The sequence below is a fragment of the Pseudomonas sp. UFMG81 genome, assembly GCF_015354575.1.
Taxonomy (GTDB): Bacteria; Pseudomonadota; Gammaproteobacteria; order Pseudomonadales; family Pseudomonadaceae; genus Aquipseudomonas.
Window position 1 is genome coordinate 96025 of the sequence record NZ_JACAFQ010000011.1, and the last position, 204344, is coordinate 300368.

Genomic DNA, 204344 nt, shown 5'->3' on the forward strand with positions numbered 1-204344 from the left:
GCGATCCCGTGCGGTGCGGCCGACTTGCTGCTCCACCGAGGCATGCAGATAGATCACCCGGCCGCCGGCATGCAGCGCGGCGCGGTTGGCATCGCGCATCACCGCGCCACCACCGGTCGCCAGCACCACACCGTCGAGCTCGCAGAGCTCGGCGATCATCGCCTGCTCGCGGTCACGGAAGCCCGGCTCGCCTTCCTTGTCGAAGATCCACGGGATGTTGGCGCCGGTTCGCAGTTCGATTTCCTTGTCGGAATCCTTGAACAGCAGGCGCAGCTCTTTGGCCAACAGGCGTCCGATGGTGCTCTTTCCAGCGCCCATGGGCCCCACAAGTATCAAATTTCGCACAGAATCAACGACTCACAGCAATCGCCTGGTCACTCATGATACGCGGAGTCAGGAAGACCAGCAGCTCGGATTTTTTCTCTTGTAATGCATCGCGTCGAAACAGCCGCCCAACATACGGCAGATCGCCAAAAAATGGCACCTTGTCGACCACTTTGTTCTGCGACGTCGAATACACGCCACCAATCACAATGGTTTCGCCATCGGCCACCCGCACCTTGGCGCTGACCTCGTTCTTGCGGATCGGCGGCACGTTGTTCAGGGCATTGATGAAGTCCGGCTCGTCCTTGGTCACCCGTACTTCCATCACCACCTTGCCGTCCGGGGTGATCTGCGGCGTCACTTCCAGCGACAACGAGGCCTCGCGAAAAGCGATGGAGGTCGCGCCGCTCTTGGTGGTTTCCTGGTAGGGCACTTCGGTGCCCTTGAGAATCCGCGCGGTCTCCTTGTCAGCGGTAACCACCTTGGGCTGGGAGATGATTTCGCCGTTGCCGCTTTTTTCCATGGCGCTCAACTCCAGGTCCAGCAGGATGTCGCTGCGCAACAGCCCGACACCGAGCCCCGAAGTGCCCCGCTCCACCCCCAGGTCGACGAACAGTTCGCTGCCCAGGCGGTTGTTCTGGCCATACAGCGGGCCACCCCAGCGCACGCCGAGTGCCTTTTCGTAATCGACGCCCGCTTCGACGATACGCGCCTCGATCATCACCTGGCGTACCGGGACATCCAGCTGCGCCACCAGCTTGCGCACTTCGGCCAGCCGGTCGGCGGGCTGGGCGACCACCAGGGTGTTGGTGCGCGCATCCACGCTCAGGCTGCCGCGCCCGGCGAGGATGCCATCATCGGCGAGGCTGGCCAGCAGCAGCTCGGCCAGCTCCGCCGCCTTGGCGTGATACACCGGGATCAGCTCGCGGCGCAACGGCTCCAGCTGAGCTTCCAGGGCCTGCTCCAGGTGCACATCGCGTGACTGCTCGTGAAGTTCGCCAAGCGGCGCCACCAACAGCACATTGCCCTCCAACCTGCGCCCCAACCCCTTGCTGCGTAGCACCAGATCCAGTGCCTGCTGCCAGGGCACCTCTTCCAGGCGCAGGCTGATGCGCCCTTGCACCGTGTCGCTGGCCACCAGGTTGATCCCTATATAGTCGGCCATCACCTGCAACACCGCGCGCACCTCCACATCCTGGAAATTCAACGATATCGGCTCCGCCTCAAACTCCGCCGCCATTGACACGCCTGCGCTGCTCAGCAGGCCCATCACCAAGCAGCTCGACCAGCGCTTCAACTTCATCCCTGCCCCCTCCATAGGCACCCTTCCCGAGTGCCAGGTACCTGGACCGCTGCTGCCAGCCACCATTGATATACAGCCGTTCGCGCACCTCGACCTGATGAGCGTCGACGCGCACCACGACCCCTTCATCACGCCCCAATGCCTCCCCTACACCCACTCGATACAAGCGGCCGGCCGAGCGCAGCAATGCCTGTCGATGCCCAGCCTGCGACAGGCTGCCAACCATCTCCAGCTGCTCCAGAGGGATGCGACCCATCCCGTGGGCCGCGACAGGGGATGACCATGCCTGGAAGGGATCGAACGCGCTGGTGGAGACAGGCCCGCGGGCCGGCTGGTGCGCGAGCGATGCGGGTGGCGCCAGATCCTCGTCGGGCCGATGGGCATTGACCTGCAGTTTCGCCCTGGCCAACCCTGATTGCCCGTCCACCGCCAGCAGTTCGATGTGAGAGACATCCAGCAGGCGCACCTGCCCCAGCCATTCCTCCAACCATGTACGCAACCCTGGGTAGCGACCCACCACGCTGATTTCCAGGGGTATCAGGTGGTAGCCGGCCTGCGGTTGCATACCCAGGACGTCGAGACGCTCGAACAGCAGGCCATGTTCATGCCCGGAAATGGCCAACTGATCGAGCAGCTCGCTCATGCCTTCTCCTGCCGCCAGGCGCCAACGCTCGTGATGTAGGCGCTGCTCGGCATCCCTCAGCGCCATTCGTGTCGATTCAAGCCCGGCGGCCTGGGCTGCCTTACCCTCAAGTGCGGTGTGCAATTGACCCAACTGCGCGGCGATCACCTCAGAGGCCTCGGCCAGATCCCGCAGGCGAGCCAGATAGCCCATGAACAGCACCGCCCCCACCAGCACGACCACCAACACCGCCCTGAGCGCGGCCGAGCGACGTACCAGTGATGGCCAGTCCGGGATTGCCATCCCCTTCACGAGCCAGTCACCGCGAGGCGCCCCGCCAGCTGAAACTCATCGCTCGCTTGCAGGTTGTGCAGATGCACCAGTTCAAGTGCATGCAACACCCCCGACGCTTGCAGCTCACGCATCAGCCGAGCGACCACCGCAGGCGATGCGGCCTGACCAGACAGCTGCACCTGCCCATCCCTCACCCTCAATGCGGTCAGGCGAGCCCCCTCGGGCATGGCGAGCTCCAGCTCGAGAAACAGCCTTGGCAGCGCCCCCTGGCGGGCGCGCAAACCGGCCAGGGCGGCATGTTGCTCAAGCATGGAGACGCGCGACTCACGCAGTTGCTCGATCTGCGCCATCACGGCATCGAGCCGTTGCGCTTCGGCCTGGTGAGCAGCAAGTGCCTCGGCCTGGCGCGCCAGGCGCGAACGTGCCAGCTGATCGAGCAGCATCACCACCAGCAACGCCATCAGCGCAGCGACGATCAATGCGACCTGAAAACGTCGCAGATCCCTCACCCGGCGCTGCTCACGCCACGGCATCAGGTTCACCCGCAGTCTCATCGCAGGCCTCCGAGCGCCAATCCACAGGCCAGTGTCATCGACGTCGCGAGTGCTGCGTCTTCGGCCAGCTCCGAAAGCGCGGCAGGGGTGGCGAACCTGCAATCTACGTTCAACCGCTCTGCCAGTTGCTCAGCACGCAGGGCAGTGGCGGCACCGCCTGTCAGCACGACCCCTTGCGCCTTGCACTGCCAACCACCCGATTGCCAGAGCCGGTCGACAGGGTCGAGCCACTGCTCCTGCGAGGCCAACGCAATGTGCGTGCGCTGCGGCAGCACTTCGCCCTGCCAACCATGCAGCACCGCCTCGTTGCCCTCCAGCTGGATGAGCGTCGAACTGCCCCCGTCGAACGGCAGGGCGCGGCGCAGGGCGATGCTGTCGACCTCCATGGCCACCACTTGCAGCCCGGCCCGAGCGAACAAGTGCTCGAAGGGATCGATCTGGCTTTGCCGGCAAGCGGCGACCAGCACATCGGCATGCCCAGGATGCCCGGCGGACACGCCAAGCACCTGGAAGTCCAGCGCCAGGTCATCCAGCGGGAAGGGAAACAGCTGTTCGGCCTGTTCGAGCAGTTGCGCCTCGGCATCCCGCTCAGGCTCACCGATCACCAACCGGCAGACCTTGCAGATCACGTGCGACGCCGGCAAGGCCAGGGCGACCTGACGCTGGCGGGTGGCACAACGCCGATGGGCCCGGCCCAGGGCCTGCAGCAGGCGCTCGTCTTCGTCGAGCACCTGCGGGCCGCGCAAGGGCGTCTCAAAATACTCCCGGGCCCAGCCCACCACCTTGCAACGCCCTCGCCGACGTTGCAGCTGGAGCATGCGTATCGAATCGGAGGCGATTTCCACCCCCAGCAGTGAACCGGCATCCCTGCCAAAGCGTCCCAACATGGTCGTACCTTCCTGGTCGTCAAACCCGCGCCATTGCAGTACGGGCGGTCATCGCAGCGCCCTGGCCGGTCACCCGGCGGGGCGAAAAATGCTTATAATGCCCAGCGATTTTTCCTGTCCGCCGGCCCCTAGCGCCCTCCACCCCTCAACCAGGACACCCCAAAGCCTTGATACGCCTGCTGAAGTTCTTCTGGTGGTCTTTCGTCGCAGTCATCTGCGCGCTCGTACTCGGTGTGAGCGGTGCGTTTCTGTATCTTAGCCCCAGCCTGCCGTCGGTCGATTCGCTGCGAAGCGTCCAGTTGCAAATCCCCCTGAGGGTGTACAGCAGCGACGGCAAGCTGATCGCCGAGTTTGGCGAGATGCGGCGCTCGCCGATCAAGTTCCAGGAAATTCCCCCACAGTTCATTCAGGCGCTGCTGTCGGCCGAGGACGATAATTTCCTCAATCACTACGGGGTCGACCCCAGCAGCCTGATGCGCGCGGCCACGCAGCTGCTCAAGTCCGGCCATATCCAGACCGGCGGCAGCACCATCACCATGCAGGTGGCGAAGAACTTCTTCCTCACCAGCGAGCGCAGCTTCTCGCGCAAGACCAACGAAATTCTCCTGGCCCTGCAGATCGAGCGTGAGCTGACCAAGGACGAGATCCTCGAGCTGTACGTCAACAAGATCTACCTGGGCAACCGCGCCTACGGCATCGATGCCGCGGCGCAGGTGTACTACGGCAAGTCGATCCGTGACGTGAGCCTGGCGCAGATGGCCATGATCGCCGGCCTGCCCAAGGCGCCGTCACGCTTCAACCCGCTGGCCAACCCGGTGCGCGCCAAGGAGCGCCGCGACTGGATCCTGGGGCGCATGTACAAGCTCGGCAAGATCGACGAAACCAGCTACCAGGCCGCCCTGGCCGAGCCGCTGAACGCCAGCTACCACGTGCCCACCCCGGAAGTGAACGCGCCTTACGTCGCCGAGATGGCCCGCGCCGAAATGGTCGGCCGCTATGGCAGCGACGCCTACACCGAGGGCTTCCGCGTCACCACCACGGTGCCCAGCGACATGCAGCAGTTGGCCAACAACGCCGTGCTCAACGGCCTCAGCCAATACGACGAGCGCCACGGCTACCGTGGCCCGGAAGCGCGCTTCCCCGGCAAGCCGCGCACTGCCTGGCTACAGGAACTGGGCAAGCAGCGCACTCTCGGCGGCCTGGAGCCGGCCATCGTCACCCAGGTCGAGAAGACCGGCCTGAAGGTGATGACCCGCGGCGGCCTGGAAGAAACCGTCGCCTGGGACACCATGAAATGGGCCCGCCCGTACATCAACAGCAACGCGCAGGGCCGTTCGCCACAATCGCCGGCCGACGTCGCCCAGGTCGGCGACCTGGTACGCCTGCAGCGCCTGGAAGACGGCAAGCTCAAGTTCAGCCAGGTTCCGGGGGCCCAGAGCGCCCTGGTTACCCTCGACCCGTATGACGGCGCCATCCGCGCCCTGGTCGGCGGTTTCTCCTTCGAGCAAAGCAACTACAACCGCGCCATGCAGGCCAAGCGCCAGCCGGGTTCGAGCTTCAAGCCGTTCGTCTACAGCGCGGCGCTGGACAGCGGCTACACTGCCGCCAGCCTGGTCAACGACGCCCCGATCGTGTTCGTCGACGAGTACCTGGACAAGGTCTGGCGGCCGAAGAACGACACCAATACCTTCCTCGGCCCGATCCGCATGCGCGAAGCGCTGTACAAGTCGCGCAACCTGGTGTCGATCCGCCTGCTGCAAGCGATGGGCGTGGACCGCACCATCGACTACATCGCCAAGTTCGGTTTCAACAAGCAGGACCTGCCGCGCAACCTGTCGCTGGCCCTGGGCACTGCGACCCTGACCCCGATGGAGATCGCCACCGGCTGGAGCACCTTCGCCAACGGCGGCTACAAGATCAGCCCGTACCTGATCGAACGCATCGACAGCCGTAACGGCGAAACGCTGTTCACTGCCAACCCACCACGCGTGCCGCAAGGTAACGAGGACCAGGCCGGCCTCGCCGCGCCCGAGCAGCCGATCAGCATTGCACCGCTGCCCGGCGAGGCCCCGAGCACCTTTGGCCAGCTGGCCCCGGCGCCACAAACCCCGGCCATTGCCGAGCGTATCGTCGACGGCCGCACCACCTACATCCTCACCAGCATGCTGCAGGATGTGATCAAGCGCGGTACCGGCCGCCGCGCCCTGGCCCTGGGCCGCAGCGACCTGGCGGGCAAGACCGGCACCACCAACGAGTCCAAGGACGCCTGGTTCTCGGGCTACAACGCCGACTACGTCACCACCGTGTGGGTAGGCTTCGACCAGCCGGAAACCCTGGGCCGTCGCGAGTACGGTGGCACGGACAAGCCTGAGCACACGCCTGCCGAGCCCGAAGGCATCCTCAGCCTGCGCGTCGACCCGATCAGCGGGCGCGCCGCCACACCAAGCACGCCAAACGCCTATTTCGAGCTGTTCAAGGCCGAAGACTCGCCGCCATCGGTGGACGAGCTGGGCAATGGCGCGGCGCCTGGCAGCCCGCTGCCGGCGGATGAAGCGGCGCCGATGGATCTGTTCTAAAGGCCAACCGCTCAAGGTTTTCGGTGAGGGCCGCCAGGTGCTTGCCGAAAACCTTGCAGCGCCTACCAGATCGAGCGCCGCCCGCGCGGCGCATCGCTGGCAAGCCAGCTCCCACATCTGTTTCGGGCCAATTATGCCTGTGAGGGTACCGCTGCCCGCCTTGGTGCATGTCTAAAGTCTTGTGAAGGGCCTGCATGCCCACCTAGATGCCGCGTCTGCGCCGCGCGGGCGGCACTCGATCTCAAGAGCGCTGCAAGACTGTCGGCGAGCACCTGGCAGCCCTGGCGCGATCGCCTTGAAAGGGATGCCATTGAACTCCACGAGAGCAAGCCTGCCCCGCAATAACGTGGGCCCAACAAAAAGCCCCGGCTCTCACGAGCCGGGGCTTTTTCATGACGCTACGGCTAGATCAGCCGTTGAACACGTCATCCACGCTTTTCAGCGGGTAGTGCTTCGGATACGGCAGGGTGGCCACGCCGGATTCGATGGCGGCCTTGGCCACGGCATCGGAAACCACGGTGATCAGGCGTGCATCCAGCGGTTTCGGGATGATGTACTCACGACCGAACTCCAGCGCCTGCACGCCGTAGGCCTCGCAGACTTCCTTCGGTACCGGCAGCTTGGCCAGGTCCTTCAGGGCGATGGCGGCGGCAATCTTCATTTCTTCGTTGATGCGCTTGGCGCGAACGTCCAGGGCACCGCGGAAGATGAACGGGAAGCCCAGTACGTTGTTGACCTGGTTCGGGTAGTCGGAACGACCGGTGGCCATGATCACGTCGCTGCGGGTGGCGTGAGCCAGCTCCGGGGCGATTTCCGGATCGGGGTTCGAGCAGGCGAACACGATCGGGTTGGCAGCCATCGACTTCAGGCCTTCCGGGCTCAGCAGGTTCGGGCCGGACAGACCAACGAACACGTCGGCACCATCCAGCGCGTCAGCCAGGGTGCGCTTGTCGGTGGCGTGGGCGAACTGGGCCTTGTACTGGTTCAGGTCGTCGCGGCCAGCGTGGATCACGCCGCTGCGGTCGATCATGAAGATGTTCTCGACCTTGGCGCCCATGCTCACCAGCAGTTTCATGCAGGAGATGGCCGCAGCGCCGGCGCCCAGACAGACGATCTTGGCGTCTTCGAGCTTCTTGCCGGCGATTTCCAGGGCGTTGATCATGCCGGCCGCGGTAACGATCGCGGTGCCGTGCTGGTCATCGTGGAATACCGGGATGTCGCACTGCTCGATCAGGGTGCGCTCGATTTCGAAGCACTCAGGTGCCTTGATGTCTTCGAGGTTGATGCCACCGAAGGTGATGGAGATGCGGCGCACGGTGTCGATGAAAGCCTGCGGGCTTTCCGACTCGACTTCGATGTCGAACACGTCGATACCGGCGAAACGCTTGAACAGAACACCCTTGCCTTCCATGACCGGCTTCGAGGCCAGCGGGCCCAGGTCACCCAGACCGAGGATCGCGGTACCGTCGGAAATCACCGCGACCAGGTTGCCCTTGCCGGTGTACTTGTAGGCCAGCTCTGGATCACGGCCGATCTCGCGCACGGGCTCGGCGACGCCTGGGCTGTAGGCCAGGGCGAGGTCACGGGCGGTGGCGGTGGGCTTGGAGAGCTCGACGCTCAGTTTCCCTGGACGGGGCTGGGCGTGGTATTCGAGAGCGGCGGTTTTCAGGTCTGACATGATGGGCATTCCGCTATTTACTGTTCTGACGGACCGCCGAGGATACGCAAAGTGCCGGGGGGCGACAAGACTGCCCGGTCACAAGTGTCAAGGCCTTTGGCCTACGACTTTACGCTATAACCCACGGGGCTGGAGAAAGCCCAGTGTGTACAATCCAATAGCAAACTGTCTACAACTATTTAGCCGGCGGCAGGCTGCAACATACTCGGATCAGTCAATGGCAACAGCCAGCGTCGCTGGCCGGGCTTGAGCGCTTCCTTTCGGGAACGATCCAGCACCCAGCCACGTACTTCGACCTGGCGTCCCTTGAGGTTAGCGAAGAAGTTGGCGGGGAAGTTGCGCCGCAGATGAGCGGGGATGCGCACCACGACGCTGCTGTCCAACTCCAGCCAGACGCCACCGCGATTGCGCTCGATGCCGTTGATTTTGCCGCTGATCAGTACGAAGCCGGAGCGTCGAACGTCCTGCGCGCGCAGCACCGGCGATTGCCGCCACACCCCGAGCCTGGCCTTGCGTGCCCGCTGCTCGGCCTGCTGCTGGCAGCCGGCCAGGCGCACATTGGGCGCGATGGCCACGCGATAGCCCAACCCCTCGCTGAGCAGTTGTGCTTCCAGATTGTTGCCAGAACGACCGTAGATATGCGCCAGGGTGCGCCCGTACTTGTCCTTGCCTTCGACGCCGGGAACCAGCCCGACCCGGCCACCGCTGGCCTTGACCAACGCCTGCAAGCGGCGCTTGGATGCCTCCGCATAGGGCTCACTGGGCCGCCCTTTACCTGCAATCTCCGGGGCATTGATACCAATCAGGCGCACACTGCGCCCATCGACCAGACGCACGGTGTCGCCATCGACCACGTAGCGCACCGCCACCTGCTGCGGCTTGTCGGGCAACGGGCAGAACGCCTGTGCCGGGAAGTGCCAGATCGCGCCCACAAAAAAGGCGCCCACAAGGGGCGCCTTCTTTTGCCACACTGCGAACCTCGAGAGATCCGCCATGCGCATGATTACTTCTTGGTACCGAACATACCGAAGCGATCGGCGAACTTCTGTACGCGACCACCGGTGTCCAGGACTTTCTGCTTACCGGTGTAGAACGGGTGGCACAGGTTGCAGACGTCGATCGCCAGGGTGCTGCCCAGGGTCGAACGCGATTCGAATTTGTTGCCGCAGCTGCAGGTGACTGCAACTACTTCGTAGTTCGGATGAATATTTGCTTTCATGGTCACTTCCTCGAGCTGCGTGCCGCCACCCAACACCTATTGTTGAATACCGCACGTAATTAGGCGGCGAATAATACCAGAGCACGGGGCCAGCGCAAGTTGTCGCTTGCACCGACCGTCGTCTGCTAGGCTCGCGTGATTTGTGAAACGCCCTCCAGAGACCTTCCGCGTGTCCGACGTCATCCTGCGCCTTGCCCTGCCCTCCCCCCTGCGTCGCCTGTTCGACTACCGGGCGCCGGCCAGCATGGCGCGCCAGGCATTGACCCCGGGCATGCGCATCCGCGTGCCGTTCGGCCGCCGCGAGATGATCGGCGTACTGGTGGAGGTGGCCGACAAGAGCGAAGTGCCCGCCGACAAGCTCAAACCGGCCAGCGCCCTGCTCGACCCGGTCTCGCCACTGCCGCCCGCACTGTTCAAGCTGTGCCTGTGGACGGCGCAGTACTACCAGCACAGCCTGGGCGACACCCTGAACTGGGCGTTGCCCACCCTGCTGCGCCAGGGCGAACCGGCCGAGGTACGCCAGGAGCGCTTCTGGCACGCCGCCGCCGATGCTCGCCTGGAAGACCCACGCATTGCCCGCGCGCCACGCCAGCGCGATGCGCTCAAGACCCTGTCGCAGCACCCCCACGGCGTGGCCCACAGCCTGCTTGGCAAACTCGGCTTGAACAAGGACAGCCTCGACCTGCTGCTGGCCAAGGAACTGGTCCAGGTCGAGGTGCGCCGCCACCTGCCGCCGCCACGCCACGAACGCTGGCTGGCCCAGCCAGAGCTGCCGCTCAACGACGAGCAGCGCGCCGCCTTCGAGGCCGTGCGCTCCGGCCTTGGCACCTTCCACGCCTTCCTGCTCGCAGGCGTTACCGGCAGCGGCAAGACCGAGGTCTACCTGCAACTGATCCGCGAAACCCTGGAAGCCGGCAAACAGGCGCTGATCCTGATCCCCGAGATCAACCTCGGCCCGCAGACCCTGCAACGCTTCGAGCAACGCTTCAACGCACGCATCGCCCTGCTGCACTCGGCCGTCGGCGACCGCGAACGCCTGGACGCCTGGCTGGCAGCCCGCGACGGCGAGGCGGACATCATCATCGGCACCCGCTCGGCGCTGTTCACGCCGATGAAAAACCCGGGGCTGATCATCATCGACGAGGAGCACGACGGCTCTTATAAACAGCAGGAAGGCCTGCGCTACCACGCCCGCGACCTGGCGGTGGTACGCGCACACCAGGAGAACATCCCGATCCTGCTGGGCTCGGCCACCCCGTCGCTGGAGAGCCTGCACAACGCCCACAGCGGCCGCTACGGCCTGTTGCGCATGAACCAGCGCGCCGGCGGTGCCCGCCCACCGCGCTTCCTGCGCCTGGACGTGCGCAGCCTGCCGCTGGACAGCGGCATCAGTGGCCCCTTGCAGCAAGCGATCCGGCAAACCCTGGAAGCCGGCCAGCAAGTGCTGGTGTTCCTCAACCGCCGCGGCTTCGCCCCCACCCTGCTGTGCCACGACTGCGGCTGGCTCTCGGAATGCCCGCGTTGTGACGCACGCATGACCGTGCACCAGCGCTCCGGGGTGCTGCGCTGCCACCACTGCGGCTACGACGAACGCCTGCCATTGCAATGCCCGCAATGCGCCCACGTCGACCTGCGCCCGGTAGGTGCCGGCACCGAGCGCGCCGAAGAACGCCTGAAAGTGCTGTTCCCCGACTACCCGATCCTGCGCGTGGACCGCGACAGCACCTCGCGCAAGGACGCCATGCACAACCTGTTCACCACCATCCAGCGGGGCCAGCCGAGCATCCTGGTCGGCACCCAGATGCTCGCCAAGGGGCACCACTTCCCGCGGGTGACCCTGGTGGCCATCCTCGATGCTGACGGCGGCTTGTTCTCCGGCGACTTCCGTGCCGGCGAGCGCATGGCCCAGCTGATCGTGCAGGTGGCGGGCCGCGCCGGGCGCGCCGAAGAGCCGGGCAAGGTCATCGTACAGACCCACCTGGCCGACCACCCGCTGCTAGTGCAGCTCACCGAACAAGGCTACTTCGCCTTCGCCGAGCAGGCCCTGAGCGAGCGCCGCGCCGCCGGCCTGCCGCCCTTCGCCCACCTCGCCCTGCTGCGCGCCGATGCACATAAACCAGGGCAGGCCGAGGGCTTCCTCGACGAAGCCTGCGCCGCCGCAGAGCGCGTGCTGGCCGAACAGGGCCTGCACGGTATCGAGCTACTGGGCCCGGTCCCGGCGCCCATGGAGCGACGAGCGGGACGGTTCCGTGCGCAACTATTGCTCCAGGCCAATGCCAGGGCGCCCCTGCATCGACTCATCAGCGCCTGGTTGCTAGTGTTGGAGCAGATGCCCTCGGGGCGGCAGGTGCGCTGGTCGCTGGATGTCGACCCGGTGGACCTATATTGAGCGGTCCGTGGGAGCGGGCTTGACCCGCGATTGAGCCCATCGCGGGGCAAGCCCGCTCCCACGCTTGACCGACGCCGCCGGCTCAGAGGTTGGCAACCCGCCCCCGGCAACGGATAATGCCCAGTTTTTCCACCTGCGCATCGAAGCGCTCACCGCGCTTGCGGTCGAAAAGAGACCCTCATGAAAGACACCATTCGCCAGCTGATCCAGCAAGCCCTCACCCAACTCGTCGCCGACGGTGTGCTGCCTGAAGGGCTGACGCCGGCGATCCAGGTGGAAAACGCCCGTGACAAGACCCACGGCGACTTCGCCAGCAACATCGCCATGATGCTGGCCAAGCCGGCCGGCATGAAGCCGCGCGACCTGGCCGACAAGCTGATCGCCGCCCTGCCCGCCAGCGCCGACATCAGCAAGGTCGAGATCGCCGGCCCAGGCTTCCTGAACTTCTTCCAGAACACCGACGCCCTCGCCCAGCGCCTCGATGCCGCCCTGGCCGATGGCCACCTGGGCGTGCGCAAGGCCGGCCCGGCGCAGAAGGTGGTGATCGACATGTCGGCGCCCAACCTGGCCAAGGAGATGCACGTCGGCCACCTGCGCTCGACCATCATCGGCGACAGCGTCGCCCGGGTGCTGGAGTTCCTCGGCGACGACGTCATCCGCCAGAACCACGTGGGCGACTGGGGCACCCAGTTCGGCATGCTGCTGGCGTACCTGCAAGAGAACCCGATCACCAGCGACGAGCTGTCGGACCTGGAGAACTTCTACCGCGCCGCCAAGAAGCGCTTCGACGAATCCGAAGACTTCGCCACCCGCGCCCGTGGCCTGGTGGTCAAGTTGCAGGCCGGCGACCCCGAGTGCATGGCCTTGTGGACACGCTTCAAGGACATCTCGCTGTCGCACTGCCAGAAAACCTACGAGCTGCTCAACGTCAAGCTGACCATGGCCGACGTGATGGGCGAGAGTGCCTACAACGCCGACCTGGCCAACGTGGTCGCCGACCTCAAGGCCAAGGGCCTGCTGGTCGAGGACCAGGGCGCCCAGTGCGTGTTCCTCGATGAATTCAAGAACGCCGAAGGCGACCCGCTGCCGGTAATCGTGCAGAAGGCTGACGGTGGTTACCTGTACGCCACCACCGACCTGGCCGCAGTGCGCTACCGCAGCAACACGCTGCAAGCCGATCGCGCCCTGTACTTCGTCGACCAGCGCCAGGCCCTGCACTTCAACCAGGTGTTCGAAGTGGCCCGCCGCGCCGGCTTCGTCGGCCACCCGATGCAGATGGAGCACATGGGCTTCGGCACCATGAACGGCGCCGATGGCCGCCCGTTCAAGACCCGCGACGGTGGCACCGTCAAGTTGATCGACCTGCTCACCGAGGCCAAGGAGCGCGCCTACGCGCTGGTCAAGGAGAAGAACCCGGCGCTGGCCGAGGACGAACTGCGCCAGATCGGTGAAGTGGTCGGTATCGGCGCGGTCAAGTACGCCGACCTGTCCAAGCACCGCACCAGCGACTACAGCTTCAACTTCGAACTGATGCTCAATTTCGAAGGCAACACTGCACCGTACTTGCTCTATGCCTACACCCGCGTGGCCGGCGTGTTCCGCAAGCTGGGCAAGGGCTTCGACGAGGTCGACGGCCAGATCGTGCTGCAGGCGCCCCACGAGCAAGACCTCGCCGCGCGCCTGGCGCAGTTTGGCGAGATCCTCAACAACGTCGCCGAAAAGGGCACCCCGCACGTGCTGTGCAGCTACCTGTACGACCTGGCCGGCCTGTTCTCCAGCTTCTACGAGAACTGCCCGATCCTCGCCGCCGACACCGCCGAACAGCAACAAAGCCGCCTGCGCCTGGCCGCCTTGACCGGCCGCACCCTCAAGCAGGGCCTGGAGCTGCTCGGCCTGGAAACCCTGGAGCGCATGTAACTTGGCTGCTGCAAAGAAAAAGCCCGCGCCCAAGCGCGGCGCCAGCCGCCACCAGCCGCCCGCCAAGCAGCCGATTCCAGGCTGGGTGTGGCTGGCGGTCGGCCTGACCGTGGGCGCGTTCATCGTGTTCCTGATGAAGCTCGAACCGGGCGGTGGCGACATCAAGCGCACCAAGCCCGAACAGCAGAAGGCAGAGAAAGTCGCCGAGGCGAGCAAGGCCACCACGCCAACGCCGCAGCAGCCGGTGAAGCCGAAGTACGACTTCTACACCCTGCTGCCGGAATCGGAAGTGATCGTGCCGCCAGAGGCCGTGCCCGAGAAAACCCCGCCAGTGCCGGCCGTGCCCACCACGCCGGTCACCCCGGCTGAAGCGGCGAAGATCGACACCGCCCGCGCCCAGGCCGCGTTGCTGGGGCAAACGCCACCACCAGCACCGCCAGTGATCAAGCCGGCGGCCACCACCCAGTTCTTCCTGCAAGCCGGCTCGTTCCGCAAGCAGGCGGACGCCGACAAGGTCCGCGCGCAGATCATCCTGCTCGGCCAGGCGGTCAAGGTGGAGTCGGGGACAGTCAAGGAAGAGACCTGGTACCGCGTGATGGTTGGCCCGTTCAGCAACCGCGAACAGCTGACCGTGGCGCAAAAGCAGCTAGCCGGGGCAGGCTTCAGCAACCTGCTCTTGCAACAGCGACGCCAGTAACGAAAAAGGCCTTGCCGCAATCAGCGACAAGGCCTTTTTTCATACCCGGCGACGCTCGGCGTTGACCTGGGAGATCTGGCTGTTGAGGGTCCAGAAGTCGTACAGCACCCCCAACAGGAACAGGCCACCGGTGAACAGGTAGATCAGCGCGCTGATCCACTTGCCCTGGTACAGGCGATGCACGCCGAAGATGCCGAGGAAGGTCAGGAAGATCCACGCCAGGTTGTAGTCCACCCCGCCCGACTCGAAGCGCAGGTCCGCCTCGCGGTCCATCGACGGGATCAGGAACAGGTCGATCAGCCAGCCGATGCCCAGCAGCCCGAAGGTGAAGAACCAGATCGTCCCGGTGATCGGCTTGCCGTAGTAGAAGCGGTGCGCGCCGGTGAAGCCGAAGATCCACAGCAGGTAGCCGAGGACCTTGCTGTGGGTGTCATGCGCAGGCACACCCTGTTGATAACCATTCATTCGAAGCCCTCGTGGGTTAGCCGAAAATTTTCTAACGGAAAATGTGACTTTTCCGTGTAGACCCGACATATGGTACGCGGCCGCGCGACCAACGGATCAAAAATTGATCAAAAAGCTGTTATAAAGTTGCGCGCCAACACCCTATAAGAGCATCAACTATGCCGCCTTTGTTCAAGACATGGCTGACCCTCTGCCTGTTATTACCCCTGGCCGCCCACGCCACCAATCGTGAGCAACGACTCCCAAGCGGTTTCACCGGTTACACGACCAACGCCGATACCACGGTGAAACGCGCCCCCGTGCAGTACCGCAAGATTACTGCGAGTGCCCGCCCGAACAACGCCAGCAAGCATGAGGCGTTGCAGGCCATCGCGATGTCGCCCAAGCAAAGCAGCGAGGTGCTCAGCCGCGCCGTCAATGTGCTGGGCACCCCGTACCGCTGGGGCGGTAGCAGCCCGAAAAAGGGCTTCGATTGCAGCGGCCTGGTCAAGTACGCCTTCAACGACGTGGCCGACGTCGACCTGCCGCGCACCTCCAACGCCATGGCCCAGGGCCAGGGCGTGAAGGTGGCCAAGAGCGACCTCAAGCCGGGCGACCTGATCTTCTTCAACATCAAGAGCCGCCGGGTCAACCACGTGGCCATCTACCTGGGCAACGACCGCTTCATCCACGCCCCGCGCACCGGCAAGCGGGTGAGCATCGACAGCCTGGACAAACCGTACTGGCAAAAGCACTACGTGGTGGCCAAGCGCGTCCTGCCAAAGGACCAGCAAGCCCTGGCCCTGGCCAAGCGCTGACGGGTGTTCTGTGGGAGCGGCGAACCGCCACTCCCACAACGCCAGCTATTCAATCAGACCCCGCATTTTCAAGCACTGCATAGCCGCTTCCATCGTCCGCATCCCCTGGGCCGCCCCGGCCTGCATCAACGACGGGATCTGCGCCATCCGCCCTTCGCGAATCAGGTTGCGCACAGCCGGCGTCACCACCAGCACTTCCCTTGCCGCCACCCTACCACCCCCTGCTCGCTTGGCCAGCACCTGGGCCACCACCAAACGCAGTGATTCAGCGAGCATCGTGCGCACCAATGGCTTTTCTTCCGCCGCGAACACCTCCACCAGCCGGTCGATACTGTTCACCGCCGAGCGCGTATGCACGGTCGCCAGCACAAGATGCCCGGTTTCTGCCGCACGCAGCGCCAGGCGGATGCTCTCCAGGTCTCGCAACTCACCGATCATGATCACATCCGGGTCCTGGCGCAGTGCACTGCGCAGGCCTTGCGCGAAGTCGTGGCTGTGCACACCGATCTCCCGCTGATTGACCAGGCAACCCTGGCCGCTGTGGATAAATTCGATGGGATCTTCAAGGGTAATGACCTGCTGAGTACGCTCGCGATTGAGCTGATCGAGCAGTGCCGCCAAGGTGCTGGACTTGCCGCTACCCGTCGGGCCACCCACCAGCACCAGGCCATCCCGGCACTGCGCAATGGCTTGATACACATCTTCAAGGTCGAGCTCATCGAGGCTGGGGATGCGCGCCGGAATCAGGCGCACGCTGGCGCCCAGCCCATTGCGCTGGCGGAACAGGTTCAAGCGCACACGCCCCACCGCGGGCAGCGTCAACGCCAGGTCCAGCTCATCACCGCCTGCCCACTGCCGCCGCTGCCCATCATCGAGCAGGCCGGCCATACCCTGCTCCAGGGTCGCGCAGCTCAGCGGTGGCAGATCCATGCGTTGCAGCTCGCCATCCAGGCGCAGCAGAGGGGGCTCGCCCGCGGCCAGGTGCAGGTCGCTGGCACCCGCAGCCATGGCCCGGGCCAGCAGGTCGGTCACATCCATGAGACTCCCCAACGGCGTTCAAGCAGGTAGAATGCCGCAGACCCCAAAGCCGTCGGCGACGAACCATGTCCACCCTAGCAGACAACATTGGCGCCATCGCCACCCGCATCGACAGCGCGGCCAGGGCCGCCGGACGCGACCCGGCCAGCATCCACCTACTGGCGGTGAGCAAGACCAAGCCCGCCAGCGCCATCCGCGAGGCCTACGCCGCTGGCCTGCGTGACGTAGGCGAGAATTACCTTCAGGAAGCCCTGACAAAACAACAGGCGCTTTCCGACCTGCCCTTGATCTGGCACTTCATCGGCCCCATCCAATCGAACAAGACCAAGGCCATCGCCGAGCATTTCGATTGGGTACATTCCGTGGACCGCCTGAAGATCGCCCAACGCCTCTCAGAGCAACGCCCGGCTGAGTTGCCGCCGCTGAACATCTGCTTGCAGGTGAACGTCAGCGGTGAAGACAGCAAGTCCGGTTGCGCACCCGCGGAGCTGCCCGCCCTGGCCCAGGCGGTAGCCGCCCTGCCAGGCCTGCGCCTGCGGGGCCTGATGGCGATCCCGGAACCGACCGAGGACCGTGCCGAACAGGAAGCCGCCTTCGCCACCCTGCGCCAGTTGCAGACGCAACTGGGCCTCGACCTGGACACCCTGTCGATGGGCATGAGCCATGACCTGGAGGCCGCCATCGCCCAAGGTGCGACCTGGGTGCGCATCGGCACCGCCTTGTTCGGTGCCCGCGACTACGGCCAGCCGTGAAACCATGCTTAACTCACTCTTCCCCTCAAGGACCTGACATGAGCAAGACTCGTATTGCCTTTATCGGCGCCGGCAACATGGCCGCCAGCCTGATCGGCGGCCTGCGTGCCCAGGGCCTGGACGCCGCACAGATTCGCGCCAGCGACCCGGGTGCCGAGACCCGTGCGCGGATCCAGGCCGAACACGGCATCGAAGCCTTCGAAAGCAACGCCCAGGCCATCGATGGCGTGGACGTGATTGTGCTGGCGGTCAAACCGCAAGTCATGAAAGCGGTTTGCGAAACCCTCAAACCCAACCTGAAAGCAGGCCAGCTGGTGGTGTCCATCGCCGCCGGCATCACCTGCGCCAGCCTGCAAACCTGGCTGGGCGCAATCCCGGTGGTACGCTGCATGCCCAATACCCCGGCCTTGCTGCGCCAGGGCGTCAGCGGCCTGTATGCCACCCGGGAAGTCTCCACTGAACAGCGCCAGCAAGCCGAGCAACTGCTGTCCGCCGTGGGTACCGCCCTGTGGCTGGAGCAAGAGCAACAACTGGATGCCGTCACCGCCGTCTCCGGCAGCGGCCCGGCGTACTTCTTCCTGCTGATCGAGGCCATGACCGCTGCGGGCGAAAAGCTCGGCCTGCCGCGTGAAACCGCCTCGCAACTCACCCTGCAAACCGCCTTGGGCGCCGCGCGCATGGCGGTGGCCAGCGATGTCGATGCCGCCGAACTGCGCCGCCGCGTCACCTCGCCGGCCGGCACCACCGAGGCGGCAATCAAGTCGTTCCAGGCCAGCGGTTTCGAAGCCATCGTCGAGCAGGCACTGGAGGCCGCGGCGAAGCGATCCGCCGAGCTGGCCGAGCAACTGGGCAAATAAGGAGCCATTGATGAATGCACTGTCCGGCGCCGCGATCTTCGTGGTGCAAACCCTGGTCAGCCTGTACCTGGTGATCGTCCTGCTGCGCTTCGTGCTGCAACTGGTGAAGGCCGACTTCTACAACCCGCTGAGCCAGTTCGCCGTGCGCGCCACGCAACCCCTGCTCAAGCCACTGCGCCGGGTGATCCCCAGCATCGCCGGCCTCGACACCTCGTCGCTGCTGCTGTCGATCATCATCCAGGGGCTGCTGATGGCCTTCGTGCTGATGGTCACCTACGGCACGTTCGGCGACATCCTGCACCTGCTGATGTGGGCGATCATCGGTATCACCTCGCTGTTCCTGAAGATCTTCTGGGTGGCGATGATCGTCATGGTGATCGTCTCGTGGGTCGCCCCCAACAGCCACAACCCCGCCGCCGAACTGGCCTACCAGATCAGCGAGCCGGTGCTGGCGCCGTTCCGCCGCCTGGTGCCGAACCTCGGTGGCATGGACATTTCCCCCATCTTCGCCTTCATCGCCATCCAGGTGATCCAGTCGTTCCTGATGCCGCAACTGGCCGCCTACGCCGGCATGCCACAAGAGCTGTGGCGGATGATCTGACCCACCTGCTGCCTGCGGCAAGCCATTGCTTGCCGCAGGGGGTAGCGCTCTTTAGACTTACGCCTCCGTCAAGCGTGAGCAGGGTCGATGTCCACTGTCTTTCCCGAAGATTCCGTCGGTCTGGTAACACCGCAGATCGCCCGGTTCGATGAACCGCTGGCCCTGGCCTGTGGCCGCGCCCTGACCGCCTACGAGCTGGTCTACGAAACCTATGGCACGCTCAACGCCAGCGCCAGCAACGCGGTGCTGATCTGCCATGCCTTGTCCGGCCACCACCATGCCGCCGGCTACCACGCCGTCACCGACCGCAAGCCGGGCTGGTGGGACAGCTGCATCGGCCCCGGCAAGCCGATCGACACCAACCGCTTCTTCGTGGTCAGCCTGAACAACCTCGGCGGTTGCAACGGCAGCACCGGCCCCAGCAGCGTCAACCCGGCTACCGGCAAGCCCTACGGCGCCGACTTCCCGGTGCTGACGGTGGAAGACTGGGTGCACAGCCAGGCGCGCCTGGCCGATCGGCTGGGGGTCCAGACCTGGGCCGCCATCGTCGGCGGCAGCCTGGGCGGCATGCAGGCGTTGCAGTGGACCATCACCTACCCGGACCGCGTGCGTCACTGCGTGGACATCGCTTCGGCCCCCAAGCTGTCGGCGCAGAACATCGCCTTCAACGAAGTGGCGCGCCAGGCGATCCTCACCGACCCCGAGTTCCACGGTGGCTCGTTCCAGGACCAGGGCGTGATCCCCAAGCGTGGGCTGATGCTGGCGCGCATGGTGGGGCATATCACCTACCTGTCCGACGACTCGATGGGCGAGAAATTCGGCCGCGAGCTCAAGAGTGACAAGCTCAACTACGACTTCCACAGCGTCGAGTTCCAGGTCGAGAGCTACCTGCGCTATCAAGGCGAGGAGTTCTCCGGGCGCTTCGACGCCAACACCTACCTGCTGATGACCAAGGCGCTGGACTACTACGACCCAGCGGCCGCGCACGGTGGCGACCTGGCGGCAACGCTGGCCCACGTCACGGCGGACTTCTGCATCATGTCGTTCACCACCGACTGGCGCTTCTCGCCGGCCCGTTCGCGGGAGATCGTCGACGCGCTGATGGCCGCGCGCAAGAACGTCTGCTACCTGGACATCGACTCGCCCTACGGCCATGACGCCTTCCTGATCCCCACGCCCCGCTACATCCAGGGCTTCGCCAACTACATGAACCGCATCGCCGTTTGAGGACCCCATGAGAGCCGACCTGGAAATCATCCAAGACTGGATCCCCGCCGGCAGCCGGGTACTCGACCTTGGCTGCGGCAACGGCGAATTGCTGGCCTCGCTGCGCGAGCGCAAGAACGTCACCGGCTACGGCCTGGAGATCGACGCCGACAATATCGCCGAGTGCGTGGCCAAGGGCGTCAACGTGATCGAGCAGGACCTGGACAAGGGCCTGGGCAACTTCGCCAGCAACAGCTTCGACGTGGTGGTCATGACCCAGGCCCTGCAGGCCGTGGAATACCCCGACCGAATCCTCGACGAGATGCTGCGGGTGGGCCGCCAGTGCATCATCACCTTCCCCAACTTCGGCCACTGGCGTTGCCGCTGGTACCTGGCGACCAAAGGCCGCATGCCGGTTTCGGACTTCATGCCGTACACCTGGTACAACACGCCGAACATCCACTTCTGCACCTTCGAGGACTTCGAGAACCTGTGCCATGAGCGCCACGCCAAGGTCCTCGACCGCCTGGCCGTCGACCACCTGCACCGTAATGGGTTGGGCGGTCGGCTTTGGCCTAATCTTCTAGGTGAGATCGGTATCTATCGGGTCAGCAGCCCGGGCCTGCAGGAGCACCAGCTCGCGGTCTGACCTCGCCAACGGAGGAATGGGATCATGCGTCGACTTGCACTGTTTCTGATCAGCCTGTGCCTGGCCCTGCCAGTGCTGGCTGCCGATGCCGCCAGGCCCGAACGCAAAGAAGTGTTCGGCGACGTGACGGTCCACTACAGCGCCTTCACCTCGAGCATGCTGCAACCCGACATCGCCGCGGCCACCGGCCTGACCCGCAGCAAGAACCAGGGCGTGCTCAACATCGCCGTGCTCAAGGCCGGCAAGCCTGCGATGGCGGTGGTCAGCGGGACCGTGAAAGACCTTACCGGACGCAGCAACCCACTGTCGTTCAAGCAGATAACCGACCAGGGCGCGGTGTACTACATCGCCCAGTTCAAGATCGACCAGCCCGAGACGCTGACCTTCGACCTCAATGTCGAGAGCGGCGGCGTCAGCCATCCACTGAGCTTCAACCAGGAAGTGTTCCCAGGCGAATGATGAATTTCCAGCAACTCGTATTGGCCAGCCACAACGCCGGCAAACTCAAGGAACTGCAGGCCATGCTCGGCGAATCCGTGCAGCTGCGTTCGATCGGCGAATTCAGCCAGGTGGAGCCGGAAGAAACCGGCCTGTCGTTCGTCGAGAACGCCATCCTCAAGGCGCGCAACGCCGCACGCATCTCCGGCCTACCGGCGCTGGCCGACGACTCTGGCCTGGCGGTGGACTTCCTCGGCGGCGCGCCGGGCATCTACTCGGCGCGCTACGCCGACGGCAAGGGCGATGCGGCGAACAACGCCAAGTTGCTCGAGGCGCTGAAGGATGTGCCTGAAGGCGAGCGTGGCGCGCAATTCGTCTGCGTGCTGGCGCTGGTGCGCCACGCCGACGACCCGCTGCCGATCCTCTGCGAAGGCCTGTGGCACGGCAAGATCCTGTTCGAGGCCAGCGGCGAGCATGGCTTTGGCTACGACCCGCTGTTCTGGGTGCCCGAGCGCAACTGCTCCAGCGCCGACCTGGCCCCCGTTGACAAGAACCAGCTCAGCCACCGCGCCCGCGCCATGGCCCTGCTGCGTCAGCGTCTGGGCCTGGCATGAGCGAAATGCTGTTGGTACAACCGGCGGGCCTGGTACTCCCCGAGCTCCCGCCGCTGTCGCTGTACATCCATATCCCCTGGTGCGTGCGCAAATGTCCTTATTGCGACTTCAACTCGCACCAGGCCGGGCCCACGCTGCCCGAAGACGAATACATCGACGCCCTGCTGGCCGACCTCGATCAGGAACTGCCTGCCGTGCAGGGCCGGTCGATCAGCACCATCTTCTTCGGCGGTGGCACCCCAAGCCTGTTCAGCGCCAATGCGCTGGGCCGCCTGCTGCGCGGCGTCGAGCAACGCATCCCGTTCGCCGCGGACATCGAGATCACCCTGGAAGCCAACCCGGGCACGTTCGAGCAGGAAAAATTCAAGGCCTACCGGCAAACCGGCATCAACCGCCTGTCCATCGGCGTGCAGAGCTTCCAGCCTGCCAAGCTCGAAAAGCTCGGGCGCATCCACAACGGTGACGAAGCGGTGCGCGCGGCCGACATGGCGCGTGCGGCGGGCTTCGACAACTTCAACATGGACCTGATGCACGGCTTGCCGGACCAGTCGCTCGACGACGCCCTGGGCGATCTGCGCCAGGCCATCGCACTGGCACCGACGCACCTGTCCTGGTATCAGCTGACGGTGGAACCCAACACCGTGTTCTGGAACCAGCCGCCGGAGCTGCCCGAGGACGACATCCTCTGGGATATCCAGGAGGCCGGCCAGGCACTGATGGCCGAACATGGGTACAAGCAGTACGAAGTCTCGGCCTACGCCCAGGCAGGCCGCGCCGCACGGCACAACCTCAATTACTGGCGCTTTGGCGACTTCATCGGTATTGGTGCCGGTGCCCACGGCAAGCTGTCGTTCCCCGACGGGCGCATCCTGCGTACCTGGAAGACCCGCCTGCCCAAGGACTACCTGAACCCGGCCAAGCCGTTCAAGGCTGGCGAAAAGCTGCTGCCGGCCGATGAACTGCCGTTCGAGTTCCTGATGAACGTCCTGCGCCTGACCGACGGCGTCGAAGCCGAACTGTTCAGCCAACGCACCGGCCTGCCGCTGGCGCAACTCGCCGAAGCCCGTCGCGAGGCCGAACGAAAGGGCCTTTTGCAGGTCGAACCGGATCGACTGGCAGCCACCCCGCGCGGCCAACTGTTCCTCAACGACCTGCTGCAGTACTTCTTGAATTAAGGATGACCCATGGACCTGGTACTGGACCTGCTCTCGACCGTTTCCCGCTGGAGCCGCAGCAACCTGTCGGAAATCTCGCTGGCCCTGGTGGGCTGCTTGCTGGTGCTGTTCGGCACCGATATCAAGGGCTGGGTGGAGGGGCGCCTCGGCGGCCTGGCCGGCGCCCTGCGCGTGCCGTTCATGGCGCTGCTGGTGATGATCGGCAGTGGTGCAGCGCTGATCTATGCCACGCCGTGGGTGGTGAAGGGGTTGGGGCAGTTCAACAACTATGCGCTGGCCCCGGTGCTGCTGGTGGTGCTGGTGCTCATCGGGGTGGTGGCTGATCGGCGGGGGTGATGTTGGGCGTCAGCCCGCAGAACGCTTGTGAGGCAGTATCGGCCCCTTCGCCGGCAAGCCGGCTCCTACGCAGGTACCTGCTAAAAGGCCACCCTGGCAAGCCAGGGTGGCCCCTCACTCGACTATGCCTTAGCGGGCATCATCGAAGTGATCGCGCAGGAAATCCCTTGCAGTCCTGAAAACGATCAGGATCCGGACGAGCTTCCAGACACGGCTCAGCGTATTCAGCAAACGCTTCATATGCCTTGGCCTCCGTGTTGGCTGGGCCAATCTTCCAGTGCCTAACCGGCGCTTCGGCACCTTCGGAGATCATGTGGTTGGCTCCAGTGAAGTGGCCAGGTTGATGGCCCTTCGATGAACATCACCGGCGCGGGTCGTAGGCCGCGTCGAAGGGGCCGAGAAACCATTGGTATTCCCAGCCCCCCACTGGATAAATCACATGGGAGCCCAGCGAGCTTACGTGAGCCGATACCTCATGGCTGTTTCCAGTGTTGTCACACGTAATGCCGGATATTTCCTTGATTGACGGGTTTTGCGGGCAGACCTAAGATCCAGCTGTGGTTGTCTCCAGTGAAACCCGCAGGCCAAGGATTCGTAACCCGAAGCCCGCACAAAAAAACCGCCCTTCGCAAGGCGGTTTTTTTGTCTGAAGCCGTATCGAACGCCACGATCAGGATCGTTCGCGCGTCGGCTCCGGCGCCAGCCTTTTCCTCCAGTTAGCCGCCCTTTCGCAGCCCAAGGCTTGCGACTGACGCAGCAGCGCCAAGCGCTCGGAGGGTTCCAAATCAGGCTGCATGGCCAAGAGATAGAGCCCCTCGGCCTTGAACAGGTCGTATGTCAGTGAACGCCCGGACGCCTCCAAGGCCTCGGCGAACCAGCGGGGGCCTCCTGGCAGTTTGACGGTAAAGGCGTTTGCCGGCGTTGAACAAACACTTTCACGCAGAACCTGCGGATAAAGCGACTGGAAGGGATCGTCACGCTGCACCGCACGCCTGAGCGCCTGGAACTGCTCGGCCTGTTCCGCCGTGTACTCAAAGACGTTGCCGGCGGGCCTGCACCGGTAATAGTAAGCAACCGCCGCTGCCAGGAATCCTTGATCCACCGCCTGATGCAAGCGAGCACAGGGCGCTGGCTGCGGCGCGTCGTCGTGCTCCCTACCAAGGGGATGGAGACCCGACTGCCAGAACAGCGCCAGCACCTCGCCCGCATCAGCCGCCTGCTCGATGTGAGTATGCGCCTGGGCGATTGAAACGCTCATCGCCGCGAGCCGCATAACGTCGTCGGCCTCCCCTCTTGCTTCGAGTGCGGCAAGCTCCCTGAGCTGCTCATTGGCCTGTCGCATCAGCGCCTGGGCATGCACCAGGTGCTGCTGGGAAGAGATTGGGGGCACACTCGACAGGGCGGCCATCCCAAGGCAAGCAACAAGCACGAGCCCGGCCAGCAACAACAGAACACGAGGTTTCAGAGCGCAGTCCTTTACGCATGGGAGGGGTGCCAGAGGCGCAACAGCACCTCTGGCATGGGGAGGGTCAAGCCAGTTTTTCGAACTTCAGGTCCCACACACCATGGCCAAGCCGTTCACCACGACGCTCGAACTTGGTGATCGGGCGTTCTTCCGGGCGCGGCACGTAGGCGCCATCGGCCGCCTGGTTGCGATAGCCCGGCGCTGCGCTCATCACTTCCAGCATGTATTCGGCATAGGGTTCCCAGTCGGTCGCCATGTGGAACACGCCACCGGGCTTCAACTTGCGACGCACCAGTTCGGCGAACTCCAGCTGGACGATGCGGCGCTTGTGGTGACGCGCCTTGTGCCAGGGGTCGGGGAAGAACAGCATCAGGCGGTCGAGGCTGTTGTCGGCCACGCAGCGGTTGAGCACTTCGATGGCGTCGCAGTCGTACACCCGCAGGTTCTTCAGCCCCTGCGTGAGCACGCCGTTGAGCAACGCACCGACACCCGGGCGGTGCACTTCGACACCGATGAAGTCCAGCTCAGGCGAGGCCGCGGCCATTTCCAGCAGCGAGTGGCCCATGCCGAAGCCGATCTCCAGGGTGCGCGGCGCCGAGCGGCCGAACACCTGGTCGTAATCCACCGGGCTGTCGACCAGCGGCAGGATGAACAGCGGGCCGCCTTGTTCCAGGCCACGCTGCTGGCCTTCGGTCATGCGCCCGGCGCGCATCACGAAGCTCTTGATGCGGCGGTGCGGGCGCTCTTCGCCTTCGGCGGGGGTCGGCGTTTCTTGCGATTCAGTCATCGGGGGCTCTTACTTGATCAGACCTTCCAGCGGCGAGGACGCGCTGGCATAGAGTTTTTTCGGCATGCGCCCGGCGAGGTATGCCATGCGGCCAGCGAGAATGGCGTGCTTCATGGCCTCGGCCATGACGATCGGCTGCTGGGCATGGGCGATGGCCGAGTTCATCAGCACTGCCTCGCAGCCCATTTCCATGGCGATGGTGGCGTCGGAGGCGGTACCCACACCGGCATCGACCAACACCGGGACCTTGGATTCTTCCAGGATGATCTGCAGGTTGTACGGGTTGCAGATGCCCAGGCCGGTGCCGATCAGGCCGGCCAGCGGCATCACCGCGATGCAGCCGGCTTCAGCCAGCTGGCGGGCGATGATCGGGTCGTCGCTGGTGTAGACCATCACGTCGAAACCTTCCTTGACCAGCACTTCGGCGGCCTTGAGGGTTTCGATCACGTTGGGGAACAGGGTTTTCTGGTCGGCCAGCACTTCCAGCTTCACCAGCGTGCGGGTTTCGTGGGACTTGCGACCATCGAGCAGCTCGCGGGCCAAGCGGCAGGTGCGCACCGCCTCGACGGCGTCGTAGCAACCGGCGGTATTCGGCAGGATGGTGTAGTGGTCCGGCGACAGCACGTCGAGCAGGTTCGGCTCGCCTGCATTCTGGCCCAGGTTGGTACGGCGCACGGCCACGGTGACGATCTCGGCACCCGAGGCCTCGGTGGCCAGGCGGGTTTCTTCCATGTCACGGTACTTGCCGGTGCCGACCAGCAGGCGCGACTGGAAAGTGCGCCCGGCCAGAATGAAAGGCTTGTCGCTACGAACGTTGCTCATCGTTGTTCCTCTGGAAAGGTTGCGGGACTTGCAGGTGAAGCATCGAATAGCGTCTAGCCGCCACCGATGGCGTGAACGACCTCAACCTGGTCGCCGTCATTGAGCAGCGTGCTCTCGTGCTGACTGCGCGGCACGATGTCCAGGTTCAGTTCCACCGCCACCCGGCGACCGGCCAGCTCCAGCCGACCCAACAGGGCCGCGACGCTCTCGCCTGCGGGCAGTTCGTAAGGTTCACCGTTCAATTGAATGCGCATGCGCACGGCCACCATTGTTCTTTGGGGGCACGCATTCTAGCGCCGATCCGCCCAGCACCCAAGGGTGGAGCGCGCCATTAGTCGCGATTGTGGACCGTTCGGTCAGCCCAGGCGCCAGGCGGCCAGGCCCAGGCACAGCCAGCCGGCGAGGAAGCACAGGCCGCCGAGGGGGGTGATCATGCCCAGCTTGCCCAGGCCGGTCAGGGTGAGCACGTAGAGGCTGCCGGAGAACAGCACGATGCCCACTGCAAACAAGCCGCCCGCCCAGCCGACCAGGCGCCCGGGCAGGTGCACCGACAGCACGGCCACGGCCAGGATCGCCAGGGCATGCACCAGCTGGTAGGTGACGCCGGTGTGGAAGATCGCCAGGTAATCGGCAGTCAGACGGTGCTTCAGGCCATGGGCGGCGAAGGCGCCGAGGGCGACACCGGTGAAACCGAAGAACGCGGCGAGCATCAGGAAGCTGCGAAGCATGGGACGACTCCTCGAAAGGGGTCTGTATAATGGCCCGTTCCAACGGTCCGGCCAAGCCATCACCATGCTGTCATCCTTTCTCCGACGCCTGTCCCGCGCGCTGCTCTGGTTCGCCGCCGGCAGCATTGCCGTGGTGCTGGTCCTGCGCTGGGTGCCACCGCCCGGTACAGCACTGATGGTCGAGCGCAAGGTGGAATCCTGGTTCGACGGCGAACCTATCGACCTGCAACGCGACTGGACACCCTGGGAAGACATCTCGGATGAGCTGAAGGTGGCGGTCATCGCCGGCGAGGACCAGAAGTTCGCCAACCATTGGGGTTTCGACATCCCGGCGATCCAGGCGGCGCTGGCTTTCAACGAGCGCGGCGGCAAGATCCGTGGCGCCAGCACCCTCACCCAGCAGGTGGCCAAGAACCTGTTCCTGTGGTCCGGGCGTAGCTGGCTGCGCAAGGGGCTGGAAGCCTGGTTCACTGCGCTGATCGAGTTGTTCTGGTCGAAAGAGCGGATTCTCGAGGTCTACCTGAACAGCGCTGAATGGGGCAAGGGGGTGTTCGGTGCCCAGGCTGCGGCGCGGTATCACTTTGGCGTGGATGCCAGCCGCCTGACCCGGCAACAGGCCGCGCAGCTCGCGGCGGTGCTGCCCAGCCCGATCAAATGGAGCGCCGGGCGGCCGAGTGCCTACGTGGCTGGGCGTGCGGGGTGGATTCGTCGGCAGATGAGCCAGTTGGGGGGGCCTAGCTACCTGATGCAGTTGGATGTGTCGCGTAGGCTCTGAAGTGGCTGGGTCGCGGTCGCGAATTTAGCGTGTGGGTGTTGGTATTGAGTGAATATCCATTGGCGATGGAGACGCTCATTCACCTTTCCGCCCTTACGGCGGGTAACTTTTTGAAGGATCAAAAAGTCACCAAAAAATCCTTGCTCCATTCATCCGGCCCCTACGCTTCGCTTCGGGGTTCCCTCACTCCGGCCTTGCTCCCGCGTGGACGCACTGAAGGGCCATCCATGGCCCATCAGTGCTCGATGGGCATCCATGCCCATCGCCCCGCTCCGCAAGTCCTACGTTCGGCCTCCTGAAGTCGCGTTTGGCGGTGACTGGACTATCGCGCGCTTAGAAGCAAGAGCAAGAGCAAGAGCAAGAGCAAGAGCAGATAGTGTTTAACCGTTATTGATGTGTAGCTTGTAATGGCCTGTTCGCCGGCAAGCCGGCGAATGCAATTTGATATCGAACACAATAAACATCTAGCGTCAGCTGCGCCAATATAGGCGCCGCCCCTAACTTCGCGACTTCAGGAGGCCGATCGGAGGGCTTGCGGAGGGAGGCGACGGGCATGGATGCCCGTCGAGCACCGATGGGCCATGGATGGCCCTTCGGTGCGTACTCCCGGGAGCAAGACCGGAGTGAGGGAACCCCGGAGCGAAGCGCAGGGGCCGGATGATGGGAGCGAGCGGTTTTGCTTACTTTTTCCAAGAAAAAAGTAAGCCGCCGTAAGGGCGGAAAGGTGAATAAGCGTCACCCAAGCAAATGGATATGCCCACAACTTTCAAAACCAACTAAACAACTAACCACGACACTAGAGAGCACATTCCATCATCATTCAATCAACAGTTGCACAAACCTAAAACGCTGCCCAAAGAAAAACCGCTGCCTCTCACGAGCACAGCGGTTTCTTCAAGCCAGCCAGGGCGCCGATCAGATCGCGATCAATGCCTTGACCTTACTCATCGCATTCTTCTCCAGCTGGCGAATCCGCTCAGCCGAAACGCTGTACTTCTCAGCCAGCTCATGCAACGTAGCCTTTTCCTCGGCCAACCAACGCTGATAGAGAATATCTCGACTGCGATCATCCAGACCTTGCAGCGCTTCGTGCAGGTTGCTGGTGGAGTTGTCGCTCCAGTCAGCGTCCTCCAACTGCACCGCAGGGTCGTAACGGTGGTCTTCGAGATAGTGCGCAGGCGACTGGAAGGCGCTGTCGTCGTCGGCTTCCGCCGCCGGGTCGAAGGCCATGTCCTGGCCACTCAAGCGGCTTTCCATCTCACGCACTTCCCGCGGCTCGACCCCCAGGCTCTCCGCCACACGATGCACTTCGTCGTTGTTCAGCCAGGCCAGGCGCTTCTTCTGGCTGCGCAGGTTGAAGAACAACTTGCGCTGGGCCTTGGTGGTGGCCACCTTGACGATGCGCCAGTTGCGCAGGATGAACTCGTGGATCTCGGCCTTGATCCAGTGCACCGCGAACGACACCAGGCGCACGCCCATTTCCGGGTTGAAACGCTTGACCGCCTTCATCAGGCCGACGTTGCCTTCCTGGATCAGGTCGGCCTGGGCCAGGCCATAACCTGCATAGCTACGGGCGATATGCACGACAAAACGCAGGTGGGCCATCACCATCTGGCGAGCGGCCTCGACATCCTGCTGGTAATAGAGACGCTCGCCCAGATCACGCTCCTGCTCGACCGTCAGCAGCGGGATGCTGTTGACCGTGTGCACGTAGGCTTCCAGGTTTGCACCGGGAACCAGGGCATGGGCAGGTTGCAACGATGTGGTCATTCAAGTACCTCCGGCTTACAGACTCGTGCCTTGTGGGCACTGCCAGCATAGACCCGGAACCGCTCAATAAGTTCCCAGATGAAAAAAGTCAATGCTGGCCAACAAACATTATCGCGGTGCCAGCTCGTTCAGATGCCGGGCCACTGCGATCCATGCACCGATATACCCCAACAGCACGGCGCCGATCAAGAGGGAAAGACCGTCCGAAGCGGGAACACCACCCAGGGCGAAATCGCTCCCATACAGCCCCGAAAGCCCGACGACCGCGTCGTTGAGCCAGTCCAGGCCGAAGGCCAGGATACCCCAGGCCAGCACGCCAGCACCCAGGCCGTACAGCGCCCCCATGTAGAGGAAAGGCCGACGAACGTAGCTGTCGGTGCCCCCCACCAGCTTGATGACTTCAATCTCTACACGGCGGTTTTCAATGTGTAGACGAATTGTGTTACCGATTACTAACAGCAGAGCGGAAATCAGCATCACCGCCAACCCGAACACGAACCGGTCACCCAGCTTGAGGATGGCCGCCAGACGCTCGACCCACACCAGATCCAGCTGCGCGGCTTCGACCCGCGGCAATTCCGAAAGGCGCTGACGCAGCGCTTCCAGCGCCGGTTTATCGACTTCGGCAGGGGTCACCACCACCACGCCGGGGAGTGGGTTGTCCGGCAGCTCGCGCAACGCCTCGCCCAGCCCGGACTGCTGCTGGAACTCCTCCAGCGCCTGCTCACGGCTGACATACTGAGCGTCGGCGACGCCCGGCATCCCCTTGATTTCGTCACGCAGCGCCTCGCCATCGCGGCTGCTGGCATCGAGCTTGAGGTACAGCGAGATCTGCGCCGCGCGCTGCCAAGAGCCGCCGAGCTTCTCGACGTTCTTGAGCAGCAGCGACAGGCCCATGGGCATGCTCAGCGCCACGGCCATCACCAGGCAGGTGAAGAAACTGCCGATCGGCTGCTTGCCCAGGCGGCGCAGGCTGTCGGCCAGGCTCGCACGATGGCTTTCCAGCCAGGCGTGCAGCAACGTACGGAAGTCCGGGCCATCGTCGTCGTGATCGCCGCGTTTCTTCTTGGTCGGTTGTGCATCGGCGGCCTTGGGCGCCACGCGCTCGGAAACCTTTGGTGTACGTGTGGTGCTCATTGCCCGGCCTCCCCATCGCCGATCAAGCGACCGCGTTGCAGCGTCAGCATGCGGTGGCGCATGCGCGCGATCAGCGCCAGGTCATGGCTGGCGATCAACACCGTGGTGCCCAGGCGGTTGATGTCCTCGAACACGCCCATGATCTCGGCGGCCAGGCGCGGGTCGAGGTTACCGGTGGGTTCGTCCGCCAGCAGCAAGGCCGGCTGGTGGACGATGGCGCGGGCGATGCCAACGCGCTGCTGCTGGCCGGTGGACAGGTCGGCCGGGAACAGCTCGCCCTTGTCACTCAACGACACGCGCTCCAGCGCCGAATCGACGCGCTTGGCGATCTCGGCCTTGGACAGCCCGAGGATCTGCAGCGGCAGGGCGATGTTGTTGAACACGGTGCGGTCGAACAGCAACTGGTGGTTCTGGAACACCACGCCGATCTGCCGGCGCAAGAACGGAATCTGCGCATTGCTGATCTGCCCCAGGTCCTGCCCGGCGAGCAGCAGCTTGCCGCTGGTCGGGCGCTCCATGGCCAGCAGCAGGCGCAACAGGGTGCTCTTGCCGGCACCGGAATGGCCGGTGACGAACAGGAACTCGCCACGGCGCGCCCGGAAGCTCAGCTCGTGCAGGCCGACATGGCCGTTGGGGTAGCGCTTGGCGACCTGTTCGAATCGGATCATGCAGGCTCTCGCTCGGCGAACAGCGCCTTGACGAAGGGTTCGGCCTCGAAGGTGCGCAGGTCGTCGATACCTTCGCCGACACCAATGAAGCGAATCGGGATGTTGAACTGCTTGGCCAGGGCGAAGATCACCCCACCCTTGGCGGTACCGTCGAGCTTGGTCAGCGCCAGACCGGTCAGCTCCACGCTCTGGTTGAAGTACTTGGCCTGGCTGATGGCGTTCTGCCCGGTGCCGGCGTCGAGCACCAGCAACACTTCGTGCGGCGCCTCGGCATCAAGCTTGCCGATCACCCGACGGACCTTCTTCAGCTCTTCCATCAGGTTGTCTTTGGTGTGCAGGCGACCGGCGGTGTCGGCGATCAGCACATCGACATTGCGCGCCTTGGCGGCCTGCACGGCGTCGAAGATCACCGAGGCCGAGTCGGCACCGGTGTGCTGGGCGATCACCGGGATCTGGTTGCGCTCACCCCACACTTGCAGTTGCTCCACTGCGGCGGCACGGAAGGTGTCGCCTGCGGCGAGCATGACCTTCTTGCCTTCGAGCTGCAGCTTTTTCGCCAGCTTGCCGATGGTGGTGGTCTTGCCGGCGCCGTTCACGCCCACGACCAGGATGACGTAGGGCTTGTTCTGCGCCTCGATCTTCAGTGGCTGCTCGACCGGGCGCAGCAGCGCGGCCAGCTCTTCTTGCAACGACTTGTACAGCGCATCGGCGTCTGCCAGCTGCTTGCGGGCAACCTTTTGCGTGAGGTTCTGGACGATGGTCGAGGTGGCCTCGACGCCCACGTCGGCGGTCAGCAGGCGGGTCTCGATCTCGTCGAGCAGGTCGTCGTCAATGACCTTCTTGCCCAGGAACAGGCTGGCCATGCCCTCGCCGATGCTGGCACTGGTCTTCGACAGGCCCTGTTTGAGGCGAGCGAAGAAGCCGGGTTTGGCAGGTTCTGCTGCAGCTACGACGACGGGTTCAGGTTCGACCGGTGCCGGAACGACGACAGGTGCGGTTTCGACAACCGACTCGACCAACGGGCGTGCCGGGATGACCGGCGGCGCCTTGGGCTCCAGGTCCTCAACCAGTGCCACCGGCTCTTCGGCGACTGGCAGTACCAGGTTGCTGACCGGCGCTGCTGGCACTTCGACCGGGGGCGGCGCAGCAGGCGTTGCTGGCACTGGTTGGGCAATGACAGGCGCTGCGACCGGAGCCTGTTGCGGTGCGGCAACCACCGGATCGGCAACAGGCACTGACTGCGGCGCGGCAACCACCGGCTCGGCAACAGGCGCTGGCTGCGGTGCGGCAACCACCGGCTCAGCAACAGGCACTGGCTGCGGCGCGGCAACCACCGGTTCGGCAACAGGCGCTGGCTGCGGCGCGGCAACCACCGGTTCGGCAACAGGCGCTGGCTGCGGCGCGGCCACCACCGGCTCGGCAACAGGCGCTGACTGCGGCGCGACAACCACCGGCTCGGCAACAGGCGCTGGCTGTGGCGCAGCAACCACCGGCTCGGATGCAGGTGCTTCGGCCACCGGAGCGGCCTGCTGGACCGGCTCTACGGCCTGCGGCGCTGGCGTTTGCGGCTGTTCGGCGACAGGTTGCTCCGGCTTCTTGCGGAACCAGCTGAACAGGCCTTTCTTCTCGCCAGCCGCGGCCGGCGCTTTTTTGTCGTCGTTGGAACCAAACATGGAAGACGGCTATCTCAGGGTAGCGATGGGCCAGCAGTGGCGCATCGGGAATTCTTACTCACGCAGAACAGACTACTTTGCATCCGCCAGGTTCATGCGCAACGTTTTGTCGTATAGGGCCTGCGGGCCAGAACGGCGACAGGCATGGTCGCCAGGCAACCGGATCAGTATCCTAGCACCTCCTGGCCCGCCGACGCTAAACCCAAGCGGGCCGCCGAACAGGTTGAACACCGTATGAATGCTCTAGCCCGCCGCGCCGCTGGCCTGTTGCTCGGCACATTGTGCCTGCCACTCGCGGCCTTCGCCGCCGATGTGCAACCCACCCACGAATTCATCCTCGACAACGGCCTGAAAGTGGTCGTGCGCGAGGACCACCGCGCCCCGGTGGTGGTCTCGCAGATCTGGTACAAGGTCGGCTCCAGCTACGAAACACCGGGCCAGACCGGCCTGTCCCACGCCCTCGAGCACATGATGTTCAAGGGCAGCGCCAAGCTCGGCCCCGGTGAGGCCTCGCGCATCCTGCGCGACCTCGGTGCCGAAGAGAACGCCTTCACCAGCGACGACTACACCGCCTACTACCAGGTGCTGGCCCGCGACCGTCTGCCGGTGGCCTTCGAACTCGAAGCCGACCGCCTGGCCAGCCTGCGCCTGCCGGCCGACGAATTCAGCCGCGAGATCGAGGTAATCAAGGAAGAGCGCCGCCTGCGCACCGACGACCAGCCCAACTCGAAGGCCTTCGAACTGTTCCGCGCCATGGCCTACCCGGCCAGCGGCTACCACACCCCGACCATCGGCTGGATGGCCGACCTCGACCGCATGAAGGTCGAGGAGCTGCGCCACTGGTACGAGTCGTGGTACGCACCGAACAACGCCACCCTGGTGGTGGTCGGCGATGTGACCGCCGACGAGGTCAAGAACCTCGCCCAGAAGTACTTCGGCCCCATCCCCAAACGCGCCGTGCCACCGAGCAAGCTGCCGCTGGAGCTCGCTGAACCCGGCCAGCGCAAGCTCACGTTGCATGTGCAGACCCAGCTGCCGAGCCTGATCTACGGCTTCAACGTACCGGGCCTGGCCACCGCCAAGGACCCGCGCACCGCCAACGCCCTGCGGCTGATTTCGGCGCTGCTCGACGGCGGCTACAGCGCACGCATGCCGGCACGCCTGGAGCGCGGCCAGGAGCTGGTGGCCGGTGCGTCGTCCAGCTACAACGCCTTCACCCGCGGCGACAGCCTGTTCCTGATCTCGGCCACGCCCAACGTGCAGAAGCACAAGACCCTGGCCGACGTCGAGAAAGGCGTCTGGCAGTTGATTGACGAACTCAAGACCACCCCGCCCACCGCCGAAGAGCTGGAGCGCGTGCGCGCCCAGGTGATCGCCGGCCTGGTCTACGACCGCGACTCCATCAGCAGCCAGGCCACCACCATTGGCCAGCTGGAGACCGTCGGCCTGTCCTGGAAACTGATCGACAGCGAGCTCGACGACCTCAAGCGCGTGACCCCGCAAGACATCCAGGCCGCCGCCCGCACCTACTTCACCCGCGAACGCCTGAGCGTTGCCCATGTACTGCCCGAGGAGTCCGCCCATGAGTGATCGCAGCGCACAGCGCTACACCCTGTTCGGTGTGGCGATCATCGCCGCGGTGGTAGGCACCGCCCTGCTGCTGGCGCGCCCGGCGCAGTCCGACAACGCACCCGCCAGCGCCGCGCGCCCCGCCAACGCGCTGCAGTCGCTGGCCGAGCTGGACGGCAAAGCCCCCAGCCGGCGCCAGCTGAACATCCAGGACTGGACCACCAAGGAAGGCACCCGCGTGCTGTTCGTCGAAGCCCACGAGCTGCCGATGTTCGACCTGCGCCTGACCTTCGCCGCTGGCAGCAGCCAGGACGGCGCGACACCAGGCCTGGCGACGCTGACCAATGCCATGCTCAACGAGGGGGTGGCCGGCAAGGACGTCACTGCCATCGCCGAGGGCTTCGAGGGCCTGGGTGCCGACTTCGGCAACGGCTCCTACCGCGACATGGCCGTGGCCTCGCTGCGCAGCCTCAGTGCAGCCGACAAGCGCGAACCAGCACTCAAGCTGTTCACCGAGGTGGTCGGCCAGCCGACCTTCCCCGAGGACGCCCTCAAGCGCATCAAGAACCAGCTGCTGGCCGGTTTCGAGTACGAAAAGCAGAACCCCGGCAAGCTCGCCGGCAAAACGCTGTTCGCCAACCTCTACGGCCAGCATCCCTACGGCCACCCCAGCGACGGCACCGCCCAGACCATCCCCGGTATAACCCTGGAACAGCTGCGCGCATTCCATGGCAAAGCCTACGCCGCCGGCAACGCGGTGATCGCCCTGGTCGGCGACCTCAGCCGCAGCGAAGCCGAAGCCATCGCCGCCCAGGTGTCCGCCGGTCTGCCCAAAGGCCCGGCGCTGGCCAAGCCCGCGCAGCCGGTCGAACCCAAGCCGGGCGTCACCCACATCGACTTCCCGTCCAAGCAGACCCACCTGATGCTGGCCGAGCTAGGCATCGACCGTAACGACCCGGACTGGGCTGCCCTGTCGCTGGGCAACCAGATCCTCGGCGGCGGTGCGTTCGGCACCCGCCTGATGAGCGAAGTGCGCGAGAAGCGCGGCCTGACCTACGGCGTGTACTCGGTGTTCAGCCCGATGCAGGTGCGCGGCCCGTTCATGATCAACCTGCAAACCCGCGCCGAACTCAGCGAGGGCACGCTCAAGCTGGTCCAGGACATCCTCGCCGACTACCTCAAGAGCGGCCCCACGCAACAAGAACTGGACGACGCCAAGCGCGAACTGGCCGGCAGCTTCCCGCTGTCCAATGCCAGCAACGCCAGCATCGTCGGCCAACTGGGCGCGATCGGTTTCTACAACCTGCCGCTGAGCTGGCTGGAAGACTTCATGCAGCAGTCCCAGGCGCTGACGGTCGAGCAGGTCAAGGCCGCCATGAACAAGCACCTGGCGGCAGACAAGCTGGTGATCGTCACCGTCGGCCCGAAGGTAGAGCAGAAGCCGCTGCCGGCCCCCACTGACAAACCCGCCGAGCAGCCGCTCGGCGTACCGGAGCACTAATGGCAAGACCCAACACACCAGGCGCCAGCAAAGGCCCAGGCCAGCTGCGCATCATTGCCGGCGAGTGGCGCAGCCGCCGCCTGGCGGTGCCCGAAGGCGACGGCCTGCGCCCGACCCCCGACCGCGTGCGCGAAACCCTGTTCAACTGGCTGGCGCCCTACATCGAGGGTGCCCATGTGCTCGATGCGTTCACCGGCAGCGGCGCGCTGGTGCTCGAAGCACTGTCGCGCGGCGCGGAAGACGCCGTGGCGCTTGACAGCAACCCGGCCGCCATCGCCAACCTCAAGGACAACCTCGAACTGCTGCGCTGCCCGCGCGGGCAAATCCTGCAAACCGACGCCCTGCGCTACCTGCAAGGTCCGGCCAAGAAACAGTTCGACCTGGTGTTCCTCGACCCACCGTTCCACCAGGACCTGCTGGCCAACACCTGCAACCTGCTGGAACAAGGCCAGTGGCTGCGCGAACAGGCATGGATCTACACCGAGAGCGAGGCCGCACCGTCGTCGCTGCCGATGCCGGGCAACTGGCGCCTGCACCGCGAGAAGAAGACCGGCCAGGTGCATTACGCGCTGTGGCAGCGCAGCGAGAATTAAGTAACGCCCCCTGCTGGCAGACTTGCCCGAAGCTGCTCCGCTCATCACTCGCGACGGAGCACTTCGAGCATGGCCCCCCTCCCCCCGGCAGTCAGCCTTTCTTCGCTGATCCCTGCGGCACAGCCGCCGCTGCACCATTTCGTTCTCGACAATGGCTTGAACGTCTACCTGAAAGAAGACCCACACAGCCCTCTGGCCTCTATCCGGTTCTGCTGTCACATCGGCGCTAGCCACGACCCCTTGGGGCACACCAACCTCGCCCACCTGCTCGAACATATGATGTTCGAGGGCAGCCACAAGCTCGCAGCCGGCCAGTTTTCGCGCGTCATCAGCCGGCTGGGTGGCGTGATCAATGCCGCGACTCAGGATGACGGCACCGTCTATGAAGTGACACTGCCAGCCGCGCGGCTGGAAGTGGCGCTGGAGATCCTCGGCGACACCATGGCCAACGCCAGCCTTACATCGGTGGGCTTCGACCGCGCCGTCAAGGCCGTCAACGACGAACGCCGGCTCAAGCTCGACAACAACCCCGAACAACAGGCGTACGAACACCACAAGCGCCTGGCCCACGGCAGCAGCCCCTATGGCGCCCCCAGTTTCGGTGATGCCGTGGACCTTCACTACCTCAAGCCCGACACTGTGCGAACCTGGTACCGCACTTGGTACCACCCCAACAACGCCACGCTGGTGGTGGTCGGCAACGTCGATCGGAGCCGTTTGCAGGGTTGGGTCGAGCGCCACTTCGGCCCTTGGAATACAGCGGTGTTGCCCGCATCGCCCGTTCCGGTTCAGCCAGCGCCCTACCAGTACCGTCAGCAGGTCATAACGCTGCCAGAGCTGCGCGATGGCCTGTACATATCCTTCAATGTACCGAGCCTGGCGACCGCTGATTCGCTTACCACGGCGGCCGCTTTGCTAGTGCTGCCAGAACTGCTGGCCAATGGCGCCGATTCCACCCTGTACGCCAGCCTGGTCCGCGATCAGCAAGTGCTCACCGGCATCGAGGCCTTCTATGACCAGATGACCCGCGGCGACACATTGCTGACCCTGTATGCCTACAGCAACGCCGATAAGGGCACCGCGCAACAGGCCGTCGAGCATGTACGCCAGGCCATCGAAACAATCCGACAAGCCCCGCCCGCCGCCAAGAGGCTCGAGGCGATCAAGTTCCGGCTGCTCACCGCGCATCTCATCGCCAAGGACACACCGCAAAGCCAGGCCGAAAACATCGCGTCGTATGCCCTCAGCGGGCTCAAGCCCGAGGTGCATGACCAGGTAATGCAGGCACTGATCCCACTCACGCCGGAAGATATCCAGCTGGCTGCACAGCGGTTTCTGACCGATGACCGCCTGGCGGTCACTCACTTGCTGCCACCACGGGAAACGGTCCCAGGCGAGCGCGAACAACCGCCGCTGACCTGCGCCGATCTAGGCAGCAGTAGCCTGGCAGTAGCGGATTTTTCCGCACTGGAGTCGGCTACAGACGTCGACACCCGCCAGCTGCCGCCCCCGAACCAGTCAGTGCAGACCTGGAACACCGCCAACGGCAGCCGCGTGGCCTTCGTCGCCAGGCAAGGCTCTGCGTTGTTCAACCTGCGCCTGCGCTTCAACGCCGGAGCCTGCCAGGACGGCGACACCCCGGGGCTGGCGGCGCTCACCCTGTATACCCTCGATCAAGGCATCGAAGCCCTGGACGCCCAACAGTTCGCCGAGCGGCTCAGCAGCCTTGGTGCAAGCGTGCAACTGGACATCAGCCACGACCATGCGCGAATTGACCTGAGCGCTCACTGCGCACAGACGCTGCGCGAAGCGTCACTGGTACTGTTCACGGCGATGGTTGCCCGCCCGGCCCTGGAAGCCGGCGCCTACTCCAGCATCCAGACGCGTTTGCTCCGATACCTGCAACGACGCGAAAGCAGCCCTGGGCAGCGCATCGACGTGGAAATGCTCGGCCGCCTGTTCCCACAACATGCCTATGGCCACGACTACTCAGGCACGAGCATCAGCGTGGCCGATATCGACGTAGAGGGCGTCAGGGCATTCCATCGGCGCGCCTACACGGCCGCAAACCTGGATATCACGTTGGTAGGGGATCTGACCCAGGCAGACGCCCGACACATGCTCGACAGGCTGACCCAGGCCCTGCCCGGCTCCCCCTCCCCACTCCCGCCGCCACCGCCCGCAACCCCGCTGGGCGAAGCCGTGGCCGTGCACATGGAACAGGACGGCAGCAATTGCGAGGTGATCCTGGCCCTGCCCCTGGACGTGGCGCGCTCGGATGCCGATTACACGGCCATGGTCGTGGCGCACGAAATTCTGGGCGCCGGCTTCGAGTCACGCCTGATTGCCGAACTGCGTGAGCGACGCAACCTGACCTACGACATCAGCAGCCACCTGCGCACCTACAAGGCGGCCACCTTCCTGTACATCAAATGGGATATCGACCCCGCCTACCTTGACGCCTCCCAGGCACTGGTGAAGCAAGTGATCCGGTGTTTCATCGATCACGGGCCGAGCCAGGACGAACTGGAGCTTGCCGTCAATCAATTGGTGGGCGCGTTACTGCGGGCATTTTCCGACAACGATGCATTGGCAGAAGAACTGGCCGACCTCGGGCCCGATGTGGCCCGCACAGACCACCTGGCGGTCTACCTGCAACAACTGGCACAACTGACCCCAGCAGCCGTGCAGGCCGCAGCAAGGCGCTTACTGGCCATCGAGCACAGCGTGTCCATCAGTGTCGGCCCGAGCACCGAGCAGCAAGCCCTACCGCCCCTGCCCGCAAACGGCCAGTAGCCCAGCGGCGCCCTCGACCTGATACCAGGGAACGGGCGCCTGCACCGAGACAAGAAGTCCTATTGCACGCTGTGCCAGGACGGCTGCTGCACACGTAGTCCGCTGGCGGTATCTATGTATCGCCAGCGGATCCCTTGAAGGCACGAAACTGCTCCGGCACACCAAGCCTTCAGGAGCCCTTTCTGTCATGACATCACCTTCCGGAGCGGATGCCCGCGCATCCGCCCTTCTGCAGCACTTCACACTCGACAACGGCCTCAAGGTCTACCTGCGCGAAGACCACCGCGCACCGCTGGCCTGCGCGCAGTTGTGGTATCACGTGGGCGCCAGCGATGAGCCTGTCGGCCTGTCCGGCCTCTCGCACATGCTGGAGCACATGCTGTTCGAGGGCAGCAGCAAGCTCGCCGCCGGCCAGTACTCCCGCCTGATCAGCCGCCTGGGCGGCACTGCCAACGCCTTCACCGGGCCCGACGCGACCTTCTTCCTGGCGACCCTGCCGGTTTCCCGCCTGGAGATCGCCCTGGAGGCCATGGCCGACACCCTGTCGAGCGCCACGCTCGATGAAGCCCTGTTCACCCGTGAACTGGCGGTGGTCATGTCCGAGCGCCGCTTGCGAGTCGACAACCTGGCAATCGGCCTGGCTGCCGAGCGCCATACGGCGCTCGCCCATGGCGACAGCGGCTATTCCATTCCGCTGATCGGGCATCATGCAGACCTCGAGCGAATGACCACCAGTGCCTTGCGCCAGTGGCACCGGCAGTGGTACGGCCCGAACAATGCGAGCCTTGTGGTGGTCGCCGACATGACCCTGGAACGCTTGAAAGCCATGGTCGAGGAGCACTTCAGCGCCATCGAGAGCCAGCAGTTGCCGGAGCGCACCCGCCCCTTGGCGCCAGCCAAGCTTGCTCGCCGCGAGCAGACGCTGGTCGAGCCGGGCCTGCAAGACGGCCTGATGATGAGCTTCAACACACCCAGCCTGGCCACCGCGTCCGACCCTGCGCATGCCCATGCATTGCGCCTGGCCTGCCACCTGCTCACCGAAGGCAACAGTTCCCGCATCGTTCGCCAGCTGGTGAACGAGGAGCAGACCCTGCTCAGCACCTATTCCAAGTACGATCACCTCACCCGGGGTGACACCTTGTGGTCATGCTTCGCCTATGTTGCGCCAACGGTCACACCCCAGGCCGCAGGCGAACAGCTACTGCTGCAGATCGAACGGCTGCGCACCACGCCTGCCACGGAACAGGAAATCAGCCGGGCCAAGACACGCTTGCTCGCTGGCCTGGTCTTCAAGCGCGACGATATCGAACTGCAGGCAACGACCATCGGCGAGGCGGCCGCCAGCACCCTGGACCCGCGCCTTCTGGACCAGGAACGCAACGACATCGAACGTATCACCCCTGAACAGATTCAACAGGCAGCCCAGAGCTGGCTGACGCCTGAACGCATGACCCTGACCTACCTGCAACGCAAGGAGCAAACCCATGAATGATGCCACCGCAAACGCGTCGAACCCCACCGAGGCTGGCATCATTCCTGAACAGTTCAGCTCGACCCGCAACCTCGACCTGAACCACATCGAACAGGTGCGCAAGCACGTCCAGCATTGGAACACCCAGTCCGGAACCCCCGTCTGGTTCGTGCCAAGTCACGAGCTGGCGCTGGTCGACCTGGTGCTCGAGTTCAAGGCCGGGCGCGCGCTGGACGGCGATCAGCCTGGCTTGTCCGCCTTGACCCTGTACACGCTGGATGAAGGCCTCCAGACCATGGAGGCCGGCCAGTTCAATGAAAGCCTGGAGCGGCTCGGGGTCAGCTTCGACAAGCGCCTGAGCACCGACTATGTAACCCTGAGCCTGCGCACCCTGGCCAGCGAGGCAGTGCTTGAACCCGCAGTCGACCTGATCCTCGCCATGCTGGCTCAACCTGCGCTGAGCGACGCAAGCGTGGAAAAGATCAGGCAACAATTGCAGGCGTTACGCGCAAGAACAGACGCATCACCCGTCACCCGGGCGCGCAACGAAGCCTTCCGGCAACTGTTCAAGGGCCATCCCTATGCCAACGCGTTGACACCCACACAGGCCGGGCTGGACGCCGTCACGGCTGAAGAGGTCAGGGCATTCCATGCGCGCGCCTATTCGGCCAACAACGTGCGCATTTCGATGGTTGGCGACCTGTCCCGTGCACAGGCCGACGCCATGGCCGAGCGGATCAGCCAGGCATTGGCACAAGCTTGGGCGGCGATAGACCCACCACCACTGCCGGTGGCGGCGCCGGAAACCCTCCATGTGCAAGCGGCTGGCGTGAACGCTGCCATCATACTGGCGGTTCCCCAACCGATCCTGCGGCGCGAACCGCTGTACCCGGCCCTCATGCTTGCCAACCAGATTCTTGGTGTCGGCCTCGAATCGCGCCTGATGCAGGCACTGCGCCGTGAGCGTGGGTTGACCTACGATGTGAGATCCACGCTGATATCCCTGCAAGCGGGAGGCGTGCTTGCCCTCGAATGGCAGGTCGCTGCGCACTACAACGCAGCCTCGCAAGCGTTGGTGATCGATCTGCTCAAGCAGTTCATCGACCAGGGTCCCACCGATGCCGAGCTGGCCCTGGCCCGACAGCAATTGGCTGGCAAGCATCTGCGCGAAGTCGCGCGCAACCAATCGCTGAGCCAGCTGCTGGCGCAACTGGGCAGGCACGACCTGGAGGACGATCACCTGTCCACGTATGTCGACCGCTTGATCGGCGTCAGTGCCCAGGACGTACGCCTGGCCCTGCAACAGCTGGACCTGGATGCCGTTGTCGCGGTGAGTGTCGGCCCGACGAAGCCGCAGGAGCCTTTGCCCGAGCCGGCCCCCCTCGCCTCGTAGGGCACATACAGTGGCGGTGTTTCATGGCACTCTAGGCCTGCACACCAAGAGTCGCCCAGCATGCCCAGCCCCACCGCCACCTTCCGCCCGGCCACCGGCCTGTCCAACCCCCACCTGCAAACCTTGTGGGGGCCGCTGTGGCGCAAGCTCCCCAACTTGCAACGCCACCGCGAACGCCTGTGGCTGGCCGACGGCGACTTCCTCGACCTCGACTGGCACGGCCCACACCAGCCGGCAGCACCGCTGGTGCTGGTGCTGCACGGGCTGACCGGGTCATCCAGCTCCCCCTACGTCAAAGGCCTGCAGCAGGCCTTGCAGGCACGCGGCTGGGCCAGCGTCGCGGTGAACTGGCGCGGCTGTTCCGGCGAGCCCAACCTGCTGGCGCGCAGCTACCACTCCGGCGCCAGCGAAGACCTGGCCGAGATCATCCGCCACCTGCGCGCGCAACGGCCGCTGGCGCCGCTGTATGCGGTGGGCTATTCACTGGGCGGCAATGTGCTGCTCAAGTACCTGGGGGAAAGCGGCACTGCCAGCCAACTGGAAGCAGCAGTGGCGGTCTCGGTGCCGTTTCGCCTGGACCAGTGCGCCGACCGCATCGGCCTGGGGTTCTCCAAGCTCTACCAGGCGCATTTCATGCGCGAAATGCTGGCCTACGTGCAGGACAAGCAGCGGCATTTCCGCGCCCACGGCCAGCATGACCGGCTGGCCGAGATCGAGCGCCTGGGTTCACTGCGCAACCTGCGCACGTTCTGGGATTTCGACGGCAAGGTCACCGCGCCGCTCAACGGTTTCGACGGTGTCCACGACTACTACCGGCGCGCCTCCAGCCGCTACTACCTGGGTGAAAACCGCACGCCGACGCTGATCATTCACGCCAGTGACGACCCGTTCGTGTTCGACCACAGCCTGCCGAGTGCCAGCGAGCTGGCGCCGCAGACCCAGTTCGAGCTGCATGCCCGCGGCGGGCATGTGGGGTTTGTCGAGGGCAGCCTGCGCAACCCGGGGTATTACCTGGAGCGGCGGATTCCGCAGTGGCTGGTGGACGGCGGTTAGACCCGCGACACGCTCATCGCCGGCAAGCCGGCTTGCACCCTGAAGCTTGCACGTCACCTGTAGGAGCGGCCTTGTGCCGCGAAAGGGCTGCGCAGCAGCCCCAGCAATTTATGCGGGAACGCAAAAACCTGGGGCCGGTCCGGCGCCCCGGCGAGGCCGCTCCTACAAAAAACTGAGCAAGACAGTTGCTCCCGCAGGGGCAGTGCACGCGGCCGATGGGAGCCGGCTTGCCTGCGGTGAAGACGACTTCAGTCGCCCGTCGCGACACCGCGCTGCGGGTCGTTGATCCACTCGCTCCACGACCCCGCATACAAGCGCCCCAGCGGATACCCCGCCAGCGCCAGCGCGAACAGGTTGTGGCAGGCCGTCACCCCCGACCCGCAATACGCCACCAGTTGCTCCGGCGCCCGCGTGCCCAGCTTTTCGGCAAACCGCTGCTTGAGCTGCGCAGCGGGCAGGAAGCGCCCATCAGCCCCGAGGTTGTCGGTGAACGCCGCGCACTGCGCGCCCGGAATATGCCCGGCCACCGGGTCGATCGGCTCCACTTCGCCACGAAAACGCGGCAACCCACGGGCATCCACCAGGGTCATCGCGGGGTCACCCAACCGTTTGGCCAGGTGCTGGGCATCGATCAGCAGCGTCATGTCCGGCTCACCGCTGAAGGCGCCCTCGCGGCGCGCGGGCGGGTCCAGGCTCAGCGGCAGGTGCGCCGCGTGCCAGGCCTTGAGGCCACCATCGAGGATGAACACCGCGTCACGCTTGCCCAGCCAGGCCAGCAGCCACCAGGCACGGGCGGCGAAGGCACCGGGGCCGTCGTCGTACAGCACCACCTGGCTGTCATTGTCCACGCCCCACTCGCGCAGGCGCTCGACCAACCGCTGTGGGTCCGGCAACGGATGGCGCCCGGTACGCCCCTTGACCACTGGCCCGCTCAGGTCACGCTCGAGATCGGCGAAGTGCGCCCCGGCGATATGCCCCTCGGCGTAGCTGCGTTGACCGTAGTCGACATCCTCCAGGGCGAAGCGACAATCGAGGATCACCAGGCCCGGCGCGTCCAGGCGGTCGGCCAGCTGCTGCGGGGTGATCAGTTGCGCTAGGGGCATGACAATCTCCTGATGAAAGGTTCGAAAGCCCGGGTTCAGTGCTCCAGGGCCTGGTTGAACGGAATGTGGAACTCGCCGCACAGCGCCTCCACCTCGGTGCGCGAACCAGGGGTGACGAACCCCAGCTCCAGCACCAGCACCTGATAGACACCGCGCATGAAGGCTTCTTCACCCATATGTGCCGAGTGCTCGCGGGTGGTGCTGAGAAAGCGCACCCATGACGTCAGCACGATCCAGGCATTGATAGTCAGCGACTCGATCTGCGCGGCGTCCATGGCCAGGATGCCGGCCTCGACGAAACCGCGGTAGATCGCCTGGCCCTGTTGCAGGCAGCGGCGGGAAAAGCGTCGGTAGCGGGCGGCCAGCTCCGGGTCACTGTCGAGCAGGTGTTCCAGGTCGCGGTGCAGGAAACGGTAGTTCCACATCGCCGCCAGTAGCGCCTTCAAGTAGAAGCGCTTGTCCTCGACGGTGGAGATACGCCCCTGGGGCGGGCGCAGGAAGCTGTCGACCAGTTCTTCGTACTGGCTGAACAACAGGGCGATGATCGCCTGCTTGTTGGGGAAGTGGTAGTACAAGTTGCCGGGCGAGATCTCCATGTGCGCGGCAATGTGGTTGGTGCTGACGCTGCGCTCGCCCTGCTGGTTGAACAGCTCCAGGCTGCTCTGCACGATGCGTTCTCGGGTCTTGATGCGCGGGGCCATGCTCAGCTCCAGTCTCCAGGCCTACAGGTGTCAGGGCATCTTACGGGCTATTGCCCACCGGCGTCAGGGCACGGCAGCGGAAATGTCCGCTGATCTGGCAGATAAATCACTCACCCAAAACGGAATTAGAGTATAGGCTCTATTCACTTCTTCCCACGGGTGCCTACGCCATGACCTCGATCACCATGCCGCCTCCTGTCTCCAGCGACCTCGATCTGGACGCGGTGTTCTCTGCCCAGCGCCAGGCATTCGCGGACAACCCCATGCCCCCGGCGGCCCAGCGCCGGCAATGGCTAAAGCACCTGCGCGAGGCCCTGGTGAGCGAGCAGGAAACGCTGATCGCGGCCATCGACAGCGACTTTTCCGGGCGCAGCCGCGACGAGACTCTGATCGGTGAGCTGCTGTCTTCGGTACAGGGCCTGCGCGATGCCGAGCGTCACCTGCAACGCTGGATGCGCCCGTCGCGGCGCAAGGTGGGGCTGGCCTTCCAGCCCGCCAGCGCCAAGGTGCTGTACCAGCCGCTGGGGGTGGTAGGGGTGATCGTGCCGTGGAACTACCCCTTGTTCCTCGCCATCGGCCCCATGACCGGTGCACTGGCTGCCGGCAACCGGGTGATGCTCAAGCTCAGCGAGGCCACCCCAGCCACGGGCCTGGCGCTCAAGGCGCTGCTGGAGCGGGTGTTCCCCGCCGACCTGGTCAGCGTGGTGCTCGGCGAAGTGGAGGTCGGCCAGGCATTCGCCCGCCTGCCGTTCGACCACCTGCTGTTCACCGGCGCCACCAGCGTCGGCCGCCACGTGATGGCGGCGGCGGCGCAAAACCTCACCCCGGTCACCCTGGAGTTGGGCGGCAAGTCGCCGGCCATCGTCTCGGCCGAGGTGCCACTGGACGCCGCCGCCGAACGCATCGCCTTCGGCAAGACCTTCAACGCCGGGCAGACCTGCGTCGCCCCCGACTACGTGCTGGTGCCCCGCGAACGCCTGGAGGCCTTCGCCGACGCCTACCAGCGCGCGGTGCAGCGGATGTTCCCGCGCCTGGCCGACAACCCCGACTACAGCGCGATCATCAACCAGCGCCAGTTCGAACGCCTGGAACGCCTGCTGGTCGACGCCCGTGAGCGCGGCGCCCAGGTGCGCGACCTCTACCCCGGCGAACCGCGCCAGGGCCGGCGCCTGCCGCCCCACCTGTTGCTGGCGGTGAACGACAGCATGCAGGTGATGCAGGACGAGATCTTCGGCCCGCTGCTGCCGCTGGTGCCCTACGACCACCTCGACGACGCCCTGGCCTACGTCAACCAGCGCCCCCGCCCGCTGGCGCTGTATTACTTCGGCTACGACCGCGCCGAGCAGGCCCGGGTATTGCGCGACACCCACTCCGGCGGCGTGTGCCTCAACGACACCTTGCTGCACGTGGCCCAGGACGACCTGCCGTTTGGCGGCATCGGCCCGTCGGGCATGGGCCACTACCATGGCCACGAAGGTTTCCAGACCTTCAGCAAGGCCAAAGCGGTGCTGACCAAGCAGCGCTTCAATGCCGCCCGGGTGATCTACCCGCCTTACGGCAAGGCCTTGCAGCGCCTGGTCTACAAACTGTTCATCCGCTGAGCGAGGGGCCGCTCGTATGCATCGTCGCGAGCTGCTCAGGTTCAGCCTGGGCGCCACCGTGTTCCTCGGTACCGCCAGCCTGGTGGGCTGTTCGCAGCAGACACCGTCGTCGGGTTACCAGGTGCTGCGCGAAAGCGATCTGCCGCTGTTGCGGGCGCTTATCCCCGTGGTGCTGGCCGGCACTCAAGCCACTGAAGCAGGGGTGCTGGAAACCCTCGACGGCAAGCTGGCGGCGCTGTCGCCGGCCATGCTCAAGCTCACCCGGCAGTTATTCGATGTACTGACGCTGCCACTGACACGGGGGCCGCTGACCGGCATCTGGGGCAGCTGGAGCACGGCCAGCGAGGCGCAGTTGCAGGCCTTCCTGGAGCGCTGGCGCACCAGTTCGCTGAACCTGCTGCGCCAGGGCCATAGCTCGTTGCTGCAATTGCTGTCGATGGCCTGGTACGAACGCCCCGAAGCCTGGGCCGCCTGCGGCTACCCCGGGCCACCGAGAATAAACCCGTAGACCACCAATATCCGTGCGGGAGCAACTGCCTTGTGTTGACGGTGCCACTCATTCGAAGGCAAGCCGGCGCCTACGTGTCCGGTAGGAGCCAGCCTTGCTGGCGAACCAGTCACCGCGATGGAGGGCACCGGCTACACCGGTGTTCGCCGGCAAGCCGGCTCCTACAGCATCTTGCGCATGACCGCTGCTCCCACAGGATTCGCTGCTGAAGGAAACCACCCCATGCCCGTCCCAGACCCGTTTCGCCAAGGCCTCGAGCGAGGCTGGATCACCCACGACGCCTCGCGCCTGGAGCACGACCTGACCCTCGAAGCCGATGTCGCGGTGATCGGCAGCGGCGCGGGCGGCGCCACCACGGCCGAAGCGCTGAGCGCCGCCGGCTTGAAGGTGCTGCTGATCGAGGAAGGCCCGCTCAAGACCAGCAGCGACTTCCACCTGCTGGAGCACCAGGCCTACGCCGACCTCTACCAGGAGGGGCTGGGGCGGATGAGCAAGGACGGCGCCATCACCATCCTCCAGGGCCGTGCGGTGGGAGGCACCACGCTGGTCAACTGGACCTCGAGTTTCCGCACGCCGCACCAGACCCTCGCGCACTGGGCCAAGGAGCACGCGGTCAAGGGCCTGGGCAGCGACGCCCTGGCCCCCTGGTTCGAGCGTATCGAACAGCGCCTGGGCATCGCCCCCTGGGCCATGCCGCCGAACGCCAACAACGACGTGCTGCGCCGTGGCTGCGAAGCGCTCGGCCACCGCTGGGCGGTGATCCCGCGCAACGTACGCGGCTGCTGGAACCTGGGCTACTGCGGCATGGGCTGCCCGGTCAACGCCAAGCAGTCGATGCTGGTCACCAGCATCCCCGCCACCCTGGAAAAGGGCGGCGAGCTGCTCTACCTGGCCCGTGCGCAGCGATTCGAGCACAACGGCCAGCGCATCGAACACCTGCAGTGCCAAGCCCTCGACACCCGCGGCGTTGCCCCCACCGGCCGCCAGATCCAGGTGCGCGCCCGCCACTACGTGCTGGCCGGGGGCGGCATCAACAGCCCGGCCCTGCTGCTGCGCTCCGACGCACCCGACCCGCACCAGCGCCTGGGCAAACGCACCTTCCTGCACCTGGTCAACTTCAGCGCCGCCCGCTTCGAAGAAAAGATCGACCCCTACTATGGCGCACCGCAGTCGATCTACAGCGACCAGTTCCAGTGGCAGGACGGCGTGACCGGGCCGGTCGGCTACAAGCTCGAAGTGCCACCGCTGCATCCGGCCCTGGCCAGCACCCTGCTCGGCGGCCATGGCCAGGACAATGCCCAGCGCATGGCCGAGCTGCCACATACCCATGTGATGCTGGCGCTGCTGCGCGACGGCTTCCACCCCGACAGCCCTGGCGGCCAGGTGGAGCTGCGCGGCGACGGCTCGCCGGTGCTCGACTACCCCCTGACCGACTACCTGCGCGACGGCCTGCGCCGGGCCTGGCACAGCATGGCGCAGATCCAGTTCGCCGCCGGTGCCCAACAGGTGATGCCGTTACATGGCGACGCACGCCCTGCGGCAAACGCCGAACAGGCGGCGGCGATGATCGACGCCCTGCCTTTGGAGCTGTTCCGCATGCGCCTGGGCAGCGCCCACGTCATGGGCGGCTGCGCCCTCGGCGAAGACCCGCGCCAGGCGGTGTGCGACAGCCTGGGCCGGCATCACCAGCTGGAAAACCTGTCGATCCACGACGGCTCGCTGTTCCCCACCAGCATCGGCGCCAACCCGCAGCTGTCGGTGTACGCCCTGGCCGCCCGGCTCAGCGACGCCCTGGTTGGCCGCCTGGCACCCGGCGCATGACAGCCCCTGTGCGCCCTGTCTATAGTGCCATCAGCCGGCCGCGCGACTTGGCCGGGGCGCGGTCGCTGCGCTACCATCCGACTCCCCAACGCACTCCAGCCAGGATGACGCGATGAACCGAGTGTTGTACCCGGGTACTTTCGACCCCATTACCAAAGGCCATGGCGACTTGGTCGAGCGCGCCTCGCGGCTGTTCGATCACGTGATCATCGCCGTGGCGGCCAGCCCGAAGAAAAACCCCCTGTTCCCGCTGGAACAACGGGTGGCGCTGGCCCGCGAGGTCACCCAGCACCTGCCCAATGTCGAGGTCATCGGCTTCTCTTCGCTGCTGGCGCACTTCGCCAAGGAGCAGAACGCCAATGTGTTCCTGCGGGGCCTGCGCGCGGTTTCGGACTTCGAGTACGAGTTCCAGCTGGCCAACATGAACCGCCAGCTGGCACCCGACGTCGAGAGCCTGTTCCTCACCCCGTCCGAGCGCTATTCGTTCATTTCTTCGACGTTGGTCCGGGAAATTGCCGCGTTGGGCGGCGATATCAGCAAATTCGTCCACCCGGCGGTGGCCGACGCCCTGACCGAACGCTTTCGCAAGTAAGCAGCAGGGGCATGCTGTCGCGCCCGCGTGCACTGCGGGCGCGAATCCGGCACAATTGCGCCCATCGCTTTGAAACATGCCCGGGCCTGACGCCCCGGCCGGAGTCCCCATGTCCCTGATCATCACCGACGACTGCATCAACTGCGACGTCTGCGAACCCGAGTGCCCGAACGAAGCCATTTCGCAGGGCGAAGAGATCTACGTGATCGACCCGAACCTGTGCACCCAGTGCGTGGGTCATTACGACGAGCCGCAGTGCCAGCAGGTTTGCCCGGTCGACTGCATCCCGCTGGATGAAGCCCACCCGGAAACCGAAGATGAGCTGATGGCCAAGTACCGCCGGATCACCGGCAAGGCCTGATGCCGTTCGTCACCGCGTTGCGCCCGGCACTGCTTGGCACCGTCCTGGCGCTGCTGGCCACTGCTGCCCAGGCTGATGGCCCAGGCCGCGCCGCCATCGCCAGCCCGCACAACGAGGCCACCGCCGCCGCCCGGGAGATTCTCCAGCACGGCGGCAACGCCTTCGATGCCGCCGTGGCCATCGGCGCCGCGCTGGCGGTGGTCGAGCCCTATGGCTCGGGCCTGGGTGGCGGTGGCTTCTTCCTCCTGCGCGAAAGCGGCGACAGCCCACGCTACCGTTTTCTCGACGCCCGTGAGCGCGCGCCTGCCGCCGCCCGGGCGGACATGTACCTGAAGGACGGCAAGGTCCAGCCCGGCCTGTCGATCAACGGCCCGCTGGCCGCCGCCATCCCCGGCCTGCCCCAGGCCCTGGCCGACCTGGCCGCCACCCACGGCAAGCTGCCGCTCAAGGACAGCCTGGCCCCGGCCATTCGCCTGGCCAACCAGGGCTTTGCCGTCGACCGCATCTACCGCGACCGCGCCACCATGCGCCTGAGCGCCCTGCGCGACGACCCGGAGAGCGCCCGGCTGTTCCTCGCCGCCAATGACGTCCCGGCCCTGGGCACGGTGATCCGCCAGCCTGAACTGGCCGCGACCCTGCGCAACATGGCCGAGCATGGCCGCGACGGGTTCTACCGTGGGCCAATGGCCCAGCGCCTGGTCGATGGGGTGCGCCAGGCGGGCGGTATCTGGACCCTCGACGACCTGGCCGGCTACCGCACCGCCTGGCGCGAGCCGCTGCGCTATCGGCTGGCCGACCAGCGCGAGCTGATCAGCAGCCCGCCACCCTCGGCCGGCGGCATCGCCCTGGCCCAGAGCCTGGCCATGCTGCAGCGCCTGCCCTGGCAAAGCGCCGAGCCCGTACAGCGCAGCCACTACGTGATCGAAGTGCTGCGCCGCGCCTACCGCGACCGTGGCCTGCTGGGCGACCCGGACTATGTGAGCAACCCGGTCAACCGCCTGCTGGCGCGCCAGTACCTGACCGGGCTGGCCGACAGCATCGACGTGCACCAGGCCACCCCCAGCAGCGCCCTGCCGCCCTCGCCCGCCTGGCGCGAAGGTGACCACACCACCCACTTCACGGTGATCGACGCAAACGGCAACGCGGTGTCCGCCACGCTGTCGGTCAACCTGCCGTTCGGCGCCGCCTTCAGCGTGCCTGGCAGCGGCGTGGTGCTGAACAACGAAATGGACGACTTCGCCGCCGACCCCGGCGGCAGCAACAGCTATGGCCTGGCCGGCAGCCAGGCCAACGCGGTGGCGGCGGGCAAGCGGCCGCTGTCGAGCATGAGCCCGACCTTTATCGAAAGCCCGAGTCAGTTCGCCAGTTTCGGCACGCCCGGTGGCAGCCGTATTCCGAGCATGGTGCTGCTGTCGGTGCTGGGCTTCCTGGAAGGCCGGCCCGTGGCCGAATGGCCGGCGACGCCGCGTTACCACCACCAGTACCTGCCGGATGTGGTGGAGCATGAGCCGGGGACGTTCAGCGATGCGCAGAAGGCCACGCTGCAGGCGCGCGGGTATCAGCTGAAGGATGTGGGGCGTCACTACGGCAATCAGCAGGTGCTGTATTGGGACAAGGCTGGCGGGACGGTCGAGGCGGCCAGTGATCCACGGGGTGTGGGCGAGGCGGTGATTGTCAACTGAACGGCTGTCGCCTGCTCCGGCCCTATCGCCGGCAAGCCGGCTCCCACAATTTACAGCGCAGCTCCCTGTGGGAGCCGGCTTGCCGGCGATAGGGCCGCACAGCGGCCCCTCCAAGGGTCAACGCTGGCATTTGGGACAGAACACACTCGCCCGCTGCCCCAGCTTCACCTCACGCAATTCGCTGCCGCACACCTTGCACGGCTGCCCACCGCGCCCGTAAACGAACAGCTCCTGCTGGAAATACCCCGGCTGCCCATCGCCGCCAATGAAATCGCGCAAGGTCGTACCGCCCTGCTCGATCGCCGCCGCCAGCACCCGCTTGATCTCGATCGCCAAGCGCAGGTAGCGCGCCCGGGAAATCCCGCCGGCCTCGCGCCGTGGGTCGATCCCGGCGGCGAACAGCGCCTCGGTCGCGTAGATGTTGCCCACCCCCACCACCACTGCGTTGTCCATGATGAACGGCTTGACCGCCATCGACCGGCCCCGCGACAGCTGGAACAGCCGCTCGCCGTCGAACAGGTCGGTCAGCGGCTCCGGCCCCAGGCGCAGCAGCAGTTCGTGGTTGAGCGGGTCGAGGCTCCAGAGCATGCAGCCGAACCGCCGCGGGTCGGTGTAGCGCAGCATCAGCCCCGACTCCAGCTCGATGTCCACATGCTCATGCTTGGCCGCCGGCAGGCCCAGTTCGACCAGGCGCAGGTTGCCCGACATGCCCAGGTGGCTGATCAGCGTGCCGACCTCGGCGTTGATCAACAGGTACTTCGCCCGCCGCTCGACGCTGACGATGCGTTGCCCCGACAGGCGCACGTCGAGGTCTTCGGGGATCGGCCAGCGCAGGCGCCGGTCGCGCACCACCACGCGGCTGACCCGCTGGCCCTCCAGGTGCGGCGCGATACCGCGCCGGGTGGTTTCGACCTCTGGCAATTCCGGCATGGTTCAGCGCCCGCCCAGTTCGCGAATGTCCTGCTTGAGCTGCTCGAAGTCGTATTCCGACAGCCCGATGTATTCCAGCACCAGCGGCCCGACCATATTCCACTCGTGGTCGACACTCTGGTTGCCCAGCACACGGTAAGAGGCGCAGATGTGCTCGGACATCTTCAGCACCGCCAGCAGGTTCTTCAGCTGGGTCTTGGTGTTGCACGAGGACTCGTCGCGGAACACCGCCAGGGCGTTGTGGTGGTTGGCGATGGCCGCGCTGATGTGTTCCGGCAGGCGCCACGACTTGGCGGTGAAGTAACCGACCACCGAGTGGTTGGTGTTGAACACGCGGTTCTCGGTATCCACCACGCGGATCTCGTCGTTGGCCTTGGCGTAGGACTCCTCCAGCACTTCCATGTAGTTGGGGAAGCGCTTGTGCATCAGCGGCACGCCGCAATCATGGAACAGGCCCAGGGTATACGCCTCGTCCACCGCCTGGATGCCGGTGCGCTTGGCCAAGGTGAGGCAGGTCATGGCCACGTCCTGGGCGGTGTCCCAGAAGGGGTTGAGGGTGACGATGGTCTCGTCGCTCATTTCACCCTTGATCGACTGGGCGTTGATCAGGTTGATGATCGAGCGGCTGCCCAGCAGGTTCACCGCGCGCTGGATCGAACCGATCTTGTTCGACAGCCCGAACTGCGCCGAGTTGACCAGCTTGAGCAGGGCGCCGGCCAGGCCGGGGTCTTGGGAGATCAGCTTGGCGATGGTTTCCAGGTCCGGGTCGGGCATGTACTGCTCGAACTGCAGGTCGACCATGATCTGCGGTTGCGGCGGGATGGTGATGCCTTGCAAGGCTTGCTGGATCTGTTCGGCGGTGAGTTCCTGGGACATGCGTGCTTACTCCATGGGGACCGGGGGATTCTAAACCCTGCAGTACAGCTCGGGGCACTGTTTTGCCATTCACGGCCCTGTTCGCCGGCAAGCCGGCTCCTACGGGCGATCGCATTCCCCTGTAGGAACCGGCTTGCCGGCGAACACGGCCCGCGCTTTGTCGCGCCCCACACCGAACACTGGGCCGACGCGGTATACTCCCGCTCTTTTTTCCCGGAGCGACGTCATGTCCCTGCCCAGCCTTCGCCTCAAAGCCAACGCCGACCGCCGCCTGCGCGCCGGCCACCTGTGGGTCTACAGCAATGAAGTCGACGTTGCCGCGACCCCACTGCAAGGCCTGAAGGCCGGCCAGCAGGCCATCCTCGAAGCCGCCAACGGCAAGCCCCTGGGCGTGGTGGCCATGAGCCCGAACAACCTGATCTGCGCCCGCCTGCTGTCGCGCGACGCAAAGCTGCCGCTGGACAAGTCGCTGCTGGTACATCGCCTGAACGTGGCCCTGTCGCTGCGCGAGCGGCTGTTCGACAAGCCCTGCTACCGCCTGGTGTACGGCGACTCCGACCTGCTGCCGGGCCTGGTGGTCGACCGCTTCTTCGACGTGCTTGTCGTGCAGCTGGCCTCGGCCACCATGGAAGCGCACAAGGACGAAGTGATCGCCGCCCTGGTGCAGGTGCTCAAGCCCAGCGGCATCCTGTTCAAGAACGATTCCGCCGCCCGTGATGCCGAAGGCCTGGAGCGCTACGTCGACACCGTCTACGGCGAAGTGCCGGACTGGGTCGCCCTGGAAGAGAACGGCGTCAAGTTCGAAGCCCCGGTGCGTGACGGCCAGAAGACCGGCTGGTTCTACGACCACCGCATGAACCGCGCGCGCCTGGCGCCCTACGTCAAAGGCAAGCGCGTACTCGACCTGTTCAGCTACATCGGTGGCTGGGGCGTGCAGGCCGGCGCGTTCGGCGCCAGCGAAGTGTTCTGCGTGGACGCCTCGGGCTTCGCCCTGGATGGTGTCGAGCGCAACGCCGCGCTGAACGGCATCAGCGAGAAAGTGACCTGCATCGAAGGTGATGTGTTCGAGGCCCTGCGCGAGCTCAAAGCCGCCGAAGAGCGTTTCGACGTGATCATTGCCGACCCACCCGCCTTCATCAAGCGCAAGAAAGACCTGAAGAACGGCGAGGCCGCCTACCGCCGCCTCAACGAACAGGCCATGCGCATGCTGAGCAAGGACGGCATCCTGGTCAGCGCCTCGTGCTCGATGCACCTGCCCGAGGACGACCTGCACAACATCCTGCTGACCAGCGCCCGCCACCTGGACCGCAACCTGCAACTGCTCGAACGTGGCGGCCAGGGCCCGGACCACCCGGTGCACCCAGCGATCGCCGAGACCCGCTACATCAAGAGCATTACCTGCCGGTTGCTGCCCAACAGCTAAGTGCGGCGGCCTGACAAGCCAGCTCCCGCAGGTACAGCGCAGGCCTTGAGGTTGGCGTGGTTGGTGTGGGAGCAACTGTCTTGTTCTGCTGTTCTGCTGTTCTGTAGGAGCGGCCTTGTGTCGCGAAAGGGGGCGCAGCGCCCCCAGGTTCTCGAGTACGCCCAAGATCGCCGGGGCCGCTCTGCGGCCCTTTCGCGACACAAGGCCGCTCCTACAGGTGACGTGCAAACTTCAGGGTGGGAGCCGGCTTGCCGGCGATGGGCTGCACCGCAGCCCCTGTTACCGCCTGAAGTCCTGCATCAACTCCTGCCCATCGATGCTCAAGGTCTTGTAGCGCGGGGTAACCAGCTTCACCGCCCCCTCGCGAATGCTGTTGGCCAACCCATCCAGGTTGTCCATGTTGCCGCTCAAACTCCCCACTTCACGCCATCCCTGGTTATCCCAGGTGAGCACGAACAGGCGCGACGCATAAGTGTGCCGGGGGATCATCAGCACTTCGTTGTGCCCGTCGCCGTCCAGGTCGACCGCCCACAGGTAGCACCCCTTGCCACCACACTGGCTTTCGGCCAGGGTCGAGTCGGCCAGGGCTTCGCTGCTGGACTGCACCGGCCCCAGCCACTCCAGTTTTGGCCCGCGTTCGACGGCCGCTGCCGGCCGCCGCACTTCCTCAAGCGTCGCCAGCAGTTGCGCACGCCCTGGCGCATCGAGCAACTCATCCGTCTGCAGCCGTTTTTCCAGCTGCTCGAAGGCGTCACGCCCCGGCTGGCCCAGGTTGTGGTACAGGGTTCGCGCATCGAAGTCGCCCACCTTCGTGCGCCCGCTGACCAGGCGTTCGATCTGGTTTTTCGCACTCAGCGCCTGTGGGGCGAGCAACGGCGTGTAGAACAGCACCACCAGCACCGCGCTCAGCAGAGCGATCCACGGGTTGCTCACCCGCAGGCTGTTCAGCCAGCCCTGGCGCGACGCCAGCACCGCCCAGACCGCCGCCAGGCCGTGGGCCAGCATCACCCCCACCAGCAACAGCGCCAGGATGCGCGATGGCGTCAGCCCGTACTGGTCGATGCGCATCCAGCTCGCATAGGCCGCCAGGCCCACCAGCACCGGCAGGCACAGCAGGCTGGCGTTTACCAGGCGCTTGAGCGCAACGGGGTAGACGCTGCCCTGATGCCCCTCCTGGAACACACCATTGACCAGGAACAGATTGATGGTCGCCAGTGCCAGCAGCAGGGTCGTCGAATAGCCGGTGTCCCACACCGGCTGCAGCCCGGTGAACGGCAGCGTCAGGGTGAACAGCACGGTAATCAGCGCGCCGAGTGGCAGCAGGAAGCGGCACAGCGTCAGCAGGATGCCGCGCAGCAGGCCGATGACCTTCTCGTTCTCCCGGCCCATACGCACACCCAAGGAGAACACCACCGGCAGCACCAGCCAGAGGAACACCGGCGACTCCACCGCCTCCTTCACCTGCGGGATACCGAGCATCCGGAACAGCAGCGCACACAGCCACAGCAGTTGCCAGAACAGACCCGTCAGCAACTGCGCCAGGAACAGGATGAACACATTGTTCCAGGCATGCCGGAACAGGTCTTCGTAGCGCGGCCGCAGCCCTTCGCGGGTTGGCCAGGCAAGGATGAACGCGGTGCCGATATAGCCCAGCACCACCGCCGCCAGGCACCAGGTCAGCTGCAGCCAGCCCTTGGGTTCGGCGGCGAACAGCCAGGCGCTGATCCCGCCGATCAACAGGCTCAGGCCCAGCACCAGCCAGCCGGTGCCGCGCTGGCGCACCGCACTGCCGAGCAATTGCAGGTTGAGGCCCGCCACCACCACCGTGGCGCACACGGCCACCGACAGGCCGAAGCCGAGCACTTCACCGCGCCCCAGCACGGTGGCGAGCAATACCAGGCCCTGGAACAGGCCGATGACAACGTAATACAACAACGAGCGGGTGGGCGCCGGCATGGCAAATCCTTTTGGCCAGTGGGGTACGAAGCGCGCCAGTCTACCGAACCCTGCGCAAACGATGCCAAGGCCTTTACCGTGCGGGCTGGGCCGACTGCCAATTATCACAACGGCATTCCCTCGCAGGCGCGGCGGTGTAGAATCGGGCCTATTCATCGCCAGACATCCCCGGCGGGTTTATGAGCTCTGGTCGAGCCTGCGGCGATCCCGCGTGGTCTTCGGCCCCCATCCTTGCCAGCGGCAACCGGCCTTCGGCGTTTCAGGACAAGAGAAGCTCACTCCCTATTTACGTGACGTGATTTAGCCGCCAGGAGCGCTCCATGCCTGATTACCGTTCCAAGACCTCCACCCACGGCCGCAACATGGCCGGCGCCCGCGCCCTGTGGCGCGCCACCGGGATGAAGGATGATGACTTCAAGAAACCGATCATCGCCATCGCCAACTCGTTCACCCAGTTCGTCCCGGGGCACGTGCACCTGAAGGACCTGGGCCAGCTGGTCGCCCGCGAGATCGAACGCGCCGGTGGCGTGGCCAAAGAGTTCAACACCATCGCCGTGGATGACGGCATCGCCATGGGCCACGACGGCATGCTGTACTCGCTGCCCAGCCGTGAGATCATCGCCGACGCCGTCGAATATATGGTCAACGCCCACTGCGCCGACGCCATCGTCTGCATCTCCAACTGCGACAAGATCACCCCCGGCATGCTGATGGCCGCCCTGCGCCTGAACATCCCGGTGATCTTCGTTTCCGGCGGCCCGATGGAAGCCGGCAAGACCAAGCTGGCCAGCCACGGCCTGGACCTGGTCGACGCCATGGTCATCGCCGCCGACTCCACCGCCTCCGACGAAAAAGTCGCCGAGTACGAGCGCAGCGCCTGCCCAACCTGCGGTTCGTGCTCCGGCATGTTCACCGCCAACTCGATGAACTGCCTGACCGAAGCGCTGGGCCTGGCCCTGCCGGGCAACGGCTCGACCCTCGCTACGCACTCCGACCGCGAGCAGCTGTTCCTCACCGCCGGCCGTACCATCGTCGAGCTGTGCAAGCGTTACTACGGCGAGAACGACGAGTCTGTGCTGCCGCGCAGCATCGCCAACTTCAAGGCGTTCGAGAACGCCATGATGCTCGACATCGCCATGGGCGGCTCGACCAACACCATCCTGCACCTGCTGGCCGCCGCCCAGGAAGGCGAGGTGGACTTCGACCTGCGCGACATCGATCGCCTGTCGCGCAAGGTGCCGCAGCTGTGCAAGGTGGCGCCGAACATCCAGAAGTACCACATGGAAGACGTGCACCGCGCCGGCGGCATCTTCAGCATCCTCGGCTCGCTGGCCCGTGGCGGCCTGCTGCACACCGACCTGCCCACCGTGCACAGCGCCAGCATGGAAGAAGCCATCGCCAAGTGGGACATCACCCAGACCGATGACGAAGCCGTGCACACCTTCTTCAAGGCAGGCCCGGCCGGCATCCCGACGCAGACCGCGTTCAGCCAGTCGACCCGCTGGGAAACCCTGGACGACGACCGCGAGAACGGCTGCATCCGCAGCTTCGAGCACGCCTATTCGCAAGAGGGCGGCCTGGCCGTGCTGTACGGCAACATCGCCCTGGACGGCTGCGTGGTGAAGACCGCCGGCGTGGATGAGTCGATCCACGTATTCGAAGGCACCGCGAAGATCTTCGAAAGCCAGGACAGCGCCGTGCGCGGCATCCTCGCCGACGAAGTGAAGGCCGGCGACATCGTCATCATCCGCTACGAAGGCCCGAAAGGCGGCCCGGGCATGCAGGAGATGCTGTACCCGACCTCGTACCTGAAGTCCAAAGGCCTGGGCAAGGCCTGCGCCCTGCTCACCGACGGCCGCTTCTCCGGCGGCACTTCAGGCCTGTCGATCGGCCACGCCTCGCCGGAAGCCGCCGCAGGCGGCGCCATCGGCCTGGTGCAGGACGGTGACAAGGTGCTGATCGACATCCCCAACCGCTCGATCAACCTGCTGGTCAGTGATGAAGAGCTGGCCGCGCGTCGCGTGGAGCAGGACAAGAAGGGCTGGAAACCGGTCGAAGTGCGCCCACGCAAGGTGACCACCGCGCTGAAGGCCTACGCCCTGCTGGCTACGAGTGCCGACAAGGGTGCAGTGCGTAACAAGGCGATGCTTGAAGGGCTGTGAGGCCTTGATGGCATAAAAAAACCGGCGCCTTGTGCGCCGGTTTTTTTATGCCTGTAGAGCCTCATCGCCGGCAAGCCGGCTCCTACAGGGTTATCACAGGCCTTGATATCGCACTGTACCTGTGGGAGCCGGCTTGCCGGCGATGAGGCCGGAACAGGCAACCCACCTGTTACTGAATCTGCTCCGGCGTCACGATCACCCAGTTCTTGTCCGCCGTCACCGGCAACCCCTCTTTGGCCTGCGCCGCCGCATGCTTGGCGATCATGCCGTTCAGCTGGTCCATGTACTTGGCCTTGCGGTTGATCCACAGGTGGATGCCACCCTTGCCCACATCGACGCTGTGGAACTGCATGTAGCCGTCGCTGGTTGGCGTGTCGCCGCCCACCAGCACCGGCTTCTTCCACTCATCGATATAGGTCAGGATCGCCGCCTGCTTGCCCGCCATCCAGGTCGCCGGGGTCCACAGGTAGGGGGTCAGTTCCAGGCCCTCGTTGGCCTTGGCCTCATAGTGCCCGGCCGTGATCTGCTTGCGCGCGGTAGTCAGCTGGCCCGTGGCGCGGTCCTTGAGCAGCAGGCTGACGCCGATCACGTTCTCCGGTTTGACGTTGTAGCCGTACTTCGGGTCGGAGGCGACCATGCGCACCAGCTCTTCCGAGGCGGCGGAGATCACATAGACCTCGATACCGTTCTCCATCAGCTTGTTGTACAGCTCGGCCTGGCCGGTGAAGACCTTGGGCGGCTGCACCTCGATCTGCTTGACCTGGTCGCCTTCGTAGTAAGTGCTGGGGATTGGCTTGCCCGAGGTCATCAACTCGTCGACCTGCTGCTTCAGCTCCTTGAGGGTGAAGCCCGAGAACACCTGGGCCACCCACGGGTAGCAGACCATGTCGTCGATCTCGCACAGCCGGTAGTAGTAGCTGAACAGGCTCTCCTTGTGCTCGGCGGTGTCCTTGAACGGGATCAGCTTGAGCGAGGGATCGAGCTTGTCGCGGGTCAGCAGGCCCTTGTTCTCCATGAACGGCAGCAGCGACTCTTCGAGGTCGTAGCGGTAACTGGTGTTGTCCATGTCGAACACCGCGTAGTTACCCTTGTTGGCGTTGGCGGCGATCATCGCGTCCAGCTTGCTGGCCGCCTCGGCGGGCCAATGCTTGAGTTCGGTGGCCGCCCAGCTGCTGGCGCTGAGCAACAGGACCAGACCGCCGGCAAGCAGTTTCGGAGCAGACATCATGTGCAGTTCTCCCAAAGACGTGGCCGCTCAACCCTAGACCCGTTTTGTGACAACCAGACGCTCGGCACCGACCCCGACACAGCCGCAAGCGCCATGCCGCTTGCCAATAACGACATGCCGTTATTCCAAAAACGACTATACAAATTACTTTTAGGTATAAATTCGTTTGTTTTCAGGCTGTTAGCATTTCGGTTCGCAATCGCTCACCAGAGGCGATGCCTCTTTCGCTTTTCCTGGAGCTTCAATGAACCTGCCGCTGTCTCTCAACCTGCTGGCGTTCCTGGCCCTGCTGCTGGGCCTGGCGCAAACCCGCCGCACCGACTGGAGCCTGGCCAAGAAAGTCCTGCTGGGCCTGGCCCTGGGCGTGGGCTTCGGCCTGGCCCTGCACACCGTCTACGGCGCCGGCCACCCGGTGCTCAAGGCGACCATCGCCTGGCTCGACCTGGTCGGCAACGGCTATGTCGGCCTGTTGCAGATGATCGTCATGCCGCTGATCTTCGCCTCGATCCTCAGCGCCGTGGCCCGCTTGCACAATGCCTCGAGCCTGGGCCGCATCAGTGTGCTGAGCATCGGCACCCTGCTGCTGACCACCGCCATCGCCGCGCTGATCGGCATCGCCCTGACCAACCTGTTTGGCCTGAGCGCCGAGGGCCTGGTGGCCGGGGTGCAGGAAAGCGCGCGGTTGCAGGCGATCCACAGTGACTACGCGGGCAAGGTCGCCGACCTCAACATCCCGCAGTTGCTGCTGTCGTTCGTCCCCAGCAACCCGGTGGCCGACCTGGCACGGGCCAAGCCGACCTCGATCATCAGCGTGGTGATCTTCGCCGTGTTCCTGGGCCTGGCCGCCTTGCAACTGATCAAGGACGACAAGGACAAGGGCGAACGCGCGCTGTCGGCCATCGATGTGCTGCAAGCCTGGGTGATGCGCCTGGTGCGCCTGGTGATGAAGCTCACCCCCTATGGCGTGTTGGCACTGATGACCAAGGTGGTGGCCAGCTCCAACCTCGAGGACATCCTCAAGCTGGGCAGCTTCGTGGTGGTGTCGTACATCGGCCTGGGCCTGATGTTCGTGGTGCACGGGGTGATCCTGGCGCTGACCGGCGTCAGCCCGCTGCGCTTCTTCCGCAAAGTGTGGCCGGTGCTGACCTTCGCCTTCACCAGCCGCTCCAGCGCCGCCAGCATCCCGCTGAACATCGAGGCGCAAACCCAGCGCCTGGGCGTACCGCAGTCGATTGCCAGCTTCAGCGCCTCGTTCGGCGCCACCATCGGCCAGAACGGCTGCGCCGGCCTGTACCCGGCGATGCTGGCGGTGATGGTCGCCCCGGCGGTGGGCATCGACACCTTCGACCCGCTGTGGATCGCCACCCTGGTGGCCATCGTCACCCTCAGCTCGGCCGGCGTTGCCGGTGTCGGTGGTGGCGCGACCTTCGCCGCGTTGATCGTGCTGCCGGCCATGGGCCTGCCAGTGGAGCTGGTGGCGCTGTTGATCTCGGTGGAACCGCTGATCGACATGGGCCGCACGGCGTTGAACGTGAATGGCTCGATGACCGCGGGCGTGGTGACCAGCCAGCTGCTCAAGCAGACCGACCAGCAGGTGCTGGGCGGGGATAAGCATGCCCAACTGAGTCATTCCTGAGAGATTGCTGGGGGCGCTTTGCGCCCCTTTCGCGACACAAGGCCGCTCCTACAAGTGAACGCGATCCCCTGTAGGAGCGGCCTTGTGTCGCGAAAGGGCTGCGAAGCAGCCCCGGCTATCTCAGATCCTTTCCAAAACCTCGAAATGATACTCAGGCCCTTTAGCTTCGGGAGGCTGCGGGGTTCTCGACGCCAAGTTCCACTGTTCCATAGCGAATTCCGGGAACAACGCGTCCCCTTCACCAGAGTAATCCACCTGCGTCAGGTACATCCGACTGACAAGCCCCTTCTCCAAGGCTTGCCTATACAATTGTGCCCCGCCGATGAGCATCAGCTCTTCGACGCCTTGGCCACGCGCCCATTCGCTTGCACGGATCAACGCGTCTTCAAGAGAAGGGAAAACTTCTGCGCCGTCAAGCTCAAGATTCGCTTGTCTGCTCACTACTATGTTCAAACGACCTGGCAAGGCACGACCTAGCGAGTCCCAAGTTTTACGACCCATGATGATGGGTTTGCCCATGGTTTGAGACTTGAAATACTTAAAATCCCCAGGCAAGTGCCAAGGCATCTGGTTACGTATGCCGATTACTCTATTGGTGCCAACGGCAGCAATCAGGCAGAGAGGAATTGGTGTCTTCATGACCGCGAGGATATCAAACAACCCGCAGAAGATATCTAGATAACTGACAAAGCAGCCCTCACAAAACGCTCCATCCGACGCCTGGGTTATGCTTGCGCCCTGACCTGTGCAATGGACGAGCTTGTGACTGCACCGACCGAACTGGACAAGCGTTGGCTCACCGAAGCGGTGCGCCTGCGTGAGGAACACGCCGGCCCCCTGGAAGACCAGGAAGCCAACCGCCGCGCGCGCCAGCAGGGTGGCGACCTGGCCACCCGCATCGAAACCCGCGCTTTGTGGCTGGCCGAGCGCGACGACATGGCCACGGCACTGCGCCATTGGAAGCAGGGCGCACGCCTGGCGCTGTTGGCGTTGATGGTGGTGGCCGTGTTCAGCGGCGCTGGTCTTGGGCTGGCGGCACTGGGCGACGGGCAACGGCCGGTCAACGTGTTCTGGGCCTTGGGCAGTCTGCTCGGGCTGAATCTTCTGCTGCTGATCGGCTGGGCCTTGGGCTTTTTCTTCGCCGGTGAGCAAGGCGCGGCGCTGGGCCGCCTGTGGCTATGGCTGAGCGAACGTTTCGCCCGTGATGCCAAGGCCGCGCAACTGGCCCCGGCGCTGCTGGTGCTGCTGCAGCGGCAGCGCCTCAACCGCTGGCTGCTCGGTGCGCTGGTGCATGGCCTGTGGCTGCTGGCGATGCTGGCGGCGCTGGGCATGCTGCTGGCGTTGCTGGCCACCCGGCGCTACGGCTTCGTCTGGGAAACCACCCTGCTCGCCGCCGAACCCTTCATCGCCCTCACCCATGCCCTCGGCGCCCTGCCCGCGCTGCTGGGTTTCGCCGTACCGGACGACGCAATGATCCGCGCCAGTGGCGCCACCCAGCCGGCGCTGGACATGGCCCGCCAGGCCTGGGCCAGCTGGTTGCTCGGGGTGGTGCTGGTCTATGGCGTGCTGCCACGCCTGGTATTGGCCGCGCTGTGCCTGTGGCGCTGGCGCCAAGGCCGCGAGCGCCTGGCGCTGGACCTCAACCTGCCCGGCTATGCGCAACTGCGCGAAGTACTGATGCCACGCAGCGAGCGGATCGGCGTACAGGACGCCGCGCCCGACACACTGCCCCACTTCGAGGCCGACTCGCTGGAAAGTGGTAGCAGCGGTGCGCTGCTGGTGGGCCTTGAGCTGGACGACCAGCGCCCATGGCCACCGGCCCTGCCAAAAAGCGTGACCAACGCCGGCGTGCTCGACAGCCGTGAATCGCGCAACAAGCTGCTCGAACAGCTCGGCCGCTTCCCCCCGGCACGCCTGGCCATCGCCTGCGACCCGCGTCGCTCACCCGACCGCGGCAGCCTGGCACTGCTCGCCGAGCTTGCGCGCAATGCCGGCGCCACGCGCATCTGGCTGCTCCAGGCGCAACCTGGCGAAGCTCTGGACGCCGCGCGCCTGGGCGACTGGCACGAGGCCCTCGACCGCCTCGGCCTGCCCCACGCCGACACCTCGCCACTGACCTGGCTGGAGCATGGCCATGACTGAGCCGCTGAAACTGGCCGTGGTCGGCCATACCAACGTCGGCAAGACCTCGCTGCTGCGCACCCTCACCCGTGACGTTGGTTTCGGCGAAGTCTCGCACCGCCCCAGCACCACCCGCCATGTCGAAGGCGCGCGCCTGTCGGTGGACGGCGAGCCGCTGCTGGAGCTGTACGACACCCCGGGCCTGGAAGACGCTATCGCCCTGCTCGACTACCTCGAACGCCTGGAGCGCCCGGGCGAACGCCTGGACGGCCCGGCCCGTCTGGAGCGTTTTCTCCAGGGCAGCGAGGCGCGCCAGCGTTTCGAGCAGGAAGCCAAGGTGCTGCGCCAGTTGCTGGCGAGCAATGCCGGGCTGTACGTGATCGACGCCCGCGAGCCGGTGCTGGCCAAGTACCGCGACGAGCTGGAGGTGCTGGCCAGCTGCGGCAAGCCTTTGCTGCCGGTGCTCAACTTCGTCGCCAGCCACCAGCACCGTGAACCAGAGTGGCGCGAGGCCTTGGCCCGCCTGGGGCTGCATGCCCTGGTGCGGTTCGACAGCGTGGCCCCGCCCGAGGATGGCGAACGGCGCCTCTACGAAAGCCTCGCCCTGCTGCTGGAAGAAGCCCGCCCCGCCCTGCAACGGCTGATCGACGACCAGCAGGCCCAGCGCCTGGCCCGCCAGCACAGCGGCAAGCGCTTGATCGCCGAATTGCTGCTCGACTGCGCCGCCTGCCGGCGCAGCGTCGAACCTGCCGAGCAAGCCCAGGCCATCGAAGCCCTGCGCCATGATGTGCGCCAGCGCGAGCAGCGCTGTGTCGAGGCGCTGCTCAAGCTGTATGCCTTCCGCCGCGAGGATGCCAATGCCGATGACTTGCCGCTGCTGGACGGGCGCTGGGGCGATGACCTGTTCAACCCGGAAACCCTGAAGCTGCTGGGCGTGCGCCTGGGCAGCGGCGTGGCGGCGGGTGCGGCGGCGGGTGCCGGTGTCGATCTGCTGGTTGGCGGTCTGACGCTGGGGGCTGCCGCGCTAGCCGGGGCCATTGCCGGCGGTGCGCTGCAAACGGCGCGCAACTATGGTGCGCGGTTGATGGGCAAGCTCAAGGGCCAGCGGGAATTGACGGTGGATGACACCGTGCTGCGCCTGCTGGCGCTGCGTCAGCAGCAATTGATGGTGGCGTTGGAGAGCCGCGGGCATGCAGCGCAGGACAGCATTCGCCTGGGTGCACTGGATGAGAAGGCCTGGCGCGAGGGCAAGCTGCCCGAGGCGCTGAACAAGGCGCGGGCGCATCCGCAGTGGTCGACGCTCAATCCGGGGGCGAAGGTGAACCAGGCTGAGCGGCAAGAGCAGCTGGAGGCGTTGGTTTTACAAATCTGAATTAGCAGGTCCGGCCTCTTCGCGGGCAAGCCCGCTCCCACAGGGACCGCGCCACATTCAGCACCGACCGATATCCTGTGGGAGCGGGCTTGCCCGCGAAAGGGCCAGTACAGACACCATCAGATCAAAGCCAGTGCCTTGGCCTTCAGGAGCTCTAGATCCAGCAATGCCACGCCCACTTCCTTGGCCTGCTCATCCCACTCCCGCATCCTTAGGCTCACCGCAAACAACGGATCGCCCTCGAACGCATCCGCCTCGGCCTCGCTCATCACCCCGCCCTGATACCCCAGCGTGCGTCGGCTCGCCTCGCTCAGCCGGTCGTAATACCCCGGCTGACGCAAGGTGAGGTAGCGCTTGGCCTCGACGTGGTACTGCACCAACCGCGCCATGCGCTCGCCAAAACCCACGCGGCGCAGGTACTCGGCGCCGAGGCGTTCGTGGCTGACCACACCAAAGCCGCCCATGCTGGCTTGGCCTTCGCCCAGCAAGTGGCCGATGTCGTGGAAGAACGCGGCCAGTACCACTTCATCGTCGTAGCCTTCGGCCATGGCCAGCTGGGCGGCCTGGGACATGTGTTCGAGCTGGGTGATGGCTTCGCCGATGTAGTCGGCGCTGCCGTGGTGTTCATAGAGGGCGAACGTGTTGTCGATGGTCGGGTGCGAATTGGGCATCGTCTTTTCCTTTGATGGCGTTATCGCGGGGCAAGCCCGCTCCCACGGCAATCGTGGGAGCGGGCTTGCCCCGCGATGGGGCCCTCACTGCTGGGCGACTTTCTCCGACTTGCCGTCATAGCGCTTGCGCCATTCGCTCAGGATCTGGTCGCGGTTCTTCGAGGCCCAGGCAAAGTCGTTCTTGATCAGCCGCTGCTCATAGTCCGCCGGCAGCTCGGTCTGTGGCTTGGCGATGCCCGGCGCGGCGAGCACGGCGAAGTTCTCTTTGTATAGCTCCATCGCCGCGGGGCTGGCGGAAAAATCTGCCAGGCGCTTGGCCGCATCGGCCTTCGGCGAACCCTTGATCACGGCAGTCGCTTCAATTTCCCAGCCCAGGCCTTCCTTCGGCAGCACGATATCCAGCGGCGCGCCCTGGCGCTTGAGCTGCACGGCCGGGTACTCGAACGAGATGCCGATCGGGAACTCGCCGGCGGCGGCCAGCTTGCAGGGCTTGGAGCCGGAATGTACGTACTGGCCGATGTTCTGGTGCAGGGCATCCATGTAGGCCCAGCCCTGCGGCTCGCCGAAGGTCTGCAGCCAGGCGCTGACGTCGAGGAAACCGGTGCCCGACGAGGCCGGGTTGGGCATGACGATCTTGCCCTTGTACTCGGGCTTGGTCAGGTCCTGCCAGCTCAGCGGCTTGCTCAGGCCCTGCTTTTCGGCCTCGACGGTGTTGAAGCAGATGGTCGCGGCCCACACGTCCATGCCCACCCAGGCCGGCGGGTTGGCGGCGTCGCGATAGTTGGGCGAGATCTTGCCCAGGTCCTTCGGTGCGTAGGCGTCGAGCATGCCGTTCTGGTCGAGGATGGCCAGGCTGGAGGCCGCCAGGCCCCACACCGCGTCGGCCTGCGGGCGGTCTTTCTCGGCCAGCAGCTTGGCGGTGATGATGCCGGTGGAGTCGCGTACCCACTTGATCTCGATGTCCGGGTTGGCCTTCTCGAAGGCTTGCTTGTAGCTCTTGAGCTGCTCGGCTTCCAGGGCGGTGTAGACGGTCAGCTGGGTAGCGGCAGCCGAGGCTTGCAGGCTGAACACGGCGGACACGGCAGCGGCAAGTGCGAGGGGCTTGAACATGGTGCGGTTCCTATCGTTGTGGGCAGTCGGTCAATGGCCGGGGGCGCGTTGGCGCCAGGCCTGGGAGCGGCGCAGCAGGCCGCGTGAAGCGCCGGCCAGCAGCAGCGAGGCGGCGGCACTGGTAAGCAGGATCAGGGTGGACATGGCGGCGGCGCCGCCGACGTTGCCGGCGTCGTCCATGTTCAGCACGGCAACGGCGGCGAGGATGGTGTCGGGGCTGTAGAGGAAGATCGCCGCCGAAACCGTGGTCATGCCCGAGACGAACAGGTAACGGACGATGTCCAGTAGTGCCGGCAGGCAGATCGGCACGGTGACCCGCATGAAGTGCTTGTACAGCGGCGCCTTGAGCGACAGCGCGGCGGCTTCGAACTCGCCGTCGAGTTGGCGCAGGGCGGTGGTGGCGGTCATCTGCGCGGTGGTCAGGTAGTGGGCGATGGTGCACACCACCAGCAGTGCCATGCTGCCGTAGAACACATGCAGCGGGTTGCCGTTGAGGTTGAAGAAGAACACGTAGCCCAGGCCCAACACCAGGCCAGGCACGGCCATGGGGATGAAGCTGAGCAGGCGCAGGGCCTGGTTGAGCAGGCGCTGGCCTTGGGTTTTCTCCATCAGGTAGGCGCCGCTGAAGATCACCACGCTGCCGATCAGCGCGGTGCACAGGGCCATGGTCACGCTGTTGCGGTAGGCCAGCCAGCCGCCACCGGCGGTGTCGTCGAACTGGTAGTGGTTGAGCGACAGCGACAGGTTGTAGGGCCAGAACTTGACCAGCGACGAGTACACCGCCATGCCGATCACCGCCAGCAACGCCGCGCACACCAGCAACACCAGGGCCAGGAAGCAGCCGTCACGCAGCCGGGAAGGCTTGGGCTCGAACACCTGGGCGCGGCCGCTCATGGCCTCGCCCTGGCGCCGACGCAGCCAGGCGTCGACGCTAAAGCTCAGCAGGGCCGGCACCAGCAGCACCATGCCGATCAGCGCGCCACGACCGAACTGCTGCTGGCCAACCACCGCCTTGTAGGCCTCCAGCGCCAGCACTTGATAGTCGCCACCGACCACCACGGGCACGCCAAAGTCGGTGATGGTCAGGGTGAACACCAGGCAGAACGCGGCGAACACCGCCTGGCGGGTGGCCGGCCAGGTGATGCTGAAAAACGCCCGGGCGGGCCCGGCGCCCATGCTCGACGCGGCATCGAACAACCGCGCATCGGCCAGCGACAGCGCCGACAGCAGGATCATCAGGGCATGGGGGAAGGTGTAGATGGCTTCACCAAGGACGATGCCCCAGAAGCCGTAGATATTGTCGCTGAGCAGCCCGCGCAGCAGGCCCTGGTTGCCGAACAGGTACACCAGGGCGATGGCCGGCAGCATTGACGGTGCCAGCAGCGGCAGCAATGAAATGCCACGCCACAGGCCCTTGGCCGGGATCAGCGTGCGTTGCAGGGCGTAGGCGAACAGGTAGGCCAGCGGCACGACGATGGCCGCGACGGTGAAGGCCACCGACAGGCTGTTGCCGAGCAGCCAGTGGAAGTTGGCGCTGGCGAACAGCTCGCGGGCCGCCACCAGGCCACCACCCTGGCCGGCATCGGCGCTGAAGCCTTTCCAGAAGATCGCCAACAACGGCAGCAGCACCGCCAGCACCAGCAGGAGCAGCAGCAGGCTCTTGCCACCGACGACGAACAGGCGGTCACCCAGGGCGACACCGCTGCGCGGGGCGGACTTGGCGGTGCTCAGGGGCAGGGTCATGGGCGCGGCCATCTCAGGCAAACACCTGCAGGCTCTGCGGTGGCAGGGCCACCCAGATGTCCTGCGAGCCCAGGCGCGGCATGGCTTCTGGCGCCAGCTCGGCGAGCAGCGCGTGGCCCGGCAGGGCCTTGAGTTCGAAGCTCATGCGGCAGCGGTTGCCGAGGAAAGTGATCTCGCGGACCTTGGCCGGGAACAGGTTTTCCTCGTGCACCACCGGGTTCACGGTGATCGCCTCGGGGCGGCAGAACAGTCGGCCGCTGCTGGCACGGCCGGCGTTGGCCGCCAGGCGCATGTTCATGCTGCCGACCCGGGCATGGCTGTCGCTGCTGCGCTGGAACGGCAGCCAGTTGCCCTGGCCGACGAACTCGGCGACGAACGGCGTGGCCGGCTGGTCGTAGATTTCCTGCGGGGTGGCGTACTGCTCGACCTGGCCGTTGTTCATCACGGCGATGCGGTCGGCCATCAGCATGGCCTCGTCCTGGTTGTGGGTGACCATCAGCGTGGTGATGCCCAGCTGGCGTTGCAGCTGGCGCAGCTCGGTGCACAGGTGCTCACGAACCCGGGCATCGAGGGCGGACATGGGCTCGTCGAGCAGCAGCAGCGAGGGTTTCGGTGCCAGGGCTCGGGCCAGGGCTACGCGTTGCTGCTGGCCGCCGGAGAGCTGGCCGGGGTATTTCTTTTCGCTGCCGGTAAGCCCCACCAGTTCGAGCATTTCTGCCACGCGACCACGGCTTTGGTCACGGCTGGCGCCGGTCAGGCCGTAGGCGATGTTGGCTTCGACGGTGAGGTTGGGGAACAGCGCGCGATGCAGCGCAGCAGGGTGGTCTTGCCGCATCCCGAAGGGCCGAGCAGGCACACCAGCTCGCCAGCGGCGATGTCGAGGGACACGTCGTTGAGCGCGGTGAAGGCGCCGAAGCGTTTGTGGATGCCGCGCACTTTCATCTGTGCGCCCGGGGTGACGTGGTTCATGGCAGGTCCTCATCGAAGCGATGGGGCCATGCTAGGCAGGCTGTGCGAAGGTTCCGTGGCGTTGGGGCAAAAGCGGGTGATAGTGGTATAGGCAGATTTTGTAGTGGCTTTGAGGGCCCTATCGCCGGCAAGCCGGCTCCCACAAAAGCAGACCAGCCTTGCCCCTGTGGGAGCCGGCTTGCCGGCGATGAGGCCGGTGCAGCCAGTGAAGAACGATCAGAATTGCGAACCCACCACTTCCTGCGCCACCCCCAGAAACGCCGCCGGCAACCGCGCCTGACGCCGCTCTTTCAGGCAGTACAGGTACTCATGCATCACCGGCGCATCCTCCAGCGCCAATACCCGCAGCTCGGGGTTATGCGGCACCTCATGGCGGGCAATGATGCTGATGCCGATGTTGCGCAGCACCGCCTCGCGGATCGACTCACGGCTGCCAATCTCCAGCAGCGCCCCAGCCTTCACCCCGGCGTCCTGCATCATCTGTTCGGTGAGTTTGCGGGTGGTGGAGCCCTTCTCGCGCATCAGCAGGCAATGCCCGGCCACCACCTCGATCGACACCNCGCCGGCAACCGCGCCTGACGCCGCTCTTTCAGGCAGTACAGGTACTCATGCATCACCGGCGCATCCTCCAGCGCCAATACCCGCAGCTCGGGGTTATGCGGCACCTCATGGCGGGCAATGATGCTGATGCCGATGTTGCGCAGCACCGCCTCGCGGATCGACTCACGGCTGCCAATCTCCAGCAGCGCCCCAGCCTTCACCCCGGCGTCCTGCATCATCTGTTCGGTGAGTTTGCGGGTGGTGGAGCCCTTCTCGCGCATCAGCAGGCAATGCCCGGCCACCACCTCGATCGACACCGCCTGGCGCTGGGCCAGCGGGTGATTGCGGTGCACCGCCAGCACCAGCGGGTCGGTGCCCAGCACCCGGCGCACCAGGCGTGCGTCTTCCAGCAACTGCGACGAGGCGGCGATATCCACTCGGTAGTCCTCGAGCATTTCCAGCACCTGCTGCGAGTTGCCGATTTCCACCGCCACTTCCACCTGGGGCAGGCGCTCGCGGAAGATCTTCACCAGGTCGAGGATGTAGTACGGCGCGGTTGCGGCGATGCGCAGGCTGCCCTGGGCCTGGCCGCTGTTGCGCAGCTCGAACTCGATCTCGGCCTCCTGCTGCAACAGTGCCTTGACCATCGGCAGCAGGCGCACGCCCTCCTCGCTCAGCACCAGGCGCCGGCCACCACGGTAGAACAGCTCGACGTTGTACTGGCTTTCGAGGTTGCGGATCTGCGTGGTCACCGTGGGCTGGCTGAGCCCGAGCTTCTTCGCCGCCAGGGTGATGCTGCCCTGGCGGGCCACCATGTAGAAGGCCTTGAGCTCGGCACTGAGCATTGTGGATAACCTCTTTTGGGACAGACATGACCCGTTGAACCAGCGCCGCCCCCTGTGTAGGAGCGCCCCGGCAAGGCCGCTCCTACACAGGGTGCGCACCCAGCCTTACTTGCGCAGCAGGCGCAAGCCGTTGAACACCACCAGCAGACTCACGCCCATGTCGGCGAACACCGCCATCCACAGGGTGGCCATGCCGGCAAAGGTGATCGCCAGGAAGATGGCCTTGATCCCCAGGGCCAGCACGATGTTCTGGGTGAGGATCGCCGCACTTTGGCGCGACAGCCTGACGAACGCCGGGATTTTGCGCAAGTCGTCGTCCATCAGCGCTACGTCGGCGGTCTCGATGGCGGTGTCGGTACCGGCGGCCGCCATGGCGAAGCCGATCTCGGCGCGGGCCAGGGCCGGCGCGTCGTTGATGCCGTCACCAACCATGCCGACGCGGTGGCCCTGGGCGTACAAATCCTCGATGGTCTTGAGCTTGTCAGCCGGCAGCAAATTGCCCTCGGCGCGGTCGATGCCCACCTGCGCGGCGATGGCCTGGGCGGTGTGGGGATTGTCGCCGGTCAGCATGACGGTCTTGATACCCAGCTCATGCAGTTCGGCGATGGCCTGGCGGCTGCTGTCCTTGACCGTGTCGGCCACGGCGAACAGCGCCAGCGGGCCGCTGCGGTCGAGCAGCAGGACCACGGTCTTGCCCTGGCGCTCCAGCACATCCAGTTGCGCCTCCAGCTCGGGCGAGCACAGGCCCAGCTCTTCCACCAGGCGGTGGTTACCCAGGTGGTAGGTTGCGCCGTCGATATCACCACGCACGCCACGGCCGGCAAGGGCCGCAAACTCGGTGACATCGTTCAGGGCAAGGCTTTGCGTCTTGGCAAATTGCGCGATGGCGCCGGATACCGGGTGGTCGGAGCGCGCAGCGAGGCTGGCGGCCAGGGCCTGGGCGCGGCCTTCGAACAACGGGTCGAGGACCTGGCTGTCGGTCTGCACCGGCTTGCCGTGGGTGAGGGTGCCGGTCTTGTCCAGGGCCAGGAAGTCCAGCTTGCGCCCGCCTTCCAGGTACACCCCGCCCTTGATCAGGATACCCTTGCGCGCGGCAGCGGCGAGGCCGCTGACGATGGTCACCGGGGTGGAGATCACCAGCGCGCACGGGCAGGCCACCACCAACAGCACCAGGGCACGGTAGACCCAGTCGAACCAGGCGCCGGCCATGAACAGCGGCGGGATGACCGCCACGGCAAGTGCCAGGGCGAACACTACCGGGGTGTAGATGCGCGAGAACTGGTCGACGAAGCGCTGGGTCGGCGCACGGGCGCCCTGGGCTTCTTCGACGGCCTTGATGATCCGCGCCAGTGTCGATTGGCCGGCGGCAGCGGTAACGCGGTACTCCAGGGCGCCTGCCTGGTTGATGGTGCCGGCGAACAGCTTGTCGCCCACAGCCTTCTCCACTGGCAGGCTTTCGCCGGTGATCGGTGCCTGATCGACGCTGGATTGCCCGCTGACCACTTCACCATCCAGGCCGATGCGCTCGCCGGGGCGTACCCGCACCTGGGCACCGATGGCCACCTCGCGCACCTCGACTTCGCGCCACTGGCCGTCGCTTTGCAACACGGTGGCGGTGTCCGGGGTCAGCTGCATCAGCCCGCTGATAGCGTTGCGTGCGCGGTCCAGCGAGCGGGCCTCGATCAGCTCGGCGATGGTGAACAGCACCATGACCATGGCCGCTTCCGGCCATTGGCCGATCAGCACGGCACCGGTCACGGCGATGCTCATCAGCGCGTTGATGTTGAGGTTGCGGTTCTTCAGGGCGATCCAGCCCTTCTTGTAGGTGCCCAGGCCACAGCCGAGGATGGCCGCCAGGGCTAGCGCGGCGACCACCCACTCTGGCGCTTTGCCGGAGAAATGCACGATTTCGGCGGCGATCGCCGCCACACCCGACAGCGCCAGCGGCCACCAACGGGTCTTGGCGGCAGGCGCGGCGCTGCTGTCATCGTCAGCGGCCAGCGGCTCGGCCTTCATGCCCAGGCTGTCGATGGCGCGCTCGATCTCGGCGGTACCGTCGAGGGTGTGGCGTACGCCCAACACGCGGTTGATCAGGTTGAATTCCAGCTGTTCGATGCCAGCCATCTTGCCCAGCTTGTCCTGGATCAGGGTCTGCTCGGTGGGGCAGTCCATGGCCTGGATGCGGAAACGGCTGAGCTGCGCCCCGGCGCTGGCCTTTTCGGTCAGTTGCACCAAGGCCGGCGAGGCACTGGCCCCGCAGCAGCTGTGGGTATGGGCTTCGTGGCGGTGACCTTGCTCGCCATGAGCGTGGTCATGCTTGTGTTCGGGGCTAACAGGCTGGTTCATGGGTTTGTCCTTAAAGGGAGCCTGTTGCCAAGTGAACACCCTGTAGCCACTATAGGGTCAACCCCCCTGCCGGAGATTTGCCATGAAGATCGGAGAACTGGCCAAGGCCACGGATTGCGCCGTGGAAACCATTCGCTACTACGAGCGCGAGCAACTGCTACCCGAGCCCGCCCGTACCGATGGCAATTACCGGCTGTACACCCAGGCCCATGTGGAACGGCTGACGTTCATCCGCAACTGCCGCACCCTGGACATGACCCTGGACGAGATCCGCAGTCTATTGAGACTGCGCGACAGCCCGGAAGGCTCGTGCGGAAGCGTCAATGCGCTGATCGACGAACATATCGAGCATGTGCAGGCGAGGATCGACGGGTTGATGGCGCTGCAGACGCAGTTGGTGGAGCTGAGGCAGCAGTGCAATGCGCAGGGGGCGGAGTGCGCGATCTTGCAGCAGTTGGAGACCAATGGGGCGGTGACGGTGCCGGAGACCGAGCATTCGCATGTGGGGCGTAGCCACGGCCATTGATGGTGCCTATACGAAAGCATTCGCGGGCAAGCCCGCTCCCACAGGGACAGCGCTGGAACTGAAATCAGCGATATACCTGTGGGAGCGGGCTTGCCCGCGAAGAGGACAACTCGATTACTGGATCAGACCGCCATCGGCGCCGTCATCGGCGCATGGTGCTCATAGCCTTCCAGCCAGAAGTCGCTCGGCTCGATCTTCTCCAGCCACTCCGGCTCGTACTTGCCGGTCTCGGCAAACGCCGGTACCCGGTCGCTGATCACCAGCTTCGGCGCCGCCAGCGGCTCGCGCTTCATCTGTTCGCCCAGCATGTCCAGGTGGTTCTCATACACATGGGCATCGCCGATGAAGTAGGTGAACCAGCGCGGGGTGTAGCCGGTCAGGCGGCCGAACAGCGACAGCAGCGCCGCGCCTTCGGTGAGGTTGAACGGTGTGCCCAGGCCCAGGTCGTTGGAGCGGATGTAGAGGGTCAGGGAAATTTCCCTGGTCTCGACATTCGGGTGGAACTGGTACAGCAAGTGGCACGGCGGCAGCGCCATTTCGTCGAGCTGGGCGCAGTTCCAGCCGTGGAACAGGATGCGCCGGCTGCCCGGGTCGTTGGCGATGGTGTCCAGGCACTGGCGCACCTGGTCGATGGCCTTGTACAGGATGACGAACGCCTGGCCGTCTTCCTCGTCCTGGGCGATCTGGCGGAAACCGGCCTTTTCGGCCATTTCGATGGCGGCCGGGTTGCTCAGCGCAATGCGCTTGTAGCCCGGCCACTGGCGCCATTGCACGCCGTAGATTTCGCCAAGGTCGTCATGGCCCAGGCGGAACGGGTTGGCCAGCCACTGGGCGTTCTCGTTGGCGTTCTGGTCCCAGACCTTGCAGCCCAACTCGCGGAATTCACCGGCGTTCTTCACGCCCCGCAAGAAGCCCACCATCTCGCCGATCGCCGACTTGAACGCAAGCCGGCGCGTGGTGATGGCCGGGAAGCCCTTCTGCAGGTCGAAACGCAGCATGGCGCCCGGCAGGCTGATGGTGCGGGTGCCGGTGCGGTTTTCCTGCAGCGTGCCGTTGTCGATGACCTCACGGACCAGATCTAGATACTGTTTCATGGCTTACCTGTAACAAGAACGGCAGGGGGATCGCCCCTGCCGTGGGAATCAGACGGCCGCTTTGGCCGTTGGTTTGCGGTTGTAGGCCCACCAGATCAGGAACAGGCCGCCGACGATCATCGGCACGCAGAGCAACTGACCCATGGTCAACCAGCCAAAGGCGATGTAGCCCAGCTGGGCGTCCGGCACCCGCACGAACTCCACGATGAAGCGGAAGATGCCATAGAACAGCGCGAACATGCCGGAAACGGCCATGGTCGGGCGCGGCTTGCGCGAGTACAGCCAGAGGATGACGAATAATGCCACACCTTCGAGGGCGAACTGGTACAGCTGCGACGGGTGACGCGGCAGTTGCGCCGGGTCGCTGAACGGCGGGAACACCATCGCCCACGGCACGTCGGTGGCCTTGCCCCACAGTTCGGCGTTGATGAAGTTGCCGATGCGCCCTGCGCCCAGGCCGATCGGCACCAGCGGGGCGACGAAGTCCATCAGTTCGAAGAACGACTTGTTGTTGCGCTTGCCGAACCACAGCGCCGCCAGCATCACGCCGATGAAACCACCGTGGAACGACATGCCGCCTTTCCAGACTTCGAAGATCAGCGTGGGGTTGGCCAGGTACTGGTGCAGGTCGTAGAACAGCACGTAGCCCAGGCGCCCGCCGACGATCACCCCCATCGACAGCCAGAACACCAGGTCGGAGAGCTTCTCGCGGGACCAGGTGGGGTCGAAACGGTTGAGCCGGCGCGAGGCCAGCAGCCAGGCGCCGCCGATGCCGATCAGGTACATCAGGCCGTACCAGTGGATTTTCAGCGGCCCGAGGGCCACGGCCACGGGATCTATCTGCGGGTAAGGCAGCATGGATTTTCCTCTTGGTTCAAATCAAAAAGCTCAGGCCGACGCAGAACAGCAGCGCGGCGAACAGGCGTTTGAGCAGGCGCGGCGACAGCTTGTGCGCCAGGCGCGCGCCAAAGCGGGCGAAGAACATGCTGGTCACGGCGATGCCGACCAGTGCCGGCAGGTACACATAACCCACGCTATGGGCCGGCAGGTGCTCCTCGTGCCAGCCCAGCCACATGAAGCTCAGGGCGCTGGCCAGGGCGATCGGCAGGCCGCAGGCCGATGAGGTGGCCACGGCCTTCTGCATGGGCAGGCTGCGCCAGGTCAGGAACGGCACGGTCAGCGAGCCGCCGCCGATGCCGAAGATCGCCGAGGCCCAGCCGATCACCCCACCGGCGCCGATCAGGCCCGGTTTGCCAGGGATACCCCGGCTGGCCTTGGGCTTGAGGTCCAGGGCCATCTGCGCAGCGATCACCAGGGCGAACACGCCGATGATCTTCTGCAGCATCGGGCCCTGGATCAGCGAGGCGGTCTTGGCCCCGACCAGGGCGCCGAGCAGGATGCCCACGGCCATCCAGGTGAAGATCGGCCATTGCACCGCGCCTTTGCGCTGGTGCTCGAGTACGGCGTTGATCGAGGTGAAGACGATGGTCGCCAGCGACGTGCCAACGGCCAGGTGGGTAAGGACCGCGGGGTCGAAGCCCTGCAAGGTGAAGCTGAACACCAGCACCGGCACGATGATGATGCCGCCACCCACGCCGAACAGCCCGGCCAGTACACCGGCGCAGGCCCCCAACAGCAGATAGAGTACGAATTCCATTCGCGGCCCCTGTGGAAAACAATCCGGCATGGTAACGGAAGCCACGCCTGGCGCTCTAGTGAAGTCTGTGTCAGGTGATGGATCGGCACCGGCGCCACGGGTAGAGTGGCCGAAAACACAGGGGACAACCTATGTGCCTGATCGTATTCGCCTGGCGGCCGGGGCATGCCCTGCCGCTGATCGTCGCCGCCAACCGCGACGAGTTCTACGCCCGCCCGACCCAGGCCCTGACGGCTTGGGAGGATGCGCCGGGGGTACATGCCGGGCGCGACCTGGAAGCCGGCGGCACCTGGCTTGGGGTCGGGCCGGGCGGGCGCTTCGCGGCACTGACCAACATCCGTGACCCAGGGCAGCCACTGGGGCCGCGCTCGCGGGGCGAGCTGGTGGCGGCGTACCTGCGCGGCGAACTGGCGGTGGAGGCCTATCTGGATGAAGTGGCCAGCCGCAGCGCGCAGTATTCGGGGTTCAACCTGCTGGTAGGCGATGGCGAGCGCCTGGGCTACCTGCATGCCCGGGCCCCGGCACCCCGTCTGCTGGAGCCCGGCGTTTATGGGCTGTCGAACGCGGGGCTCGACACTCCTTGGCCGAAGCTGGTCAAGGCGCGCTGCGGGCTACAGGCGCTGTTGGCGTCGGCCGACCCACAGCGCCTGTTGGCGTTGCTGGCCGATGCCGTACCGGCAGCCGATGGCGAGTTGCCGGAAACCGGCGTAGGCATGGCGACCGAAAGGCTGCTGTCGAGCGTATTCATCGCCAGCCAGAACTACGGGACGCGGGCAAGCACGGTGTTGATCGTGGACGACCAAGGGCGGCGGCGAATGGTCGAACGCAGTTTCGGGCCGTTCGGCGGGCATCTGGGCGAGGTGAGCCTGGAGGCCTGAGCCCCGCATGCATCGCCCACGCGGGGGGCTCAGGGCTTCTTGAACACGTAGAACAGGTTCGGCTCGCTGACCAGGTAGATGGTCCCGGCGTCGTCCATGGCAATCCCTTCTGCCTGCGGCACCGTCTGTTTCAAGCCCTGGAAGCCTTTGCGCAACGACAGCGTGCTCAACGGTCGGCCCTTCACATCCAGCTCCAGCACCAAGCGCGACTCGTCCGACAACGCCAGCAGGTGCCCGCTGCGCTCATCGAACTGCAGGCTGGACAGGTCGCGCACGAACAGCCGCCGGTCACGCTTGCGGTCCTGCACCACATGCACGGCGTAAGGCTTGTCGGGGTTGTCGTGGGGGAAGCCGTGCACCTCGTAGATCATCATCGGGTCGCGCTCCTTGGCCACGAACAGGCGCTTGCCAGCCGAGTCGTAGGCCAGGCCCTCGAAGCCCTTGTTGCCGTTGAGGCCAATGCCCAGCGACAACTGCTCGGCATCGTTGGCGTCGAGGAACAGGGTGTCGTCGTCCAGGCGCACACGGATCAACCGCTGCTCGCGCTCGTCGGTGATCACGTAGCTGTTGGGGCCCACGTACTCCACCGCCTCGGGGTCGCCGAAGCCGGTCAGCGGCACGCGGCGCAACACACGCCCGTCCAGCGACAGCTCGATCAGCTCGGACTTGGCGTTGGTCACGGTGAACAGGCTCTTGCGGTCGGGGTCGTAGGTCAGCGCCGAAATGTCGTCGTCCAGCCCCTCGATGGGCTGCGCCTCCACTACCATCCGGTAGCGGTCAAGCCCCATGCTTTGCTCGGCAGGCTGCCACCAGGCCTTGAGGTTGAACCATCCGCGCTCGAACAGGCGAAACTCGTGCCCCGCCACGCCCAGGGCAAGCAGCGAAGCAATCACGAAGAAGGCGGCAATCAGACGGTGGTTACGGCGCATGCAGGCAGACTCGGGTAAAGGAGCGTGCATCTAACCATCAGCAACTGAAGCGAAGCTTAATGCCAGCGGGCGAATTGTCTGATGGCGATATCAGTGCTTTCTGAAGCGATAGAACAGGTTGGGCTCACTGACGAAATACAGGTTGCCCTGGTCGTCCATGGCCACGCCTTCGGCCCGTGGGATGGTGTCCTTCAGGCCGTTGAAACCGCCAAGCACGGTCATGAAGCTGACCTGCTCGCCCTTCTCGTCCAGCTCCAGCAGCATGTTGGAGTCGGCGGACAGCACCAGCAGGTGGCCGGTGCGCGGGTCGACCGCCAACGCGGAGAGGTTGCGCAGGTCCAGCTCATCGCTAGGCAGCGCCTGCTTGTCGCCCTTGAGCGGGCTGCGCCCGTCGGTGCTCCAGGTGTACAGCCGGGGCGGGCGTTCCTCGCCGATGACCAGGCGCTGGCGCATCGCATCCCAGGCAATGGCCTCGAAGCCCTTGTTGCCCTTGTCGGCCTCGCCCAGGTCGTGGCTTTGGAAGTCTGCGCGATTCAGCGTGGTGGTGCTGGCGTCCACCTTCACCACGGTGAGGTCGTGATTGCGCTCGTCGACGATGGCGATCTGGCCGTCCTCCAACACCGCCACTCCTTCCGGATTGGACCAGCCCACCAGGGGCATCTTGCGCAGCACATCGCCCTCGAGCGTCAGCTCGACCAGGAACGGGTGCTTGCCCATCACCGCGAACAGCGTGCGGGTCTGCGGGTTGAACGCCAGGTCCGAAGCTTCGTCGCGCTCCATCCCTGGCAGCGGCTTGGCATCGATGTCTGCCACATAGTCCGGCAGCCAGATGCTCTCCTGGCGCTCGCCCGGGGTCTCGAAGCGCTCTTTTATCCACAGCAGCCCACGGTCATCCCAATGCATGGCCACGGCCAGCCCATAGCCAATCAGCGCCAGTGCAGCGAGCCAGACCGGCCAACGCAGCAGGGCATGGCGTTTGCGGGTGGGCGGAACAGGAGCGGTGGACGGGATGGCCATTGAAGGGTTTCCTGGTAATGAGCCGTGATGTCTTCCTTAACGTCGGCGAACGGACATGAAACTGCGCATTATCCGGATCGTTTGTGAAAAAAACGACAAATGCCACCAGGTGATGGCCACACGACGGCAGCAGGGCTACCGTCGTGCCCGCAGCGTCAGAGCACGCGGCCTTCGAACCGGCTGACGCCGGGAAGTTCCAACACCAGCTCGTCACCCACAGTGAACGGCCCCACGCCCGCTGGCGTGCCGGTGAGAATCACGTCGCCCGCCTGCAATGAGAAGTGCGCCGCCATGTGCTGGATCATCGGCACGATCGGGTTGAGCATCAGCGCGCTGTTGCCGTCCTGGCGGACTTCGCCATTGACGGTCAGGCGGATACCGATGTCGGTCAGGTCCTCGTAGGTGCCCGCCGAAACGAAGGGTGGCAGCACACAGGCACCGTCGAAGCTCTTGGCCAGCTCCCAGGGCAGGCCTTTTTCCTTCAGCTTCGCCTGTAGATCCCGCAGGGTGAGGTCCAGCGCCGGGGCGAAACCGGAGATGGCGTCGAGCACTTCTTCTTCGGACGGGTGGGTGGAAAGCGGCTTGCCCAGCAGCACGGCGATCTCGGCTTCGTAATGCACCGAACCGCGTTCGCTCGGGATCTTGAAGCCGCCTTCCAGGGGCACCACGCAACTACCGGGTTTGATGAACAGCAGCGGCTCGCTGGGGATGGGGTTGTCCAGTTCCTTGGCATGCTCGGCGTAGTTACGGCCGATGCACACCACCTTGCCCAGCGGGAAGTGGATGCGCGTGCCGTCTACGTACTGGTGCTGGTAACTCATGGCCGACTCCTGTGAATACTGCTTTTTATTCGGGAGCGAAGATCTTACCCGGATTCATGATGCCGTTCGGGTCGAACACCGCCTTGATCGCTTTCATGCAGGCGATTTCATCCGGCGAGCGGCTGTAACCCAGGTAGTCGCGCTTGGTCATGCCCACGCCGTGCTCGGCGGAGATCGAGCCGTTGTAGCGTTCGACGATCTCGAACACCCACTTGTTGACCTTGGCGCACGAGGCGAAGAAGTCGTCCTTGCTCATGTGCTCGGGCTTGAGGATGTTCAGGTGCAGGTTGCCGTCGCCGATGTGGCCGTACCAGACCACTTCGTAGTCGGGGTAATGCTCGGCGACGATGGCGTCGATGTCGCGCAGGAACGCCGGCACCTTGGAGACGGTGACCGAGATGTCGTTCTTGTAGGGTGTCCAGTGGGAGATGGTCTCGGACAGGTACTCGCGCAGCTTCCACAGGTTCTTGAGCTGCGTTTCGCTCTGGCTCATCACCCCGTCCAGCACCCAGCCCTGTTCGACGCAGTGCTCGAAGGTGGCGAGCGCCTCGTTGGCCACCTCCTCGGTGCTGGCCTCGAACTCCAGCAGTGCATAGAAGGGGCAAGCGGTTTCGAAGGGTGCGGGGACGTCACCACGGGCGAGGATCTTGGCCAGGCCCTTATCGGAGAAGAACTCGAAGGCGGTCAGGTCGAGCTTGCCCTGGAAGGCGTGCAGCACCGGCATGATCGAGTCGAAGTCCGGCGTGCCCAGCACCATCGCCGTAAGGTTGCGCGGCGCCCGGTCCAGGCGCATGGTGGCCTCGACCACGAAGCCCAGGGTGCCTTCGGCGCCGATGAACAGCTGGCGCAGGTCGTAGCCGGTGGCGTTCTTGACCAGGTCCTTGTTCAGCTCGAGCAGCTCGCCCTTGCCGGTGACCACTTTCAGCCCGGCCACCCAGTTGCGGGTCATGCCGTAGCGAATCACCTTGATCCCGCCGGCATTGGTGCCGATATTGCCGCCTACCTGGCTGGAGCCGCTGGAGGCAAAATCCACCGGGTAGTACAGGCCCTGGTCCTCGGCGAACTGTTGCAGCTGGCGGGTGATCACCCCCGGCTGGCAGACCACGGTGCGGTCGAAGGCGTTGAAACCGAGGATCTGGTTCATGTAGTCGAACGCCACCACCACTTCGCCGTTGGCGGCGACGGCGCCACCTGACAGGCCGGTGCGCCCGCCGGACGGTACCAGGGCGACCTTGTGCCGGTTGGCCCAGGCGACGATGGCCTGCACTTGTTCGATGCTTTTGGGGAAGACGATGGCGCTGGGCGCGGGTGGGTAGTGCTTGGTCCAGTCCTTGCCGTAGGCCTCGAGCGAAGCGGGGTCGGTGAGGACCTTGCCGGGGTCGACCAGGGTCATCAGCTCATCAATTACTGCGCAGTGGGTCATCGCCGGAACCCTCGACTTATTCATAGTCACCCTGAGCACGCTTCACCTGGCGGGATAAGCTCAGATCAGGTCGCGTATGCTAGCATAGCCCTCCCGCTGTTCGTGCTAAGGCCCAACCCCTTCAAGGTGCCCGGCATTTGCATCCGATTTACGTCCGTTGGGGCCGCTTCGCGCCCCTTTCGCGACACAAGGCCGCTCCTACAGAGAGACGCGGTGTCCTGTAGGAGCGGCCTTGTGTCGCGAAAGGGCTGCACAGCAGCCCCCTCAGGCTCGGATCAAACGCAAAATCAGGGCACTTTGAAGGGATTGGTGCAAAGCACGACGCCGCGCCGCTTCACCCCCCTCGCCATTTTTCTCCGGGATACAGGTTTACGCAGATGAGCAAGACTTCTCTCGACAAGAGCAAGATCAGGTTCCTTCTTCTTGAAGGCGTCCACCAGAATGCGGTGGATACCCTGAAGGCTGCCGGGTACACCAATATCGAGTACCTCACAGGCTCGCTGCCTGATGCAGAACTGAAGGAAAAGATCGCCGATGCCCACTTCATCGGCATCCGCTCGCGCACCCAGCTGACCGAAGAGGTCTTCGACTGTGCGAAGAAACTGGTCGCGGTCGGCTGCTTCTGCATCGGCACCAACCAGGTCGACCTGAGCGCAGCCCGTGAGCGCGGTATCGCGGTGTTCAACGCACCGTACTCCAACACCCGTTCGGTAGCCGAGCTGGTGCTGGCCGAAGCCATCCTGCTGCTGCGCGGCATCCCTGAGAAGAACGCTTCCTGCCACCGTGGCGGCTGGATCAAGAGCGCGGCCAACTCCTTCGAGATCCGTGGCAAGAAACTGGGCATCGTCGGCTACGGCTCGATCGGCACCCAGCTGTCGGTACTGGCCGAGAGCCTGGGCATGCAGGTCTACTTCTACGACCCGCTGACCAAGCTGCCGCTGGGCAACGCCACCCAGGTCACCAACCTGAACGAGCTGCTGGGCCTGGCCGACATCGTCTCGCTGCACGTCCCCGAGCTGCCCTCCACCCAGTGGATGATCGGCGAGAAGGAAATCCGCGCGATGAAGAAGGGCGCGATCCTGATCAACGCCGCCCGTGGCACCGTGGTCGAGCTGGACCACCTGGCCGCTGCGATCAAGGACAAGCACCTGATCGGCGCCGCCATCGACGTGTTCCCGGTGGAGCCGCGCACCAACGACGAAGAGTTCGAAAGCCCGCTGCGTGGCCTGGACAACGTCATCCTCACCCCGCACATCGGTGGTTCCACCGCCGAAGCCCAGGCCAACATCGGCCTGGAAGTGGCCGAGAAGCTGGTCAAGTACAGCGACAACGGTACTTCCGTGTCGTCGGTCAACTTCCCTGAAGTGGCCCTGCCGGCCCACCCAGGCAAGCACCGCCTGCTGCACATCCACGAAAACATCCCGGGCGTGCTCAGCGAGATCAACAAAGTGTTCGCCGAGAACGGTATCAACATCTCCGGTCAGTTCCTGCAAACCGACGAGAAAGTGGGTTACGTGGTGATCGACGTGGACGCCGAGTACTCGGACCTGGCCCAGGAAAAACTGCAGCACGTGAAGGGCACCATTCGCTCGCGCGTACTGTTCTAAGTTTTCCCGCTGCATGAAAAAGGGAGGCCCTGGTGGCCTCCCTTTTTTATTGGCGCTGCGAAATCAATCCCGTAGCAGCCGCGGCTGCCTTACTTGACGTTGACCGTGATCTTCTGCGACTCGACGCTCGGCTTGAACGGCACGTGATACTTGTCGCCCAGCACCAGTTGCAGGGTGTGCTTGCCCGGCGTGAGGGTGATGGTCGCTTCAGTCTGCGCCTTGCCGAAGTGCAGCACCTGCGGGCCGGCCGGCAGCGGGGCATTGTTTTCTGGCATCAGGCTGGTGGGCAGTGGCATGTCGGCTACCGGCTGCTTGTCGACATCCACCAGCAGGTGGTGATGGCCGGTGTGCGGGGTCTGGTCACCCGCGGGCTTGAGGCCCATGCCCTCGATGCCGAACTTGACGGTGAAGGTCTTGTCGACCGTGGCGCCGTCGGCGGGGGAAACGATGAACACCTTGGCGCCTTCCGGTGGCTGCTGGCTCTTGAGTGCGTCCGCGGCAACGGCGAATACCGATACCCCCATCAACAGACTGGCGACGGCAGCACGCGACAATAGGCTTTTCATTCACTTCTCCTGTGATTCACTTCAATTGACCGCTATCACTTAAACGCTGCGAAGCGGTAATTCACCATAGTCCAGATGCACCGCCAGAGGTTCAAACAGTGCGGCAGATTTTTTTGCGGCACGGTTAAACATAAAGGGAGGGCTGGGGTCATAGCCTGCGTTCGACCGGGGCGAAGGAAGAAAGGTCCGGCGAATGAAATTCATCTGCCAAGTACAAATAGGGGCACTCATGCGTTTGACCATTGGCGTACTGCTCGCCGTGTTGTTCTGTCCACTGGCCCAGGCCGAACTGATCGATGAAATCAACGACCGCGAAGAATTGCGCATCGCCGTAATCAGCGACGCGGCGCCCCACGCGTTCAGGCAAGACGAACACTTGATCGGTTTCGATATCGAACTGGGCAGGGCCTTGGCCAAGGAACTGGATGTGCGCGCCGAGTTCATCGAAGCCCCGGCTGAAGAGGTGCTGCCCGGGGTGAAAAGCGGCAAGTACGACATCGCCTTCAACAAGCCCGACCCGGAACATGCGCTCGCGCTGGCGACCAGCGAGCCATTCGGCCAGGAGCACCTGGTGATCCCCTTCCAGAAAGGCAACCCGGCCTTCGAAAGCGCCGTGAACAGAGCCTTGCAGCGGATCAAGGACGATGGCCGCCTGACTGCGCTGGAACAGAAATGGCTGCAGTGACTCCCCCGTAGGCGCCAGCCTTGCTGGCGAACAAGGCTGAACGCGGCGTGAAGCGGTTCGCCAGCAACGCTGGCTCCTACAGGGCCGCCAATGCCTGTTCAGCCTCGGCCAGCTCCAGCTCGCTGAACACCTGCACCCCTTCGCGGCGCAACAGTGCCGTGGTCACGCCCTCCCCGGCCACTTTCACACCGGTGAAGCTGCCATCGTAGGTGTGCCGGTTGCCACACGACGGGCTCCCGGACTTGAGCACCGCCACGCGAATGCCATGCCGACGCACCAGCTCCAGCGCCAGCCGCGCCCCGGCCAGGAATGCCTCGCTGACATCCTCGCCAGCCACCGTCAGCACCCGTGCCTGCCCATCCAGCACATACCCCCCCTGCCCGCCCGGGATTTCCGCGGGTGGGCGCGGCGTAGCCAGGCCACCGGCCACTTCCGGGCACAGCGGCACGACCCGCCCTTCGCCCTGCCAGCGTTGCAGCAAGTCGGGATGGCCACTGGCGCGCCCGTCGTAGCGCACCGGCTGCCCCAGCAGGCAGGCGCTGACGAGTACCTTGGGCAGGTCAGAACGGGTCGTTGCCACGGCGGCGGAACCAACCTGTCAACGACAGGCGCTCACGCCCAGCCGGCAGGACTTCGTGGGGGACGTCGCCCGAGAGAAAGACCACCAGCGTGCCAGCCAGCGGCTGCACGTCGTGCTCGGTGTCATCTTGCAGGAACATGCGCAGTTGGCCGCCATCCTCAGGCTGCCAGCCCTCGTTGAGGTAGAACACCGCCGACACCGCACGCCGGTCGTCGTCGCGGAAACGGTCGAGGTGGCGCTTGTAGAAGGCACCCGGCGGATACAGGGCGAAATGGCACTCGAAATCTTCCAGGCCCAGGAACAAGCCCTGGTTGATCGCCTGGCGCACGCTGTCCATCGCCTCCAGGTAACGGTCGCAATCCTGCGATTCCCCCGGTTCGAGCCACTGGATCTGGTCGCCACGAATGGCCTCGCGGATCTCTTGCCCGGCGCCGCGCCCCACCCCGGCAGGGTTGAGCTCGCCCTCGGCGTATCGGCGCCGGCATTCGGCCGCGAGCGCGCGTGACAGGTCGTCCGGCAGGAATAGGGGTTGCTGCGACCAGCCACGGGTGGCCAGGTCATCGACGATTGTCGACAGCAGCGGATGTTCGAGAGGAATGTGCATGGCGCATCATAGCCATTCGGCCTGCGCTCGCACAGCGCCACTTGGTCAGGAAGCCGCGCTGGCGACTCGACAAAGCCCCGCCACGCCTAGGACAATAGCGGCCTGCCGACAGGAGTCCTGAATGCGCCGTCTGTTTTCCCTGCTTCTGCTGATGATCTGCACCATGCCTGTCTGGGCAGACAGCCTCGATCAGCTGTACAAGGCCGCCGGCTGGCCCGACCAGCGCGCCCATTTCAACGATGCCGTGAGCGCCGCCCAGCAGCGCTACCGCAACAGCCTGCCGCCTGCGGTCTACCAGGCGCTGGTCAACAACAGCAACCAGCGCTTCCAGGCCCAGGCCATGGACCGCCGCGCCCAGGCGCAGTTGCGCAGCAACCTCAAGAACCCCACGCCGGCCCTGGCCTTTTTCCAGTCGCCGTTGGGGCGCAAGGTGGTGGCCGCCGAACTGCTCGCCACGCGCAAGGACCAGCTGGCCAAGAACGCCAAGGGCCTGCCGAAGATCCAGGCCAGCGACAACCGCCTGCTGATCGTCGGCCACCTGGCCCAGGCCCTGCCCGCCCGCGAGGCCGGTGCCGAAGTGAGCCTGGCGATCGCCGGGGTGGCCGCCGACAGCCTCAGTTCGATGCTCCCCGGGTTGTTCGCGGCCGGCCAGGCCCAAGGCCTGCTCGACGGCCAGCGCCAACGGCTGATGAACCAGGTGGGCGAAGACCTGAACAACACCCTGCTGTACGTGTACCGCGACCTGTCGGACACCGAGCTTGAGGCGTTCGCCAACTTCGCCGAGTCGGCCGATGGCCAGGCCTACTACAAGGCAGCCGTGGCCGCCGTGCGCGCCGCCCTGGCCGTCGGCCAGAACGCCAATGACCTGAACTGATCAGCCCAGGCGCTGATCGATGAAATCGAAGTAACGCTGGCGGATGCTCGGTAGCTCGTTGGCCAGGTGGTGCCGCGCCTCGGGCAACATGAGGATCTGCGGCTCGGCGAACTTGGCCCTGAGCACCTTGAGGTTGTAGGGCCAATCCACCGTGGCGTCCGCCTCCCCCTGCACGATCAATGGCCGCCGCGTGCTGCGCGGCGCCGCCTCGATGCGCCTGACCCACTTCATCAGCGCCCCCACCCAGGCCGTCGGCAAGCGTCGCGGCTGCAAGGGGTCGGCTTCGAGGAACGGCAGGAACGCCGGGTCGTTGGTGTTCTCACTGAAGCGCCGCTCGATGCCGTTGACGAAATGACGCAGCACCCGATAACTGAGCTTCGACCACGCCCAAGACCGTGGCCGCACCAGCGGCGCCAGCAGGATCACCTCGCCGTCGGCGGGGCTGCGTTCGCCACAGTGCAACAGGTGATCGACCACGATGGCACCGCCGGTGCTCTGCCCGCACAGGTGCCAGGGGTGCGGCAGCTCGAGCTGGTGCGCCTGCTCGAACAGTGCATCGAGGGCCTGCTGATACACAGCGAAGTCATCGATGCTGGCCCGCTCGCCGCTGGACAACCCATGCCCAGGCAGGTCACAGCTGATCACTGCATAGCCCTGCTCCAATGCCCACTCGATGACATGCCGGTACAGGCCCATGTGGTCGTAATAGCCGTGCAGCAGGAACAGCGTCGCCACCGGCTGCGCGGGCAGCCAGGCCTGGCCTACCAGTTCGAAGCCCGCCGCGCGAAAGCCGCCAAGCCAGCTGGGCACGCCCAGGTCCAGGCCGTAGAAGCGCTGGTAGTCGCGGGCTTGAGCGGACAGCGGTTGACGTTCGGCAAGCGGCGCCAGGCTGGCGCGCAACAAGTCGGGCTGGAAAGCGGCAGGCATCAGTACATCCACAACGAAGCGAGTATTGATCTGGGATATTCAGCTTATGGCAGCGCCGTGGCAAGCTTGGCGCCTTTCAACGAGCAACACCGTTCCGTTGTGGGAGCGGGCTTGCCCGCGAATGCGCCAGGCCTGGCAACGCGGGTGATCCTGCTGACGCTTTCGCGGGCAACCCCGCTCCCACAGGGTCCTGTACCGCTCCCAGGTGCTGCGAATCAAACATGTCATCGCGAAACACCAAAACACTGCTCGGCGCCCTTGCCACCCTGCTCTGCGCCGCCACCCTGTGGTGGGCCTACGCCAGCTTCCAGGCCCGCTACCTGCGCCCGTTCGACAACCAGGCGACGCTGTTCGACGGCAGCCAGTTGCGCCTGCCGCCGGAGCTGGCCGGCCCCGGCCCGATCCGCGTGGTGCATTTCTGGGACCCGGCCTGCCCGTGCAACGTCGGCAACCAGCAACACCTGGGCGAACTGGTGGAGCACTTCGCGCCGCAGGGCGTCAGCTTCCATGTGCTGCAAAAGCCCGGCAGCCATGGCCAGCTACCCGCCAACCTCGATGCGCTGAAGCCTCTGGCCGCCTTGCCCGGCAGCGCACAGCTGCCGGCCACGCCCGCCGTGGCGATCTGGGACCGCGATGGCAACCTGGCCTACTTCGGCCCGTACAGCGAAGGCGCAGTGTGCAATTCGAGCAACAGCTTCATCGAACCGATCCTCAAGGCGCTGAGCGAAGGCCGCCGAGTCCAGGCCAGCAACACCCTGGCCGTGGGCTGCTATTGCCCCTGGGCCGGCTGACGCACCCGCGCCGGGTTGCCCACCACCACCGCGCCCGCGGGCACATCGCGGGTGACCACGCTGCCCGCTCCCACCACCGCGTTATCGCCGATGGTGACCCCGGGCAGGATGATCGCCCCGCCACCGATCCATACGTTGTCGCCGATGTTCACCGGCCGCCCGCTTTCCAGCCCACTGCGGCGCAGCTCCGGCTCCAGCGGGTGGTCGGCGGTGTAGATCTGCACCGCCGGGCCTATCTGGCAATCGGCACCGATGTGCACCGGCAGCACGTCGAGGATCACGCAGTTGAAGTTCATGAAACTGTTGGCGCCGATGCTGATGTTGTAGCCGTAGTCGCAGTGGAACGGCGGGCGGATCACCGCACCGTCGCCGACACTGGCGAAATGCTCGACCAGCAGGCCGTGGCGCGCCTCGTTGAGCAGCTCGACGCTGCTGTTGTAGCGGTGCATCCAGTGCTTGTTGGCGATCTGCTCGGCCTGCAACTCCGGGCAACCGGCATGGTAGAGCTGGCCTTGCAGCATTTTCTGTTTTTCGCTGAGGGGCATGGAAACTCCTTGTTGAGGGCTATGCTCAGTGCGCGAATCCGCCGATGATCGGACCACATTTTTCGCTCGAGTGCACAAGGAGTCTCGATGAAGCGCAGCCTGACCCTGCTGGCCGTGGTGATCGCGGTGGCCGCCGCCGGCACCGGTTACTGGTATGTGCAGGGCAAGCAGCCCCTGCGTGACGGCGAAGTGACTGTGACCGGGCTACAGGCGCCGGTCAGTGCCCGCTATGACGCACGCGGCGTGCCGCACCTGCAGGCGCAGAACGAACAGGACCTGTACCGCGCGCTGGGCTACGTGCATGCCCAGGACCGGCTGTTCCAGATGGAGATCATGCGCCGCCTGGCCCGGGGCGAACTGGCCGAGGTGCTGGGCGACAAGCTGCTGCCCACCGACCGCCTGTTCCGCAGCCTGCGCATCCGCGAGCAAGCGGCGCTGATGGCCCAGCGCCAGGACCATCAGGGCCCGGCCTGGCAAGCGTTGCAAGCCTACCTCGATGGGGTGAACCAGTGGCAGGCGACCCACCCCAAGCCGATGGAGTTCGACCTGCTCGGTATCCCGCCGCGCCCGTTCACTGCCGAAGACACCCTGAGCATCGCCGGCTACCTGGCCTACAGCTTCGCCGCGGCGTTTCGCACCGAACCTGCGCTCACCTACATCCGCGACCAGCTCGGCCCTGAGTACCTGAAGATCTTCGACCTCGACTGGCAGCCCGACGGCGCCATCGCCACGCCCCTGGCCGCCGCCGACTGGCGCAGCCTGGAGCAGCTGGCGCGGCTCAGCCACGAGGCCCTGGGCGATGCCGGCATCCCCCAGTTCGAAGGCAGCAACGCCTGGGCCGTGGCCGGCAGCCACACCCGCAGCGGCCGCCCGCTGCTGGCGGGCGACCCGCATATCAGCTTCGCCGTGCCGGCGGTGTGGTACGAGGCCGAGCTGTCGGCGCCAGGCTTCAGCCTGTACGGCTACTTCCAGGCGCTCAACCCCTTCGCCCTGCTCGGCCATAACCGCGATTTCGGCTGGAGCCTGACCATGTTCCAGAACGACGACGTGGACCTGATCGCCGAAAAGACCAACCCGGCCAACCCAGAGCAGGTGATGGTCGACGGCCGCTGGCAGACGCTGGAGAAGACCGAGCAACAGATCGCCGTGAAAGGCGAGCAGCCGGTGCCCATCGTCTTGCGCCGCTCACCCCATGGCCCGATCGTCAACACCGTGCTGGGCGACACCACCGGCGCCACGCCCATCGCCATGTGGTGGGCGTTTCTCGAAACCGAGAATCCGATCCTCGAGGGCTTCTACCAGATCAACCGCGCCGACACCCTGGGCAAGATGCGCGAGGCCGCCGCGAACGTACAGGCACCGGGCCTGAACCTGGTGTGGGCCAATGCCCGTGGCGATATCGGCTGGTGGGCGGCGGCGCGGCTGCCGATCCGCCCGGACGGCGTGAACCCGACGTTCATCCTCGACGGCAGCAATGGCCAGGCCGACAAGCCCGGTTTCTACCCGTTCAGCGCCAACCCGCAGCAGGAGAACCCGGCCAGCGGCTACATCGTCTCGGCCAACTACCAGCCACCGGCGGTGATGCCAGTGCCCGGCTATTACAACCTGGCCGATCGCGGCCGCCAGCTCGACCGCCACCTGAACAACCCGGACATCAAGTGGGATACCCAGAACAGCCAGGCCCTGCAACTGGACACCAGCACCGACTACGGCCCGCGCACCCTGGCACCGCTACTCGGCACCCTGCGCGGCATTGCCCAGGGCGACGAGGAGAAAGAACTGGTCGAGCAGTTGGCCGCCTGGCGCGGTGACTACCCGCTGGACTCCACCAGCGCCACGCTGTTCAACCAGTTCCTCTACGAGCTGGCCTTCGCCGCGTTGCATGACGAACTGGGCGATACCTGGTTCCCGGTGCTGATCAGCATCCGCGCCATCGACGCCGCCCTGCCGCGCCTGGCCGCCGACCCCAGCTCACCCTGGTGGAACCTGCGGGGCGGCGACACGCGCGGCGACCGCACCAGCGTCGTGCGCCTGGCCTGGCAGCGCAGCCTTGAACACCTGCGCAAGACCCTCGGCAAGGACCCGGCCAGCTGGCAATGGGGCAAGGCCCACACCCTGACGCACAACCACCCGCTGGGGGTGAAGAAGCCGCTGAACCTGCTGTTCAACGTCGGCCCGTTCGCCGCACCCGGCACCCACGAAGTGCCGAACAACCTTTCGGCGAAGATCGGCCCGGCGCCATGGCCGGTGACCTATGGGCCCTCGACCCGGCGGCTGATCGATTTCGCCGATGCCGGTGCGGCGCTGACCATCAACCCGGTGGGGCAGAGCGGCGTGCCGTTCGACAAGCACTATGCCGACCAGGCCGAGGACTACATGGACGGGCGCTATCACAAGGCGCGGATGGGGGTGATCCCGGCGCAGAGTACGTTGCGCCTGGTGCCCGGACCGTGACATCAACCACTGGGGCCGCTGCGCGCCCCATCGCTGGCAAGCCAGCTCCCACAGGTACCATGAACACGTGTGGGAGCTGGCTTGCCAGCGATGGGCTGCGCAGAAGCGCCAAATGCAACCCATGAGAAACCCCATGCAAAAACACTTCATCGAGATCGACGGCGCGCGCATGAGCTATGTCGACCAGGGCCAAGGCTTCCCTGTGCTGCTGGGCCACAGCTACCTGTGGTCGGCCGCCATGTGGCAGCCACAGATCGAAGCGCTGTCGAAACACTTCCGGGTCATCGTGCCGGAGCTCTGGGGCCATGGCGATTCCGCCGCGCCGCCGGCCAGCACTACCGACATGGGCGCCCTGGCCCGTCAGCACCTGGCCCTGCTGGATGCGCTGGACATCCCCAAGTGCCATCTGGTCGGCCTGTCGGTCGGCGGCATGTGGGGTGCGCAGCTGGCCATCGAACACCCCGAACGCATCGACCGCCTGGTGCTGATGGACACTTATCTCGGCGCAGAGCCCGAAGCAACGCGGCTGAAATACTTCGGCCTGCTGGATGCCGCCAGCGCGGCGGGTAGTTTCGTCGACCCCTTGCTGGATATCGTGGTGCCGATCTTCTTCCATGCCGGTGGCGAGACGGTGCCGCAAGTGCGCGAGCAGTTCCGTGCCGCGCTGAAAGCCAGCAGCGCCCAGACCATCCGCGAAAGCCTGGACCCGATGGGCCGGGTGATCTTCGGGCGGCCCGACCTGCTGGCTCGGCTGGCCGAGCTACCCGCCGAGCGGACCATCGTGCTGTGTGGCGACCAGGACATTCCACGGCCACCGGCGGAGTCTGGCGAGATGTCACGGCTCATCGGCTGCCTGGCGGCCCAGATTCCGTTCGCCGGGCATATCGCCTGCCTGGAGAATCCGTGTGTGGTGAATGAATTTCTGTTGGGCTGGTTACCGCGTTAGCTATCCACCTGTAGGAGCGGCCTTGTGCCGCGAAAGGGCCGCGAGTCTAGAGGCGTGTTTGAAATCCTGGGGCCGCTACGCAGCCCTTTCGCGGCACAAGGCCGCTCCTACAGGGAGTGTGCAAGCCTTGGGTGTGAGTCGGCTTACCTCAGCCCTTGAGGGCCAGCTCGACCAACGCCTGCCGCCAGGCGGCGGCGGCAGGCAAGGCCAGAAAGAACGGATTGAGCAATGATTCCCGCGCCGGATAGCGGAATGCCTGCCCATCCAGGCCAATCACCTCGCCACCTGCACCTTCCAACACCCCCTGGGCCGCGGCGGTGTCCCACTGCGAGGTCGGTGCCAGGCGCGGGTAGCAATCCGCGACCCCCTCGGCGAGCAGGCAGAACTTCAGCGAACTGCCGATATTGGCCAGTTCCAGGTCACCCACAGCACTACCGAGGCCTGCGAGCAGCGCCTCCTGCTCAGGGCTGGAATGCCGACGGCTGGCGACCACGGTGAAACGCCCCCCCTGCGGCGGGGTGTTGCGCACCTGGATGGGTTGGGCTGCCTGCCCCGGCTCCGCGCGCCAGGCCCCCAGCGCGCGACCACCGAAGTAGCAGCGGCCATTGGTCGGCATTGCCACCACCCCGAACACCACCTCGCCGTGCTCGATCAACGCGATGTTGACGGTGAACTCTTCACTACCCGCGATGAACTCCTTGGTGCCGTCCAGCGGGTCGACCAACCACCAGCGCTGCCAGGCGGCGCGGGTTTGCAGCGCAATGTCGCAGTCTTCCTCGGACAACACCGGAATGTGCGGGGCCAGCGTCTGCAATCCCTCGGCGATGACGCGATGGGCCGCCAGGTCGGCGGCGGTCAACGGGGAGTCATCCGCTTTGCTGGTGACCGCCACGTCAGCACGCCAGAACGGCAGGATCGCCTCGCCGGCGCGCTGGGCAAGCGCCACCACGTCCTGCATCAGCTGGAGGTTGTTCATACGCTCAGCACCCCACGCTGGATCAGCAGGTCACGGGCCAGGTACAGCGCCGCCAGGGCCCGACCCTCGGTGAACTGTGGGTGCATGGCCAAGGCCGACAACTCACGCAGGTTGACCTTGTCGACCCGCATCGGCTCGGGCTCGTCGCCCTCCAGGCGCTCTTCGTACAGGTCGGTGGCCAACACCACCTGGATCTTCTGACTCATGTAGCCCGGCGACAGCGACAGCTCGGTCAGGTGCTCCAGTTGGCGGGCGCCAAAACCGGCTTCTTCCTTGAGCTCGCGGTCGGCGGCAGCCAGCACGTCCTCGCCCGGTTCGATCAGGCCCTTGGGCAGGGACAGCTCGTATTCATCGGTCCCGCCGCAGTACTCCTCGACCAGCACCGCGTGCTCGGCATCGAGCATGGCCACGATCATCACCGCGCCATAACCATTGCCACGGCCGACCAACCGCTCGTAGGTGCGCTCGGTGCCGTTGGAGAAGCGCAACTGCACGGCTTCGACACGGAACAGGCGGCTGCTGGCGACGATCTCGCGGCTGAGGACGGTGGGTTTCTGGCGCATGGGGCGGCTCCTTGGCGTGAACGGGTTACTATACCGTGGCTTGCCGACTGATCGAGAGTTTCCCATGCCCGTTCTTCCCTGGTCCGCCATCGATACCGTCCTGCTGGACATGGACGGCACCCTGCTCGACCTGCACTACGACAACCGCTTTTGGCTGGAGCACCTGCCGCAACGCTACGCCGAGCTGCATGGCGTGAGCCGGGCCATGGCCGAGATGGAGCTGCAGCCGCTGTTCGAGCGCCATGCCGGCACGCTCAACTGGTACTGCCTGGACTTCTGGAGCCGCGAGCTGCGCCTGCCGATCCGCGAGCTGAAGCAAGAGATCGCCGAGCTGATCGCCCTGAAGCCGGACGCCGACACCTTCCTGGCTGCCATCCGCCAGGCGGGCAAACGGGTGGTCATGATCACCAACGCGCACCGCGACTCGCTGTCGCTGAAGCTGGAGCGGGTAGAACTGGCGCCGTATTTCGAGCGGCTGATCAGCTCGCACGACTACGGCTACCCAAAAGAAAGCCCGCAGTTCTGGGATGCGTTGCAGGCGGATATCGGCTTTGAGCCTGCGCGCAGCCTGTTCATCGACGACACCCTGGCGATCCTGCGCAGTGCGCGGCGGTTCGGGGTGGGGCATTTGCTGGCGGTGAGGCAGCCGGACAGCCGAGGGGCGCTGCGCGATACCCAGGAGTTTGCGGCCGTAGAGGATTACCGAACTTTGCTGGAAGGCTTGTGATGGGATCATTCGCCGGCAAAGCCGGCTCCTACGGGCGTAGGGCTCGCTCCGTAGGAGCCGGCTTTGCCGGCGAACAGTACTTCAATCCGGAATACGCAGCACCTGCCCCGGATAGATCTTGTCCGGGTGCTTGAGCATCGGTTTGTTGGCCTCGAAGATCTTGTTGTACTGGTTGGCATCGCCATAGGCGGCCTTGGCGATGGCGCTCAAGGTGTCGCCGCTCTTCACGGTCACGAACCGGGCCGCCTGGGCAATCGGCCCGGTGACGGTGATCTGGTCGTCCACCGAAGCCACGCCGGCGATGTTGCCGGCAGCCAGGATGATCTTCTCCTTCTCTTCCTGGCTGGCGACCTCACCCTTGAGGATGACCTTGTCACCCTCTACAGTGGCCGAGATGTTGGGGTTGCCCAACCCGACGTTCTCGACATGCTTCTTCAACTGCTCTTCGGCATTGGCGTTGCCGGGGGTCAGCAGGTCGATCAACTTCTCGCCGGCTTCCTTCACGAAACTGAACAGGCTCATGTGGCGCTCCTTTGATGGTGAATCCATGGAAGCAGGAGTCTAGGCCAGGATCCCCCTCCCCGCCCCCTGCTCATCATCGACACGCTCTATCACGGGATAGACGCTAGCGATTAGACGCCACCTGCCCAGCGGCCTAGGCTGGTGGGGTCAAACTGCCAGCCGGTACTCACCCGATGAACAGCAAGCCACCGGTCTGTGCGGCGCACACTGCCCTGGAAATGCCCGCCGCCAGCAACACCTACGACTATGTCGAACTCACCGATGCCGCGCGTGACAGCACGCCGCTGGCCGAGGAAGTGGCGCTGGCCATCGTCTACAACGGCCTCAACCAGGCAGTGATGCTGGTCAGCCCGACCGACCTGGAAGACTTCGCGGTGGGCTTCAGCGTGGGCAGCGGCATCGTCGCCGGCACCGACGAGATCTACGACGTGAAGCTCTCCGGCAGCGGCTCGGCGCTGTACGCCGACCTGGAAATTTCCAGCCGCGCCTTCTGGAACCTGAAGAACCAACGCCGCCAGCTGGCCGGCACCAGTGGCTGCGGCCTGTGCGGTGTCGAGGCCCTGGAACAGGCGCTGCCCGAACTGCAGAGGCTGCCGGGCGCGCCCCTGCCCCCCGCGCACTGGCTCAAGGACCTGCGCCAGCGCATCGATGCCTTCCAGCCCCTGGGCCAGCACTGCGGCGCGGTGCACGCGGCGCTGTTCATGGACAACGAAGGCCAGCTGCTGCTGGGGCGCGAGGACATCGGCCGGCACAACGCCCTGGACAAGCTGATCGGCGCCCTGCTGCGCCAGCGCATCGCCACCGAAGGCGGCCTGGCCATCGTCACCAGCCGTTGCAGCCTGGAGCTGATCCAGAAGGTCCTGCGTGCCGGCATCCAGACCCTGGTCAGCCTCTCGGCCCCCACCGGCCTGGCCCTGCAATGGGCACGCAAGCACAACCTCAACCTCATTCATTTGCCCAAACACAGCGCACCGCGGGTGTTCAGCCCAGCGGCGGAGTAGTAACAGCCGTGACCTCGTACGAAAAACTCCCGGACAACGCCCCCGCCTCTTCCCCTCGCTACAAACCCTACCCCGGCCCTGCCGGCGGCTGGGGCGCCTTGCGCAGTGTGGCCAAGGCCTGGGTCGGCAGCGACAACGCCCTGAAGAACATCCGCGCCCTGCTCAAGACCAACCAGAACGGCGGCTTCGACTGCCCCGGCTGCGCCTGGGGCGATTCGCCCGAGAGCGGCATGGTCAAGTTCTGCGAGAACGGCGCCAAGGCAGTGAACTGGGAGGCCACCAAGCGCCGCGTCGATGCGGCGTTCTTCGCCCGCTACAGCGTCAGTGCGCTGTTGCAGCAGAGCGACTACTGGCTGGAGTACCAGGGCCGCCTGACCGAGCCAATGGTCTACGACCCGAGCACCGACCGCTACCAGCCGATCGAGTGGGACGCAGCGTTCGCCCTGATCGCCCGCCACCTGAACGACCTCGCCAGCCCTGACCAGGCCGAGTTCTATACCTCCGGCCGGGCCAGCAACGAGGCGGCGTACCTGTACCAGCTGTTCGTGCGCGCCTACGGCACCAACAACTTCCCCGACTGCTCGAACATGTGCCACGAAGCCAGCGGCGTGGCCCTGGGCCAGAGCGTCGGGGTGGGCAAGGGCACGGTCACCTACGATGACTTCGAGCACGCCGACGCGATCTTCGTCTGGGGCCAGAACCCCGGCACCAACCACCCGCGCATGCTCGACCCGCTGCGCGACGCGGTGAAGCGTGGTGCCCAGGTGGTCTGCGTCAACCCGCTCAAGGAGCGTGGCCTGGAGCGCTTCCAGCACCCGCAGAACCCGCTGGAGATGCTGACCAACACCGACCGGCCGACCAACACCGCGTTCCTGCGCCCGGCGCTGGGCGGCGACATGGCGCTGCTGCGTGGCATGGCCAAGTTCCTGCTGCAATGGGAACGCGAGGCGCAGGCCAACGACGAACCGGCGATTTTCGACCACGCCTTCATCGCCGAGCACGGCCATGGCGTGGATGAGTACCTGGCGGTGGTCGACGCCACACCCTGGGACCATATCGAAGCGCAATCAGGCCTGACCCTGGCCGACATCGAGCTGGCAGCGCGCATGTACTGCCGGGGCAAGCGGGTGATCATGTGCTGGGCCATGGGCATCACCCAGCACCGCCACTCGGTGCCGACCATCCAGGAAATCGTCAACCTGATGCTGCTGCGCGGCAACCTCGGCGTACCGGGCGCGGGCCTGTGCCCGGTGCGCGGCCACAGCAACGTGCAGGGCGACCGCACCATGGGCATCAACGAGCGCCCGCCGGTGCTGCTGCTCGACGCCCTCGAAAAGCGCTTCGGCTTCCCGGTGCCCCGGCACAACGGCCACAACACCGTCGAGGCAATCCACGCCATGCTCGAAGGCCGGGCCAAGGTGTTCATCGGGTTGGGCGGCAACTTCGCCCAGGCCACGCCAGACACCGAGCGCACCGCGCAGGCCCTGCGCAACTGCGCGCTGACCGTGCATATCAGCACCAAGCTCAACCGCAGCCACCTGATCCATGGCAAGCAGGCGCTGATCTTGCCGTGCCTGGGACGCACCGATATCGACTTGCAGGTTGAAGGCCCGCAGGCGGTGACGGTCGAGGACTCGTTCAGCATGGTCCATGCCTCCAACGGCCAGCTCAAGCCGTTATCCAGGCAGATGCGCTCGGAGCCTGCCGTGGTTGCCGGTATCGCCGCCGCCACCCTGGGCAAACAGCCGGTGGACTGGCACTGGCTGGTGGCCGACTACGGCCGCATCCGTGACCTGATCGCCGACACCATCCCGGGCTTCGCCGATTTCAACCAGCGCCTGCACCTGCCGGGCGGCTTCTACCTGGGCAACAGCGCCGGCAGCCGCCAGTGGAAGACTGCCAGCGGGCGGGCCAACTTCAAGGCCAACCTGTTGCCCGACAGCCTGCTCGACGCGCGCGTGCGCGCCAGCGGCCAGCAGCCGGACCTGATCATGCAATCGATGCGTTCGCACGATCAGTACAACACCACCATCTACGGCATGGACGACCGCTACCGCGGCGTACGCGGCCAGCGCGACGTGCTGTTCGCCAACGAGGCCGACATCATTCGCCTGGGCTTCCAGCCAGGGCAGAAGGTCGACATCGTGTCGTTGTGGGGCGACGAGCATGTGCGCCGGGTGCATGGGTTCACCCTGCTGGCCTTCGACATCCCGGCCGGCCAGGCAGCCGCCTACTACCCGGAAGTGAACCCCTTGGTGCCGCTGGAGAGCATCGGCGATGGCAGCCATACGCCGACCTCCAAGTTCATTGCCATCAAGCTGGAGCGGGCGCGGGACGACGGGCGGATTATCTGAACTCATCGCCGGCTTCTGTAGGAGCGGCCTTGTGTCGCGAAAGAGTCGCGAAGCGGCCCCACTGTTCAGCTACCCAACAAAAATCGCCGGGGCTGCTGCGCAGCCCATTCGCGACACAAGGCCGCTCCTACAGGCATAGCCGTATCAGCGCAGATGTGGCTTCAAGCGCCCACAAAAAAGCCCTGTTCCGCAACGGTTCAGGGCTTGGTCATAAAAGCCTCTGACAGCCGAAAATCGAGAAAGTTTCATACATAATTCAATAACTTACCGAATTGTGTACAACTCGTGCTACTCGTCGGATTTCCATTGCAAGCCGCTTCGCCGAGCCTCAAATTCCGCCTCGTCATCCCCTTGAGGCTCTCTCGATGAAGAAGTACTCCTCTATTCTGATGTTGTCTTTTAGCTTGCTCAGCGGCGTGGCCATGGCAGGCGGCACCACCGAGGCCGGCATTGGCGGCGCACTGGGTGGGGTACTCGGCTCCGTGGTGGGCAACTCCATCGGTGGTAGCACCGGCGGCGCCATTGGTGCAGGCCTGGGCGGCGCGGCCGGCGGTGCCCTGGGTGCCGACAAGCGCCAGCGTGGTGAGGCCGCCATCGGCGGCGCGCTGGGCGCGGCCGGCGGCAACGTGGTGGGTCGCTCGGTGGGCGGCACCACCGGCAGCTACATCGGTGCGGCAGCCGGTGGCGGCGCCGGTGGCGCGCTGGGTAACTACATGGGCAACAAGGCCGATGAAGACGAGCGCCACGACTCGCGTCGCTACCGCCGCGACTACGATGATCGCCGCTACCATGACCGCGGCCGCCACTATGGCCACCGCAAGCACAAGCACTGGCGCCACGACTGATCGCTGAACGCCTGAGCTAGCTACCCAAGGCCCCGCCCTCATCGGCGGGGCCTTTTGGTTTTCAGCACCTGGGGTTACTCAAGCACGCCTCAACGATTGAGCGACAGCCCGGCGAGTATCAGTTGCAGCGTCTGCGGTAGCGCCGCCGGCCGGCCGGAGGCACGCTCGACGAACACCTGCACCAGGGTACCTGCCGCACACGCCTCAGCCTCGCCCGGGCGGAACAGCGCCAGGCGGAACTCCACCGTGCTGCCGGCCAGGCGCGTCACGCCCAGGCCCACTTCGAGCACATCCGGAAAGCCAGGCAGGGCAAAGAAGTCCGCCGCCGAACTCACCACGAAGCCCGCCAGCTCGCCATCGCGCAGGTCCAGCTCGGCCTGCTCGACGAGAAAGGCCTGGATCGCGGTTTCGAAAAAGCCGTGCACCGTGGAGCCGGCGAGGTGGCCGTTGAGGTCGTTGTCCTGAGGGCGGGTGAGGATGGGGTGGAAGTGGGAGAAGGCGGAGCGTTGGGGGGATTCGGTCATCGGGGCGTCCTGGGTGAAGAGTTAGGGAAGCTTCCCACAGCGACTTGGGAACGCCTATAGTCGCAATCAACAATAGATTGCCTAGCATGGGTGCATCGCCAATGAAACCGAGACATACGCCTGTGCCCACCCTTCAACTGGATCATGCCCATCTCAGCCGGCTGGCCGGCAATGGCCGTATCAACGCCACCCATATCGTCAGCCAGGCTGGCGGCTGGGCCATTCAAGTGGACGTCGACGATCAGGAGCACGTGCTCACCGCACAGCGTAGCGGCAACGTGCGGCTGTTCAAGAAGCTCGAAACGCTGGTCAGCTACCTGCAGGCGCTTGGTATCGACCATTTCGAAATCGACAGTTCGACCTGGGATCCGCAGCAAACCGGCACCTACCAACGGCCGGATCGTTCCCAGGCACTCAAACGGGCCCATGAAGCCGCGGCCTACGACGCCTGGTTCATCGAGCAGGTGCACGCCAGCCGCCGTGACCCATCACCCTCGCTGGATGATGAAGAAGTCGAACAATTCTTCGCTGCCCGCCGCGCCGAATTAAGAACCCAAAAACGCTGATGCGCCTTGCCTGGTCGACGATGGCTCGAAAAGACCGTCTACGCATCATGACGCTCATTGCAGAAGACAACCCGACAGCCGCAGTGGCGCTGGATGAAGCATTCAGGGACAAGGCGAGGCACGCGGCCCGATTTCCACGCCTCTACAGGCCTGGCAGATGTGTTGAAACCCACGAAATTGTGGTGACCAGCAACTACATCATGATCTACCAGGTACTCGAGGACACAGTCGAAATCCTCCGCATCCTGCATGCCCGACGACAGTGGCCATGACCTCAGAAACAAAAAAGCCGCCCCGAAGGGCGGCTTTCTTGTTTCTGGTCGGTCAGCGCTTACAGCTGCGGACCAGCGGCCTTGATGGCATCGGAAACTTCGAACTTCTTGAAGTTTTCGATGAACAGGCCGGCCAGGCCCTTGGCAGCTTCGTCGTAGGCAGCCTTGTCAGCCCAGGTAGTGCGCGGGTTGAGCAGCTCGGTGTCGACGCCCGGAACAGCCTTCGGCACGTCCAGGTTGATGATGTCCAGGTGCTCGGTTTCGGCACCGACCAGAGCACCGCTCTGGATGGCGGCGATCACGCCACGGGTGGTCGGGATGCTGAAGCGCTTGCCCACGCCGTAGCCGCCGCCGGTCCAACCGGTGTTGACCAGGTAGACCTTGGAGCCGAAGGCCTTGATGCGCTTGATCAGCAGCTCGGCGTAGACGCCGGCCGGGCGCGGGAAGAACGGAGCGCCGAAACAGGTGGAGAAGGTCGACTTGATGCCGCCGCCCGAACCCATTTCGGTGGAACCGACCAGCGCGGTGTAGCCGGACAGGAAGTGGTAGGCCGCCTGCTCGTTGTTGAGGATCGACACCGGTGGCAGTACGCCGGTCAGGTCGCAGGTCAGGAAGATGACCGCGTTCGGCTCGCCGCCCAGGTTCTTCTCGGAGACCTTGGCAACGTGCTCCAGCGGGTAGGCGGCACGGCTGTTCTGGGTCAGGCTCACATCGGTGTAGTCGGCGTGCTTGGCATCGTTGATGACGACGTTTTCCAGCACCGCACCGTGCTTGATGGCTTTCCAGATGACCGGCTCGTTCTTCTCGGACAGGTCGATGCACTTGGCGTAGCAGCCGCCTTCGATGTTGAAGACCACGCCTTCGCCCCAACCGTGCTCGTCGTCACCGATCAGGTAACGGCTTTCGTCGGCCGACAGGGTGGTCTTGCCGGTGCCGGACAGGCCGAAGAACAGGGTGACATCACCCTGCTCGCCGATGTTGGCGGCGCAGTGCATCGGCAGCACGTCGGCGGCCGGCAGCAGGAAGTTCTGCACCGAGAACATGGCTTTCTTCATTTCACCGGCGTAGCGCATGCCGGCGATCAGCACTTTCTTCTGGGCGAAGTTGATGATCACGCAGCCGTCGGAGTTGGTGCCGTCACGCTCAGGCACGCACTCGAAGTTGGCGACGTTCAGCACTTGCCACTCATCACGGCCGGCCGGGTTGTACTGGGCCGGGTTGATGAACAGGCAACGGCCGAACAGGTTCTGCCAGGCGGTCTGGGTGGTCATCTTGACCGGCAGGTAGTGCTCGGCCGCAGCCCCTACGTGAACGTAGGAAACGAAGTGATCCTGGGCGTTGTTGAACGCCTCGACGCGGTCCCACAGGGCATCGAACTTGTCGGCCGGGAACTTGCGGTTGATCGGGCCCCAGCCAATCTGGTCCTGGGTGGAAGGTTCTTCGACGATGAAACGGTCAGCCGGCGAACGGCCGGTGCGGTGACCGGTTTCGACAACCAGTGCGCCAGTATCGGCCAGCACGCCTTCACCGCGTTGCAGCGCTTCTTCTACCAGCTTGTCGACGCTCAGGTCGGTGTACACGGTGTTGTTGGCTTGCGTCATGAGATACCCCATCCGGCCCGAGGCCGAGTGCTCCAAACGTTTTGTAGTTGTCTTGAAAAAACTACTACAGCGAAAAAAGTGGCCGGATTATGCCAGAAACGCCCAAAAAAAGTAGGCCCCTCCTGTCAGAACTGCGCTTTTGCGCAATTCGACAGGAGAAAATCCTGTAGTTAACCGTTTCAGTGGTGAGTTTCTGATGGCGCGTCGGTGCCACCACCGGCAAACAATTGCGCCACATCGCTCGCATCGAACAAATAGCGCTCGTTGCAGAACTGGCAATCGATCTCGACCTTGCCGCCACATTCCTCCACCAGCGCCTTGGCATCGTGCTCGCCGAGGCTGACCAGGGCATTGCCGGAGCGCTCGCGCGAACAGCTGCAACGGAAGCGCAGCGGCTGGATGTCGAACAGGCGCACGGCGTCCTCGTGGTACAGGCGGTGCAGCACGGTTTCGTTGTCCAGGCCAAGCAGCTCTTCTGCCTTGACGGTATTGGCCAGGGCCTTGACGTGGGCCCAGCTTTCCTCGCGCTCCTCGATATCCTTGTGGATTTCGGCCGGCAGTTGCTGCACCAGCAGGCCGCGGGCGCGTGCACCGTCGGCGGTCAGGGCGATGCTGGTGTTCACCTGCTGGGACATGACGAAGTAGTTGGTGAAGCACTCCGACAGGTCTTTGCCGTCCAGCTCGACGGTGCCCTGGTAGCGCTGGCCGTTGACCGGAATGATGGTCAGCACCAGGTGGCCGCCAGGCATCAGGTCGGCGAGGCTCGCAGCATCCTCGATCTGCTCGGCTTCGAAGCGCGCCAGGCCACGGATGTCGTGCTCGCTGGTGTACTCGATGGCCAGCAGCGGCACGGGGCCCTGGGACTGTGCCTGGAGCACCAGCAACCCATCGAACTTCAGGGTGCCGACCAGCAGCGCTGCGGCGGCCATCAGCTCGCCCAGCAGGTGCTGAACCGGCTGCGGGTACGCATGCTTGGCCAGCACCTCGGCGTAACTGCGTTCCAGCGCGACCATCTCACCGCGAACATCGCGGTCGTCGAAGATGAACCGTTGGGTGAAATCTGTATCTGGCAAGTCGCTCATGGTTGTCTGGCTTTCTGAAAATGATTGCAAAATAATTACAGGAGACTGAAAGGTCTGTCGTAGAGCGCTTGCTAAGCGCTCAGTTGCTCCTGGAGATCGAGGTATTTTATGGATAATCGACCACTGTTCCAAGCAAGGTGGTCCTGGGGACCCTTGGTGGCCTGCACCCTGCTGCCCATCGCCCTACTGTGTTTCTGGTTATGGCCCATTGGCCAGAACCTGTGCCTGACTTTCGACGAATGGCTGTTCCACAGCCTCAACGCGCCACTGGCCGACCATGTGCTCTGGCGCTCGGTCTGGGCCGTCGGCAGCCTGCGCCCATTCGACATCCTGGTCGGGCTGATCATGCTGTCGCTACTGGTCAAGGGCGACTGGGTGTTCAGGGCCGGGCAGGTACGCCATGCGTTCTTCGGCTTCCTGGTGACGCTTTTCCTCTTAGTGGTGATTCGCGCGCTGTTTTCCAAGTGGGTCGGTGCAATGGGTTGGCAACACAGCAGCCCGTCGATGGTGCTCGACAACGCCGTACACCTGAGCGACTACTACCCGCACCTGGAAGCCAAATGGGAGCTCAAGGACCGTTCCGGGCAGAGTTTCCCGGGTGACCATGCCTCGGTGCTGCTGATCTGGGCGCTGTTCATGAGCCTGTTCAGCCGCCGTCTGTTGCAGCATCTGGTGATCTGGGCGCTGGCGTTGCTGTTCATGCTGCCGCGCCTGGTCGCCGGTGCGCACTGGGGCCAGGACGACTACATCGGCGGCCTGCTGATGGCGGTGCTGGCGCTGGGCTGGAGCTGCCATACACCGCTGATGGCCACGGCCAGTGCGGCATTGGTGCGCTGGACGGCGCCGTTGTTCAGATTGATGAGCCGGTTGCCTTTGGTCGGGCGGATGAGCGTGATACGCGCCGCCTGATCACTCACTGGGGCCGCTGCGCGGCCCTTTCGCCGCGGTTCGCCGCTGCGACAAGCCGGCTCCCATATCTTGCGCGGTCTCTGTAGGAGCGGCCTTGTGTCGCGAACGGGCCGCAAAGCGGCCCCGGCGATCTTGAGGTGTATTCGAGATCCTGGGGGCGCTGCGCACCCCTTTCCGACCGGTCCGGCGCCCCGGCAAGGCCGCTCCTACAGAAGCCTGCGTAAGACAGTTGCTCCCACACTCACTGAACGCTCTTGATTCTTGAGGGAGCCGGCCTGTCGCAGCGGCGAACCGCGGCAAAAGGGCTGCGCAGCAGCCCCATTCACTCGAAACTGCCATGCAACTGGTGAATCTGCCGGCGCTGTTTCTTGTTCGGCCGCCCGTCGGTGGTCACGCCCATCGCTCCCGCCTTGCGCATTTCGGCGGCCTGCTCACGCCGCTTCACGCTCTCGGCGGTTTCCTCATACAGCAACTGCGCCTCTGGCGCCCCCCGGCGCACCACCGACAACGCCTTGACCACCACCGTGCGCTCATCGAAACCGGTGCGCAGCAGGAATTCGTCGCCCACCCGTGGTTCCTTGCCTGGCTTGCAGCGCTCGCCCCGGCAGTGCACCTTGCCGCTTTCGATGGCCGCCTTGGCCAGCGCCCGGGTCTTGTAGAAACGCGCCGCCCACAGCCACTTGTCCAGGCGGACCTTGTCGTCGTCTTCGGGCTTTTGTGCCATGGTTTTTCCTCGAACTCTGTCTTTCACAGAACTGTACTACCGTGACTGACGGATGCAAAAAGTCCGTGCCGTCATTACAGTTCACCACCTTGATCCGCAGGGCACGCTTCGTGAAGACATTCGACCACCTGACTGTAATCGGCCTGCGCGAGTGGGTCGCCCTGCCCGACCTCGGTCTGGCCGGCCTGCGCGCCAAGATCGACACCGGCGCCAGCACCTCCAGCCTGCATGCCACCGATGTCGAAACCTTCGAGCGCGATGGCCAGCCCTGGGTGCGCTTCACCGCGCACCTGGGCTCGGTGGTGCAACTGCGCCACCGGCGCTGCGAGGCGCCGCTGGTCACGATGAAACGCATCAAGAGCTCAAACGGCCAGGCCCAGGCCCGCTACGTGATCCGCACCAGCCTGGCGCTGGGCGACCGGGTGTGGGAGGTGGAATTCACCCTGGCCTGCCGCAAGAGCATGCGCTATCGGCTGCTGCTGGGCTCCAAGGCGCTGATCCACGGCCAGTTGGTGGTCAACCCCGGCCTCAAGTACGTCCAGGACAAACCGGCCTTCCCGGCCACCCTTTCCCCTGTCACAGGTGCTGCATGAAGATCGCTGTGCTGTCGCGCAATCCGCGTCTGTATTCCACCCGCCGCCTGGTCGAGGCCGGCACCCAGCGGGGCCATGAAGTGGTGGTGGTCGACACGCTCCGGGCCTATATGAACATTGCCAGCCACAAGCCGCAGATCCACTACCGCGGCAAGCCGCTGGAAGGCTTCGATGCGGTGATCCCGCGTATCGGCGCCTCGGTCACCTTCTACGGCTGCGCGGTGTTGCGCCAGTTCGAGATGATGGGCGTCTACCCGCTCAACGAGTCGGTGGCGATTGCCCGCTCACGGGACAAGCTGCGCTCGCTGCAGCTGCTGTCGCGCCGGGGTATCGGCCTGCCGATCACCGGCTTCGCCCACTCGCCGGACGACATTCCCGACCTGATCCAGATGGTCAACGGCGCGCCGCTGGTGATCAAGGTGCTCGAAGGCACCCAGGGCATCGGCGTGGTGCTGTGCGAAACCACTCAAGCCGCTGAGTCGGTGATCGAAGCATTCATGGGCCTCAAGCAGAACATCATGGTCCAGGAGTACATCAAGGAAGCAGGCGGCGCGGACATTCGCTGCTTCGTGGTGGGCGACAAGGTGATCGCCTCGATGAAGCGCCAGGCCAAACCGGGCGAGTTCCGCTCCAACCTGCACCGGGGCGGGGTCGCCAGCCTGATCAAGATTACCCCGGAAGAGCGAATCACCGCGATTCGTGCCGCCAAGGTGATGGGCCTGAGCGTGGCGGGTGTGGATATCCTGCGCTCCAACCACGGGCCGCTGGTGATGGAGGTGAACTCTTCACCGGGACTGGAGGGGATCGAGGTGACCACCGGCAAGGATGTGGCCGGGATGATCATCGAACACCTGGAGAAGAATGGCGGGCCGAACCAGACCCGGACCAAGGGGAAGGGTTAAGTCGGGACTGCTTCGCAGTCAATCGCTGGCAAGCCAGCTCCCACAGGAAACGCACGCGGATTTTGTGGGAGCTGGCTTGCCAGCGATGGGCTGCGCAAGCAGCCCCAGCAATCAGACAGCGTTACGCGGCAACAACAACCCCAAAGGCAACCGCACCCGCGCCTCGATCCCCCCGCCCGAGCGGTTGCGCAGCTCGACATTGCCACCGTGCTGCGCGGCAATCCGCTTGACGATCGCCAGCCCCAGCCCGGTGCCCTTGCCGCCCCGCGCCCGGTCGCCACGGATGAACGGGTTGAAGATGGTCTCCAGTTCCGACTCGTCGATCCCCGTGCCGCGGTCGAGCACACTGAGCACCACGTAGGGTGCGCTCTGGTCGCCCGACACATAGGCCGCCACCTCGACGCCCTTGCCAGCGTGGTGCAGGGCGTTGCCGATCAGGTTACCGAGCATGCGCTTGAGCGACACCCGCCGCAGCGGGAACGGAGGGATCGGCTCCAGGCACAGGCGCACGCGTTCTTCAGGCTGGTTGTACGGCGCCACCACTTCACGGATCAGCTCGGTGAGGTCGACCTCCTCCACCGGTTCGTCGCGGCCGTCGCGGATGAAGGCCAGGAACTGGTCAAGAATGGCGTCCATGTCCTCGATGTCGCGGACCATGTCGTCGCTCAGGTCGCTGTCGTTGTCCATCAGCGACAGCGACAGGCGCAGACGAGTCAGTGGCGTGCGCAGGTCGTGCGAGACCCCCGCCAGCATCAACTCGCGCTCGCGTCCGGCCTGCTCGACATCCTCGGCCATCTGGTTGAACGCCCGGTACACCTCGGTCATCTCGCTGGGGGTGTCGCTGACCGGCAGGCGCACACTGCGCCCCTGCCCCAGCTGGCGGGCGGCGAACACCAAGCGCTTGAGCGGCTGGTTGAGTTGACGCACGAAGATCCACGCCGACGCGGTGGACAACAGGCCGATGGCCAGGAACCAACCCAGCACGTTCCAGATCTTCTGCCCGCGCAGCGGGTGCGGATACAGCGGCACCTTCAGCCAACCCGGGCCCAGGCTCGGGGCATTGACCCACAACGCCGGTGGCGCATGGATGCGCAGGCGCACCTCGGTGTCCTCGCCCAGTTCGGCCTGCATCTGGCGCTGGTAGATCTCGCTGTACGGCCAGTGCTGCTCGCCTTCCGGTACGCCCGAGCCGGTGACCCGGATCAGCCCGGCAGCCTCGGCGATCTGGTCGCGGTTCTCTTCATCCGCCGCCCAATAGGCACGCAGCGTGAGCGCCACGCCATGGCTGTACTGACGATCGACCAGCACGTCTTCGTTCATCAGCAGGTACACCAGGGTCAGCGCCTTGGAGAACAGCACGACGATCAGCACCAGCCACAGGGTGCGGGCGAAGAAACTTTGCGGGAACCAGAGCGGGGTTTTCATCGATCACTACACAGTCGGCAAGGGCCGCAAAAAAGGTTGGGCGCTACAGACGAAAACAGGGCGACTCCTGCGAGTCGCCCTGCACCCTCGTGTCGAGCCAGCAGGCTCATTTGCCGGCGTTTCCGTCCGGCACGAAGACGTAGCCCACGCCCCACACGGTCTGGATGTAGCGCGGCTTGGACGGGTCGGGTTCGATCATTCGGCGCAGGCGCGAGATCTGCACGTCGATGGAGCGCTCCAGCGCATCCCACTCGCGGCCACGGGCCAGGTTCATCAGCTTGTCGCGGGTCAGCGGCTCGCGAGCATGCATCACCAGGGCCTTGAGCACGGCGAACTCGCCGGTGGTGAGCATGTGCGTCTCGTCGCCACGCTTGAGCTCGCGGGTGGCCAGCGACAGTTCGTAGTCACCGAAGGTGACGGTCTCTTCCTCGCTGCCCGGCGCGCCCGGCACAGCCGGGGCCTGGCGGCGCAGCACGGCCTTGACCCGGGCCACCAGTTCGTCGGGGTTGAACGGCTTGGCCAGATAATCATCGGCGCCCAGCTCCAGCCCCTTGATACGGCTGAGCTCGTCGCCCTTGGCGGTGAGCATGATGATCGGGATCTGGTTGTTCGATGCACGCAGGCGCTTGCAGGCGGACAAGCCATCCTCGCCCGGCAGCATCAGGTCGAGCACCACCAGGTTGAACACTTCACGGGCCAGCAGGCGGTCCATCTGTTCGACGTTCGGCACGGTGCGCACACGGAAGCCCTTGCTGGTGAAGAAACGGTCCAGCAGGCTGCTCAGGCCCGGGTCGTCGTCGACGATGAGAATCTTGTCGCCTTCGGCGGCGTTTGCGGTGCTGGTCATGAATTACTCCTCTGATATCGCCGCGCATTATGGCGTAGCCATTGCAGCGCGTGCCGTGTGCATTGTTAGCAGATTTTTCCCACCGCGCCACTGCTACCCCGTCAACGGCAGGCGCGGTGCCATCACCGCAAGCCCGGCACGATGGGTATAATGCGCGGCTTTCATCCAGCGCCGCCGGGCCCGAGCCCGTCTCGCGGCCCCCGCATACACAATTGTCAGGTGGTTTACATGGACAGCATCAACAGCCGTATCGCCGAGGAACTGGGCGTACGCCCACAACAGGTCGAGGCGGCCGTGGGCCTGTTGGACGAAGGCTCGACCGTGCCCTTCATCGCCCGTTACCGCAAGGAAGTGACCGGCAGCCTGGACGACACGCAACTGCGCCACCTGGAAGAGCGCCTGCGCTACCTGCGCGAGCTCGACGACCGCCGCGCCAGCATCCTCGCCAGCATCGAAGAGCAAGGCAAGCTGACCCCGGAACTGGCCCGCGAGATCAAGCTGGCCGACACCAAGACCCGCCTCGAAGACCTCTACCTCCCCTACAAGCAGAAGCGCCGCACCAAGGGCCAGATCGCCCTGGAAGCCGGTCTGGGCGAGCTGGCCGACGGCCTGTTCAACGACCCGCAGCTCAACCCGGAAAGCGAAGCAGCACGCTTCGTCGATGCCGAGAAAGGCTTTGCCGACGTCAAGGCAGTGCTCGAAGGCGCCAAGTACATCCTCATGGAGCGCTTCGCCGAAGATGCCGCCCTGCTGGAAAAACTGCGCACCTTCCTCAAGCAGGAAGCGGTGCTGACCGCCCGCGTGGTGGCCGGCAAGGAAGAGGAAGGCGCCAAGTTCCGCGACTACTTCGCCCATGACGAACTGCTGCGCACCGCCCCGTCGCACCGCGCCCTGGCGATCTTCCGCGGGCGCAACGAGGGCGTGCTCAGCGCCTCGCTGAAAGTCGGCGAGGAGCTGCCGGGCACCCTGCACCCGTGCGAAGTGATGATCGGCGGCCATGTGGGCGTGGAGAACCGCAACCGCCCGGCCGACAAGTGGCTGGGCGAAGTGGTGCGCTGGACCTGGAAGGTCAAGCTGTACACCCACCTGGAAACCGACCTGTTCGGCGAGCTGCGCGACAACGCCGAAGGCGAAGCGATCAACGTGTTCGCCCACAACCTGCACGACCTGCTGCTGGCCGCCCCGGCCGGCCCGCGCGCCACCCTGGGCTTCGACCCGGGCCTGCGCACCGGCTGCAAGATCGCCGTGGTCGATGCCACCGGCAAGCTGCTGGACTACACCACGGTGTACCCGCATGCGCCGAAGAACGACTGGGACCGCACCATTTCGATCATGGCCGCCCTGTGCGCCAAGCACTCGGTGGAGCTGATCGCCATCGGCAACGGCACCGCCAGCCGCGAAAGCGACAAGCTGGTCGCGGAGCTGGTGAAAAAGTATCCAGCCCTGAAGATCACCAAGATCATGGTCTCCGAAGCCGGCGCGTCGGTGTACTCGGCGTCCGAACTGGCCGCTCGTGAATTCCCCGACCTGGACGTGTCGATCCGTGGCGCCGTGTCGATTGCCCGCCGCCTGCAAGACCCGCTGGCGGAGCTGGTGAAGATCGACCCGAAATCCATCGGCGTCGGCCAGTACCAGCACGACGTGTCGCAGGTGAAGCTGGCCCGTGGCCTGGATGCTGTGGTCGAGGACTGCGTGAACGCCGTGGGCGTGGACGTCAACACCGCCTCGGTGGCGCTGCTGACGCGCATCTCCGGCCTCAACGCGACGCTGGCGCAGAACATCGTTTCGCACCGCGACGCCAACGGCCCGTTCGCCACCCGTGCGGCACTGAAAAAGGTCAGTCGCCTCGGTGAAAAGACCTTCGAACAAGCCGCCGGCTTCCTGCGTGTGATGAACGGCGACAACCCGCTGGACGCCTCCGCCGTGCACCCCGAGGCCTACCCGCTGGTGCAGCGCATCGCCGCCGGCACCGAGCGCGACATCCGCTCGCTGATCGGCGACAGCGGCTTCCTCAAGCGCCTCGACCCGAAGAAATTCACCGACGAAACCTTCGGCCTGCCGACCGTGACCGACATCCTGCAGGAGCTGGACAAGCCCGGCCGCGACCCGCGCCCGGAGTTCAAGACCGCTACCTTCCAGGACGGCGTCGAGGACCTCAAGGACCTGGAGCCGGGCATGATCCTCGAGGGTGTGGTGACCAACGTCACCAACTTCGGTGCCTTCGTCGACATCGGCGTGCACCAGGACGGCCTGGTGCACATCTCGGCGCTGTCCGAGAAGTTCATCAAGGACCCGCGTGAAGCGGTCAAGGCCGGCGACGTGGTCAAGGTCAAGGTCATGGAAGTGGACATCCCGCGCAAGCGCGTCGGCCTGTCCATGCGCATGAGCGACACCCCGGGCGAGAAGGTCGAGGGCAACCGTGGCGGTAACCGTGGTGGCAATGGCGGCAACCGCCAGCAGCAGGCACCACGCCCGCGTGAAACCACCAACGCCGCACCGGCTAACAACGCCATGGCCTCGCTGTTCGCCAACGCCAAGCAGCTCAAGAAGAAGTGATGGACGTCCCCAAGGAGTACGTCGAAAGCGCCTTCAGCCAGCTCCTGGGCTGCCGCCTGCAACGCCTGGATACCGGCGTTGCCGAGGTGGCCCTGGCGCTCGAGCCGCGCCTGCGCAATCGCGGCCAGAAGCTGCATGGGGGGGCGATCTTCAGCCTGGTCGACATCGCCATGGGCCTGGCCTGCTCGGCCAGCCATGGCTTCGACCAACAGAGCGTGACCATCGAGTGCAAGATCAACTACATGCGCGCGGTCAGCGAGGGTGAGGTACTGTGCACCGCCCGCGTACTGCATGCAGGCCGGCGCACGCTGGTGGTCGACGCCGACGTGCTCCAGGGCGACAAACTGGTGGCCAAGGCGCAGGGAACCTTTGCGGTTCTCTAGCTGAAAAGGCCCTGACTGCGGTATTTTTGCCGGCAATAGCTGTTGGGGCTGCTCTGCAGCCCATCGCCGGCAAGCCGGCTCCCACAGGGTCTTGTGGGAGCCGGCAAGCCTTCGATGGAGCGCGCAGCGGTCCCGCGTTATTGGCGTCGGAACCGCGCAACCAGGCGACAACGCCAGTTCCTTTCCCAACTACCCTTGTAGACCGTCACCTCTACCCCCATATTGGGGCGACTGACGCGTGAAGGAATCCATCTTGAGCGACCTCCTCAACCGCCGCCTGAGCTTGCTCGGCGACAACCTCGACCTGCTCAAGCAGTGCCTGCACGGCATTGAGCGCGAATGCCTGCGCGTGACCGAAGACGGTCGCCTGGCCCAGACCCCGCACCCGGAGGCGCTGGGTTCGGCGCTGACCAACGAGCAGATCACCACCGACTATTCCGAGTCGCTGCTGGAGTTCATCACCCCGGCCCTGGCGGACCCTGCCAAGGTGCTCGAAAGCCTCGAACAGACCCACCGTTTCGTCTACAGCAAGCTAGCCGGTGAGTACCTGTGGAGCCCGTCGATGCCCTGCGCGCTGCCGGCCGAGGAGGACATCCCGATCGCCGAGTACGGCACCTCCAATATCGGCAAGCTCAAGCACGTGTACCGCAAGGGCCTGGCCCTGCGTTACGGGCGCACCATGCAGTGCATCGCCGGCATCCACTACAACTTCTCGCTACCCGAGAAACTGTGGCCGTTGCTGCGTGACGCCGAAGGCGGCGAGGAAAGCAACCGCGACTACCAGTCCTCGGCCTATATCGCGCTGATCCGCAACTTCCGCCGCTACAGCTGGCTGCTGATGTACCTGTTCGGCGCCTCGCCGACCCTGGACAAAGGCTTCCTGCGCGGCCGCCCGCACCAGCTCGAAGAGCTCGACGCCAATACCCTGTACCTGCCCTACGCCACCAGCCTGCGCATGAGCGACCTGGGTTACCAGAGCAACGCCCAGGCGGGCCTGACGCCCTGCTACAACAACCTCGCCAGCTACACCGACAGCCTGCGCAAGGCGGTAGGCACGCCCTACCCGCCCTACGTCGAGGTCGGCACGCACAAGGATGGCGAGTGGGTGCAGCTGAACACCAACATCCTGCAGATCGAGAACGAGTACTACTCGAACATCCGCCCCAAGCGCGTCACCTACACCGGCGAGCGGCCAATCCAGGCCCTGACCTCCCGTGGCGTGCAGTACGTCGAAGTGCGCTGCCTGGACATCAACCCGTTCCTGCCGGTGGGCATCGACCTCACCGAGGCACGCTTCCTCGACGCCTTCCTGCTGTTCTGCGCCCTGGAGGACAGCCCACCGCTGGACAACGGCGAGTGCGGCCAGTGCACCAGCAACTTCCTCACCGTGGTCAAGGAAGGTCGCCGTCCGGGGCTGGAACTGCGCCGTGCCGACCAGCCGGTCGCGCTCAAGCAATGGGCCAGCGAACTGATCGCACGCATCGGTGAACTGGCCGCCCTGCTTGACCGTGCCCATGGCGGCAGTGAGCACGCCAAGGCCCTGCAAGCCCAGCAGGCCAAGGTCGACGACCCCGAGCTGACCCCGTCGGCCCAGGTACTGGCGCGCATGACCGAGCACGATGAAAGCTTCGTCGCGTTCTCCCTGCGCCAGAGCCGCCTGCACGCCGAGACCTTCCGCGAGCAGCCGCTGAGCACCGAGCAGCAACAGGCCTTCGAAACGCTCGCCCGCGAGTCGATTGCCAAGCAGGCCGAGCTGGAGCAGGAAGAGGTCGGTGACTTCGACCTGTTCGTCGGTGCCTACCAGGCCAGCATCCTGGCCATCAGCAACTGATGAACCGCCCCGCCACCCCGCGCAAGCCGCGCGCCAGCAGCCAGGCCAGGATCGAGGCGATCCTGGCGGCAGCGCGCGAGCTGCTGGCCGGGCAAGGGGTGGCCGCGCTGTCGATCTACAGCGTGGCTGAACGGGCGCAGATCCCCCCGTCGTCGGTGTACCACTTCTTCGCCAGCGTGCCGGCGTTGCTCGAAGCCCTCACCGCCGATGTGCACCGGGCCTTTCGCGAGGCCTTGAGCGCGCCGATCGACAGTGCGGCGTTCAGCACCTGGCACGGCCTGTCGCGGTTGATCGAGCAGCGCATGCTGGACATCTACAACGAGGACGCCGCGGCGCGGCAGCTGATTCTCGCCCAGCATGGTTTGAGCGAAGTGGTCCAGGCTGACCGCCAGCACGACCTGGAGCTGGGCGAGTTGATGCACCGGCTGTTCGACCGGCATTTCCAGCTGCCGGCGATGCCCAGGGATGTGGACGTGTTCGCCTTGGCGATGGAGCTCAGCGACCGGGTGTATGCCCGCTCGATGCAGCTGCACGAGCAGATCACCCCGCGCATGGCGGAGGAAGGGATGCGGGTGTTCGAGGCGTATCTGGGCTTGTACCTGCCGCCGATTCTGGCCAAGCGCTAATCCTGAAACCAGAAAAATCTGTGGGAGCCGGCTTGCCGGCGATGGCGTCCCCAGACACATCTCTGTTGCCTGATCTGACGCTATCGCCGGCAAGCCGGCTCCCACAGGGCCGGCTGTGCAATTCATCACAACTTGGCGATGGACACCTCGGTCGATTTCACAAAGGCGATCACCTCGCTGCCCACCTGCAACTCCAGCTCCTTCACGGAACGGGTGGTGATCACCGACGTGACGATGCCGGAGGCGGTCTGCACGTCGATCTCCGACAGTACCGGGCCTTCGAGGATTTCCTTCACGGTGCCTTTGAACTGGTTGCGAACGTTGATGGCTTTGATGGTCATGGCTGATTTCCTTTCTATGGCTTCGGGGGTTCAATGCGCCCAACGCAGTTGCGTGGGCAAAGGGGCTACAGGTTCCGGCTCGGGCGGGGTGCCCGGGGCGGACAGAACACGGTCCAGCACTTCGCTTTCCAACACCGCCAGGCGGTGCGAACCCCGCGCCCGAGGGCGCGGCAGGTCGACCAGCAGGTCGAGGCCGACGGCGCCGTCCTCGATCAGGATCACCCGGTCCGCCACGGCGACGGCTTCGCTGACGTCGTGGGTGACCAGCAGCACGGTGAAGCCATGCTGGCGCCACAGGCGTTCGATCAATTGCTGCATTTCGATACGGGTCAGCGCATCCAGCGCACCCAGCGGTTCGTCCAGCAGCAGCAGGCGCGGCTGATGGATCAACGCCCGGGCCAGGGCCACCCGTTGCTTCTGGCCGCCGGACAAGGCCGCCGGCCACTCCTGGGCGCGGTCCGCCAGGCCGACCGCCTCCAGGGCGTCCAGCGCCCGCTGGCGCCAGTGGCCCGACAGGCCCAGGCCGACGTTGTCGATCACCTTCTTCCACGGCAGCAGGCGCGCGTCCTGGAACATCAGGCGAGTGTCTTCGCGGGCCTCGGCCAACGGTGCGGCGCCGGCCAGCAGCTCGCCGGCGCTGGGGTTGTCGAGCCCGGCCAAGAGGCGCAGCAAGGTGCTCTTGCCGCAGCCACTGCGGCCGACAATGGCGACGAACTGGCCGGCCGGGATATGCAGGTCGATGCCGCGCAGCACGTCGCGCTGGCCGAAGGTCTTGCGCAGGCCGTTGGCCGCCAGCGGAATGCCACGCAGCAGACGCGGCGGTTGTTCCTTGAGCACGGTCATCACGCCCCCTCCTTCTTCGCGGCCTGGTAGGCCGGGTGCCAGCGCAGCCACACACGCTCCAGGCCACGGGCGGCCAGGTCGGCGAGCTTGCCGAGCACGGCGTACAACACGATCGCCAGCACCACCACGTCGGTCTGCAGGAACTCACGGGCGTTCATGGCCAGGTAGCCGATACCCGAGTTGGCCGAAATGGTTTCGGCAACGATCAGCGTCAGCCACATGAAGCCCAGGGCAAAGCGCACCCCGACCAGGATCGACGGCAGCGCGCCCGGCAGGATCACCTGGCGAAACAGCGCGAAGCCCGACAGCCCGTAGCTACGCGCCATCTCCACCAGCGCCGGATCGACGTTGCGGATGCCGTGGTAGGTGTTCAGGTAGATCGGGAACAGGGTCCCCAGCGCCACCAGGAAAATCTTTGCCGACTCGTCGATGCCGAACCACAGGATCACCAGCGGGATCAGCGCCAGGTGCGGCACGTTGCGGATCATCTGCACCGAGCTGTCGAGCAGGCGTTCACCCCATGTCGACAGGCCGGTGATAAAGCCCAGCAGCAAACCCAGGCTGCCGCCGATGAGAAAACCCAGGCCCGCACGCCAGCCACTGATGGCCAGGTGGGTCCAGATTTCGCCGCTGCGCACCAGCTCGACGCCGGCATCGAGCACCGCGCTGGGCGCAGGGAGGATGCGCGTCGACAGCCAGCCGCTGGTCACCGCCAGTTGCCACACCGCCAGCAGCAGCACTGGCAGGGCCCAGGGCGCCAGGCGCTGTGGCCAGGGGGTCGAGGTTGCACGGGTCATGGTACGGCCCTCAGCTCTGCGCCACGGACTTGGGCAGGATGTCGTTGGCGACCATCTCGCCGAACGGGCTCACGTAGCCACCCGCTTTCGGCTGCTCCGGGCGCTGCACGTCCAGATGCGGGAACAGCAGCTCGGCAACGCGGTACGACTCTTCCAGGTGCGGGTAGCCGGAGAAGATGAAGGTGTCGATCCCCAGGTCCGCGTACTCCTTGACCCGCGCCGCCACGGTCGGGCCATCGCCCACCAGTGCGGTGCCGGCACCGCCGCGCACCAGGCCGACGCCGGCCCACAGGTTGGGGGCGACCTCCAGCTTGTCGCGCTTGCCACCGTGCAGCGCGGCCATGCGCTGTTGGCCTACCGAGTCGAAGCGCGCCAGCGAAGCCTGGGCACGGGCGATGGTGTCGTCGTCCAGGTGCGAGATCAGCTTGTCGGCAGCGGCCCACGCCTCGTCGTTGGTTTCCCGCACGATCACGTGCAGGCGGATGCCGAAGCGCACCTCACGGCCCTGTGCGGCGGCTTTCTCGCGCACCTGGGCGATTTTCTCGGCCACCGCGGCCGGCGGCTCGCCCCAAGTCAGGTACAGCTCGACCTGCTCGGCGGCCAGGTCCTGGGCGGCGTCTGAGGAGCCCCCGAAATACAGTGGCGGGCGCGGTTGCTGGATCGGTGGATAGAGCAGCTTGGCGCCCTGCACCTGGATGTGTTTGCCGGCGTAGTCGACGGTTTCGCCTTCGAGCACCTTGCGCCAGATGCGGGTGAATTCCACCGACGCCTCGTAACGCTCCTGATGGTTCAGGTGCAGGCCGTCGCCGGCCAGTTCGTCGGGGTCGCCGCCGGTCACCAGGTTGAACAGCGCACGGCCGTTGGACAGGCGATCGAGGGTGGCGGCCTGGCGCGCGGCCACGGTCGGCGAAATGATCCCCGGGCGCAGGGCCACCAGGAACTTCAGGCGCTCGGTGACCGGGATCAGCGAGGCGGCAACCAGCCAGGAGTCCTCGCAAGAGCGTCCGGTAGGGATCAGCACACCGCCGAAACCAAGGCGGTCGGCGGCCTGGGCGATCTGCGCCAGGTAGCCGTGGTCGACGGCGCGGGCGCCCTCACTGGTGCCCAGGTACTTGCCGTCACCGTGGGTGGGCAGGAACCAGAAAATGTTCAGGCTCATTGGAGTTGTCTCCTCAAGGGTGGCTCGGGCCGGGGCCGTGCCCCGGCACTGGCGATTCGATCAAGGCGCGCTGGCGACCTTGGCGGGGGGTGTCCAGATCACGTCCTTGATGCTCAAGGGCTTGGGAATCAGCTTCAGGGCCTGGAAGGTGTCGGCGATCTTCTGCTGCGCGGCGATCACTTCCGGCGTCAGCGGCGCGGCACCGTAGCCCTGGCGCTTCACCGAAGTCAGGGTGATGTCGGCGGGCAGGCCGAGCAGCGGTGCGACCTGGTCGGTCACCTCTTGCGGGTTGGCCTGGGACCACTGGCCGACGGCGCGCACTTCCTCCACCAGGGTGTTGATCACCGCCGGGTGCTGGGTGGCATAGCTGCGGGTGGCCAGGTAGAACTGGTGGTTGTCGACCAGGCCCTTGCCGTCACGCAGGGTGCGGGCCTGCAACTGTTGCTCGGCGGCGGCCTGGTACGGGTCCCAGATTACCCAGGCATCGACGCTGCCGCGCTCGAAGGCGGCGCGGGCGTCGGCCGGCGGCAGGTAGATCGGTTGGATATCGGCGTAGGTGAGGCCAGCGTCTTGCAGGGCGCGCACCAACAGGTAGTGAACGTTGGAGCCTTTGTTGAACGCGACTTTCTTGCCCTTGAGCTCTTTCACCGACTGGATCGGCGAGCCTTTGGGCACGAGGATCGCCTCGCTGTGCGGCGCTGGCGGTTCATAGGCAACGTAGAGCAGGTCGGCGCCGGCGGCCTGGGCGAACACCGGCGGGGTCTCGCCGGTGACACCGAAGTCGATGGAGCCGACATTCAGCCCTTCGAGCAACTGCGGGCCGCCGGGGAACTCGGTCCATTGCACGTCGATGCCTTGGGCTTTCAGGCGTTTTTCCAGGGTGCCCTTGGCCTTGAGCAGCACCAGGGTGCCGTATTTCTGGTAACCGATACGCAGGCTCTCGGCCTGGGCTTGGGTGATGGCGCCGAAGGACACAGCCGCCGCGAACAGGGCGACCAGACCACGACGCAAGAAGACAGTGCGCATGGCGCTCTCCTGTGCGAGTTGGGTTCGGGTTGCACCTGCTTGCCTCGTTGACGGGCGAGTAAGGTGGGACAGCAGTGAAGCGGTAAAGCAGTGGCTCAGATGCTCCAGCGGGCACTGAGCAGGCGTTCGTTGAGCACACCCGGGGCGACTGGCCGTGGCCGCCGCGCCAGGGCGCCGTGGAAGGTTTCCAGCGAGTCCAGCAAGCGCTGTTCCAGCGCCGCTGCCAACTGCGCGGGCTTGTGGCCTTCGCCGTAGGCGATCTGGCTGTCGTCGGCGAAGATCCCTTGCAGGGTCTCTTGCGCCTTCAGGGCAGACAGCACCGGCTTGAGTGCGTAGTCCACGGCGAGCATGTGGGCGATGCTGCCGCCGGTGGCGATTGGCAGCACCACCTTGTGTTCCAGGGCGCGCTCGGGCAGCAGGTCGAGCAGGGTTTTCAGCGCGCCGGCAAACGAGGCCTTGTACACCGGGGTGGCCACCACCAGGCCGTCGGCCTGGGCCACCAGTTCGTTGAAGTGGCGTACCTGCGGGCTGTCGAAGCGCGCGTGCAGCAGGTCTTCGGCGTTGAATTCACGCACCTGGAAGGTCACCACCTCGACACCACGCTCTTGCAGCCAGTCGCGGGTGCGTTCCAGCAACACGCCGGAGCGGGAACGAAGACTGGGGCTACCCCCGACAGAAACAACCAGCATTGAAAGCGCTTCCTTCGATTCGATTGCAGGGCCGCGAGGGGATGGCCCCGCTGGATGGAAGTGACCTTAACAGTTGGTCACATATACCCATAAATCATATTTTTTCATTTGTTTATTCGTTTTATGACTATGAAACCGACAATGGCCCTACGCGACCTCTGTAGGTGCGGCCTTGTGCCGCGAAAGGGCTGCGTAGCGGCCCCAGCGATCTATGCCTCAATATTGAAATCCGGGGGCCGCTTTGCGGCCCTTTCCGGCCGGTCCGGCGCCCCGGCAAGGCCGCTCCTACAAAAAGGCAAATCGAGACAACAAAAAAAGGGCCATCCCCTGCCAAGGAAAATGGCCCATAAGCACTTGCCTGAAGGGGGTATGGCCGGTCAGCGCGCGGTAATCACCGCCAGCTTGGTAATGCCGGCCCGTTCGATGGCCGCCATGGCCCGGGCGACTTCGCCATAGTTCACGCCATCGTCGGCCTGCAGCTGCACACGCAGCTCGGCATCCTTGCCCTTGGCGGCCTTGAGGTTGGTTTCCAGCTGCTCGGGCTGGATCTCGTCCTTGTTGATGAACAGCTTGCCGCCGCCATCGATGCTCACCACCAGCGGGTCCTTCTGCTCCACCGGGGCCACGGCCTCGGTCTTGGGCAGGTTGATGGGGATGGCGTTGGTCAGCAGCGGCGCGGTGACGATGAACACCACCAGCAGCACCAGCATGACGTCCACCAACGGCGTGACGTTGATTTCACTCAATACTTCATCGCTGTCCTGGGTCGAGAAGGCCATGTCAGGAGGCCTCCTTCACAGGTTGGTTGAAGCCGGCCTGCTGGCGCTGCACCGCCGGGTGCAGCAGCACGCGGAAGGCACTCTTCTGCGCCAGGCTGTAGAAGTCATGGGCGAAGTCGTCGAGGTCGGCGGCGGTCAGCTTGAGCCGGCGCAGGAAGTAGTTGTAGACCAGCACCGCCGGCACCGCGACGGCGATACCCACGCCGGTGGCCACCAGCGCCGCGCCGATCGGGCCGGCCACGGTTTCCAGGCTTGCAGAGCCTGCCGCGCTGATGCCCTTGAGCGCCTCCATGATGCCCCAGACGGTGCCGAACAGGCCGATGAAGGGTGAGGTGCTGCCGATACTGGCGACCACCGCCAGGCCGGTTTCCAGCGAGCGGCGCTCGCGGACGATCTGCTGGCGCAGGGCACGCTCAAGGCGGTCCTGATGGTTGATCGCCTGGCTCAGGTCGTTGGCTTGCCCGGGCTCGCCGACGGCGATGGCGGCATAGCCGGCCTGGGCCACGCGGGCGGCCGGGCCGGGGTGGTCATGGCTCACGTCGGCGGCCGAGTCGAGACTCGATGCGGCCCAGAACTGCTGGTGGAAGCGCTTGTCCTGACGCTTGAGGCGCGCGAACTGCACGACCTTGACCAGCGCCAGGGCCCAGGTGGCCACGGAGAAGCCGACCAACAGCCAGATGACGGCGCTTTCAACGGATTCGAGGGGGGATGCCAACAGGCTCATGATGTCGTCCTTCCTTAGTGCGGTCGCAAGTTAACGAAGCTTGAAATCGATGGGTACGCTGACCCAGCCGGCCAGGGCCACGTCGCCCTGCTTGGCGGGGACGAAGCTCCAGCGCTTGACCGCAGCCAGTGCGGCGGCGTCCAGGGCCTCGCGGCCACTGCTCTGCTGCAGCTGGATCTGCCCCGGCTTGCCGCTGGGCAGTACCTCGACGCGCAGCAGCACGGTGCCCTCCCAGCCCCGGCGCAGGGCCATCTGCGGGTATTCCGGTGCTGGGTTCTTCAGGTAGGCGGCGTTGGCCGATGCTGGCGTTACCGGGGCCGGCGCGGGTGGGGCTGGCGGCGCCGGGGCAGCCAACGGTGTTGGCGGCGGTGCTTCAACGGGTTTCGGCTGCGGCTTGGGTTGCGGCTTGGCCACCGGCTTGGGCACGGGTTTCGGCTTGGGCTTTGGCTTGGCGGCCAGCTCGTCGACCACCGGCGGTGGCGGTTCGACCACAGGCGGTGCCGGGGCGGGCGGCGGCGGCTCGACCACCGGCGGCGCGGGCGCGGCGAACTCGATGGTCATGGGTGGGATCTGCGGCGGTACGACCGGCAGCGCCGGAGTCGGCGCCTGGCTGATCCAGTAGGCGGCGGCGCCGTGCAAGGCCAGCACCAGCAGGCCCAGCGCCAGCTTGTCGCGGCGTTTGAGGCCACTCACCGGCGTGCGTTGCAGGCGCAACTGGCCAAGCGGCAGGCGCAGCGGGCGGCCAAGCTCGACCAGGTCGCCCGAGGCCGGGTGCCATGGCTGCTCGAAGGCCCTGACGGCCGACTGGACATTACCCATTGCTGAAACTCCCTGGGGGTGTTGATTCAGGTGTGTGGCTAAATCATCGGGGGCAGGGGCTTAGGTCATAAAGTAATGTTTGTTGTTATGGTTAGGCCTTATTTGCATATGTGTTTTTGGCGGATTGCTGAAAGCCCTGGTGGTAAAGGGCTGCAGCCGAATCGCGGCCTGGCGATGCTTTGCGGGCATTACAAATATGTGCGTAAGGCATCAAATTGCCGCGAGGGCTTCGCCCTCGTTCGCGACACAAGGCCGCTCCTACAGAGGTACGCAATCGCCTGTAGGAGCGGCCTTGTGTCGCGAAGGGCTGCGCAGCAGCCCCAATAATCCCCCAGGCAATAAAAAACCCGGGACCAGGCCCGGGCTCTTCATGCAACTGACGAATCAGATATCCGCCACCTTCTGCCACACCTTCGGCCGGAAGAACAACGTCTCCCCGCGCGCCAGCCCGGTCAGGCTGTCGTGGTCCTTGACCACTTCGGCCTCGATCAGCTCGCTCTGCCCTTCCACCTTCAAGGTCACCCGGGTGGTCGCGCCCAGCGGGCGAATGTCGCGCACCTCGGCGGCATGGTGGCCCTCGGTCTCATGCCGCGACAGCGACACTTCATGTGGACGGAACAGCACATGGTGCCCTTCGCTCAGCGCCAGGCGGTTGGAATCACCCAGGAAGTGGTAGACGAAATCGTTGGCCGGCTTCTCGTACACCTCGCCCGGCGAGCCGATCTGCTCGATCACGCCCTTGTTCATCACCACGATACGGTCGGCGACTTCCATCGCCTCTTCCTGGTCGTGGGTGACGAACACCGAGGTCAGGTTGATGTCCTCGTGCAGGCGCGCCAGCCAGCGGCGCAGCTCCTTGCGCACCTTGGCATCCAGGGCCCCGAACGGCTCGTCGAGCAGCAATACCTTGGGCTCCACCGCCAGGGCGCGGGCCAGGGCGATACGCTGGCGCTGGCCACCGGACAGCTGCTCGGGGTAGCGGTCGGACAGCCAGTCGAGCTGGACCATGTTCAGCAGCTCATGGACCTTCTCGGCGATCTTGCTTTCGCTGGGGCGCTCGCCCTTGGGCTTCATGCGCAGGCCGAAGGCGACGTTGTCGAACACGCTCATGTGGCGGAACAGCGCGTAGTGCTGGAACACGAAACCGACGTTGCGATCGCGCACGTCGTGGCCGGACACATCCTCGCCGTGGAACACGATGCTGCCGTCGTCTGGCGTCTCGAGCCCGGCGATGATGCGCAACAGGGTGGTCTTGCCGCAGCCGGACGGGCCGAGCAGGGCCACCAGCTCGCCGCTGTGGATATCCAGGTTGATGTTGTCCAGGGCCTGGAAGCTGTTGAAGCGCTTGCTGACGTTACGAACTTCGATCGACATGAATCATTCCTCCGCGGCGCTGTGGCGCAGGCGGTTAATACGGTTCTCGCTCCACTGCTTGAGCAGCAGGATGAAGAGCGCCAGGATCAGCAGCAGGCTGGCCACGCTGAAGGCCGCGACATGGTTGTACTCGTTGTAGAGGATCTCCACGTGCAGCGGCAAGGTGTTGGTGACGCCGCGGATATGGCCGGATACGACGGACACCGCGCCGAACTCGCCCATGGCCCGCGCGGTGCACAGCACCACGCCGTAGATCAGGCCCCACTTGATGTTCGGCAGGGTGACGTGCCAGAACATCTGCCAGCCGTTGGCCCCCAGCAGACGCGCGGCCTCTTCTTCTTGCGTGCCCTGCTCCTGCATCAGCGGGATCAGTTCACGGGCCACGAACGGCACGGTGACGAAGATGGTCGCAAGCACAATGCCCGGCAGGGCGAACACGATCTGGATGTCATGGTCCTGCAACCACGGCCCGAACAGGCCCTGGGCGCCGAACATCAGCACGTAGACCAGGCCGGCGATCACCGGCGACACCGAGAACGGCAGGTCGATCAGGGTCACCAGGATACTTTTGCCACGAAAGCTGTACTTGCTCACGCACCAGGCGGCGCTGACCCCGAACAGCAGGTTCAGTGGCACCGAGATGGCCACCGCCAGCAAGGTGAGCTTGAGCGCCGACAACGCGTCGGCCTCGAAGATCGCCTCGAAGAAAGTGCCGAAGCCGTTCTTCAGGGCCTGGGACACCACGATCACCAGCGGCAAGGCCAGGAACAGCGCGAAGACGATCCAGGCCAGTGTGATCAGTACGCGGCGCGAGGTGGCGCTGCCACGCCGGGCGGCGTTGGCGGCGGCGGTCGCGCCAAGGGTCGATGAAGACATTAGCAGGCCTCCTTCACGGGGTTTCGATGCGCCGCTGCAGCAGGTTGATCAGCAGCAGCAGAATGAAGGAAACCACCAGCATCAAAACGCCGATGGCGGTGGCGCCGGTGTAGTCGTATTGGTCGAGCTTGACCATGATCAGCAGCGGCAGGATCTCGGTCTTCATCGGCATGTTGCCAGCGATGAAGATCACCGAGCCGTACTCGCCCACGCCGCGGGCGAAGGCCAGGGCGAAGCCGGTCAGCCAGGCGGGCAGCAGCGCCGGCGCCAGCACGTGGCGGAACACTTGCAGCGGTTTCGCGCCCAGGCAGGCAGCGGCCTCTTCCACTTCACGGGGGATGTCGGCCAGCACCGGCTGCACCGTGCGCACCACGAACGGCAAGGTGACGAAGGTCAGCGCCAGGGTGATGCCAAGCGGGGTGTAGGCGATCTTGAAGCCCAGGTCGGTAGCGAACTGGCCGACCCAGCCGGCCGGTGCGTACAGCGCGGTCAGCGCGATACCGGCCACCGCCGTGGGCAGGGCGAACGGCAGGTCGATCATCGCGTCGATGACCTTGCGCCCGGGGAAGGTGTAGCGCACCAGCACCCAGGCCAGCAGGGTGCCGATCACGCCGTTGATGATGGCGGCGAACAGGGCGGTGCCGAAACTCAGCTTCAGCGCGGCGATGACCCGTGGCGCGCTGACGATGTTCCAGAACTGCTCCCAGGTGAGCTGCGAGGCATGGATGAACATGGCCGCCAGCGGTATCAGCACGATCAGGCTGAGGTACACCAAGGTGTAGCCCAGCGTCAGCCCGAAGCCGGGTATGACGGGGGATATACGACGTGACATAAAGGTCCCTGGTTGAACGCACGAGGCCCGGGGTTCATCCCGGGCCGGTGCAGGCTAACGAAAGTGCGGTTCGTGGGAGCGGGCTTGCCCCGCGATGGCGATGGTGGATTCACCGCCGTCATCGCGGGGCAAGCCCGCTCCCACGCATGCAGCTATCGGTATTCGGGTTACTGTGCCTGATAGATCTGGTCGAACACACCGCCGTCATTGAAGAACTTCGGTTGCGCAGTCTTCCAGCCACCGAAGTCCTTGTCGATGGTCACCAGGTCCAGTTTCGGGAACTGCTTGCCGAACTCGGCGGCGACTTTCTCGTCACGTGGACGGTAGAAGTTTTCGGCGGCGATCTTCTGGCCCGCCGGGCTGTACAGGTGCTCAAGGTACGCTTCGGCGATCTTCTCGTTGCCCTTCTTCTCGGCGTTCTTGTCCACCACCGCAACCGGTGGCTCGGCCAGGATCGACAGCGACGGCACGACAATCTCGAACTTGTCGCTGCCACCGTCCTCCTTGAGCGCCAGGAACGCTTCGTTCTCCCAGGCCAGCAGCACGTCGCCCTGGCCGTTGTTGACGAAAGTGATGGTTGAGCCGCGGGCGCCGGTGTCCAGCACCGGTACGTGCTTGAACAGCTCCTGCACGTAGGCCTTGGCCTTGTCTTCGCTGCCGCCGGCCTTCAGGCCGTAGGCCCAGGCGGCGAGGAAGTTCCAGCGGGCGCCGCCGGAGGTTTTCGGGTTGGGGGTGATCACCGCGACGTCCTTCTTGATCAGGTCGCCCCAGTCCTTGATGCCTTTCGGGTTGCCCTTGCGCACCAGGAACACGATGGTCGAGGTGTAGGGGGTGCTGGCTTGCGGCAGGCGCTTCTGCCAGTCCTCCGGCAGGGCCTTGCCGAGCTTGGCCACTTCATCGATGTCACCGGCCAGGGCCAGGGTGACCACGTCGGCGCGCAGGCCATCGATCACCGCGCGGGCCTGCTTGCCTGAACCGCCGTGGGATTGCTGGATCTTCACCTTGTCGTTCGGGTTGGCGGCCTGCCAGTGCTTGATGAACTCGGCGTTGTACTGCTGGTACAGCTCGCGGGTCGGGTCATAGGACACGTTGAGCAGCTCGTAGTCCTTGGCGATCGCGGAACCGGCAAAAACGGCACTGGCCAGGGCGGCAAGCGCATAACGGCGGATGGACATGGTGAAGCTCCCGATTGGCATTTTTCTAATAGGTGGGTATTGCGTGATCAGCCGGCCTTGTTGGCGGGCTGTTGCAGGCGGAACTTCTCCTTGCGCTCGATCTGCACCACCTGTGCGTTGTGCACGGTGATTTCCACCGCGCCAAAGCGCAGGTCGCGCAGGGCGCTCTGGATTTCCCGCAGAATGGTGGCTTCGTCCTGACCGTCGATGCTGCGCAGCGATGCACTCATGCTCGTTCTCCTTGAGGTAAGGGTGCCGGGCAGAGGTTCGAAGGGGATTTGCGCCTGGCTTGAGGGCAATACTAGTGAGGCGCGGATATTCTTAAAAATACTGTTTAAGAATGTTTATATAACTTGAAAGCCTATACCGGAAGCCCATGACCCTGGGGGCGCTTTGCGCCCCTTTCGCGACACAAGGCCGCTCCTACAGGGGATCGCGTAACCTCTGTAGGAGCGGCCTTGCCGGGGCGCCGGACCGGCCGGAAAGGGCCGCGAAGCGGCTCCATGGCTCAACTGGATTGTTTCTCCGGCTCGCGGATCTTGTACCAGGCCACGTACAACGCCGGCAGGAACAGCAGCGTCAGCAGCGTTGCACTGATGATGCCGCCGATCATGGCGTAGGCCATCGGCCCCCAGAACACTTCCCGGGCAATCGGCACCATGCCCAGGCTCGCCGCCGCCGCGGTCAGCAGGATCGGCCGGCGCCGGTGGTTGGTCGCCTCCATCACCGCATCCCAGGGTGAATACCCCTGCTCTTCGAACTCGTCGATCTGGGTCACCAGGATCACCGAGTTGCGGATGATGATCCCGGCCAGGGCGAGGATCCCGAGGATCGCCACGAAGCCCATGGGCGTGCCGGTGGGCACCAGCGCCACGACCACACCGATCAGCCCCAGCGGCGCCACGCTGACCACCAGGAACAGCTTCTGCACGCTGTGCAGCTGGATCATCAGGAAGGTCGCCATCAGGAACAGCATCAGCGGGATCACCTGGGCGATCGGGCCCTGGGCCTTGCCGCTCTCCTCCACCGTACCGCCGGTCTGCACTTCATAGCCCACCGGCAGCTTGCTGGCGAAGTCGTCGATGCCGGGTTTGAGCTGGGCCACCAGGTCGGTGGGCTGGATATCGCCGACCACCGAAGCCTTGATGGTGATGGTGGGCTTGCGATCGCGTCGCCAGACCAGCGGCTGTTCCAGCTCGTAGCGCACGGTGGCGAACGCCAGCAGCGGGATCGAAGTGCCGCTGGGGGTGACGATCTGCAGGTTCTGCAAGGTGTCGGGCGAGCCGCGTTCGCTGTCCACGGCGCGTGCCACCACGTTGACCAGGTAGATGTTGTCGTTGACCTGGGTGACCTGCACGCCGCTGACGATGCTGTTCATCACGTTGGCCACGTCTTCCGAGGACAGGCCCAGCTGGCGCGCCTTGTCCTGGGCGATCTCGATGCGCAGCACCTTACCCGGCTCGTTCCAGTCGTAGATCATCTCGCCGATGTGCTCGTTGCTGTCGAGGAAGGTCGCCAGCTCGATGGCGTGCTTGCGCACCAGGTCGATATCCTTGCCGCTGACCCGGTACTGGATCGGCCGCCCCACCGGCGGGCCCATCTCCAGCGACTGGACGTTGGTGCCCACGCCCACGAACTCTTCGTGCAGCAGCTTCTGCAAGCGCTGGATCATGCCTTCGCGCTCTTCGAAGCCCTTGCTGACGATCACCAGCTGGGCGTAGTACGGGTTCTGCAACTGCTGGTCCAGGGGCAGGTAGAAACGGATCGCGCCCTGGCCGATGTAGGTACTCCAGCGCACCAGGTCGGGGTCGTCCTTGATCTTCGCTTCAAGCCGGTCGACCACCTTGCGCGTCTCCTCGATCGAGGCGTTCTGCGGCAGGTTGAGGTCGACGAGGATTTCCGGGCGGTCCGAGGAGGGGAAGAACTGGTTCTGCACGAAGCGCATGCTGAAGATCGACAGGGCGAACAGCAGCACGGTGCCGATGATGGTCAGCCAGCGGTGGCGCATGCACCACAGCAGGCCGCCTTCGAACGCCCGCCCGACGCGCCCGGGCTCCGCCTCGTGGGGCTTGAGCTTGCCGCTGTCGAGGATATGCACCCCCAGCACCGGGGCGAAGAACACCGCCACCACCCACGACACCAGCAGCGCCACGGCGATCACCGCGAACAGGGTGTAGGTGTACTCGCCCGCCGAGCTGGCATTGAGCCCGATCGGCACGAAACCGGCCACGGTCACCAGGGTGCCGGTAAGCATGGGGAAGGCGGTCGAGGTGTAGGCGAAGGTGGCTGCCTGCTCCTTCGTTTCGCCCATCTCCAGGCGTGTGACCATCACCTCCACCGTGATCATCGCATCGTCCACCAGCAGGCCCAAGGCGATGATCAGCGCGCCGAGGGAGATCCGCTGCATGGTGATGTCGCTGTACTCCATGAACACGAAGACCATGGCCAGCACCAGCGGGATCGAGCAGGCCACCACCAGCCCGGCGCGAATGCCGAGGCTGACAAAGCTCACCGCCAGCACGATCACCACGGCTTCGAACAGTGCGCTGGTGAAGCCGCCGACCGCCTGGTTGACCACCACGGCCTGGTCGGACACGTTGTGCACGCCGACGCCCACCGGCAGGTCGCGCACCACCTCGTCCATCTTTTTCTTCAACGCCGCACCGAACACCTCGATGTTGCTGCCGGCCTTCATGCCGATGGCCAGGCCAATGGCGGTCTGGCCGTTGAAACGGAACATCGAGGTGGGTGGGTCGACGTAGCCGCGCTCGATATCGGCGATATCCGCTAGGCGGAAGAACCGGTCATTGATGCGCAGGTTCACCGTTTCCAGGTCTTTCTCCGAGGCGAACTGCCCGGTGGTGCGCACCGAGATGCGCTCGGGGCCCGCCTCGATCATCCCCGCCGGGGTGACCGCGTTCTGCTGCTGCAGGGCCTGCATGACCTGGCGCTGGTCGATGCCCAGGGCGGCCAGTTTGCGGGTGGAGAAGTTCAGATAGAGCACTTCGTCCTGGGTGCCGATCAGCTCGATCTTGCCGATGTTGGGCACCTCGCGCACTTCGGCACGGGCCTGCTCCACGTAGTCGCGCAGCTGGCGCAGGGTGAGGCCGTCGGCGGTGAAGGCGTAGATCGAGCCAAACACGTCGCCGAACTCGTCGTTGAAGGCCGGGCCCTGGATGCCCTGGGGGAACTGCCCGCGGATGTCCTGGATCTTCTTGCGCACCTGGTACCAGATTTCCGGGATGTCCTTGGCCTTGGTGGTGTCGCGCAGGTTGACGTAGACCGTGGACTCGCCGGGACGGGTGTAGCTCTTGGTGTAGTCGAGCGAGTCGAGTTCCTCGAGCTTCTTCTCGATGCGGTCGGTGACCTGGTACAGGGTCTCGTCCTGGGTCGCACCCGGCCAGCGGGTCTGGATCACCATGGTCTTGATGGTGAAGGACGGGTCTTCCTCACGACCCAGGTTGAAGTAGGAGAAGATCCCCATCAGCAACCCGACGAACATCAGGTACCAGACGAAGGACTGGTGCTTGAGCGCCCACTCCGAGAGGTTGAAGCTTCCTTTCATCGTGCGTCCTCGTCGAATGTGACTTTCTGGCCGGGCTTGAGGCTGTTGACCCCCGCAGTCACCACGCGCTCGCCGGGCTGTACGCCCGAAGCCAGGACGATGCTGTTCTGGGTGCGCTCGATCAGCGCGACGTCGCGGGTGGCCACGGTCTTCTGTTGCGGGTCGATCACCCACACCTGGGTCTTGCCGTCGCGCTCCAGCAGCGCGGTCAGCGGCAGCTCGCTGCGCGGGGTCACCGCCGAGGTCAGGGTGACACTGATCGCCGTGCCCAGGTGGAACGCATCGGGAGTGCTGGCCAGGGTCAGCCGGGCCCGGCGGGTGCGGGTGGTGGCGTCGGCCTGGGGCTCCAGCTCACGCAGGGTGGCGGTGGTGTTGATGCTCGGGTCGAGTTGCGAGGCGACGGTGAAGGTCAGGCTCTTGCTCAGTTGCTCGGCCAGGGGGATCGGCAGGTCGATCACCGCCTCCTTGACGTCGGGGCGCGCCAGGGTGACCACAGCCTGGCCGGCGCTGACCGTCTGCCCGGCTTCGGCCTGCCAGGCGGTGACCACGGCGGCGTGGTCGGTGCGCAGGGTGCTGTAGTCGAGCTGGTCGCGGGCCTGGCTGACCGCCGAGCGCGCCTGCTCCAGTGAGGCGCTGGTGGTCTTGAGGTTGGTCTGGGCGATATCCAGCTGGGCCTGGGCGCCGACGCCGCGGTCGTACAGCTGCTGCTGGCGGCGCGCGTCGGCCTGGGCGTTGATCCATTGCGCCTGGACCTTGGCCAGGTCGCCTTCGGCGGCGCGCAGCTGGTTCTGCTGGTCAGTCGGGTCGAGGGTGGCCAGGGTGTCGCCGGGGCTCACCCGGGCGCCGACATCCAGCCAGCGCCGGGCGATGCGCCCGGACACGCGAAAGCCCAGGGTGCTCTCGAAGCGCGCCTGGATGGAGCCGGCGAAGCGGCCCAGCTGCGACTGCACCTGGGGCTCGACCAGGGTCGACAGCACCGGGCGCACGATCTCCGGTTGCATCTCCTCGCCGCCGCAGGCGCCCAGCAACAGGCCGGCGGAGAGTATCAACAGGTGGCGTTTCATGGCGCGGCTCCTCCGTCCTTGGCGGCGACCTTCTCGACCTGCATGCCGGGGTGAAGCAGTTGCCCGCCGCCGATCACCACGGTCTCGCCGCCCTTGATGCCACTGGCGATCACCACCTTGCCGGTGAGGTAGCGCGACACCTCGACCTTGCGCAGTTCGACCTTGTCACCCTCGCCCACCACCCACACCGCCGGTTCGTGCAACGCCTTGGTCAGCGCGGCCCACGGCAGCTCGATGCTCGGCCGCCCCTGGGCGTTGCCGGTGGCGGTCACCGGCGAACCCAGCTGCATGCCGGCGGGCACGTTGCGCAGGCCGACCTTGACCTGCACGGTGCCGCTCTCGGCGGATACCGTGGGGGTGATCTCGCGCACCCGGCCTTCGGCCTTGATCGCCGGGTTGTCCAGCAGGCTGACCACCACACCTTCGTCACTGTGTGGTGCCAGCAGCAGTGACTCGTACACATTGAAAACAGCATCGCGGTCGCCATCGACCGCCAGGCCGAAGATCGGCTGGGTCGCCTGCACCACCTGGCCGACCTCGGCCTGGCGCGCGGTGATCACCCCGTCGGCCTCGGACACCAGGGCGGTGTAGCCCAGCTGTTCGTTGGCGTTGGCCAGTTGCGCCTGGGCCGCCTTGAGCGCGCTCTGGCTGCTACGCAGCGAGGCTTCGGCGGAATCGTACTCGCTCTGGCTGGTGTAGCCCTTGGGCAGCAGCTTCTGCTGGCGGATGAACGCAGCGCTGGTCTGGGTGACCCGCGCCTGCTCGGCGAACACTTCGGCCTTGGCCGAGTCGACGTTGTTCTGCAGGTCTTTCGGGTCGAGCCGCGCCAGCACCTGGTTGGCCTTGACGTGATCGCCCACATCGACGCTGCGCGAGACGATCTTGCCGCCGACGCGGAACGACAGGTCGGTCTGCACCCGTGCCTGGACGTCGCCGGTGAGGGTCACCCGGGCGGCGAAATCAGTGGATTGCACTTGCTGCACCGCGACCCTGGGCAACACCCGGGTAGCCTCTTCCTTGTCACAGCCCGACAACAGTGACAACAGCCCCAGGCACATGACCATCGGCAGACGTATGACCGTCATGCAGGCTCCTTGCTTCAACGAAGGGTGATTGCGATGCGTTGAAAGCGTAGATCAGGAAGCGACAAACGGCGTTGGGCGGGGTCAAGAAAGCGCAGCGGGTTGCCCGAATACTGCGCATACCCTGTGGGAGATGATCCCGCACTCGTTCTACGAGAGCGACCGCAGCCACATTCGGAAAACATCAGCCACGCTTGGTTTCAAGACGGGCCGCTAGTGTTCATGGGAAATCCATGTTCAAGGATGATTCTCATGACTCTGGCCCAGTCTCACTTGCTTCGCCGAGGACGCTTCTCGGAGCCGGGCAGGATCTATTTGCTCACTACCATCACCTATCAGCGCCGGCCGCTGTTCATTGATTTCAGGCATGCGCGCATCGTCATCCAGCAACTGCGCCTGTCGGACCTTGAGCGGGCCTGCAACTCCTTGGCCTGGGTGGTGATGCCAGACCACCTGCATTGGTTGATAGAACTACAGGAGGTGACGCTCGCCACATTGATGCGTCGGCTGAAATCCCACACAGGCATTGGCTTGCGCAGGGCGGGGGTACGGCACGAGCCGATATGGCAGGCCGGCTATCAAGACCGCGCTTTGCGTCGGGAAGACGATGTCAGGAAGGTAGAGCTCGATACATCGTTGCCAACCCTTTGCGGGCCGGTTTAGTGAGCAGTGTGCGCCAGTATCCACATTGGGACGCCGTCTGGCTCTGAGAGCACGCGCTATAGCCAGTGAGCTGAAGAGGATGGCACCGGCTATGCCGGTGTTCGCGGGCAAGCCCGCTCCCACAGGTACTACGCATGCCTCGAAGGCAGCAAATGACCCTGTGGGAGCGGGCTTGCCCGCGAAGAGGCCAGGTCAGGCCTGTGCGGTGGCCTGGCTTGGGCGGCGCACCTGCGGCTGCGAGACGTTCGCTGCTGCACCTTCCTCGATGGCCAGCTGGATCGCGCGACGGCGACGTTCTTCGGCCTGGCGGCTGAAGTACCAGACCAGGAAGGTCACCAGCGACACCGACAGCAGGATCAGGCTGGCCACGGCGTTGATCTCGGGCTTGACCCCCAGGCGCACGGCCGAGAACACTTCCATCGGCAGCGTGGTCGAGCCGGGGCCGGAGACGAAGCTGGCCAGCACCAGGTCGTCCAGCGACAGGGCGAACGACATCATGCCGCCCGCCGCCAGCGATGGCGCGATCATCGGGATGGTGATCAGGAAGAACACTTTCCAGGGTTTGGCACCCAGGTCCATGGCCGCTTCTTCGATGGACAGGTCCAGCTCACGCAGGCGCGCCGACACCACCACCGCTACATAAGCCGCGCAGAACGTGGTGTGGGCGATCCAGATGGTGACGATGCCACGCTCCTGCGGCCAGCCGATCATCTGCGCCATGGCCACGAACAGCAGCAACAGCGACAGACCGGTGATCACCTCGGGCATTACCAGCGGTGCGGTGACCAGGCCACCGAACAAGGTGCGGCCCTTGAAGCGGGTGACCCGGGTCAGCACGAAGGCCGCCAGGGTGCCCAGCGCCACCGCGGCGACCGCCGTGTAGCAGGCGATCTCCAGCGAGCGCATCACCGAGCCCATCAGCTGGCTGTTGTCGAGCAGGCCGACGTACCACTTCACCGACCAGCCACCCCACACCGTCACCAGCTTGGAGGCGTTGAACGAGTAGATCACCAGGATCAGCATCGGCAGGTAGATGAACAGCAAGCCGAGCACCAGCATCAGCTTGGAGAAACTGAAGCGCTTCATGCCCGACCCTCCATCTCTTTGGCCTGGCTGCGGTTGAACAGCAGGATGGGCACGATCAGGATCGCCAGCATCACCACTGCCAGCGCGGATGCCACCGGCCAGTCACGGTTGTTGAAGAATTCCTGCCACAGCACCTTGCCGATCATCAGGGTTTCCGGGCCGCCGAGCAGTTCGGGGATGACGAACTCGCCCACCACCGGGATGAACACCAGCATGCAGCCGGCGATGATGCCGTTCTTCGACAGCGGCACGGTGATCTTCCAGAAGCTGTTGAAGGTACTCGAACCCAGGTCCGATGCGGCTTCCAGCAGGCTTTCGTCGTGTTTCACCAGGTTCGCGTACAGCGGCAGGATCATGAACGGCAGGTACGAATAGACCACGCCGATGTACACCGCCAGGTTGGTGTTGAGGATCTGCAGCGGCTGGTCGATCAGCCCCAGCCACATCAGGAAGCTGTTGAGCAGCCCGTTGTTGCTGAGGATGCCCATCCAGGCGTAGACGCGGATCAGGATCGCGGTCCAGGTCGGCATCATGATCAGCAGCAGCAGGACCGTCTGCGACTCCTTCTTGGCCTTGGAGATGGCATAGGCCATCGGGTAGCCGATCAGCAGGCACAGCAGGGTGCTGAACAGGGCGACCTTCAACGAACCGAGGTAGGCCGAGATGTACAGCTCGTCTTCAGTGAGCAGGCCGTAGTTGGCCAGGTTCAGCACCAACTGCACCTTGCCTTCGAGGTAGGTGTAGATCTCGGTGTACGGCGGGATCGCCACGTCGGCTTCGGCGAAACTGATCTTCAACACGATGAAGAACGGCAGCATGAAGAACAGGAACAGCCAGATGAACGGCACGCCGATCACCAGGTGCCGCCCCTCCGGGGTGATGCGCTGGAAGGCTCGCTTGAGCTTGCGAAGTTTCATGACCGCAGTACCACGCCGCTGTCGTCTTCCCACCACACGTACACTTCATCGCCCCAGGTCGGGCGGGTGCCCTGGCGCTCGGCGTTGGCGACGAACGACTGCACCACTTTGCCGCTGGGCAGCTCGACGTAGAACACCGAGTGGCCACCGAGGTAGGCGATGTCGTGGACCTTGCCGCGCGACCAGTTGTGCTCGCAGGTTGGCTGCGTGGTGGTGACCAGCAGCTTTTCCGGGCGCAGGGCGTAGGTGATGTGCTTGTCTTCGACCGAGGTGGTGATGCCGTGGCCGACGTAGATCTTGCGCTCCAGCTCCGGGCTGGCAATGACCGCGTGGCCTTCGGCGTCGTCGACCACGTCACCTTCGAACAGGTTGACGTTACCGATGAACTCGCAGACCAGGCGGCTGGTCGGGGTTTCGTAGATGTCGATCGGGCTGCCGATCTGGGCGATCCAGCCCAGGTGCATGATGGCGATGCGCTGGGCCATGGTCATGGCCTCTTCCTGGTCATGGGTCACCATCACGCAGGTCACGCCCACGCGCTCGATGATCTCAACCAGTTCAAGCTGCATCTGCGAGCGCAGTTTCTTGTCCAGCGCGCCCATCGGTTCGTCGAGCAGCAGCAGCTTGGGGCGCTTGGCCAGCGAACGGGCCAAGGCCACGCGCTGGCGCTGGCCACCGGACAGCTGGTGCGGCTTGCGCTTGGCGTACTGGGTCATGTGCACCAGCTTGAGCATCTCGGCCACGCGGGCGTCGATCTCGGCCTTGGGCATCTTGTCCTGCTGCAGGCCGAAGGCGATGTTCTGCGCCACGGTCATGTGCGGGAACAGCGCGTAGGACTGGAACATCATGTTGATCGGCCGCTCGTAGGGCGGCATGTCGGTAATGTCGACACCGTCGAGGAATATCCGCCCCTCGGTCGGGCGCTCGAAGCCGGCGAGCATACGCAGAAGTGTGGATTTACCGGAACCGGAGCCACCCAGCAGGGCGAAGATCTCGCCCTTGCGGATTTCCAGGGACACATCGTCCACGGCTATGGTTTCGTCGAACTTCTTCGTGACTCGGTCGATCTTGACCAGCACCTGCTTGGGTTGCTGGCCACCCTCGAGGGCTTTCTTATAGGCACCGGAGGCAACTGCCATGAGTGAAACTCCCAACAAGATTTATGTGCCCGCCGCTGCCGTGGCGGGCCTGGATTTTTTTACTTGCCCGACTTGACCTTGGTCCAGCTGCGGGTCATCAGCCGTTGCACCTTGGGTGGCAACTCTGCGTTGACGAACATCTTGTCCAGCACTTCCTGCGGTGGGTAAACCGCGGCGTCAGTCCTCACGGCCTGGTCCATCAGGTCGCCAGCCTTAGGGTTCGGGTTGGCGTAACCGACGTAATCACTGACCTGGGCGATAACCTCAGGCTTCAGCAAATAGTTGATGAAGGCATGCGCCTCTTTGATGTTCTTGGCGTCCTTGGGGATCGCCAGCACATCGAACCAGAGGTTGCCGCCCTCTTTCGGGATTGCGTAGGCCAGGTTCACGCCCTTCTTCGCTTCAGCAGCGCGAGCCTTGGCCTGGAACACGTCACCGGAGAAGCCTGCCGCGACGCAGATGTCGCCGTTGGCCAGGTCGGTGATGTATTTGGAAGAGTGGAAGTAGGTCACGTAGGGGCGCACAGCCAGCAGTTTGGCCTCGGCCTTCTTGTAATCCTCGGGGTCGGTGCTGTTGGGGCTCAGGCCCATGTAGTTGAGCACCGCCGGGAGCATCTCGTCAGCCGAGTCGAGGAACGCCACCCCGCACTTGCTGAGTTTTTTCATGTTCTCGGGCTCGAACAGCACGGCCCAGGAGTCGATCTTGTCGGTACCCAGCACGGCCTTGACCTTCTCGACGTTGTAGCCGATGCCGTTGGTGCCCCACAGGTAGGGGACGGCGTACTGGTTGCCCGGGTCGTTCTTCTCGAGGCGCTTCATCAGCGCCGGGTCGAGATTCGAATAGTTGGGCAGCAGGCTCTTGTCGAGCTTCTGGAACGCGCCCGCCTTGATCTGCTTGCCCAGGAAATGGTTGGACGGCACGACTACGTCATAGCCGGTCTTGCCGGCCAGCAGCTTGCCTTCCAGGGTTTCGTTGGAATCGAACACATCCTGCACCGGCTTGATACCGGTTTCTTTCTCGAAATCCGCGAGGGTGGTCGGCCCGATGTAGTCGGACCAGTTGTAGAAATGCACCGTGGGCGCCGCTTGGACGCTGCAAGCCAGCGTCAGGCCCGCTCCAGCCATCAAGGCCTTGCGCAATACAGAAATAGACAAGTGGGGGCTCCTTACAATCAGTGCCTTTGCGGGCGGAAAACCTGGCCGCTCACGCAAAACCGGCGCGCAACTTACCTTCACGGCATCGATGCCGCAAACTTATTTGCCTGTACCTGCCTCCGGGCCGCAAAGGTGCGGCCCAGAGGGTCCCGCATCGGGCTTACTTGCCCGACTTGATCTTGGTCCAGCTACGGGTGATGTCACGCTGGGCGGCTTTTTCTGGCGCCTTGATCGCGTACAGTTGCGCTTTCACTTCCTCGGACGGGTAGATGGCCGGGTCGCTGGTGATGTCTTTGTCGACGAACTCGGTGGCCGCCTTGTTACCGTTCGGGAAGCGCACGGCGTTGGTGATGCCGGCCATCACTTTCGGCTGCAGCAGGTATTCCATGAACTTGTAGGCGGCGTCGACGTTCTCGGCGTCTTTCGGAATGGCGACCATGTCGTAGAAGGTGCCGGCACCTTCCTTCGGAATGACATAGTTCAGCTTGACCTTGTCACCGGCCTCGTGGGCACGGGCCTTGGACTGCTCCAGGTCACCCGAGTAACCCACGGCCACGCAGATGTTGCCGTTGGCCAGGTCCGAGATGTACTTGGAGGAGTGGAAATAGGTGATCGAAGGGCGAATCTTCAGGAACAGCTCTTCGGCGGCCTTCAGGTCTTCTTTCTTGGTGCTGTCGCTGGGCTTGCCCAGGTAGTGCAGCGCGGCCGGGATCATCTCGGTCGGCGCGTCGAGGAAGCTCACGCCGCAGCTCTTGAGCTTGGCGATGTTCTCAGGCTTGAACACGGCGTCCCACGAGTCGATCTTGTCCACGCCCAGCGCGGCCTTGACCTTCTCTGGGTTGTAGCCGATACCAATGGAGCCCCACATGTAGGGGAAGGCGAACTTGTTGCCCGGGTCGCTGGCATCACCGACGGCCTTGAGCAGGGCTGGGTCGAGGTTCTTCCAGCTTGGCAGCTTGGAGCGGTCGAGCTCCTGGTAGACGCCGGCCTTGATCTGCTTGGCCAGGAAGTTGTTGGACGGCACGACGATGTCGTAGCCCGACTTGCCGGCCAACAGCTTGGCTTCGAGGGTTTCGTTGCTGTCGAAGACGTCGTAGACGACCTTGATGCCGGTCTCTTTCTCGAAGTTGGCCACGGTGTCCGGGGCGATGTAGTCCGACCAGTTGTAGACGTGCAGCACTTTGTCATCAGCCTGAACAGCGGTCGCCACGGCACCCATCAGGGCGGCGGCCAGCAGCGTCTTGCCCAATTTCTTCATGCGTAATGCTCCAGAATTTATTATCAAGCCATCTGTTCAGCAGCCAGGTCCCACGGGTCACGCGTTGGGCGACTGAAACAGCCGTTAGTCTGGCAAGTTACAAGGCGCTGTTTCAACACGCCGAGCGCCTTGTAATGACTTAATGTCATCTCGCCAGCCTAGCAGACCGTTATTTAATCGCTTCGTACGTCAAATCCAGGCACTTGCGCGCCTTCTCCACCAGTTCGTCCACCTCGGCATGGGTAATCACCAGCGGTGGCGCGATGATCATGGTGTCGCCCACGGCGCGCATGATCAGGCCGTTGTCGAAGCAGAAGTTGCGGCAGACCATGCCAACGCCCTTGCCCTCGTAACGGCTGCGGGTGGCCTTGTCCTTGACCAGCTCGATCGCGCCGAGCAGGCCCAGGCCGCGCACTTCGCCCACCAGTGGGTGGTCCTGCAGCTCACGCAGTCGTTTTTGCAAGTAGGGTGCCACTTCCGTGCGGGCTTGCTCGATGATCTTCTCGTCACGCAGGATGCGCAGGTTTTCCAGGCCCACCGCTGCAGCCACCGGGTGACCGGAATAAGTGAAGCCGTGGTTGAAGTCGCCGCCTTCGCTGATCACCTGGGCCACCTTGTCACGCACGATCACACCGCCCATGGGGATGTAACCGGAGGTGAGGCCCTTGGCGATGGTCATCAGGTCTGGCGCAAGGTCGTAGTAGTCGGAACCGAACCACTCGCCGGTACGGCCGAAACCGCAGATCACTTCGTCGGCGACGAACAGGATGTCGTACTTGGCGAGGATCTCCTTGACCTTCGGCCAGTAGGTGTCCGGCGGGATGATCACACCGCCCGCGCCCTGGATCGGCTCGGCGATGAAGGCGGCGACGTTGTCTTCGCCGACTTCGAGGATCTTCTTCTCCAGCTGCTCGGCGGCCCATACCCCGAACTCGTCCGGGGTCATGTCGCCACCCTCGCCGAACCAGTACGGCTGCGGGATGTGCACGATGCCCGGGATCGGCAGGCCGCCCTGCTCATGCATGCCGCTCATGCCGCCCAGGCTGGCGCCGGCAACGGTGGAGCCGTGGTAGCCGTTGATGCGGCCGATGATCGTCTGCTTGTGCGGCTTGCCCTTGAGGGCCCAATAGTGGCGAACCATGCGCAGCACGGTGTCGTTGCCTTCGGAGCCGGAGCCGGTGAAGAACACATGGGTCATGCCTGCCGGGGCCACGTCGGTGATCGCCTTGGCCAGTTCCAGCGCCGGCGGGTGAGCGGTCTGGAAGAACAGGTTGTAGTAAGGCAGCTCGCGCATCTGCTTTTCTGCCGCCTGCACCAGTTCTTCACGGCCATAGCCGACCGCCACGCACCACAGGCCGGCCATGCCGTCGAGGATCTTGTGCCCCTCGCTGTCCCACAAATGCACACCCTGCGCCTTGGTGATGATGCGCGGCCCCTTCTCCTTCAGCTGTTTGTAGTCGCTGAAAGGTGCAAGGTGGTGCTCGCCGCTCAGGGTTTGCCATTCACGGGTTTGCGGGTTGTTGACGCTCATGTGCTTCTCCATGGTCCGGTGGCCGCGCCTTGGGCGGCCTCAGGGTTGATCACACAGCAAACAGCAGGAACTCTCGCTCCCAGGAGCTGATGACGCGCTTGAAGTTTTCATGCTCGGCGCGCTTGGTGGCGACATAGCCGGTGATGAATTTCTTGCCCAGGTACTGCTCCAGTGCCCGGCTGATTTCCATGCGTTCGAGGGCGTCCTCGATGGTCAGCGGCAGGCGCAGGTTGCGGCGTTCGTAGCCACGGCCCTGTACCGGGGCGCTGGCCTCGATGCCCTCGACCATGCCGATGTAGCCGCACAAGAGGCTCGCGGCAATGGCCAGGTAGGGGTTGGCGTCGGCGCCCGGCAGGCGGTTCTCGACCCGGCGGTTCTGCGGGCCGGCATCCGGTACGCGCAAACCAACGGTGCGGTTCTCTTCACCCCACTCGACGTTCACCGGCGCCGAGGTGTCGGGCAGGAAGCGGCGGAACGAGTTGACGTTGGGGGCGAACAGCGGCAGCGCCTCGGGGATGAACTTCTGCAGGCCACCGATGTGGTTGAGGAACAGCTCGCTCATGCTGCCGTCGGCGTTGGAGAAGATGTTCTTGCCGGTGGCCGCGTCGATCACGCTCTGGTGCAGGTGCATGGCGCTGCCCGGCTCGCCGGTCATGGGCTTGGCCATGAAGGTGGCGGCCACGTTGTGCTTGAGCGCGGCCTCGCGCATGGTGCGCTTGAACACCAGGATCTGGTCGGCCAGGTGCAGGGCGTCGCCATGACGGAAGTTGATCTCCATCTGCGCCGTGCCGTCCTCGTGGATCAGCGTGTCGAGGTCCAGCTGCTGCAGTTCGCACCAGTCGTAGACGTCCTCGAACAGCGGGTCGAATTCGTTGGCGGCCTCGATGGAAAACGACTGGCGGCCGGTTTCCGGGCGGCCGGAGCGGCCCACCGGCGGCTGCAGTGGGAAGTCCGGGTCTTCGCTGCGCTTGGTCAGGTAGAACTCCATCTCGGGCGCGACGATCGGCTGCCAGCCTTTGTCGGCGTAGAGCTTGAGGACTTTCTTCAACACGTTGCGCGGCGACAGTTCGACCGGGTTGCCCTTCTTGTCGTAGGTGTCGTGGATCACCTGGGCGGTCGGTTCGATGGCCCATGGCACGAGAAACACCGCGTTCTCGTCGGGGCGGCAGATCATGTCGATGTCGGCCGGGTCGAGCAGGTCGTAATAGATGTCATCGTCGACGTAATCGCCGGTCACGGTCTGCAGCAGCACGCTCTCGGGCAGGCGCATGCCTTTCTCGGCGATGAACTTGTTGGTGGGCGAGATCTTGCCGCGGGTGATGCCGGTCAGGTCGCTGATCAGGCATTCCACTTCGGTGATCTTGTGCTCTTTCAACCAATCGGTGAGCTGGTCGAGGTTGTTACTCATAAATACCTCAGGAGGTAATGTGGCCCGGTTGTGGGGAACCGGCAGCCACTGACGCCGGGCGTCGGACAAAGTCGGCGCATACGGCGCCGAGGGGCCTGGACAGGCCCGCGCCTTGATTCTGGATGCTGTGCATGGCTAAAGCAAAAGCCCCCGCGCAGGACGACAGTGGATACACTCCACAAGAGCGGACCCGCGATGAATGCGAAGGGCAGAGAGAAAGGAATACGAGCGGTAAAGCGTTACGAGGCATGGCCTTTTTGTGCAAACCGTCAATTATTGCGGCCAGCGCAGCGACCCACTGTTGCAGGCGTGCAATGACCGGACGGTAACCGGGAGATATACCTGAACGCACCGTGCATGCGGTGCTGGCAGGTCTCGACAGGCGGACCATGTGACCCTCGTATTATTGTGTTCTGGGTTGTGACCGAGCTTAGCCTTGTTCATTTTTTTACACAACTCCTCCGTAAAAAATAAAACACGGCCCGCTCTGGATAACCCTTCGCCACGAAAATAGCGGATAATGGCACGCCCCGATATGCAGCAAATCTGCCGTAGACGTGCCATTTCAGGGCATCATGGGGCTGGCTTGACTTAACCCGGTCTTTCCGATTGACTGGGGTTGCAAGCCCCCCTTGATTGATATTTTTAACAACAAAGGTGTTGCATCATGTCGGTACCCCCGCGTGCCGTTCAGCTTAACGAAGCGAACGCGTTCCTTAAGGAACATCCTGAGGTTCTCTACGTTGACCTTCTGATTGCAGATATGAATGGTGTGGTTCGTGGCAAGCGCATCGAGCGCACGAGCCTGCACAAGGTTTACGAGAAAGGCATCAACCTGCCGGCCTCCCTCTTCGCCCTCGACATCAATGGCTCGACCGTTGAAAGCACGGGCCTCGGTCTGGACATCGGCGATGCCGACCGCATCTGCTACCCCATCCCCGACACCCTCTGCAACGAGCCTTGGCAGAAGCGCCCTACCGCGCAGCTGCTGATGACCATGCACGAGCTCGAAGGCGAGCCGTTCTTCGCCGACCCGCGTGAAGTGCTGCGCCAGGTGGTGAGCAAGTTCACCGACATGGGCCTGACCATCTGCGCAGCGTTCGAGCTGGAGTTCTACCTGATCGACCAGGAGAACGTGAACGGCCGCCCGCAGCCGCCACGCTCGCCGATCTCGGGCAAGCGCCCGCAGTCGACCCAGGTCTATCTCATCGACGACCTCGACGAATACGCCGACTGCCTGCAGGACATTCTCGAAGGCGCGAAAGAGCAGGGTATCCCGGCCGACGCCATCGTCAAGGAAAGCGCCCCGGCGCAGTTCGAAGTCAACCTGCACCATGTCGCCGACCCGCTCAAGGCCTGTGACTACGCAGTGCTGCTCAAGCGCCTGATCAAGAACATCGCCTACGACCATGAAATGGACACCACGTTCATGGCCAAGCCCTACCCGGGCCAGGCAGGCAACGGCCTGCATGTACACATCTCCGTGCTGGACAAAGATGGCAACAACATCTTCACCAGCGAGGATCCCGAGCAGAACGCCGCGCTACGTCACGCTGTCGGCGGTGTGCTCGAGACCCTGCCCGCCTCGATGGCGTTCCTCTGCCCCAACGTCAACTCGTACCGCCGCTTCGGCGCGCAGTTCTACGTGCCCAACGCACCGAGCTGGGGCCTGGACAACCGCACCGTGGCCCTGCGTGTACCCACCGGCTCGCCGGACTCGGTGCGCATCGAACACCGCGTCGCCGGTGCCGATGCCAACCCGTACCTGATGATGGCGGCCGTGCTGGCCGGCGTGCACCACGGCCTGACCAACAAGGTCGAGCCAGGCGAGCCAATCGAAGGCAACTCGTACGAGCAGCTGGAGCAGAGCCTGCCGAACAACCTGCGCGATGCCCTGCGCGAGCTGGACGACAGCGAAATCCTGAACAAGTACATCGACCCCAAGTACATCGACATCTTCGTCGCGTGCAAGGAAAGCGAGCTGGAGGAGTTCGAACATTCGATCTCCGACCTCGAGTACAACTGGTACCTGCATACCGTGTAAACGAAAACGCCGCCCTCAGGGGCGGCGCTTTTCATTGGGCCGAGGCGCACACGATTCCCCTGTAGGAGCGGCCTTGTGTCGCGAAAGGACCGCAGAGCGGTCCCAGATTTATCGGCAACGCTGATATTGCTGGGGCTGCTCTGCAGCCCTTTCGCGACACGAGGCCGCTCCTACAAAGGGACCGCGCCAGCGCTTACAACGACTTCTCGAAAATCTTCGAATTGCGCTGGAAGTTGTACAGCGACGCCCGCGCCGCCGGCAGTTGCTCCACGCCGCATGGCGCAAACCCACGCTCACGGAACCAGTGCGCGGTCCGGGTCGTCAGCACGAACAGGGTCTTCAAGCCCAACTGCCGCGCCCGCGCCTCGATCCGTTCGAGCAGCTCGTCGCCACGCCCGCCATGCCGGTACTCCGGGTTCACCGCCAGGCACGCCAGCTCGCCCGCCTCGGAATCGGCAATCGGGTACAACGCCGCGCAGGCGATGATCATGCCTTCGCGCTCGACCACGCTGAACTGCTCGATCTCGCGCTCCAGCACCTCGCGGGAGCGGCGCACCAGGATGCCCTGCTCTTCCAGCGGGCTGATCAGGTCCAATAGCCCGCCAACGTCTTCGATGGTCGCCTCGCGCACCACTTCGAACTGTTCCTGGGACACCAGCGTGCCGCCGCCCCCGCGGGTGAACAGTTCGGTCAGCAACGCGCCGTCCTCGGCGTAACTGACGATATGGCTGCGCGCCACGCCGCCCTTGCAGGCCTCGGCGGCAGCATCGAGCAGTTCGGCCTGGTAATCGCTGCCCAGGCGTTGCAGGTGCGGGGTGATCTGCTGCGGACGCAGTTCGCGCACCAGTTGCCCGTGCGCGTCCAGCAAGCCCGGCTCGGCGCCGAACAGCAGCAGCTTGTCGGCGCCCAGCTCGATGGCGGCGCGGGTGGCCACATCCTCGCAAGCCAGGTTGAAGATCTCGCCGGTCGGCGAATAGCCCAGCGGCGACAGCAACACGATGGAGCGCTCGTCGAGCAAGCGGTTGATGCCCTTGCGATCGACCCGGCGCACTTCGCCGGTGTGGTGGTAGTCGACCCCTTCCAACACGCCGATCGGCCGCGCGGTGACCAGGTTGCCGGAGGCCACGCGCAGGCGCGAGCCCTGCATCGGCGAGGCCGCCATGTCCATCGACAGGCGCGCCTCGATGGCCAGGCGCAGCGCGCCGACGGCATCGATCACACAATCGAGCGTCGCCGCATCGGTAATGCGCATGCCGCGGTGGTAGTGCGGGGTCAGGCCACGGGTGGCCAGGCGGCTTTCGATCTGCGGCCGCGATCCGTGGACCAGCACCAGGCGCACGCCGAGGCTGTGCAGCAGCACCAGGTCGTGGACGATGTTGCCGAAATTCGGGTGTTCCACACCGTCGCCAGGGAGCATGACCACGAAGGTGCAGTCGCGGTGGGCGTTGATGTAGGGAGAAGCATGGCGCAGCCAGTTGACGTAATCGGGCATGACAAGGCCTGTGGATAAGTGAACGGAGAACGAATAGGCGCACAACGTTCGAAAGTCATCGTCGGAACAGGCTTGCGGTCACGCGCGGTCTCCTCTAGGCAGGAACGAATCAGGTCAATGGACGTTTAACCCAGGCAATAGTGCCGGATCAGGTCACGCAATAGACGCACGGTAGGCTCGATACGTGACATTTCAAGGTATTCGCCGGGCTGGTGGGCGCAGGCGATGTCCCCCGGCCCCAGCACGATGGTCTGACAACCGAGCTGCTGAAGATAAGGCGCTTCGGTGCCAAAGGCCACCGCTTCGGCGCGGTGGCCGGTCAGGCGCTCGGCCACCTGCACCAGCTCGCTGTCGGCGGCCTGCTCGAACGGTGGTACCTCGGGGAACAGCGGTGCGTAGTCGATGCGCACCTCATGACGCTCGGCCAACGGCGCGAGCTTGCCGCGAATGGCCGAGCGCAATTGCTCCACATCCATGCCCGGCAGCGGGCGCAGATCGAACTCCAGGGCGCATTGGCCACAGATGCGGTTGGGGTTGTCGCCACCGTGGATGCAGCCAAAGTTCAGGGTCGGGGTGGGCACCGTGAACTGTGGGTTGCGGTACTTCTCCTGCCAGCCACGGCGCAAGTCCATGAGTTCGCCCATCACCGCATGCATGGCCTCCAGGGCGCTTCGGCCAAGGTTCGGATCCGACGAATGGCCACTGCGGCCCAGGATGTCGATGCGGTCCATGAGGATGCCCTTGTGCATGCGGATCGGCTTGAGCCCGGTGGGCTCGCCGATCACTGCGGCACGGCCGAGCGGCTGGCCGGCCTCGGCCAAGGCCCGCGCGCCGGACATCGAGCTTTCTTCATCGCAGGTGGCGAGGATCAGCAGCGGTTGCTTGAAATCGTGCTCCAGCAGCGGGATCACCGCCTCGATGACCAGGGCGAAGAAGCCCTTCATGTCGCAACTGCCCAGCCCGACCCAGCGGCCATCGACCTCGGTCAGCTTGAGCGGGTCACTGCTCCACAGCTGTGGGTCGTAAGGCACGGTATCGCTGTGCCCGGCCAGCACCAGGCCACCAGGGCCGGTACCCCGGCTGGCCAGCAGGTTGAATTTGCCGGGGCTGACCTGCTGGATATCGCAGTGGAAACCCAGGTCGCCCAGCCAGCCGGCCAACAGGTCGATGACCGCGCGGTTGGACTGGTCGAGGGCCGCCTGGGTGCAACTGACCGACGGGGCGGCGATCAGGGCGGCGAACTGGTCTTTCAGCGACGGCAACGGCATGCGCGGACTCCTCGGAAGCTTGAGCGGCATCATAGCAATGCAAAAGCCCCACAAGGCAAGCAGCAGGCACCTCGTGGGAGCGGGCTTGCCCCGCGACAGGGCCATCGCGGGGCAAGCCCGCTCCCACGAGCAAGGATTAAAGCCCCAACTGCTGTAGACTCTCTCGCCACGATGCCCCTCCTTCCGAGCCCGCGATGCACAAAGAAACCGAACTCAAACTCCGCGCCAGCCGCGAGACCCTTGCCGCCCTGCGCGAGCACCCTCTGCTGAAGAAGCGCAACAAGTCCGGTTGGCAGACCCGCGAGCTGCTCAACCAGTACTTCGACACCCCGGAGCGCGACCTGTCCGCCGCCCGTGTCGCCCTGCGCCTGCGCCGCGACGGCGAGGTCATCATTCAGACCCTCAAGTGCCGCGGCCAGAGTGTGGCCGGCCTGTCCGAACGCAACGAGTATGAGTGGCAGCTGGACAAGGCCAAGCTCGACCTGAAGAAGCTCGACGCCAGCTGCTGGCCCGAGCAACTCGCCGAACTCGACAAGAAGACCATCAAGCCGCTGTTCACCACCGACTTCAACCGCGAGTACGCCGAGATTTCCTGGGGCCGCGGCAAGGCCAAGGTGGTGATCGAGGCTGCCATCGACCAGGGCTTCGTGATCGCCGGCAAGCGCAAGGAAGAGATCTGCGAGCTCGAGCTGGAGCTGCGCGAGGGCGCCCCGGAAGCGCTGCTGGAACTGGCCGCCGAACTGGCCGCCAGCCTGCCGCTGATGCCCTGCGACATCAGCAAGGCCGAGCGTGGCTATCGCCTGCTCGACGAAGCCAGCTACGAGCTGAGCCTGCCAACCACCGAACTGCACGCCGAGATGCCGCTGGACGACGCCTACGCGGCCCTGGCCTGGCAACTGCTCGGCAGCAGCCAGCGCCTGGCCGAACAGTATCGCCACAACGGCCACTGGCGCCTGTTGCAAGACTGGGTTCGCTGCCTGGCAGAACTGCGCGCCCTCACCGCCAGCCTCGGCCAGGCCGCGCCGCGCCCCACCACCCGCGCCCTGCGCGCCAGCCTCGATGCACTGCTGGAAGACTGGCGCCCGCTGGTGCTGGCCGGCAACGATGACGAAGACATCCGCCGCGCCGCGCCCGAGCAGTTCACTGAAGAGCTGCAAGACCCGCGTTGGGGCCAGTTCTCCCTGGAGACTGCGCGCTGGTTGAATGCCCGCGCCTGGACCGCCGAGCGCAAAGGCCGTGGCGAACGCCAGGGCAAGGCGCAGCTGGCCAGCTGGCTGCAACACCTGCTCGGCGAAGAGGCGCGCGCCCTGAAGCTGCCGCTGTACGTGCAACGCCCGGAAGACCTGGCCGAACAACTGCCACGCATCGATGTGGTGCAAACCTGGTTGCACCACGCCCGCCAGGTACTTGAGCTGCCCCAGCTGGACCGCCTGTATGGTGAAGTGAACAAACTGCACGAGCTGGCCGAGCAACCGTTGGTCGAGGAACAGAACGACGAGCTGCTGGAAGCCCGAATCGAGCAGGCCCGTGCCATCGAACAGAACCGCGCCTGGAAACATCTGCTCAAGGCTTGAGCAGGCACCGCCTGAATCGCTGGCAAGCCAGCTCCCGCAGGGGGGTGGGCTTGCCAGCGGTGGGGTCGGCGGCAAGATCCCGAAACGCCTTGCCATGCGCCAGGAAGCACTACGCAGCTAGCCTTTCCAGGCCACTCTCGCCTGGCCAGGGATGCCGCCATGCTCACCAACGCCTCGAACGACCTCGACCTCAACCGCCTGCTCGACGCACTGCTGGCGGACCACCGCATCACCGCCACCGATGCCCTCCATGCCCTCGAACGGGCCAATGACCGACACGGCGAACACCCCCTCGAAGTCATCGCCAGCCTCGACCTTGCGGATGCGTTGCACGCAGACCAGACGCTGACACTGGACAGCCTGGGCCGCTGGCTGGCACTGCGTGTCGCCCAGCCGTTCCTGCATATCGACCCCCTGCGGCTCGACCTGCCACGACTCGCTGGCCTGATGTCCGCCGCCTTCGCCCAACGCCACGGCATCCTCGCCGTCGCCGTGGACGACACCAGCATCACCGTGGCCAGTGCCCAGCCCTATCAGCGCGAGTGGGAAGCCGAACTGGCCCTGAGCCTGGGCAAGCAGGTACACCGGGTGCTGGCCTGCCCCCGACAACTGCGCCAGCTTGGTCCAACCCTGTTCGGCCTGGCGCGCTCGGTGCACGGCGCCGGCCAGCAGCAGTCGCCACGCCTGGGCGAGCTGGAGCAGTTGCTGGAGCTCGGTGCCAGCCAGGCGCAGGCCAGTGCCGACGATACTCACATCGTGCATATCGTCGACTGGATGCTGCAGTACGCCATCGAACAACGCGCCAGCGATATCCACCTGGAACCGCGCCTTGAACTGGGCCACCTGCGCCTGCGCATCGACGGCCTGCTGCACCCGGTGTATGCATTCCCCGCCAGCGTGGCGCTGGCCATGGTCAGCCGCCTGAAACACCTGGGGCGGATGAACGTCGCGGAAAAGCGCCGGCCACAGGATGGGCGCCTGAAAAGCCGCCTGCCGAATGGTGCGCAGGTGGAGTTGCGGCTCTCTACCCTGCCCACACCCTTCGGTGAAAAGCTGGTGCTACGCCTGTTCGACCCACAGCAGTTGCATCAGAGCCTGCAATGCCTGGGCCTGGACGGCTCGCCGCTCAAACAGTGGCAGGCCCTGCTGCAGCGGCGCCAAGGCATCTTGCTGGTCACCGGCCCCACCGGTTCGGGCAAGACCAGCACCCTCTACGCCAGCCTCCGGTACCTGGACACACCCCAAGTGAACCTGTGCAGCATCGAAGACCCTATCGAGCGCCTGGAGCCGACGATCAACCAGCTACAGGTGCAACCAAGCCTGGAGCTGGACTTCGCCAATGGCGTGCGTGCCCTGCTGCGCCAGGACCCGGACATCATCATGGTCGGCGAAATCCGTGACCGGGAGACCGCCCAAGTCGCCGTACAGGCCGCGCTCACCGGGCACCTGGTGCTATCCACCCTGCACACCGACGACGCCTGCGCCGCGATCATTCGCCTGCACGAACTCGGCGTGGCCGACTACCTGATCAAGGCCACGCTGATCGGGGTCATGGCCCAGCGGCTGGTACGCACCCTGTGCAGCGTCTGCCGAGGCCGCCTGCCAGCCGCTGAAGCGTGCCAGCAGTGTCGGGGCAGCGGCTTTCACGGGCGCACGGGGCTGTTCGAACTGCTCAGGGTCAGCCCTGAACTGCGCGCACTCATCACCCCAACAGTCGATCTTGCCAGCCTGCGCCAGCAAGCCCAGGCCGAAGGCCTGCGCAACCTGAGGCGCGCCGGACAGGATCTTGTCGCGCAGGGCCTGAGCACCTCGGAAGAGGTGCTGCGAGTCTGTGGATAAGTAAGAAATCCTTCGTGGGGGCGGGAACTTGGCCAGGTAGAACAGGCTCAAAGCGGCATCTCAACAGCCCTCATCGACCGAGGTGATTCAACATGCGTTTCAAAACAGCCATCGCAGCCACCGTCCTGTGCTCGCTGCCCTTGGGCTCCGCCATGGCCGACACGTTCTGGCGCAACATCATCTCCTCGGGCGCGACCACCGCCTCGACCTACCTGACCTTCAAGGACCACAAGCTGATCGTCGCCGCCCAGGATGACGCCGGCAGCTTCGTCGCCAGCGACGGTGCGATCCGCGGGCCGTTCCTGGAAGCCGCCATGCGCCAGGTGCGCGCCGACAACCCAGGTGTGCAGGCCAGCGACATGGAGCTGGCCAACGCGATCCTGGCCAAGAACGCCGTCGCCGAGTAATTCAAGGGGGCTGCTTTGCAGCCCAATCGCCTCACCAGACGGACTCGCACGTCCACTGTAGGAGCGGCCTTGCCGGGGCGCCGGACCGGCCGGAAAGGGCTGCGTAGCAGCCCCCGATATTGGCGGCGCCACATGGCTCGCGGGGCCGCTTCGCGGCCCTTTCCGGCCGGTCCGGCGCCCCGGCAAGGCCGCTCCTACAGGAATGCGGGCAATTTCAGCGATACGCCTCCACCGGCACGCACGAGCAGAACAGGTTCCTGTCCCCATACACGTTGTCGACCCGGTTCACCGCCGGCCAGTATTTATGCTGGCGCGCGTGAGCGCTGGGGGCGATGCCCTGCTCGAGGCTGTAGGGCCGGTTCCACGGCGCCAGCACATCGGCCAGGGTGTGCGGCGCGTGCTTGAGCGGGTTGTCCTCGGCAGGCCAGTTGCCCTCTTGCACCTCGCCGATTTCCGCACGGATCGCCAGCATCGCTTCGACAAAACGGTCCAGTTCGGCCTTCGACTCGCTCTCGGTAGGCTCGACCATCAGCGTGCCCGGCACCGGGAACGACATGGTCGGGGCATGGAAGCCATAGTCCATCAGGCGCTTGGCCACGTCTTCCTCGCTGATGCCGGTGAGCGCCTTGAGTGGGCGCAGGTCGAGGATGCACTCGTGGGCCACGCGCTGGTTGCGCCCGCGATACAGCACCGGGAAAGCATCGCGCAGCAGGCTGGCCAGGTAGTTGGCCGACAGGATTGCCACTTCACTGGCATCGGCCAGCTGCGGCCCCATCATGGCGATGTACATCCAGCTGATTGGCAAAATGCTGGCGCTGCCCCAGGGCGCGGCACTGACCGCCGTGTTGTTCGGGTCCAGCCCAGGCACCGGCACCACCGGGTGGCTGGCGACGAACGGCTTGAGGTGGGCGCGGATGCCAATCGGGCCCATGCCTGGGCCGCCACCACCGTGAGGGATGCAGAAGGTCTTGTGCAGGTTCATGTGCGAGACGTCGGCGCCAATGTCCGCCGGCCGCGCCAGCCCCACCTGGGCATTGAGGTTGGCGCCGTCCATGTACACCTGGCCGCCGTGCTGGTGGACCACCTCGCAGATTTCGCGAATGCCCTCTTCGTACACCCCATGGGTCGAGGGGTAGGTGACCATCAGGCACGACAAGCGCTCGCCGGCGTCCTGGGCCTTGGCCTTGAGGTCGTCGAGGTCGACGTTGCCCTGCTCGTCGCACTCGACGATCACCACTTCCATGCCGGCCATCTGCGCCGACGCCGGGTTGGTGCCATGGGCCGATGACGGGATCAGGCACAAGGTGCGCCTGGGCTGATGCCGGCTGCGGTGATAACGGGTAATGGCCATCAGCCCGGCGTACTCGCCCTGGGCCCCGGAGTTGGGCTGCATGCAGATGGCGTCGAAGCCGGTGATGGCGCACAACCAGCTTTCCAGTTCGTCGATCATCGCCTTGTAGCCCGCCATCTGGGTACTCGGGGCGAAGGGATGCGGCTGGGCGAACCCGGGCCAGGTGATGGGGATCATCTCGCTGGTGGCGTTGAGCTTCATGGTGCACGAGCCCAGCGGGATCATCGACTGGTTGAGCGCCAGGTCCTTGTTCTCCAGCTGCTTGAGGTAACGCAGCATCTCGGTTTCGCTGTGGTGCAGGTTGAACACCGGGTGTTGCAGGATCGGCGTGCGCCGCACCAATGCACCGGGAATGCCCTCAGGCAAGGCCTGCTGGTCGAGGACGTCGATGTCCAGGCCATGGTCGACTCCCAGGAAGATATCCAACAGTTTCAACACCGTGGCTTCGTCGCAGGTTTCGTCGAGGCTTACCCCCAAGTGCCCGCGCCCGAGGATACGCAGGTTGAAGCGCGCAGCCTCGGCGCTTTCGATGATCGCGGCCTGGGTGCCGCCGACATCGAGGGTGAGGGTGTCGAAGAAGTGCTGGTTGAGGCGCTTGATACCCTTGCTCTCGAGCCCGGCAGCGAGCAGGAAGGTCAGCCGGTGCACGCGCTGGGCAATGCGCTGCAGGCCCTCGGGCCCATGGTAGACCGCGTAGAAGCCGGCAATGTTGGCCAGCAGCACCTGCGCCGTGCAGATGTTGGAATTGGCCTTCTCGCGGCGGATATGTTGCTCGCGGGTCTGCAGGGCCATGCGCAACGCGGTGTTGCCACGGGCATCGCGGGACACGCCGATGATACGCCCGGGCATGGCCCGCTTGTAGTCGTCGCGGCAGGCGAAGTACGCCGCGTGAGGGCCACCGAAGCCCATGGGTACACCGAAACGCTGGGTGGAGCCAAGCACCACGTCAGCCCCCTGCTCGCCCGGCGGGGTGAGCACCACCAGGCTGAGGATATCGGCAGCGACACAGGCCAGCGCCTGCTGGGCATGCAGTTGATCGATCAATGGCCGCAGGTCGCGCACCTCGCCGTGGGTGTCGGGGTATTGCAGCAAGGCCCCGAACACCTTGTGCTGGCCAAGGTTGGCCACCGAGTCGACGATCAACTCGAAGCCGAAGCCTTCGGCGCGGGTCTTGAGCACCGATAGCGTTTGCGGGTGGCAGTGCTCGTCGGCGAAGAAGGCGTTGCTCTTGCTGCGCGCCACGCGCTTGGCCAGGGCCATGGCCTCGGCCGCGGCGGTGGCTTCGTCGAGCAACGAGGCGTTGGCCAGCGGCAGGCCGCTGAGGTCGATGACCATCTGCTGGAAGTTCAGCAAGGCCTCCAGGCGGCCCTGGGCGATTTCCGGCTGGTAGGGGGTATAGGCGGTGTACCAGCCCGGGTTCTCCAGCACATTGCGCAGGATCACCGTGGGGGTAAGGGTGGCGTGATAGCCCATGCCGATCAGGCTGGTCCACAGCTGGTTCTGCGCAGCGTAGCCGGCCAGCTTGGCCAGGGCGGCCTGCTCATCGAGCGCGGGTGGCAGCTCCAGCGGGCGGTTGAAACGGATGCCCGGCGGTACGGTCTGCTCGATCAGTTCGCTGCGGCTGGCGACGCCGAGGACGTCGAGCATGGCCTGCTGCTCCAGGGCATCGGGGCCCAGGTGGCGACGCAGGAAAGGGTTGGACTCTTGCAGTTGACGCAGGGAGGGCGACTGGGACATGGCGACGATCTCTTCCTGGACCAGCTCTCATGGAGACTTACAAGTCTAGGAAGGGATCGCGGATGTTGCGGGAAAAGTTGCTCGCAAGTCCGGCCTCATCGCTGGCAGGCTCCCAACTGGTAGCACACCCATGTAGGAGCGGCCTTGTGTCGCAAAAGGCCCGCAAAGCGGCCCCAGCGATCGATTTTGCTACTTAAATGGCTGGGGCTGCGATGCAGCCCTTTCGCGACACAAGGCCGCTCCTACACGGGCTGTGGAAGGCTCTGGGTGGGAGCCGGCTTGCCGGCGATTGGGGCGCAATGCGCCCCCAGAGGCTTATTCGCCGATGGCAGCCTGGTAGCCGGCGGCATCCAGCAGCTTGTCCAGCTCGGACGTGTCGCTTGGCTTGAGCTTGAAGATCCACGACTCGTAGGGCTCTTCGTTGAGCAGCTCCGGGCTGTCGGCCAGCTCTTCGTTGACCGCGATCACTTCGCCGGAAACCGGGGCGTAGATGTCCGAGGCGGCCTTCACCGACTCGACCACGCCAGCGGCGTCGCCTGCGCCGAACACCTTGCCGACTTCGGCCAGCTCGACGAACACCACGTCACCCAGGGCTTGCTGGGCGTGGTCGCTGATGCCCACGGTCACCGTGCCGTCGGCTTCCAGGCGGGCCCACTCATGGCTTTCGGCAAAACGCAGGTCGGCGGGAATATTGCTCATGTCTTGTTTTCCTCGATGGGTCAGCGGTCGGCCCGCCATTGAAAAGTGTTCAGATCAGGATCTTGCCGTGGCGCACGAAGGTCGGCTTGACCACCCGCACCGGGTACCACTTGCCGCGTATTTCCACTTCGGCGCGGTCGCCGGTGGCCATGGGCACGCGCGCCAGGGCAATGGACTTGCTCAGCGTAGGCGAGAAACTACCACTGGTGATCTCCCCTTCGCCAATCCCGGATACGCGGACCACCTGGTGGGCGCGTAAAACGCCGCGTTCCTCGAGCACCAGGCCGACCAGCTTTTCCTTCACGCCCTGCTCGATTTCCGCCAGCAACCCGGCGCGGCCGATGAACTCACGGCTTGGCGGCTCCCAGGCGATGCTCCAGCCCAGGTTGGAGGTGAGCGGTGTGTGGGTTTCATCGATGTCCTGGCCGTACAGGTTCATGCCGGCTTCCAGGCGCAGGGTGTCGCGGGCGCCCAGGCCGCTCGGGGCGATACCGGCACCGACCAGGTCGTTGAAGAACGCCGGGGCCTGTTCACCGGGCAGGATGATCTCCAGGCCGTCCTCACCGGTGTACCCGGTGCGGGCGATGAACCAGTCCCCTTCGGCGACACCTTCGAAGGGGCGCAGCTCACGAATCAGTGCGGCGCGCGAAGCGCTGAGCAAGGCGGCGACCTTTTCCCGGGCCTGGGGGCCCTGGATCGCCAGGATCGCCAGCTCCGGGCGGGCCTTGAACGTGACCTTGAAACCTTCGCTCTGCGCCTGCAACCAGGCCAGCACCTTGTCGCGGGTGGCAGCGTTGGCCACCAGGCGGTAACCGTCCTCGGTGCGGTAGGCGATCAGGTCGTCGATGACCCCGCCATTGTTGTTGAGCAGCGGGCTGTAGAGGGCCTTGCCGGGGCTTTCCAGGCGCGTCACGTCATTGGCCAGCAGGCGTTGCAACCAGGGGGTGGCGGCGCAGCCGTCGATGTCGATGACGGTCATGTGGGAAACATCGAAGACCCCGCAATCGCTGCGCACCTGATGGTGTTCCTCGACTTGCGAGCCGTAATGCAGGGGCATGTCCCAACCGCCGAAATCGACCGTCTTGGCACCAAGCGCCAAGTGCAGGTCATACAGAGGCGTACGCTGTCCCATGGGTTTCTCCTTCCGGGCGTGGCGAGGCGGCGGCGGTCGGTAATGTTTAGCCATCACCTGTTCTTGTAGGACCCGCCGCTGCGAATGCCGCGCATTGTAGCCGCAAGCAGACGACGTGGCACCCTCATTGCGAATGCCCCGGACGCTTGGCCGAGCGGCGGATCAGGCCGATCACCGGCAGCAGGCCGACCAGCACCAGGCTCAACGCCGGCAGCGAAGCGCGCGCCCACTCGCCCTCGCTGGTCATCTCGAACACGCGCACGGCCAGGGTGTCCCAGCCGAACGGGCGCATCAGCAGGGTCGCCGGCATCTCCTTGAGCACGTCGACGAACACCAGCAGCGCGGCGCTCAGAGCGCCGGGCACCAGCAGCGGCAGATACACCTTGAAAAACAATCCCGGGCCGGAGACACCCAAGCTGCGCGACGCCTCCGGCAGCGACGGCCGGATGCGCTCCAGGCTGCTTTCCAGCGGGCCATAGGCCACCGCGATGAAGCGCACCAGGTACGCCAGCAGCAACGCCGTCAGGCTGCCCAGCAGCAGCGGCTTGCCCGCGCCACCCAGCCACTGCGACAGCGGAATCACCAACTGGTTGTCCAGGTAGCTGAACGCCAGCATGATCGACACCGCCAGCACCGAACCCGGCAACGCATAGCCCAGGTTGGCCAGGCCAACCCCGGCGCGGATAACGGTGGTGGGTGCCTGGCGCCGGGCAAAGGCCAGCAGCAAGGCCACGCTCACCGTAATCAGCGCCGCCATGGCGCCGAGGTAGAGGGTATGCAGCACCAGCCCCAGGTAACGCTCGTCGAGGTCATGCCGACCACGCTGCCAGCACCACACCAACAGCTGCAGCAGCGGGATGGCGAAGGCACAGGCAAACACCAGCAGGCACCAGGCACTGGCGGCAAACGCCTTGATACCGCGCAGGTGGTACAGCGCCTGCCCCCGTGGCCGCTCGTTGCCAGTGCGGCTGGCACCGCGGGCGCGGCGCTCGCCATACAGCACCAGCATCACCACCAGCAGCAGCAGGCTGGCCAGCTGCGCCGCGCTGGACAGGCTGAAGAAGCCGTACCAGGTCTTGTAGATGGCGGTGGTGAAGGTATCGAAGTTGAACACCGACACCGCGCCGAAATCGGCCAGCGTTTCCATGAGCGCCAGGGCGATGCCCGCGCCGATGGCCGGGCGCGCCATGGGCAGCGCCACCCGCCAGAACGCCTGCAAAGGCGACAGCCCAAGCACCCGCGCTGCCTCCATCAGGCCCTTGCCCTGGGCGAGGAAGGCGGTGCGCGCCAGCAGATAGACATAGGGGTAGAACACCAGCACCAGCACCGTGATCACCCCGCCGGTGGAGCGCACCCGGGGCAGGCGCATGGGCCCGAACACCTCGCGCAACGCGGTTTGCACCGGGCCTGCGAAGTCCAGCAGGCCGACGAAGACGAACGCCAGCACATAGGCGGGGATGGCGAACGGCAGCATCAGCGCCCAGTCCAGCCAGCGCCGGCCGGGGAACTCGCACAAGCTGGTGAGCCAGGCCAGACTCACCCCCAGCACCGTCACCCCGACCCCCACGCCCAGCACCAAGGTGAGGGTGTTGCCCAGCAAGCGGCTCATCAGGGTGTCGAGCAGGTGCGACCAGATTTGCGTATCGAGCGACTGCCAGGACAGCAGCAGCACGCTCAGCGGCAGCAGGACCAGGCCGGCGGTGAGCAAGACTGGCAGGTACCAGCGGCGTTGGGAGGTGTGAGGCAAGGCAGGAATCTCTTTTGCAGTGAGATAGCATCGCGGGGCAAGCCCGCTCCCACGTGGTTCGTGGGAGCGGGCTTGCCCCGCGATGAATGCTCAAGAATAAGGTGCTGGACTCAGTTCCAGCCAGCCCGATCCATCAAGCGGATGGCTTCGGCCTGGCGCTTGCCGGCCACTTCCACCGGGATGCTGTCAGCCTTGAAGCTGCCCCACGCCGCCACTTCCGCCGATGGTTTCACCTTCGGGTTGGCCGGGAATTCCTGGTTGATGTCGGCGAACAGCTTTTGCGCCTCCTCGCCGGTCATCCACTCCACCAGCTTCTTCGCCGCTTCCGGGTGCGGCGCGTGCTTGGTCAGGCCGATGCCCGACAGGTTGACGTGCACGCCACGGTCACCCTGGTTGGGCCAGAACAGCTTCACCGGCAGGTCGGGCTTCTCTTTGTGCAGGCGGCCGTAGTAGTAGGTGTTGACGATGCCCACATCGCACTGGCCGGCGGCGATGGCCTGGAGCAGCGCGGTGTCGTCGGAGAACACGTCGGTGGACAGGTTGTTGACCCAGCCCTTGACCAGCTTCTCGGTTTCGGCCTCGCCGTGGTTCTGGATCAGGGTGGCGGTCAGCGACTGGTTGTAGACCTTCTTCGCCGTGCGCAGGCACAGGCGCCCTTCCCACTGCTTGTCGGCCAGGGCTTCGTAGGTGCTCAGCTCGCTCGGCTTGACGCGCTCGGTGGAGTAGACGATGGTCCGCGCACGCAGGCTCAGGCCGGTCCAGTCGTGGGACGAGGCGCGGTATTGCGCTGGGATGTTGTTGTCGATGATGTCCGACTTGATCGGCTGCAGGATGCCCATCTGCTCGGCCTGCCACAGGTTGCCGGCATCGACGGTGAGCAACAGGTCGGCCACGCCGTTCTGGCCCTCGGCCTTGATGCGCTGCATCAGCGGCGCTTCCTTGTCGGTGATGAACTTGATCTTGACGCCGGTCTTGGCGGTGTAGGCGTCGAACACCGGCTTGATCAGCTCGTCGATGCGCGAGGAGTACACCACCACTTCGTCCGCCGCCTGGGCGGTGCCGCCGAACAAGGTAAGGGCCAGGGCGACCAGTAGGGGTTTGCGGGGCAACATCGGGGGTACTCCTCGCTGGATTGAGAGGCGCAAATGGTAGTGAATCCCATTTGCTGACTCACCTGCGGAGCAGTTACCAGATGTTGCAGGGGACTGCTGCGCAGTCCTTTCGCGGCACAAGGCCGCTCCTACAGGGGGAAGCGCATTCCTCTGTAGGAGCGGCCTTGTGTCGCGAAAAGGGCCGCAAAGCGGCCCCGGCAATCTCAAACCCTGGCCAGCTCCGGCAGGTCCCCGGACAACCCCAGCGCCTGGCGCACGAACATCGCCTTGGCCTCGGGCATCTGCTCCACCAGCTTCAACCCACTGTTGCGCAACCAGCGCAGCGGCAGCGGATTGGCCTGGAACAACCGCTCGAAGCCTTCCATCGCCGCCATCAACGCCAGATTGTGCGGCATCCGTCGGCGCTCGAAGCGACTGAGTACCTTCACATCGGCCAGGCGCTCGCCGCGCTCGCAGGCACGCACCAGCTCCTCGGCCAGCACCGCTGCGTCGAGGAAACCCAGGTTGACCCCCTGCCCCGCCAACGGGTGGATGGTATGGGCGGCATCGCCGATCAGCGCCAACCCCTCCTGCACATATCGTTTGGCATGGCGTTGGCGCAACGGCACGCAGACCCGTGGGTCGGCTTCGATCACCTCGCCCAGACGCCCCTCGAAGGTGCGCTCCAGCACCTTGCAGAACGCCGCATCGTCCATCGCCATGGCCTGCTCGGCCTGCTCCGGGGTGGTCGACCAGACGATCGAGCACCAGTCTTGCCGGCCATCACGCGACAACGGCAGGAACGCCAGCGGGCCTTCGTCGGTGAACCGCTGCCAGGCCGTGGCCCGGTGCGCCTCGCTGCAGCGCACGCTGGTGACGATGGCATGGTGCTGGTAATCCCACTCGCGGGTCTCGCAGCCGGCCAGGCGGCGCACGGCGGAGTTGGCGCCGTCGGCGGCGATCACCAAGGGCGCACGCAGGGTGCGGCCATCGGCCAGGGTCACCAGCCACTCGTCACCGGAGCGGCGCAGCTGCTCCAGGCGGGCGTTGGGCAGCAGGCCGATATCGCTGTCGTGCAGGCGCTCCAGCAGGCCGTCCTGGACCACCCGGTTCTCGACGATGTGGCCCAGCACCTGGGCGTGCACGCTGGCAGCAGAGAAGTGGATCTCACCGGTGCCGCTGCCATCCCACACGTGCATGTCCGAATACGGCGACACCCGCCGCCCGGCAATGCCTTCCCAGGCACCCAGGCGTTCGAGAATGCGCTGGCTGGCCGCCGACAGGGCACTGACCCGGGGCTCGAACGGCGCCTGGCCGTCGAAAGGTTTGACCGACAGCGGGCCGCCATCGAGCAGGAGAATCTCCAGGCCACTGTGGCGCAGGGCCAGGGCCAGGGCGCTACCGACCATACCGGCACCGACAATCAACAGATCTGCGCGCATTTCCATGCCTTACGCCTGCCTCGCTTGCGGCTTGAGCCGCACGTATAGGGTTTTGTCGACCCGCGCCACCAGTTCACCGGCGCCGTCGCGGATCTCCACCTGCAACCGGGGCAGGTACTTCTTGCCGCTGGCGGTCTGCTGGCGAATCTCGTCCAGCAGCGCGTCGTCGACGTGGAATTCGGCATACACCGGGCCTTTGCCCGGCGAGATGAAATCGATGCTGGCGGCCTTGTCCCAGACGATGTATTCGCGCCCCAGCCGCTCGATCAGCAAGAGCATATAGAAGGGGTCGACCATCGCGTACAGGCTGCCGCCGAACTGGGTGCCGACGTAGTTGCGATTCCACCGCGTCAGCTTCATGCGCACCTTGACCGTGCGCATGTCGGGGCTGATTTCCTGGATGTGGATGCCGGCGCCGAGGTACGGCGGGTAGAGGTTCAACATCCAGCGCAACATCCGGGCCCGGCGCGCGAGCCTGCGTGGGTCGCTCATGCGCGGCCTCGCGGATCGGGGCGGGTGCCCAGGCCCATGGCCTGGCGGGCGAACCAGCGTTTCGCCGGGGGCAGCAGGTCCAGGCCGAGCAGGCCGATGTTGCGCCCGGCCGCCAGCAGCGGCTGGTTGCTGCCGAACAGGCGAGTGACCTGGTCGGAGAAGCCGATGGTCAGCGCCTGGTCGAGGCGCTGGCGCTGGTGATACACCTGCAGCGTGGCCAGGTCGCCGGGTTGCTGCGGGCCGGCCAGTAGCGCCTCGGCCAGCGCCTGCACGTCACGCAGCGACAGGTTGAAGCCCTGGCCGGCGATCGGGTGCAGGCTGTGGGCGGCATTGCCGAGCACCACCAGGTGCGGGCGTACCTGCTCTTCGGCCTCGACCAGCGCCAGCGGATAGAGGTGCCGGGCACCGACCTGGCGCAGGGCGCCGAGGCGGTAGCCGAAGGCATCCTGCAGCTCGCGCAGGAAGCTGCGCTCGTCGAGCTCGGCCAGGCGCCGGGCGTCCATGCCCTGGCGGGTCCAGACCAGTGCGCAACGGTTGTCCGGCAGCGGCAGCAAGGCCATCGGGCCCTGTTCGGTGAAACGCTCGAAGGCCTGGCCGGCATGGGCCTCGCCCGGGGTGATGTTGGCGATCAGCGCGCTCTGGTCATAGGGGGTGCTGCGCACATGGATGCCCAGTTGTTCGCGCAGGCCGGAGCGGCCGCCGTCGGCCAGCACCGCCAGGTCGCACTCCAGCGAGGTGTCGTCGTCCAGTTGCAGGCGGTAGCCACCGGCGATGGGCTGCAAGGCCCTCACTTCAGCCGGGCAGCGCCAGCTCACCACCTCGTGGTCGATGGCCTGCCACAGGCACTGGCCGAGCCAGGCGTTCTCCACCACATAGCCGAGCGCCGGTACGCCTTCTTCCAGCGCATCCAGGCGGGTGGCGCCGAAGCGGCCGCGGTCGGACACCTGGATCTGGCGGATGGGCTCGGCGCGGCGGCTGATGGTCTGCCACAGCCCCAGCTGTTCGTAGATCTGCCGGGTGCCGTAGGACAGCGCCGAAGAGCGTGCGTCGTAGCTGGGCTGGAAACTGTCGCCCGGGGCGAACGGCTCGATCAGCAGGATCTTCCAGCCGCGGGCCTTGGCCCCGGCCTGCAGCGTGAGGGCCAGGCTGGCGCCGACCAGGCCGCCGCCGATGATCGCCAGGTTCACCCGGTTCATGCGGCGTCCTTGCGGGCAGCGAGCATCAGCGCCTCGATCTCGGCGATGGTCCTTGGTACGCCAGAGGTGAGGATTTCACAACCTTGCTTGGTGACCACCACGTCATCCTCGATCCTGATGCCGATGCCGCGCCATTTCTTCGCGACGTTCTGGTTGTCGGCGGCAATGTAGATGCCGGGCTCGACGGTCAGCGCCATGCCCGGTTCGAGCACGCGCCACTGGCCGCCAACCTTGTATTCGCCCACGTCGTGCACGTCCATGCCCAGCCAGTGCCCGGCGCGGTGCATGTAGAAGGCGCGGTAGGCCTCGCTGTCGATCAACGCCTGTACCTCACCTTTGAGCAGGCCCAGTTCCACCAGGCCTTCGGTGATGACCCGCACGGTCGCCTCGTGGGCGTGGTTCCAGTGCTTGCCCGGGGCGATCTCGTCAAAAGCCGCCTGCTGGGCCTTGAGCACCAGCTCGTAGATGGCCTTTTGCTCCGGCGAAAAGCGCCCGCTGACCGGGAAAGTGCGGGTGATGTCGCTGGCGTAGCAGTCGATCTCGCAACCGGCGTCGATCAGCACCAGGTCACCGTCCTTGAGCGGCGCGTCGTTCTGTTGGTAATGCAGGATGCAGCCATTGCGCCCGGCGGCGACGATCGAGCCGTAGGCCGGCATCTTCGCCCCGCCCTTGCGGAATTCGTAGTCGAGCTCGGCTTCCAGGCTGTATTCGTGCAGCCCGGCGCGGCAGGCCTGCATCGCCCGGACGTGGGCACGCGCGGAGATGGCCGCGGCCTCGCGCATTACCTTCACTTCCGCCGCCGATTTATACAGGCGCATGTCGTGCAGCAGGTGATCCAGGGCAACGAATTCGTTCGGCGGCTGCGCGCCCAGGCGGGCCTTGGAGCGAATCACGTTGATCCAGTCCATCAGCCGACGGTCGAACTCCGGGTTGCTGCCCATGGCGCTGTAGACCCGCTCGCGGCCTTCGATCAGGCCAGGGAGGATCTCGTCGATGTCGGTGATGGGGAAGGCGTCGTCGGCGCCGAAGTCGCGCATCGCGCCATCCTGGCCGGCACGCAGGCCTTCCCACTGTTCGCGTTCAGGGTTGCGCTCGCGGCAGAACAAGACGTACTCGCCGTGCTCACGGCCGGGGATCAGGGCGATCACCGCCTCGGGCTCAGGGAAACCGCTCAGGTACTGGAAGTCGCTGTCCTGGCGATAGACATGCTCGACGTCGCGGTTGCGGATGGCGACCGCGGCGGCGGGCAGGATGGCGATGCTGTTGGGGACCATCTGCGCCATCAGCGCCTTGCGCCGACGGGCGTACTCCGCCTTGGGTATGTGGCTCATGGGCAAACGACCCCGATCAGATCAGTGCAGCGATGGCTTGGGCGCGGGCGCTTCTGGCTTGGCCAGCTCCGAGAACAGCAGCAGGGGGGCGACGCGCAGGTACTCCATGACTTCCATGTAGTCGTTCTCGCCGTCCTCGGACTCTTCCAGCGCTTCCTGGACTTGCGAGATGGCGACCAGGTCCTGGAGCACTTCCTTGGCTTCGGTGGACAGGTCCTTGCCGCCGGCGTTCAAACCGAAACCGGTAATGAAGCCTTGGCACCACTGACCCATCGCGGTGGCGCGGTCGCTCAGCGCGGCGTCATCGGAAGGCAGCAGCAGGACGATAGTGACGTCTGCTTCGCCGGTCAGCTCGGCCTTGACCATCTGTTGCAGGCCGACCAGCGCGTTGCGCACGGTGTCGCCAGGTTCGGTCTCGAGCAGTTGGGCGGCGTCGGCCAGCCAACCATCGGCATCGAAGCCGGCACCGGCGCAGCTGCGGCCGATCAGCAGGCCATGCAGTTCGGCGGGGGTGACTGGGTGGCCATTGCTGGACAGCAGCATGGCGAAGGCGACATAGGGCGATTGGGTATTGGGCATGGGCAGCTAGGCGCCAGACGGCGCAATGTCTAGAATGAAGACCTCGTATCCTAGCACCGGCAGGCGTCCCACGACCATCAGCACTGGCCGTCTCGCCCCAAGGGCAGGCATGATCGTCAGGTGAGTCAAGCAAGCGAGTGCAAACCATGCAAGAGAACGACCTGCAAGCGTTGATGAGCCGGTTCGAGCTGCTGATCGCGCGTGTCGAGCAACTAAAACGGCAAAACGCACTCTTAACAGCTCAGGAAAAATCCTGGCGCGAGGAGCGCGCCCACCTGATCGAAAAGAACGAGATCGCCAAACGCAAGATCGAATCGATGATCCTGCGCCTCAAGGCCCTGGAGCAAGACTCATGAGTTCAAGCAATAGCGTCACCGTGCAGATCCTCGACAAGGAATACTCGATCATCTGCCCACCCGAGGAGCGCAACAACCTGGTGGGGGCGGCCCGTTATCTCGACGGCAAGATGCGCGAGATCCGCAGCAGCGGCAAGGTGATCGGTGCCGACCGCATCGCCGTGATGGCCGCGCTGAACATCACCCACGAGCTGCTGCACCGCCAGGACCGCCCGGAAGTCGCCAGCGGCGGCGCCACCCGCGAACAGGTGCGCGACCTGCTGGAACGGGTCGACCAGGCCCTGTCCGACGATCCGGTTAGCAAAAACGATTGAGATTGGTATACTGGCGCCACTCCCTGGGGGATGCGCCAGTCGGTTATGTCCCTGAGCCGATACGCACAACCACGGGGGTTGCACGCTGGGGCCGGTGTGCATGTCCGCCCGACGGAAAGCCTTAACGCCCCCTGCAATCTCCACCTTGAACTTTCGGGTTCAAGGGCTACACCGATAGCGGTCTTGTCGGGGAGCCTGATTTCAATGCCCGCCTCCTCTGGCGGGCATTTTCGTTTTGGCCGCCTGAACAACCTTACGGGATCACTCGCGCCATGACCGACACCGCACCACTGACCCGCCCCCAACTACGCCGCCTGCTGCGCGATGCCCGCCGCTCATTGACGCCCGCCCAGCAGCAACAGGCCGCCCTTGGCCTGTATCGCCAGCTGGCACAACACCCATTGTTCCGCCGCGCCAGGCATATCGCCCTGTACCTGCCCAACGACGGCGAGATCGACCCGCGCCTGCTGTTGCGCGAGGCGCACAAGCGCGGCAAACGCGTCTACCTGCCAGTGCTGCACGCCTGGCCGCGCACGCGCATGGTGTTCCAGCGTTTCGAGGCGGGCGAAAAATTGCGCCCCAACCGGTTCCGCATCCCGGAACCGCTGATCGAGCGCAAGCGCCAACGGCCGATCTGGGCACTGGATCTGATCCTGCTGCCGTTGGTCGGTTTCGATGAGGTGGGGGGGCGCTTGGGCATGGGCGGTGGCTTCTACGACCGCAGCCTGGCCTATCAAGGCCGGCGCAAGGCCTGGAAGAAACCATTGCTGCTAGGGCTGGCGCATGAATGCCAGAAGGTCGAACGACTGGCGCAGGCCAGTTGGGATGTGCCGCTGCGGGGGACGGTCTCGGACCGCGGCTGGTACTTGGCGCCGAAGTGAACGGGCGCTGAAACGGGGCTCAGCGGTGCTGCTGTTGCGCAGCGTCCACCGGGGCCTGTTGATAGGCGGCGTCCAGCTTGCGCTCCCAGAAACCCTGGGCGTAACCGGTGGTGACCACGCCCAGACCGAAGATGAAGGCCAGGATCCAGAGCAGGTCCGGTTTACGTTGTTTCATCGAATGCCCCCCAGGCATACAGTCCAAGGCTCGGTGGCTTTCTTGATGGCCGCCGGAGCGTCTAACTTTAAAATCGGCGCATTTTCCGCCAACGTGAGCCCACACGCAAACGTTGACGCCAACCGACTGTCGGTTTGATGCAACGAGTTATTTCAAACTCTTTCAGGAGCGACATCCATGGCCTATTGGCTGATGAAATCCGAGCCCGACGAGCTCTCGATCGAAGCCTTGGCACGCCTGGGCAGCGCGCGTTGGGACGGGGTACGCAACTACCAGGCGCGCAATTTCCTGCGGACCATGAGCGTCGGCGATGAGTTCTTCTTCTACCACTCCAGCTGCCCGCAACCGGGCATTGCCGGTATCGCCCGGATCAGCGCGGCCGCCTACCCGGACCCCACCGCGCTGGACCCCGAAAGCCACTATTTCGACGCCAAGGCCAACCTGGAGAAGAACCCGTGGAGCGCGGTGGATGTGGCCCACGTGCAGACCTTCCGCCAGGTGCTCGGCCTTGGCCTGCTCAAGCAACAGGCGGCACTGGAAGAACTGCCGCTGGTGCAAAAAGGTAGCCGCCTGTCGGTGATGCCGGTCAGCGAGGCCCAATGGGCGGCAATCGTCGCGCTGGCCCGTTGACCGCGGCGCCGTCGATCACTGCACGATCAGGTTGTTGAACAGCAGGTCCTCGACGATCGGCTTGCCCTCTTCGGACTCCATCACCTGCTGCACTTGCTTCAGGGCTTCCTGGCGCAGTTTCTCCTTGGCCTCGACGTTGCTCATGTTGTCCACGCCCTGCTGGGTGAACAGCGCCACCAACTGGTTGCGAATCAGCGGCTCGTGGTGCTTGACCGCGGCGGCGGCGGCATCGCCGGTCACGCGCAGGGCAACGTCGGCCTTGAACACACGCAGCTTGGGGTTGCCGTCGAGGGCATAGTTGCCGACGAAGGGCGGGCTCAGGCTGATATAGGCGACCTTGGGTTCACCTTCCTTCTCCTCGGCCATGGCCGCCGCTGGCAGCATCAGGGCCAGCACCATCAAGATCAACGCTTTCACCAATTCGCTCCTCAATACAGTTGGCGCCAGCTTACCCAGCGCGCCAGCCAAACCCAAGCCCGAGCTTATGCAGGCTTATCAGGGCGGGCCATGCTCGTTGACCCCAGGGGCCGCACTCCTACACTTATCGGCCACCACACGCAAAGGAATAGCCCTGATGAAAGCCTTGTTGTGCAAAGCCCTGGGCCCGGCGCGGGACCTGGCCCTGGAAGAGGTCGCCGCACCTGCACCCAAGAAGAACGAAGTGCTCATCGACGTGCATGCCGCCGGGGTCAACTTCCCCGACACCCTGATCATCGAGGGTAAATACCAGTTCCAGCCACCGTTGCCGTTCTCGCCTGGCGGCGAGGCGGCGGGCGTGGTGGCCGCGGTCGGCGAGAAAGCCGGTGATTTCAAGGTGGGCGATCGGGTCATGGCCCTGACCGGCTGGGGCGCGTTCGCCGAGCAGGTGGCAGTGCCGTTCTACAACGTGCTGCCGATCCCGACAGGCATGGATTTCACCACCGCCGCGGCCTTCGGCATGACCTACGGCACCTCGATGCACGCACTGACCCAGCGCGGCCAGCTCAAGGCCGGCGAAACCCTGCTGGTGCTCGGCGCCTCCGGTGGCGTAGGGCTGGCGGCAGTGGAGATCGGCAAGGCCCTGGGCGCACGGGTGATCGCCGCGGCCAGCAGTGCCGAAAAGCTCGCGGTGGCCAAGGCTGCCGGCGCCGATGAGCTGATCGACTACAGCCAGGCCAGCCTGAAGGACGAGATCAAGCGCCTGACCGGCGGCCAGGGCGTGGACGTGGTGTACGACCCGGTTGGTGGCGCGCTGTTCGACCAGGCGGTGCGCGGGCTGGCCTGGAATGGCCGGTTGCTGGTGGTGGGGTTCGCCAGTGGCACGATCCCGCAGTTGCCAGTGAACCTGGCGCTACTCAAGGGCGCGGCGGTGATCGGGGTGTTCTGGGGGGCGTTCGCCCAGCGCCAGCCGCAGGACAATGCGGCCAACTTCCGCCAGCTGTTTGTCTGGCATGCCGAAGGCAAGCTCAAGCCGCTGGTGTCGCGGACTTATCCACTGGCCGAGGGCGGGGCGGCGATCGAGTGCCTGGCACAGCGCCAGGCGGTGGGCAAGTTGGTGGTGCTTGCTCGGTAGCCACATCGCGGGGCAAGCCCGCTCCCACAAGCATCACCATGCCCCTGTGGGAGCGGCGGTTCGCCGCTGCGATTTACCCGCGAAAGCGCCAGCACGGCAAACAGATCAATCAGACTTCACGCAGGTTGTGGCAGCGCCGGAACCGTGCCTCCAGGTTGCGATCGGGCATCTGGTGGCTGCGCAGGGCGTTGAGCGTCTGCTCCACGTATTCGCGGGTGGTGCCGTAGCGGCCCTTGGCGCTGGCCAGGATCTGGCTCAGCAGCGTGTCTGGCAGATTCCCCGCGTAGCACGGCAGGTGGCGTTCCAACACGAAACCCAACGCCTGCACCTTGCTGCCATCGGCCAGCCGGCAACTGAGCCAGTGCGGCCGATACGCCGGATAGGGCATCTCGCGCTGCCACAGGGCCATCAGCGAGTCTTCCAGGTTGCCCTCATCCAGCCGGTAGGCGAAGCCGCTGCACGAGCCACCTCGGTCGAGGCCGAACACCAGGCCCGGGCATTCCGGGGTGCCGCGGTGCTCGTGGGACCACAGGTAGAGCCCGCGGTGATAACCGTGCACCCGCGCCCGCTGGCGTTCGACCGAATTGCATTCCGGGCGCCAGATCAAGGAGCCGTAGGCAAACAACCAGACCGGGCCGCCAAGGTGTTGGGACATGGTGCGCTGCATCGAGTGCTGCAGTTGTTCGCGAGTGAGTTGCTGCCCGAAGTCGAGCGAGGGTGGATATGCCATGTGCCAGGAGAAACTTTCAAGTGTCGACATGGGCTGCCGCCAATATTTCCTGTGAACTACCAAAAAGCGCTTTTCGCTGTCTGTACCAACGCATTCGCGGGGCAAGCCCGCTCCCACGGAGTCTGTGCAGGCCTGTGGGAGCGGGCTTGCCCCGCGATTGGGCCTGGTGCCTAACCTAAGTCAGAATGGGCCAGACGCTCAAGCCTGATCATGAAGTTTCATTCAATCTTCCGCCGAACGGAAACAAGTATTCCGAGTATAGCGAAAGTTATTAACCTTCCCAGTAATAGTGTCGCCCTTATAATCGGCGCAACACTATTCGGTTATTTAACCCGACACGCCATTGCAGCGTGCCGGGTTTTATTCAACCGCGAGGCGCGTAGGCAAACACATCGGCGCGCATGCGGTGCGCGTCCATGCCGGCTTCGACCAAGGCATCGAGGGTGGCATACACCATGTTCGGCGAGCCGCTGGCATAAACGTGCACCTGGTTCAGGTCGCCGATGTCCTCGCACACCGCCTCGTGCAACAGGCCACAGCGCCCTTCCCAACCACACAGGTCGCTGACCACTTTGTGCAGGAACAGGTTGGGCAGCCGCTGCCACTCGGCCCAATGCTCGATTTCGTAGAACTCTTCAGGCCTGCGCACGCCCCAGTACAGATGCACCGGGTACTTGAAGCCCTGGGCGCGGCAGTGCTCGACCAGGCTGTGCATCTGGCCCATGCCGGTGCCGGCAGCGATCAGCACCAGCGGGCCCTCGGGCAGCTCGGCCAGGTGCGCATCGCCAAAGGGCAGCTCGATACGGGCGAGGCCATTGCGTTGCAGCTGCTTGATCAGCTGCACGGCGCTGTTGTCGCGCGCCAGCACATGCAGTTCGAGGTCACGCCCGCCGTGGGGGGCCGAGGCTAGCGAGAACGCGGCCTTGTCGCCGCCCTCGCGCTCGATCATCAGGTACTGCCCGGCGTGATAGCGCGGCAGCTTGCCGGCCGGTGCGCGCAGGCGCACGCGCCAGACATCGCCGCCAACCTCGACGCACTCGCTCACGGTGCAGGCCAGCTTGCGCACCGGTAGCTCACCCAAGGCCAGAACACCATCCCAGAGCACCACACAGTCCTCCAGCGGCTCGGCGATGCAGGTAAACAGCTCGCCATGGTCACGGATCACTCCGTCCTGGCGTATGCGCCCTTCCACCAACAGCGCGGCACACACATGGCAGTTGCCGTTACGGCAGCTGTTCGGGCAGTCGTAGCCCAGGCGCCGCGCCGCATCCAGAATCCTTTCGCCCGGTTCTACCGCCAGCACCGCGCCGGACGGCTGCAAGGTTACCTGCATCAATCTATTCCCAACTGATCCCACAGCTCATCGATACGGCGGGTAACGGCCTCGTCCTTGACGATGACACGGCCCCATTCGCGTGTAGTCTCGCCCGGCCATTTGTGCGTGGCGTCCAGGCCCATCTTCGACCCCAGCCCCGACACCGGCGACGCGAAGTCGAGGTAGTCGATGGGGGTGTTGTCGATCATCACCGTATCACGCTTGGGGTCCATGCGCGTGGTGATGGCCCAGATCACATCGTTCCAGTCGCGGGCGTTGATATCGTCGTCGGTGACAATAACGAACTTGGTGTACATGAACTGTCGCAGGAACGACCACACACCCAGCATCACGCGCTTGGCGTGGCCTGGATACTGCTTTTTCATGGTCACCACCGCCATGCGGTACGAGCAGCCTTCCGGTGGCAGGTAGAAGTCGACGATCTCGGGGAACTGCTTCTGCAGGATCGGCACGAACACTTCGTTCAGCGCCACGCCGAGGATCGCCGGCTCATCCGGCGGACGGCCGGTGTAGGTGCTGTGGTAGATCGGTTTCTGCCGGTGGGTGATGCGCTCGACGGTGAACACCGGGAAGCTGTCCACCTCGTTGTAGTAACCGGTGTGGTCACCGTAGGGGCCTTCCGGCGCCATCTCGCCCGGGTGGATGACACCCTCGAGGATGATCTCGGCGGTGGCCGGCACTTGCAGGTCGTTGCCACGGCATTTGACCAACTCGGTGCGGTTGCCACGCAGCAGGCCGGCGAAGGCGTATTCGGAGAGCGTGTCCGGGACGGGGGTCACGGCACCGAGGATGGTCGCAGGGTCGGCACCGAGGGCCACGGCCACCGGGAAAGGTTGGCCGGGGTGCTTCTGGCACCATTCGCGGTAGTCCAGGGCACCGCCACGGTGGCTCAGCCAGCGCATGATGACCTTGTTGCGGCCGATCACCTGCTGGCGGTAGATCCCCAGGTTCTGGCGATCCTTGTTCGGGCCACGGGTGACGGTCAGGCCCCAGGTGATCAGTGGCGCCACATCACCGGGCCAGCAATGCTGGATCGGCAGTTGCGACAGGTCGACATCGTCGCCCTCGACCACGATTTCCTGGCACACGGCATCCTTGACCACCTTTGGTGCCATGGACACGACCTTCTTGAAGATCGGCAGTTTCGACCAGGCATCCTTCAGCCCCTTCGGTGGCTCGGGTTCCTTGAGGAACGCCAGCAGCTTGCCGATTTCGCGCAGCTCTTCGGTGGATTCGGCGCCCATGCCCATGGCCACGCGCTCAGGGGTGCCGAACAGGTTGCCCAGTACCGGGATGTCGAAGCCGGTGGGTTTCTCGAACAGCAAGGCCGGGCCCTTGGCGCGCAGGGTGCGGTCGCAGACTTCGGTCATTTCCAGGATGGGGGAGATGGGAACCTGGATGCGCTTGAGTTCACCGCGCTGTTCCAGGCCGCGAATGAAGTCGCGCAAATCGCGATACTGCATGCAAAGGCCTCGTGTGGGGCATGTCGGTCGGGGGTGCAGAGTGTAGCGCCGTTGGCGGGGTAAAGGCCAAGAATGACTTGGGGCCGCTGCGCGGCCCATCGCGGCACAAGGCCGCTCCTACAGGGGAATGGGTAATCCTGTAGGAGCGGCCTTGTGCCGCGATGGGCTGCGCAGCAGCCCCAATCAATGTCGGCCTGAAACGCTTACTTGCGCTTCATCGACAGGAAGAACTCGTCGTTGGTCTTGGTCTGCTTGAGCTTGTCGACCAGGAACTCGATGGCGGCGATTTCATCCATCGGGTGCAGCAGCTTGCGCAGGATCCACATGCGCTGCAGTTCGTCGTCGGCGGTCAGCAGCTCTTCGCGGCGAGTACCGGACTTGTTGATGTTGATGGCCGGGAACACACGCTTCTCGGCGATGCGGCGGTCCAGCGGCAGCTCCATGTTGCCGGTACCCTTGAACTCTTCGTAGATCACCTCGTCCATCTTCGAGCCGGTTTCGACCAGCGCGGTGGCGATGATGGTCAGCGAACCGCCTTCCTCGATGTTACGGGCGGCACCGAAGAAGCGCTTCGGCTTCTCCAGGGCGTGGGCATCGACACCACCGGTCAGCACCTTGCCGGAGCTCGGGATCACGGTGTTGTAGGCACGGGCCAGACGGGTGATCGAGTCGAGCAGGATGACCACGTCCTTCTTGTGCTCGACCAGGCGCTTGGCCTTCTCGATGACCATTTCCGCTACCTGCACGTGGCGGGTCGGTGGTTCGTCGAAAGTCGAGGCGACCACTTCGCCGCGCACGGTGCGCTGCATCTCGGTCACTTCTTCCGGGCGCTCGTCGATCAGCAGGACGATCAGGTGGCACTCGGGGTTGTTGCGGGTGATGTTGGCCGCGATGTTCTGCAGCATGATCGTCTTACCGGCTTTTGGCGGTGCGACGATCAGGCCACGCTGGCCCTTGCCGATTGGAGCGCACAGGTCGATGACACGACCAGTGAGGTCTTCGGTGGAACCGTTGCCGGCTTCCATCTTCAGGCGCTTGTTCGGGAACAGCGGCGTCAGGTTTTCGAACAGGATCTTGTTCTTCGCGTTTTCCGGACGGTCGAAGTTGATCGTGTCGACCTTCAGCAGGGCGAAGTAACGCTCCCCTTCCTTCGGTGGGCGGATCTTGCCGACGATGGTGTCGCCGGTGCGCAGGTTGAAGCGACGGATCTGGCTGGGGGAGACGTAGATGTCGTCAGGGCCGGCCAGGTAAGAGGCATCCGCCGAGCGCAGGAAACCGAAACCATCCTGGAGAATCTCCAGCACGCCGTCACCCGAGATCTCTTCGCCGCTCTTCGCATGCTTTTTCAGCAGGGCGAAAATCACGTCCTGTTTGCGCGAACGGGCCATGTTTTCGATGCCCATCTGTTCGGCCATTTCCAAAAGATCGGTAATCGGCTTTTGCTTGAGTTCAGTCAGGTTCATAAGGGGAGTGACGTAATCATGTAAGAAGGGAGAATTAAGCATTGGCTTAATGAAGGCCGCGCCGCTAGATGGCGACAGGATCGCGTACTGATTCGAATTGGGATGCTTCGGCGACGGCGTGCAGAGGGCACTGAAAGAAGCAGTGCGAGGCCGAATGTAACACTTGCTTTTTTCGACGTCTAGTGGTCTTGCCTGTGGAAATCGAACCTTGTGGGAGCGGGTTTACCCGCGAAGACGGCCGTGGACTCACCTGCTCATTCGCGGGTAAACCCGCTCCTGCAAGGCTCACACTGTGCTTTCGGGCAAAAAAAAGCCCCGCATTTGCGGGGCCTTTTCACATCACAGGCTGGCGTCGAGGAACGCCTTGAGCTGCGACTTGGACAGTGCGCCGACCTTGGTGGCCTCGACGTTGCCGTTCTTGAACAGCATCAGCGTCGGGATGCCACGCACGCCGTGCTTGGCCGGGGTTTCCTGGTTTTCGTCGATGTTCAGCTTGGCGATGGTCACCTTGCCTTGGTATTCGGAAGCGATGTCGTCCAGCACCGGCGCGATCATCTTGCACGGGCCGCACCATTCAGCCCAGTAGTCGACCAGCACCGCGCCCTCGGCCTTCAGTACTTCGGCTTCGAAGCTGGCATCGGTGACGTGTTTGATAAGATCGCTGCTCATGGAAATCTCCAGGTCGTAAGCAAAAAAACGTGGCCCATCATAGCTGCACCCTGGCGTCACAGGAAGCCACAGACGATTGACTGTAACTATAGTTGTGCAAGACCCCACGAATCGAAACCGTCATGTCGCTGTCATAACATCATCCTGACATTGCCATGCATCAAAGCCTTGCAGTGCCGCGCGTTGGCGGATCGCCACGATCGTGGCACGATTGCCAGGTTAACGACCGAGAACCCCAAGACCATGCCGCATACCACCGCGAAGAACCTGTCCCTGATCGCCGCCATCGACCTGGGCTCCAACAGCTTCCATATGGTCGTGGCCAAGGCCCATCACACGGAAATCCGCATTCTTGAGCGGCTCGGGGAAAAGGTTCAGCTGGCTGCCGGCATCGATGACGAGCGCAGGCTCAGCGAAGAAGCCATGCAGCGCGGGCTCGAATGCCTCAAGCGCTTCGCCCAGCTGATCAACGGCATGCCCGCGGGCGCCGTGCGCATCGTCGGCACTAATGCCCTGCGCGAAGCGCGCAACCGCAACGAATTCATCCAGCGCGCCGAAGCCATTCTCGGCCATCCGGTCGAGGTGATCTCCGGCCGCGAAGAGGCGCGCCTGATCTACCTGGGTGTGTCGCATACCCTCGCCGACACCCCCGGCAAGCGCCTGGTCGCCGACATCGGCGGCGGCAGTACCGAATTCATCATTGGCCAGCGCTTCGAGCCATTGCTGCGCGAAAGCCTGCAGATGGGCTGTGTGAGCTTCACCCAGCGCTACTTCCGCGACGGCAAGGTCACGCCGGCGCGCTACGCCCAGGCCTACACCGCCGCGCGCCTGGAACTGATGAGCATCGAGAACGCCCTGCACCGCCTGACCTGGGACGAGGCCATCGGCTCGTCCGGCACCATCCGCGCCATCGGCGCGGCGATCAAGGCCGGTGGCCTGGGCAATGGCGAGGTCAACGCCGAAGGCCTGGCCTGGGTCAAGCGCAAGCTGTTCAAGCTCGGTGAAACCGACAAGATCGACTTCGACGGGGTCAAGCCCGACCGCCGGGCGATCTTCCCGGCGGGCCTGGCGATTCTCGAGGCGATCTTCGACGCGCTGGAGTTGGCGCGCATGGACCACTGCGACGGTGCGCTGCGCGAGGGCGTGCTGTTCGACTTGCTGGGCCGCCACCACCACGAAGACGTGCGCGAACGCACCCTCAATTCGCTGATGGAGCGCTACCACGTCGACCAAGGCCAGGCCGCGCGGGTCGAGCGCAAGGCGCTGCATGCCTTCGACCAGGTGGCCAAGGCGTGGGATCTTGAAGAAGGTAACTGGCGCGATCTGCTGGGATGGGCGGCGAAAATCCACGAAATCGGGTTGGATATTGCCCACTACCACTACCACAAGCACGGCGCCTACCTGATCGAGCACTCCGACCTGTCCGGCTTCTCCCGCGAAGACCAGCAGATGATGGCGCTGCTGGTACGCGGCCATCGCCGCAACATCCCCAAGGACAAGTTCGCCGAACTGGGCGAGGAAGGCACCAAGCTGCTGCGCCTGTGCGTGCTGCTGCGCTTCGCCATCCTGTTCCACCACATCCGCGGCACCCAGCAGATGCCCAAGGTGGAGCTGCAGGCCGGCGACAACAGCCTGGAAGTGGTATTCCCCAACGGCTGGCTGGAACAGAACCAACTGACCCAGGCCGACTTCGCCAACGAGGCGCAGTGGCTGGAGCGGGTCGGGTTCGTGCTCAGCGTGCGCTAAGGCGGCCTCATATACCGCGCGGAGCCCAAACTCCACGCGGCCTTGTGGGAGCGGGCTTGCCCGCGAAGCAGGCGCCGCGGTGGATGGCACCGGCTCTGCCGGTGTTCGCGGGCAAGCCCGCTCCCACACAGACAACGCCAGGCCTGAGCTGCGCGTGATCCCATACGAGCGACCCTGTGCCGCGAAAGGGCCGCAAAGCGGCCCCGGTCATAGACTTACCGTACGTTCAACACCGGGTTGCTCAGGCGCTCCAGCAGGGTCGCCTGGGCACTGCGCGGGTTCTGGTTACCGGTCGGCGTGCTGCGCACATAGCGCCCGTCCGGTTGCAGGGTCCAGGCCTGGGTGTTGTCGGTGAGGTAACCCTCCAGTTCCTTCTTCACCCGCAGCAGCAGCTTCTTGCCCTCCACCGGGAAGCAAGTCTCGACGCGCTTGTCGAGGTTGCGCTCCATCCAGTCGGCGCTGGACAGGTAGATCTGCTCCTCGCCGCCATTGAGGAAGTAGAACACCCGGGTGTGCTCGAGGAAGCGGCCGATGATCGAGCGCACGTGGATGTTGTGCGACACCCCCGGGATGCCCGGGCGCAGGCAGCACATGCCACGCACCACCAGGTCGATGCGCACGCCCGACTGGCTGGCCTTGTACAACGCCTTGATGATCTTGGCATCGGTCAGCGAGTTGAACTTGGCGATGATGTGCGCGGGCTTGCCTTCCAGGGCAAACTGGGTCTCCCGGGCGATCATGTCGAGCATGCCCTTCTTCAGGGTGAACGGCGCGTGCAGCAGCTTCTTCATGCGCAGGGTCTTGCCCATGCCGATCAGCTGGCTGAACAGTTTGCCGACGTCTTCGGTGAGGGCGTCGTCGGAGGTCAGCAGGCTGTAGTCGGTGTACAGGCGGGCGTTGCCGGCGTGGTAGTTGCCGGTACCCAGGTGCGCGTAACGCACGATCTCGCCCTGCTCGCGACGCAGGATCAGCATCATCTTGGCGTGGGTCTTGAAGCCCACCACGCCATAGATCACCACCGCGCCGGCGGCCTGCAGGCGGCTGGCCATCTGCAGGTTGGACTCTTCGTCGAAGCGTGCGCGCAATTCGATCACCGCGGTGACCTCCTTGCCGTTACGCGCCGCGTCCACCAGGGCGTCGACGATCTCCGAGTTGGCGCCCGAACGGTACAGGGTCTGGCGCACGGCCAGCACGTGCGGGTCCTTGGCGGCCTGGCGCAGCAGGTCGATCACCGGGGTGAACGACTCGAACGGGTGCATCAGCAGGATGTCCTGCTTGCCGATCACGCTGAAGATGTTGTCGGCGTTCACCAGCAGCTTGGGGATGGCCGGGGTGAACGGCGTGTACTGCAACTCCGGGTGGCTGTCCAGGCCAGTGATGCTGAACAGGCGGGTCAGGTTGACCGGGCCGTTGACCTGGTACAGCTCGCTCTCGCTCAGGCTGAACTGCTTGAGCAGGTAGTCCGACAGATGTTTCGGGCAGGTGTCGGCGACCTCAAGGCGTACCGCGTCCCCGTAACGACGGGAGAACAGCTCACCGCGCAGGGCCCGGGCCAGGTCGTCGACCTCTTCCGAATCCAGCGCCAGGTCGGCGTTGCGGGTCAGGCGGAACTGGTAGCAGCCCTTCACCTTCATGCCCTGGAACAGGTCATCGGCATGAGCGTGGATCATCGACGACAGGAACACGTAGTTGTCGCCGGCGCCACCGACCTCTTCCGGCACGCGGATCACCCGCGGCAACAGGCGCGGCGCCGGGATGATCGCCAGGCCCGAGTCGCGGCCAAAGGCATCGACACCCTCGAGCTCGACGATGAAGTTGAGGCTCTTGTTCACCAGCAGCGGGAACGGGTGGGTCGGGTCGAGGCCGATCGGGGTGATGATCGGCGCGATCTCGTCGCGGAAGTAGCGGCGCACCCAGGCCTTGAGCTTGGTCGTCCAGTAACGGCGACGAATGAAACGGATCTGGTGTTTTTCCAGCTCCGGCAGCAGCACGTCGTTGAGGATCGCGTACTGGCGCTCCACCTCGAAATGCACCAGCTCGCTGATCCGCGCCAGCGCCTGATGCGGTTGCAGGCCATCGGCGCCGGCCTGCTCACGGGCGAAGTTGATCTGTTTCTTCAGGCCCGCCACGCGGATCTCGAAGAACTCGTCGAGGTTGCTGGAGAAGATCAGCAGGAACTTGAGGCGCTCGAGCAGCGGGTACGATTCGTCCAGCGCCTGCTCCAGCACGCGGATGTTGAACTGCAGCTGCGAAAGCTCGCGATGAATGTACAGGCTGCTGTCGTCCAGGCTCGGCACGGCGATCGCCGGGGCCGCCACAGGCGCGGGGGCCGGTGCGGCTTCGACCACCGGCTCCGGCTCGGCCGCGGCGGGCAGGTCGGGCGGGGTCTGCACCATTTCTTCGGGCACGGCCTGGGCATCCTTGATCGCGACAGGGGTTAGCACTTCATTATTCATCTGACGTTCCTGTGAGGGCGTTACTGCCCTCTCATCAATTGAGCGGCACGCACGGCGAAATAGGTCAGGATGCCATCGGCGCCTGCCCGTTTGAAAGCGGTGAGCGATTCGAGGATCACGGCCTCGCTGAGCCAGCCGTTCTGGATCGCGGCCATGTGCATGGCGTACTCACCGCTGACCTGGTAGACGAAGGTCGGTACCTTGAACTCGGTCTTCACCCGGTGAACGATGTCCAGGTACGGCATGCCTGGCTTGACCATGACCATGTCGGCGCCTTCGGCGAGGTCGAGGGCCACTTCGTGCAGGGCCTCGTCGCTGTTGGCCGGGTCCATCTGGTAGGAGGCCTTGTTGGCCTTGCCCAGGTTCAGCGCCGAACCCACCGCGTCGCGGAACGGGCCGTAGTAGGCGCTGGCGTACTTGGCCGAGTAGGCCATGATGCGCACGTTGACGTGCCCCGCCACCTCGAGGGCTTCGCGGATCGCACCCAGGCGGCCGTCCATCATGTCCGACGGGGCCACCACCTGGGCGCCGGCTTCGGCATGGGACAGCGCCTGGCGCACCAGGGCGTCGACGGTGATGTCGTTCTGTACATAGCCCTCTTCATCGAGGATGCCGTCCTGCCCATGGGTGGTGAACGGGTCGAGGGCCACGTCGGTGATCACCCCCAGCTCCGGGAAGCGCGCACGCAGGGCGCGGGTGGCGCGCTGGGCGATGCCGTCCGGGTTCCAGGCTTCGGCGCCGTCGAGGGACTTCTTCTCGGGCGGGGTCACCGGGAACAGCGCCAGCGCTGGAATGCCCAGCTCCACCCAGCCCTGTGCGGCTTCCAGCAGCAGGTCGATCGACAGGCGCTCGACGCCTGGCATGGACGGTATCTCCTCACGGCGGTTGTCGCCGTCCAGCACGAATACCGGGAGGATCAGGTCATCGACGGTCAGGGTGTTCTCGCGAACCAGGCGACGGGAGAATTCGTCCCGGCGGTTGCGACGCAGGCGGGTGGCAGGAAACAGACGGTTGGCGGGGGTAAAGCTCACGGCAGACTCCTGAGCCCGCGCAGGCGGGCGAGCGCGACAGTTATAAGCGGCCATTATGACGCCTGTGTTACACCCTTGGGCAACCCTGCGACTTGTGGCCGCAGTCATTGTCCTTGTAGGAAATGTTCACGTCGAGACACATTTGGACACTTTCACGAATGCGCCCGAAGGGGTAGGCTGCGCGTTCATTTCGCCAGCACGTCAGAAAATGCTTCAACAATTCCTGAACGATTTCGGCTACTTTGCCCTTTTTCTCGGCACGTTCTTCGAGGGCGAAACCATCCTCGTGCTCGCGGGGTTCCTGGCGTTCCGCGAATACATGGACATCAAGCTGGTGGTCGTGGTGGCGTTCTGCGGCAGCTATGCCGGTGACCAGTTGTGGTACTTCATGGGCCGCCGCCACGGGCGCAAGATCCTCGCCCGCAAGCCTCGCTGGCAAGCCATGGGGGACCGGGCGCTGGAGCATATCCGCCGCCATCCCGACATCTGGGTGCTGAGTTTCCGCTTCGTCTATGGCCTGCGCACGGTGATGCCGGTGGCCATCGGCCTGTCCGGCTACCCGCCACGCCGCTACCTGCTGCTCAACGGCATTGGCGCCGCGGTCTGGGCCCTCGCGCTGGGGCTGGCCGCCTATCACTTCGGCGCCATCCTCGAAGGCATGCTGGGCAGCATCAAGAAATACGAACTATGGGTGCTCGGCGGCCTGCTGGGGCTGGGCGCCCTGCTCTGGCTGCGCCGGCGTTTCCGCACCCAGCGCGCCGAGCGCCGCGCGGCGGCAGAAAGCCAGGGCACCGAGGCTGAGCAGGCTGTATCCCAGGAGCAGCCCCCAGAACAAGGGCGTGACCGCCACTAGCCCCAAGGCGCCGGCCAGGTACAGCGCCGGCGCATTCGACAGCAGCCGCAAGCACTCCATGCGCCCCGCCCAGGGGCGATCTTCCAGCGCCGCGCCCAGCACGAACAAACCGAACGCCATCACCGTCCAGCCCAGCGTCAAGGCAGCGGGCGACACGCGCTCGGCCACGTCCATCAGGTAACTGCCCAACGCCACGTAGACCGCGAACTGCACCGTCACGTACAGCTGCTGCGCGCCGTGCAGGGGTACGCCGAACTTGCGGAACCGGGCCAGGTCCTGCTTGGGCTGTGGATAAGCCGCCGCCACATCCGCCGGGCGCCAGCCCGTAGGCATGAACCAGATGCGCAGCTTGTCCCACACATTGTGCGTGCGGCGAGCGTCGGCCCACAGTTGCGCGTAGAACTGCAGGTTGGCCCACAGCGGGTTCCAGCTGGCCAGCGGCGTGGTCACGCCGAAGATCACCGGCTCATCCGCGTCCTCTTCCTGGAAGGTGCCGAACAGCCGGTCCCACAGAATGAACACCCCACCGTAGTTGCAATCCAAGTAGCGAGGATTCTGTGCATGGTGGACGCGATGATTGGACGGCGTGATGAACACCCATTCCAACCAACCCAGCTTGGGCACATGGCGGGTATGCACCCAGAACTGGTAGAGCAGGTTCAGCGAAGCCACGGTGATGAACACCACCGGTGGCACCCCCACCAGCGCCAGCGGCAGGTAGAAGATCCACGAGAAGATAAAGCCGCTGCTGGTCTGGCGCAGGGCGGTGGTGAGGTTGTATTCCTCGCTCTGGTGATGCACCGAATGCGCGGCCCACAGCACATTGCGCTCATGCCCCAGGCGGTGCAGCCAGTAATAGCAGAAGTCGTAGAGCACGAAGGCGAACACCCAGGTCCACCAGGCCTCGGCCGGCAGGCGCAGCAGCGCCAGGTGCTCATAGGCCAGTGCATAGCTGACCAGGCCCACGCCCTTGGTCAACAGGCCGGTGCTGGTCGACAGCGCGCCCGTGCTCAGGCTGTTGATCGAGTCGGCCAGGCGATAATTGCGCTGCCCGCGCACACGGTCGGCGACCAGTTCCACGGCGATCAGCACGAAGAAGAACGGCACGGCCAGCAGAATCAGGTCCATCAGCGGCAGTCTCCAGGGTTGTCGAAACAGATTAGGCGGCGCCCGCGGGAATCCCTATGGCCACATCTGCCAAACTAGAGGACATTTAGCGCCTCGACACTGGAGTATTGAGCATGACGAAAAAAGTTGCGGTGATCCTGTCCGGCTGTGGCGTGTACGACGGCGCGGAGATCCACGAAAGCGTGATCACCCTGCTGCGCCTGGACCAGCGTGGCGCCCAGGTGCAGTGCTTCGCACCGAACATCGCGCAGATGCATGTGATCGACCACCTGACCGGAGAACAGATGCCCGAGTCGCGCAACGTACTGGTCGAGTCGGCGCGCATCGCCCGTGGCGAGGTGAAGGACATTCGCGAAGCCAAGGTCGAGGATTTCGACGCTTTGATCGTGCCGGGTGGCTTCGGCGCGGCCAAGAACCTGTCCAACTTCGCCGTCGAAGGCGCCAACTGCACCGTGAATCCCGACGTGCTGGCCTTGGCCGAAGCCTTCGCCGACGCCTGCAAGCCGGTGGGCCTGATCTGCATCTCGCCGGCGCTGGCGGCGAAGATCTACGGGCCGGGCGTGGTCTGCACTATCGGCAAGGATGCAGGCACCGCCGCAGCGGTGGTGAAGATGGGTGGTACCCATGAAGAGTGCGATGTGCATGACATCGTCGAAGATGTGCAGCGCAAGCTGGTGACCACGCCTGCGTACATGGAGGCCAAGTCGATCAGCGAAGCGGCGGGCGGGATCTACAAGCTGGTGGATCGAGTGCTGGAACTGACCCACGAGAACGACCAGTAAGGCCTGTTCGCCGGCAAGCCGGCTCCTACGCGGATCGCGTCGCAGGAGCCGGCTTGCCGGCGAACAACGCGTCAGGCCTTGGACAACCGAGCCAGGATCCGGTCCAGGGCATTGGCAAAGGCCTGTTTCTCGCGCTCGCCATACGGCGCCTGCCCCCCGCCCACCTGCCCCTGCTCGCGCAGCTCGGTGAACAGGTTGCGCACCGCCAGCCGCTCGCCCATGTTGCGCTCGTCGAACTCGCGGCCACGCGGGTCCAGCGCCGCCACACCCTTCTTGATCAGGCGATCGGCCAGCGGCACGTCGCTGCAGATCACCAGCTCGCCGGGCACGGCGTTCTCCACCAGGTAATCGTCGGCCGCATCCATGCCGCTGGGCACCACGATCAGCCGCACGCAGGCGAAGGCCGGCTTGATCTGCGGCTGGCCGGCGACCATCACCACCTCCAGCTTGCGCTTGAGGGCGAACTTGACGATCAGGTCCTTGGCCGCCTTGGGGCAGGCGTCGGCATCGATCCATATACGCATGGGGGTTGTTCCTGTGTTTGGGGCAGCGCCTTTGTGGGAGCGGGCTTGACCCGCGATTGCGCCTGAGCAGGCGCGCATTATGCCAGCACTGGCCAAATCGCGGGGCAAGCCCGCTCCCACCCAAAACCTTGCACGGCCGCTCCTACAGAAAGCCTGCGCAAGACAGTTGCTCCCACGGTACTCAGCTGGCCGCCGCCCGGCGCTTCTCGGCCAACCAGCTGCGCCCGTACAAGAACACGATCGCCAGCAATGCCACTGCCTGCGCACTCAACGAGTAGGCATCGGCATGAATCCCCAGCCAGTCGAACTCGAAGAACGCCACCGGCCGCGTGCCCAGCACGCCCGCCTCCTGCAACGCCTTGACGCCATGCCCGGCGAACACCACCGACAACGCGCACAGTAGCGCGGCGTTGATGCTGAAGAACAACGACAGCGGCAGCTTGGCCGAACCGCGCAGGATCACCCAGGCCAGCCCCACCATCAGCACCAGCGCCGTGGCACCACCGGCCAGCACCGCCTGGTGCCCGGCAGGCCCCGCCTGCAACCACAGGGTTTCGTAGAACAGGATCACCTCGAACAGCTCGCGGTACACCGAGAAGAACGCCAGCAAGGCGAAGCCGAAGCGCCCGCCACCGCTGACCAGGCTGCTCTTGATGTAGTTCTGCCAGGCGGCGGCGTGGCGGCGGTCGTGCATCCACACCCCCAGCCACAGCACCATCACCGCGGCGAACAGCGCCGTGCAACCTTCGAGCAGCTCGCGCTGGGCGCCGCCGACGTCGATCACGTAGGCCGCCAGGGCCCAGGTGGCGAAGCCGGCGACCAGCGCCAGGGCCCAGCCGACGTTGACGCTGCGCACCGCCGATTGCTGGCCGGTATTGCGCAGGAAGGCGAGGATCGCCGCCAGCACCAGGATCGCCTCCAAGCCCTCGCGCAGCAGGATCAACAGGCCTGAGATGTAGCTCAGCGACCAGCTCAGGCCATCGCTGCCCAGCAGTTTGGAGGCCTGCTCGAGCTTGCCCTTGGCCTCGGCCAGGCGCTGTTCGGCCTGGGCCACCGGCAGGCCGTCCTGCAGCGCCTGCCGGTAAGCCATCAGGGATTTCTCGGTGTCCTTGCGCGCTTGCGCGTCGATGTTGTCGAGCGAGCTTTCCACCAGCTCGAAGCCTTCCAGGTAGGCCGCCACCGACAGGTCGTAGGCCTGGTCGTGGTCGCCGGCGCGGTAGGCCGCCAGGCTCTTGTCCAGGGTGGCGGAGGTGTATTCGAGCAGCTGCGCCGGGCCACGCTTGACCTGCGGCGGCTGCGCGCGCTGGGCGCGGAACCCGGCCACGGCGCCTTCGCCTTCGCTGGCGGCGACTTCGGCCGGGGTCTGGCGCGCCAGGTCGGCGATGTTCCAGGTCTTGTCGCCCTTGGCCGCTTGCGGGTCGGCGGTGAAGCTGGCGATGTAGGCGGCCACGTCCCAGCGCTGACGCTCGTCGAGCTGGTCGGCGAACGACGGCATCTCGGTGCCATCGATGCCCAGGCCGAGGGTGTTGTACAGGTCGTACAGGCTCAACTGGTCGAGCCGTGTGATGTTGCGCAGGTTGGCGGGCGCCGGTTCCAGGCCTACGCCCGCCGGGCCATCGCCCAGGCCGGTGTCGCCATGGCAGATCGAGCAATTCTGCGCGTACAACGCAGCGCCACGGGCCGGGTCGGGGGTGATGACCGGGGCCTGGCTGACCTCGTAGGCCACCGCCAGGCGCGCGCCCAGCTGACGAGCCTGGCGCGCCACGCTGGCACCGTCCTGGCGCTGGTCGATGGCCTGGCGCAGGTTCTGCACGCCCTGCCCCAGCGCACTGCGCTCGGGGTTGTCCGGCAGCCCCTTGACCAGCTCGGCGAGCACACCGCTGAACTCCCGCTGCTCACGGTATTCCCCGTCGTCGACCACCTTGCCGTCACGCACGGTCGCCGGGTAGTCGGCACCAATGTAGTCCAGCAGATGCAGGGCCTTGGTCGCATCGGCGGGCGCTTCGGCCAGCGTCAGGGTGCTGCACAGCGCCAGCAGCGGCCACAGGAACCAGGCAAGCAGACGGGAACGGGAAATCATGGCCACTCTCGACGGAAATACGAAAGAGAACATTGTTCACTTCCACTACTGCGCCCTCAAGGCTCATCGGCACATTTCATGAAAAATCTTGCGACAAATTAGGCTCCCCGGCGTTGAGGAACATTTTTCCGGCTTTGACGACCAATGGGCATGCGGCAATTAGCCATCAAAAGGCCATCCATTTGGGTATACTCCCGCGCCACCGTAATAGCCATTCGAAATCAAGGCGCCTCCATCGAGAGGTTCTGGCGATAAACAGAGGGACCTGCCGCCCCGCCCACGCGGCCCCAATCGTCTCAGGGAAACAACCAACAAGATGGCATCCCGCGCCCTAACCCTGGCGGCCCTGGTCGCCGCCGTGCACCTGACCGGCTGCTCGGTGTTCCGCAGCTACGACAGCGAATTGCAGGAAACCAACCAACAGTTGGCCGCCGGCAATGTCGACGCCGCCCTCGCCGTACTGGAAAGCCACAACAAGGGTGAGCAGAAAGACCTGCTCTACTACTTCGAAAAAGGCGAACTGCTGCGCTCCAAGGGCGACCTGCAGGGCAGCCAGGCCGCCTGGCGCTCTGCCGACAGCGTGGTGTTCCAGTGGGAAGAGTCGGTCAAGCTCGACACCGAGAAGTACCTCAGCCAGTTCGGCAGCCTGCTGGTCAACGACAAGGTGCGGCGCTACGAAGGCTACGACTACGAAAAAGTCATGCTGACCACGCAGATGGCCCTCAACCTGCTGGCACAGAACGATTTCGACGGTGCCCGCACCGAAATCAAGAAAACCCACGAGCGCGAGGCGATCATCGCCGAGCTGCGCGACAAGGAATATCTCAAGCGCGAGGAAGACGCCGAGAAGGAAGGCATCAAGACCGAGTACAAGGACCTGCAAGGCTACCCGGTCGCCAGCCTCGACGCCCCCGAAGTGGTCGGCCTGAAGAACAGCTACCAGAGCGCCTTCAGCCACTACCTGTCCGGTTTCGTCTACGAGGCCCTGGGCGAAAAGGGCTTGGCAGCCCCTGGCTACCGCAAGGCCGCCGAGTTGCGGCCAAACACCCCGCTGCTGGAGCAGGCACTGCTCGACCTCGACAAGCGCAGCGCCAAGGCCGGCGAGAGCGACGTGCTGATCGTGGTGCAGAGCGGCCTGGCCCCGGCCCGCGACTCGGTGCGCATCCCCCTGCCGCTACCGATCGACAACGAGCTGGTGATCGTCCCGCTGTCGTTCCCGGTGATCCGTGCCGACACCTCCACCGCGCCGCTGGCCAACGTCCAGTTCGACGACAAGGCCCTGGCCCTGACCGCGCTGAACAGCACCAACGCCATGTCGCGCCGGGCCTTGCGCGACGACATGCCGGGCATCATCCTGCGCACCAGCCTGCGCGGCATCACCCGTGGCGTGGCACAGAAGAACCTGAACAAGACCAACCCGATGGCCGGCCTGATCGTGGGGGTCGCCTCGGCCGTGGTCGAAGGCGCCGACACCCGCACCTGGCGCACCCTGCCCGACGAGACCCAGGTCGCCCGGGTGCGCATGAAGCCCGGCGAGCACCGCCTGACCCTGGGCGCCACCCAGGTCAAGGTGAAGATCGACCGCCCTTACCAGGTGGTGAGCCTGCGCGTGGTGGGCAACCAGGTGTTCGCCGCAGGCACAGCCATCGAAACCGTTCCGCAGGCCCCGGCCCCCGCCGTGGCCAGCCTGAAATAACTGCAAGGACCGCACATGCGCAGAACATGCCTCGCCCTCGCCGCCGCCGCCCTGCTGGCCGGCTGCTCCAGTTCACCCGAGCCCGAAACCGCTGCCAGCAAGGTGGTGACCATGGGCCAGCTGGATGACATCGAAGTCGGCCACATGCGGGTCGCCCGCGAGAACGGCTTCCTCACCGTCAACGTGGCGCTGAACAACAGCAGCCGCAGCAACCAGACCCTGTTCTACCGCTTCGCCTGGCTGGGCGCCGACGGCTTCCCGGTGGCCGACGAAGAGGGCTGGAAGGCCCTGCCGCTGTACGGCAAGCAGGCCAAATACCTGCCCGCCATCGCGCCGACCCCCAAGGCCACCGACTTCCGTCTCGAAGTCCACACCCGGTAAATTTTTCAGGAGCACGTTCCATGTTTGCACGCCTTTCCCTCGCCGCCGTCGCCATCGCCCTGGTCAGCGGCTGCAGCACCCCCTCGCCGGTCCTCGGTGGCAAGAACATCAGCTACGGCGACAGCAAGGCCGTCGAGCTGATCACCAACGAATTCGGCTCCACCGACCTGCAGATGATCGCCGAGAGCATGACCCGCTCCCTGGCCCAGTCCGGCGTGCTGCATGGCCGCCCGGTGGTGCAGGTGTACGACGTGAAGAACAAGACCAGCGAGTACATCGACACCCGCGAGATCACCACCACCATCAAGACCCAGCTGATGAAGTCCGGCACCGCCCGCTTCGCCAGCGACAACACCGACATGCAGAGCCAGGTCGACCAGCTCAAGCTGCAGAACCAGAGCGGCCTGTACAAGAAGAACAGCGTGGCCAAGACCGGCAACATGATCGCCGCCAAGTACCGCCTGGAAGGTTCGATCAGCTCCATCGTCAAGCGCAGCAGCGACTACAAGGACGTGTTCTACAAGTTCAGCCTGCAGCTGGTCGACGTGGAAAGCGGCCTGGCCGAGTGGATGGACGAAAAAGAAATCCGCAAGACCACGGAGCGCTGACCGATGCGTGCATGGATGGCAATCATCGGCCTGGCCTGCGCCTTCGGCGCGCAGGCGGCCCCCAAGGTGGCGGTGACCGACCTGGCCTACGAGGCGCAGCTGGAGGAGTACATCCACAGCGTCAACGCCCAGAACAGCGGCCAGTCGAGCATGTACAACGCCAGCCACTCGTCGAGCTACAGCGAGTACGAGAGCAGCAAGAGTTACATCGAGCAGACCGAGCTGCGCAAGTTCGGCGGCGACATCAAGGGCGAGATCCTCAAGACCGGCATGTTCCAGCTGGTGCAGGGCAAGCCCTACACCGCCGATGCCGAGGAAGATGTGTACGACGTGATCCGCCGCATCAAGAACGGCGCGTTCGAGGGCGCTGACTATGTGTTGTTCGGCACCCTGTCGGACATCGACTTCCAGCAGGACGTCAACGCGCTGGACCACACCGACAGCTACTCGGCGGTGCTGGGCCTGAGCGTGGTGGCGGATTTCAGCCTGATCAACACCCGTACCTTCGAGATCACCTCGGCGTTCACCGCCATGGGTGAGGGCCAGGACACCAAGCTGGTGAAGGCCCAGGACAGCCGCGTGACGCTGAACCGCCCGCGGGTGGTGCGCGAGGTGTCGAAGGCGCTGGGCGAGGATGTGGCGCAGCAGCTGGCCGACCAGTTGGGTGGCGTGGGCCCTGGGCAACCACGCCCGCCGCACGAGCGGGGCAAACTGCCACCGGACGAACCGGCGCGGATCCTGGAGTGAAATTGCTGGGGCCGCTTCGCGGCCCTATCGCTGGCAAGCCAGCTCCCACAGGGATAACCGCAGTCTTTAGTAGGAGCTGGCTTGTCGTGGCGAAAGTCTGGCGCTGGACCGCATCACGGCCACCAGGTGTTCGCCGGGAGTCTTACAGCGCCTATCAGATCGAGCGCCGCCCGCGCGGCGCATCGCTGGCAAGCCAGCTCCCACATTTGTTTCGGGCGATGTACACCTGTGACTGAGGCGGTGTCCGCCTGGGTGCATGTCGCAAGCCATGCGGGGCGGCATCAGCGCCACCTCGACTCCGCGTCGTACAAACAAGGCGGACAGTGGAGATCTCACAGACATAACTGGCCCGAAACAGATGTGGGAGCTGGCTTGCCAGCGATGCGCCGCGCGGGCGGCGCTCGATCTCATAGGCGCTGAAAAAGCTGTGGCAAGCACCTTCAAGCCCTGATGCAATCAACAGCCAGGCACCCGGCGGCCCTGATGCGACCCTGAGCCGGCATGGGCCCTGGCGAGGGCTGCACCCTCGATCGCTGGCAAGCCAGCTCCCACAAAGGCTGTAGTGATCGCTGTGGGAGCCGGCTTGCCGGCGATAGGACCAGCACTGACAACTCAGGCAATGGCTCAGAGCCAGATGGCATCCCAATGGGGATAGTCCCCAACCCGCTCAACCAATCCGGCCCGCTTGGGGTTCATGACGATATAGCGCGCAACAGCCCGCACATCCTCTTCACAGCGCAACGCCCGATCATGAAAGCCTTGCTGCCACAGCCGCCCCACACGTCCCTGATAACCATTGATCATCCGGGTACTGCGCGACTTGACCCGTCGCATCAGGGTTTTCAGATCCACGTTCCCAAGCTCTACCAGCCAGTGAAAATGATCAGGCATCACCACCCAGGCCAATGAACGGGCGATGCCCTCCTCCTCCACGAGGCGCAACTGTTCGACTAACAATCGCACTGATCGCAAGTCGACCAAGTACGGTGCCCGGTCCAAGGTTTGGCTGGTCAGCAGATAAAGCCGGCCAGACTCTGAAAACCGTCCGCGCCTGAGTTGGTTGGAGTGAGGAATATCCATGTGCCTGCTCCTGATTTTGACAGGTCAGGCTAGTGCGTAGGGGTGATTCAGAAAGAGAGGATGTGGTGCCTGATGTTTCAGCGGTGCTCGCATCGCTGGCAAGCCAGCTCCCACAGACATCGCTGCAGCCCTTGTGGGAGCTGGCTTGCCAGCGATTGGCCGTCAAGGCTTACCGCTATCCTTCCACCCCCCACCCAACGCCAGAAACACCCCGATCTGCCCCATCGCCACCTGGCTGTTCGCCGCGGCCAACTGCGCCCGCACGTCGGTGTAGGTCCGTGTAGCCTGCAAGTCCGCCAGGAACGACTCGCGCCCCGCCTGGTAACGCCGGTGTGTCTGGTCCGCCGACTCTTTCGCCGAACGTTCCGCATCAGCCAGCGCATCACGTCGGTCGAGCAGCGCGCTGTATTGCGCCAGCCGCGTCTGGGTTTCGCGAATGGCGTTGAGCACCACCCCGTCGAACTGCGCCAGCGCCGCCTGGGTCGAGGCCTCGGCCATACGGATGCGCGCACGGGTGCCGTTGGTGGGGATGTTCCAGCTGATCTGCGGGCCAAAGCCCCAACGGTTGGTGGACGGCTCACCGAGGTTTTCCAGGATACCGATGGTGCCCACCTGGGCGCCGATGCTGATATCCGGGTACAGCGCACCGGTTGCCACGCCGATGGTGGCGGTAGCCGCAGCCAACTGGCGTTCGGCCTGGCGCACATCGGGGCGGCGCTTGAGCAACGCCGCACCATCACCGACCGGTACCAACTGCGCAAGGTGCGGCAGCTCAGCGCAATCGGCAGTGCCTGCCGGCAGTTGCTCGACCGGTTTGGCCAGCAACGCGGCCAGGGTGTACAAGCCGGCCTCGCGCTCGGCCTTGAAGCGCGGCAGTTCGGCACGCAACGACTTGAACTGGGTCTGCGAGCGGGTCACCTGGGTCTCGTCGCCCCGCCCGGCATCACGCAAACGCTGGGTCAGCTGCACGCTCTGCTGCTGCAAGTCCAGCGACTCGCGGGCGATGTGGTACTCCTCGTTGGCCGAGCACACCTGGGTATAGGCCTTGACCACGTCGGCCACCAGGGTGATGCGCGCGGTGTCGGCGGCGGCTTGCACCGCGTCGGCATTGGCCTTGGCGGCCTCGGTGCCGCGCTTGAAAGTGCCCCACAGGTCGAACTGGTAGCTGGCGCTGATGATCGCCTCGCCGATATTGGCCACCGGCACTTTCTCCGGTTGCAGGAAGGCCTCGCCGGACTCCTGCAGGCGCTGGGCGCCGGCCTTGATCCCACCGTTGAAGCCACCCTGCGATTCGGCCACTTCCACCTGGGCACGGGCCTTGGCGATGTTGGCGGCGGCCACACGCAGCTCGGTGTTGGCGCTCAATGCCTGGCGCACCAGTTCATTGAGGCGTTGATCCTGGTACAGCTGCCACCAGTCCTCGGGCACCGGCGCCGACACCACGCTGTCGGCGTCCTGGCGCAGCGGGCCATTGAGGTCGCTGCGCTGCACGGCGGCGTCCTTGGGCAGCTCGTAGTCCGGGCCGACCATCATGCAGGCGCCGAGGGACAGGCACAGCCCCGCCAGGATCAGCTGTTTCATGGGCGTTTTTCCTCGATGATCGACACCGTGGCGGTGCGCCCGGCGATCATCCGGAAGTCCGCCGGCACTTCGTCGAAGGTAATGCGCACCGGGATCCGCTGGGCCAGGCGCACCCAGCTGAAGGCCGGGTTGACGTTGGGCAGCAGGTTGGCGCCGCTGCTGCGGTCACGGTCCTCGATGCCGGCAGACAGGCTCTGCACGCGGCCGCGCAGGCGGGTGTCGTCACCCATCACGCGGATGTCCACGGCGTCGCCGATATGGATGCCACCAAGCTTGGTCTCTTCGAAATAGCCATCGACGTGGTACGAGGCGCTGTCGACCACCGACAATACCGGGCGGCCGGCGCTGACGAACTCGTGGGCGCGCGGGGCGCGGTCGTTGAGGTAGCCATCCACCGGGCTGCGCACCACCGAGCGGTCGAGGTTGAGCTGGGCCAGGTCCACCTGCACCTGGGCCTCGTTGACCGCCGAACGGGCACGGGCCTCGCGGGACTGGCTCTCTTCCAGCTGCTCGGCCGCCACCAGGTTGCCCAGCTTGCGGTTGCGCTGCGCTTCGCGCGAGGCCTGGGCCAGGGTTTCCTGGCGCTCGCCAAGGGTCGCCTTGGCCTGGCGCAAGGCCAGGGTGAAGCGGTCCTGGTCGATGGTGAACAGCACGTCGCCGCGCTTGATGGTCTGGTTGTCGCGCACCTCGACTTTCTGGATCAACCCCGATACATCCGGGGCGATCTGGATCACGTCGGCGCGGATATGCCCATCGCGGGTCCAGGGGGCGAACATGTAGTAAACCACCATCTGCCACACGAGCACGGCGGCGAAGGTCACAACCAGCAAGGTCAGGACCACGCGGCCCAGGGTCAGCAAAGGTTTTTTCATGGCAGCATCAGGCTTCGGCAAAAATGGTCCACCGCACCAAGCAGCACGGCATACAGGGCAACGTTGAACAGCGCCCGGTGCCAGACCAGGCGGTAGAAATGCAGGCGCACCAGCACCGCGTGCACCCCGAGGAACAGCAGGTAGGTGCCAAACATCATCACCAGCAGCGTGGGCAGGAACACCCCGCTGATATCCAGTTCACCGATCACAGGGGCGCTCCGTCGAGGCCGGGGGGCAGTTGCGTTTGTTCGGCGGGCTCCAGCATCACTTCCACCCCGGGCAGCAGCGCCAGGCGCAGGCCGCTCAGGGCGTGCAGCAGGTGGGTGCGGGCGTCGCCGCGTTCGTACCGTTCATCCAGGTTCAGCGCCAGGCGTGCACGCTCCATGTTGCGCAGCAACGCGGCCGGGGCGTGCAGGCGCTCGCCGGCGCGCAGGCAGGCGGCATAGTGGGCACCGACCTCCTCGATCACCGTGTGCAGGCGCTCGCGGGCCTGGGTGCCGGCGCGCGGCAGGTAGGCCAGCAGGTCGAGCAGGTTCAGGCCCACGCGCAGGTCGCGCAGGGCTACGCCGCTGTCCTGGCCGGTCTGCGACAGCCGCGGCAGGTGCTGCATCAGGCGGTCGAGCATCTGCACGCCGACCTGGCGGTGCTCGGCCAGCGTCGCCGGCTCGGTCATCTCCACGATGTCGCGCCAGGCGAAGCGGGTCATGCGCTTGGCCGCCAGCTCCACGCCGAACGGGCGCACCACGATGGTCCACAGGAAGGCGAACAGCAGGCCCACGGGGCCGGCCAGGTTGGCATTGAGGAAGGTGAAGAAGTCGGCGTCGTAGGCGCCCTGGATGCTGATGAAGGTCGAGGTGTTGACGATGGTCAGCAGGGTGCCGAGGTAGAAACGCGGCTGCACGGTCAGGGTACCGACGCAGATGAACGGCACGGCGAAGGCCAGCACCAGCATGGCGAAGTCATGGAGGTTGGGCAGCACCAGGAACAGGTACAGGCTGGAGAAGATCACCGACATCAAGGTCCAGAAGAAGAACCGGTAGATCTGCGGCGCCGGGTCGTCCATGGCGGCGAAGAAGCTGCACGACACGGCGGCGAGGATCACCGCGCTGGCGCCGTCGTTCCAGCCAAGGCCGATCCACAGGCCGCAGGCGACGACGATGGCGGTGACGGTGGAGAACACCGAGTACAGCATCAGGCCACGGTCGAAGAACGGCGTCAGCCGGCCCAGTCGCCAGTGGCGGTAGACCGCGCGCCAGGGCTTGGCGTCGTCGCTGCGCAGGGCGTGCTGCAAGCTGCAGCAGTCCTGCCACAGGTCGGCCCATTCGCTCAGGCGGTAGAGGGCATTGGACAGCAGCAGCTCGGCACGCTGGTCGATCGCAGCGGCGCCGGGTTGCAGGCGGTCGATCTGCTCGTGCATAGCGGTCCAGCGCGCCACCGAAGCGCTGTCGGCGGTGCCCTTGAGCCATTCGCGGGCCGCATCCAACACCGGCTGCAACTGGGCGAACTGCGCCGGCGCGCGGCCTTCCAGGGCGATCAGGGCATCGTCGAGGGCGTCGATCACCGGTAACAGGTGAATCATGCGCCCACGCAGCTCGCGGGCGTTCTTCAGGGTGTGGGGGCCGGCGCCTTCATGGCCGAGCTGGCCGATCATCAGCTCCAGCGAGTTGAAGGTGGTGACCATCGCCCCACGCATGCCGCCGACCTTGTCGGCGTCGGCCTCGCGGGCGAGGTAGGTATCGCTGTAGCGGATCGCCTCGGCGAACCAGCTGCCGGTCGCGCCGACCACCACCGGCGCCAGCCGGCGCGGCCAGAACACCGCACCGACCACCGCCGCACAGACGATGCCCAGGCAGATCTCCTGAGCCCGGGAAGAGGCCACGTCGAACACCGCCAGGGGGTTGTCGACCACGGCCAGGGCAATCATCGGCATGGTGTAGCCGGCCAGCATCAGCACGTAGTTGTTGGCGGTGCGCAGGTTCAGCGAGAGGAACAGCAAGGTGCCGGTCCACAGGGCCACGGCGATGCTCAGCAGCAAGGGCGACTGCACCAGCAGCGGCACGAAGAAGATCGCCGCACCCGCGCCCAGCAAGGTACCGAGGGCGCGGTACAGCGCCTTGGAGGTGGTCGGCCCGAGGAACGGGCTGGAGACGATGTACACCGTGGCCATGGCCCAGTAGGGGCGCGGTAGCTGCATCAGCAGGGCGATGTACAGGGCGATCATGGACGCGGCAAAGGTGCGCACGCCGTAGAACCAGTCGCGGGCTGGAGGCACCGAACTGAAGAAGCCGTTCATGGGGTGGCGCCCGCCTCTTCGAAGGCGCGGATCACCCGCAGGGTGGCCTCCAGGTCGGCGGGGTCGATGCCGTGCAGCACCTCGCGGCGCAGGCGCACCAGCTCGCCTTCGATGGACTCGGCCAGCACACGGCCTTTGGCGGTCAGGCTCAAAGCCTTGGCGCGGCGGTCCAGCGGGTCTTCACTGCGGCAGACCAGGCCGGCCTTGCACAGCTGGTCGAGCAGGCGCACCAGCGACGGGCTTTCCAACCCGGCAGCCTGGGCCACCGCCACCTGGTGCACGCCATCGCCCAGGCGCACGATCATCAGCAATGGCACGGCGCAGGCCTCGGAAATGCCGTAGCCGGTCAGCGCGCCCTGGCACAGGCGGCGCCAGTGCCGGGCGGCAACGACCATGCCGCTGCTGATTTTCATGTGCAGTGCGTCGAGGGACATAGGAGAACCGAGGATATTCATAGTTTGCTAACTATCAATATACGCCCTGCCCTCCCCCTGTCGTCAACCGGGGGTGACGGAGGGAGCAGATGAAAGGTTGTTCATGAAGCCTGCACGGCCTGTTGCGGCCCTATCGCCGGCAAGCCCCACCTCAAGGCTTGCATTCTCCTGTAGGAGCGGCCTTGTGTCGCGAAAGGGCCGCAGAGCGGCCACGGCGATCTTGGGTGTACTCGAGACCTTGGGGGCGCTGCGCACCCCGTTCGCGACACAAGGCCGCTCCTACAAAATCCTGCGCAAGACAGTTGCGCACACAGAGAGCAATGGTCTTACGCCGCTGCTACAGCGCATACCCAAAGGGTGGCTCAAGGCAGGATCTGGTCTTCCAGCTTCATGGTCAGCGCCAGCGTGCTACCCAGTTTGATCGCCTGGTCGCGCCAGGTCTGGTAGTGCCCTCCATCGCGGCGGCTGTAGTACACCGCCAGCTCTTCGGCGGCCTGCATCACCCCGGTCGCCGCCGCCAGCTCCAGCCAGTACAACGCCGCCTTGGTGTCGGCCGCCACGTACAGGCCATGGAGCAACCGGTAACCCACCTCGAAGCGGCAACGCGCCTCGCCCCGCTGGGCGCCGCGCTGGAACCACTGGTACGCCGCCTGTGGGTCGACCTGCCACACCTGCTCGCCCTCGCAGACCTCCTCTTCGTAGAGATCGCCCAGCGCCGCGGCGGCATGCAGCATGCCGCGCTCGAAGGCGTGGCGGTAATACTCGGCCGCATTGGCGTAGGAGATCGCCACCCCCTTGCCGAAGTATTGCTGCTGGCCCAGGTTGAACCAGGCTGCGGCATTGCCCTGCAGGGCCGCCATGCGCAGCAGGTGCCCGGCCAGCGAGGTGTCGGCGCGCCAATATTTGCCGTTGAGCCAGATCCAGCCCAGGTCGTTGAGCGCGGCCACATTGCCCCGCAGGGCCTGCTGGCACAGGTCGCGGTACACCACCTGCAGGTCGACCGCTTCGTCGAGGCGCTCGACCAGGCCGAAGCGCTCGCCGGCCAGCGCCTGCTGGCTGGGCATGCCGACCCCGGCGAACAGCCGCTGGCGCAGGCCGGGGCGCGCCGGCACCGGGACGATCCGCTCGGGTAGAAGGCGCGCGAGCAGCGAATGGATATTGCTGGCAGCAGACATGTTCATCCTCATTGAACGACCCACAGCCCGGACCTCGGCTGCGATGAGGCGTGATTCTGCGTGACGACACGACAAAACCTGTCGCGAACGATCCAATCCCAGGCAACCATTTGGCGCTTACTTGATCTGAGCAGGCTGTGGCCAATTGCCATGACCCGCCCCGTGCCGCCATGCTATGCCGGCAAGCCTAGTACAAGGACGTTTCCAGTTGCCGTTCGCCACCACCCGCGCCACCCTCAGCCGCCAATGGGCACTCCTGCGCCAGTTGCCCAGCCGCTCCCCCGGCATCACCAGTGCCGAACTGGTGTGGCGCCTGCGCGACGTGGGCTTCAGCGTCAGCAAACGCACGGTCGAACGCGACCTCAACGAGCTGTCGCTGATTTTTCCACTTGAGCGCAACGACAAGAGCATCCCGTTCGGCTGGCACTGGTCGGCCAATGCCGGGAGCGAACTGCGGGGGAATTTCGACCTGCAGGGGTACCTGCGTGGCGATACCTTGCAGGCTGGCCACGAGGACGGCATCGAGTTGCAGGCGTGGGTCAGCGACCTGCTGGCGCGGCGCCTGCGCGAGGCGCCGTTGACCGGGGACATGCAACTGACCGCGTTGGAGCAGGGGCATCGGCTGCGTGCCACGGTGGCCGATGGTTGGCCGTTGCGTTGGTGGTTGCTGAGCCAGGGCGAGGGTTTGGTGGTGGAAGGGCCAGCGGCATTGCGCGCGGAGATCGCGCGCACGCTCACCAGCGCAGCGGCGCATTACCGCGACTGACTCACCGGCTCCCGCCCCAAGGCCTGCACCTCCCCTGTAGGAGCGGCCTTGCCGGGGCGCCGGACCGGCCGGAAAGGGCCGCAAAGCGGCCCCCGACGACCTTGAGGTGCAATCGAGGTCCTGGGGGCGCTGCGCACCCCATTCGCGACACAAGGCCGCTCCTACAGGTGGGCGGCGATGAGGCCGCTACTGGCGCTAAAGGACTACCCGCAGACACTGCCCCGCGTGATACAGCGAGAACCCCGACTCATAGAACGCCGTGCGCAACGACGGCGCACTCACCGGTTTCATCGGCGAGAACGGAATCGGCAGGCTGTGCGGGTCATCCTTGAGCAGGAACTCGGCAAACGCCCGGCCGATCACCGTGCCGGTGGTGTTGCCCCGGCCGTTGTAGCCGGTCACCGCCACCAGCCCCGGCGCCGGTTCGAACAGGCGCATCAGGTGGTCGGGGGTGAAATCGATGCAGCCGGTCCAGTGCATCTCCCACTCGACCTTGCCCAGCTCCGGGTAGTAGTGGCTCTGGATACGGTCGGCCCAACTGCGCACGAACCATGACGGCTTGTTGTCGACCCGGCCGAGGCTGCCAAGCAACAGGCGGCCCTGGTCGTCGCGGCGGATGCTGCTGAGCACGGTGCGGGTGTCCCACGAGCCCTGGCCATGGGGCAGGACCTTGTCGGCGGCAGCGCCGTGCAGTGGCTTGGAGGCTACCTGGTAGTAGTAGCCACGGAAGAAGTGCTTCTGCAGGTTGCTCCAGTCGCCCTCGGTGTAGGCGCCGGTGGAAATCACCACCTTGTCGGCGCGCACCGCGCCACGTGCGGTCTTCACCCGCCAAGCGTCGCCGTCACGCTCCAGGCCTTCGACCGAGGACTGCTGGAACAGCTTGCCACCCAGCCGCGTCACGGCGGCGGCCAGGCCTTGGGTGTAACCCATGGGGTTGATGGTGCCGGCGCGGCGGTCGAGCAGCGCGGCGGAAATCTTGTCGGTACCGCAGTATTCCTGGCACTGCGCGCCGGTTAGCAGCTCGACGTCGGCGCCGCGACGGGTCCATTGCTGGTGGCGGGCTTCCAGGTCGGCGATGCCGGTGGCGTTGTGCGCCATGTGCAGGGTGCCTTTGTGCTGGGCCTGGCAGTCGATGCCCAGGCGCTGGATCATGGCGAACACTTCGCCCGGGGCTTCGCCCAGCACCTTGTTCAGACGGCTGCCCTGCTGCTGGCCGAGGGTGGCCTCGACGTCGTCGGGGCGGATCCAGGTGCCGGCGTTGACCAGGCCGACATTACGCCCGGAGCCGCCGTGGCCGATCTTCCAGGCCTCCAGCAGGATCACCGACTTGCCCTGCTCCAGCAGGTGGATCGCCGCGGACAGCCCGGTGATGCCGCCGCCGATCACGCAGACATCGGCCTTGTGCTCACCGGCCAGGGCCTGGGCGGCGACGGTCGGCCGGGTGACGTGTTCCCACAGACATTCTTGACGCAGTTCGGACATGGCCCGGCTCCAGCGATTGTTCTTGTTGGGGCTGCTGTGCAGCCCAATTCGCGGGCAAGCCCGCTCCCACAGGTACAGCGCTGACTTGAGACTTTGCGCAATCCTGTGGGAGCGGGCTTGCCCGCGAACCGGGGGCTTGCCCCCCGGCCATGCAGCCTCATTCCATCAATCGAACACGATGCCCTGCGCCAGCGGCAACTCACGCGAGTAGTTCACGGTATTGGTCTGCCGACGCATGTAGCCCTTCCAGGCATCCGACCCGGACTCACGGCCACCGCCGGTCTCTTTCTCGCCCCCAAACGCGCCACCGATCTCCGCACCACTGGTACCGATGTTGACGTTGGCGATACCACAGTCGCTGCCCGAGGCGCTCTGGAAGCGCTCGGCCTCGCGAATGTCGGTGGTGAAGATGCACGACGACAGGCCCTGTGGCACTTCGTTGTTCAGGCGCAGGGCCTCTTCGAAATCGTCGTAGGCCAGCACGTAGAGGATCGGCGCGAAGGTTTCGTGGCGGACCACGTCGCTCTGGGCCAGCATCTCGGCGATGGCTGGGGTCACGTAGTAGGCGTTCGGGTATTGCTCGGCCAGCTGACGCTCGCCACCAAAGACTTGGCCACCTTCGTCACGGGCCTTGGCCAGCGCGCCCTGCATGGCGTCGAACGACAGCTTGTCGATCAGCGGGCCGACCAGGTTGTCCTTGCGTGGGTCGCCGATACGCACCTTGGCGTAGGCGGCCTTGACCCGGGCCACCACCTCGTCCTTGATCGAACGGTGCACGATCAGGCGGCGCAGGGTGGTGCAACGCTGGCCGGCGGTGCCGACGGCGGAGAACAGGATGCCGCGCACGGCCAGGTCCAGGTCCGCGCTCGGCGCCAGGATCATGGCGTTGTTGCCGCCCAGTTCGAGGATGCTGCGGCCGAAGCGAGCGGCCACCCGTGGGCCCACTTCACGGCCCATGCGGGTGCTGCCGGTGGCGCTGACCAGCGGCACGCGCGGGTCGTCGACCAGGGCTTCACCGGCCTCACGGCCACCAATCACCAGCTGGCTCAGGCCGGCCGGCGCGTCGCCGAAGGCTTTCAGGGCTTTTTCGAACAGCGCCTGGCAGGCCAGGGCGGTGAGCGGGGTCTTCTCCGACGGTTTCCACACCACCGCGTTACCGGCCACCAGCGCCAGTGCGGTGTTCCACGCCCATACGGCCACCGGGAAGTTGAAGGCGCTGATCACCCCGACCACGCCCAGCGGGTGCCAGGTTTCACGCATGTGGTGGCCCGGGCGTTCGGAGGCGATGGTCAGGCCATACAGCTGGCGCGACAGGCCGACGGCGAAGTCGCAGATGTCGATCATTTCCTGCACTTCGCCCAGGCCTTCCTGGGTGATCTTGCCGGCTTCGATCGACACCAGCTCGCCGAGGTCGGCCTTGTGTGCGCGCAACACTTCACCGAACAGGCGTACCAGCTCGCCACGGCGCGGGGCCGGTACGCTGCGCCAGGCTTCGAAGGCCTGCTGCGCCTGGTCGATGCGGGCGATGGTGTCGGCCTTGCCGAGCAGTTTCACCGAGGCGATCTGGCTGCCGTCGATCGGGGTGTGAACAGGGTAGTCGCCCTGGGTATGCGCCGCGGCGGCAACGCCAAGGCGCTCGAGCAGTCCAGCAACCATTGTGCTTCTCCTTTGATCGGGTGAAGGGTTGGAAAAAGACGTGGGTCAGTATTAAACCGATGACTCAAGTGCAACAAACGACCTTTATTCCGCATATCATTCCGCCAGGTAATGATTCGAACCGCAGAGACCGCTATGTCCAAACGCCTGGTACCGTCCATGACCGCCCTGCAGTGCTTCGAGGCCGCAGCGCGCCACCTGAGCTTCACCCGCGCCGCCGAAGAGCTGCACCTGACCCAGAGCGCGGTGAGCAAGCAGGTGGCGCAGCTCGAGGAGATGCTGCGACACCACCTGTTCCTGCGCATCCGCCGGCGCTTGCAGCTCACCCCTGCCGGCAGCCTGTACCTGGCCGAGGTGAACAAGATCCTCACCCAGCTCGACATGTCCAGCCGCTACGTGCAGACCTACGGCACGCAGACCGAAGTACTCAAGGTAGCCACTCAACCGAGTTTTGGCGTGCGCTGGTTGATCCCGCACCTGAAGGGCTTCGGCAAGCGCCACCCGAACATCCACCTGGACATCCGCAACGAGATGGAGCCGTTCGCCCTGCTGCAGGGCTCGGCGGACGTGGTGTTCTTCTATGGCCAGGGCACCTGGCCGGGGGCCACCTGCGTGGAACTGTTCGGCGAAGAGGTGGTGCCGGTGTGCGCCCCGGAACTGCTACAAGGCCGCACGCTGCCGAACGCCGGTGCGGTGGCGGAGCTGGTGCTGCTGCAAAGCGCCTCGCGGCCGGAGGCGTGGCATGAGTGGTTCCTGGAACAAGGGCTGCACACCGACAACAGTTACCACGGGCCGCGCTTCGATACTTTCTACATGGCCTTGAGCGCGGCGCAATCCGGCTGCGGAGTGGCGCTGGTGCCGCGTTATCTGGTGGCCAGGGAGTTGGCCGAGGGCAGCCTGGTGATGGCCTGGGACCATGCGATGAAGAGCAGCGGCGCGCACTACCTGGCGTATGCCGAGCATGCGGCGGAGGTGCCCAAGGTGCGGGCTTTGGTGGAGTGGGTTCGGGAGCAGCTTCAGGCTTGAGATGGCTGGGGCTGCTGCGCAGCCCTTTCGCGACGCAAGGCCGCTCCTACAGGGGATCGCGTACCTCTGTAGGAGCGGCCTTGTGTCGCGAAAGGGCCGCAAAGCGGGCCCATGGCCCCTCAAGATCAATCACTAAAGGAATGAAACACCCACTTTTTTTCGCTTGTACAGCAACTCCATTCCCAGCTTTCATGTAAGCGTCCGAACCTAACCAGGAAGCTTGCGATGCCCGCCCACGATTTCGTCAGCCCCGACAGCATCCGCGCGCAGTTCTCTGCCGCCATGTCGCTCATGTACAAGCAGGAAGTGCCGCTGTACGGCACGCTGCTCGAGCTGGTGAGCGAAATCAACCAACAGGTCATGGCCGAGCAACCCCAGGTCGCCGAAGCCCTGCGCTGGACCGGTGAAATCGAGCGCCTCGACCAGGAGCGCCACGGCGCCATCCGCGTCGGCACCGCCGCAGAGCTGGCGACCATCGCCCGGCTATTCGCGGTGATGGGCATGCACCCGGTGGGCTACTACGACCTGAGCTCGGCCGGCGTGCCGGTGCACTCCACCGCATTCCGCGCCGTGCATGAACAATCGCTGCATATCAGCCCCTTCCGCGTCTTCACCTCACTGCTGCGCCTGGAGCTGATCGACAACCCGCCACTGCGCGAACTGGCGCAAGGCATCCTGGGCCAGCGGCAGATCTTCACCCCGCGTGCGCTTGAGCTGATCGCCCAGTGCGAGCGCGAAGGTGGCCTGAATGCGAGCGATGCCGAGACTTTCGTCAGCGAAGCCCTGCATACCTTCCGCTGGCACCACGACGCCACGGTAACCGCCGAGCAATACCAGCAACTGCACGACCAGCACCGTCTGATTGCCGATGTGGTGGCGTTCAAAGGCCCGCACATCAACCACCTGACTCCGCGCACCCTGGATATCGATGCGATCCAGGCCGGCATGCCGGCCAAGGGTATCCCGCCCAAGGCCGTGGTCGAAGGGCCGCCCACCCGGCGCCACCCGATCCTGCTGCGCCAGACCAGCTTCAAGGCCTTGCAGGAGAAGGTCGCCTTCAGCGATGCGCAAGGCAGCCATACCGCGCGCTTCGGTGAGATCGAGCAACGCGGCGCGGCGCTGACGCCCAAGGGGCGCGAGCTGTACGACCGCCTGCTCGACGCCACCCGCGCGGCGCTGGGCGGGGTACCGGCCGAGGCCAATGCCGAGCGCTACAGGTCACTGCTGGAGCAGCAGTTCGCCGCGTTCCCGGATGACCTGGGACAGATGCGTGAGCAGGGGTTGGCGTATTTCCGCTACTTCGCCACCGAGCAGGGCTTGGCGGCGCGCGGCCTTGCAGGCCGCCCGACCACCCTGCAAGGGCTGATCGACGCCGGGCATGTGCATTTCGAGGCGTTGGTGTACGAGGACTTCCTGCCGGTGAGCGCGGCGGGGATCTTCCAGTCCAACCTGGGGGACGAGGGGCAGGCCGAGTACGGCAGCAATGCCAACCGCGAGGCCTTCGAGCAAGCGCTGGGGCTCGAGGTGCAGGATGAGCTGGCGCTGTATGCGCAGAGTGAGCGGCGGTCGTTGCAGGCGTGTGCGCAGGTGTTGGATTTGGGGGCGATGTAAGGCTTGGGAAAGCTGGGGCTGCTTTGCAGCCCTTTCGCGACACAAGGCCGCTCCTACAGAAGTACGCGATCCTCTGTAGGAGCGGCCTTGTGTCGCGAAAGGGCCGCAGAGCGGCCCCAACTGCACTACCGGTGGCTACGGAACCGATCCACTTCCTGCCTCAACTGCCCCGCCAACCCCTCCAGCTCCCGCGCCGTGGTGGCCAGCTCGTTGGCCACATCGCGCTGCTCGCTGTTGGCCTGGGCGATGCTCTGCAAGTTGCGGCTGAGCACCGTCGCGGTGCTGCTCTGCTCCTGGGTCGCGGTGCTGATCACCGCGAACTGCTCGCCCGCCGAGCGGCTCTGCTCGTCGATCCGGGCCAGGGCTTCGGCCACTTTCTCGTTGCGCGCCAAGCCTTCCTGCATCAGCTGGTTGCCCTGCTCCAGGGTGCTGATGGCATGGCCGGTCTGCTGCTGGATGCTGGCGATCATCCCGGAAATTTCGTCGGTGGCCTGGCGCGTGCGCGCGGCCAGGCCACGCACCTCGTCAGCCACCACGGCAAAGCCGCGGCCCTGCTCGCCGGCACGCGCCGCTTCGATGGCGGCGTTGAGCGCCAGCAGGTTGGTCTGTTCGGCGATCGCGGTGATCACCCCGACGATGCCACCGATTTCCTGCGAGCGGGCACCCAGGGTGTCCATTACCATGGCCGTGCCCCCCAAGGCCTCGGCAATCTGCTTGAGCGAGGCCGAGGCCTCGTCCATGGCCGTGCGACCGATGCGGGTCTGCTGGGCATTGTCGCGGGCCATGCGCTCGGTGCCGGCCATGTTGTCGGCGATGTTCATCGAGGTGGCGCTGAACTCCTCCACCGCGCCGGCCATGCTGGTGATCTCGCCGGACTGCTGGTCCATGCCCTCGCAGGCACCGGACGACAACCCGGACAATGAACGGGCGCGACCACTGACCTGCTCGGACGCGCCGCGGATGTGCTCGACCATGGTCGCCAGGGCTTCGCCCATCTGGTTGAAGCTGCGTGCCAGCTGGCCGATCTCGTCATGGCTGGTGACGCTCAGGCGGGCGCTGAGGTCGCCCGCGCCCAGGGCTTCGGCCTGGCGCACCAGGTCGCCCAGCGGGCGCAGCTTGCGGCGCAGCAGCCAGAGGGTGGCGGCCACGGCCAGCAGCATGGCCAGCACGCTGCCGATGGCCAGGCGCAGGCCGACGCTCCAGGTCACCTCGCGGATCTCGCCCTCGGGCATGCTCGCCACCACGGTCCACGGGCCTTCGGCGAAAGGCTCGGTGACGCTGAACAGCTGTTCGCCAGCGCTGGCCCAGAAGCGCCCTGCCCCGGGCTTGATTGCCTTGACCGCCTGGGCGGCGGCATCGGTATCGCGCACATCCGCCGGTGGCACCAGCCACTTGCCCTGCTCGTCGAGCAGCGCCAGCGAACCGGTGTGGCCGATGCGGAAGCGCTTGAGGTTGGCGAACTGGGCGTTCTGCGCGTCGGTGTAGTCGAAGCCCACGAACAGCACCGCGATCACCCGGCCGCCACCGTCGCGTACCGGCACGTAGCGGGTCATGTAGTTGCGTTCGAACAGCACTGCGCGGCCAACGTAGGTTTGCCCGGCCATCAGCTTCGAGTAGGCCGGGTGCTGGCGGTCGAGCTGGGTGCCAATGGCACGGCTGCCATCCTGCTTGGTCAGCGAGGTGCTGATGCGGATGAAGTCGTCGCCGCTGCGCACGAACAGGGTGGCGACGCCGGCAGTCATCTGCTGGAACTCGTCGACTTGGCGGAAATCGTTGTTCAGCAGGTGCTCGCCCAGGTACAGCGCCGGGGTGGCGGCGCCGGCCACGCTGACGGTTTCGCCGGCGTGCAGGGTCAGGCCCGAGGCGAAACGGCGCTCGAACAGGCCGCTCAGGCGCTGGGTGTTGTCCTTGAGCGAACCGTGGAAGGTGTCGAGCTGGTCGGCCAGCAGCCGCGCCTCGCTGCTCAGGTGGGCCTGGCGGGTGGTGAGGTTGGCGTCGTCCAGCGAACGCAGGGCGAACAGGGTACTGCCGGTGATCACCAGCGCCAGCACGATGGCGAGGGCGATGCCGAGCTGCGAGGCAATGCGGGCACGCGGTTGGGACATGGGAAGGGCTCCTGGCAAGAGGCCGGGATCATCCTGATCACGCTGACCGCCCGCTTCCTATCGACGGGAAATCGCGCCCTCTTCCGGGACGCTGGTGCCATTGGATCGGCGTCGGCGGGGAATACTTGAGTGTCGGGCCGGGGTATTCGCAAACCTTTGCGTTTACGTCAGGCCTTCCGGCCCTATCGCCGGCAAGCCGGCTCCCACAGGGGGCGCGCAAACCTGCTTTTTGTGGGAGCCGGCTTGCCGGCGAAGAGGCCAGTACAGGCAATCAGGTAGCTGACAGGATCTGCACATCCGGCAAGTCCATCGCCGTCGCCTCTTCCTGCAAGAACGTACTCAACCGTCGCAACCGCTCACCCCCCGGTCGGGTCCTGGGCCACACCAGGTAATAGTCCATGCCACTGGCCACCGCCGTCGGCCAGGGCAGGCTCAGGCGCCGCTGGGCGGCATCCTCGGCCACCATCAGCAGGTCGCCCATGGAGATGCCGTAACCGCGCGCGGCGGCGATCATGCCCAGCTCGAGGGTGTCGAACACCTGCCCTCCCTTCAGCGACACTTTGTCTGTGAGCCCCATGCGCGCCAGCCAGGCCCGCCAGTCGCGCTTGTCGGGCGTGGGGTGCAGCAACTCGATACCTGCCAGGCGCCGCTCGTCCCACGGCGCATCGTCGAGCAGGTCCGGTGCGCCCACCGGGATCAGCAGCTCGGAGAACAGCCGGCGCACCTCCCAATCCGCCGGGAAGCTGCCATCGCTGAGCAGCACGGCGCAGTCGAACGGCTCTTGGTTGAAATCGACATGGTCGACGTCCATCCAGGCGCTGGTCAGCTGCACCTCGTTGCCCGGCTGCAAGTGGCGGAAGCGGCTCAGGCGCGCCAGCAGCCAACGCATGGTCAGGGTGGACGGCGCCTTCATGCGCAGGATGTCGTCCTCGCCGCGCAAGGTATCGCAGGCCCGCTCCAGCGAGGCGAAGCCGTCACGCACGCCGGGCAGCAGCATGCGTGCCGCTTCGGTCAGTTGCAGGCTGCGGCCACTGCGCACGAACAGGCGGCAGGCAAAGTGTTCTTCCAGGGTGCGGATATGCCGGCTGACCGCGCTCTGGGTAATCGACAGTTCAACACCGGCGCGGGTGAACGAGCTCAGCCGGGCAGCGGCTTCGAATGCGCGCAACGCATACAGCGGGGGGAGCTGGCGAGACATGGCGTACCTCGCATGCAGGGCCGTGGGAGTGATGCAGCGGATCATACATACATGAGTCAGACTCATGGCAATGATCGCTTTTATCCTTTTGTACAAAGCTGACCGAAGCCTCAGAATCGACCCTTCGCTCACAGGATCAATGAACAAGGACCGCCCCATGCATGTCGCGCCCACCACAGAACTCAAGGCTTTGCTGCGCCTGGCCGGGCCGCTGATCGCCTCGCAGTTGGCGCACATGCTGATGGTGCTGACCGACACCCTGATGATGGCCCGCATCAGCCCGCAGGCCCTGGCCGGGGGCGGGCTGGGGGCGGCGAGCTATTCGTTCGTGTCGATCTTCTGCCTGGGGGTGATCGCCGCGGTCGGCACCCTGGTGGCGATCCGCAAGGGCGCCAATGACATCGAGGGCGCCACCCGCCTGGCCCAGGCCGGCCTGTGGTTGGCCTGGGGCCTGGCGCTGGTGGCGGCGCTGGTGTTGTGGAACCTCAAGCCCGCGCTGCTGCTGTTCGGCCAGAAGCCGGAAAACGTCGACGCCGCCATGCAGTTCCTCACCCTGCTGCCGCTGGCCCTGCCCGGCTACATGACGTTCATGGCCCTGCGCGGCTTCACCAGCGCCCTGGGCCGCTCGACGCCGGTGATGGTCATCAGCCTGGTCGGCACGGTACTCAACTACCTGCTCAACCATGCGCTGATCGAAGGCATGTTCGGCCTGCCCAAGCTGGGGCTGATGGGCATCGGCCTGGTCACCGCGGTGGTGTCGATGGGCATGGCCATCGCCCTGGCGCTGTATATCCGCTGGCACAAGGCTTACGCCGACTACCCGCTGCGCAAGGGCTTGTCGCGGCCTTCGCTGCCGGCGCTGCGCGAGCTGTGGCGGCTGGGCCTGCCGATCGGTGGCACCTACATGGTCGAGGTCGGCTTGTTTGCCTTCGCCGCCCTGTGCATGGGCGTGCTCGGCAGCACGGAGCTGGCGGCGCACCAGATCGCCCTGCAGATCGTTTCCACGGCGTTCATGGTGCCGACCGGGCTTTCGTATGCGGTGACCATGCGCGTGGGCCTGTACTACGGCGCTGGCAACCTGCTGGCGGCGCGCAGCGCCGGGC

The 204344-nt window shown here is 65.1% G+C and carries 184 protein-coding genes, 1 other RNA gene and 5 pseudogenes (1 of these 190 running past the window's edge); 76 read left to right on the top strand and 114 right to left on the bottom strand.

The window, feature by feature from the left end; all coding sequences use genetic code 11:
* The 5 genes in view from aroK to pilM are tightly spaced (at most 5 nt apart) and all read right to left on the bottom strand, a layout consistent with a single transcriptional unit that may run on beyond the window.
* On the bottom strand, positions 1–345 hold the 5' portion of the coding sequence (gene aroK, locus IX761_RS10760; RefSeq protein ID WP_194789574.1) for a shikimate kinase AroK. 174 nt of this gene lie to the left of the window's left edge; 345 of the gene's 519 nt are visible here — the first part of the coding sequence; the start codon lies at positions 343–345; the stop codon falls past the left edge of the window.
* Positions 346–349: 4 nt separating this feature from the next.
* Positions 350–1594, bottom strand: a complete 1245-nt coding sequence (locus tag IX761_RS10765; protein WP_194789743.1) for a type IV pilus secretin PilQ — start codon at positions 1592–1594, stop codon at positions 350–352.
* A complete protein-coding gene (locus IX761_RS10770) occupies positions 1548–2552 on the bottom strand; it encodes a pilus assembly protein PilP (RefSeq protein WP_194789575.1) in 1005 nt (334 codons plus the stop codon). The genes IX761_RS10765 and IX761_RS10770 overlap by 47 nt, the downstream gene beginning before the upstream one ends.
* Positions 2553–2557: 5 nt before the next feature.
* Positions 2558–3097, bottom strand: a complete 540-nt coding sequence (locus tag IX761_RS10775; protein WP_194789576.1) for a PilN domain-containing protein — start codon at positions 3095–3097, stop codon at positions 2558–2560.
* Entirely contained in the window at positions 3094–3984 is an 891-nt protein-coding gene (gene pilM, locus IX761_RS10780) for a type IV pilus biogenesis protein PilM (protein ID WP_194789577.1), read from the bottom strand. The genes IX761_RS10775 and pilM overlap by 4 nt, the downstream gene beginning before the upstream one ends.
* Positions 3985–4151: 167 nt before the next feature.
* Here pilM and IX761_RS10785 point away from each other — a divergent pair, with 167 nt between their 5' ends.
* Positions 4152–6560, top strand: a complete 2409-nt coding sequence (locus tag IX761_RS10785; protein ID WP_194789578.1) for a penicillin-binding protein 1A — start codon at positions 4152–4154, stop codon at positions 6558–6560.
* A gap of 409 nt (positions 6561–6969) precedes the next feature.
* On the opposite strand, the gene IX761_RS10790 is transcribed toward IX761_RS10785, so the two are convergent.
* The 3 genes from IX761_RS10790 to rpmE form a co-directional block, all read right to left on the bottom strand.
* Positions 6970–8238, bottom strand: a complete 1269-nt coding sequence (locus tag IX761_RS10790) for a malic enzyme-like NAD(P)-binding protein (RefSeq protein ID WP_194789579.1) — start codon at positions 8236–8238, stop codon at positions 6970–6972.
* Between the two features lie 179 nt (positions 8239–8417).
* Positions 8418–9239 (bottom strand): thermonuclease family protein, encoded by an 822-nt coding sequence (locus IX761_RS10795; protein ID WP_194789580.1) that lies wholly within the window; start codon positions 9237–9239, stop codon positions 8418–8420.
* Positions 9240–9241: 2 nt separating this feature from the next.
* Positions 9242–9457: a 50S ribosomal protein L31 gene (rpmE, locus tag IX761_RS10800; protein WP_194789581.1), complete on the bottom strand. Its 216-nt coding sequence runs from the start codon at positions 9455–9457 to the stop codon at positions 9242–9244.
* A 169-nt stretch (positions 9458–9626) separates the two neighbouring features.
* Between rpmE and IX761_RS10805 the strand changes: the two genes are divergently transcribed.
* The 3 genes from IX761_RS10805 (at position 9627) to IX761_RS10815 (ending at position 14460) form a co-directional block, all read left to right on the top strand.
* Entirely contained in the window at positions 9627–11846 is a 2220-nt protein-coding gene (locus tag IX761_RS10805; RefSeq protein WP_194789582.1) for a primosomal protein N', read from the top strand.
* Positions 11847–12026: 180 nt separating this feature from the next.
* Positions 12027–13763, top strand: a complete 1737-nt coding sequence (gene argS, locus IX761_RS10810; RefSeq protein ID WP_194789583.1) for an arginine--tRNA ligase — start codon at positions 12027–12029, stop codon at positions 13761–13763.
* Position 13764: 1 nt separating this feature from the next.
* Complete coding sequence (locus tag IX761_RS10815; protein WP_194789584.1) at positions 13765–14460, top strand: SPOR domain-containing protein; 696 nt, start codon at positions 13765–13767, stop codon at positions 14458–14460.
* A 39-nt stretch (positions 14461–14499) separates the two neighbouring features.
* Here IX761_RS10815 and IX761_RS10820 read toward each other — a convergent pair whose 3' ends face one another.
* Positions 14500–14925 (bottom strand): NINE protein, encoded by a 426-nt coding sequence (locus tag IX761_RS10820; protein ID WP_194789585.1) that lies wholly within the window; start codon positions 14923–14925, stop codon positions 14500–14502.
* A gap of 158 nt (positions 14926–15083) precedes the next feature.
* Between IX761_RS10820 and IX761_RS10825 the strand changes: the two genes are divergently transcribed.
* A complete protein-coding gene (locus tag IX761_RS10825; protein ID WP_194789586.1) occupies positions 15084–15722 on the top strand; it encodes a C40 family peptidase in 639 nt (212 codons plus the stop codon).
* A 45-nt stretch (positions 15723–15767) separates the two neighbouring features.
* Here the strand turns inward: IX761_RS10825 and IX761_RS10830 are convergent, their stop codons facing one another.
* Positions 15768–16760: a type IV pilus twitching motility protein PilT gene (locus IX761_RS10830; RefSeq protein WP_194789587.1), complete on the bottom strand. Its 993-nt coding sequence runs from the start codon at positions 16758–16760 to the stop codon at positions 15768–15770.
* Positions 16761–16825: 65 nt separating this feature from the next.
* Here IX761_RS10830 and IX761_RS10835 point away from each other — a divergent pair, with 65 nt between their 5' ends.
* The 9 genes from IX761_RS10835 to IX761_RS10875 all read left to right on the top strand — a co-directional run bounded on the left by IX761_RS10835 (position 16826) and on the right by IX761_RS10875 (position 23388).
* Entirely contained in the window at positions 16826–17512 is a 687-nt protein-coding gene (locus IX761_RS10835; protein ID WP_194789588.1) for a YggS family pyridoxal phosphate-dependent enzyme, read from the top strand.
* Positions 17513–17550: 38 nt separating this feature from the next.
* A complete protein-coding gene (gene proC / locus IX761_RS10840; RefSeq protein ID WP_194789589.1) occupies positions 17551–18369 on the top strand; it encodes a pyrroline-5-carboxylate reductase in 819 nt (272 codons plus the stop codon).
* 10 nt (positions 18370–18379) lie between these two features.
* Entirely contained in the window at positions 18380–18970 is a 591-nt protein-coding gene (locus IX761_RS10845; RefSeq protein WP_194789590.1) for a YggT family protein, read from the top strand.
* A gap of 87 nt (positions 18971–19057) precedes the next feature.
* Positions 19058–20197, top strand: a complete 1140-nt coding sequence (gene metX / locus IX761_RS10850) for a homoserine O-succinyltransferase MetX (protein ID WP_194789591.1) — start codon at positions 19058–19060, stop codon at positions 20195–20197.
* A 7-nt stretch (positions 20198–20204) separates the two neighbouring features.
* Entirely contained in the window at positions 20205–20825 is a 621-nt protein-coding gene (gene metW / locus IX761_RS10855; RefSeq protein ID WP_153785530.1) for a methionine biosynthesis protein MetW, read from the top strand.
* A gap of 24 nt (positions 20826–20849) precedes the next feature.
* Positions 20850–21284, top strand: a complete 435-nt coding sequence (locus IX761_RS10860) for a DUF4426 domain-containing protein (protein WP_194789592.1) — start codon at positions 20850–20852, stop codon at positions 21282–21284.
* A complete protein-coding gene (rdgB, locus tag IX761_RS10865) occupies positions 21281–21877 on the top strand; it encodes an RdgB/HAM1 family non-canonical purine NTP pyrophosphatase (RefSeq protein WP_194789593.1) in 597 nt (198 codons plus the stop codon). Before IX761_RS10860 ends, rdgB begins: the two co-directional genes overlap by 4 nt.
* Complete coding sequence (gene hemW, locus IX761_RS10870; RefSeq protein ID WP_416366768.1) at positions 21874–23052, top strand: radical SAM family heme chaperone HemW; 1179 nt, start codon at positions 21874–21876, stop codon at positions 23050–23052. The genes rdgB and hemW overlap by 4 nt, the downstream gene beginning before the upstream one ends.
* A gap of 9 nt (positions 23053–23061) precedes the next feature.
* Positions 23062–23388, top strand: coding sequence for a DUF3392 family protein (locus tag IX761_RS10875; RefSeq protein WP_110735365.1), 327 nt, complete (start codon positions 23062–23064; stop codon positions 23386–23388).
* Positions 23389–24058: 670 nt separating this feature from the next.
* Here IX761_RS10875 and IX761_RS10880 read toward each other — a convergent pair.
* The 5 genes from IX761_RS10880 to IX761_RS10900 all read right to left on the bottom strand — a co-directional run bounded on the left by IX761_RS10880 (position 24059) and on the right by IX761_RS10900 (position 27190).
* Complete coding sequence (locus IX761_RS10880; RefSeq protein WP_194789595.1) at positions 24059–24796, bottom strand: hypothetical protein; 738 nt, start codon at positions 24794–24796, stop codon at positions 24059–24061.
* Between the two features lie 121 nt (positions 24797–24917).
* Positions 24918–25640: a tRNA (guanosine(46)-N7)-methyltransferase TrmB gene (trmB, locus tag IX761_RS10885; protein ID WP_194789596.1), complete on the bottom strand. Its 723-nt coding sequence runs from the start codon at positions 25638–25640 to the stop codon at positions 24918–24920.
* A gap of 9 nt (positions 25641–25649) precedes the next feature.
* Positions 25650–26462, bottom strand: a complete 813-nt coding sequence (locus IX761_RS10890; RefSeq protein ID WP_194789597.1) for a thiazole synthase — start codon at positions 26460–26462, stop codon at positions 25650–25652.
* A 53-nt stretch (positions 26463–26515) separates the two neighbouring features.
* A complete protein-coding gene (gene thiS / locus IX761_RS10895; protein WP_194789598.1) occupies positions 26516–26716 on the bottom strand; it encodes a sulfur carrier protein ThiS in 201 nt (66 codons plus the stop codon).
* Between the two features lie 102 nt (positions 26717–26818).
* Positions 26819–27190 carry a DUF423 domain-containing protein gene (locus tag IX761_RS10900; protein WP_194789599.1) on the bottom strand — a complete coding sequence of 124 codons (372 nt, stop codon included), beginning with the start codon at positions 27188–27190 and terminating at the stop codon, positions 26819–26821.
* A 64-nt stretch (positions 27191–27254) separates the two neighbouring features.
* On the opposite strand from IX761_RS10900, the gene mtgA reads away from it, so the two are divergent.
* On the top strand, positions 27255–27965 hold the full coding sequence (gene mtgA, locus IX761_RS10905) for a monofunctional biosynthetic peptidoglycan transglycosylase (protein ID WP_194789600.1): 711 nt from the start codon (positions 27255–27257) through the stop codon (positions 27963–27965).
* 915 nt (positions 27966–28880) lie between these two features.
* Here mtgA and rpoH read toward each other — a convergent pair.
* The 4 genes from rpoH to ftsY form a co-directional block, all read right to left on the bottom strand.
* The gene (gene rpoH / locus IX761_RS10910; protein WP_194789601.1) at positions 28881–29735 is read right to left on the bottom strand and encodes an RNA polymerase sigma factor RpoH; all 855 of its coding nucleotides are present in this window, start codon (positions 29733–29735) and stop codon (positions 28881–28883) included.
* Between the two features lie 108 nt (positions 29736–29843).
* Positions 29844–30872: a permease-like cell division protein FtsX gene (gene ftsX, locus IX761_RS10915; RefSeq protein WP_194789602.1), complete on the bottom strand. Its 1029-nt coding sequence runs from the start codon at positions 30870–30872 to the stop codon at positions 29844–29846.
* Complete coding sequence (ftsE, locus tag IX761_RS10920; RefSeq protein WP_011531723.1) at positions 30869–31540, bottom strand: cell division ATP-binding protein FtsE; 672 nt, start codon at positions 31538–31540, stop codon at positions 30869–30871. Before ftsE ends, ftsX begins: the two co-directional genes overlap by 4 nt.
* Positions 31537–33213 carry a signal recognition particle-docking protein FtsY gene (ftsY, locus tag IX761_RS10925; RefSeq protein ID WP_194789603.1) on the bottom strand — a complete coding sequence of 559 codons (1677 nt, stop codon included), beginning with the start codon at positions 33211–33213 and terminating at the stop codon, positions 31537–31539. The genes ftsE and ftsY overlap by 4 nt, the downstream gene beginning before the upstream one ends.
* Positions 33214–33447: 234 nt before the next feature.
* Between ftsY and IX761_RS10930 the strand changes: the two genes are divergently transcribed.
* From IX761_RS10930 to IX761_RS10960, 7 genes are all read left to right on the top strand, one after another.
* Entirely contained in the window at positions 33448–34803 is a 1356-nt protein-coding gene (locus IX761_RS10930) for a M16 family metallopeptidase (protein WP_194789604.1), read from the top strand.
* On the top strand, positions 34796–36283 hold the full coding sequence (locus IX761_RS10935) for a M16 family metallopeptidase (protein ID WP_194789605.1): 1488 nt from the start codon (positions 34796–34798) through the stop codon (positions 36281–36283). The genes IX761_RS10930 and IX761_RS10935 overlap by 8 nt, the downstream gene beginning before the upstream one ends.
* Positions 36283–36876 (top strand): 16S rRNA (guanine(966)-N(2))-methyltransferase RsmD, encoded by a 594-nt coding sequence (rsmD, locus tag IX761_RS10940; protein WP_194789606.1) that lies wholly within the window; start codon positions 36283–36285, stop codon positions 36874–36876. Before IX761_RS10935 ends, rsmD begins: the two co-directional genes overlap by 1 nt.
* 69 nt (positions 36877–36945) lie before the next feature.
* Positions 36946–39672 (top strand): M16 family metallopeptidase, encoded by a 2727-nt coding sequence (locus tag IX761_RS10945; RefSeq protein WP_194789607.1) that lies wholly within the window; start codon positions 36946–36948, stop codon positions 39670–39672.
* A gap of 187 nt (positions 39673–39859) precedes the next feature.
* The gene (locus IX761_RS10950; protein WP_194789608.1) at positions 39860–41164 is read left to right on the top strand and encodes a M16 family metallopeptidase; all 1305 of its coding nucleotides are present in this window, start codon (positions 39860–39862) and stop codon (positions 41162–41164) included.
* Positions 41157–42536, top strand: a complete 1380-nt coding sequence (locus IX761_RS10955) for a M16 family metallopeptidase (RefSeq protein WP_194789609.1) — start codon at positions 41157–41159, stop codon at positions 42534–42536. Before IX761_RS10950 ends, IX761_RS10955 begins: the two co-directional genes overlap by 8 nt.
* Before the next feature lie 60 nt (positions 42537–42596).
* Positions 42597–43589: a hydrolase gene (locus tag IX761_RS10960; protein WP_194789610.1), complete on the top strand. Its 993-nt coding sequence runs from the start codon at positions 42597–42599 to the stop codon at positions 43587–43589.
* Positions 43590–43837: 248 nt separating this feature from the next.
* On the opposite strand, the gene IX761_RS10965 is transcribed toward IX761_RS10960, so the two are convergent.
* Positions 43838–44692: a sulfurtransferase gene (locus IX761_RS10965; protein ID WP_194789611.1), complete on the bottom strand. Its 855-nt coding sequence runs from the start codon at positions 44690–44692 to the stop codon at positions 43838–43840.
* A 35-nt stretch (positions 44693–44727) separates the two neighbouring features.
* Entirely contained in the window at positions 44728–45393 is a 666-nt protein-coding gene (locus tag IX761_RS10970) for a TetR/AcrR family transcriptional regulator (RefSeq protein ID WP_194789612.1), read from the bottom strand.
* Positions 45394–45563: 170 nt separating this feature from the next.
* On the opposite strand from IX761_RS10970, the gene IX761_RS10975 reads away from it, so the two are divergent.
* From IX761_RS10975 to ggt, 6 genes are all read left to right on the top strand, one after another.
* Positions 45564–46994 carry a coniferyl aldehyde dehydrogenase gene (locus IX761_RS10975; RefSeq protein WP_194789613.1) on the top strand — a complete coding sequence of 477 codons (1431 nt, stop codon included), beginning with the start codon at positions 45564–45566 and terminating at the stop codon, positions 46992–46994.
* Between the two features lie 16 nt (positions 46995–47010).
* Positions 47011–47502, top strand: coding sequence for a twin-arginine translocation pathway signal protein (locus IX761_RS10980; protein WP_194789614.1), 492 nt, complete (start codon positions 47011–47013; stop codon positions 47500–47502).
* A gap of 222 nt (positions 47503–47724) precedes the next feature.
* Positions 47725–49323: a GMC family oxidoreductase gene (locus IX761_RS10985; protein WP_194789615.1), complete on the top strand. Its 1599-nt coding sequence runs from the start codon at positions 47725–47727 to the stop codon at positions 49321–49323.
* A 112-nt stretch (positions 49324–49435) separates the two neighbouring features.
* Positions 49436–49915, top strand: coding sequence for a pantetheine-phosphate adenylyltransferase (coaD, locus tag IX761_RS10990; protein ID WP_194789616.1), 480 nt, complete (start codon positions 49436–49438; stop codon positions 49913–49915).
* A 109-nt stretch (positions 49916–50024) separates the two neighbouring features.
* Positions 50025–50276 carry a YfhL family 4Fe-4S dicluster ferredoxin gene (locus IX761_RS10995; RefSeq protein ID WP_008095804.1) on the top strand — a complete coding sequence of 84 codons (252 nt, stop codon included), beginning with the start codon at positions 50025–50027 and terminating at the stop codon, positions 50274–50276.
* Complete coding sequence (gene ggt, locus IX761_RS11000; protein WP_194789617.1) at positions 50276–51958, top strand: gamma-glutamyltransferase; 1683 nt, start codon at positions 50276–50278, stop codon at positions 51956–51958. The genes IX761_RS10995 and ggt overlap by 1 nt, the downstream gene beginning before the upstream one ends.
* Positions 51959–52075: 117 nt before the next feature.
* Here ggt and mutM read toward each other — a convergent pair whose 3' ends face one another.
* Together mutM and IX761_RS11010 are read right to left on the bottom strand one after the other, a co-directional pair.
* Positions 52076–52888 (bottom strand): bifunctional DNA-formamidopyrimidine glycosylase/DNA-(apurinic or apyrimidinic site) lyase, encoded by an 813-nt coding sequence (gene mutM / locus IX761_RS11005; RefSeq protein ID WP_194789618.1) that lies wholly within the window; start codon positions 52886–52888, stop codon positions 52076–52078.
* A 3-nt stretch (positions 52889–52891) separates the two neighbouring features.
* Positions 52892–53710 carry an HDOD domain-containing protein gene (locus IX761_RS11010; RefSeq protein WP_194789744.1) on the bottom strand — a complete coding sequence of 273 codons (819 nt, stop codon included), beginning with the start codon at positions 53708–53710 and terminating at the stop codon, positions 52892–52894.
* A gap of 280 nt (positions 53711–53990) precedes the next feature.
* Here IX761_RS11010 and IX761_RS11015 point away from each other — a divergent pair, with 280 nt between their 5' ends.
* The gene (locus IX761_RS11015) at positions 53991–55187 is read left to right on the top strand and encodes a class I SAM-dependent rRNA methyltransferase (RefSeq protein ID WP_194789619.1); all 1197 of its coding nucleotides are present in this window, start codon (positions 53991–53993) and stop codon (positions 55185–55187) included.
* A 279-nt stretch (positions 55188–55466) separates the two neighbouring features.
* On the opposite strand, the gene IX761_RS11020 is transcribed toward IX761_RS11015, so the two are convergent.
* The gene (locus IX761_RS11020) at positions 55467–57143 is read right to left on the bottom strand and encodes a DUF4153 domain-containing protein (RefSeq protein ID WP_194789620.1); all 1677 of its coding nucleotides are present in this window, start codon (positions 57141–57143) and stop codon (positions 55467–55469) included.
* Between the two features lie 320 nt (positions 57144–57463).
* Here IX761_RS11020 and ilvD point away from each other — a divergent pair, with 320 nt between their 5' ends.
* Positions 57464–59305: a dihydroxy-acid dehydratase gene (ilvD, locus tag IX761_RS11025; protein WP_194789621.1), complete on the top strand. Its 1842-nt coding sequence runs from the start codon at positions 57464–57466 to the stop codon at positions 59303–59305.
* 169 nt (positions 59306–59474) lie between these two features.
* On the opposite strand, the gene IX761_RS11030 is transcribed toward ilvD, so the two are convergent.
* Positions 59475–60530: a haloacid dehalogenase-like hydrolase gene (locus tag IX761_RS11030; RefSeq protein WP_228533465.1), complete on the bottom strand. Its 1056-nt coding sequence runs from the start codon at positions 60528–60530 to the stop codon at positions 59475–59477.
* A gap of 247 nt (positions 60531–60777) precedes the next feature.
* Here IX761_RS11030 and IX761_RS11035 point away from each other — a divergent pair, with 247 nt between their 5' ends.
* A complete protein-coding gene (locus IX761_RS11035; protein WP_194789623.1) occupies positions 60778–62169 on the top strand; it encodes an L-cystine transporter in 1392 nt (463 codons plus the stop codon).
* A gap of 120 nt (positions 62170–62289) precedes the next feature.
* Here the strand turns inward: IX761_RS11035 and IX761_RS11040 are convergent, their stop codons facing one another.
* Entirely contained in the window at positions 62290–62808 is a 519-nt protein-coding gene (locus tag IX761_RS11040; protein WP_194789745.1) for a dihydrofolate reductase, read from the bottom strand.
* Between the two features lie 111 nt (positions 62809–62919).
* Between IX761_RS11040 and IX761_RS11045 the strand changes: the two genes are divergently transcribed.
* Both IX761_RS11045 and IX761_RS11050 read left to right on the top strand, forming a co-directional pair.
* On the top strand, positions 62920–64311 hold the full coding sequence (locus tag IX761_RS11045) for a DUF2868 domain-containing protein (protein WP_194789624.1): 1392 nt from the start codon (positions 62920–62922) through the stop codon (positions 64309–64311).
* Complete coding sequence (locus IX761_RS11050; protein ID WP_194789625.1) at positions 64304–65662, top strand: GTPase/DUF3482 domain-containing protein; 1359 nt, start codon at positions 64304–64306, stop codon at positions 65660–65662. The genes IX761_RS11045 and IX761_RS11050 overlap by 8 nt, the downstream gene beginning before the upstream one ends.
* A 119-nt stretch (positions 65663–65781) precedes the next feature.
* Here IX761_RS11050 and IX761_RS11055 read toward each other — a convergent pair whose 3' ends face one another.
* The 7 genes and pseudogenes from IX761_RS11055 to IX761_RS11085 form a co-directional block, all read right to left on the bottom strand.
* Positions 65782–66333, bottom strand: coding sequence for a phosphonate degradation HD-domain oxygenase (locus IX761_RS11055; protein ID WP_194789626.1), 552 nt, complete (start codon positions 66331–66333; stop codon positions 65782–65784).
* Positions 66334–66417: 84 nt separating this feature from the next.
* On the bottom strand, positions 66418–67443 hold the full coding sequence (locus IX761_RS11060; RefSeq protein WP_194789627.1) for a putative 2-aminoethylphosphonate ABC transporter substrate-binding protein: 1026 nt from the start codon (positions 67441–67443) through the stop codon (positions 66418–66420).
* A 30-nt stretch (positions 67444–67473) separates the two neighbouring features.
* Positions 67474–69198: a putative 2-aminoethylphosphonate ABC transporter permease subunit gene (locus IX761_RS11065; RefSeq protein WP_194789628.1), complete on the bottom strand. Its 1725-nt coding sequence runs from the start codon at positions 69196–69198 to the stop codon at positions 67474–67476.
* A 1-nt stretch (position 69199) separates the two neighbouring features.
* Positions 69200–70155 (bottom strand): annotated as a pseudogene (locus tag IX761_RS11070) (ATP-binding cassette domain-containing protein).
* A 216-nt stretch (positions 70156–70371) separates the two neighbouring features.
* Positions 70372–70713: pseudogene (locus tag IX761_RS11075) on the bottom strand (LysR substrate-binding domain-containing protein); the annotation flags it as partial.
* Entirely contained in the window at positions 70677–71540 is an 864-nt protein-coding gene (locus IX761_RS11080; protein ID WP_194789629.1) for a LysR family transcriptional regulator, read from the bottom strand. The gene IX761_RS11080 and the pseudogene IX761_RS11075, both read right to left, overlap by 37 nt.
* 105 nt (positions 71541–71645) lie before the next feature.
* Positions 71646–73886: a heavy metal translocating P-type ATPase gene (locus IX761_RS11085; protein ID WP_194789630.1), complete on the bottom strand. Its 2241-nt coding sequence runs from the start codon at positions 73884–73886 to the stop codon at positions 71646–71648.
* Between the two features lie 82 nt (positions 73887–73968).
* Between IX761_RS11085 and cadR the strand changes: the two genes are divergently transcribed.
* Positions 73969–74412, top strand: a complete 444-nt coding sequence (cadR, locus tag IX761_RS11090) for a cadmium resistance transcriptional regulator CadR (protein ID WP_194789631.1) — start codon at positions 73969–73971, stop codon at positions 74410–74412.
* Between the two features lie 122 nt (positions 74413–74534).
* Here the strand turns inward: cadR and IX761_RS11095 are convergent, their stop codons facing one another.
* The 3 genes from IX761_RS11095 to IX761_RS11105 are packed head-to-tail and all read right to left on the bottom strand — an operon-like array spanning position 74535 to position 77163.
* Positions 74535–75506: a thymidylate synthase gene (locus tag IX761_RS11095; protein WP_194789632.1), complete on the bottom strand. Its 972-nt coding sequence runs from the start codon at positions 75504–75506 to the stop codon at positions 74535–74537.
* A gap of 48 nt (positions 75507–75554) precedes the next feature.
* Positions 75555–76364, bottom strand: coding sequence for a prolipoprotein diacylglyceryl transferase (gene lgt, locus IX761_RS11100; RefSeq protein WP_194789633.1), 810 nt, complete (start codon positions 76362–76364; stop codon positions 75555–75557).
* Positions 76365–76380: 16 nt separating this feature from the next.
* Positions 76381–77163, bottom strand: coding sequence for a sulfite exporter TauE/SafE family protein (locus tag IX761_RS11105; RefSeq protein WP_194789634.1), 783 nt, complete (start codon positions 77161–77163; stop codon positions 76381–76383).
* Between the two features lie 131 nt (positions 77164–77294).
* On the opposite strand from IX761_RS11105, the gene IX761_RS11110 reads away from it, so the two are divergent.
* Positions 77295–78041, top strand: a complete 747-nt coding sequence (locus IX761_RS11110) for an NRDE family protein (RefSeq protein WP_194789635.1) — start codon at positions 77295–77297, stop codon at positions 78039–78041.
* Between the two features lie 29 nt (positions 78042–78070).
* Here IX761_RS11110 and IX761_RS11115 read toward each other — a convergent pair whose 3' ends face one another.
* The 4 genes from IX761_RS11115 to IX761_RS11130 form a co-directional block, all read right to left on the bottom strand.
* On the bottom strand, positions 78071–78970 hold the full coding sequence (locus IX761_RS11115) for an SdiA-regulated domain-containing protein (RefSeq protein ID WP_194789636.1): 900 nt from the start codon (positions 78968–78970) through the stop codon (positions 78071–78073).
* 90 nt (positions 78971–79060) lie between these two features.
* On the bottom strand, positions 79061–79987 hold the full coding sequence (locus IX761_RS11120) for an SdiA-regulated domain-containing protein (RefSeq protein ID WP_194789637.1): 927 nt from the start codon (positions 79985–79987) through the stop codon (positions 79061–79063).
* A gap of 155 nt (positions 79988–80142) precedes the next feature.
* Positions 80143–80808: a fumarylacetoacetate hydrolase family protein gene (locus IX761_RS11125; protein WP_194789638.1), complete on the bottom strand. Its 666-nt coding sequence runs from the start codon at positions 80806–80808 to the stop codon at positions 80143–80145.
* Positions 80809–80833: 25 nt separating this feature from the next.
* The gene (locus IX761_RS11130) at positions 80834–82231 is read right to left on the bottom strand and encodes an FAD-binding oxidoreductase (RefSeq protein ID WP_194789639.1); all 1398 of its coding nucleotides are present in this window, start codon (positions 82229–82231) and stop codon (positions 80834–80836) included.
* A 377-nt stretch (positions 82232–82608) separates the two neighbouring features.
* Between IX761_RS11130 and serA the strand changes: the two genes are divergently transcribed.
* Positions 82609–83838 carry a phosphoglycerate dehydrogenase gene (gene serA, locus IX761_RS11135; protein ID WP_194789640.1) on the top strand — a complete coding sequence of 410 codons (1230 nt, stop codon included), beginning with the start codon at positions 82609–82611 and terminating at the stop codon, positions 83836–83838.
* Between the two features lie 89 nt (positions 83839–83927).
* Here the strand turns inward: serA and IX761_RS11140 are convergent, their stop codons facing one another.
* On the bottom strand, positions 83928–84404 hold the full coding sequence (locus IX761_RS11140; RefSeq protein WP_194789641.1) for a DUF4399 domain-containing protein: 477 nt from the start codon (positions 84402–84404) through the stop codon (positions 83928–83930).
* Positions 84405–84633: 229 nt separating this feature from the next.
* Between IX761_RS11140 and IX761_RS11145 the strand changes: the two genes are divergently transcribed.
* A complete protein-coding gene (locus IX761_RS11145) occupies positions 84634–85089 on the top strand; it encodes a transporter substrate-binding domain-containing protein (protein ID WP_194789642.1) in 456 nt (151 codons plus the stop codon).
* Between the two features lie 76 nt (positions 85090–85165).
* On the opposite strand, the gene IX761_RS11150 is transcribed toward IX761_RS11145, so the two are convergent.
* A complete protein-coding gene (locus IX761_RS11150; RefSeq protein ID WP_194789643.1) occupies positions 85166–85669 on the bottom strand; it encodes a DUF523 domain-containing protein in 504 nt (167 codons plus the stop codon).
* On the bottom strand, positions 85650–86273 hold the full coding sequence (locus IX761_RS11155) for a 2OG-Fe(II) oxygenase (protein WP_194789644.1): 624 nt from the start codon (positions 86271–86273) through the stop codon (positions 85650–85652). The genes IX761_RS11150 and IX761_RS11155 overlap by 20 nt, the downstream gene beginning before the upstream one ends.
* Before the next feature lie 121 nt (positions 86274–86394).
* Here IX761_RS11155 and IX761_RS11160 point away from each other — a divergent pair, with 121 nt between their 5' ends.
* Positions 86395–87147: a DUF2059 domain-containing protein gene (locus tag IX761_RS11160; RefSeq protein WP_194789645.1), complete on the top strand. Its 753-nt coding sequence runs from the start codon at positions 86395–86397 to the stop codon at positions 87145–87147.
* On the opposite strand, the gene IX761_RS11165 is transcribed toward IX761_RS11160, so the two are convergent.
* A complete protein-coding gene (locus IX761_RS11165) occupies positions 87148–88074 on the bottom strand; it encodes an alpha/beta hydrolase (RefSeq protein WP_194789646.1) in 927 nt (308 codons plus the stop codon).
* 221 nt (positions 88075–88295) lie between these two features.
* Here IX761_RS11165 and IX761_RS11170 point away from each other — a divergent pair, with 221 nt between their 5' ends.
* Positions 88296–88865: a DUF6436 domain-containing protein gene (locus IX761_RS11170; protein WP_194789647.1), complete on the top strand. Its 570-nt coding sequence runs from the start codon at positions 88296–88298 to the stop codon at positions 88863–88865.
* Here IX761_RS11170 and IX761_RS11175 read toward each other — a convergent pair.
* A complete protein-coding gene (locus tag IX761_RS11175; protein WP_194789648.1) occupies positions 88844–89410 on the bottom strand; it encodes a sugar O-acetyltransferase in 567 nt (188 codons plus the stop codon). The genes IX761_RS11170 and IX761_RS11175 overlap by 22 nt on opposite strands.
* Positions 89411–89497: 87 nt before the next feature.
* Between IX761_RS11175 and IX761_RS11180 the strand changes: the two genes are divergently transcribed.
* Both IX761_RS11180 and IX761_RS11185 read left to right on the top strand, forming a co-directional pair.
* Entirely contained in the window at positions 89498–91864 is a 2367-nt protein-coding gene (locus IX761_RS11180; protein WP_194789649.1) for a penicillin acylase family protein, read from the top strand.
* A gap of 133 nt (positions 91865–91997) precedes the next feature.
* The gene (locus IX761_RS11185) at positions 91998–92810 is read left to right on the top strand and encodes an alpha/beta fold hydrolase (protein WP_194789650.1); all 813 of its coding nucleotides are present in this window, start codon (positions 91998–92000) and stop codon (positions 92808–92810) included.
* A 148-nt stretch (positions 92811–92958) separates the two neighbouring features.
* Here the strand turns inward: IX761_RS11185 and cysQ are convergent, their stop codons facing one another.
* Both cysQ and nudE read right to left on the bottom strand, forming a co-directional pair.
* On the bottom strand, positions 92959–93786 hold the full coding sequence (gene cysQ, locus IX761_RS11190) for a 3'(2'),5'-bisphosphate nucleotidase CysQ (protein WP_194789651.1): 828 nt from the start codon (positions 93784–93786) through the stop codon (positions 92959–92961).
* Positions 93783–94349, bottom strand: a complete 567-nt coding sequence (nudE, locus tag IX761_RS11195) for an ADP compounds hydrolase NudE (RefSeq protein WP_194789652.1) — start codon at positions 94347–94349, stop codon at positions 93783–93785. Before nudE ends, cysQ begins: the two co-directional genes overlap by 4 nt.
* A 64-nt stretch (positions 94350–94413) precedes the next feature.
* Here nudE and yrfG point away from each other — a divergent pair, with 64 nt between their 5' ends.
* A complete protein-coding gene (yrfG, locus tag IX761_RS11200; RefSeq protein ID WP_194789653.1) occupies positions 94414–95076 on the top strand; it encodes a GMP/IMP nucleotidase in 663 nt (220 codons plus the stop codon).
* 81 nt (positions 95077–95157) lie between these two features.
* Here the strand turns inward: yrfG and lysM are convergent, their stop codons facing one another.
* Positions 95158–95598 carry a peptidoglycan-binding protein LysM gene (gene lysM / locus IX761_RS11205; protein ID WP_194789654.1) on the bottom strand — a complete coding sequence of 147 codons (441 nt, stop codon included), beginning with the start codon at positions 95596–95598 and terminating at the stop codon, positions 95158–95160.
* A gap of 173 nt (positions 95599–95771) precedes the next feature.
* On the opposite strand from lysM, the gene fdhD reads away from it, so the two are divergent.
* The 3 genes from fdhD (at position 95772) to IX761_RS11220 (ending at position 99798) form a co-directional block, all read left to right on the top strand.
* Positions 95772–96599 carry a formate dehydrogenase accessory sulfurtransferase FdhD gene (fdhD, locus tag IX761_RS11210; RefSeq protein ID WP_194789655.1) on the top strand — a complete coding sequence of 276 codons (828 nt, stop codon included), beginning with the start codon at positions 95772–95774 and terminating at the stop codon, positions 96597–96599.
* Positions 96600–96607: 8 nt separating this feature from the next.
* Positions 96608–98953 carry an FdhF/YdeP family oxidoreductase gene (locus tag IX761_RS11215; RefSeq protein ID WP_194789656.1) on the top strand — a complete coding sequence of 782 codons (2346 nt, stop codon included), beginning with the start codon at positions 96608–96610 and terminating at the stop codon, positions 98951–98953.
* Between the two features lie 365 nt (positions 98954–99318).
* On the top strand, positions 99319–99798 hold the full coding sequence (locus tag IX761_RS11220; RefSeq protein WP_194789657.1) for a glycine zipper domain-containing protein: 480 nt from the start codon (positions 99319–99321) through the stop codon (positions 99796–99798).
* An 89-nt stretch (positions 99799–99887) separates the two neighbouring features.
* On the opposite strand, the gene IX761_RS11225 is transcribed toward IX761_RS11220, so the two are convergent.
* On the bottom strand, positions 99888–100322 hold the full coding sequence (locus IX761_RS11225) for an acyl-CoA thioesterase (RefSeq protein WP_194789658.1): 435 nt from the start codon (positions 100320–100322) through the stop codon (positions 99888–99890).
* A 122-nt stretch (positions 100323–100444) separates the two neighbouring features.
* Between IX761_RS11225 and IX761_RS11230 the strand changes: the two genes are divergently transcribed.
* Both IX761_RS11230 and IX761_RS11235 read left to right on the top strand, forming a co-directional pair.
* Positions 100445–100888, top strand: a complete 444-nt coding sequence (locus IX761_RS11230) for a hypothetical protein (RefSeq protein ID WP_194789659.1) — start codon at positions 100445–100447, stop codon at positions 100886–100888.
* Complete coding sequence (locus IX761_RS11235) at positions 100888–101160, top strand: type II toxin-antitoxin system RelE/ParE family toxin (RefSeq protein ID WP_194789660.1); 273 nt, start codon at positions 100888–100890, stop codon at positions 101158–101160. Before IX761_RS11230 ends, IX761_RS11235 begins: the two co-directional genes overlap by 1 nt.
* 59 nt (positions 101161–101219) lie before the next feature.
* Here IX761_RS11235 and IX761_RS11240 read toward each other — a convergent pair whose 3' ends face one another.
* Positions 101220–102761, bottom strand: coding sequence for a phosphoenolpyruvate carboxykinase (locus IX761_RS11240; protein WP_194789661.1), 1542 nt, complete (start codon positions 102759–102761; stop codon positions 101220–101222).
* 179 nt (positions 102762–102940) lie between these two features.
* Positions 102941–103843: an Hsp33 family molecular chaperone HslO gene (hslO, locus tag IX761_RS11245; protein ID WP_194789662.1), complete on the bottom strand. Its 903-nt coding sequence runs from the start codon at positions 103841–103843 to the stop codon at positions 102941–102943.
* A gap of 108 nt (positions 103844–103951) precedes the next feature.
* On the opposite strand from hslO, the gene IX761_RS11250 reads away from it, so the two are divergent.
* Positions 103952–104752: a phosphatase PAP2 family protein gene (locus tag IX761_RS11250; protein ID WP_194789663.1), complete on the top strand. Its 801-nt coding sequence runs from the start codon at positions 103952–103954 to the stop codon at positions 104750–104752.
* Positions 104753–105074: 322 nt separating this feature from the next.
* Here the strand turns inward: IX761_RS11250 and IX761_RS11255 are convergent, their stop codons facing one another.
* Positions 105075–105476 carry an RNA-binding S4 domain-containing protein gene (locus IX761_RS11255; RefSeq protein WP_194789664.1) on the bottom strand — a complete coding sequence of 134 codons (402 nt, stop codon included), beginning with the start codon at positions 105474–105476 and terminating at the stop codon, positions 105075–105077.
* A gap of 176 nt (positions 105477–105652) precedes the next feature.
* On the opposite strand from IX761_RS11255, the gene IX761_RS11260 reads away from it, so the two are divergent.
* Together IX761_RS11260 and rimK are read left to right on the top strand one after the other, a co-directional pair.
* Positions 105653–106069: an ATP-dependent zinc protease gene (locus tag IX761_RS11260; protein ID WP_267241128.1), complete on the top strand. Its 417-nt coding sequence runs from the start codon at positions 105653–105655 to the stop codon at positions 106067–106069.
* On the top strand, positions 106066–106971 hold the full coding sequence (rimK, locus tag IX761_RS11265) for a 30S ribosomal protein S6--L-glutamate ligase (RefSeq protein WP_194789665.1): 906 nt from the start codon (positions 106066–106068) through the stop codon (positions 106969–106971). Before IX761_RS11260 ends, rimK begins: the two co-directional genes overlap by 4 nt.
* A gap of 111 nt (positions 106972–107082) precedes the next feature.
* On the opposite strand, the gene IX761_RS11270 is transcribed toward rimK, so the two are convergent.
* On the bottom strand, positions 107083–108396 hold the full coding sequence (locus tag IX761_RS11270) for an ATP-binding protein (protein WP_194789666.1): 1314 nt from the start codon (positions 108394–108396) through the stop codon (positions 107083–107085).
* Positions 108397–108502: 106 nt separating this feature from the next.
* The gene (ompR, locus tag IX761_RS11275; protein WP_194789667.1) at positions 108503–109243 is read right to left on the bottom strand and encodes a two-component system response regulator OmpR; all 741 of its coding nucleotides are present in this window, start codon (positions 109241–109243) and stop codon (positions 108503–108505) included.
* A 228-nt stretch (positions 109244–109471) separates the two neighbouring features.
* Between ompR and IX761_RS11280 the strand changes: the two genes are divergently transcribed.
* From IX761_RS11280 to IX761_RS11295, 4 genes are all read left to right on the top strand, one after another.
* Complete coding sequence (locus IX761_RS11280) at positions 109472–111799, top strand: Tex family protein (RefSeq protein ID WP_194789668.1); 2328 nt, start codon at positions 109472–109474, stop codon at positions 111797–111799.
* Positions 111799–112182 carry a PaaI family thioesterase gene (locus tag IX761_RS11285; protein WP_194789669.1) on the top strand — a complete coding sequence of 128 codons (384 nt, stop codon included), beginning with the start codon at positions 111799–111801 and terminating at the stop codon, positions 112180–112182. Before IX761_RS11280 ends, IX761_RS11285 begins: the two co-directional genes overlap by 1 nt.
* A 253-nt stretch (positions 112183–112435) precedes the next feature.
* Positions 112436–114013, top strand: coding sequence for a glutamate--cysteine ligase (gene gshA / locus IX761_RS11290; RefSeq protein ID WP_194789670.1), 1578 nt, complete (start codon positions 112436–112438; stop codon positions 114011–114013).
* Positions 114013–114639, top strand: coding sequence for a TetR/AcrR family transcriptional regulator (locus IX761_RS11295; protein ID WP_194789671.1), 627 nt, complete (start codon positions 114013–114015; stop codon positions 114637–114639). Before gshA ends, IX761_RS11295 begins: the two co-directional genes overlap by 1 nt.
* Positions 114640–114764: 125 nt before the next feature.
* Here IX761_RS11295 and IX761_RS11300 read toward each other — a convergent pair whose 3' ends face one another.
* From IX761_RS11300 to IX761_RS11380, 17 genes are all read right to left on the bottom strand, one after another.
* Positions 114765–114980 (bottom strand): TOBE domain-containing protein, encoded by a 216-nt coding sequence (locus IX761_RS11300; protein WP_008095172.1) that lies wholly within the window; start codon positions 114978–114980, stop codon positions 114765–114767.
* A gap of 30 nt (positions 114981–115010) precedes the next feature.
* Positions 115011–115823, bottom strand: a complete 813-nt coding sequence (ssuB, locus tag IX761_RS11305) for an aliphatic sulfonates ABC transporter ATP-binding protein (RefSeq protein WP_194789672.1) — start codon at positions 115821–115823, stop codon at positions 115011–115013.
* Positions 115823–116620 (bottom strand): aliphatic sulfonate ABC transporter permease SsuC, encoded by a 798-nt coding sequence (gene ssuC / locus IX761_RS11310; protein ID WP_194789673.1) that lies wholly within the window; start codon positions 116618–116620, stop codon positions 115823–115825. The genes ssuB and ssuC overlap by 1 nt, the downstream gene beginning before the upstream one ends.
* 10 nt (positions 116621–116630) lie before the next feature.
* Positions 116631–117779, bottom strand: a complete 1149-nt coding sequence (ssuD, locus tag IX761_RS11315) for an FMNH2-dependent alkanesulfonate monooxygenase (protein WP_194789674.1) — start codon at positions 117777–117779, stop codon at positions 116631–116633.
* A gap of 60 nt (positions 117780–117839) precedes the next feature.
* Positions 117840–118805: a sulfonate ABC transporter substrate-binding protein gene (locus IX761_RS11320; protein WP_194789675.1), complete on the bottom strand. Its 966-nt coding sequence runs from the start codon at positions 118803–118805 to the stop codon at positions 117840–117842.
* 95 nt (positions 118806–118900) lie between these two features.
* Positions 118901–119494, bottom strand: coding sequence for an NADPH-dependent FMN reductase (ssuE, locus tag IX761_RS11325; protein ID WP_194789676.1), 594 nt, complete (start codon positions 119492–119494; stop codon positions 118901–118903).
* A 377-nt stretch (positions 119495–119871) separates the two neighbouring features.
* Positions 119872–120273: an ExbD/TolR family protein gene (locus IX761_RS11330; RefSeq protein ID WP_194789677.1), complete on the bottom strand. Its 402-nt coding sequence runs from the start codon at positions 120271–120273 to the stop codon at positions 119872–119874.
* A 1-nt stretch (position 120274) separates the two neighbouring features.
* Complete coding sequence (locus IX761_RS11335) at positions 120275–120997, bottom strand: MotA/TolQ/ExbB proton channel family protein (protein WP_194789678.1); 723 nt, start codon at positions 120995–120997, stop codon at positions 120275–120277.
* 30 nt (positions 120998–121027) lie between these two features.
* The gene (locus IX761_RS11340) at positions 121028–121816 is read right to left on the bottom strand and encodes an energy transducer TonB (RefSeq protein WP_194789679.1); all 789 of its coding nucleotides are present in this window, start codon (positions 121814–121816) and stop codon (positions 121028–121030) included.
* A 384-nt stretch (positions 121817–122200) separates the two neighbouring features.
* Entirely contained in the window at positions 122201–123190 is a 990-nt protein-coding gene (locus tag IX761_RS11345) for a sulfate/molybdate ABC transporter ATP-binding protein (RefSeq protein WP_008093195.1), read from the bottom strand.
* Positions 123191–123193: 3 nt separating this feature from the next.
* The gene (cysW, locus tag IX761_RS11350; RefSeq protein ID WP_046853746.1) at positions 123194–124066 is read right to left on the bottom strand and encodes a sulfate ABC transporter permease subunit CysW; all 873 of its coding nucleotides are present in this window, start codon (positions 124064–124066) and stop codon (positions 123194–123196) included.
* A gap of 13 nt (positions 124067–124079) precedes the next feature.
* Positions 124080–124898, bottom strand: coding sequence for a sulfate ABC transporter permease subunit CysT (cysT, locus tag IX761_RS11355; protein ID WP_023629656.1), 819 nt, complete (start codon positions 124896–124898; stop codon positions 124080–124082).
* Between the two features lie 167 nt (positions 124899–125065).
* The gene (locus IX761_RS11360; protein ID WP_194789680.1) at positions 125066–126073 is read right to left on the bottom strand and encodes a sulfate ABC transporter substrate-binding protein; all 1008 of its coding nucleotides are present in this window, start codon (positions 126071–126073) and stop codon (positions 125066–125068) included.
* Between the two features lie 47 nt (positions 126074–126120).
* Entirely contained in the window at positions 126121–126303 is a 183-nt protein-coding gene (gene oscA / locus IX761_RS11365) for a sulfur starvation response protein OscA (RefSeq protein ID WP_099814438.1), read from the bottom strand.
* A 278-nt stretch (positions 126304–126581) separates the two neighbouring features.
* Positions 126582–129638, bottom strand: coding sequence for an efflux RND transporter permease subunit (locus IX761_RS11370; protein WP_194789681.1), 3057 nt, complete (start codon positions 129636–129638; stop codon positions 126582–126584).
* Entirely contained in the window at positions 129635–130702 is a 1068-nt protein-coding gene (locus IX761_RS11375) for an efflux RND transporter periplasmic adaptor subunit (RefSeq protein WP_194789682.1), read from the bottom strand. The genes IX761_RS11370 and IX761_RS11375 overlap by 4 nt, the downstream gene beginning before the upstream one ends.
* Positions 130699–131787 (bottom strand): efflux RND transporter periplasmic adaptor subunit, encoded by a 1089-nt coding sequence (locus IX761_RS11380; protein WP_194789683.1) that lies wholly within the window; start codon positions 131785–131787, stop codon positions 130699–130701. The genes IX761_RS11375 and IX761_RS11380 overlap by 4 nt, the downstream gene beginning before the upstream one ends.
* A 249-nt stretch (positions 131788–132036) precedes the next feature.
* Here IX761_RS11380 and IX761_RS11385 point away from each other — a divergent pair.
* Positions 132037–132494, top strand: a pseudogene (locus IX761_RS11385) (REP-associated tyrosine transposase).
* Positions 132495–132639: 145 nt separating this feature from the next.
* On the opposite strand, the gene IX761_RS11390 reads toward IX761_RS11385, so the two are convergent.
* The 7 genes from IX761_RS11390 to IX761_RS11420 form a co-directional block, all read right to left on the bottom strand.
* The gene (locus IX761_RS11390; protein ID WP_194789684.1) at positions 132640–133533 is read right to left on the bottom strand and encodes an ABC transporter permease subunit; all 894 of its coding nucleotides are present in this window, start codon (positions 133531–133533) and stop codon (positions 132640–132642) included.
* Entirely contained in the window at positions 133530–134450 is a 921-nt protein-coding gene (locus IX761_RS11395) for an ABC transporter permease subunit (RefSeq protein ID WP_194789685.1), read from the bottom strand. The genes IX761_RS11390 and IX761_RS11395 overlap by 4 nt, the downstream gene beginning before the upstream one ends.
* Positions 134447–135589: a polyamine ABC transporter ATP-binding protein gene (gene potA, locus IX761_RS11400; RefSeq protein ID WP_194789686.1), complete on the bottom strand. Its 1143-nt coding sequence runs from the start codon at positions 135587–135589 to the stop codon at positions 134447–134449. The genes IX761_RS11395 and potA overlap by 4 nt, the downstream gene beginning before the upstream one ends.
* Before the next feature lie 59 nt (positions 135590–135648).
* Entirely contained in the window at positions 135649–136743 is a 1095-nt protein-coding gene (locus IX761_RS11405) for a polyamine ABC transporter substrate-binding protein (RefSeq protein ID WP_194789687.1), read from the bottom strand.
* A gap of 160 nt (positions 136744–136903) precedes the next feature.
* Positions 136904–138001: a polyamine ABC transporter substrate-binding protein gene (locus IX761_RS11410; protein ID WP_194789688.1), complete on the bottom strand. Its 1098-nt coding sequence runs from the start codon at positions 137999–138001 to the stop codon at positions 136904–136906.
* A 169-nt stretch (positions 138002–138170) separates the two neighbouring features.
* The gene (locus IX761_RS11415; RefSeq protein WP_194789689.1) at positions 138171–139532 is read right to left on the bottom strand and encodes an aspartate aminotransferase family protein; all 1362 of its coding nucleotides are present in this window, start codon (positions 139530–139532) and stop codon (positions 138171–138173) included.
* A 49-nt stretch (positions 139533–139581) separates the two neighbouring features.
* A complete protein-coding gene (locus tag IX761_RS11420) occupies positions 139582–140940 on the bottom strand; it encodes a glutamine synthetase family protein (RefSeq protein ID WP_194789690.1) in 1359 nt (452 codons plus the stop codon).
* A gap of 667 nt (positions 140941–141607) precedes the next feature.
* On the opposite strand from IX761_RS11420, the gene IX761_RS11425 reads away from it, so the two are divergent.
* Entirely contained in the window at positions 141608–142984 is a 1377-nt protein-coding gene (locus tag IX761_RS11425) for a glutamine synthetase family protein (protein WP_110992163.1), read from the top strand.
* 193 nt (positions 142985–143177) lie between these two features.
* Here the strand turns inward: IX761_RS11425 and argA are convergent, their stop codons facing one another.
* A complete protein-coding gene (gene argA / locus IX761_RS11430) occupies positions 143178–144476 on the bottom strand; it encodes an amino-acid N-acetyltransferase (protein ID WP_194789691.1) in 1299 nt (432 codons plus the stop codon).
* A gap of 125 nt (positions 144477–144601) precedes the next feature.
* A complete protein-coding gene (gene argE, locus IX761_RS11435) occupies positions 144602–145744 on the bottom strand; it encodes an acetylornithine deacetylase (protein WP_194789692.1) in 1143 nt (380 codons plus the stop codon).
* 194 nt (positions 145745–145938) lie between these two features.
* Here argE and IX761_RS11440 point away from each other — a divergent pair, with 194 nt between their 5' ends.
* The 3 genes from IX761_RS11440 (at position 145939) to IX761_RS11450 (ending at position 149564) form a co-directional block, all read left to right on the top strand.
* Positions 145939–147318, top strand: coding sequence for an inorganic triphosphatase (locus IX761_RS11440; RefSeq protein WP_194789693.1), 1380 nt, complete (start codon positions 145939–145941; stop codon positions 147316–147318).
* A 159-nt stretch (positions 147319–147477) separates the two neighbouring features.
* Positions 147478–149157, top strand: a complete 1680-nt coding sequence (locus IX761_RS11445) for a GspE/PulE family protein (RefSeq protein ID WP_194789694.1) — start codon at positions 147478–147480, stop codon at positions 149155–149157.
* A 92-nt stretch (positions 149158–149249) separates the two neighbouring features.
* Positions 149250–149564: a DUF2388 domain-containing protein gene (locus IX761_RS11450; protein ID WP_194789695.1), complete on the top strand. Its 315-nt coding sequence runs from the start codon at positions 149250–149252 to the stop codon at positions 149562–149564.
* A gap of 214 nt (positions 149565–149778) precedes the next feature.
* On the opposite strand, the gene gcvP is transcribed toward IX761_RS11450, so the two are convergent.
* The 10 genes from gcvP to IX761_RS11500 all read right to left on the bottom strand — a co-directional run bounded on the left by gcvP (position 149779) and on the right by IX761_RS11500 (position 162361).
* Positions 149779–152652 carry an aminomethyl-transferring glycine dehydrogenase gene (gene gcvP / locus IX761_RS11455; protein ID WP_194789696.1) on the bottom strand — a complete coding sequence of 958 codons (2874 nt, stop codon included), beginning with the start codon at positions 152650–152652 and terminating at the stop codon, positions 149779–149781.
* Positions 152653–152967: 315 nt separating this feature from the next.
* Positions 152968–153351, bottom strand: coding sequence for a glycine cleavage system protein GcvH (gcvH, locus tag IX761_RS11460; RefSeq protein WP_194789697.1), 384 nt, complete (start codon positions 153349–153351; stop codon positions 152968–152970).
* Positions 153352–153400: 49 nt separating this feature from the next.
* Entirely contained in the window at positions 153401–154483 is a 1083-nt protein-coding gene (gene gcvT, locus IX761_RS11465; RefSeq protein WP_194789698.1) for a glycine cleavage system aminomethyltransferase GcvT, read from the bottom strand.
* Positions 154484–154607: 124 nt separating this feature from the next.
* Positions 154608–156230 (bottom strand): ABC transporter permease, encoded by a 1623-nt coding sequence (locus IX761_RS11470; RefSeq protein ID WP_194789699.1) that lies wholly within the window; start codon positions 156228–156230, stop codon positions 154608–154610.
* A 110-nt stretch (positions 156231–156340) separates the two neighbouring features.
* Complete coding sequence (locus IX761_RS11475; protein WP_194789700.1) at positions 156341–157342, bottom strand: extracellular solute-binding protein; 1002 nt, start codon at positions 157340–157342, stop codon at positions 156341–156343.
* A gap of 203 nt (positions 157343–157545) precedes the next feature.
* A complete protein-coding gene (locus IX761_RS11480) occupies positions 157546–158763 on the bottom strand; it encodes a 2-octaprenyl-3-methyl-6-methoxy-1,4-benzoquinol hydroxylase (RefSeq protein WP_194789747.1) in 1218 nt (405 codons plus the stop codon).
* Between the two features lie 9 nt (positions 158764–158772).
* The gene (locus IX761_RS11485) at positions 158773–159255 is read right to left on the bottom strand and encodes a DUF4442 domain-containing protein (RefSeq protein ID WP_194789701.1); all 483 of its coding nucleotides are present in this window, start codon (positions 159253–159255) and stop codon (positions 158773–158775) included.
* The gene (gene ubiH, locus IX761_RS11490) at positions 159252–160451 is read right to left on the bottom strand and encodes a 2-octaprenyl-6-methoxyphenyl hydroxylase (RefSeq protein ID WP_194789702.1); all 1200 of its coding nucleotides are present in this window, start codon (positions 160449–160451) and stop codon (positions 159252–159254) included. Before ubiH ends, IX761_RS11485 begins: the two co-directional genes overlap by 4 nt.
* Complete coding sequence (gene pepP, locus IX761_RS11495) at positions 160448–161782, bottom strand: Xaa-Pro aminopeptidase (RefSeq protein WP_194789703.1); 1335 nt, start codon at positions 161780–161782, stop codon at positions 160448–160450. The genes ubiH and pepP overlap by 4 nt, the downstream gene beginning before the upstream one ends.
* A 21-nt stretch (positions 161783–161803) precedes the next feature.
* Positions 161804–162361 carry a YecA family protein gene (locus tag IX761_RS11500; RefSeq protein WP_194789704.1) on the bottom strand — a complete coding sequence of 186 codons (558 nt, stop codon included), beginning with the start codon at positions 162359–162361 and terminating at the stop codon, positions 161804–161806.
* A gap of 146 nt (positions 162362–162507) precedes the next feature.
* On the opposite strand from IX761_RS11500, the gene IX761_RS11505 reads away from it, so the two are divergent.
* From IX761_RS11505 to IX761_RS11520, 4 genes are all read left to right on the top strand, one after another.
* Positions 162508–162717 carry a TIGR02449 family protein gene (locus IX761_RS11505; RefSeq protein ID WP_194789705.1) on the top strand — a complete coding sequence of 70 codons (210 nt, stop codon included), beginning with the start codon at positions 162508–162510 and terminating at the stop codon, positions 162715–162717.
* Positions 162714–163031 carry a cell division protein ZapA gene (locus tag IX761_RS11510; protein ID WP_194789706.1) on the top strand — a complete coding sequence of 106 codons (318 nt, stop codon included), beginning with the start codon at positions 162714–162716 and terminating at the stop codon, positions 163029–163031. The genes IX761_RS11505 and IX761_RS11510 overlap by 4 nt, the downstream gene beginning before the upstream one ends.
* 17 nt (positions 163032–163048) lie before the next feature.
* A non-coding RNA gene (gene ssrS, locus IX761_RS11515) (6S RNA) lies at positions 163049–163228 on the top strand.
* A gap of 75 nt (positions 163229–163303) precedes the next feature.
* Positions 163304–163912 carry a 5-formyltetrahydrofolate cyclo-ligase gene (locus IX761_RS11520; RefSeq protein WP_194789707.1) on the top strand — a complete coding sequence of 203 codons (609 nt, stop codon included), beginning with the start codon at positions 163304–163306 and terminating at the stop codon, positions 163910–163912.
* A 19-nt stretch (positions 163913–163931) separates the two neighbouring features.
* Here IX761_RS11520 and IX761_RS11525 read toward each other — a convergent pair whose 3' ends face one another.
* Complete coding sequence (locus IX761_RS11525) at positions 163932–164087, bottom strand: hypothetical protein (RefSeq protein ID WP_194789708.1); 156 nt, start codon at positions 164085–164087, stop codon at positions 163932–163934.
* A gap of 177 nt (positions 164088–164264) precedes the next feature.
* On the opposite strand from IX761_RS11525, the gene IX761_RS11530 reads away from it, so the two are divergent.
* Positions 164265–164717 (top strand): EVE domain-containing protein, encoded by a 453-nt coding sequence (locus IX761_RS11530; RefSeq protein WP_194789709.1) that lies wholly within the window; start codon positions 164265–164267, stop codon positions 164715–164717.
* Positions 164718–164732: 15 nt separating this feature from the next.
* Here IX761_RS11530 and IX761_RS11535 read toward each other — a convergent pair whose 3' ends face one another.
* Positions 164733–165134 (bottom strand): flagellar basal body-associated protein FliL, encoded by a 402-nt coding sequence (locus IX761_RS11535; protein ID WP_194789710.1) that lies wholly within the window; start codon positions 165132–165134, stop codon positions 164733–164735.
* 157 nt (positions 165135–165291) lie between these two features.
* On the opposite strand from IX761_RS11535, the gene IX761_RS11540 reads away from it, so the two are divergent.
* A complete protein-coding gene (locus IX761_RS11540; protein ID WP_194789711.1) occupies positions 165292–166269 on the top strand; it encodes an NADPH:quinone oxidoreductase family protein in 978 nt (325 codons plus the stop codon).
* Between the two features lie 109 nt (positions 166270–166378).
* Here IX761_RS11540 and IX761_RS11545 read toward each other — a convergent pair whose 3' ends face one another.
* The 5 genes from IX761_RS11545 to trxA form a co-directional block, all read right to left on the bottom strand.
* Entirely contained in the window at positions 166379–167029 is a 651-nt protein-coding gene (locus IX761_RS11545) for a gamma-glutamylcyclotransferase (RefSeq protein WP_194789712.1), read from the bottom strand.
* Between the two features lie 334 nt (positions 167030–167363).
* Positions 167364–168332, bottom strand: a complete 969-nt coding sequence (locus IX761_RS11550) for a CDP-6-deoxy-delta-3,4-glucoseen reductase (RefSeq protein ID WP_194789713.1) — start codon at positions 168330–168332, stop codon at positions 167364–167366.
* Positions 168332–169798, bottom strand: a complete 1467-nt coding sequence (gene ubiD / locus IX761_RS11555) for a 4-hydroxy-3-polyprenylbenzoate decarboxylase (RefSeq protein ID WP_194789714.1) — start codon at positions 169796–169798, stop codon at positions 168332–168334. Before ubiD ends, IX761_RS11550 begins: the two co-directional genes overlap by 1 nt.
* Positions 169799–170001: 203 nt before the next feature.
* Entirely contained in the window at positions 170002–171261 is a 1260-nt protein-coding gene (rho, locus tag IX761_RS11560; protein ID WP_011536308.1) for a transcription termination factor Rho, read from the bottom strand.
* A gap of 339 nt (positions 171262–171600) precedes the next feature.
* Positions 171601–171930, bottom strand: coding sequence for a thioredoxin TrxA (gene trxA / locus IX761_RS11565; protein WP_194789715.1), 330 nt, complete (start codon positions 171928–171930; stop codon positions 171601–171603).
* A gap of 243 nt (positions 171931–172173) precedes the next feature.
* Between trxA and ppx the strand changes: the two genes are divergently transcribed.
* Positions 172174–173676, top strand: coding sequence for an exopolyphosphatase (gene ppx, locus IX761_RS11570; RefSeq protein WP_194789716.1), 1503 nt, complete (start codon positions 172174–172176; stop codon positions 173674–173676).
* Positions 173677–173891: 215 nt separating this feature from the next.
* On the opposite strand, the gene ppk1 is transcribed toward ppx, so the two are convergent.
* Positions 173892–176132, bottom strand: a complete 2241-nt coding sequence (gene ppk1 / locus IX761_RS11575; protein ID WP_194789717.1) for a polyphosphate kinase 1 — start codon at positions 176130–176132, stop codon at positions 173892–173894.
* Positions 176133–176152: 20 nt separating this feature from the next.
* Entirely contained in the window at positions 176153–177163 is a 1011-nt protein-coding gene (hemB, locus tag IX761_RS11580; protein WP_194789718.1) for a porphobilinogen synthase, read from the bottom strand.
* Positions 177164–177371: 208 nt separating this feature from the next.
* Between hemB and IX761_RS11585 the strand changes: the two genes are divergently transcribed.
* Positions 177372–178016 carry a DedA family protein gene (locus IX761_RS11585; protein ID WP_194789719.1) on the top strand — a complete coding sequence of 215 codons (645 nt, stop codon included), beginning with the start codon at positions 177372–177374 and terminating at the stop codon, positions 178014–178016.
* Between the two features lie 501 nt (positions 178017–178517).
* Here IX761_RS11585 and IX761_RS27115 read toward each other — a convergent pair.
* Positions 178518–179144: pseudogene (locus IX761_RS27115) on the bottom strand (sterol desaturase family protein); the annotation flags it as partial.
* 113 nt (positions 179145–179257) lie between these two features.
* Here IX761_RS27115 and elbB point away from each other — a divergent pair.
* A complete protein-coding gene (gene elbB / locus IX761_RS11595; protein ID WP_194789720.1) occupies positions 179258–179926 on the top strand; it encodes an isoprenoid biosynthesis glyoxalase ElbB in 669 nt (222 codons plus the stop codon).
* Positions 179927–179997: 71 nt separating this feature from the next.
* On the opposite strand, the gene IX761_RS11600 is transcribed toward elbB, so the two are convergent.
* Complete coding sequence (locus IX761_RS11600; protein ID WP_194789721.1) at positions 179998–180450, bottom strand: YaiI/YqxD family protein; 453 nt, start codon at positions 180448–180450, stop codon at positions 179998–180000.
* Between the two features lie 181 nt (positions 180451–180631).
* The gene (locus tag IX761_RS11605; protein WP_194789722.1) at positions 180632–182563 is read right to left on the bottom strand and encodes a cytochrome c/FTR1 family iron permease; all 1932 of its coding nucleotides are present in this window, start codon (positions 182561–182563) and stop codon (positions 180632–180634) included.
* A 283-nt stretch (positions 182564–182846) separates the two neighbouring features.
* Here IX761_RS11605 and IX761_RS11610 point away from each other — a divergent pair, with 283 nt between their 5' ends.
* From IX761_RS11610 to IX761_RS11625, 4 genes are read left to right on the top strand one after another with little or no spacing between them, the layout of a single operon-like run.
* Positions 182847–184226, top strand: coding sequence for a COG3014 family protein (locus IX761_RS11610; protein WP_194789723.1), 1380 nt, complete (start codon positions 182847–182849; stop codon positions 184224–184226).
* A gap of 15 nt (positions 184227–184241) precedes the next feature.
* Entirely contained in the window at positions 184242–184607 is a 366-nt protein-coding gene (locus tag IX761_RS11615; protein ID WP_194789724.1) for a YcfL family protein, read from the top strand.
* 20 nt (positions 184608–184627) lie between these two features.
* Positions 184628–185215 (top strand): penicillin-binding protein activator LpoB, encoded by a 588-nt coding sequence (gene lpoB, locus IX761_RS11620; RefSeq protein ID WP_194789725.1) that lies wholly within the window; start codon positions 184628–184630, stop codon positions 185213–185215.
* Positions 185216–185218: 3 nt separating this feature from the next.
* A complete protein-coding gene (locus tag IX761_RS11625) occupies positions 185219–185962 on the top strand; it encodes a penicillin-binding protein activator LpoB (RefSeq protein WP_194789726.1) in 744 nt (247 codons plus the stop codon).
* A 624-nt stretch (positions 185963–186586) separates the two neighbouring features.
* On the opposite strand, the gene IX761_RS11630 is transcribed toward IX761_RS11625, so the two are convergent.
* The 7 genes from IX761_RS11630 to IX761_RS11660 all read right to left on the bottom strand — a co-directional run bounded on the left by IX761_RS11630 (position 186587) and on the right by IX761_RS11660 (position 193397).
* Positions 186587–187042 carry an REP-associated tyrosine transposase gene (locus tag IX761_RS11630; RefSeq protein ID WP_194789727.1) on the bottom strand — a complete coding sequence of 152 codons (456 nt, stop codon included), beginning with the start codon at positions 187040–187042 and terminating at the stop codon, positions 186587–186589.
* Between the two features lie 162 nt (positions 187043–187204).
* Positions 187205–188623 (bottom strand): efflux transporter outer membrane subunit, encoded by a 1419-nt coding sequence (locus tag IX761_RS11635; RefSeq protein WP_194789728.1) that lies wholly within the window; start codon positions 188621–188623, stop codon positions 187205–187207.
* Positions 188620–189495, bottom strand: coding sequence for an HlyD family secretion protein (locus IX761_RS11640; protein ID WP_194789729.1), 876 nt, complete (start codon positions 189493–189495; stop codon positions 188620–188622). Before IX761_RS11640 ends, IX761_RS11635 begins: the two co-directional genes overlap by 4 nt.
* Positions 189492–189704 carry a DUF1656 domain-containing protein gene (locus IX761_RS11645; RefSeq protein ID WP_016392395.1) on the bottom strand — a complete coding sequence of 71 codons (213 nt, stop codon included), beginning with the start codon at positions 189702–189704 and terminating at the stop codon, positions 189492–189494. The genes IX761_RS11640 and IX761_RS11645 overlap by 4 nt, the downstream gene beginning before the upstream one ends.
* A complete protein-coding gene (locus tag IX761_RS11650; RefSeq protein ID WP_194789730.1) occupies positions 189701–191788 on the bottom strand; it encodes an FUSC family protein in 2088 nt (695 codons plus the stop codon). The genes IX761_RS11645 and IX761_RS11650 overlap by 4 nt, the downstream gene beginning before the upstream one ends.
* Positions 191785–192222 (bottom strand): MarR family winged helix-turn-helix transcriptional regulator, encoded by a 438-nt coding sequence (locus tag IX761_RS11655; protein WP_194789731.1) that lies wholly within the window; start codon positions 192220–192222, stop codon positions 191785–191787. The genes IX761_RS11650 and IX761_RS11655 overlap by 4 nt, the downstream gene beginning before the upstream one ends.
* A gap of 362 nt (positions 192223–192584) precedes the next feature.
* Entirely contained in the window at positions 192585–193397 is an 813-nt protein-coding gene (locus tag IX761_RS11660) for a tetratricopeptide repeat protein (protein ID WP_194789732.1), read from the bottom strand.
* Positions 193398–193605: 208 nt separating this feature from the next.
* On the opposite strand from IX761_RS11660, the gene IX761_RS11665 reads away from it, so the two are divergent.
* Positions 193606–194163, top strand: coding sequence for a WYL domain-containing protein (locus IX761_RS11665; RefSeq protein WP_194789733.1), 558 nt, complete (start codon positions 193606–193608; stop codon positions 194161–194163).
* Positions 194164–194358: 195 nt separating this feature from the next.
* On the opposite strand, the gene IX761_RS11670 is transcribed toward IX761_RS11665, so the two are convergent.
* Both IX761_RS11670 and IX761_RS11675 read right to left on the bottom strand, forming a co-directional pair.
* Positions 194359–195645, bottom strand: a complete 1287-nt coding sequence (locus tag IX761_RS11670; RefSeq protein WP_194789734.1) for an NAD(P)/FAD-dependent oxidoreductase — start codon at positions 195643–195645, stop codon at positions 194359–194361.
* A gap of 165 nt (positions 195646–195810) precedes the next feature.
* Positions 195811–197301 (bottom strand): aldehyde dehydrogenase family protein, encoded by a 1491-nt coding sequence (locus IX761_RS11675; RefSeq protein WP_194789735.1) that lies wholly within the window; start codon positions 197299–197301, stop codon positions 195811–195813.
* Positions 197302–197436: 135 nt separating this feature from the next.
* Here IX761_RS11675 and IX761_RS11680 point away from each other — a divergent pair, with 135 nt between their 5' ends.
* Together IX761_RS11680 and IX761_RS11685 are read left to right on the top strand one after the other, a co-directional pair.
* Complete coding sequence (locus IX761_RS11680; RefSeq protein WP_194789736.1) at positions 197437–198327, top strand: LysR family transcriptional regulator; 891 nt, start codon at positions 197437–197439, stop codon at positions 198325–198327.
* Positions 198328–198552: 225 nt separating this feature from the next.
* Complete coding sequence (locus tag IX761_RS11685) at positions 198553–199938, top strand: VOC family protein (RefSeq protein ID WP_194789737.1); 1386 nt, start codon at positions 198553–198555, stop codon at positions 199936–199938.
* Positions 199939–200063: 125 nt separating this feature from the next.
* Here the strand turns inward: IX761_RS11685 and IX761_RS27570 are convergent, their stop codons facing one another.
* The 3 genes and pseudogenes from IX761_RS27570 to IX761_RS11695 all read right to left on the bottom strand — a co-directional run bounded on the left by IX761_RS27570 (position 200064) and on the right by IX761_RS11695 (position 203241).
* Entirely contained in the window at positions 200064–200933 is an 870-nt protein-coding gene (locus tag IX761_RS27570; RefSeq protein ID WP_416366772.1) for a methyl-accepting chemotaxis protein, read from the bottom strand.
* Positions 200931–202043: pseudogene (locus tag IX761_RS27575) on the bottom strand (Cache 3/Cache 2 fusion domain-containing protein); the annotation flags it as partial. The gene IX761_RS27570 and the pseudogene IX761_RS27575, both read right to left, overlap by 3 nt.
* A 271-nt stretch (positions 202044–202314) precedes the next feature.
* Positions 202315–203241, bottom strand: coding sequence for a LysR substrate-binding domain-containing protein (locus IX761_RS11695; protein WP_194789739.1), 927 nt, complete (start codon positions 203239–203241; stop codon positions 202315–202317).
* A gap of 157 nt (positions 203242–203398) precedes the next feature.
* On the opposite strand from IX761_RS11695, the gene IX761_RS11700 reads away from it, so the two are divergent.
* Positions 203399–204344: NorM family multidrug efflux MATE transporter (locus tag IX761_RS11700; RefSeq protein WP_194789740.1), on the top strand; the 946-nt coding region annotated here is incomplete at its 3' end.

Coding starts and splice junctions, on each gene's coding strand:
- IX761_RS11615 (WP_194789724.1), top strand. CDS start 184,242: ATGCGCAGAACATGCCTCGCCCTCGCCGCCGCCGCCCTGCTGGCCGGC.
- pepP (WP_194789703.1), bottom strand. CDS start 161,782: ATGAGCCACATACCCAAGGCGGAGTACGCCCGTCGGCGCAAGGCGCTG.
- hemW (WP_416366768.1), top strand. CDS start 21,874: ATGAGCGAAATGCTGTTGGTACAACCGGCGGGCCTGGTACTCCCCGAG.
- IX761_RS11370 (WP_194789681.1), bottom strand. CDS start 129,638: ATGAAAGGAAGCTTCAACCTCTCGGAGTGGGCGCTCAAGCACCAGTCC.
- IX761_RS11185 (WP_194789650.1), top strand. CDS start 91,998: ATGCAAAAACACTTCATCGAGATCGACGGCGCGCGCATGAGCTATGTC.
- IX761_RS11020 (WP_194789620.1), bottom strand. CDS start 57,143: ATGCCGGCGCCCACCCGCTCGTTGTTGTATTACGTTGTCATCGGCCTG.
- rsmD (WP_194789606.1), top strand. CDS start 36,283: ATGGCAAGACCCAACACACCAGGCGCCAGCAAAGGCCCAGGCCAGCTG.
- IX761_RS10945 (WP_194789607.1), top strand. CDS start 36,946: ATGGCCCCCCTCCCCCCGGCAGTCAGCCTTTCTTCGCTGATCCCTGCG.
- IX761_RS11160 (WP_194789645.1), top strand. CDS start 86,395: ATGCGCCGTCTGTTTTCCCTGCTTCTGCTGATGATCTGCACCATGCCT.
- IX761_RS10820 (WP_194789585.1), bottom strand. CDS start 14,925: ATGAATGGTTATCAACAGGGTGTGCCTGCGCATGACACCCACAGCAAG.
- yrfG (WP_194789653.1), top strand. CDS start 94,414: ATGCCCGTTCTTCCCTGGTCCGCCATCGATACCGTCCTGCTGGACATG.
- IX761_RS11085 (WP_194789630.1), bottom strand. CDS start 73,886: ATGAACCAGCCTGTTAGCCCCGAACACAAGCATGACCACGCTCATGGC.
- IX761_RS10845 (WP_194789590.1), top strand. CDS start 18,380: ATGAATGCACTGTCCGGCGCCGCGATCTTCGTGGTGCAAACCCTGGTC.
- IX761_RS11110 (WP_194789635.1), top strand. CDS start 77,295: ATGTGCCTGATCGTATTCGCCTGGCGGCCGGGGCATGCCCTGCCGCTG.
- IX761_RS11500 (WP_194789704.1), bottom strand. CDS start 162,361: ATGCCCAATACCCAATCGCCCTATGTCGCCTTCGCCATGCTGCTGTCC.
- IX761_RS11450 (WP_194789695.1), top strand. CDS start 149,250: ATGCGTTTCAAAACAGCCATCGCAGCCACCGTCCTGTGCTCGCTGCCC.
- IX761_RS11545 (WP_194789712.1), bottom strand. CDS start 167,029: ATGTCGACACTTGAAAGTTTCTCCTGGCACATGGCATATCCACCCTCG.
- potA (WP_194789686.1), bottom strand. CDS start 135,589: ATGGCAGTTGCCTCCGGTGCCTATAAGAAAGCCCTCGAGGGTGGCCAG.
- nudE (WP_194789652.1), bottom strand. CDS start 94,349: ATGCGCCAGAAACCCACCGTCCTCAGCCGCGAGATCGTCGCCAGCAGC.
- IX761_RS11360 (WP_194789680.1), bottom strand. CDS start 126,073: ATGTCCATCCGCCGTTATGCGCTTGCCGCCCTGGCCAGTGCCGTTTTT.
- IX761_RS11330 (WP_194789677.1), bottom strand. CDS start 120,273: ATGGCCTTCTCGACCCAGGACAGCGATGAAGTATTGAGTGAAATCAAC.
- ompR (WP_194789667.1), bottom strand. CDS start 109,243: ATGACCAGCACCGCAAACGCCGCCGAAGGCGACAAGATTCTCATCGTC.
- gcvH (WP_194789697.1), bottom strand. CDS start 153,351: ATGAGCAATATTCCCGCCGACCTGCGTTTTGCCGAAAGCCATGAGTGG.
- ggt (WP_194789617.1), top strand. CDS start 50,276: ATGCCGTTCGTCACCGCGTTGCGCCCGGCACTGCTTGGCACCGTCCTG.
- IX761_RS10985 (WP_194789615.1), top strand. CDS start 47,725: ATGCCCGTCCCAGACCCGTTTCGCCAAGGCCTCGAGCGAGGCTGGATC.
- IX761_RS11475 (WP_194789700.1), bottom strand. CDS start 157,342: ATGTTGCCCCGCAAACCCCTACTGGTCGCCCTGGCCCTTACCTTGTTC.
- IX761_RS10775 (WP_194789576.1), bottom strand. CDS start 3,097: ATGAGACTGCGGGTGAACCTGATGCCGTGGCGTGAGCAGCGCCGGGTG.
- IX761_RS10795 (WP_194789580.1), bottom strand. CDS start 9,239: ATGCGCATGGCGGATCTCTCGAGGTTCGCAGTGTGGCAAAAGAAGGCG.
- IX761_RS10830 (WP_194789587.1), bottom strand. CDS start 16,760: ATGGATGTGACCGACCTGCTGGCCCGGGCCATGGCTGCGGGTGCCAGC.
- IX761_RS11295 (WP_194789671.1), top strand. CDS start 114,013: ATGAACCGCCCCGCCACCCCGCGCAAGCCGCGCGCCAGCAGCCAGGCC.
- IX761_RS11280 (WP_194789668.1), top strand. CDS start 109,472: ATGGACAGCATCAACAGCCGTATCGCCGAGGAACTGGGCGTACGCCCA.
- oscA (WP_099814438.1), bottom strand. CDS start 126,303: ATGAGTGCATCGCTGCGCAGCATCGACGGTCAGGACGAAGCCACCATT.
- IX761_RS11605 (WP_194789722.1), bottom strand. CDS start 182,563: ATGTTCTCTTTCGTATTTCCGTCGAGAGTGGCCATGATTTCCCGTTCC.
- ubiH (WP_194789702.1), bottom strand. CDS start 160,451: ATGAACCGGGTGAACCTGGCGATCATCGGCGGCGGCCTGGTCGGCGCC.
- rimK (WP_194789665.1), top strand. CDS start 106,066: ATGAAGATCGCTGTGCTGTCGCGCAATCCGCGTCTGTATTCCACCCGC.
- IX761_RS11180 (WP_194789649.1), top strand. CDS start 89,498: ATGAAGCGCAGCCTGACCCTGCTGGCCGTGGTGATCGCGGTGGCCGCC.
- IX761_RS11680 (WP_194789736.1), top strand. CDS start 197,437: ATGTCCAAACGCCTGGTACCGTCCATGACCGCCCTGCAGTGCTTCGAG.
- IX761_RS11610 (WP_194789723.1), top strand. CDS start 182,847: ATGGCATCCCGCGCCCTAACCCTGGCGGCCCTGGTCGCCGCCGTGCAC.
- IX761_RS11485 (WP_194789701.1), bottom strand. CDS start 159,255: ATGAGCGACCCACGCAGGCTCGCGCGCCGGGCCCGGATGTTGCGCTGG.
- IX761_RS11415 (WP_194789689.1), bottom strand. CDS start 139,532: ATGAGCGTCAACAACCCGCAAACCCGTGAATGGCAAACCCTGAGCGGC.
- ilvD (WP_194789621.1), top strand. CDS start 57,464: ATGCCTGATTACCGTTCCAAGACCTCCACCCACGGCCGCAACATGGCC.
- ssuD (WP_194789674.1), bottom strand. CDS start 117,779: ATGAGCCTGAACATTTTCTGGTTCCTGCCCACCCACGGTGACGGCAAG.
- IX761_RS11655 (WP_194789731.1), bottom strand. CDS start 192,222: ATGTCCCTCGACGCACTGCACATGAAAATCAGCAGCGGCATGGTCGTT.
- IX761_RS27570 (WP_416366772.1), bottom strand. CDS start 200,933: ATGGGCGAAGCCCTGGCGACCATGGTCGAGCACATCCGCGGCGCGTCC.
- proC (WP_194789589.1), top strand. CDS start 17,551: ATGAGCAAGACTCGTATTGCCTTTATCGGCGCCGGCAACATGGCCGCC.
- IX761_RS11505 (WP_194789705.1), top strand. CDS start 162,508: ATGCAAGAGAACGACCTGCAAGCGTTGATGAGCCGGTTCGAGCTGCTG.
- IX761_RS11255 (WP_194789664.1), bottom strand. CDS start 105,476: ATGGCACAAAAGCCCGAAGACGACGACAAGGTCCGCCTGGACAAGTGG.
- IX761_RS11390 (WP_194789684.1), bottom strand. CDS start 133,533: ATGAAGCGCTTCAGTTTCTCCAAGCTGATGCTGGTGCTCGGCTTGCTG.
- IX761_RS11170 (WP_194789647.1), top strand. CDS start 88,296: ATGTCATCGCGAAACACCAAAACACTGCTCGGCGCCCTTGCCACCCTG.
- IX761_RS11065 (WP_194789628.1), bottom strand. CDS start 69,198: ATGGCCGCGCCCATGACCCTGCCCCTGAGCACCGCCAAGTCCGCCCCG.
- IX761_RS11600 (WP_194789721.1), bottom strand. CDS start 180,450: ATGCGTATATGGATCGATGCCGACGCCTGCCCCAAGGCGGCCAAGGAC.
- IX761_RS10900 (WP_194789599.1), bottom strand. CDS start 27,190: ATGCTTCGCAGCTTCCTGATGCTCGCCGCGTTCTTCGGTTTCACCGGT.
- IX761_RS11650 (WP_194789730.1), bottom strand. CDS start 191,788: ATGAACGGCTTCTTCAGTTCGGTGCCTCCAGCCCGCGACTGGTTCTAC.
- IX761_RS10825 (WP_194789586.1), top strand. CDS start 15,084: ATGCCGCCTTTGTTCAAGACATGGCTGACCCTCTGCCTGTTATTACCC.
- IX761_RS10835 (WP_194789588.1), top strand. CDS start 16,826: ATGTCCACCCTAGCAGACAACATTGGCGCCATCGCCACCCGCATCGAC.
- ppx (WP_194789716.1), top strand. CDS start 172,174: ATGCCGCATACCACCGCGAAGAACCTGTCCCTGATCGCCGCCATCGAC.
- mtgA (WP_194789600.1), top strand. CDS start 27,255: ATGCTGTCATCCTTTCTCCGACGCCTGTCCCGCGCGCTGCTCTGGTTC.
- argA (WP_194789691.1), bottom strand. CDS start 144,476: ATGCCCGATTACGTCAACTGGCTGCGCCATGCTTCTCCCTACATCAAC.
- IX761_RS11530 (WP_194789709.1), top strand. CDS start 164,265: ATGGCCTATTGGCTGATGAAATCCGAGCCCGACGAGCTCTCGATCGAA.
- gcvP (WP_194789696.1), bottom strand. CDS start 152,652: ATGTCCCAGTCGCCCTCCCTGCGTCAACTGCAAGAGTCCAACCCTTTC.
- IX761_RS11510 (WP_194789706.1), top strand. CDS start 162,714: ATGAGTTCAAGCAATAGCGTCACCGTGCAGATCCTCGACAAGGAATAC.
- IX761_RS11220 (WP_194789657.1), top strand. CDS start 99,319: ATGAAGAAGTACTCCTCTATTCTGATGTTGTCTTTTAGCTTGCTCAGC.
- trxA (WP_194789715.1), bottom strand. CDS start 171,930: ATGAGCAGCGATCTTATCAAACACGTCACCGATGCCAGCTTCGAAGCC.
- lysM (WP_194789654.1), bottom strand. CDS start 95,598: ATGAGCCTGTTCAGTTTCGTGAAGGAAGCCGGCGAGAAGTTGATCGAC.
- IX761_RS11345 (WP_008093195.1), bottom strand. CDS start 123,190: ATGTCGATCGAAGTTCGTAACGTCAGCAAGCGCTTCAACAGCTTCCAG.
- lpoB (WP_194789725.1), top strand. CDS start 184,628: ATGTTTGCACGCCTTTCCCTCGCCGCCGTCGCCATCGCCCTGGTCAGC.
- gcvT (WP_194789698.1), bottom strand. CDS start 154,483: ATGGGACAGCGTACGCCTCTGTATGACCTGCACTTGGCGCTTGGTGCC.
- ubiD (WP_194789714.1), bottom strand. CDS start 169,798: ATGCAGTATCGCGATTTGCGCGACTTCATTCGCGGCCTGGAACAGCGC.
- serA (WP_194789640.1), top strand. CDS start 82,609: ATGAGCAAGACTTCTCTCGACAAGAGCAAGATCAGGTTCCTTCTTCTT.
- IX761_RS11525 (WP_194789708.1), bottom strand. CDS start 164,087: ATGAAACAACGTAAACCGGACCTGCTCTGGATCCTGGCCTTCATCTTC.
- cysQ (WP_194789651.1), bottom strand. CDS start 93,786: ATGAACAACCTCCAGCTGATGCAGGACGTGGTGGCGCTTGCCCAGCGC.
- IX761_RS10970 (WP_194789612.1), bottom strand. CDS start 45,393: ATGGCCCCGCGCATCAAGACCCGAGAACGCATCGTGCAGAGCAGCCTG.
- mutM (WP_194789618.1), bottom strand. CDS start 52,888: ATGCCGGAATTGCCAGAGGTCGAAACCACCCGGCGCGGTATCGCGCCG.
- IX761_RS11660 (WP_194789732.1), bottom strand. CDS start 193,397: ATGTCTGCTGCCAGCAATATCCATTCGCTGCTCGCGCGCCTTCTACCC.
- IX761_RS11105 (WP_194789634.1), bottom strand. CDS start 77,163: ATGGAATTCGTACTCTATCTGCTGTTGGGGGCCTGCGCCGGTGTACTG.
- IX761_RS11585 (WP_194789719.1), top strand. CDS start 177,372: ATGCTTCAACAATTCCTGAACGATTTCGGCTACTTTGCCCTTTTTCTC.
- metX (WP_194789591.1), top strand. CDS start 19,058: ATGTCCACTGTCTTTCCCGAAGATTCCGTCGGTCTGGTAACACCGCAG.
- IX761_RS11340 (WP_194789679.1), bottom strand. CDS start 121,816: ATGGGTAATGTCCAGTCGGCCGTCAGGGCCTTCGAGCAGCCATGGCAC.
- IX761_RS10790 (WP_194789579.1), bottom strand. CDS start 8,238: ATGTCAGACCTGAAAACCGCCGCTCTCGAATACCACGCCCAGCCCCGT.
- IX761_RS11625 (WP_194789726.1), top strand. CDS start 185,219: ATGCGTGCATGGATGGCAATCATCGGCCTGGCCTGCGCCTTCGGCGCG.
- hslO (WP_194789662.1), bottom strand. CDS start 103,843: ATGAGCGACTTGCCAGATACAGATTTCACCCAACGGTTCATCTTCGAC.
- IX761_RS11050 (WP_194789625.1), top strand. CDS start 64,304: ATGACTGAGCCGCTGAAACTGGCCGTGGTCGGCCATACCAACGTCGGC.
- IX761_RS10930 (WP_194789604.1), top strand. CDS start 33,448: ATGAATGCTCTAGCCCGCCGCGCCGCTGGCCTGTTGCTCGGCACATTG.
- lgt (WP_194789633.1), bottom strand. CDS start 76,364: ATGCTGCCTTACCCGCAGATAGATCCCGTGGCCGTGGCCCTCGGGCCG.
- rpmE (WP_194789581.1), bottom strand. CDS start 9,457: ATGAAAGCAAATATTCATCCGAACTACGAAGTAGTTGCAGTCACCTGC.
- IX761_RS10880 (WP_194789595.1), bottom strand. CDS start 24,796: ATGGCCGCCCTGTCGAGTGTGCCCCCAATCTCTTCCCAGCAGCACCTG.
- IX761_RS10980 (WP_194789614.1), top strand. CDS start 47,011: ATGCATCGTCGCGAGCTGCTCAGGTTCAGCCTGGGCGCCACCGTGTTC.
- IX761_RS11540 (WP_194789711.1), top strand. CDS start 165,292: ATGAAAGCCTTGTTGTGCAAAGCCCTGGGCCCGGCGCGGGACCTGGCC.
- IX761_RS11285 (WP_194789669.1), top strand. CDS start 111,799: ATGGACGTCCCCAAGGAGTACGTCGAAAGCGCCTTCAGCCAGCTCCTG.
- IX761_RS11165 (WP_194789646.1), bottom strand. CDS start 88,074: ATGCCTGCCGCTTTCCAGCCCGACTTGTTGCGCGCCAGCCTGGCGCCG.
- ftsY (WP_194789603.1), bottom strand. CDS start 33,213: ATGTTTGGTTCCAACGACGACAAAAAAGCGCCGGCCGCGGCTGGCGAG.
- IX761_RS11685 (WP_194789737.1), top strand. CDS start 198,553: ATGCCCGCCCACGATTTCGTCAGCCCCGACAGCATCCGCGCGCAGTTC.
- IX761_RS11155 (WP_194789644.1), bottom strand. CDS start 86,273: ATGCACATTCCTCTCGAACATCCGCTGCTGTCGACAATCGTCGATGAC.
- IX761_RS11380 (WP_194789683.1), bottom strand. CDS start 131,787: ATGACGGTCATACGTCTGCCGATGGTCATGTGCCTGGGGCTGTTGTCA.
- ftsX (WP_194789602.1), bottom strand. CDS start 30,872: ATGAGCACCACACGTACACCAAAGGTTTCCGAGCGCGTGGCGCCCAAG.
- IX761_RS11410 (WP_194789688.1), bottom strand. CDS start 138,001: ATGAAGAAATTGGGCAAGACGCTGCTGGCCGCCGCCCTGATGGGTGCC.
- IX761_RS10875 (WP_110735365.1), top strand. CDS start 23,062: ATGGACCTGGTACTGGACCTGCTCTCGACCGTTTCCCGCTGGAGCCGC.
- IX761_RS11675 (WP_194789735.1), bottom strand. CDS start 197,301: ATGGTTGCTGGACTGCTCGAGCGCCTTGGCGTTGCCGCCGCGGCGCAT.
- IX761_RS11175 (WP_194789648.1), bottom strand. CDS start 89,410: ATGCCCCTCAGCGAAAAACAGAAAATGCTGCAAGGCCAGCTCTACCAT.
- ssuC (WP_194789673.1), bottom strand. CDS start 116,620: ATGACCCGTGCAACCTCGACCCCCTGGCCACAGCGCCTGGCGCCCTGG.
- IX761_RS11250 (WP_194789663.1), top strand. CDS start 103,952: ATGGATAATCGACCACTGTTCCAAGCAAGGTGGTCCTGGGGACCCTTG.
- argS (WP_194789583.1), top strand. CDS start 12,027: ATGAAAGACACCATTCGCCAGCTGATCCAGCAAGCCCTCACCCAACTC.
- metW (WP_153785530.1), top strand. CDS start 20,205: ATGAGAGCCGACCTGGAAATCATCCAAGACTGGATCCCCGCCGGCAGC.
- IX761_RS11035 (WP_194789623.1), top strand. CDS start 60,778: ATGAACCTGCCGCTGTCTCTCAACCTGCTGGCGTTCCTGGCCCTGCTG.
- IX761_RS11040 (WP_194789745.1), bottom strand. CDS start 62,808: ATGAAGACACCAATTCCTCTCTGCCTGATTGCTGCCGTTGGCACCAAT.
- IX761_RS11125 (WP_194789638.1), bottom strand. CDS start 80,808: ATGAGTTACCAGCACCAGTACGTAGACGGCACGCGCATCCACTTCCCG.
- cadR (WP_194789631.1), top strand. CDS start 73,969: ATGAAGATCGGAGAACTGGCCAAGGCCACGGATTGCGCCGTGGAAACC.
- IX761_RS11480 (WP_194789747.1), bottom strand. CDS start 158,763: ATGCGCGCAGATCTGTTGATTGTCGGTGCCGGTATGGTCGGTAGCGCC.
- IX761_RS10935 (WP_194789605.1), top strand. CDS start 34,796: ATGAGTGATCGCAGCGCACAGCGCTACACCCTGTTCGGTGTGGCGATC.
- elbB (WP_194789720.1), top strand. CDS start 179,258: ATGACGAAAAAAGTTGCGGTGATCCTGTCCGGCTGTGGCGTGTACGAC.
- IX761_RS11375 (WP_194789682.1), bottom strand. CDS start 130,702: ATGAAACGCCACCTGTTGATACTCTCCGCCGGCCTGTTGCTGGGCGCC.
- IX761_RS11270 (WP_194789666.1), bottom strand. CDS start 108,396: ATGAAAACCCCGCTCTGGTTCCCGCAAAGTTTCTTCGCCCGCACCCTG.
- IX761_RS11240 (WP_194789661.1), bottom strand. CDS start 102,761: ATGACGCAAGCCAACAACACCGTGTACACCGACCTGAGCGTCGACAAG.
- IX761_RS10890 (WP_194789597.1), bottom strand. CDS start 26,462: ATGAGCAACGTTCGTAGCGACAAGCCTTTCATTCTGGCCGGGCGCACT.
- IX761_RS11095 (WP_194789632.1), bottom strand. CDS start 75,506: ATGAAACAGTATCTAGATCTGGTCCGTGAGGTCATCGACAACGGCACG.
- IX761_RS11630 (WP_194789727.1), bottom strand. CDS start 187,042: ATGGATATTCCTCACTCCAACCAACTCAGGCGCGGACGGTTTTCAGAG.
- IX761_RS11055 (WP_194789626.1), bottom strand. CDS start 66,333: ATGCCCAATTCGCACCCGACCATCGACAACACGTTCGCCCTCTATGAA.
- IX761_RS11130 (WP_194789639.1), bottom strand. CDS start 82,231: ATGACCCACTGCGCAGTAATTGATGAGCTGATGACCCTGGTCGACCCC.
- IX761_RS10860 (WP_194789592.1), top strand. CDS start 20,850: ATGCGTCGACTTGCACTGTTTCTGATCAGCCTGTGCCTGGCCCTGCCA.
- IX761_RS11015 (WP_194789619.1), top strand. CDS start 53,991: ATGTCCCTGCCCAGCCTTCGCCTCAAAGCCAACGCCGACCGCCGCCTG.
- cysT (WP_023629656.1), bottom strand. CDS start 124,898: ATGTCACGTCGTATATCCCCCGTCATACCCGGCTTCGGGCTGACGCTG.
- IX761_RS10765 (WP_194789743.1), bottom strand. CDS start 1,594: ATGGGCCTGCTGAGCAGCGCAGGCGTGTCAATGGCGGCGGAGTTTGAG.
- IX761_RS10955 (WP_194789609.1), top strand. CDS start 41,157: ATGAATGATGCCACCGCAAACGCGTCGAACCCCACCGAGGCTGGCATC.
- IX761_RS11395 (WP_194789685.1), bottom strand. CDS start 134,450: ATGAAACTTCGCAAGCTCAAGCGAGCCTTCCAGCGCATCACCCCGGAG.
- IX761_RS11695 (WP_194789739.1), bottom strand. CDS start 203,241: ATGTCTCGCCAGCTCCCCCCGCTGTATGCGTTGCGCGCATTCGAAGCC.
- trmB (WP_194789596.1), bottom strand. CDS start 25,640: ATGACTGAATCGCAAGAAACGCCGACCCCCGCCGAAGGCGAAGAGCGC.
- coaD (WP_194789616.1), top strand. CDS start 49,436: ATGAACCGAGTGTTGTACCCGGGTACTTTCGACCCCATTACCAAAGGC.
- IX761_RS11635 (WP_194789728.1), bottom strand. CDS start 188,623: ATGAAACAGCTGATCCTGGCGGGGCTGTGCCTGTCCCTCGGCGCCTGC.
- IX761_RS10950 (WP_194789608.1), top strand. CDS start 39,860: ATGACATCACCTTCCGGAGCGGATGCCCGCGCATCCGCCCTTCTGCAG.
- argE (WP_194789692.1), bottom strand. CDS start 145,744: ATGCCGTTGCCGTCGCTGAAAGACCAGTTCGCCGCCCTGATCGCCGCC.
- IX761_RS11120 (WP_194789637.1), bottom strand. CDS start 79,987: ATGGCCATCCCGTCCACCGCTCCTGTTCCGCCCACCCGCAAACGCCAT.
- IX761_RS11445 (WP_194789694.1), top strand. CDS start 147,478: ATGCTCACCAACGCCTCGAACGACCTCGACCTCAACCGCCTGCTCGAC.
- IX761_RS11440 (WP_194789693.1), top strand. CDS start 145,939: ATGCACAAAGAAACCGAACTCAAACTCCGCGCCAGCCGCGAGACCCTT.
- IX761_RS10960 (WP_194789610.1), top strand. CDS start 42,597: ATGCCCAGCCCCACCGCCACCTTCCGCCCGGCCACCGGCCTGTCCAAC.
- IX761_RS10965 (WP_194789611.1), bottom strand. CDS start 44,692: ATGCCCCTAGCGCAACTGATCACCCCGCAGCAGCTGGCCGACCGCCTG.
- IX761_RS11115 (WP_194789636.1), bottom strand. CDS start 78,970: ATGCGCCGTAACCACCGTCTGATTGCCGCCTTCTTCGTGATTGCTTCG.
- IX761_RS11300 (WP_008095172.1), bottom strand. CDS start 114,980: ATGACCATCAAAGCCATCAACGTTCGCAACCAGTTCAAAGGCACCGTG.
- IX761_RS11145 (WP_194789642.1), top strand. CDS start 84,634: ATGCGTTTGACCATTGGCGTACTGCTCGCCGTGTTGTTCTGTCCACTG.
- IX761_RS11140 (WP_194789641.1), bottom strand. CDS start 84,404: ATGAAAAGCCTATTGTCGCGTGCTGCCGTCGCCAGTCTGTTGATGGGG.
- IX761_RS11235 (WP_194789660.1), top strand. CDS start 100,888: ATGCGCCTTGCCTGGTCGACGATGGCTCGAAAAGACCGTCTACGCATC.
- IX761_RS11640 (WP_194789729.1), bottom strand. CDS start 189,495: ATGAAAAAACCTTTGCTGACCCTGGGCCGCGTGGTCCTGACCTTGCTG.
- IX761_RS10975 (WP_194789613.1), top strand. CDS start 45,564: ATGACCTCGATCACCATGCCGCCTCCTGTCTCCAGCGACCTCGATCTG.
- IX761_RS11320 (WP_194789675.1), bottom strand. CDS start 118,805: ATGCGCACTGTCTTCTTGCGTCGTGGTCTGGTCGCCCTGTTCGCGGCG.
- IX761_RS11030 (WP_228533465.1), bottom strand. CDS start 60,530: ATGTCTGCTCCGAAACTGCTTGCCGGCGGTCTGGTCCTGTTGCTCAGC.
- ppk1 (WP_194789717.1), bottom strand. CDS start 176,132: ATGAATAATGAAGTGCTAACCCCTGTCGCGATCAAGGATGCCCAGGCC.
- IX761_RS11420 (WP_194789690.1), bottom strand. CDS start 140,940: ATGAGTAACAACCTCGACCAGCTCACCGATTGGTTGAAAGAGCACAAG.
- IX761_RS11520 (WP_194789707.1), top strand. CDS start 163,304: ATGACCGACACCGCACCACTGACCCGCCCCCAACTACGCCGCCTGCTG.
- ssuE (WP_194789676.1), bottom strand. CDS start 119,494: ATGCTGGTTGTTTCTGTCGGGGGTAGCCCCAGTCTTCGTTCCCGCTCC.
- rho (WP_011536308.1), bottom strand. CDS start 171,261: ATGAACCTGACTGAACTCAAGCAAAAGCCGATTACCGATCTTTTGGAA.
- fdhD (WP_194789655.1), top strand. CDS start 95,772: ATGAACAGCAAGCCACCGGTCTGTGCGGCGCACACTGCCCTGGAAATG.
- IX761_RS11045 (WP_194789624.1), top strand. CDS start 62,920: ATGGACGAGCTTGTGACTGCACCGACCGAACTGGACAAGCGTTGGCTC.
- IX761_RS11225 (WP_194789658.1), bottom strand. CDS start 100,322: ATGACCGAATCCCCCCAACGCTCCGCCTTCTCCCACTTCCACCCCATC.
- cysW (WP_046853746.1), bottom strand. CDS start 124,066: ATGTCTTCATCGACCCTTGGCGCGACCGCCGCCGCCAACGCCGCCCGG.
- pilM (WP_194789577.1), bottom strand. CDS start 3,984: ATGTTGGGACGCTTTGGCAGGGATGCCGGTTCACTGCTGGGGGTGGAA.
- IX761_RS11425 (WP_110992163.1), top strand. CDS start 141,608: ATGTCGGTACCCCCGCGTGCCGTTCAGCTTAACGAAGCGAACGCGTTC.
- IX761_RS11060 (WP_194789627.1), bottom strand. CDS start 67,443: ATGTTCAAGCCCCTCGCACTTGCCGCTGCCGTGTCCGCCGTGTTCAGC.
- IX761_RS11335 (WP_194789678.1), bottom strand. CDS start 120,997: ATGAGCCTGTTGGCATCCCCCCTCGAATCCGTTGAAAGCGCCGTCATC.
- ftsE (WP_011531723.1), bottom strand. CDS start 31,540: ATGATCCGATTCGAACAGGTCGCCAAGCGCTACCCCAACGGCCATGTC.
- rdgB (WP_194789593.1), top strand. CDS start 21,281: ATGATGAATTTCCAGCAACTCGTATTGGCCAGCCACAACGCCGGCAAA.
- IX761_RS11550 (WP_194789713.1), bottom strand. CDS start 168,332: ATGCAGGTAACCTTGCAGCCGTCCGGCGCGGTGCTGGCGGTAGAACCG.
- IX761_RS10770 (WP_194789575.1), bottom strand. CDS start 2,552: ATGGCAATCCCGGACTGGCCATCACTGGTACGTCGCTCGGCCGCGCTC.
- thiS (WP_194789598.1), bottom strand. CDS start 26,716: ATGCGCATTCAATTGAACGGTGAACCTTACGAACTGCCCGCAGGCGAG.
- ssuB (WP_194789672.1), bottom strand. CDS start 115,823: ATGACCGTGCTCAAGGAACAACCGCCGCGTCTGCTGCGTGGCATTCCG.
- IX761_RS11670 (WP_194789734.1), bottom strand. CDS start 195,645: ATGTCCGAACTGCGTCAAGAATGTCTGTGGGAACACGTCACCCGGCCG.
- rpoH (WP_194789601.1), bottom strand. CDS start 29,735: ATGACCACATCGTTGCAACCTGCCCATGCCCTGGTTCCCGGTGCAAAC.
- IX761_RS10995 (WP_008095804.1), top strand. CDS start 50,025: ATGTCCCTGATCATCACCGACGACTGCATCAACTGCGACGTCTGCGAA.